170 protein-coding genes, 1 tRNA gene, 1 pseudogene, 1 riboswitch and 1 other annotated feature (2 of these 174 cut by a window edge) are annotated in these 188,117 nt (G+C 44.8%); of the genes and pseudogenes, 141 read left to right on the top strand and 31 right to left on the bottom strand.

Going from position 1 to position 188,117, the window contains the following annotated elements; translation table 11 throughout:
• Window positions 1-1,577 (top strand) — a sequence feature (most likely nonfunctional fraction of RNA operon); it begins 2,059 nt to the left of the window's first position.
• A gap of 384 nt (window positions 1,578-1,961) precedes the next feature.
• A riboswitch (TPP riboswitch) is annotated at window positions 1,962-2,064 on the top strand.
• The 8 genes from BN3261_RS07910 (at window position 2,062) to pgeF (ending at window position 8,073) form a co-directional block, all read left to right on the top strand.
• Window positions 2,062-2,760, top strand: a complete 699-nt coding sequence (locus tag BN3261_RS07910; RefSeq protein WP_059085941.1) for an energy-coupled thiamine transporter ThiT — start codon at window positions 2,062-2,064, stop codon at window positions 2,758-2,760. It overlaps the preceding riboswitch by 3 nt.
• Before the next feature lie 322 nt (window positions 2,761-3,082).
• Window positions 3,083-3,958: a methionyl aminopeptidase gene (locus BN3261_RS07905; protein ID WP_059085940.1), complete on the top strand. Its 876-nt coding sequence runs from the start codon at window positions 3,083-3,085 to the stop codon at window positions 3,956-3,958.
• Between the two features lie 138 nt (window positions 3,959-4,096).
• Window positions 4,097-4,444 carry a 50S ribosomal protein L19 gene (gene rplS / locus BN3261_RS07900; protein WP_015525316.1) on the top strand — a complete coding sequence of 116 codons (348 nt, stop codon included), beginning with the start codon at window positions 4,097-4,099 and terminating at the stop codon, window positions 4,442-4,444.
• A 96-nt stretch (window positions 4,445-4,540) separates the two neighbouring features.
• Window positions 4,541-5,149 (top strand): signal peptidase I, encoded by a 609-nt coding sequence (gene lepB, locus BN3261_RS07895; RefSeq protein WP_015525315.1) that lies wholly within the window; start codon window positions 4,541-4,543, stop codon window positions 5,147-5,149.
• Window positions 5,150-5,191: 42 nt separating this feature from the next.
• Window positions 5,192-6,049, top strand: coding sequence for a ribosome biogenesis GTPase YlqF (ylqF, locus tag BN3261_RS07890; RefSeq protein ID WP_022426626.1), 858 nt, complete (start codon window positions 5,192-5,194; stop codon window positions 6,047-6,049).
• Complete coding sequence (locus tag BN3261_RS07885) at window positions 6,049-6,804, top strand: ribonuclease HII (RefSeq protein WP_059085939.1); 756 nt, start codon at window positions 6,049-6,051, stop codon at window positions 6,802-6,804. The genes ylqF and BN3261_RS07885 overlap by 1 nt, the downstream gene beginning before the upstream one ends.
• Window positions 6,805-6,849: 45 nt before the next feature.
• Window positions 6,850-7,209 carry a YraN family protein gene (locus BN3261_RS07880; RefSeq protein ID WP_059085938.1) on the top strand — a complete coding sequence of 120 codons (360 nt, stop codon included), beginning with the start codon at window positions 6,850-6,852 and terminating at the stop codon, window positions 7,207-7,209.
• An 18-nt stretch (window positions 7,210-7,227) separates the two neighbouring features.
• Entirely contained in the window at window positions 7,228-8,073 is an 846-nt protein-coding gene (gene pgeF / locus BN3261_RS07875; protein ID WP_059085937.1) for a peptidoglycan editing factor PgeF, read from the top strand.
• Here pgeF and BN3261_RS07870 read toward each other — a convergent pair.
• On the bottom strand, window positions 8,060-9,232 hold the full coding sequence (locus BN3261_RS07870) for a ribose-phosphate pyrophosphokinase (protein WP_059085936.1): 1,173 nt from the start codon (window positions 9,230-9,232) through the stop codon (window positions 8,060-8,062). The genes pgeF and BN3261_RS07870 overlap by 14 nt on opposite strands.
• 144 nt (window positions 9,233-9,376) lie before the next feature.
• Here BN3261_RS07870 and BN3261_RS07865 point away from each other — a divergent pair, with 144 nt between their 5' ends.
• Genes BN3261_RS07865 through BN3261_RS07850 form a run of 4 tightly spaced genes read left to right on the top strand, consistent with a single transcriptional unit; the run spans window position 9,377 to window position 13,731 of the window.
• Window positions 9,377-10,762: a DUF512 domain-containing protein gene (locus BN3261_RS07865; RefSeq protein ID WP_059085935.1), complete on the top strand. Its 1,386-nt coding sequence runs from the start codon at window positions 9,377-9,379 to the stop codon at window positions 10,760-10,762.
• A complete protein-coding gene (gene der, locus BN3261_RS07860; RefSeq protein ID WP_015525309.1) occupies window positions 10,725-12,050 on the top strand; it encodes a ribosome biogenesis GTPase Der in 1,326 nt (441 codons plus the stop codon). The genes BN3261_RS07865 and der overlap by 38 nt, the downstream gene beginning before the upstream one ends.
• 4 nt (window positions 12,051-12,054) lie before the next feature.
• Window positions 12,055-12,702, top strand: a complete 648-nt coding sequence (plsY, locus tag BN3261_RS07855; RefSeq protein WP_059085934.1) for a glycerol-3-phosphate 1-O-acyltransferase PlsY — start codon at window positions 12,055-12,057, stop codon at window positions 12,700-12,702.
• A gap of 12 nt (window positions 12,703-12,714) precedes the next feature.
• On the top strand, window positions 12,715-13,731 hold the full coding sequence (locus BN3261_RS07850) for an NAD(P)H-dependent glycerol-3-phosphate dehydrogenase (RefSeq protein ID WP_059085933.1): 1,017 nt from the start codon (window positions 12,715-12,717) through the stop codon (window positions 13,729-13,731).
• Window positions 13,732-13,885: 154 nt separating this feature from the next.
• On the opposite strand, the gene BN3261_RS07845 is transcribed toward BN3261_RS07850, so the two are convergent.
• Window positions 13,886-14,713, bottom strand: coding sequence for an aldo/keto reductase (locus BN3261_RS07845; RefSeq protein ID WP_022426672.1), 828 nt, complete (start codon window positions 14,711-14,713; stop codon window positions 13,886-13,888).
• 346 nt (window positions 14,714-15,059) lie between these two features.
• Here BN3261_RS07845 and BN3261_RS07840 point away from each other — a divergent pair, with 346 nt between their 5' ends.
• From BN3261_RS07840 to BN3261_RS07765, 16 genes are all read left to right on the top strand, one after another.
• Entirely contained in the window at window positions 15,060-15,440 is a 381-nt protein-coding gene (locus BN3261_RS07840; protein ID WP_059085932.1) for a DUF8180 domain-containing protein, read from the top strand.
• A gap of 64 nt (window positions 15,441-15,504) precedes the next feature.
• The gene (locus BN3261_RS07835) at window positions 15,505-15,687 is read left to right on the top strand and encodes a CooT family nickel-binding protein (RefSeq protein WP_015525304.1); all 183 of its coding nucleotides are present in this window, start codon (window positions 15,505-15,507) and stop codon (window positions 15,685-15,687) included.
• Between the two features lie 23 nt (window positions 15,688-15,710).
• Entirely contained in the window at window positions 15,711-16,643 is a 933-nt protein-coding gene (locus BN3261_RS07830) for a methylenetetrahydrofolate reductase (protein ID WP_059085931.1), read from the top strand.
• 112 nt (window positions 16,644-16,755) lie between these two features.
• Entirely contained in the window at window positions 16,756-17,526 is a 771-nt protein-coding gene (locus BN3261_RS07825; protein ID WP_059085930.1) for an ATP-binding protein, read from the top strand.
• 117 nt (window positions 17,527-17,643) lie between these two features.
• Entirely contained in the window at window positions 17,644-19,536 is a 1,893-nt protein-coding gene (cooS, locus tag BN3261_RS07820) for an anaerobic carbon-monoxide dehydrogenase catalytic subunit (RefSeq protein ID WP_059085929.1), read from the top strand.
• 44 nt (window positions 19,537-19,580) lie between these two features.
• Window positions 19,581-20,354 (top strand): ATP-binding protein, encoded by a 774-nt coding sequence (locus tag BN3261_RS07815; protein ID WP_015525298.1) that lies wholly within the window; start codon window positions 19,581-19,583, stop codon window positions 20,352-20,354.
• Between the two features lie 17 nt (window positions 20,355-20,371).
• The gene (gene acsB, locus BN3261_RS07810) at window positions 20,372-22,501 is read left to right on the top strand and encodes an acetyl-CoA decarbonylase/synthase complex subunit alpha/beta (RefSeq protein ID WP_059085928.1); all 2,130 of its coding nucleotides are present in this window, start codon (window positions 20,372-20,374) and stop codon (window positions 22,499-22,501) included.
• Between the two features lie 173 nt (window positions 22,502-22,674).
• Window positions 22,675-23,616 carry an acetyl-CoA decarbonylase/synthase complex subunit delta gene (gene acsD / locus BN3261_RS07805; RefSeq protein ID WP_015525297.1) on the top strand — a complete coding sequence of 314 codons (942 nt, stop codon included), beginning with the start codon at window positions 22,675-22,677 and terminating at the stop codon, window positions 23,614-23,616.
• Between the two features lie 21 nt (window positions 23,617-23,637).
• On the top strand, window positions 23,638-24,984 hold the full coding sequence (gene acsC / locus BN3261_RS07800) for an acetyl-CoA decarbonylase/synthase complex subunit gamma (protein ID WP_015525296.1): 1,347 nt from the start codon (window positions 23,638-23,640) through the stop codon (window positions 24,982-24,984).
• A gap of 110 nt (window positions 24,985-25,094) precedes the next feature.
• A complete protein-coding gene (acsE, locus tag BN3261_RS07795) occupies window positions 25,095-25,880 on the top strand; it encodes a carbon monoxide dehydrogenase/acetyl-CoA synthase methytransferase subunit (protein WP_015525295.1) in 786 nt (261 codons plus the stop codon).
• 148 nt (window positions 25,881-26,028) lie between these two features.
• Window positions 26,029-27,969 carry a corrinoid activation/regeneration protein AcsV gene (gene acsV, locus BN3261_RS07790; protein WP_015525294.1) on the top strand — a complete coding sequence of 647 codons (1,941 nt, stop codon included), beginning with the start codon at window positions 26,029-26,031 and terminating at the stop codon, window positions 27,967-27,969.
• Window positions 27,970-27,996: 27 nt separating this feature from the next.
• Window positions 27,997-28,659 (top strand): DUF3786 domain-containing protein, encoded by a 663-nt coding sequence (locus BN3261_RS07785; RefSeq protein ID WP_059085927.1) that lies wholly within the window; start codon window positions 27,997-27,999, stop codon window positions 28,657-28,659.
• 98 nt (window positions 28,660-28,757) lie between these two features.
• Window positions 28,758-30,443 carry a formate--tetrahydrofolate ligase gene (locus BN3261_RS07780; RefSeq protein ID WP_015525292.1) on the top strand — a complete coding sequence of 562 codons (1,686 nt, stop codon included), beginning with the start codon at window positions 28,758-28,760 and terminating at the stop codon, window positions 30,441-30,443.
• A gap of 98 nt (window positions 30,444-30,541) precedes the next feature.
• Complete coding sequence (locus tag BN3261_RS07775; protein WP_021651423.1) at window positions 30,542-31,171, top strand: cyclodeaminase/cyclohydrolase family protein; 630 nt, start codon at window positions 30,542-30,544, stop codon at window positions 31,169-31,171.
• A 14-nt stretch (window positions 31,172-31,185) separates the two neighbouring features.
• Window positions 31,186-32,037, top strand: coding sequence for a bifunctional 5,10-methylenetetrahydrofolate dehydrogenase/5,10-methenyltetrahydrofolate cyclohydrolase (locus tag BN3261_RS07770; RefSeq protein WP_015525289.1), 852 nt, complete (start codon window positions 31,186-31,188; stop codon window positions 32,035-32,037).
• Window positions 32,038-32,067: 30 nt separating this feature from the next.
• On the top strand, window positions 32,068-32,829 hold the full coding sequence (locus BN3261_RS07765) for a glucosaminidase domain-containing protein (protein WP_235812358.1): 762 nt from the start codon (window positions 32,068-32,070) through the stop codon (window positions 32,827-32,829).
• 437 nt (window positions 32,830-33,266) lie between these two features.
• Here BN3261_RS07765 and BN3261_RS07760 read toward each other — a convergent pair whose 3' ends face one another.
• Entirely contained in the window at window positions 33,267-34,775 is a 1,509-nt protein-coding gene (locus BN3261_RS07760; RefSeq protein WP_059085926.1) for a 4Fe-4S dicluster domain-containing protein, read from the bottom strand.
• 400 nt (window positions 34,776-35,175) lie between these two features.
• Here BN3261_RS07760 and BN3261_RS07755 point away from each other — a divergent pair, with 400 nt between their 5' ends.
• The 4 genes from BN3261_RS07755 (at window position 35,176) to spoIVA (ending at window position 40,851) form a co-directional block, all read left to right on the top strand.
• On the top strand, window positions 35,176-35,655 hold the full coding sequence (locus BN3261_RS07755) for a complex I 24 kDa subunit family protein (RefSeq protein ID WP_022426537.1): 480 nt from the start codon (window positions 35,176-35,178) through the stop codon (window positions 35,653-35,655).
• Window positions 35,652-37,523, top strand: coding sequence for an NADH-quinone oxidoreductase subunit NuoF (locus BN3261_RS07750; RefSeq protein WP_059085925.1), 1,872 nt, complete (start codon window positions 35,652-35,654; stop codon window positions 37,521-37,523). Before BN3261_RS07755 ends, BN3261_RS07750 begins: the two co-directional genes overlap by 4 nt.
• A 15-nt stretch (window positions 37,524-37,538) precedes the next feature.
• A complete protein-coding gene (locus BN3261_RS07745) occupies window positions 37,539-39,236 on the top strand; it encodes a [FeFe] hydrogenase, group A (RefSeq protein ID WP_059085924.1) in 1,698 nt (565 codons plus the stop codon).
• 145 nt (window positions 39,237-39,381) lie between these two features.
• A complete protein-coding gene (spoIVA, locus tag BN3261_RS07740; protein ID WP_022426914.1) occupies window positions 39,382-40,851 on the top strand; it encodes a stage IV sporulation protein A in 1,470 nt (489 codons plus the stop codon).
• A 36-nt stretch (window positions 40,852-40,887) separates the two neighbouring features.
• Here spoIVA and BN3261_RS17680 read toward each other — a convergent pair whose 3' ends face one another.
• The gene (locus tag BN3261_RS17680) at window positions 40,888-41,049 is read right to left on the bottom strand and encodes a hypothetical protein (protein WP_015525281.1); all 162 of its coding nucleotides are present in this window, start codon (window positions 41,047-41,049) and stop codon (window positions 40,888-40,890) included.
• Between the two features lie 140 nt (window positions 41,050-41,189).
• Here BN3261_RS17680 and BN3261_RS07735 point away from each other — a divergent pair, with 140 nt between their 5' ends.
• From BN3261_RS07735 to BN3261_RS07700, 8 genes are all read left to right on the top strand, one after another.
• A complete protein-coding gene (locus BN3261_RS07735) occupies window positions 41,190-42,020 on the top strand; it encodes a transglutaminase-like domain-containing protein (RefSeq protein ID WP_059085923.1) in 831 nt (276 codons plus the stop codon).
• Between the two features lie 16 nt (window positions 42,021-42,036).
• Complete coding sequence (locus tag BN3261_RS07730) at window positions 42,037-42,699, top strand: hypothetical protein (RefSeq protein WP_059085922.1); 663 nt, start codon at window positions 42,037-42,039, stop codon at window positions 42,697-42,699.
• Window positions 42,700-42,831: 132 nt separating this feature from the next.
• On the top strand, window positions 42,832-44,124 hold the full coding sequence (locus BN3261_RS07725) for an MBOAT family O-acyltransferase (RefSeq protein ID WP_330383292.1): 1,293 nt from the start codon (window positions 42,832-42,834) through the stop codon (window positions 44,122-44,124).
• Between the two features lie 15 nt (window positions 44,125-44,139).
• Window positions 44,140-45,537: an alginate O-acetyltransferase AlgX-related protein gene (locus BN3261_RS07720; RefSeq protein WP_059085920.1), complete on the top strand. Its 1,398-nt coding sequence runs from the start codon at window positions 44,140-44,142 to the stop codon at window positions 45,535-45,537.
• Window positions 45,538-45,552: 15 nt separating this feature from the next.
• Window positions 45,553-46,542: an SH3 domain-containing protein gene (locus BN3261_RS07715; RefSeq protein ID WP_059085919.1), complete on the top strand. Its 990-nt coding sequence runs from the start codon at window positions 45,553-45,555 to the stop codon at window positions 46,540-46,542.
• A gap of 28 nt (window positions 46,543-46,570) precedes the next feature.
• The gene (locus BN3261_RS07710) at window positions 46,571-47,530 is read left to right on the top strand and encodes a transglutaminase-like domain-containing protein (RefSeq protein ID WP_021653022.1); all 960 of its coding nucleotides are present in this window, start codon (window positions 46,571-46,573) and stop codon (window positions 47,528-47,530) included.
• Between the two features lie 146 nt (window positions 47,531-47,676).
• Window positions 47,677-48,501 carry a S8 family peptidase gene (locus tag BN3261_RS07705; RefSeq protein ID WP_015525272.1) on the top strand — a complete coding sequence of 275 codons (825 nt, stop codon included), beginning with the start codon at window positions 47,677-47,679 and terminating at the stop codon, window positions 48,499-48,501.
• Window positions 48,502-48,664: 163 nt separating this feature from the next.
• Window positions 48,665-49,876 carry an NADP-dependent isocitrate dehydrogenase gene (locus BN3261_RS07700; protein ID WP_059085918.1) on the top strand — a complete coding sequence of 404 codons (1,212 nt, stop codon included), beginning with the start codon at window positions 48,665-48,667 and terminating at the stop codon, window positions 49,874-49,876.
• A gap of 122 nt (window positions 49,877-49,998) precedes the next feature.
• Here the strand turns inward: BN3261_RS07700 and BN3261_RS07695 are convergent, their stop codons facing one another.
• Window positions 49,999-50,796, bottom strand: a complete 798-nt coding sequence (locus BN3261_RS07695; RefSeq protein ID WP_059085917.1) for a sirohydrochlorin cobaltochelatase — start codon at window positions 50,794-50,796, stop codon at window positions 49,999-50,001.
• A 201-nt stretch (window positions 50,797-50,997) separates the two neighbouring features.
• On the opposite strand from BN3261_RS07695, the gene hemA reads away from it, so the two are divergent.
• The 7 genes from hemA (at window position 50,998) to BN3261_RS07660 (ending at window position 58,627) form a co-directional block, all read left to right on the top strand.
• Window positions 50,998-52,227: a glutamyl-tRNA reductase gene (gene hemA / locus BN3261_RS07690; protein ID WP_059085916.1), complete on the top strand. Its 1,230-nt coding sequence runs from the start codon at window positions 50,998-51,000 to the stop codon at window positions 52,225-52,227.
• A complete protein-coding gene (locus tag BN3261_RS07685) occupies window positions 52,217-52,708 on the top strand; it encodes a precorrin-2 dehydrogenase/sirohydrochlorin ferrochelatase family protein (RefSeq protein ID WP_059085915.1) in 492 nt (163 codons plus the stop codon). Before hemA ends, BN3261_RS07685 begins: the two co-directional genes overlap by 11 nt.
• The gene (gene hemC / locus BN3261_RS07680) at window positions 52,695-53,588 is read left to right on the top strand and encodes a hydroxymethylbilane synthase (protein ID WP_022426910.1); all 894 of its coding nucleotides are present in this window, start codon (window positions 52,695-52,697) and stop codon (window positions 53,586-53,588) included. The genes BN3261_RS07685 and hemC overlap by 14 nt, the downstream gene beginning before the upstream one ends.
• A complete protein-coding gene (gene cobA, locus BN3261_RS07675) occupies window positions 53,585-55,090 on the top strand; it encodes a uroporphyrinogen-III C-methyltransferase (RefSeq protein WP_059085914.1) in 1,506 nt (501 codons plus the stop codon). The genes hemC and cobA overlap by 4 nt, the downstream gene beginning before the upstream one ends.
• Before the next feature lie 2 nt (window positions 55,091-55,092).
• Window positions 55,093-56,076: a porphobilinogen synthase gene (gene hemB / locus BN3261_RS07670; protein WP_022426908.1), complete on the top strand. Its 984-nt coding sequence runs from the start codon at window positions 55,093-55,095 to the stop codon at window positions 56,074-56,076.
• Window positions 56,076-57,356 carry a glutamate-1-semialdehyde 2,1-aminomutase gene (gene hemL / locus BN3261_RS07665; RefSeq protein WP_015525262.1) on the top strand — a complete coding sequence of 427 codons (1,281 nt, stop codon included), beginning with the start codon at window positions 56,076-56,078 and terminating at the stop codon, window positions 57,354-57,356. The genes hemB and hemL overlap by 1 nt, the downstream gene beginning before the upstream one ends.
• 188 nt (window positions 57,357-57,544) lie before the next feature.
• The gene (locus BN3261_RS07660) at window positions 57,545-58,627 is read left to right on the top strand and encodes a lactonase family protein (protein ID WP_022426906.1); all 1,083 of its coding nucleotides are present in this window, start codon (window positions 57,545-57,547) and stop codon (window positions 58,625-58,627) included.
• 128 nt (window positions 58,628-58,755) lie between these two features.
• Here BN3261_RS07660 and aroC read toward each other — a convergent pair whose 3' ends face one another.
• Window positions 58,756-59,850 (bottom strand): chorismate synthase, encoded by a 1,095-nt coding sequence (aroC, locus tag BN3261_RS07655; protein WP_022426905.1) that lies wholly within the window; start codon window positions 59,848-59,850, stop codon window positions 58,756-58,758.
• Between the two features lie 226 nt (window positions 59,851-60,076).
• On the opposite strand from aroC, the gene BN3261_RS07650 reads away from it, so the two are divergent.
• Genes BN3261_RS07650 through BN3261_RS07635 form a run of 4 tightly spaced genes read left to right on the top strand, consistent with a single transcriptional unit; the run spans window position 60,077 to window position 64,745 of the window.
• Complete coding sequence (locus BN3261_RS07650) at window positions 60,077-61,018, top strand: magnesium transporter CorA family protein (RefSeq protein WP_022426904.1); 942 nt, start codon at window positions 60,077-60,079, stop codon at window positions 61,016-61,018.
• A 30-nt stretch (window positions 61,019-61,048) separates the two neighbouring features.
• On the top strand, window positions 61,049-61,939 hold the full coding sequence (locus BN3261_RS07645) for a cation-translocating P-type ATPase (protein WP_059085913.1): 891 nt from the start codon (window positions 61,049-61,051) through the stop codon (window positions 61,937-61,939).
• Between the two features lie 27 nt (window positions 61,940-61,966).
• A complete protein-coding gene (pyk, locus tag BN3261_RS07640; protein ID WP_059085912.1) occupies window positions 61,967-63,403 on the top strand; it encodes a pyruvate kinase in 1,437 nt (478 codons plus the stop codon).
• A 52-nt stretch (window positions 63,404-63,455) separates the two neighbouring features.
• On the top strand, window positions 63,456-64,745 hold the full coding sequence (locus BN3261_RS07635) for a diaminopimelate decarboxylase (protein ID WP_059085911.1): 1,290 nt from the start codon (window positions 63,456-63,458) through the stop codon (window positions 64,743-64,745).
• A gap of 126 nt (window positions 64,746-64,871) precedes the next feature.
• On the opposite strand, the gene BN3261_RS07630 is transcribed toward BN3261_RS07635, so the two are convergent.
• The gene (locus tag BN3261_RS07630; protein WP_044962142.1) at window positions 64,872-66,248 is read right to left on the bottom strand and encodes an MATE family efflux transporter; all 1,377 of its coding nucleotides are present in this window, start codon (window positions 66,246-66,248) and stop codon (window positions 64,872-64,874) included.
• Window positions 66,249-66,325: 77 nt separating this feature from the next.
• Window positions 66,326-66,407: transfer RNA gene (locus tag BN3261_RS07625), tRNA-Leu, on the bottom strand.
• 221 nt (window positions 66,408-66,628) lie between these two features.
• Between BN3261_RS07625 and ftsH the strand changes: the two genes are divergently transcribed.
• On the top strand, window positions 66,629-68,494 hold the full coding sequence (ftsH, locus tag BN3261_RS07620; protein WP_015525255.1) for an ATP-dependent zinc metalloprotease FtsH: 1,866 nt from the start codon (window positions 66,629-66,631) through the stop codon (window positions 68,492-68,494).
• A 267-nt stretch (window positions 68,495-68,761) separates the two neighbouring features.
• On the opposite strand, the gene BN3261_RS07610 is transcribed toward ftsH, so the two are convergent.
• Complete coding sequence (locus tag BN3261_RS07610; protein ID WP_059085909.1) at window positions 68,762-69,631, bottom strand: DegV family protein; 870 nt, start codon at window positions 69,629-69,631, stop codon at window positions 68,762-68,764.
• 194 nt (window positions 69,632-69,825) lie between these two features.
• Between BN3261_RS07610 and BN3261_RS07605 the strand changes: the two genes are divergently transcribed.
• The 10 genes from BN3261_RS07605 (at window position 69,826) to BN3261_RS07560 (ending at window position 80,581) form a co-directional block, all read left to right on the top strand.
• On the top strand, window positions 69,826-70,209 hold the full coding sequence (locus BN3261_RS07605) for an anti-sigma factor family protein (protein WP_015525252.1): 384 nt from the start codon (window positions 69,826-69,828) through the stop codon (window positions 70,207-70,209).
• A 2-nt stretch (window positions 70,210-70,211) separates the two neighbouring features.
• A complete protein-coding gene (polA, locus tag BN3261_RS07600; protein WP_059085908.1) occupies window positions 70,212-72,851 on the top strand; it encodes a DNA polymerase I in 2,640 nt (879 codons plus the stop codon).
• Window positions 72,852-73,451, top strand: coding sequence for a dephospho-CoA kinase (gene coaE / locus BN3261_RS07595; RefSeq protein ID WP_015525251.1), 600 nt, complete (start codon window positions 72,852-72,854; stop codon window positions 73,449-73,451).
• Window positions 73,438-74,235, top strand: a complete 798-nt coding sequence (locus tag BN3261_RS07590; RefSeq protein ID WP_015525250.1) for an MBL fold metallo-hydrolase — start codon at window positions 73,438-73,440, stop codon at window positions 74,233-74,235. Before coaE ends, BN3261_RS07590 begins: the two co-directional genes overlap by 14 nt.
• Before the next feature lie 13 nt (window positions 74,236-74,248).
• A complete protein-coding gene (locus tag BN3261_RS07585) occupies window positions 74,249-74,521 on the top strand; it encodes an ACT domain-containing protein (RefSeq protein WP_015525249.1) in 273 nt (90 codons plus the stop codon).
• Window positions 74,522-74,591: 70 nt separating this feature from the next.
• The gene (locus tag BN3261_RS07580) at window positions 74,592-75,956 is read left to right on the top strand and encodes a PFL family protein (protein WP_015525248.1); all 1,365 of its coding nucleotides are present in this window, start codon (window positions 74,592-74,594) and stop codon (window positions 75,954-75,956) included.
• A gap of 441 nt (window positions 75,957-76,397) precedes the next feature.
• Window positions 76,398-77,426, top strand: coding sequence for an ABC transporter substrate-binding protein (locus BN3261_RS07575; RefSeq protein WP_059085907.1), 1,029 nt, complete (start codon window positions 76,398-76,400; stop codon window positions 77,424-77,426).
• A gap of 72 nt (window positions 77,427-77,498) precedes the next feature.
• Window positions 77,499-78,410 carry an ABC transporter permease gene (locus tag BN3261_RS07570; RefSeq protein ID WP_059086899.1) on the top strand — a complete coding sequence of 304 codons (912 nt, stop codon included), beginning with the start codon at window positions 77,499-77,501 and terminating at the stop codon, window positions 78,408-78,410.
• Between the two features lie 3 nt (window positions 78,411-78,413).
• Window positions 78,414-79,202, top strand: coding sequence for an ABC transporter ATP-binding protein (locus BN3261_RS07565; RefSeq protein ID WP_015525247.1), 789 nt, complete (start codon window positions 78,414-78,416; stop codon window positions 79,200-79,202).
• 218 nt (window positions 79,203-79,420) lie between these two features.
• Entirely contained in the window at window positions 79,421-80,581 is a 1,161-nt protein-coding gene (locus BN3261_RS07560) for a pyridoxal phosphate-dependent aminotransferase (RefSeq protein ID WP_059085906.1), read from the top strand.
• A 75-nt stretch (window positions 80,582-80,656) separates the two neighbouring features.
• Here the strand turns inward: BN3261_RS07560 and BN3261_RS07555 are convergent, their stop codons facing one another.
• Window positions 80,657-81,931: a tRNA(Met) cytidine acetate ligase gene (locus tag BN3261_RS07555; protein ID WP_059085905.1), complete on the bottom strand. Its 1,275-nt coding sequence runs from the start codon at window positions 81,929-81,931 to the stop codon at window positions 80,657-80,659.
• A gap of 399 nt (window positions 81,932-82,330) precedes the next feature.
• Between BN3261_RS07555 and pta the strand changes: the two genes are divergently transcribed.
• The 7 genes from pta to BN3261_RS07520 all read left to right on the top strand — a co-directional run bounded on the left by pta (window position 82,331) and on the right by BN3261_RS07520 (window position 89,732).
• On the top strand, window positions 82,331-83,338 hold the full coding sequence (pta, locus tag BN3261_RS07550; RefSeq protein ID WP_015525244.1) for a phosphate acetyltransferase: 1,008 nt from the start codon (window positions 82,331-82,333) through the stop codon (window positions 83,336-83,338).
• A gap of 27 nt (window positions 83,339-83,365) precedes the next feature.
• Window positions 83,366-84,556: an acetate/propionate family kinase gene (locus BN3261_RS07545; RefSeq protein ID WP_021652542.1), complete on the top strand. Its 1,191-nt coding sequence runs from the start codon at window positions 83,366-83,368 to the stop codon at window positions 84,554-84,556.
• Window positions 84,557-84,807: 251 nt separating this feature from the next.
• A complete protein-coding gene (locus BN3261_RS07540) occupies window positions 84,808-85,335 on the top strand; it encodes a YceD family protein (protein WP_021652543.1) in 528 nt (175 codons plus the stop codon).
• Between the two features lie 3 nt (window positions 85,336-85,338).
• On the top strand, window positions 85,339-85,521 hold the full coding sequence (rpmF, locus tag BN3261_RS07535; RefSeq protein WP_015525241.1) for a 50S ribosomal protein L32: 183 nt from the start codon (window positions 85,339-85,341) through the stop codon (window positions 85,519-85,521).
• Window positions 85,522-85,617: 96 nt separating this feature from the next.
• A complete protein-coding gene (locus tag BN3261_RS07530; RefSeq protein WP_059085904.1) occupies window positions 85,618-86,985 on the top strand; it encodes an MATE family efflux transporter in 1,368 nt (455 codons plus the stop codon).
• A gap of 235 nt (window positions 86,986-87,220) precedes the next feature.
• Entirely contained in the window at window positions 87,221-87,823 is a 603-nt protein-coding gene (locus BN3261_RS07525) for a hypothetical protein (protein ID WP_199874107.1), read from the top strand.
• A gap of 40 nt (window positions 87,824-87,863) precedes the next feature.
• Window positions 87,864-89,732 carry a GHKL domain-containing protein gene (locus tag BN3261_RS07520; protein WP_059085902.1) on the top strand — a complete coding sequence of 623 codons (1,869 nt, stop codon included), beginning with the start codon at window positions 87,864-87,866 and terminating at the stop codon, window positions 89,730-89,732.
• Here the strand turns inward: BN3261_RS07520 and BN3261_RS07515 are convergent.
• Window positions 89,671-90,399 carry a LytR/AlgR family response regulator transcription factor gene (locus tag BN3261_RS07515; RefSeq protein ID WP_059085901.1) on the bottom strand — a complete coding sequence of 243 codons (729 nt, stop codon included), beginning with the start codon at window positions 90,397-90,399 and terminating at the stop codon, window positions 89,671-89,673. The genes BN3261_RS07520 and BN3261_RS07515 overlap by 62 nt on opposite strands.
• Before the next feature lie 456 nt (window positions 90,400-90,855).
• Here BN3261_RS07515 and BN3261_RS07510 point away from each other — a divergent pair, with 456 nt between their 5' ends.
• The 12 genes from BN3261_RS07510 to BN3261_RS07455 all read left to right on the top strand — a co-directional run bounded on the left by BN3261_RS07510 (window position 90,856) and on the right by BN3261_RS07455 (window position 109,005).
• Complete coding sequence (locus BN3261_RS07510; protein WP_022427037.1) at window positions 90,856-92,691, top strand: ABC-F family ATP-binding cassette domain-containing protein; 1,836 nt, start codon at window positions 90,856-90,858, stop codon at window positions 92,689-92,691.
• A gap of 230 nt (window positions 92,692-92,921) precedes the next feature.
• The gene (plsX, locus tag BN3261_RS07505; RefSeq protein WP_059085900.1) at window positions 92,922-93,968 is read left to right on the top strand and encodes a phosphate acyltransferase PlsX; all 1,047 of its coding nucleotides are present in this window, start codon (window positions 92,922-92,924) and stop codon (window positions 93,966-93,968) included.
• Window positions 93,969-94,016: 48 nt separating this feature from the next.
• The gene (locus tag BN3261_RS07500; protein ID WP_021652554.1) at window positions 94,017-94,265 is read left to right on the top strand and encodes an acyl carrier protein; all 249 of its coding nucleotides are present in this window, start codon (window positions 94,017-94,019) and stop codon (window positions 94,263-94,265) included.
• Window positions 94,255-94,935 carry a ribonuclease III gene (gene rnc, locus BN3261_RS07495; protein ID WP_021652555.1) on the top strand — a complete coding sequence of 227 codons (681 nt, stop codon included), beginning with the start codon at window positions 94,255-94,257 and terminating at the stop codon, window positions 94,933-94,935. The genes BN3261_RS07500 and rnc overlap by 11 nt, the downstream gene beginning before the upstream one ends.
• A 13-nt stretch (window positions 94,936-94,948) precedes the next feature.
• Complete coding sequence (smc, locus tag BN3261_RS07490) at window positions 94,949-98,509, top strand: chromosome segregation protein SMC (protein WP_059085899.1); 3,561 nt, start codon at window positions 94,949-94,951, stop codon at window positions 98,507-98,509.
• A gap of 18 nt (window positions 98,510-98,527) precedes the next feature.
• Window positions 98,528-99,466, top strand: coding sequence for a signal recognition particle-docking protein FtsY (gene ftsY, locus BN3261_RS07485; protein WP_015525230.1), 939 nt, complete (start codon window positions 98,528-98,530; stop codon window positions 99,464-99,466).
• A gap of 6 nt (window positions 99,467-99,472) precedes the next feature.
• Entirely contained in the window at window positions 99,473-100,684 is a 1,212-nt protein-coding gene (gene ilvA / locus BN3261_RS07480; RefSeq protein WP_015525229.1) for a threonine ammonia-lyase, read from the top strand.
• Between the two features lie 107 nt (window positions 100,685-100,791).
• Window positions 100,792-102,630, top strand: coding sequence for a glutamine--fructose-6-phosphate transaminase (isomerizing) (gene glmS, locus BN3261_RS07475; RefSeq protein ID WP_059085898.1), 1,839 nt, complete (start codon window positions 100,792-100,794; stop codon window positions 102,628-102,630).
• Window positions 102,631-103,013: 383 nt separating this feature from the next.
• Window positions 103,014-104,867 carry a DNA cytosine methyltransferase gene (locus BN3261_RS07470; protein ID WP_059085897.1) on the top strand — a complete coding sequence of 618 codons (1,854 nt, stop codon included), beginning with the start codon at window positions 103,014-103,016 and terminating at the stop codon, window positions 104,865-104,867.
• A gap of 251 nt (window positions 104,868-105,118) precedes the next feature.
• Entirely contained in the window at window positions 105,119-106,927 is a 1,809-nt protein-coding gene (locus BN3261_RS07465) for a Na/Pi cotransporter family protein (RefSeq protein WP_059086898.1), read from the top strand.
• 315 nt (window positions 106,928-107,242) lie between these two features.
• Window positions 107,243-108,049 (top strand): alpha/beta hydrolase, encoded by an 807-nt coding sequence (locus BN3261_RS07460; RefSeq protein WP_015525224.1) that lies wholly within the window; start codon window positions 107,243-107,245, stop codon window positions 108,047-108,049.
• 131 nt (window positions 108,050-108,180) lie between these two features.
• Window positions 108,181-109,005, top strand: a complete 825-nt coding sequence (locus BN3261_RS07455) for a TrmH family RNA methyltransferase (RefSeq protein ID WP_059085896.1) — start codon at window positions 108,181-108,183, stop codon at window positions 109,003-109,005.
• Between the two features lie 23 nt (window positions 109,006-109,028).
• On the opposite strand, the gene BN3261_RS07450 is transcribed toward BN3261_RS07455, so the two are convergent.
• Window positions 109,029-110,567: a PucR family transcriptional regulator gene (locus BN3261_RS07450; RefSeq protein ID WP_059085895.1), complete on the bottom strand. Its 1,539-nt coding sequence runs from the start codon at window positions 110,565-110,567 to the stop codon at window positions 109,029-109,031.
• Between the two features lie 400 nt (window positions 110,568-110,967).
• Here BN3261_RS07450 and ylxM point away from each other — a divergent pair, with 400 nt between their 5' ends.
• From ylxM to queA, 7 genes are read left to right on the top strand one after another with little or no spacing between them, the layout of a single operon-like run.
• Entirely contained in the window at window positions 110,968-111,291 is a 324-nt protein-coding gene (ylxM, locus tag BN3261_RS07445) for a YlxM family DNA-binding protein (RefSeq protein ID WP_015525222.1), read from the top strand.
• Window positions 111,292-111,294: 3 nt separating this feature from the next.
• Window positions 111,295-112,647: a signal recognition particle protein gene (ffh, locus tag BN3261_RS07440; protein ID WP_015525221.1), complete on the top strand. Its 1,353-nt coding sequence runs from the start codon at window positions 111,295-111,297 to the stop codon at window positions 112,645-112,647.
• A gap of 45 nt (window positions 112,648-112,692) precedes the next feature.
• Entirely contained in the window at window positions 112,693-112,938 is a 246-nt protein-coding gene (gene rpsP, locus BN3261_RS07435) for a 30S ribosomal protein S16 (RefSeq protein WP_015525220.1), read from the top strand.
• 55 nt (window positions 112,939-112,993) lie between these two features.
• On the top strand, window positions 112,994-113,224 hold the full coding sequence (locus BN3261_RS07430) for a KH domain-containing protein (RefSeq protein ID WP_015525219.1): 231 nt from the start codon (window positions 112,994-112,996) through the stop codon (window positions 113,222-113,224).
• 59 nt (window positions 113,225-113,283) lie between these two features.
• Window positions 113,284-113,790 carry a ribosome maturation factor RimM gene (gene rimM / locus BN3261_RS07425; RefSeq protein WP_059085894.1) on the top strand — a complete coding sequence of 169 codons (507 nt, stop codon included), beginning with the start codon at window positions 113,284-113,286 and terminating at the stop codon, window positions 113,788-113,790.
• Window positions 113,791-114,543 carry a tRNA (guanosine(37)-N1)-methyltransferase TrmD gene (trmD, locus tag BN3261_RS07420; protein ID WP_015525216.1) on the top strand — a complete coding sequence of 251 codons (753 nt, stop codon included), beginning with the start codon at window positions 113,791-113,793 and terminating at the stop codon, window positions 114,541-114,543. It abuts the gene before it with no gap.
• A 2-nt stretch (window positions 114,544-114,545) separates the two neighbouring features.
• Window positions 114,546-115,571 carry a tRNA preQ1(34) S-adenosylmethionine ribosyltransferase-isomerase QueA gene (gene queA, locus BN3261_RS07415; protein WP_059085893.1) on the top strand — a complete coding sequence of 342 codons (1,026 nt, stop codon included), beginning with the start codon at window positions 114,546-114,548 and terminating at the stop codon, window positions 115,569-115,571.
• 97 nt (window positions 115,572-115,668) lie between these two features.
• Here queA and BN3261_RS07410 read toward each other — a convergent pair whose 3' ends face one another.
• A complete protein-coding gene (locus tag BN3261_RS07410) occupies window positions 115,669-116,988 on the bottom strand; it encodes a CapA family protein (protein ID WP_059085892.1) in 1,320 nt (439 codons plus the stop codon).
• 153 nt (window positions 116,989-117,141) lie between these two features.
• Between BN3261_RS07410 and BN3261_RS07405 the strand changes: the two genes are divergently transcribed.
• Both BN3261_RS07405 and BN3261_RS07400 read left to right on the top strand, forming a co-directional pair.
• Window positions 117,142-117,987 carry a deoxyribonuclease IV gene (locus tag BN3261_RS07405; RefSeq protein WP_022426503.1) on the top strand — a complete coding sequence of 282 codons (846 nt, stop codon included), beginning with the start codon at window positions 117,142-117,144 and terminating at the stop codon, window positions 117,985-117,987.
• Window positions 117,988-117,990: 3 nt separating this feature from the next.
• The gene (locus BN3261_RS07400) at window positions 117,991-118,527 is read left to right on the top strand and encodes a ribonuclease domain-containing protein (protein WP_022426502.1); all 537 of its coding nucleotides are present in this window, start codon (window positions 117,991-117,993) and stop codon (window positions 118,525-118,527) included.
• An 82-nt stretch (window positions 118,528-118,609) separates the two neighbouring features.
• Here the strand turns inward: BN3261_RS07400 and BN3261_RS07395 are convergent, their stop codons facing one another.
• The 3 genes from BN3261_RS07395 to BN3261_RS07385 all read right to left on the bottom strand — a co-directional run bounded on the left by BN3261_RS07395 (window position 118,610) and on the right by BN3261_RS07385 (window position 122,274).
• Window positions 118,610-119,596, bottom strand: coding sequence for a 2-hydroxyacid dehydrogenase (locus BN3261_RS07395; protein WP_022426501.1), 987 nt, complete (start codon window positions 119,594-119,596; stop codon window positions 118,610-118,612).
• A gap of 240 nt (window positions 119,597-119,836) precedes the next feature.
• Window positions 119,837-121,111 carry a 3-phosphoshikimate 1-carboxyvinyltransferase gene (gene aroA, locus BN3261_RS07390; protein WP_022426500.1) on the bottom strand — a complete coding sequence of 425 codons (1,275 nt, stop codon included), beginning with the start codon at window positions 121,109-121,111 and terminating at the stop codon, window positions 119,837-119,839.
• Between the two features lie 71 nt (window positions 121,112-121,182).
• Window positions 121,183-122,274 (bottom strand): prephenate dehydrogenase, encoded by a 1,092-nt coding sequence (locus tag BN3261_RS07385; RefSeq protein WP_015525209.1) that lies wholly within the window; start codon window positions 122,272-122,274, stop codon window positions 121,183-121,185.
• A gap of 405 nt (window positions 122,275-122,679) precedes the next feature.
• Here BN3261_RS07385 and BN3261_RS07380 point away from each other — a divergent pair, with 405 nt between their 5' ends.
• From BN3261_RS07380 to BN3261_RS07355, 6 genes are all read left to right on the top strand, one after another.
• Window positions 122,680-123,402, top strand: a complete 723-nt coding sequence (locus BN3261_RS07380; RefSeq protein ID WP_015525208.1) for a phosphatase — start codon at window positions 122,680-122,682, stop codon at window positions 123,400-123,402.
• 149 nt (window positions 123,403-123,551) lie between these two features.
• On the top strand, window positions 123,552-125,642 hold the full coding sequence (locus BN3261_RS07375; protein WP_022426499.1) for an elongation factor G: 2,091 nt from the start codon (window positions 123,552-123,554) through the stop codon (window positions 125,640-125,642).
• 159 nt (window positions 125,643-125,801) lie between these two features.
• Window positions 125,802-125,972: a hypothetical protein gene (locus tag BN3261_RS07370; protein ID WP_015525206.1), complete on the top strand. Its 171-nt coding sequence runs from the start codon at window positions 125,802-125,804 to the stop codon at window positions 125,970-125,972.
• Window positions 125,969-126,976 carry a LacI family DNA-binding transcriptional regulator gene (locus tag BN3261_RS07365; protein WP_021652638.1) on the top strand — a complete coding sequence of 336 codons (1,008 nt, stop codon included), beginning with the start codon at window positions 125,969-125,971 and terminating at the stop codon, window positions 126,974-126,976. The genes BN3261_RS07370 and BN3261_RS07365 overlap by 4 nt, the downstream gene beginning before the upstream one ends.
• 219 nt (window positions 126,977-127,195) lie before the next feature.
• Window positions 127,196-128,872, top strand: coding sequence for a glycoside hydrolase family 13 protein (locus BN3261_RS07360; RefSeq protein ID WP_022426497.1), 1,677 nt, complete (start codon window positions 127,196-127,198; stop codon window positions 128,870-128,872).
• Window positions 128,873-128,886: 14 nt separating this feature from the next.
• Complete coding sequence (locus tag BN3261_RS07355; protein ID WP_022426496.1) at window positions 128,887-130,878, top strand: glycoside hydrolase family 31 protein; 1,992 nt, start codon at window positions 128,887-128,889, stop codon at window positions 130,876-130,878.
• A gap of 217 nt (window positions 130,879-131,095) precedes the next feature.
• Here BN3261_RS07355 and BN3261_RS07350 read toward each other — a convergent pair whose 3' ends face one another.
• Complete coding sequence (locus BN3261_RS07350; RefSeq protein WP_021652635.1) at window positions 131,096-132,325, bottom strand: dicarboxylate/amino acid:cation symporter; 1,230 nt, start codon at window positions 132,323-132,325, stop codon at window positions 131,096-131,098.
• 253 nt (window positions 132,326-132,578) lie between these two features.
• Here BN3261_RS07350 and leuS point away from each other — a divergent pair, with 253 nt between their 5' ends.
• The 6 genes from leuS to BN3261_RS07320 all read left to right on the top strand — a co-directional run bounded on the left by leuS (window position 132,579) and on the right by BN3261_RS07320 (window position 140,577).
• Window positions 132,579-134,996, top strand: a complete 2,418-nt coding sequence (gene leuS, locus BN3261_RS07345; protein ID WP_021652634.1) for a leucine--tRNA ligase — start codon at window positions 132,579-132,581, stop codon at window positions 134,994-134,996.
• Window positions 134,997-135,342: 346 nt separating this feature from the next.
• Window positions 135,343-136,704: a radical SAM/SPASM domain-containing protein gene (locus BN3261_RS07340; protein WP_021652633.1), complete on the top strand. Its 1,362-nt coding sequence runs from the start codon at window positions 135,343-135,345 to the stop codon at window positions 136,702-136,704.
• A gap of 91 nt (window positions 136,705-136,795) precedes the next feature.
• Window positions 136,796-137,452, top strand: a complete 657-nt coding sequence (locus BN3261_RS07335) for a TVP38/TMEM64 family protein (protein WP_059085891.1) — start codon at window positions 136,796-136,798, stop codon at window positions 137,450-137,452.
• Window positions 137,453-137,531: 79 nt separating this feature from the next.
• The gene (locus BN3261_RS07330; RefSeq protein ID WP_059085890.1) at window positions 137,532-138,818 is read left to right on the top strand and encodes a chloride channel protein; all 1,287 of its coding nucleotides are present in this window, start codon (window positions 137,532-137,534) and stop codon (window positions 138,816-138,818) included.
• Between the two features lie 147 nt (window positions 138,819-138,965).
• On the top strand, window positions 138,966-139,169 hold the full coding sequence (locus BN3261_RS07325) for a hypothetical protein (protein ID WP_059085889.1): 204 nt from the start codon (window positions 138,966-138,968) through the stop codon (window positions 139,167-139,169).
• A gap of 169 nt (window positions 139,170-139,338) precedes the next feature.
• Window positions 139,339-140,577 (top strand): AGE family epimerase/isomerase, encoded by a 1,239-nt coding sequence (locus BN3261_RS07320; protein WP_059085888.1) that lies wholly within the window; start codon window positions 139,339-139,341, stop codon window positions 140,575-140,577.
• A 177-nt stretch (window positions 140,578-140,754) separates the two neighbouring features.
• Here the strand turns inward: BN3261_RS07320 and BN3261_RS07315 are convergent, their stop codons facing one another.
• On the bottom strand, window positions 140,755-142,506 hold the full coding sequence (locus tag BN3261_RS07315; protein ID WP_059085887.1) for an Rqc2 family fibronectin-binding protein: 1,752 nt from the start codon (window positions 142,504-142,506) through the stop codon (window positions 140,755-140,757).
• 149 nt (window positions 142,507-142,655) lie between these two features.
• Here BN3261_RS07315 and BN3261_RS07310 point away from each other — a divergent pair, with 149 nt between their 5' ends.
• The 8 genes from BN3261_RS07310 (at window position 142,656) to BN3261_RS07275 (ending at window position 149,765) form a co-directional block, all read left to right on the top strand.
• A complete protein-coding gene (locus tag BN3261_RS07310; protein ID WP_015525190.1) occupies window positions 142,656-143,534 on the top strand; it encodes a YicC/YloC family endoribonuclease in 879 nt (292 codons plus the stop codon).
• 45 nt (window positions 143,535-143,579) lie between these two features.
• On the top strand, window positions 143,580-143,852 hold the full coding sequence (locus tag BN3261_RS07305; RefSeq protein WP_059085886.1) for a DUF370 domain-containing protein: 273 nt from the start codon (window positions 143,580-143,582) through the stop codon (window positions 143,850-143,852).
• On the top strand, window positions 143,845-144,465 hold the full coding sequence (gene gmk / locus BN3261_RS07300; RefSeq protein ID WP_059085885.1) for a guanylate kinase: 621 nt from the start codon (window positions 143,845-143,847) through the stop codon (window positions 144,463-144,465). The genes BN3261_RS07305 and gmk overlap by 8 nt, the downstream gene beginning before the upstream one ends.
• Before the next feature lie 53 nt (window positions 144,466-144,518).
• Complete coding sequence (gene rpoZ / locus BN3261_RS07295) at window positions 144,519-144,869, top strand: DNA-directed RNA polymerase subunit omega (RefSeq protein ID WP_015525187.1); 351 nt, start codon at window positions 144,519-144,521, stop codon at window positions 144,867-144,869.
• A gap of 4 nt (window positions 144,870-144,873) precedes the next feature.
• The gene (rimO, locus tag BN3261_RS07290; protein WP_021978070.1) at window positions 144,874-146,211 is read left to right on the top strand and encodes a 30S ribosomal protein S12 methylthiotransferase RimO; all 1,338 of its coding nucleotides are present in this window, start codon (window positions 144,874-144,876) and stop codon (window positions 146,209-146,211) included.
• Entirely contained in the window at window positions 146,195-146,734 is a 540-nt protein-coding gene (gene pgsA, locus BN3261_RS07285; protein WP_015525184.1) for a CDP-diacylglycerol--glycerol-3-phosphate 3-phosphatidyltransferase, read from the top strand. Before rimO ends, pgsA begins: the two co-directional genes overlap by 17 nt.
• A 31-nt stretch (window positions 146,735-146,765) precedes the next feature.
• Window positions 146,766-148,022: a competence/damage-inducible protein A gene (locus tag BN3261_RS07280; protein WP_059085884.1), complete on the top strand. Its 1,257-nt coding sequence runs from the start codon at window positions 146,766-146,768 to the stop codon at window positions 148,020-148,022.
• 294 nt (window positions 148,023-148,316) lie between these two features.
• Entirely contained in the window at window positions 148,317-149,765 is a 1,449-nt protein-coding gene (locus BN3261_RS07275) for an Ig-like domain-containing protein (RefSeq protein WP_059085883.1), read from the top strand.
• Between the two features lie 96 nt (window positions 149,766-149,861).
• On the opposite strand, the gene BN3261_RS07270 is transcribed toward BN3261_RS07275, so the two are convergent.
• On the bottom strand, window positions 149,862-150,692 hold the full coding sequence (locus BN3261_RS07270) for a Cof-type HAD-IIB family hydrolase (RefSeq protein ID WP_059085882.1): 831 nt from the start codon (window positions 150,690-150,692) through the stop codon (window positions 149,862-149,864).
• Between the two features lie 87 nt (window positions 150,693-150,779).
• Window positions 150,780-152,363 (bottom strand): glucose-6-phosphate isomerase, encoded by a 1,584-nt coding sequence (locus tag BN3261_RS07265; RefSeq protein ID WP_059085881.1) that lies wholly within the window; start codon window positions 152,361-152,363, stop codon window positions 150,780-150,782.
• A gap of 314 nt (window positions 152,364-152,677) precedes the next feature.
• Here BN3261_RS07265 and BN3261_RS07260 point away from each other — a divergent pair, with 314 nt between their 5' ends.
• The 19 genes from BN3261_RS07260 to rsfS all read left to right on the top strand — a co-directional run bounded on the left by BN3261_RS07260 (window position 152,678) and on the right by rsfS (window position 166,980).
• Window positions 152,678-153,994 (top strand): Na+/H+ antiporter NhaC family protein, encoded by a 1,317-nt coding sequence (locus BN3261_RS07260; RefSeq protein WP_330383251.1) that lies wholly within the window; start codon window positions 152,678-152,680, stop codon window positions 153,992-153,994.
• Window positions 153,991-154,692 (top strand): DNA alkylation repair protein, encoded by a 702-nt coding sequence (locus BN3261_RS07255; RefSeq protein ID WP_059085879.1) that lies wholly within the window; start codon window positions 153,991-153,993, stop codon window positions 154,690-154,692. Before BN3261_RS07260 ends, BN3261_RS07255 begins: the two co-directional genes overlap by 4 nt.
• A gap of 21 nt (window positions 154,693-154,713) precedes the next feature.
• Complete coding sequence (locus BN3261_RS07250; protein WP_059085878.1) at window positions 154,714-156,162, top strand: P-loop NTPase family protein; 1,449 nt, start codon at window positions 154,714-154,716, stop codon at window positions 156,160-156,162.
• A gap of 39 nt (window positions 156,163-156,201) precedes the next feature.
• The gene (locus BN3261_RS07245) at window positions 156,202-157,128 is read left to right on the top strand and encodes an AEC family transporter (protein ID WP_059085877.1); all 927 of its coding nucleotides are present in this window, start codon (window positions 156,202-156,204) and stop codon (window positions 157,126-157,128) included.
• 22 nt (window positions 157,129-157,150) lie between these two features.
• Complete coding sequence (locus BN3261_RS07240; RefSeq protein WP_022427260.1) at window positions 157,151-157,612, top strand: NUDIX hydrolase; 462 nt, start codon at window positions 157,151-157,153, stop codon at window positions 157,610-157,612.
• Between the two features lie 32 nt (window positions 157,613-157,644).
• Window positions 157,645-157,914 (top strand): carboxylesterase family protein, encoded by a 270-nt coding sequence (locus tag BN3261_RS07235; RefSeq protein ID WP_059085876.1) that lies wholly within the window; start codon window positions 157,645-157,647, stop codon window positions 157,912-157,914.
• A gap of 17 nt (window positions 157,915-157,931) precedes the next feature.
• The gene (locus BN3261_RS07230; protein WP_199874106.1) at window positions 157,932-158,117 is read left to right on the top strand and encodes an alpha/beta hydrolase fold domain-containing protein; all 186 of its coding nucleotides are present in this window, start codon (window positions 157,932-157,934) and stop codon (window positions 158,115-158,117) included.
• Window positions 158,090-158,413 carry a hypothetical protein gene (locus BN3261_RS07225; protein WP_199874105.1) on the top strand — a complete coding sequence of 108 codons (324 nt, stop codon included), beginning with the start codon at window positions 158,090-158,092 and terminating at the stop codon, window positions 158,411-158,413. Before BN3261_RS07230 ends, BN3261_RS07225 begins: the two co-directional genes overlap by 28 nt.
• A 434-nt stretch (window positions 158,414-158,847) precedes the next feature.
• A complete protein-coding gene (locus BN3261_RS07220; RefSeq protein WP_059085873.1) occupies window positions 158,848-160,719 on the top strand; it encodes a TIGR03960 family B12-binding radical SAM protein in 1,872 nt (623 codons plus the stop codon).
• Entirely contained in the window at window positions 160,694-161,410 is a 717-nt protein-coding gene (locus BN3261_RS07215; protein WP_334292506.1) for a TIGR03936 family radical SAM-associated protein, read from the top strand. Before BN3261_RS07220 ends, BN3261_RS07215 begins: the two co-directional genes overlap by 26 nt.
• Window positions 161,394-162,617, top strand: coding sequence for a ribonuclease E/G (locus BN3261_RS07210; RefSeq protein ID WP_059085871.1), 1,224 nt, complete (start codon window positions 161,394-161,396; stop codon window positions 162,615-162,617). Before BN3261_RS07215 ends, BN3261_RS07210 begins: the two co-directional genes overlap by 17 nt.
• Window positions 162,618-162,758: 141 nt before the next feature.
• The gene (gene rplU / locus BN3261_RS07205; protein ID WP_015525170.1) at window positions 162,759-163,064 is read left to right on the top strand and encodes a 50S ribosomal protein L21; all 306 of its coding nucleotides are present in this window, start codon (window positions 162,759-162,761) and stop codon (window positions 163,062-163,064) included.
• A gap of 12 nt (window positions 163,065-163,076) precedes the next feature.
• On the top strand, window positions 163,077-163,397 hold the full coding sequence (locus BN3261_RS07200; protein ID WP_015525169.1) for a ribosomal-processing cysteine protease Prp: 321 nt from the start codon (window positions 163,077-163,079) through the stop codon (window positions 163,395-163,397).
• A 5-nt stretch (window positions 163,398-163,402) separates the two neighbouring features.
• Window positions 163,403-163,690: a 50S ribosomal protein L27 gene (gene rpmA / locus BN3261_RS07195; protein WP_015525168.1), complete on the top strand. Its 288-nt coding sequence runs from the start codon at window positions 163,403-163,405 to the stop codon at window positions 163,688-163,690.
• Window positions 163,691-163,754: 64 nt separating this feature from the next.
• Complete coding sequence (obgE, locus tag BN3261_RS07190) at window positions 163,755-165,047, top strand: GTPase ObgE (protein ID WP_059085870.1); 1,293 nt, start codon at window positions 163,755-163,757, stop codon at window positions 165,045-165,047.
• Between the two features lie 11 nt (window positions 165,048-165,058).
• Window positions 165,059-165,349, top strand: a complete 291-nt coding sequence (yhbY, locus tag BN3261_RS07185) for a ribosome assembly RNA-binding protein YhbY (RefSeq protein WP_021978046.1) — start codon at window positions 165,059-165,061, stop codon at window positions 165,347-165,349.
• A gap of 16 nt (window positions 165,350-165,365) precedes the next feature.
• Window positions 165,366-166,007: a nicotinate-nucleotide adenylyltransferase gene (gene nadD, locus BN3261_RS07180; protein WP_021652068.1), complete on the top strand. Its 642-nt coding sequence runs from the start codon at window positions 165,366-165,368 to the stop codon at window positions 166,005-166,007.
• Window positions 165,994-166,608 carry a bis(5'-nucleosyl)-tetraphosphatase (symmetrical) YqeK gene (yqeK, locus tag BN3261_RS07175; protein WP_015525164.1) on the top strand — a complete coding sequence of 205 codons (615 nt, stop codon included), beginning with the start codon at window positions 165,994-165,996 and terminating at the stop codon, window positions 166,606-166,608. Before nadD ends, yqeK begins: the two co-directional genes overlap by 14 nt.
• Window positions 166,609-166,614: 6 nt before the next feature.
• Window positions 166,615-166,980 carry a ribosome silencing factor gene (gene rsfS / locus BN3261_RS07170; protein WP_015525163.1) on the top strand — a complete coding sequence of 122 codons (366 nt, stop codon included), beginning with the start codon at window positions 166,615-166,617 and terminating at the stop codon, window positions 166,978-166,980.
• A gap of 176 nt (window positions 166,981-167,156) precedes the next feature.
• Here the strand turns inward: rsfS and lexA are convergent, their stop codons facing one another.
• Window positions 167,157-167,777, bottom strand: a complete 621-nt coding sequence (gene lexA, locus BN3261_RS07165; RefSeq protein WP_015525162.1) for a transcriptional repressor LexA — start codon at window positions 167,775-167,777, stop codon at window positions 167,157-167,159.
• 214 nt (window positions 167,778-167,991) lie between these two features.
• Between lexA and BN3261_RS07160 the strand changes: the two genes are divergently transcribed.
• From BN3261_RS07160 to BN3261_RS07110, 11 genes are all read left to right on the top strand, one after another.
• On the top strand, window positions 167,992-169,434 hold the full coding sequence (locus BN3261_RS07160) for a biotin/lipoyl attachment domain-containing protein (RefSeq protein WP_059085869.1): 1,443 nt from the start codon (window positions 167,992-167,994) through the stop codon (window positions 169,432-169,434).
• A 19-nt stretch (window positions 169,435-169,453) separates the two neighbouring features.
• Window positions 169,454-170,146: a YggS family pyridoxal phosphate-dependent enzyme gene (locus tag BN3261_RS07155; RefSeq protein WP_059085868.1), complete on the top strand. Its 693-nt coding sequence runs from the start codon at window positions 169,454-169,456 to the stop codon at window positions 170,144-170,146.
• A 24-nt stretch (window positions 170,147-170,170) separates the two neighbouring features.
• The gene (locus BN3261_RS07150) at window positions 170,171-170,824 is read left to right on the top strand and encodes a cell division protein SepF (RefSeq protein ID WP_021652063.1); all 654 of its coding nucleotides are present in this window, start codon (window positions 170,171-170,173) and stop codon (window positions 170,822-170,824) included.
• 4 nt (window positions 170,825-170,828) lie between these two features.
• Complete coding sequence (locus BN3261_RS07145) at window positions 170,829-171,554, top strand: YlmH/Sll1252 family protein (protein WP_059085867.1); 726 nt, start codon at window positions 170,829-170,831, stop codon at window positions 171,552-171,554.
• Between the two features lie 46 nt (window positions 171,555-171,600).
• Window positions 171,601-172,692, top strand: coding sequence for a 3-dehydroquinate synthase (gene aroB / locus BN3261_RS07140; protein WP_059085866.1), 1,092 nt, complete (start codon window positions 171,601-171,603; stop codon window positions 172,690-172,692).
• 62 nt (window positions 172,693-172,754) lie between these two features.
• Window positions 172,755-173,225, top strand: a complete 471-nt coding sequence (gene lspA / locus BN3261_RS07135) for a signal peptidase II (protein WP_242872557.1) — start codon at window positions 172,755-172,757, stop codon at window positions 173,223-173,225.
• A 47-nt stretch (window positions 173,226-173,272) separates the two neighbouring features.
• A complete protein-coding gene (locus BN3261_RS07130; protein WP_059085865.1) occupies window positions 173,273-174,187 on the top strand; it encodes an RluA family pseudouridine synthase in 915 nt (304 codons plus the stop codon).
• Between the two features lie 102 nt (window positions 174,188-174,289).
• Window positions 174,290-174,931 carry a cytidylate kinase-like family protein gene (locus tag BN3261_RS07125; RefSeq protein ID WP_059086896.1) on the top strand — a complete coding sequence of 214 codons (642 nt, stop codon included), beginning with the start codon at window positions 174,290-174,292 and terminating at the stop codon, window positions 174,929-174,931.
• Window positions 174,932-175,101: 170 nt separating this feature from the next.
• Window positions 175,102-176,529, top strand: coding sequence for an AI-2E family transporter (locus BN3261_RS07120; RefSeq protein ID WP_059085864.1), 1,428 nt, complete (start codon window positions 175,102-175,104; stop codon window positions 176,527-176,529).
• Entirely contained in the window at window positions 176,526-176,975 is a 450-nt protein-coding gene (gene dtd, locus BN3261_RS07115) for a D-aminoacyl-tRNA deacylase (protein WP_015525153.1), read from the top strand. Before BN3261_RS07120 ends, dtd begins: the two co-directional genes overlap by 4 nt.
• Before the next feature lie 223 nt (window positions 176,976-177,198).
• The gene (locus BN3261_RS07110) at window positions 177,199-178,260 is read left to right on the top strand and encodes a tyrosine-type recombinase/integrase (protein ID WP_059085863.1); all 1,062 of its coding nucleotides are present in this window, start codon (window positions 177,199-177,201) and stop codon (window positions 178,258-178,260) included.
• Window positions 178,261-178,481: 221 nt separating this feature from the next.
• Here BN3261_RS07110 and BN3261_RS07105 read toward each other — a convergent pair whose 3' ends face one another.
• The 9 genes and pseudogenes from BN3261_RS07105 to BN3261_RS18255 form a co-directional block, all read right to left on the bottom strand.
• Complete coding sequence (locus tag BN3261_RS07105) at window positions 178,482-178,739, bottom strand: hypothetical protein (RefSeq protein ID WP_059085862.1); 258 nt, start codon at window positions 178,737-178,739, stop codon at window positions 178,482-178,484.
• A gap of 159 nt (window positions 178,740-178,898) precedes the next feature.
• The gene (gene rhaD, locus BN3261_RS07100; protein ID WP_059085861.1) at window positions 178,899-179,729 is read right to left on the bottom strand and encodes a rhamnulose-1-phosphate aldolase; all 831 of its coding nucleotides are present in this window, start codon (window positions 179,727-179,729) and stop codon (window positions 178,899-178,901) included.
• Window positions 179,730-180,119: 390 nt separating this feature from the next.
• Entirely contained in the window at window positions 180,120-180,692 is a 573-nt protein-coding gene (gene cyaB, locus BN3261_RS07095) for a class IV adenylate cyclase (protein WP_059085860.1), read from the bottom strand.
• A gap of 4 nt (window positions 180,693-180,696) precedes the next feature.
• Window positions 180,697-181,044: a hypothetical protein gene (locus BN3261_RS07090; protein WP_015525145.1), complete on the bottom strand. Its 348-nt coding sequence runs from the start codon at window positions 181,042-181,044 to the stop codon at window positions 180,697-180,699.
• A 174-nt stretch (window positions 181,045-181,218) separates the two neighbouring features.
• On the bottom strand, window positions 181,219-182,091 hold the full coding sequence (locus BN3261_RS07085; protein WP_059085859.1) for a DegV family protein: 873 nt from the start codon (window positions 182,089-182,091) through the stop codon (window positions 181,219-181,221).
• A 23-nt stretch (window positions 182,092-182,114) separates the two neighbouring features.
• A complete protein-coding gene (locus BN3261_RS07080; RefSeq protein ID WP_059085858.1) occupies window positions 182,115-182,756 on the bottom strand; it encodes a GNAT family N-acetyltransferase in 642 nt (213 codons plus the stop codon).
• Window positions 182,757-182,954: 198 nt separating this feature from the next.
• Window positions 182,955-183,965 carry a HAMP domain-containing sensor histidine kinase gene (locus tag BN3261_RS07075; protein WP_059085857.1) on the bottom strand — a complete coding sequence of 337 codons (1,011 nt, stop codon included), beginning with the start codon at window positions 183,963-183,965 and terminating at the stop codon, window positions 182,955-182,957.
• Window positions 183,962-184,633 carry a response regulator transcription factor gene (locus BN3261_RS07070; RefSeq protein ID WP_059085856.1) on the bottom strand — a complete coding sequence of 224 codons (672 nt, stop codon included), beginning with the start codon at window positions 184,631-184,633 and terminating at the stop codon, window positions 183,962-183,964. Before BN3261_RS07070 ends, BN3261_RS07075 begins: the two co-directional genes overlap by 4 nt.
• A 10-nt stretch (window positions 184,634-184,643) precedes the next feature.
• Window positions 184,644-184,829 (bottom strand): annotated as a pseudogene (locus BN3261_RS18255) (purine permease); the annotation flags it as partial.
• 310 nt (window positions 184,830-185,139) lie between these two features.
• Here BN3261_RS18255 and BN3261_RS07060 point away from each other — a divergent pair.
• Window positions 185,140-186,522: a citrate/2-methylcitrate synthase gene (locus BN3261_RS07060; RefSeq protein ID WP_235812356.1), complete on the top strand. Its 1,383-nt coding sequence runs from the start codon at window positions 185,140-185,142 to the stop codon at window positions 186,520-186,522.
• 220 nt (window positions 186,523-186,742) lie between these two features.
• On the opposite strand, the gene BN3261_RS07055 is transcribed toward BN3261_RS07060, so the two are convergent.
• Window positions 186,743-188,117 carry the 3' portion of an alpha-amylase family glycosyl hydrolase gene (locus BN3261_RS07055; protein ID WP_059085854.1) on the bottom strand. It continues 380 nt past the right edge of the window, so 1,375 of the gene's 1,755 nt are visible here — the last part of the coding sequence; its start codon lies beyond the right edge, outside the window; its stop codon occupies window positions 186,743-186,745.

Raw genomic sequence — 188,117 nt, 5'->3', positions numbered from 1 at the left:
TATCCAAGGTTTCCAGGGTAAAGCTGATCTGCCCTGGGTGAGTCGGGACCTAAGGTGAGGGCGAGAGCCGTAGCCGATGGACAACAGGTTGATATTCCTGTACTGCAGTATGACAGAACTGTGGGGACACGTAAGGAGAGCGGGAGCCGGGAATGGAAAGCCCGGTACAAGCGAGGTACCAGTATGGTAGGAAAATCCGCCATGCAATGGGAAGACGTGATGTGGAGTGAATTTTAGTAANGAAGATTAGTAGCGAAGCCCGTGAGCCATGCGTCAAGAAAAGCCGCTATCGTTCATATTGTACCCGTACCGTAAACCGACACAGGTGGATGAGGAGAGAATCCTAAGGCCGGCGGAAGAAGTATTGCCAAGGAACTCGGCAAAATGGCCCCGTAACTTAGGGAGAAGGGGTGCCTGCGAGAGCAGGCCGCAGAGAATAGGCTCAAGCAACTGTTTAGCAAAAACACAGGTCTATGCGAAACCGAAAGGTGAGGTATATGGGCTGACGCCTGCCCGGTGCTGGAAGGTTAAGAGGAGAGGTTAGCGGTAACGCGAAGCTTTGAATTTAAGCCCCAGTAAACGGCGGCCGTAACTATAACGGTCCTAAGGTAGCGAAATTCCTTGTCGGGTAAGTTCCGACCCGCACGAAAGGCGTAATGATTTGAGCGCTGTCTCGGCAATACATCCGGTGAAATTGAAGTGCCAGTGAAGATGCTGGCTACCCGCGCCAGGACGGAAAGACCCCATGGAGCTTTACTCCAGTTTGGCACTGGGGTCCGGTGTTGCATGTACAGGATAGGTGGGAGGCTGAGAAACGGTAACGTCAGTTGCCGCGGAGCCGCTGTTGGGATACCACCCTTGTGATATTGGGCTTCTAACCAGCCGCCGTAATCCGGCGGTGGGACAATGCCAGGCGGGGAGTTTGACTGGGGCGGTCGCCTCCGAAAGGGTATCGGAGGCGCCCAAAGGTTCCCTCAGAATGGACGGAAACCATTCGAAGAGTGCAAAGGCAGAAGGGAGCTTGACTGCGACACCGACGGGTGGAGCAGGTACGAAAGTAGGGCTTAGTGATCCGGTGGTATTAAGTGGGAATGCCATCGCTCAACGGATAAAAGCTACCCTGGGGATAACAGGCTTATCACTCCCAAGAGTTCACATCGACGGAGTGGTTTGGCACCTCGATGTCGGCTCATCGCATCCTGGGGCTGTAGTAGGTCCCAAGGGTTGGGCTGTTCGCCCATTAAAGCGGTACGCGAGCTGGGTTCAGAACGTCGTGAGACAGTTCGGTCCCTATCCGGCGTGGGCGTAGGATATCTGAGAGGAGCTGTCCTTAGTACGAGAGGACCGGGATGGACGGACCGCTGGTGGACCGGTTGGCTTGCCAAAGCCATGGCCGGGTAGCCAAGTCCGGAAGGGATAAACGCTGAAGGCATCTAAGCGTGAAGCCCCCCTCAAGATGAGATATCCCATTCTTTAAGAAGTAAACCCCCTTGAAGACGACGAGGTAGATAGGGCAGAGGTGGAAGTGTGGTAACACATGGAGCTGACTGTTACTAATCGGGTGAGGGCTTGACCAAAAAGCCGAGGAAGCGGGCAGGATGTAACAGAAATGGGGCGGAACAAGCTTGCTTGTGGAGGACCATTTATGGTACAGACTGGACATTTGCGAAGCAAATGACATCGAACGACGGAGTCGTGAGATGACCCCCGCTGGAGTAGCCTACAAAACAGGCGATGCAGCTTTAGCTGCGAGCCCGTGAAAAAAGGCTGATCGGTACGCAGGTTAAAATTGATTCAACAAACGATTAACGATCATCAACACAAACATGTATGTAGTTTTCAAGCTACAAAGGGAAAGAGGAAAACAGGAGAAAAATCAGTACATGGATTTTTCTCCTGTTTTTGTTATATATGATCATACATCTCCCACCATTTACATCCCCTTTTCCATATGTTACAATAGGTAAGACCAAGGGAGCCTGACCAGGCTGAGAGGAGGCGTAAGCTTCGACTTTTGAACTTGAATTGGGTAATCCCAACGTAAGGAGGAAAGAAAAGAGTATGTTTGATTTTCTTGTGACTGCCGAAGGCGGTCTCACAACGACAGGATATGTTGTATCTGTTATTGCAGTTCTGATTTTGATAATTCTGGTAGCAGTATTACTTCAGAAAAACACATCTGCATTAAAACTTACTACACAGCAGCTGGTTACCTGTGCAGTAGCATTGGCACTTGCATATGTAACTTCCTACATTAAGATATTTAAACTGCCATTTGGCGGATCTGTGACCTTGTTCAGCATGCTGTTTATTGTTTTGATCGGTTACTGGTATGGCATTAAGGTAGGAATTCTTACCGGTCTTGTATATGGAATTTTTCAGTTCCTCCAGGAGCCATATGTCCTTTCATTTTTTCAGGTATGCTGTGATTACATTCTGGCATTTGGAGCAATGGGACTTTCCGGATTATTTACAAAATCCAGAAAACATGGTCTTCTTAAAGCATACATAGTAGCAATTCTGGCAAGAGGTGCATTCCATGCACTTGGTGGATATCTTTACTGGATGGATTATATGCCGGATAATTTCCCGAAGTCTCTGACAGCTTTGTATCCGATCATTTACAATTACAGCTATATTCTTCTGGAAGGTGTACTGACGATCGTAGTAATTTCTATTCCGGCAGTATCCAGTGCACTTGGGCGAATGCGAGTTATGGCAACTGGTGGAAACCGACAGTCTGCAATTGCCGAAAAATAATTAATACAGACACATAAATAAAAAGAGATCGTTCAAGATACTACGATCTTTTTTTATTGAGAAATCATAAAAAAGTTATATAAAACAAACCAAAAACACAAAGAATACTTTTCACCTAAAGAAAGTTGTGCTATGATAATCAGGCGGAATAATTTTCTGTTCAAACGGATAAAAGCAAGTCCCCACCTATTGTCCATTGTTTCTCGCAATCCTGCAGGAGACTTCTTTGATCCGGTTAAAATATTACAGACAGATACTACATATCTGAACATATAAAATACAAAAGAAAAAGCAGCCATACAGTTGCGAAAAGGAGAAAAAAATGTCTAAAAAAATCGAACGAAATGATCCCTGCTGGTGTGGAAGCGGAAAAAAATATAAAAAATGCCATGAAGCATTTGATGAAAAAATGGAACTCATGAAAAAGAAGGGGTATGCAGTTCTTGACCATGATCTGATCAAGACACCTGCACAGATCGAGAAGATCAAAGAGAGCTGCAAGATCAATGTTGCAGTTCTTGATTATGTTGCAGAGCATATCGGACCAGGTGTGACGACACAGCAGATCGATGACTGGGTACATGAAGAAACAGTACGCCATGGCGGAATTCCGGCACCACTTAATTATGAAGGTTTTCCAAAAAGCGTATGTACATCTATTAATGAGGTAGTATGCCACGGCATCCCGGATGAAGAGACTGTTTTAAAAGAAGGTGATATTGTCAATGTAGATGTATCCACCATTTATCAGGGATATTTTTCTGATTCCTCCCGTATGTTCTGTATTGGAAAGGTAAGTCCGGAGAAGGAGAAGCTTGTCCGTGTGACAAAGGAATGCGTAGAGCTTGGTCTTGAGCAGGTAAAACCATGGACGCCGATTGGAAATATGGGAAGTGCTGTGCACAAACATGCAGTGGAAAACGGCTATACAGTTGTGAGAGAAATTGGCGGACATGGCGTAGGTCTTGAGTTTCATGAAGATCCATGGGTAAGCTACACATCTAAGGAAGATTCAGGTGTACTCATGGTACCCGGAATGATCTTTACTATTGAACCAATGGTCAATATGGGATCTGATGAAATCTATACAGATGAGATCGATGACTGGACAGTGAGGACAGAGGATGGTCTGCCATCGGCACAGTGGGAGATCATGGTCCTTGTCACAGAAACAGGACATGAGGTCCTTTGCTGGTAAAAGCCATCGAAAATCCGGAAAAAAAGTCCTTGCAATGAGAAGTTATCTAGTGTATAATCACATATGTTGTGAAAAAAGATGGTCCTCTGTTACCATATGTGTATTAAGAACATCCAGTATAATTAAGGAGAGAAAGAAATGAACGAAATTATTAAGAACATTGAGTCCGCTCAGCTGAAAGCTGAAGTACCGCAGTTCCGCGTAGGAGACACAGTAAGAGTACACGCACTGATCAAAGAGGGAACACGTGAGCGTGTTCAGATCTTCGAGGGTACAGTACTTAAGAGACAGGGTGGAAGCACAAGAGAGACTTTCACAGTAAGAAAGAGCTCCAACGGTGTTGGTGTTGAGAAAACATGGCCGCTTCATTCCCCACATGTAGTTAAGGTTGAGGTTATCCGTCATGGTAAAGTACGCCGTGCGAAACTGAACTACCTGAGAGATCGTGTAGGTAAAGCAGCTAAGGTTAAAGAGCTTGTAAAATAATTTCATAAGTAAAGAGGCAGGGACAATAACATTTGCTATTGTCCCTCTTTTTACATCAGTGCGTATGCGTGTAAAGACACATACAGGGGATAGAATATGGGATTAAATAAGAAGATTAATATCGAAAATCTGAAGGAAAACAGAGCTGTTTCCGAAGCAAGGGAGAAGCTTCGTGATGACAGGACAAGAGGAATCGTGAAATGGGTGTTTGAAATTATTGTGACCCTGGTTTTTGCTGTGCTGGTTGCAATCTCTGCATTTCAGACTGTGACATTGCAGGAAAGTGCCATGGAACCCACGTATTCTGTAAGTGAAAAGTTTTTTGTAAACAGGGCTTTATATAAGGTCAGTTCACCAAAACGTGGAGATGTGATCGTTTTTAAAACAAGCGCCAGTGACTCGGCAGCCCTGCATATCCGACGTGTGATCGGCCTTCCCGGGGAGACTGTTCAGGTTAAAGACGGGAAGATCTATATCAACGGCAAGGTTTATGAAGAAAACGGAGCTTATCAGGATATGACAGATGGAGGACTTGCAAATAGTGCTATAACTCTGGAAAGCGGGGAATATTTTGTCCTTGGTGATAATCGCAATAACAGTGAGGACAGCCGCTTCAGCGATATCGGAAATATCAGTAAGAAGTACATTGTCGGGAAAGTTTGGTTTACAGTTTCTCCGAAAAATAAAATAGGTTTTATAAAATAGATCAAAGTAAACAGATTAAAGTATAGATAAATGAGGTGAATTATGAACGTACAGTGGTATCCAGGCCATATGACGAAGGCGAAGCGTCAGATGCAGGAAGATATCAAGTTGATCGATCTGATCATTGAGCTTGTAGATGCAAGAGTTCCTCTTTCCAGCCGAAATCCGGATATTGATGAGCTGGGAAAAAACAAGGCGCGTATGATCCTTCTCAACAAAGCAGATCTTGCCGATGAGAGACAGAACCGTGCCTGGATGGAATATTTCAAAGAAAAAGGAATCTATGCGGTAAGTATTGATTCCCGCAATAAGGGATCTATGAAGGCCGTTTCTGCGGCAATCACAGAGGCATGTAAGGAAAAGACAGAGAGAGACCGGAGACGAGGAATCAAAAACCGTCCGGTACGTGCGATGGTTGCAGGAATCCCTAATGTTGGAAAATCAACATTTATCAATACCTTTGCAGGAAAAGCCTGTGCCAAGACCGGTAATAAACCAGGAGTTACAAAAGGAAAACAGTGGATACGTCTGAATAAAAGTGTGGAGCTTCTGGATACCCCTGGAATTCTCTGGCCGAAATTTGAAGATCAGGAAGTTGGAATGCGTCTTGCCTATATCGGTTCGATCAAGGACGATATTCTGAACATCGAAGAACTTGCCCTGGGTCTGATCGGATATCTGCAGGAGTTTTATCCGGCAGCGATCAGAGAGAGATACAATGTAGAAGAAGAGCTGAAATCGCTGGATATCCTTACTGCAGTTGCGAAAGCAAGAGGATGTCTGAAAAAGGGCGAAGAGCTTGATTATGAGAAAGCATCCCGCCTTTTGCTGGAAGAATTTCGTTCCGGAAAACTGGGAAAAGTGACTCTGGAGTTTCCAAAAGGACCGGAGGAAGCGTAATGGAAACAATGAAAGATATCAAGGCGCGTTTTGCGTCAGCGAAGGAGGGCGAATATAACGCCCTTTTTCGTCATTATGAAAATGATGAGAGAAGCGGTGTACAGAAACTGATCCAGCAGTATCACAAAAAGCTTCAGGCTCTGGAGGATGAGCGTGTACGTACAGAGAGCATGAAGAAATATGAACATGAATATGAGCATCTTGGATATCTTTGCGGGATCGATGAGGTGGGAAGAGGCCCTCTTGCCGGACCGGTAGTCGCCTGTGCGGTGATCCTTCCGAAAGACTGCGATATTTTATGGCTGAATGATTCTAAAAAGCTTACAGCTAAGAAGAGAGAAGAATTGTACGATGTGATCCTGGAGGGAGCAGTTTCTGTTGGAATTGGAATGGCAAGTCCGGAGAGGATTGATGAGATCAATATCCTGCAGGCAACCTATGAGGCAATGCGCCAGGCAGTGAGCAGGCTTTCTGCACAGCCACAGCTGCTTTTGAACGATGCGGTTACCATACCGGAAATCCAGATTCCGCAGGTACCCATCATCAAAGGTGATGCAAAAAGTGTATCCATTGCGGCAGCAAGTATTGTTGCCAAAGTGACCAGAGACCGGATGATGGAAGAATATGATAAGGTTCTTCCGGAATACGGATTTGCCTCCAATAAAGGATATGGTTCTGCAGCGCATATTGAAGCACTGAAGAAATATGGACCAAGTCCGATACATAGAAAAACGTTTATCACACATTTTGTATAAAAATACTTAAGATACCGACATCAAAAACAGAAAGGTTTTGTTTATCTGAAGGAAAATAGAAGACAGAAGGGCAGCTATTATGAAGGAATTGCTGCAGCGTTCCTGGAAGAAAAGGGGCTGCAGATCAAGGAAAGAAATTTTCGCTGCCGAAGTGGTGAGATCGATCTTGTTGCGCAGGATGGAAGATATCTGGTGTTTGTTGAAGTGAAATACAGAAAGAACGGAAAGAGTGGAAGTCCTTTTTCAGCGGTAGGGAGAGAAAAACAGAGGATCATTAGCAAAGTGGCAATGTTTTATCTGATTGCACATGGATACCGGGAGCTGCCTCCCTGCCGTTTTGACGTAGTAGGAATTGATGGAGAGAACATCCACTGGATAAAAAATGCTTTTGATTTTTGCAGTTGAAAGGACTGGTCACATAAGATGAAAATAAAATGGTATAAAGATAAACAGCTAATGAATATAAATCAGAAGAACAAGGTTACCTGGCTTACATATCCTGCTTTTGAGAAATTTCCCGGGATCGTACATGGCTTCAGTACCCGCCTGGGAGGAGTAAGCCAGGGGATTTATGAATCTATGAACTTAAGCTTCACAAGAGGGGATGAAGAGTCTGCGGTGCGGGAAAATTACCGCAGACTTTCTGCTGCTATGGGATTTTCCATGGAAGATATCGTAACCTCTGATCAGACACACACCACCAATGTACGTGTGGTCACGGAAGAAGACAGAGGAAATGGGATCACAAAACCAAGACCTTATACAGATGTGGATGGAATGATCACCAATGTGCCGGGACTGGTGCTGGCAACGTTTTATGCGGACTGTGTACCACTTTTCTTTATAGATCCGGTACATAGAGCTGTGGGATTATCTCATTCCGGCTGGAGAGGTACTGTAGGAAAGATCGGAAAAGTGACGGTGAAGAAGATGACTGAGGAATTTCAGACAGATCCTTCAGAGCTTTATGCAGCCATTGGTCCTTCTATCTGTCAGGATTGCTATGAAGTCAGTGAAGATGTGATCGATCAGTTTAGAGAGGCGTTTGAAGAAAAATACTGGGATGTGCTTTTTTACAGAAAACCAGATGGGAAATACCAGCTGAATCTGTGGGAGGCGAACCGAAGGATCTTTCTGGATGCAGGCATAAAAGAAGAGCGGATCTCAATGCCGGGCATCTGCACCTGCTGTAATCCGCTCTTTCTTTATTCACACAGGGCTTCTCACGGGAAACGTGGAAACCTGGGAGCATTTATTACTGTTCGTTGACTTTTTTCATGAGATTCATGATCTTTTCGTTGCTGGAACGAACCTTCTCGACAGATACATCATGATTGATGATATCGATGATACTTGCAAGATATTTGCTCATGTTTGCTTCGATATAGTATGGGCGGTCAAGAAGCTCAGGAATACGATAGTTAAGGTTGGTTGTGATGACTCTGTCCAGCCAGCCTTTTTCGTAATATTCATCAAATTTGGCTACGCCATCTGTAAACAGACCGTAGGTTGTGCAGACGAATACACGTCCGGCTTTACGCTCTTTGAGCTGACGAGCAACATCCAGCATGCTTTCTCCGGAAGAGATCATATCGTCGATGATGACAACATCTTTGCCCTCTACGGAATCTCCGAGGAATTCGTGAGCAACGATCGGATTCTTTCCGTTGACAACGGTGGAGTAATCACGGCGTTTGTAGAACATACCCATATCGACTCCAAGGATATTGGAGAAGTATACAGCACGGGACATGGCACCTTCATCCGGGCTGATGATCATGAGATGATCATTGTCAAGCTTGAAATCAGGGACATTTTTGACCAGTGCTTTCAGGAACTGGTATGTGGGGAAAAAGTTATCAAAGCCCTTCAGCGGAATAGAGTTCTGTACACGTGGGTCATGAGCATCAAAAGTAATGATGTTGGAAACACCCATGGCACTTAACTCGCGAAGTGCAAGTGCACAGTCAAGAGATTCTCTCTTGGTACGTCTGTGCTGACGTCCCTCGTAAAGGAATGGCATGATAACGTTGATACGGTGTGCTTTACCGGTGGCTGCGGAGATGATTCTCTTCAGATCCTGGTAATGGTCATCCGGAGACATGTGGTTCTCATGACCGCATACGCTGTAAGTAAGGCTGTAATTGGTCACATCTACCATGATATAAAGGTCTGTTCCGCGGACAGATTCCTTGATGTAACCCTTACCCTCACCGGTTCCGAAACGTGGGCATTCGCAGTCTACAAGGAAAGATTTTTCTGCATATCCCTGTGGGATGATGGTGGATTTCTTGGCGGCTACAAGTTCTTTACGGAATTTAACCAGCTTTTTGTCAACCTCCTCGGCCAGTTCGCGGCATCCGGCAAGTGCGGCGATTCGGATCGGGGCAACAGGCATAGACTTTTCCAGCAATTCTATGTTTGGCATAATATTCCTCCTAAGTGTATGTCATTAAAAATTCTCAGTCTATTTATAACATCAGACCCACGTGTCAGTCAAGGTGTTTTCTCAAAGTGTTGATTTTTAAGAGCAAAGTTGTTATTATATACGGGATAGAAAAGGGAGATAATGATGAAATTAAGAAAACATATGATTTCCAGGGTGCTGCCCGACAGTATTGCCGAGGAGCTGGGGCTGGAGCCGGGAGACAGACTTGTGTCTGTAAACGGACAGCCTGTGGAAGATGTCTTCGATTACCGGTATCTCATGAATGAAGAGCTCGTGGTGCTTCTGGTAGAGAAGCCTGATGGCGAAGAGTGGGAGTTGGAGGTAGAGAAGGAATATGAGGAAGACCTTGGAATAGAATTTGAGAACGGAGGACTGATGGATGACTATCGCTCCTGTTCAAATAAGTGTATGTTCTGTTTTATTGACCAGATGCCGCCAGGTATGCGTGAGACGCTGTATTTTAAGGATGATGATTCCAGGCTTTCCTTTCTTCAGGGAAATTATGTTACGCTTACCAATATGAGTGAGAAGGATATTGAGCGTGTGATCCGCTATCATTTGGAACCGATCAACATTTCGTTCCAGGCAATGAATCCGGAACTCCGGTGTAAAATGCTGCATAACCGTTTTGCAGGAAAGGCCCTGGATAAGGTGGATATGCTGTACAATGCAGGAATCACCATGAATGGACAGATCGTACTGTGTAAGGGTGTCAATGACGGAGACGAGCTGGAATACAGCCTTGAAAAGCTTTCCGCTTATGCGCCGGTCCTTCAGAGCGTTTCTGTTGTACCGGTAGGACTTACCAAATACAGAGAAGGTCTCTATCCTCTGGAGCCTTTTAATAAGGAAGATGCTGAAAAAGTCCTGGGGCAGATCGAACGCTGGCAGAAGATCATGATGGAGAAATACGGGATCCATTTTATCCATGCTTCAGACGAATGGTATATTCTGGCAGACAGGGAGCTTCCCTGTGAGGATGAATATGATGGATATCTGCAGCTTGAGAATGGCGTGGGAATGCTCAGACTTCTGGAAACGGAAGTAAAAGAAACGCTGGAGGGGCTTTCCGGTGACGACCGTAAGGTGACAGGCAGGATCGCCACAGGAAAACTGGCAGCGCCTTTTATCGCACGCTATATTAAAGAGATCCAGAAGAAATATCCCAATGTGCAGATTCCGGTCACAACCATCGAGAATCGTTTTTTCGGTGAAAAGATCACAGTGTCCGGCCTGATCACCGGGCAGGATCTGAAAGAGCAGCTTTCCGGTCTTGACCTTGGAGAGAAGATTCTGATCCCGTGCAGCATGCTGAAAGGTGATGAGGAGATTTTTCTGGATGACATGACACTGGAAGAGCTTTCGGAAGCGCTGAACACAGAAATTGTAATCGTAGACACAGGAGGACGTGATCTGGTGAAAGCTGTGATCAACCCTCCGGAACATAAACAAACAAGAAGGAGACAGATTTATGAGCAAACCAGTAGTAGCGATAGTGGGAAGGCCTAATGTAGGCAAATCCACTCTGTTTAACGCTCTGGCAGGTGACAATATTTCCATAGTAAAGGATACACCAGGAGTAACCCGTGACAGGATTTATGCAGATGTCACATGGCTTGACAGGACATTTACCCTGATCGATACAGGCGGAATCGAGCCGGACAGCAGCGATATCATCCTCTCAAGAATGAGAGAGCAGGCACAGATCGCCATTGATACGGCAGACGTGATCATTTTTATCACAGATGTCCGCCAGGGTCTTGTGGATTCCGATGCCAAGGTGGCAGATATGCTCCGCCGCAGCGGCAAGCCGGTACGTCTTGTAGTTAACAAGGTAGACAGCCACCAGAAATATATGATGGACGTATATGAGTTTTACAATCTTGGAATCGGAGAACCGATCCCGATTTCCGCAGCTAACAGACAAGGTCTTGGAGACATGCTGGATGAGGTGATCAAAGAGTTCCCGGATAAGAGTGAAGAGGAAGATCAGGATGATATTCCGAAGATCGCCATTGTAGGAAAGCCGAACGTGGGAAAATCTTCTCTGATCAACAAGCTTCTTGGAGAGGAACGTGTGATCGTATCCAATATTGCAGGAACCACACGTGATGCTATTGACACAAAGGTTACCTGGAACAAAAAAGATTATATTTTTATCGATACTGCAGGACTTCGACGCAAGGGTAAGGTAAAAGAAGAGATTGAGCGCTACAGTGTTATCCGTACTGTGACAGCTGTAGAGCGTGCAGATGTGGTTGTAGTTGTGATCGATGCCTCCGAGGGCGTTACCGAGCAGGATGCTAAGATCGCGGGAATCGCTCATGACAGAGGAAAGGGTATCATTGTAGCGGTAAATAAATGGGATGCCATTGAGAAAAATGACAAGACCATCTACAAGCATACGGAAAAGATCCGTCAGATCCTTTCCTTTATGCCATATGCACAGATCATCTTTATCTCTGCAAAAACAGGTCAGAGACTTCCAAAGCTTTTCGAAAATATCGATACAGTTATCGAAAATCAGACACTTCGTATCCAGACAGGTGTTCTTAATGAGATCCTTTCTGAGGCAGTCGCTCTTCAGCAGCCGCCGTCTGACAGAGGAAGAAGACTGAAGATCTTCTATATGACACAGGTTGCGGTAAAACCGCCGACATTTGTTATCTTTGTCAATGACAAGGAACTGATGCATTTTTCCTATGTAAGATATCTGGAGAACAAGATCAGGGATGCATTTGGATTTTCCGGAACTTCCCTGAAATTTATCATCCGCGAGCGCGGGGAAAAGGAATAAAAGTATGGAACGTATTATTTGTCTTGTTATCGGTTATGTATGCGGGCTTTTTCAGACAGGCTATATTGTTGGAAAAGTCCACAAGACAGATATCAGAGAGCATGGCAGCGGAAATGCGGGTACTACGAATGCCTTCCGGACCTTTGGAAAGAAAGCGGGAGCGATCACCCTGCTGGGAGACTGCCTGAAGTGTGTACTGGCTATTGTGATCGTGAGAATGGTTTATGGAAATTCCATGAATGGTATCCTTCCGCTTCTTACCCTTTATGCAGCATTGGGATGTATCCTCGGCCACAATTTTCCGATTTCTATGGAATTTCGCGGTGGAAAGGGAATTGCTGCTTCTGTGGGTATGATCATTGCTTTTGACTGGCGGATATTTATTGTATGTGCAGTTGTCTTTTTTGCACTGTTCTTTACAACTCATTATGTATCGCTTTGCTCTCTCAGTGCATATGCGGTGGCTTTTATCCTGGTCCTGGTTTTTGGACATATGGGAAAATATGGGATGGATCAGGCGCATACTGTTGAGCTTTATATCGTGATGGCAGTTCTTACAGCAATGGCGTTCTACAGACACAGGGCAAACATTGTAAGACTGTTTCATGGAACAGAGAATAAGGTGTTTTTAAGCAGTAAGAATAAAAAATAAGAGGTAAGATTTATGGCAAAAATCAGCGTACTGGGTTCGGGGAGCTGGGGATTAGCCCTGGCACTCCTGTTGCATAATAATGGCCATGAAGTCCTTCTTTGGTCAGCAAGACCGGAGAATGCCCGAAAACTCCGGGAAAAAAGAGAAAATCCTGACAGGCTTCCGGGGGTACGGCTTCCGGATGAAATCGATGTCCTGACAGATCTGGAGCGTGCGCTTAAGGATGTGGATGTAACAGTTCTGGCAGTAGCTTCCCCGTATATCCGGAGTACTGCACACAAGATGGCATCGTTTGTGTGCAGGGACCAGAAGATCGTCAATGTTGCAAAAGGTATTGAGGAAAAGACACTGAAAACACTCAGCGAGGTGATTGAAGAAGAAATCCCGCAGGGTAATGTAGCTGTACTTTCCGGTCCAAGCCATGCGGAAGAAGTAGGACGCGGACTTCCTACAACCTGCGTGATCAGCGCACATACACAGGAAACTGCGGAATACCTTCAGAGCATTTTTATGAGCCCTGTGTTCCGCGTGTATACAACACCGGATATCCTTGGGGTGGAACTTGGCGGAGCACTGAAAAATGTGATCGCACTGGCAGCAGGTACTGCCGACGGCCTTGGATATGGAGATAATACCAAGGCGGCACTGATCACCAGGGGAATCACGGAAATAGGAAGACTTGGTAAAAAAATGGGGGCGCAGATGGAAACCTTTTACGGCCTGTCCGGGATCGGCGACCTGATCGTGACTTGTGCAAGTAAGCATAGCCGTAATCGAAAGGCCGGATATCTGATCGGCCAGGGATATACGATGGAAGAAGCTATGAAAGAAGTGCAGATGGTTGTGGAAGGTGTTTATTCTGCAAGAGCTGCAAGAGAGCTTGCGGAGAAATATGAGGTGGAGATGCCTATCATAACGGAAGTGAACCGCGTACTGTTTGAAGGAAAATCAGCAGCGGAAGCAGTAATGGACCTGATGCTGCGTGATAAAAAAGTGGAAACGCCCATGCTCCCGTGGGAAAATGCGTGAGCGGATCAGTTAAATATTTCCGGGTTTCAGATATGTGAAATGCTAAGCTGGGAATAACAGGATCGCCGTATCAACTGAAAAGAAAAAATAAAAAGATATCTGCCAGAAGATCACTTATACTCTGACAGATATCTTTTTTGCATTATTATGGAAATTAAAACTGAATATCACGGAGATCTTCTGGAACATGAGAAGTATGCAGATCTTCGTTCAGTGTATCGATGATCGCCATATCTTCATCCTCGATATTGAAGTCAAAGATGTTTCCATTGCTGCGGATTCGTTCCGGGTTGATGGATTTCGGAATGACAGAAATTCCCTTCTGTATTGCCCAGCGAAGCCCGATCTGTGCAGGAGTCCTGGCATATTTGGTCCCCAGAACACACATTACATCATTATCAAAATATGCACCTCTTGCCAGAGGAGCATAAGCCTGTACCTGAATACCGAAAGCCTTGCAGTATTCGATCAGTTCAGCAGGGTAACACAAAGGATGGCACTCAATCTGGTTTACAGCAGGAATAACCCCGGATATCTTACGAAGCTCTTCCAGATGCCGGATATCAAAATTACTGACGCCGATACTTAAAGCACGTCCAGATTCCAGAATGGATTCCAGCTCTTTCCAGGTGCTCAAATAGCAGCCGGGAACCGGCCAGTGTATCAGATAGAGATCTACATAACTGACTTTCAGACGGTCGAGACTACGGGAAAAAGCTCCCTGGACATCGCCGAGACGCTGCGCATTGTTCCAGATTTTGCTGGTGATGAAAAGATCCTTTCTGGGAACTCCGCATTTGGCAATGGCACGTCCAACGCTTTCTTCATTTTTATAAACAGAAGCGGTATCGATCATGCGGTAGCCGGCGGAAATAGCAGAAGTGACTGCTGCTTCGGCCTGTACGTCATCGGGCAACTTGTATACGCCAAGCCCCAGAAGAGGCATTTCTCTGTCGTTGTTCAGAAAAACAGTTTCTTTCAAAATAATTCCTCCTTGTATGTTCTGCTTTCCATGCTTTTGCTATTATAGCACAAAAATATGAAAGAATCACATCAATTATATTACAAAAGTGATAAAGCTTAGAGTTGGACAGACGCGCAGACCGGGTAATAAGTTGCGGTTTGGAGAGACTAACTTCGTTAAAAATGAAACAATCGAGTTAATTTACTGTCAAAGTTTTTGGAAAAATAGGAAAAACAGCATATAATTTTGGCTATATTTTATAATTATTTTCTTGATAATAACAGTGAAAAGATGTATAATAAATTTAATTGATAAATTCTTGTCATGAGAGTGTCCGCCCGGCGGATACAGGAAAGGGGTATTTATGCATTTAATCAAAGATGAGAATGGCAATCTTGTTCAGCATGGACATGCAGACAGCCATGAACATACACATGAGCACACCCATGAGGACGGTGTGACTCACAGCCATGCGGAAGGAGATAACCATTGTCATACACATGGTGATGGACACTGCGGTTCCTGCGAGAGCGGTGACTGCAAGAATGAGACTGTAGCACTTCTTACCTACATGCTGCAGCATAACGAGCATCATGCCGCAGAACTTGATCAGATGGCTGACAATCTTAAGAAGCTTAACATGGATGCAGCTGCGAAGACGATCAAAGAGGCAGTTGCAGATTTTCAGAAAGGCAATATGAGACTTGGACTTGCCCTTACACTTGTTAAGGAAGAGTTGAAATAAAAACCGACAGAATAGTTTTGACAGCATAGTGGTTAAATGATGCCACTTATTTGGAGGAATGATTATGTGTCTTGCAACAGTATATAAGGAAGAAGATAATTCTGTGATCTTTAAGAATGTAAGCCGGATCGATGTGGATGGAAATAAATTGATCCTTCGAGATATCATGGGAGATGAGCGCGTGGTAGAAGGCAGTATCCTTATGGTGGATCTTGCAAACAGCATCGTGAAACTGCAGTGTAACTGATACAAATACGTGGAGGACGATCAATGAAATTATCTGAAGCAATGAGAGAAAAAATGCTGCTTTCCTTTGAACTTTTTCCGCCAAAGACAGAAAAAGGTATGGCAAACCTGCCGGGAACCATTGAACATCTCATGAAGTATAGACCGGAGTATATTTCCTGTACATACGGTGCCGGCGGCGGAAATGTCGGTGCCAACAGGGAAGTATGCCAGATGATCAGGAATGCAGGAACTGTTCCTGTAACACACTTCACAGTGATCAAGAACACAAAAGAAGGAATCAGACAGCAGTTGGAACAGTATCTGGCAGATGGCGTTGACCATATGCTGGCACTTCGCGGAGATATTCCACTTGGTGAGACAACAACCTGTGGAGACTTCAATTATGCGACAGACCTTGTTAAATTTGTCCGTGATGAATTTGGCGATAAGTTCGAGATCGCAGTAGCCGGTTCACCGGAAGGCCATATCGCATGCAGAAGCTTGGATGCTGATATTGCTGTTTTGAGACAGAAACAGGACAATGGTGCTGATTATATCATGACCCAGCTCTGCTGGGATATGGAACAGTTTAAATACTGGTTGGACGCTATCCGCGAGGCTGGAGTGACAATGCCTGTAGATGTTGGTGTAATGCCAATCCTGGATCAGGCAGCTACCATTAATATGGCTCTTTCACGTAATGGCTGTGTAATGGACAGTGAGCTTTGCAGGCTGATCTCCAGAAACTGGCTGTTCCCGAATCCGTTTAACGCTAAAGATGCTGATGGTAAACCATTTGACATGTTCTATGAGGACAAGGTTAAACGATTCAAAGAAGAAGGAATCGAATACACCATCAGACAGATCGATGAGTATCGCGCTCTTGGTGTTGACGGTATCCATCTTTATGCATTAAACAAATGGAAAGATGTATCCGAGATCATTGACAGATCCGGACTTCGTACACTTATCTAATCATCAACGAAATAAATAAGAATTCCGGCACGATGCGGAGGTGTCAGAACAGTATCAGGCACCTCCCTTATGCGCCGGCATAACAGATATAAAATCAGGAGGTGCCCGTTTTATGGCACATGTTATTGCAGTCGCAGGAAAAGGCGGCGTTGGAAAAACTACATTATGCGGAATGCTGATCCAGTATCTCTGCGAAAAGAAAAAAGGACCTGTACTGGCGGTAGATGCAGATGCCAATTCAAATCTGAACGAGGTTCTTGGTGTAGAAGTAGATACAACTCTTGGCGATGTCCGCGAGGAGATCGCACATGCTGAGATGACAGAGAAAAGCCCAATCCCCAAAGGAATGTCCAAGGCAGATTATGCGGAGGTACGTTTTGAGGATGCTCTTGCAGAGGAAGATGATTATGATCTTCTTGTAATGGGAAGAACCCAGGGAAAAGGCTGCTATTGCTTTGTAAATGGTCTGCTTCAGGCACAGCTTGCCAAATACCAGAAAAATTATCCGTATATTGTTGTGGATAACGAAGCTGGAATGGAACATATCAGCAGAGGAATCCTTCCGAGCATGGAGACAGCAATTCTTGTAAGTGACTGCTCCAGAAGAGGCGTTCAGGCAGTTGGCAGGATCGCAGAGCTTATTAAGGAATGCGATATGAAGCCTTCCAGAGTAGGTCTTATTATCAATCGCGCGCCAAAAGCAGAACTGAATTCAGGAATCCTTGAGGAAATCCGGAATCAGGGACTCAATCTGATCGGTGTGGTACCACAGGATGAGGCAGTTTATGAATTTGACTGCGATGGTAAACCAACCGTTACTCTTCCTGAGGATAATCCGATGAGAAAAGCAGCTTTTGAAATTTTTGATAAATTAGGTTTATAACGAAATATAAACCTTTTTTTAAAAAAGAAAATAACCCATGGGTGGGGATGGGTTCCTGCCCTGGGCTTATTATAAAAAGAAAAATAAAAATAGATGTGCTATTAAAGGAGGTCTATAATGAGTGAATTCAAATTAACTACAGTGGAGGAATTTGAAGCCGCTACAGCCCGTCTTCTCGAGACAGGTGCAAAGGTAGGAGCAGATGCATGGCAGATCCGTGCAAAGAACCAGACTCCGCACTGTAAATTCGGTGAGCAGGGTATCTGCTGCCGTATCTGTGCAATGGGACCGTGTCGTATTACACCGAAGGCTCCAAGAGGAATCTGCGGATGTGATGCTCATGGTATCGTAGGAAGAAACTTCCTTAAATTTACAGCCGGTGGTGCAGCTACTCACTCCGATCATGGTCGTGAGATCTGCCATACACTGTACTGTGCAAAAGAGGGCGGAAATTATCAGGTAAAAGATCCTGAGAAACTGCTTCGCATCGCTAAAGAGTGGGGCGTGGAAACAGAAGGCAAGGATATCTATGATCTGGCTCATGAGATGGCTGAGATCGGTCTTATGGAATATGGTAAACCGTTCGGATATCAGAGATTCCTTGACAGAATGCCTGCAGGACAGAAAGAAAAACTGATCGAGAACGAAATCGCACCACGTGCTATCGACCGTGAGGTTGCAAGCTCCCTGCATATGTCTCATATGGGATGTTCATCTCTTCCGGAAGCACTTGTAAAACAGTCTATTCGCTGCGGTCTGGCTGATGGATGGGGCGGTTCCATGATGGGAACAGAGTTCTCTGATGTATTATTCGGAACTCCGAAGCCACTTGATACAGAGGCTAACCTTGGAGTAATGGTTGAAGAGAACGTAAACATTGTTGTACACGGACATGATCCGAGTCTTTCTGAGATGATCTGTGAGTATGCAGACAGCAAAGAAATGATCGATTATGCAAAATCTGTAGGAGCAAAAGGAATCACCGTTTCCGGTGTGTGCTGTACTTCTAACGAGGTAGCTATGCGTCGTGGTGTTCCGATGGCTGGTAACTTCCTGCAGCAGGAGAACGTAGTACTGACAGGTGCCTGCGAGGCAATCGTAGTTGATGTTCAGTGTATCTTCCCTGCATTAGGACCTCTGAGCAAATGCTTCCATACTAAATTTGTTACAACTTCTCCGATCGCTCAGATGCCGGATTCTGAATTTATCAGATTCAACGCTGAGACAGCAGGAGAAAATGCAAAAGCAATCGTTAAGATGGCTATCGATAACTTCAAGAACAGAAAACCTGAGCTTGTACATATCCCACAGCTGAAACAGAAAGCTACTGTTGGTTATTCAGTAGAAGCGATCGTTAAAGTTCTTGATGGTGTTACAAACTCTCAGGTTGATGTAACAGGAACAACCAAACCATTACTTGAGTGCATCACTTCCGGTGTTATCCGTGGTGCTGTCGCTATGGTTGGATGTAACAATCCTAAGATCCGTCCTGACTATGCACATATCGAACTGATGAAGAAGTGTATCGCAAATGATATTATTATCATCGCTTCCGGATGTTCCGCACAGGCAGCTGCTAAAGCTGGTCTGATGGACAAATCCGCAAGAGATCTCTGCGGTGCAGGTCTGAAACGTGTCTGTGAGCTGGCTGATATCCCACCAGTACTTCATATGGGATCCTGCGTAGATATCTCCCGTATGATGATCCTGGCTGCTGAACTTGCAAAAGATGCAGGACTTCAGATCAATCAGCTTCCGGTAGTAGGATGTGCTCCTGAGTGGATGTCTGAAAAAGCTGTATCCATCGGTAACTACGTAGTTGGTACTGGTATTGATACATTCCTTGGCGTTGATCCATATGTTTCCGGTTCTTCAGAAATGTGCGAACTTCTTACAGAGGGAACAAGAAAATGGACAGGTGCTGCTTACACAGTAGAGACAGACATCGAGAAATTAGTTGATCTTATGATCGAGAGAATTGAAGAGAAGAGAACAGCATTAGGAATCTAATCCGTTGCGATCTTTAAAATGTTATAAAAGGTGGAAGACGTAAAATGAAAATAGCAGTAACCGGTAAAGGCGGAGTAGGAAAGACAACTTTCGCAGCAACACTTGCAAGACTATACGCAGATGAGGGAAAAAAAGTCCTTGCGGCGGATGTGGATCCGGATGCGAACCTGGGTCTTGCCCTTGGATTTGACGAGGAAACCTTGGATTCTATTGTTCCAATCTCAAAAATGCGTAAGCTCATAGAAGAACGCACCGGAGCCAACAGCCAGAATCAGTTTTATAAACTGAACCCAAAGGTAGACGATATTCCGGATACTTATGGAAAAACCTGTAATGGCGTAAAGCTGCTTGTCCTTGGAACTGTGGAAACAGGTGGAGGCGGATGCGTCTGTCCTGAACATGTGATGCTTAAAAGAGTGATCAATAACCTTGTGATCCACAGAGATGATGTGGTGATCATGGATATGGAGGCCGGCCTGGAACATCTGGGCCGGGGCACCACGGAGAGCATGGATGAATTTATTGTAGTGATCGAACCAGGGGCAAGAAGTGTACAGACATATAAGAATGTTAAACGTCTTGCAAAGGATCTGGGAGTTTCTCAGGTTAAGGTCGTGGCCAATAAGGTAAGAAATCCGGAGGATGAGGAATTTATCCGGAGTAAGATTCCGGCAGAGGATCTGCTTGGAATGATCCACTACAATACAGAAGTTATAGATGCTGATCGTCAGGGAAAATCTCCCTACGATTTCAGTGAAACTGTAACAGCTGAAATCAGAAAAATCAAAGACAAAATTGATCAGAATTCAATTCTGTAAAAATAGGAGGTATTACAGTGACTTTATTTGATAGAGTATTCGGCGGAAACGATGCTGTATATGGTTTAACAGAGGGTGCTATTGACGGCGCGATCGCTCAGTATGGCGAAGACAAAGCTGTCAGCTTCCCGAATACCGCTTACAGCCTTCCTTGCTACTATGCTGTAACAGGAACAAAAGTTACAACATTAAAAGAATTAAAAGAAGCTCTTGGCGTTGTAAAAACACTTATGACAAGAGAGAAAAGACTGAACGATGCATTCATGTCCGGTGTTGCTACAGCACTCTGCGCAGAGTTCATCGAGGTTCTGAAATATATCGACGGAGCAACTCCTTACGAAGAGCCATGCTATGGACATCTTGGTGATGCTGTTATCCGTGAGCTCGGTGTACCGCTTGTAACAGGCGATATCCCAGGCGTTGCTGTTATCCTTGGTGCTGCTCCTACTACAGAAGAGGGTGTTGCTCTTGTAAAGAGCTATCAGGCACAGGGTATCCTGGTAACACTTGTTGGCGGAATCATTGATCAGGTTGCAGAAGCCGGAATGAAGACAGGTGCCAACGTTCGTGTTATTCCTCTTGGAAAAGATGTTACATCTGTTGTTCATGTAGTTTCCGTTGCGATCCGTGCAGCTCTGATCTTCGGTAACGTAACACCTGGAGATGCAGGAACACTTATGAAATACACAATGGATCGTGTACCGGCATTTGTTAACGCATTCAAACCTCTGGATGATGTGATCGTAGCATGCGGTGCAGGCGCTATCGCACTTGGATTCCCGGTTGTTACAAATGAGACAGAGAATATCTTCCGTGTACCGAAGAGCCTTATCGTTCAGGAGGACGTAAGCAAATTCAACGCTACTTCCCTTGAGGCACGTGACATTAAGATCAAAATTACAAATATCGATATTCCGGTTGCTTTCGCATCTGCATTCGAGGGTGAGATCATCCGTCGTAAAGATATGCAGGTTGAGTTCGATGGTTCCCGTGTAGACTGTGCAGAGCTTGTACAGACCTGCGATGCTTCTGAGATCGAGGATCACAAGATCACAGTAATCGGACCTGAAGTAGATGAGATGGAATTCGGCAGCAAGAACAGCATTGCATATGTTGTTAAAGTTGCAGGTAAGAATATGCAGTCTGACTTTGAGCCGGTTATCGAGCGTAAATTCCACAACTACATCAACTGTATCGAGGGTGTATACCATACAGGACAGCGTGATATGCAGCGTATCCGTATCAGCATTGAGGCATTTAATGCAGGCTTCAGAATCAAACATATCGGTGAGGTTCTTTATGCATCTGTTAAGAATGAGTTCGATGCGGTTGTTGATAAATGTGAGGTTGTTATCTATACAGATCCTGCTGAGTGTACAAGAATCCGTCATGAGGTTGCAATTCCGATCTTTGACAAACGTGATGAGCGTCTTGATACTCTGACAGATGAGTCTGTTGACGTATATTACAGCTGTATCCTTTGCCAGGCATTCGCACCAAGCCACGTATGTGTAGTAACACCTGAGAGACTTGGTCTTTGCGGTGCGGTTTCATGGCTGGATGCAAAAGCTACACATCAGCTTGACCCAGCTGGTCCTTGCCAGATCATCACAAAAGAGCGTCCGATCGATGAGAATCTTGGTTCTTATGAGGACGTTGATGAGGCAGTTCAGAAATTCTCCCAGGGTGCTCTGGAGCACGTTACACTGTACTCCATCATGCAGGATCCGATGACTTCCTGCGGATGCTTCGAGTGTATCTGTGGTATCGAGCCATTCTCCAACGGTGTTGTTATTGCTAACCGTGAGTATGCAGGCATGACACCACTTGGAATGACATTCCCTGAGATGGCATCCATGACAGGTGGTGGAGTTCAGACACCTGGATTCATGGGACATGGTAAACATTTCATTTCCTCCAAGAAGTTCATGAAGGCTGAGGGCGGTATCGAGCGTATCGTATGGATGCCGAAAGAACTGAAAGAATTCGTAGCTGACAGACTTAATAAGACTGCAAAAGAGCTTTACGGAATCGATAACTTTACAGACATGATCGGTGATGAGACGATCGCAGAAGATCCGGAGACACTGGTTGCATTCCTTACAGAAAAAGGACATCCGGCTCTCGGACTTGATCCGATGATGTAATTTATCAGGGAGAAAGGATGTGCGGACATCCTTTCTCCTGTAAACTGTTAAAAAGTTTGTTGATTTTTTAACAGAAATATAGTGCTGCATCTTGCCAATAACTGGTGCTATGTAGTATAATATAAGAAGCTCTGTAGTTTTTTAATTATTATTTTTAAGGAGGCTAACGAAAAATGCCGTTTAATCAGAAACCACAAAAGTTCAATGCAAAGATTAATGCTGTCACAATCGGAAGCGGAGATAAGACTGTGACAATTGGTGGGGATTGTACATTCCCATTTTATTCCTTTGACGCAGAGTCAGAGAACTGCCCGAAGATCGGTGTAGAGATCTCTGATATGGGTCTTGAGGGCGTATCTGAAGGTATCAAAGCTTACTATGAAGGCGCTACTACAATGGCTGACATTGCTAAGAAAGCTGCAGCTATGGAGGGTGCTGACTTTGTTGCACTTATTCTTGAGGGCGGCGACCCGAACGGTGTTAACAAATCTATCGATGAGCTGATCGCAGTTGTTAAAGAAGTTGCAGATGCAGTTGACTGTCCACTGGTTGTAGAGGGCTGCAAGAATGTTGAGAAGGATGCAGAGCTCCTTCCGAAGGTTGCAGAGGCTCTTCAGGGCAGAAATGCACTGATCCTTTCCGAGAAAGAGGAGAACTACAAAGCAATCGGTGCAGCAGCAGGTCTTGCTTACAATCAGATCGTAGGCGCTGAGTCTGCCGTTGATATCAACCTTGCTAAACAGCTTAACGTTGTTACTACACAGCTTGGTGTAGATGCTAAGAAGATCGTTATGAATATCGGTAGTGCAGCAGTTGGTTATGGATATGAGTACGTAGTATCTACTATGGACCGTATCAAAGGTGCCGCTTTAGGGCAGAATGATAACATGCTGCAGATGCCTATTATTACACCTGTATCCGCTGAGACATGGAATGTTAAAGAGGCAATGGCTTCTGAAGCAGACATGCCGGCATGGGGACCACAGGACGAGCGTGGAATCGACATGGAAGTTGAGACAGCAGCAGCTGATCTTGCAGCTGGTTCTGATGCAGTTATCTTAAGACATCCGGAATCTGTTAAGACAATTTCCAAGCTGATCAAAGCACTTGCGTAATAAATAGGAGGATAAAGAGCTATGGCACTGAATGGTATTCAGATCTTTAAATTAACACCAAAGAAAAACTGTAAGGAATGTGGATGCCCTACATGTATGGCTTTCTCTATGAAAGTTGCACAGGGCGCTATGAAAATTGAGCAGTGTCCTCATATGTCCGAGGATGCATTAGCATCTCTTTCTGAGGCAACTGCACCGCCAATGAAAACTATCAAGATCGGAACAGGCGATGGAGAGTTTACACTTGGTGGAGAGACTGTTCTTTTCAGACATGAGAAGACATTTGTAAGCAAAACAAGATATGCCGTATCACTTTGCACATGCATGAGTGATGAAGAAGTAGAAGCAAAACTTGCAGAGATCCCACACGTTGACTATGATCGTATCGGTGAGAGAATGCATGTAGAGCTTGTGTATGTAAACTGCGATGAGAATGCAGATGCTGCAAAATTTACAGCACTTGTAGAGAAGGCTAAAGGTCTTGGAAGAACACTGATCCTTGGCTGTACAGATCCTGAGATCGCAAAAGCTGCCCTTGAAGTATGTAAGGACGGCAAACCGGTTCTTAACGGAGCAAACGCTTCCAACTACGAGGCAATGAGCAAGGTTGCTACAGATGCAGGCGTAGTTCTCGGTGTATCCGGTAAGGACATCAATGAATTATATGATACTACAGCAGCTATTGAGAAACTTGGCAACAAGAATCTCGTACTTGATACAACAGGAGCTGACATCAAAGAGACCTTTGCAAATACTGTACAGGTTCGTCGTGCAGCTCTTAAGAATCAGGACAGAACATTTGGTTATCCTTCTATCGTTAACCTTGTTAAACTTGCGAAGGGTGACAAACATTTACAGGCAGCACTTGCTTCCATGTTTACTATGAAATATGGTTCTATCATCGTTATGGAGCAGATGACATATGCAGAGGCACTTCCGCTGTTCGGTCTTCGTCAGAACGTATTTACAGACCCGCAGAAGCCAATGAAGGTAGAACCGGGCATTTATCCTCTGAACGGAGCAGACGAGAATTCTCTCGTTGTAACAACAGTAGACTTTGCTCTTACATATTTCGTAGTATCTGGCGAGCTGGAGCGTTCCGGTGTTCCGCTTAACCTGGTGATCAATGATGCAGGCGGACTTTCCGTACTTACATCCTGGGCAGCAGGTAAATTCTCCGGAAACAGCATCTCCGAGTATATCAAAGAGAATGTTGAGCCGAAGGTTAAATGCAGAAGACTGGTTATTCCTGGTAAAGTAGCAGTTCTTAAGGGCGATCTTGAGGCTAAGCTTCCTGGATGGGAGATCATCGTAGGACCAAGAGAAGCAGTACAGCTTGTGAAATTCTTAAAAGACCTTGATGCATAAACTTAAGGTTTAAGAAATCAGCTGTCCGGCAATATCGCCGGCAGTTATAAACGGCTGTGCAGGTTTGCTGCACAGCCATATCCTACTAATATGTAAAGGAGAACACGAGTATGGCAAAATTTGTAACAATTGGGGAGAGACTTTCAACAACAGCACCGGCAGTAAATAAAGCATTTACTGAGAGAGATCCTGAGCCGATCATCAAAAGAGCAAAACAGCAGCTTGATGCGGGCGCTACATATCTTGATGTAAACATCGGACCGGCTGAGAACGATGGAGAGGACCTTATGAAATGGGCAGTACAGCTCCTTCAGTCTGAGTTTGACAATGTTCCGCTTGCTCTGGATACTACAAATCAGAAAGCTATTGAGGCTGGTATTTCCGTATACAACAGAAGCAAAGGTAAACCGATCGTAAACTCTGCAGATGCTGGAGACAGAATTTCCAATATCGACCTTGCAGCAGCTAACGATGCGATCTGTATCGCACTTTGCTCTTCCGGTATGGTTGCATCAGACAATGACGAGCGTATGATGCACTGCCAGAACATGCTTGAGAGAGGCCTTGGCCTTGGTATGGAAGCAGAGGATCTCTGGTTTGATCCGCTTTTCCTGGTTGTAAAAGGAATGCAGGACAAACAGATGGAAGTTCTTGAGGCAATCAAGATGTTCTCCGAGATGGGTCTGAACTCCACTGGCGGTCTTTCCAACAACAGTAACGGTATGCCAAAACATATCCGTCCGATCATGGACTCTGCTCTTGTAGCTATGGCTATGATGAATGGTCTTACATCTGCAATCGTTAACCCTAACGACCTTCGTCTTATGGAGACAATCAAATCCTGTGACGTATTCAAGGGTAACACACTTTACGCAGATTCTTACCTTGAGATCTAATTTGGCGTGTGAACAAAACAGGAGCGCTGTTTCAGAGGCTGGGGGCTTCGGCCTTCAGCCTCTTTTTTACTAATATAGTTTAGTCTAACTCCCAACGCCACAGGTGGAAGACGAATAACTTTTACGAGGCGAGAAAGGTGGTTGCCGAATGTTTAAGGTGACTTTTGCTTTTGAAAATGGCAGTACGGTAGAAGCATTTGCCAATGCGGGGGATAATTTACTGGAGGTTGCTCGTAGTGCCAATGTGGCTATCGATGCACCATGTTCCGGAAACGGAGCCTGTGGAAAATGTCGGGTACAGTTAAAAAGCGGAGAACTGGACTCAAAGAAAACTCTTCATATTTCGGATGAAGAATATGGCGCAGGCTGGCGTCTGGCCTGTATGAGCAAGATCAGTGCAGATGTGGAGGTTCTTGTTCCGGATATTGCATCCGCATATAAGAGCCGAATGAAAGTGGCTGATTTGAGCTCAAAAGAAGAAATCGCTATTTTTGAAAATGCCAAGCATGAAGTTGAGATGGCTGGCATAGAACTTACAAACAGTCTTGATGTTGTGGAACTTCAGATGGATATTCCATCACTGGATGATACCATGCCGGATAATGAAAGACTGACCCGTGCACTTCAGAAGTTTATGAACCTGAAGCGTGTCAGAATTCCGTATGCGGTGCTTAAGAAGCTTCCAGATGTACTTCGTGAGAGTAAATTCTCTGTGAAGTGCGTGGTTCGTACAGCACCAAATGACATGTATGTTTATGATATTTTTGACAGTAAGAAAGATGTTGTGATCGGTGGTCTTGCTGTAGATATCGGTACCACAACCGTTTCGGCAGTCCTGATCAATATGGAAACAGGAGAGATCCTGGCCAAGAGTTCTTCCGGAAACGGACAAATCCGTTTTGGTGCGGATGTTATCAACCGTATCATCGAATCTCAGAAACCTGGCGGAAAGAAGAAACTTCAGGATGCGGTGATCAAAGAGACCATTAACCCGATGATCCATGAGATGTGTAGAAGTATTCATTTCCCGGAGAAACAGATCTATCGGATGTGTGTTGCTTCTAATACAACCATGAATCATCTGTTTGCAGGGATCAATGCGGATCCGCTTCGTATGGAACCGTATATTCCTACGTTTTTCAAAACAAATTCCTTGTTTGCATCGGATGTGGGAATTGAGATCAATCCGGATGCACATATTATCATGGCTCCGAATATCGGAAGCTATGTAGGTGGAGATATCACTGCCGGTACACTGGTAAGTATGATCTGGAACAGACCGGAATTTTCTCTGTTTATCGACCTTGGTACTAACGGAGAGCTTGTATTCGGTAATTCCGATTTTATGATGAGCTGTGCATGTTCCGCAGGTCCTGCCTTTGAGGGTGGAGATATCAGCTGCGGTATGCGTGCTACAGACGGTGCTATTGAGGCATGTACCATTGATAAAGAAACTATGGAGCCGACATATAAGGTTGTAGGTGAACCTGGAACCAAACCGGTAGGACTTTGCGGTTCCGGTATCATTGATGTGATCAGTGAACTTTTTATGACAGGAATCATCAATCCGAAGGGAAAATTTGTCCGTGAGGGCAAAAGAATCCGTCACGATCATTATGGCATGGGAAGTTATGTGATCGCGTTTGAAGAGGAAGCCGGTTCTGCCAAGGATGTTGAGATCACAGAAGTAGATATTGATAATTTTATCCGTGCCAAAGGTGCTATTTTCTCTGCAATCCGTACTATGCTGAATTCTCTTGATTTCGATGTTTCCATGATCGATGACGTATATGTTGCCGGTGGAATCGGAAGCGGGATCAATATGGCTAATGCAGTACATATCGGAATGTTCCCGGATATCCCTCTTGAGAAGTTCCATTACATTGGTAACTCTTCTCTGACGGGTGCTTATCTGATGCTTCATTCCACATCAGCAGAGAAGAAAACCTATGAACTGGCTTCAAATATGACTTACCTGGAGCTTTCTACAGTTCCTACCTATATGGATGAGTTTGTAGGTGCATGCTTTATTCCGCATACGGACACAAATCTGTTTCCGTCTGTTATGGAAGAACAGCAGAAGAGATAAAGCAGACTAAAACAGCAGAGGTAAAACATGGCTTTTAGTATAAATGACTTGAATTATGAAAAAGACAGCAAAGAAAGAATGCCCTGGGAGCATTATACAGAGGAGTTCGCTAAGGCAGACCCGGCAGAAATTGCCGGACGTCTTTCACTTCCTTATGACGAAGAGAAGAAAGAATTGACTCTGAAATTCCTGGGAAGCGTTTATTATATTTCCTGGCCGGATTTTCAGGTAACTCATAAGGAAGATGATGCGGGATTTTATCCTCTTGAGGAAATGCATTATGCAAAGATCCTTGCTATCCGTTTTCTGCTGAACGGGAATGTATCTCAGGGAAGCGGAAGGTTTAAAACATACAGGGAAATGCCCTGGGGAGAGGTTTATCTCCGTCAGTTTGATGGCAGGTGCATCAAACGCCTGGCTTTCACATACGGAAACAGACTTAAGGATTTCAAGGAGATCATGGAACACATCCATGCGGTTCCCGTGGATCATGGAGATATTGCATACCAGGTGGAGATCTTTCCAGGATATGTAGTTCAGATGATCCTCTGGGAGGGGGATGATGAATTTCCGCCGTCCTCACAGATCTTGTTTTCTGATAATTTTCCGGTTTCCTTTGCGGCTGAGGATATGGCCGTTATGGGAGACGTTATCATTGGGTCTTTAAAGGCATTTCTGAAATGTCTTTAAAAATGAAAAATAGTTAAGAACAGGATGGGACCTGTTTTTATAGAGATGCAGTTTTAAGGGATTAAAAACTGTAAAAATACCTAAAGGGAGGTAACATTATGGGATTTAAAAGTGACATCGAAATTGCACAGGAGTGCGAAATGCTTCCAATTACACAGATTGCAGAGAAGGCAGGTATTGACGACAAATATCTGGAGCAGTACGGTAAGTACAAAGCAAAAATTGATTACAATCTGTTAAAAGAGAGTGACAAGAAAGATGGTAAGCTGATCCTCGTAACAGCTATCAACCCGACACCTGCAGGAGAGGGAAAAACAACAACAACCGTTGGTCTTGCAGATGCAATGCAGAAAATGGGCAAAAAAGTAATGGTAGCTCTTCGTGAGCCATCCCTCGGACCGGTATTCGGTGTAAAAGGTGGTGCAGCAGGCGGCGGTTATGCACAGGTAGTTCCGATGGAGGATATCAACCTTCACTTTACCGGTGACTTCCATGCGATCGGTGCGGCAAACAACCTTCTTGCAGCAATGATCGACAACCATATCTTCCAGGGTAATGACCTGAACATTGACCCGAGAAAGATCACATGGAGACGTTGCGTGGACATGAACGACCGTCAGCTTCGTAATGTAGTAGATGGTCTTGGCGGAAGAACAAACGGTATGCCTCGTGAAGACGGATACGACATTACAGTTGCATCTGAGATCATGGCAGTTCTTTGCCTCGCAAGTGACATCAAAGACCTGAAAGAGAGACTTTCCAGAATCATCATCGGATATACCTATGGTAAAGTTTCCGAGCAGAAACCGGTAACAGCTGGTGATCTTCATGCAGAGGGTGCTATGACAGCACTTCTGAAAGATGCCCTGAAACCAAACCTTGTACAGACACTGGAGCATGTTCCTGCAATCGTACACGGCGGACCATTCGCAAACATCGCTCATGGATGTAACTCCGTAACAGCTACAAAGATGGCTATGAAACTTGCAGATTATGCTATCACAGAGGCTGGATTCGGTGCTGACCTTGGTGCAGAGAAATTCCTTGACATCAAGTGTCGTATGGCAGGCCTTCATCCAAGCGCAGTTGTTATCGTAGCTACTGTTCGTGCACTGAAATACAACGGTGGTGTTCCGAAGGCAGATCTGAACAACGAGAACCTTGAGGCTCTTGAGAAAGGTCTTCCAAACCTTCTGAAACATGTAAGCAATATCAAGAATGTATACAAACTTCCATGTGTAGTTGCTATCAATGCATTCCCGACCGATACCAAGGCAGAGCTTGACCTGGTTGAGGCAAAATGTAAAGAGCTTGGCGTTAACGTTGCACTTTCCGAGGTATGGGCAAAAGGCGGCGAAGGCGGCATGAAGCTTGCTGAGGAAGTAATCCGTCTTGTTGAGGAGCCGAATGACTTCACATATGCTTATGAGCTTGAGGGATCCATCGAGGATAAACTGAATAACATCGTACAGAAAGTTTACGGTGGTAAGAAAGTTGTTCTTACAGCAAATGCTCAGAAACAGGCAAAACAGCTGGAAGCACTTGGATTTGGCAACTGCCCGATCTGTGTTGCTAAGACACAGTACAGTCTGACTGATGATCAGACAAAACTTGGTGCACCGACAGACTTTGAGGTAACAGTACGTAACCTGAAGATTTCCGCAGGTGCAGGATTCATCGTTGCTCTGACAGGTGAGATCATGACTATGCCAGGTCTCCCGAAAGTTCCGGCAGCAACCAAGATCGATGTAGATGAGACAGGTAAGATCACAGGTCTCTTCTAATCGGAACATAAGATCAAAAACAACCGGAGGGGGCTTTTTATAAAGCCCCCAATGGGCTCTAAAGAGTGCTAAAATAAGAATATAAGGAGGAGAGTCCTATGGGATTTTCTACCAGTACATGTACTGAATTTGTCGAGGTATTAAGCTCCAAGGCACCGGTTCCAGGCGGCGGCGGTGCATCTGCCCTTGTAGCTGCTGTTGGTACAGCTCTTGGAAACATGGTTGGAAGCCTTACTGTCGGTAAGAAAAAATATGCAGATGTAGAAGATGAAATGTGGGAGCTGAAAAAGAAATGTGATCAGCTTCAGAAAGATTTCCTTCATCTGATCGAGAGAGATGCGGAAGTTTTTGAGCCTCTTTCCAAGGCTTACGGAATGCCGAGAGAGACAGAAGAAGAGAAGGCTGAGAAGGCTCGAGTAATGGAAGCTGCCCTCAAGGAAGCATGCTCTGTTCCTATGGAGATCATGGAGAAATGCTGCGAGGCTATTGAACTTATCGTTGAGTTCGGAGCAAAAGGTTCTAAGCTTGCAATCAGTGATGCTGGTGTAGGTGCTGCATTCTGCAAAGCAGCTCTTAAGGGAGCAAGCCTGAATGTGTACATTAACACAAAATCTATGGCTGACCGTGCGTATGCAGAGGAATTAAACAAAAAAGCAGACGCTATGCTTGAGAAATATACAAAGATCGCAGACGAGACATTTGACAGTGTTCTCGGAAGACTGAAATAGGAGGAACCAGACAAATGGCAAAGCAGTTATTAGGTAAAGAAGTAACAGCGGCTCTCAATGAAAAGATCAAAGCGAACGTTGCAGAGCTTCAGGCAAAAGGTGTAGATCCTACACTTTGCATTATCCGTGTTGGTGAGAATCCAAGCGATATTTCCTATGAGAGAGGTGCTACAAAGCGCTGTGAGACTCTTGGTGTTGCATGTGAGAAAATCCTTCTTCCGGAGGATGTTTCCCAGGATGAGCTTCTTGCAACCATCGATAAAGTAAACAAAGATGATAAGATCCATGGAGTTCTTCTGTTCCGTCCGCTGCCAAAACATCTGGATCAGGCAGTGATCGAGAATGCACTTGCAGCAGAGAAGGATGTTGACTGTATGACAGATCTTTCCATGTCTGGTGTATTTACAGGCAAGAAGATCGGATTCCCGCCATGTACACCGCAGGCATGCATGGAGATCCTTGATCACTATGGAATCGACTGCACAGGCAAAAAAGCGGTTGTTATCGGAAGAAGTCTTGTAGTTGGTAAACCGGCTGCCATGATGCTTGTTAAGAAAAATGCGACAGTAACGATCTGCCATACAAGAACCGTTGATATGCCGTCTGTTGCAAAAGAAGCGGATATTGTCATCGTTGCAGCTGGTCGTGCTGGTGTTGTCGGCGCTGATTATGTCAGAGAGGGACAGACTATTATCGATGTTGGTATCAATGTCAATGCAGAGGGCAAGCTTTGTGGTGATGTTGATTATGCGGCAGTTGAGCCAATCGTTGATGCGATCACACCGGTTCCTGGCGGAGTAGGAAGTGTTACAACTTCTGTTCTTGTAGGTCATGTGGTTGAAGCTGCAATGAGAAAAGCGCAGTAATAACAGTAATAAAGGATTGATCATTTATATATGTACAGATTCCGAATTAGTTTTTGTTTACGGATGATGGTACTTGCAGGCGTTCTGGTGTTCGGAACGCCTGCAGGTGTTTTGGCAGAGGAAGCGGATCATTCTATGGAGGGTCAGATTTCGAAGCCTCAGTCATCTGGAGAGAGTGATACAGAGGGTTTTGTGGATGATTCCACAGATAATACTTATGGATATTATACGATCATGGGGTGTACCACAGTGGATGCGGAGGATATGGTAGTGCAGTATGAGGCGCAGAATGTGGAGTATCCTTCCGGCATCCTGACGGAGGGTGGTGCACCGGATATTGATACGTTTTGCACGATTGTGATAGAGGAAGCGGATGCGGAGGGCGTCCGTGGAGAGGTTGTTTTTGAGCAGGCCATGCTTGAGACCGGATGGCTTCAGTTTGGTGGGGATGCCAGTGCGGGGCAGTTTAATTTTTCGGGGCTGGGAACTACCGGTGGTGGTGTTGCCGGTAATTCTTTTCCTGATGTAAGGACGGGGATCCGGGCGCAGGTGCAGCATCTGAAGGCTTATGCTTCTTCGGAGGAGTTGAACCAGGCTTGTGTGGATAATCGGTTCCAGTATGTTTCCCGTGAGAGTGCGCCTTATGTGGAGTGGCTTGGGATCCAGGAGAATCCTTATGGTGGCGGATGGGCCGCCGGGAGAAGTTATGGATATAAGCTTAGGAGTCTTCTGGCGGAGTTGAAGGGGGAGGAGTATACTTGGCCGGAGAGTACGGAGACGGTGGAGAAGTAGTGGTGGTGGCGAACGGGACGGCCCGGAAGGGAGTGCGGTTCTGTCCGCGGCCGGGCTTCGTCGGCGGCTGGATCTAAGGCGCCGGGATTCTGCTAAAACCATTTTCCAAAAGCCAGAACTCGCGGCTTTTTGCCGCTCAGACAGCTGGCTTTTGAAAAATAACGCAGAAGTCCCGCCGCCTTAGATCCAGCACACCTCCTGCAGAGTCGTCCGCAGACAGTACCGCACTCCCTTCCGGGCCTGTGCGTTGGTTGGGGTAAGTTGTCTGGCTAAACGATAGGATGTGGATGAGGGATGGAGGCGGGCTTTGCCCTGTCCTGGTTGATAAAATAATGGAGATGCAACCTTGAAGATTAAAGATCTAGGTTGCATCTCCGTTTTTTATTCAATCAAATTGAAATATTGGGGGAATTATATAGTGGAATATTTTGAGGTAGTTAGTTCAACTCCAGGTTTTCCAGTTCCTGTGAGGGGAGTTTTGGTTCTGAGCTGTCTACGTATTTTTTGAGGGCCTTGGAGGTTTTTGCGAAGCCGGCGTTGGTTCCGGCGCCTCCGATGCAGCCTCCGGGGCAGGCCATTCCTTCGATCATGCAGTTTTTGATCTTGCCGGCTTTTGCCAGAGTGAGGACTTTTTTGCATTCGGCAAGGCTTTCTGCGTGTTCGATGTGGACTGGTACATCGGGATAGTATTCCTTCAGACAGTTTTCGATGGCTCCGGCTACGCCGCCTGCAATGGCGTAGCCTCGTCCTGCTGCGGTTGCGGCCTGGGTTTCTTCCGGGAGCTCTTCGCAGGTGGATGGGGTGATGCTTTTGGCGTCGAACAGGCCCCAGAGTTCCTCGAAGGTGATCACGAAGTCTACATCACTTCTTACGGAATGTCGCATGGCTTCCAGTTTTTTGGAGGCGCATGGTCCGATGAAGACTACTTTCGCATGGGGGTGCTCTTTTTTTACGATCCGGGCAGTTGCCACCATCGGGGTCAGCTCCTGGGAGATGTTGTCGATCATAGCCGGGAAGTATTTTTTTGCCATGACGGACCAGGATGGGCAGCAGGAGGTGAGGAGGAACGGGAGGTGGCCGGTTGCTACTTCTTTGGCGTAGTGGTGTGCTTCAGAGATGCAGCCGATGTCTGCGCCCAGTGCTACCTCATAAATGTTTGAGAAGCCCAGCTGTTTGAGAGCGGAGCGGAATTGGCCCGGGGTGATGTCTTCGCCGAACTGATTGATGTAGGCGGGGGCGATTTCTGCAATGATCTCAGTTCCTTCTCGAAGGGCGTGGGACAGCTGGAAGATCTGGGATTTGTCGGAGATAGCTCCGAATGGACAGCTGACCATGCACATGCCGCAGGATACGCATTTATCCTGGTTGATGGAGGCGCGTCCCTGTTCATCGCTCTCGATGGCTTTTACACCGCAGGCACGTTCGCAGGGGCGTTCTTTATGGGCGATGGCATCGTAAGGACAGACAGCTTTGCATCTTCCGCAATGGATACATTTGTCCTGGTCGATGAAGGATTTTCCGTTTACCATGGAAATGGCGCCTTTGGGGCAGGTGAGTAAACAGGGATGTGCGACACAGCCGCGGCACATGTTGCTGACTTCGTATTTGTTGGATTCGCATGCGGAACATGCGGAAGGGATCACCTGCATAAGAGGTGGTTCATAATATTTCTCGTCAATGTTGCTGGCCTTCACGCCATCGGTAAGGTGGACGGAACGATTTTCCGGGCGGAGGGAAAGTCCCATGGCCAGACGGACACGTTCGCTTGCAACAGCTCTTTCACGATAGATGCTTTCGCGGTATTTCGCGCGTTCCTCTACAATATTGTAGGGAATGGATTCGATATCATGGATCATTGATTCGTCCGTGGATTCAAATCCGATCTTAGCAATTTCGGTAAAAATCTTTCGCCGGATCTGTTTTACTGGTGTGTCAAGATTTCGCATAGATGTTCTCCTTTACAAAATAAATTAATTAAATGTTTTCCACGCACTTTTTATCTATCTTAAAGTAATTGAGAAATAAAATCAATAACCGGCTTTAATGTTTTGGGGCAGAAACAAAGAGCAGATTTGTATCTTTATTATCAAGGCTGTTAAAAATTGAACATATTTTATGGAAAATAGATACAAAATCAGTAAGCCACTGTAAACATTTCAATATATTCTGAAAAAAGCAAAAAAACCGCTTGTGAAAAATGACCATATAAGTTATAATTAAAGGCATGAAATAGTGCAAAATAATGATTTGCATAAATGCGCGGCACTGACAGAGTGTTAAAGCATTAACCTGTAGTGGAACAGGTTGATCGAGTGGAAAATCTATGAGAAACAAGGAGGGAACCGAATGTTAGACCAGACGTATTACAAGAAAACGGATGAGATCATCGAGCACTACGGCCGGAAAGCTGCATCACTGATTCCGATCATGCAGGATATTCAGGCTGAGTACCGTTATCTTCCGGGAGAGCTTCTTACTTATGTTGCGGAACAGATTGGTGTAAAAGAAGCGAAGGCGTACAGTGTAGCTACTTTCTATGAAAACTTTTCCTTTGAGCCGAAGGGCAAGTACATCATCAAGGTATGTGACGGTACTGCCTGTCATGTACGTAAGTCCATGCCTGTAAAGGAAGCAATGCTGAAGGAACTTGGACTGAGTCATAAGAAGCATACTACAGATGATATGATGTTTACCGTTGAGACAGTTTCCTGTCTTGGTGCCTGCGGACTTGCACCGACACTGACTGTAAATGATGAAGTTCACCCGAAGATGACTCCTGAGAAGGCTGTTGAGCTTTTAAATGAATTGAGAGGTGAGAGCGTATGAGTATAACCAGTATGGAAGATCTGAAAAACAAACAGGCTGAGGTTAAGAAGAATCTTGATGGCTATACCTGCCGTGTTCTCGTCTGTTCCGGTACCGGATGTATTGCTTCCGGTGCTCAGAAGATTTATGAAGAAATGTCAAGACTCTGTGAGGGAATCGAGGGTGTTGCGGTTGAGATGCAGAAGGATGTTCCTCATGTAGGAATCGTTAAGACCGGATGCCAGGGCTTATGTGAACTTGGTCCTCTTATGAGAATTGAGCCCTATGATTATCAGTATGTACATGTTCAGGTAGACGACTGTCGCGAGATCGTAGAGAAGACCGTGATCTGCGGACTGCCTGTTGAGCGTCTGTTTTATCGTCATAATGATGAGGCCTGTCCACATCCCAGTGACATTCCGTTCCTGAACCAGCAGACAAGGATCGTTCTTGAGAACTGTGGCAAGATCGATGCAGAGTCCATTGATGAATATATTTCCGTAGGCGGATTTTCCGCTATGGCGAAGGCTTTCTTTGAGATGACCCCACAGGGTGTTATCGACGAGATCTCGAAGTCTGGTCTCCGCGGCCGTGGCGGTGCAGGCTTCCCTGCAGGCAAGAAATGGTCACAGGTTGCACGCCAGCCGGAAAAAGTCCGTTATGTAGTATGTAACGGTGATGAGGGTGACCCGGGAGCATTTATGGATGGTTCCGTAATGGAAGGTGATCCTTACAAGATGATCGAGGGTATGGTGATCGCTGCCTATGCAGTAGGTGCAGAAGATGGTTATATTTATGTGCGTGCCGAGTATCCTCTTTCTGTACAGAGACTTCGAATGGCTATTGAGCAGGCAGAGTCCTATGGCCTTCTTGGTGATAATATCCTTGGTTCCGGTATTAATTTCCACTTACATATCAATCGCGGTGCCGGAGCGTTCGTATGTGGTGAAGGTTCTGCCCTGACTGCTTCTATCGAAGGCAACAGAGGTATGCCTCGAGTAAAACCTCCGAGAACGGTTGAGCAGGGCCTGTGGGGTAAACCTACGGTTCTGAATAACGTAGAGACTTATGCCAACGTACCGAAGATTATCCTTCAGGGAGCAGACTGGTTCCACACCATCGGTACAGAGGGAAGCCCTGGAACCAAGACTTTCTCACTTACCGGTTCCATTGAGAACACCGGTCTTATCGAGGTTCCAATGGGAACAAGCCTCCGTCATATCATTTATGACATCGGTGGTGGTCTTAAGAGTGGTGCTGCATTTAAGGGTGTACAGATCGGTGGTCCTTCCGGTGGATGTCTGATCGACGATCAGATCGATCATCCGCTTGATTTTGATTCTGTTAAGAAGCTGGATGCCATCATGGGTTCCGGTGGACTTGTTGTTATGGATGAGAATACCTGTATGGTAGAGGTTGCGCGTTTCTTCATGAGCTTTACACAGCGTGAGAGCTGTGGTAAATGTGTTCCCTGCCGTGAGGGTACCAAACGTATGCTTGAGATCCTGGAGAGAATCGTTGCAGGTAAGGGTGAGCTTTCCGATCTGGATGAGCTGGAAGAACTTGCAAACATGGTTCAGAGTATGGCTCTGTGCGGACTCGGTAAGAGTGCACCGCTTCCGGTCATCAGTACTCTGAAGCGTTTCCGTGACGAATATGTAGAGCATATCGTAGATAAGAAATGTCGTGCGAAGGTCTGCACGGCGCTCCGTCAATTCCATATCAATCCTGAGTTCTGTATCGGCTGCGGCAAGTGTGCGAAGAACTGTCCGGCTGGTGCGATTTCAGGAAAGATCAAGCATCCACATGTAATCAACAACGACGTATGTATCAAATGCGGATCCTGTAAGGATAACTGTAACTTTGATGCGATTTATGTGGAAGCATAGAAGGGAGGATATCTTATGGGTACAATGACAATTGACGGAAGAAAAGTAGAATTTACTGACGAAAAAAATGTCCTGACAGTTATCAGGAATGCCGGTATCAATATCCCCACACTGTGCTATCATTCAGAGGTTTCCACCTTTGGTGCCTGTCGTCTCTGTACAGTTGAGGATGACAGAGGCAAAACATTTGCCTCCTGTTCCGAGCAGCCGAGAGACGGAATGGTTATCTATACCAACTCCGGTCGTATTAAGAAATATCGTAAACTGATCGTGGAGCTGCTTCTTGCAGCACATTGCCGTGACTGTACAACCTGTGTAAAGAGCGGTGAATGTATCCTGCAGGAGCTGGCACATCGCCTTGGCGTGCGGGATATCCGTTTTGAAAATACAAGAGAACAGCACGAGATCGATGACAGTTCACCGTCCATCATCCGTGATCCGAACAAATGTATCCTCTGCGGCAACTGTGTACGTGCCTGCGAGGAACTTCAGGGAATCGGAGCTCTTGGATTCGCATTCCGTGGAACAGAGGCTATGGTCATGCCTGCATTCAATAAAAAGATTGCTGAGACACAGTGTGTAAACTGTGGTCAGTGCCGTGTTTACTGTCCGACAGGAGCCATCTCCATTCGTACACATATGGATGAGGTTTGGGATGCACTTGCGGACAAGGATACCCGTGTGGTTGCCCAGATTGCGCCGGCAGTCCGTGTAGCAGTTGGTGATCACTACGGCCTCACAAAGGGCAGGAGCGTTATGGGCAAGATCGTCAACGCACTCCACAGAATGGGCTTTGATGAAGTATACGATACCACATTCAGCGCCGATCTTACTATTATGGAAGAGACCAAGGAGTTCCTAAACAGAGTGGAGAAGGGTGAGAATCTTCCGCTTCTGACTTCCTGCTGTCCTGCATGGGTGAAGTTCATCACAGATCAGTATAAGGAATATGTTCCGAACATTTCTACCTGCCGTTCCCCACAGGGAATGATGTCTGCGGTTATCAAGGAATACTTCCGTGATCCGGAGCATGCAGCAGGCAAGAAGACCGTTATGGTTTCCATTATGCCATGTACAGCCAAGAAGGCAGAGGCAATCCGCCCCAACAGCTTTACCGATGGCGAGCAGGATACCGATATCGTTATCACAACCACAGAGCTTCTCCGCATGATCGATAACTTTGGTCTTGATTTTGCAACACTGGATCCGGAAGCATGCGATATGCCGTTTGGATTTGGTTCCGGCGGTGGCGTTATCTTCGGTGTTACCGGTGGTGTTACCGAGGCAGTTCTTCGAAGACTGAGCCCGGATCACAGCAAGGAAGCCATGCATGAGATTGCAGAGTGCGGTGTTCGTGGTGAAGAGGGAATCAAGGAATTTACCGTACCGTACAAGGGAATGGATATCAATATATGCGTAGCCAGTGGCCTTGCAAATGCAAGAACCGTTATGGAACGTGTAAAGAACGGCGAGGCAAACTATCATCTGATCGAGGTTATGGCATGCCGCCGTGGATGTATCATGGGTGGAGGTCAGCCGACCAGATCCGGTGACAGAACCAAGGCAGCCAGAGCAAGAGGTTTGTACAATGCAGACAATACCATGATCATCAAGAAATCCGATGAGAACCCACTGGTTCTGGAGCTTTATGAGGGACTCCTCAAAGGCAAAGAGCATCATCTGCTTCACAATGAGTTCTATATCAAAGACTGATATGAGGAATACAAAGAGCTGCTGTTCCCGGTGAACAGTAGCATATAAGAAGCCTTCCGGGCATATACTGTGGTATGCGGGAACTGTCTTTTTTAAGACGTTTCCCGGAACTTACAGGCCAGTATATGCAGGGAGGCTTTTTTATATGGAAAACTTTCAGGTTTACCGTGATATCCAGGCGCGGACGGGCGGGGATATCTACATAGGGGTTGTGGGACCGGTCCGTACAGGAAAATCCACATTCATCCGGAGATTTATGGAGCTGATAGCACTGCCATCGATCAGCGAGGGAAAAAGAGCAGAACTTCAGGATGAACTGCCATTAAGCGGTGCCGGAAAAATGATCACCACCGTAGAACCCAAATTTATTCCAAAAGAAGCAGTGGAAGTATCCATAGGGGAAAACCAGAAAATCCGGGTAAAACTCATTGACTGTGTAGGCTTTCTGGTAAAAGATGCATCCGGAAATGTGGAAGAAGGCAGGGAGCGGATGGTCAAAACACCATGGCAGGAAAAAGCGATCCCGTTTCATGATGCGGCCCGGATTGGGACGGAAAAAGTGATCAGCCAGCATTCCACCATCGGGATTGTAGTCACAACAGACGGAAGTTTCGGGGAGATTCCCAGAGAAAATTTTATCCCGGCAGAGGAACAGACCATAAAAGAGCTGAAAGTCCAGGGAAAACCCTTTCTGATCCTAGTAAACTCCCAGACTCCCTACAGTGAGGAAACCGGAAAAACTGTAAAACATCTGGAAGAGAAATTTGGAGTATCCGTTCTGGCAGTCAACTGTGAACAGCTTCGAAAAGAGGATGTGACCAGAATCCTGGAGAAGATCCTTTATGAATTCCCGGTCAGTGAGATAGAGCTTTTTGTTCCCAGATGGGTGGAGATGCTTTCTCCGGAACATGAGGTAAAGGCGGCTCTGTTAAATGAGATTCGGGAAAAGATGACCAGACTTACTCATGTGCGTGATGTAAGCAGAGAATCAGTATATCTGGAAAGTCCATATGTGGAAGATACATTGCTTGAGCAGGTCAGTCTTTCCGATGGAAAAGTCCGTATCCGGATCGCAGTAAAAGACATTTATTATTATCAGATGCTCAGTGAAATGAGCGGGATATCCATGGAAAGCGAATATGAACTGATCCAGACCATAAAAGAGCTTGCCGGTATGAAGGAACAATTTGTAAAAGTCCAGGCTGCCCTGGAAGCGGTAAAAGGAACAGGGTATGGGGTTGTGGTGCCTGAGCTTTCCGAGATCACTATTGAGGAACCAGAGGTGATCCGTCAGGGAAATAAATTCGGAGTAAAGATCCGGTCAAAAAGTCCGTCCATTCATATGATCCGGGCGGGAATCGAAACGGAGATCGCTCCGATCGTTGGTACAGAACAGCAGGCGGAGGACCTGATAAAGTATATCAGAGAAAGCCCGGAGCGAGGGGAAAGTATCTGGGAGACCAATATTTTCGGAAAATCCATCCAGCAGCTGGTGGAAGACGGAATCCGGAACAAGCTGGCCATGATCAGCGAAGAAAGTCAGGTGAAGCTTCAGGATACTATGAAGAAGATCGTAAATGACAGCAAAGGCGGACTGGTGTGTATCATCATATGAATGGAGAATAGAATTGCAAAGCAAAAAGGACGTTCTTCAGCAGACGTCCTTTTTTTGATGTTGTTTTTTCCATTCTGCGATAAACTGAAGCTGTTCCTGGTCAGATAGTTCCTGGGAAGCGGCGTCATTTCCTGCAGCGGCACAGCAGAAAAGAACAAAGATCTGGAGTCCGAAGAATACAAGAAAAAAGAGAAGCATAGAAAAACCTCCTTTATTTTTCAGATATGTTAAGTATTGGAGGAGATAATGTATTTTATACATTATATTGCAAGAAAATCAGAGCAATGCTATAATTATCACCGGGTATGAAGATTTTTAAAACAGGAGGAAAAGAAACCATGAAAAAGAGAAGATTCGCACAGCTTGTTCTTATGATCACAATGCTGTTTTGCCTGACATTTGGCACAGTGTGTGCGCAGGCGGCAACAACAGCAACCACAACAACCGCAAAAGCAGCTGTTAAAAATGGCTGGAAAAAAGAGGGCGGTCAGTATTATTACTACATCAAAGGTAAAAAAGTTACCAACAAATTAAAAAAGATCAATGGTGCGATATATTATTTAGGCTCGAATGGTGCAAGAAAGACCGGATGGTATACAGTAAAATCCGGAAATACCTACAAAACCATGCAGTTTGCTTCCAACGGAAAATACACTGGGAAATCCAAAAAAGCAAATGCAGAACTGATCAAGATGACAGATTCAGTGCTTCGCAGCCAGAAGATTTCTGCAAGTCTGACTACAACTGCGCAGAAAAAAACGGCTCTTCAGAAATTGTTTAACTGTTCCAAAAAATACGGATATATGAGAATGAAGGGCTTTGACGGAAAACCTTTGCAGTTTACAAAAGGTAAAAGCCAGATGTTTGCATATCTGACCATGGGAATGGAAAAAGGAAACTGCTACGGTGTTGCATCAGCCTTTGCAGTACAGGCTAAACGTGCAACAGGACTTCCGGTCCGTGTATGCTGGGGAAAAAGTAATGTATTTAATAAAAATAAATGGCAGCCACATGGATGGACAGAGATCAAGATTGGAAATACCTGGTATACATTTGATGCAAATGCAGCAGGAAACAAATCCAGAAAAGATGTTAAATATTATATGCAGAAATCTTCATCCATGAAAAAATACTATAAAACTGAAGGAAGAGAAGATATCGTTCTCTAAAGAACAGGAGCAGATCATGAAAAAGTGGACAAAGAAGATCCTGGCAGCAGTACTTTGTCTGATGATGCTCCAGATGCCGGCAGCTGAACCGCTTATTGAGGTTCAGACTGTACAGGCAGCATCTACAGCCAAGGCAGCCAAGGTAAAAAACGGTCTCAAAAAAGAGGGCGGACAATACTACTATTATGTGAAGGGAAAAAAAGTAAAGAATACATGGAAAACCGTGACTGTCGCTAATAAGACTACCGGCAAAAAAATGACATACAGATACTATTTTTCCAACACCGGAAAGGCATATAAAGGTGGAACATTCTTCGGGGAGAACTATCTCCTTGTAAAAAAGATCGGCGGGAAATACTATGGATTTAACCGGTATGCACAGATGGTAAAAGGAGTTTATTATTCCGCATATGGACAGTCCAGAGCCGGATTTTATGCTTTTAATACAAAAACCGGTGTATACGATGCCAGAACATCTTCAAGATTAAGGAAAGCATTTGTAAGAGAAAAGAGTTCTGCAGCACTGCGGAAAGCCCTTGGCAGACCTCTTCGTACCAGAAAGACAGATGGCTGTTATGGTGACGGACAGGAATATCTGTTGGAATACACAAGATTCTGGGTCAATACATACAAAGACAAAAAAGGGAAGGAAATCGTACTGGACGTGATCAGCAAATAAGATTCGCCAGACCGATAAATAAATATAATTATGGTTTTCAGTTCAATGGTATTTCTGTGTGTATTTCTTCCGGCTGCTTTTTGTCTGCATCTCCTTTTACCTGGGATGCGGGCCAAAAATTTTTTGCTTGTAGTGGCAAGTCTGGTCTTTTATGCATACGGAGAACCGATTTATGTAATATTACTGGTTGCTTCATCGGCGGGCAACTATATTTTAGCGCGCCTGACAGGGGAATGTCCGAAGATCCGTAAGCTCACAATGACATTGGCTGTGGTGATAAATCTCGGTCTTCTTGTGATCTTTAAATATTCCGGATTTCTGGTGGAGACATTTAATTCTGTTACCGGTGCCGGAATTCCGGTTCCGCAGGTCCGGATGCCGATCGGAATATCGTTTTTTACTTTTCAGGCACTTTCCTACGTGATCGATGTTTATCGGGGAGATGCTTCGGTTCAGAAGAATTTCGGAAAGGTGCTTCTGTATATCTCATTTTTCCCACAGCTGATCGCGGGACCTATCGTCAAGTATCATGATGTGGAGGCGGAGATCAATAATCGTAAGCAGACGCCAGAGGAAATCGGAAAAGGAATCCGGCGTTTCATTGCAGGTTTGAGCAAAAAGGTTCTTATCGCCAATACAATGGGACTTGTGGCGGATAATCTCTTTGGTGCGGCAGCAACCGGAATCACCGGTCCGGGTGCTTGGCTGGGCGCAGTTTCCTATATGCTGCAGATCTATTTTGATTTCAGCGGCTACAGTGATATGGCGCTGGGACTCGGAATGATGTTTGGATTTCATTTCCATGAGAATTTTGATTATCCTTATATTTCTGCCAGTATCCGTGAATTCTGGAGAAGATGGCATATGTCTCTTTCAGGATGGTTTAAGGAATATCTGTATATTCCGTTAGGGGGAAACCGCAGAGGGAAATTCCGTACAGTGGTCAATAAAATGATCGTTTTTGTGTGTACAGGTATCTGGCATGGTGCCTCCTTTAATTTTCTGTTCTGGGGAATTTATCATGGCTTTTTCCTGATGCTGGAAGAGTATATCCCATTTATCGGGAAAAAGGACGGAAAACTCAAGAGCTTTTTTCAGCATGTCTATGCACTTCTGGTAGTTTGTGTTGGCTTTGTGTTTTTCCGTGCGGACACTATGAAGCAGGGATGCTTCTGGATCAGAGAAATGTTTACGGATTTTGGATGGAAGGCTTCCGCAATGAGCCTTACACTGCAGCAGCTGACACCGGTATATCTTGTAACGCTGGCAGCGGCACTGGTCGCAGCAGTTCCGGTAAACAGCATGCTGAAAAAGTATAAATGGTATGAAGGCTTTACCTATGTATTAAGTCTGGCTGGTTTTGCGCTTTGTGTATTGAGCCTTGCCGGCGGAACCTATAATCCGTTCATCTATTTTCGATTTTAAGAGGAGGCAGAAAACATGAAAAAATTGCAGGTGCTTTATATTACTGCATTTTTTGCAGCTTGTCTTGTGCCATCTCTGGGGATGGCGGTGACAAAGCAGGAAGCATCGTCTGAAAACCGAAGACTGGCTGAGTTTCCTGAACTGAAAAAAGAAAACGAGATCAATACCCGTTGGCTGCCGGAAGCAGGCGAATATTTTCAGGAACATTTTGCGTTTCGAAATGAGCTGGTAACGGCAAATGCTCTTCTGAACGGGAAGATTTTCGGAGTATCTACTGCAGATGGTGTGATCCAGGGAACCGATAACTGGCTTTATTATAAGGATTCGCTGGAGGATTATCTTGGAGAGGAGCTTCTTTCCGAGAGAAGCCTTTTTAATATTGCACATACACTGGCCATGATGCAGGAGACATTGAATGAAAAAGGCGTGCAGTTTCTTTTTACTGTGGCACCTAATAAAAACTCACTCTATGGAGAGAACATGCCGTACTATGACAGCCTGAAGGTATCATCGGACAAAAACCTTGTTAATCTTCAGAAATATCTCAGACAGGAACAGGTTTCTTACGGAGATCTGTATGAGACTCTTTCAGAAGAGAAAGAAGTTCTTTATCACAAAAGAGATTCACACTGGAACAACAAGGGTGCTGCAGTTGCGGCGGAAACATTGCTGTCTTCTCTGAAAAAGGAGCATGTTTCCTATAAGAAGGAACCCTATACTATAAAAACAGATTTCACAGGAGATCTGGATGAGATGCTGTATCCTCTTGCAACGACACCGGAAGAGGAAGTTTATTATGACAGACAGACAACATTTGCCTATGTGGGAGAAGTGGGAAGTAATTTTGATCCGAAGATCACAACGGTAAATCCTGTGAAGGAAGGAAGTCTGGTCATGTTCCGTGATTCTTTTGGTAATGCACTGCTTCCGTTTATGGCAGATGCTTATTCCAGTGCGTATTTTTCCAGAGGAGTACCTTACCAGATGAGTGAAGTGGATGAGAAGAATGCAGATACTGTGATCGTGGAACGGGCAGAGCGTTTTCTCCCGGAAATGGCACAGTCACCGCCGATCATGGAAGGACCGGAGTGTCAGGTGAATGTTACGGAAGAAGATACGGTTCCTGCCGGTGCCGGAGCAGTTCAGTGCGAGATCCAGGGAAATCTGGAAAAGATCACAGGTTGTATTGAAGAAAAATATCTGGATACAGACAGCAGGATTTATATAAGATTGAACCATGATAAGATTTATGAAGCATTTCCGATGGATGTTTCCACAGAAGATGGAAAAACGGACAGCAGCGGTTTTTGCTTATATCTGGACCGTTCACTTCTTGCAGCAGACGGAAATCAGATCGAAATTCTTACAGGCAACAAAGATTCAGCCCGTATAATAGGCGGACTGACACTATAAAGGAGGATATAAGAAATGAGAAAAAAAACAGTACAGGTGCTTTTAGGGGCAGCATTGATCGCAGCGATGTGTCTGGGGGCACCGACAGCTGCTTTTGCAGACGAGACAACGACAAAGGAGGAAACCGCAGAGAAAACTGGCGATAAAGATTCCGCAGAAGAAAAAGAGACCGCAGAGGATTTTCAGATCGGAGAGCTTACAGTAAAAAATCAGAGCGGACTTGAGGTGAAATCCGCAGAGCTTCAGGATGCAAAAGAGGATGACAGCAAAAAGAAAGACTCCAAGGATGCGGCAGGTCAGGATCTAGTGATCACCATGAAAGATGGTACAGAGCATACCTTCCGGAATGTGACACCGGATGACTGGAAAGAACCTGTTTTTTATAATGAGTATGAGATCCTTTATATTTCCTACACGGATGAAAAAGGAAAATCTCAGGAAGCGCTGGAAGATGCGAAGGAGACTGAGCTGGAAGAAGCTGCCACTACCTATGCAAAATCCAATGTAAATATCCGTGAAAAAGCGGATACAAAATCAAAATCCCTGAAAGTAACATCTCTTGGAACCGAGTTCAAGGTAACCGGTGTATGCCCTGGATGGCTGAAGGTTGAAGGAGATGGTGTTAAGGGATATGCGGCACATACATACTTCACTTCCAATAAAGATGAGATCGACAAGCTGGTAGCAGAGCAGAAAGCAGCTGAAGAGAAAAAAGTGGCAGAGGCAAAAGCGGCATCAGAGGCACAGGCAGCAGCAGACGCGCAGGCAGCGGCAGACGCGCAGGCAGCAGCGGACGCACAGGCAGCGGCAGACGCACAAGCAGCGGCAGACGCACAGGCAGCGGCAGAGGCACAGGCAGCATCAGAGGCACAGGCAGCAGCAGAGGCAGCAGCATCAGAACCTACCGAAGTTAGCCGTCAGGCCTATGATGACTGTGACGGAAGTGGTCATGGCTACTATGAGATCACCTATTCTGACGGAAGTGTGAGATACGAAGAGTATTGATTAGAATGAACGATAAGGAAAGATACGTATGAAAAGATTAAAATTGTTTTTTATGGCGATGGTCATGCTTTTTGCGGTGCAGATCTGCACGGTTTCCGTAACCTGTGAGACGCAGGCAGCAACTACTACGGCAACTGTAAAGAAGAAAACCGGTCTCTACAGAGAAAAAGGAAAATATTACTACTACACCAAGGGCAGAAAGATCAGAAACCAATGGAAGACCGTAAAGGGAAAACGGTATTATTTCGGGCCTAAATATTATGCGTTAACTTACCATAACAAGATCGGTTCCAGGATCTATGTGTTTGATACTGCAGGACGCCTTTTGAACGGAAAGACGTCACGTATCGTAAATGTAGGAAAATATTCCTATTACGTAAATAAATATGGAAATCCTTCAAAGGGTTGGCTGTGCCTTCCGGATAGAAATCTTTACTATGCGGATTCCTGGGGACGTTTTTACAAAAACCGTACTCTGGAGGGAATCCGGTTTAACGGAAAGGGGCAGGCTGTAAAAAATGATATGCGCAGTCTGAAGCTGCATTGTATAGGCGTGGTCCAAAATATTACAAGAAGTGGAATGTCCAAAAGCCAGAAGCTACAGGCGTGCTGGAGTTATGTGATAAATAATACCTATTATTCATCGGCCTATTATCCGAATTTAAATCAGAATGACTGGTGGAGAATGACTGCGTGGAGAACGCTTGCTACAGGAAAGGGAAACTGTTATGGCTATGCCTGTGCATTTGCCGCACTGGCAAGAGAGATCGGATATGATCCATATGTGGTATGCGGTCGTGTTCCGGGAACCAGAGATGGAGCCGGGGATGGCTTTACAAGACATAGCTGGGTGATCATAAACGGACTTCATTATGACCCGGAAGGACAGGCTAAGGGCTGGCATACCGGTGTTTATGGAAGCTACAGCTACGGAATGGATAATCAGATCCAGAAAACAGTTAATTTCCGTACAGGAAGAGGAAACTAAATAAAATATACAGCAAAGATCCCGGGGATTCAGATGTAAGATCCCGGGGTCTTTTTATATAAAACGAGTAGCGGGAAAGATGTCCGCAGAATAAGCTAAAGAAAGGTCAGCTGTCCGACGGGAGAGCTTTGGAAAGGTATAAAAGGATGTATACAGGAAAAGGGATAGGCGTGGCGGTTCTGGACACCGGTATTTTTCCTCATATAGATTTTGGCAGCCGTATTTCCGTGTTTCGTGATTTTACAGGAGTCAGACGCAGCCCATATGATGATAACGGACATGGGACTCATGTCAGCGGGATCCTTGCAGGGGACGGAACTGCATCAGGTGGAAAATATAAAGGGGCTGCACCTGGCTGCAGTATCGCTGCTCTGAAGGTTCTGGATCGTTTCGGGAACGGAAGCAGGGAGGATGTGATGCGGGCATTTCGGTGGATCATGGAGTTTGGAAGCATTTATCATATCCGTATCGTTAATATTTCAGTGGGAACAACATCCCGGGATCATAAGGAACAGACAGATCTTCTTGAAGGAGTGGAAAAACTTTGGGATCTGGGATTTGTGGTGGTAGCTGCAGCAGGAAATCAGGGACCGGGGGCCGGCACGGTAACAGCACCGGGAAGCAGCCGGAAGATCATTACCGTAGGCTCCAGTGATATGCTGAATGGCAGAAAGGCAGTTTCCGGAAGAGGCCCTACTTTTGACTGTGTGTGCAAACCGGATCTGGTAGCGCCGGGAAGCCAGGTCATTGCCTGTGCACCGGGACTGCCGTACTCATATGGGCTCAAAAGCGGAACCTCCATGTCGACGCCTCTGGTGTCAGGAGGGATCGCCTGCCTTCTGGAAAAAGATCCCCGGCTTTCTAATGTAGAGGTAAAGATGTTGTTAAGAGAAAATGCAGAAGATATGGGACTTCCCAGAAATCAGCAGGGATGGGGAAAATTTAACTGTGAAAAACTGTTGGCAGGCTGAATTATTATACAATTCTTATAAACATAGTGTGGTAAAGCACAAAAGCGTTGACGGAACCGGAAAATATGAGTACAATGTACAGTAAAAGTGCTGAAGAAAGATTCTAAAGGAAAGAGCACCTGGAATCCGAACAGGAGAATAAACCTCAAAAGGAGAAAATAATATGGAAAAAATCAAAATGCAGACACCTTTAGTTGAGATGGACGGAGACGAGATGACACGTATCCTGTGGCAGATCATCAAGGATGAACTTCTCACACCGTATCTGGAACTGAATACAGAATATTATGATCTTGGTCTTGAGCACAGAAATGAGACAGATGATCAGGTTACCATTGATGCAGCAGAAGCAACCAAGAAATACGGAGTAGCCGTAAAATGTGCCACGATCACGCCAAACGCAGCCAGAATGGAAGAGTATGACCTGAAAAAAATGTACAAGAGTCCAAACGGAACGATCCGTGCTATTCTTGATGGAACTGTATTCCGTGCGCCGATCGTTGTAAAGGGAATCGAGCCATGTGTAAAGAATTGGGTGAAACCGATCACACTTGCACGTCATGCATATGGAGATATCTATAAGAATACAGAATTTTATATTGACAAGCCGGGAGATGCATATCTTGTATTTGAGGGCGAAGACGGAGAAGAGCGTAAGGAGCTGATCCAGCATTTTGATGGAGCAGGTGTTCTCCGTGGCATGCATAATCTTGATGATTCCGTAAAGAGCTTTGCGAGAAGCTGCTTTAATTATGCACTGGACACAAAGCAGGATGTATGGTTCGGAAGCAAGGATACCATTTCCAAAACATACGATGGAAGATTTAAAGAGATTTTCCAGCAGATCTTTGATGCAGAGTTTAAGGATAAATTTGAGGAAGCCGGCCTGACCTATTTTTACAGTCTGATTGATGATATCGTAGCCCGTGTTATGAAGGCAGATGGCGGTTTTATCTGGGCATGCAAGAACTATGACGGAGATGTTATGAGCGACATGGTATCTTCCGCATTTGGCTCTCTTGCCATGATGACCTCTGTACTGGTATCCCCGAAGGGATATTTTGAGTATGAGGCTGCCCACGGAACAGTTCAGAGACACTATTATCGTCATCTTGAGGGAAAAGAAACATCCACAAACTCCGTTGCAACGATCTTTGCATGGACAGGAGCTCTCCGCAAGAGAGGCGAGCTGGACGGAAATGAAGCACTTGCTGATTTTGCAGGAAAACTGGAAAAAGCAACACTGGATACCATTGAAAGCGGAAAGATGACCAAGGATCTTGCACTGATCACTTCCCTGAAAGAGGTACAGGTATTGAACAGCAAAGAGTTTATCCTTGCTGTAAAGACAAAACTGGATGAACTGATGGCATAAATAACAGGAATTTCAGAATTTCAAGTAATTTCATAAAAAATAAAAAACTGCACCGGAAGATCCAGGGATGGATCACGGTGCAGTTTTTTTATGAGGGATATATATGGATCATCTGATCTCTGTCAGATCGAAGCGTTCATGGCCTGCTGTACATGTTCCACAAGGATCTGCCGGACCTGGGGATATTCGCCAAGTCCCTTCAGTACAGGGGTGACTTCATATCCTTCGGAAGAAAGACGGTTCATCCAGGAGTACGGATCTGCACCGGCCAGATCGTTCTGTGCATGGTCGCCGGCTACGATCATGAAAGGCGCCAGCACGATCTTTTTCGGATGAAAGCTGTCGGCAGCCCGGAGAAGGGAGTCCAGGGCCGGATAGGCTTCTACAGTTCCAAGAAAAATATTTTTATGTCCGGTATCTTTAAAACGGTAATCCAAAGCAGCGTAAACCGTGTTTGCGTAGTGTTCTGTTCCATGTCCCATCAGTACAAGTGCAGTGTCCGGATCCATGTCCCGGAATTCATCTGCAACTACCCGGACGATCGCCTGGTTATCTTCTTCTGTTGTGAGAAGAGGATTTCCGAAAACAATACTGGAAAAACGGTCACGAAAAGAAAGCGCATCGGCTTTCATCTGATCATTTTCGATACCGTTGATCACATGAGTCGGCTGTACGATCACATCGGTGATACCATCCAGAAGCATCTGTTCCAGAGCTTCCTTTACCGTGTGGATCGTAAGACCGTCCCGCTTTTTTAGTTTGGCAATGATCATTTTGCTTGTCCATGCACGGTAGGTGGGACAGGCCGGGAATGCATCGGCAATATCGTGCTCGATGGCCTCGATGGTAAGCTTACGGGTGTTTTCATAGCTTGTGCCGAAACTTACTACTAGGATCGCTTTTTTTGAAGCTGAGTTCATACGGGGATTTCCTCCATCCTGATAATTATGGTGATTATGATAAATTCTTTATATTTCTCCGCTGGAATATAAAGATGATCCGCAATTTCTACCATAAGATATTATAAAAGGGAGGGCTGACATTGTCAATCGTAGTTGACTTTCCTTACGGAAATGTTTATCATTATAAAAGATTGTGGAAACAAAGGAGAAACGTAGGACATGAGTATATTCATGATTGGAATCGATCATAATATGGCACCTGTAGATGTCAGAGCGCAGTTTGCTTTTACCCGTAAAAATACCGGAGAGGCGCTGCGCAGGCTGAAAGAAGAAGCTGGGATCTGCGGGTGTATTATTCTGTCGACCTGTAACCGGCTGGAACTGTGGGTAAGTACTGCAGATGAGGAGAAGCCGGACCTGTATCAGTGGCTCTGCTCGTTGAAAGGTGTGCAGGGAGAACAATACCAGAAGTATTTTACCAGCAGAGAAAACGAAGAGGCGGTGGAACACCTGTTTTATCTTACCAGCGGACTGAAATCCCAGATCCTGGGGGAAGATCAGATCCTGACCCAGGTAAAAGATGCGTTGAGTATGTCAAGGGATGAGTTTACCACAGACAGTGTTCTGGAGGTGCTTTTCCGTATGGCGGTAACTGCAGGCAAGAAGATCAAAACGGAAGTGCCGTTTTCCCATGGAAATCCTTCTGTGATCCATCAGGCCATCCGTTTTCTGGAAGAGGGCGGTTATCATGTTCGCAATAAAGTCTGTATGGTGATCGGAAACGGTGAGATGGGGAAGATGGCTGCCCAGACACTGCGTGAAGCAGGAGCGGATGTGACGGTTACGATCCGTCAGTACAGAAGTGGTGTTGTGAGCATTCCTGTTGGATGCAGCAGGATCAATTATGGCGAGAGAATGGATTATCTGCCGGAGTGTGACCTGGTGGTCAGCGCAACAGCAAGCCCCAATTATACACTGACGGAAGAATTGTTTGAGGATGTACGTGTGGAACGACCTATGATCCTTATCGATCTGGCAGTTCCAAGAGATATTGATCCGGAGATCCGAAAAAAAGATAACATCACACTTTATGATATGGACAGCTTCCGAACCGGCGAGACACCGAAGGAACTTGCAGATAACCTAGAAGCAGCAGGATCCATTGTGAAGGCCCAGATGAACGAATTTTTCCAGTGGCTGGAAGGTCGTGATATCATCCCGCGCATCCAGGAGATCAAAGCGGATGCTGTGGAAGATCTGAACCTGAGGATCGAAAAAATCTTCCGGAAAACTCCTATGGAGGATTCAGACAGAGAAAACCTGAAAAAAGCAGTGGATACTGCAGCCGGAAAGGTTGTGAACAAGCTGATCTTCGGGCTTCGGGACAGTCTGAACCAGGATGCTTTTCTGGAATGTGTGGAAGGACTGGAGAAACTTTATGAAGAATAAACCTTATTTCCCCATGTTTATAGACCTGTCCGATAAAAATATCGTTGTGGCAGGTGGTGGTAATATTGCTACCAGAAGAATAAAAACTCTTCTGAAATTTACAAGAAATATCACGGTAGTGGCTACAAAAGTGACCCAGGAGCTTATGGATCTCGGGAAAGCAGGAACCGTGACTCTGCATATCCGTCCCGTGAAACGTTCTGATTTTGCCAATGCATATATGGTGATCGCAGCCACCAATGACTGGAAGCTGAATGATGAGATCCACCGTGTCTGTAAGGAGGAGGGCATTTATGTTAATGTAGCCTCCGACCGGGAAGCCTGTGATTTTTATTTCCCAGGCGTATATATGCGGGATGAAATGGTAGTTGGAGTTACAGCCAGCGGACTGGATCACAAAAAAGCAAAGCGTGTAAGGGAAGAGATCCAGAATGCGCTGGAAAAAGTATTGGGAGAGCAGGATGAAGATGAAGAGAGATAAGATCGTGATCGGCAGCAGAGAGAGTAAGCTTGCAGTGCTGCAGAGCGAAATGGTCCGTGACTACATAAAAGAAAAAAATCCGGATCTGGAAGTGGAAATCCTCACTATGAAAACTACCGGGGATATCATTCTGGACCGTACACTGGATAAGGTTGGCGGAAAAGGGCTTTTTGTAAAGGAGCTGGATAAAGCACTGATAGATGGAAGAAGTATTCTTTCTGTACACAGCCTGAAAGATATGCCTATGGAGGTTCCGGAGGAGCTGCCGCTTCTGGCTTTTTCCAAAAGAGAAGATCCGAGAGACGTACTGGTTCTTCCTGAGGGAGCTTCTGAACTTGATAAAAGCAAGCCCCTTGGATGCTCCAGCTTAAGGAGAACCTTACAGCTTAAAAAACTGTATCCGGATATGGATGTCAGAAGTATCCGCGGAAACCTTCAGACAAGACTCCGGAAGCTGGATGAAGGACAGTACAGTGCATTGATCCTGGCTGCTGCCGGCCTTAAGAGACTTGGACTGGAATCCAGGATCAACCGGTATTTTACAGCAGATGAGATCATTCCGGCTGCTGGTCAGGGAATCCTTGCTGTACAGGGAAGAAAAGGGGAAGCTTATGATTTCCTGGAGGGCTACTGTGATAAGGATGCCTGGACCGCGGGAAGTGCGGAGCGTGCTTTTGTAAAGCTCCTGGATGGAGGGTGCTCTTCTCCGGTGGCTGCCCATGCGGAAATTCTCGGGGATGAGATCTATCTCAGAGGGCTTTATTATAATGAAAAAGACGGTTCCTATGTAACAGGAACACTGCGTGGCAATAAGGCAGATGCGGAAAGCTTAGGCAGGGAACTGGCAGAAACTCTTCGGAAAAAAGGAGAAAACAGATGAAAACAGGAAAAGTATGGCTGGTAGGAGCGGGTCCTGGCGATATCGGCCTTTTTACATTAAAAGGCCTCAAAGTGCTGGAACAGGCAGATGTGGTCGTCTATGACAGTCTGGTAGGTCAGGGAGTTCTGTCAAGAATCCCGGAAAATGCTAGGCTGATCAATGTAGGCAAACGTGCCAGTCACCATATCATGCGTCAGGAAAATATCAATCAGGTACTTCTTGAGGAGGCACAGCGGGGTCTTCGTGTGGTGCGCCTGAAAGGCGGAGATCCATTCCTCTTTGGAAGAGGAGGAGAGGAGCTGGAGCTTCTTCGGGAGAATGGGATCCCTTATGAGGTTGTTCCGGGTGTTACTTCCTCCATTGCAGTACCGGCATATAACGGGGTTCCGGTAACACACAGGGATTTCTGTTCTTCAGTCCACATCATTACAGGACACAAGAAAGCCGGAGAAGAATATGATATAGACTTCCAGGCACTTGTTGATACAAGGGGAACGCTTGTATTTCTGATGGGCGTGTCCGCACTTCCGGATATCTGCGAGGGTCTGATAGGTGCAGGAATGGAAAAGGACATGCCTGCGGCGATCCTGCAGAAGGGAACTACAGCAGGTCAGAAACGGATCGTAGCAACAGTTTCTACCCTGGAAGAAGAGGTGAAACGCCAGGGGATCGAGACACCGGCGATCATTGTGGTGGGTAAGGTGTGTACACTGGCAGAGAAGTTTGGCTGGTATGAAGAACTGCCGCTTTCAGGATGGAAGGTCCTTGTCACAAGACCGAAGGAGCTTGTTTCCAGAACTGCGGACATGCTTCGTGAAAAAGGCGCGGAGGTTCTGGAGCTTCCGGCGATCCGTACTGTCCCCATGGAAGACCAGAGCCGTCTCTATAAAGCGCTGGATCACCTGGAGGAATATCAGTGGCTTGTATTTACCAGCCCTACAGGTGTAAGGGTATTTTTTGAAGAACTGATTCGTCATGGAAAAGATATTCGTGCCATGGGAAATACCCGTCTGGCCGTGATCGGGGAGGGAACAAAAAAGGCCCTGCAGGAAAGAGGATTGCTGGCAGATTTTGTGCCGTCGGTATATGACGGGGATACTCTTGGAAAGGAACTTTCAGAGCTTCTTTCCGGTGGAGAAAAGATACTTATCCCGCGGGCAGAAAAGGGCAATGAAAAGCTCACGGCATTTCTTGCACAGGCAGGTGCTGTGATTGAGGATGTTCCGACCTATCAGACTCTTTACGAAAAGAGCCAGCTCATCGATGAGAAGAAGGAATTTGAAACAGGACAGATCAGCTGTGCGGTGTTTACAAGTGCCTCCACTGTGAAGGGATTTGTAGAGGGAACAAAAGGACTGGATTATTCAAAGGTTAAGGCGGCCTGCATCGGCAGACAGACGAAGGCGGCTGCTGAGAGCTTTGGAATGAAAGCATATATGTCAGAAAAAGCCACCATTGACAGTCTTGTCAAGCTGGTGGAGGATATGAAAAGGAGCGAATGATCATGGAACTGACAAAAAGACCAAGAAGATTAAGAGGTAGCGAAAACCTTCGTAAGATGGTACGTGAGACAAGAATGGATAAATCTTCTCTTATGTATCCTATGTTCGTAATGGAAGGAGAAAATAAGGAAGAAGAAATTCCGTCCATGACCGGGCAGTACCGTTACAGTCTGGACCGTCTTCCGTATAAACTGGAGCAGCTTTCCAAAGCCGGTGTAGGAAGTGTGATGTTTTTTGGTATTCCTGACCATAAGGATGAAGTGGGCAGCGGTGCCTATGATCCGGAGGGAATCGTTCAGAGAGCTCTTCGCATTGCAAAAGAGAAATTTCCGGAGCTTTATTATGTAACAGATGTATGCATGTGTGAGTACACTTCCCATGGTCATTGCGGCGTTCTCTGCGGTCATGATGTGGACAATGACAAGACGCTGGAGCTTCTTGCAAAAACAGCACTTTCCCACGTGGAGGCAGGTGCAGATATGGTTGCTCCGTCTGATATGATGGATGGTCGTGTTGCAGCGATCCGTCAGTGTCTGGACAAGGCAGGGCATTATACAACACCGATCATGTCCTATGCAGTAAAATATGCTTCTGCATTTTATGGCCCGTTCCGTGAGGCAGCAGATTCTGCTCCGTCTTTTGGGGACAGAAAAAGCTACCAGATGGATCCTCACAACAGTAGAGAAGGGCTGAAAGAGGCACTTGCAGATGTGGAAGAGGGTGCAGATATCATCATGGTAAAACCGGCTCTTGCATACCAGGACATGATCTGGCAGGTAAAGGAGATCACAAACGTTCCGGTTGCCGCATACAGTGTCAGTGGTGAGTATGCAATGGTAAAAGCAGCAGCTGCAAACGGCTGGATCGACGAAGAAAGGATCGTGGGTGAGATGGCTACAGGAGCATTCCGTTCCGGTGCGCAGATCTATCTTACCTATTATGCGGAGCTTCTGGCAAGACTTATGGATGAAGGGAGGATCGGCTGATGACAAGATCAGAACAGTTATTTGAGCGTGCGGTAAAAAGAATCCCGGGAGGCGTAAACAGCCCGGTAAGATCTTACGGAGCCATCGGTGAGGCACCTCGTTTTATTGAAAAAGCAGATAAATGCTACATCTATGATGTAGATGGAAACCGTTATGTGGATTACATTGATTCCTGGGGCCCGATGATCCTGGGACATAATTTCCCGGAGATCCGCGAGAGTGTGATCAAGGCCTGCGAAAATGGCCTGAGCTTTGGCTGTGCTACAGGAATCGAAGTAGAGATCGCAGAATTTATCTGTGAACATATTCCACATGTAGATATGATCCGTATGGTAAACTCAGGAACAGAAGCTGTTATGAGTGCCATCCGTGCAGCAAGAGGTTTTACCGGAAAAGACAAGATCATCAAATTTGCAGGTTGCTATCACGGACACAGTGACTGCCTTCTGGTAAGTGCCGGCTCCGGTGTCATGGCAAGTGGTATTCCGGACAGCGCCGGTGTTCCGAAGGGCTGTACACAGGATACCATGACGGCTACCTACAATGATGCCGCCAGTGTGGAAGCACTTCTCAAACAGGAAGAGGGAAATGTGGCAGCCGTGATTGTGGAGGCAGTAGGAGCAAACATGGGTGTGGTTCCTCCGAAACCAGGTTTCTTAAAGCGGCTTCGTGAGCTTTGCGATGAGCATAATTGTCTGCTGATCTTTGATGAAGTGATCACAGGCTTCCGACTTGCCTTTGGCGGAGCAGCAGAGTATTTTGGTATCCGTCCGGATCTTGTCACCTACGGGAAAATAATCGGCGCAGGAATGCCGGTAGGCGCTTATGGCGGACGTAAGGAGATCATGGATCTGATCTCACCGTGTGGTCCTGTATACCAGGCAGGTACCTTAAGCGGAAACCCGGTTGCCATGGCTGCAGGTTTCACACAGCTGAAATATCTCTATGAGCATCAGGAGATATACAAAGATCTGGCTGCCAAAGGTGAGAAGCTTTACGGCGGCTTGAAGAAGATCGTGGAGGAAAAAGGTCTTCCATATCAGGTAAACTATGATTCTTCTCTGGCAAGTATTTTCTTTACAGACCAGGAGGTAAAAGACTATGTTTCTGCAAAAACATCCAACCTGGAGCTTTTTGCAAAATATTTCAAGGGAATGCTGAAACGAGGCATTCATCTTGCACCTTCCCAGTTTGAGGCGATGTTCCTTTCCACAGCGCATACAGATGAAGTAATTGATGAAACTCTGGAAGCAATGAGAGGCGCTTTGGGAGATCTGTAAAGAGGCGTAATGGATGCGCAGGAGCCGATCCATTTGCGTGGATCATGTGTGAACGCCATAGTGAACGGCAGCTTTGCATAAAAAATTGCACAAAAGATAACAGGATGGTAACTTGTTCTTGCAGAAGCTTTGTGATAAAATAAACACAAAAATACGTAACCAATGTAAAAAGCAGGAGGCCAGAACTTATGGGAAAAAAGAAGTACGTGGCTTACGTGGGAACATATACCCATGGAACCAGTAAGGGAATTCAGGTATACGATGTAGATGTAGAAAAAGGAACACTCACAGAACGAAGCGAAGTGGAAGTTAGCAATGCTTCTCATCTGGCAGTATCAAAAAACGGTAAATATCTGTATTCCATTGAGGATGAGGGTGTAGCTGTATTTGAAAGAGACAAGAACGGTGATCTTACCCGCCTCAACAGTGTGGATATCAACGGAATGCGAGGCTGCTATCTTGCAACAGATGTGGACGGAAGATATCTTTATGTGGCGGGGTACCATGATGGTAAGGTAACGGTTGTACATACACATAAAGACGGCCGTCTGGGAAGTGTTATGGACGGCGTTTTCCACAAGGGACTTGGAAGCGTGGCAGAGCGTAACTTCCGTCCGCATGTTAATTGTGTACGTCCGACACCGGATAATAAGTATCTCTGTGCGGTAGATAATGGTATCGATCAGGTTAAGATCTATCGTATCAATAAGAAGAAAGACAAACTGGAGCTGGTTGACATTCTTCGCTGCCCGAGAGAGAGCGGCCCTCGTATCATCCGTTTCAGTGATGACGGAAGATTTGCATATCTTCTTTTTGAGCTCAGCAATGAGGTGAAGGTATACAGCTATGACGGAAGCGGTAAGAATCCGGAGTTTCAGCTGCTTCAGAGTATTACCACTCTTGGAAAAGAGGATTCCAATGATGCGCTTCATAACGCAGCTTCCGGTATGTCTCTTTCTGCGGACGGTAAATATCTTTTCTGTACAACAGCAGGGGAAAATACTGTGACTATGTATGCAGTAGACCAGGAAACAGGCCTTCTGACCAAGAAATTTACACTTCCGATCAGTGGTGATTACCCGAAGGATCTTATGATCTTCCCGGATAACAAGCATATTGCTGTTGCCAATCATGCCAGCAACAGTATTACCGTTTTCACTGTGGATTATGAAAAGAATATCATCATGATGAACGAAAAACCAAGAAAGATCGAGACACCGAACTGTATCCATATCTGGCCGGTACCGGATACATGGGAGCAGTTGGATTAAGAACAGGATTGATCAAAGTAAGTCTTGCACAGGCAGACAAAAACAGACTCAGGGACGAGTAGGAACTTTCCCTGAGTCTGTTTTTTTGCGCATTTATAATTTTTTATCTGACAGGTCAAAATGTGAAATTACCGCTGATAAAATTCGTGGATACGATCCATCCGTGCACTCATATTGTTAAAAAGTGCATCTGTAATGGTAAGTGCTGCCATAGCTTCCACAACGACTACTGCACGCGGTACGATCACCGGATCATGCCGGCCCTTGATCTCAAGCTCCAGGTTTTCTCCGGTGTTGGTCACAGTAGACTGAGACTGACTGATGGAAGGAGTAGGTTTGATATGTGCACGGAGTATGATATCACTGCCGTCACTCATACCACCCATAATACCACCTGCGTGGTTGGAAGTTTTGGAAATAATGCCGTCTTTCTGTACAAAACCGTCGTTGTCTTCGGAACCTGTAAGACGTGTCACGTTGATGCCGTCACCGATCTCAACAGCTTTTACAGCACCGATGGACATGATCGCATGAGCGAGGGTAGCATCCAGCTTGTCAAAAACCGTATCGCCCAGACCGGCAGGAACGTTTTTGATGCGGCATTCAATCACACCGCCGGCACTGTCCTGACTGTTCAGACATTGTTCGAGATAGGCAGATGCCTTTGCAGCTGCGTCGGCATCTGGCATGCAGAGTGCATTATTTCGGATCTCTTCTTCTGAGAAGGACCGGATCTCTACAGGACCGATGGATCTTGCGTAGGTAGTAAATGTAATGCCAAGTTCGTTTAACAGCTTGATGGCAATGGCACCAGCTGCCACACGTCCGGCGGTTTCTCTTCCGGAGGAGCGTCCACCTCCACGGTAATCACGGAATCCGTATTTCTGGTCAAAGGTAAAGTCTGCGTGACCGGGACGATAGGAGTATGCGATATTTCCGTAATCTCTGGAACGCTGATCTGTATTGCGGATCAGAAGAGAAATTGGAGTACCGGTAGTCTTTCCTTCAAAAACTCCGGAAAGGATCTCCACCAGATCTCCTTCCTTACGGGCAGTTGTATAACGGCTCTGACCGGGCTTCCTCCGGTCAAGAAAAACCTGGATATCTTCTTCGCAGAGAGAAAGACCTGCGGGACAGCCGTCGAGAACGGCACCGATAGCCTTGCCGTGAGATTCTCCCCAGGTGGTAACCACGAATTTTTTTCCGAATGATGACTGACTCATTTGTATAACTTCCTTTCGTTGGAATTCTGGAATCATTATATAGGAAGCCGGAAAAAATGTAAAGAACGTGGAAGGCAGAATGAATTTTTATGTAAAGATCATGTGAAATTATTTAAAAGCTCTTTTAAAAAGAAAAGGTATGAATTGACAAAGCTATTTTGACTATTTATAATAAAAAAGAATTTTGCCCTGGCAAAAGAAAAGCAAGAGAAGGGAAGTGGGAATCGTGGTAAGGATTTACAAGACAATAGACGGAGCCATCCACCAGATACAGGAACCGGAGGAAGGCTGCTGGATTGCGCTGACGAATCCGACGGCAACAGAGATTTTTGAATTTTCCGAGAAGTTTGATATAGAGGTTGACGATTTACGATCCCCTTTGGATGAGGAAGAACGGTCACGTATCGAAGTTGAGGATAATTATACACTGATCCTGGTTGATGTTCCTATGATCGAGGAACGTAATGACAAGGACTGGTATGGGACAATACCGCTTGGCATCATTGTGACGGGGTCTATGATCTTTACCATCTGTCTGGAGGACACACCGGTTCTTACCAGATTTATGGAGGGAAGAGTCCGGAGCTTTTTTACCTATATGAAGACCCGTTTTATCTTTCAGATCCTTTACAGAAATGCGAGCATGTACCTGCGTTATCTGCGTATCATTGACAAAAAAAGTGAGCAGGTGGAAGAAAAACTGCATCTTTCCACAAGAAATGAAGAGCTGATCGAGCTTCTGGAGCTGCAGAAATCCCTGACTTATTTTATCACATCACTCCGGTCCAATGAGGTTGTGCTGGAGAAGCTTCTGAAGATAGACAGCATCAAGAAATATCCGGAGGACACCGATCTTCTGGAGGATGTCATCACTGAGAATAAGCAGGCGATCGAAATGGCCAATGTGTACAGCGGTATCCTGAACGGAACTATGGATGCTTTTGCATCGATCATCTCCAATAATATGAATATCGTTATGAAGGTACTGGCGATCATTACTATTGTCATGAGTATTCCGACTATTGTGTTCAGTGCTTACGGAATGAATGTGGCTGGTTCCGGTATGCCCTTATCAAGGAGTCCATTGGGATTTCTGATCATTATCCTGATTTCTGTGGCGATCAGTGTTGTGGCAGCGATCATTCTTTCCAAGAAGCGATTTTTCTGATTTTCAAAAGTTTTCTGAAAGGAGATTTTAATGAAATTTATCGACAAACTGGAACGTAAATTCGGAAGATTCGGGGTTCCGAATCTGACTGTTTACATCATCGGATGTTATGTGCTGGGGTATTTTCTGGCTATGTTTGCTCCGGGAGTTTTGAACATGCTGAGTCTTGATATGTCCATGGTCATGAAGGGACAGATCTGGAGACTGGTGACATGGGTGATCTATCCGCCGTCCAGTGTGGGAGGAACTGGCAATCTTGTGATGTTCCTTCTCGCAATCTTTTTTTTCTATTATCCGATCGGTACTTCACTGGAACGTACCTGGGGAACTTTCCGGTACACATTGTATATTTTTTCAGGTGTTTTGTTTACTGTGATCGCAGCAGTGCTTTTACATGTATTTACAGGTGGTTATGTGGTTATGAACGGGATCGCCTATTCTCTTGGCGGAAATATTTTTACCACATATTATATCAGTCTTTCTATTTTCCTTGCCTATGCAGTCACATATCCGGATCTTCAGCTGCTTCTTATGTTTGTGATCCCGATCAGGATGAAATGGATGGCCTTTGTATACGGACTGTTCATTGCGTGGGATATCGTATCTTATCTTCGAGTCGGGCTTTGGGTAGGTGTAGTACCGATCGTAGCATCACTTTTAAACTTTGTGATCTTTTATTTCAGTACCCGTGATATGAACCGATACAATCCGAAGGAGATCCACAGGAGGCAGCAGTTTAAGAAGGCTGTGGCTCCTTCCAGAACAGGGTCCGGTCCGAATGGGATCGCCAAGCATAAATGTGCGATCTGCGGACGTACCGAAAAGGATGACCCAAACCTGGAGTTTCGTTTCTGCTCAAAGTGCAACGGAAATTATGAATATTGTCAGGATCATTTATTTACACATAAACACGTACAGTAAAACGTACAAACGAAGGAGAACATTATTATGAAAAAAACTAAGATTATCTGTACACTTGGACCTGCCAGCAATAACAGGGAAACTCTGAAGGCTCTTATGGAGAATGGAATGGATATTGCCAGATTCAACTTTTCTCACGGAGACCACGAGGAGCAGAAGGGCCGTGTGGATATGATCAAGGAGCTTCGTGAGGAGCTTGATATGCCTATTGCCATGCTTCTTGACACAAAGGGCCCGGAGATCCGTACCAGACTTTTAAAGGACGGACAGAAGGTTAAGCTGGAAGCGGGAAAACAGTTTGTACTTGGAATTGGCGATTTTGAAGGCGACAGCACAAAGGTTGCTATCACATATGAGACACTTTACAAGGATGTAAAACCGGGAAACAGGATCCTCATTGATGATGGTCTGATCGAGTTGGAGGTTAAGGCGATCAAGGGAACCGATATTGTCTGTGATATCTTAAACGGTGGTGAGCTGGGAGAGAAGAAGGGGGTAAATGTTCCCTATGTAAAAGTAAATCTTCCGGGAATCACAGAGCAGGATAAGAAGGATATTATCTTTGGTATCGAGCAGAAATTTGATTTCATCGCGGCATCTTTTGTTCGTTCCGCAGAGGTGATCCGTGAGATCCGTAAGCTTCTGAATGATAATGGTGGAAAGGATATCGGTATTATCGCGAAGATCGAGAATGCAGAGGGTGTTGAGAATATTGATTCCATCATTGAAGCATCTGACGGTATCATGGTTGCCAGAGGAGATCTCGGTGTGGAAATTCCTGCAAGTCAGGTACCTCACATCCAGAAGGCGATCATCCGTAAGTGTAACGAACATTATACACCGGTTATCACAGCAACACAGATGCTTGATTCCATGATCCGTAATCCGCGTCCTACACGTGCAGAGGTAGCTGATGTTGCCAATGCGATCTACGACGGAACCGATGCGATCATGCTTTCCGGAGAGACAGCAGCTGGTAAATATCCGGTTGATGCTCTTAAGATGATGGCAGATATCGCAGAGATGACAGAGCCGCATCTGGATTATAAAGTGTTTATTGAACATCGTTCCATGGATGGAAGAGAGAAGATCTCCAGTGCAGTGGCACTTGCAACGGTGCGTACTGCAAAGAACCTGAAGGCGAACGCTATCGTAACACCGACAATGAGTGGAAATACAGCCAGACTGATCTCCAATTTCCGCCCGAAGGTTCCAATCTATGCGATCACACCAAACTCAACCATCCAGCATAAACTTCAGCTGATCTGGGGTGTAACACCTCTGAAAGGATATCAGAGAGATACCACGGACCATATCATGTCTCAGGCTATGAATGTTGTCCGCAGCCGTCATCTGATACATAAAGGAGACCTTGTTGTATTTACAGCAGGAGACCCTGCGACCAACATGACAAACGGTCGTGGTGCAGTGACAAATATGATGCACGTGATCGAGGCAGAATAAGACTGAGTTTTCTTCGGGAACAGCAGTCGGAAAAACAGGAGATGCAGTTATTATGAAAAAAGAACCATTTGTGACACTTGAGAAACTTAACGAAATTACTGAAAAGTTTCCGACACCCTTCCATCTCTATGATGAGAAGGGGATCCGTGAGAATGCAAAAGCCCTGAAAGAGGCCTTTGCATGGAACAAAGGATTCAAGGAATTTTTTGCGGTAAAGGCAACACCGAATCCATATCTGATCAATATTCTGCAGGAGTATGGCTGTGGCTGCGACTGCTCCTCAGAAACAGAGCTTATGATGGCCAAGGCAGTAGGCTGCAAAAAGGGCGATATCATGTTTTCTTCCAATGACACACCGGAGAAAGAGTTCAGATATGCAGATGAGATCGGTGGAATCATCAACCTTGATGACATCACACATATTGAGAGCGTAGAGAAAGCTCTCGGAAAAATCCCGGAAGTGATCAGCTGCCGTTACAATCCAGGTGGAGTATTTAAGATCAGTAACGGTATCATGGATAATCCCGGAGATGCAAAATACGGAATGACTACCGAGCAGATTTTTGACGCATTCCGTATCCTGAAATCCAAAGGTGCCAAAGAGTTCGGAATCCATGCATTCCTTGCAAGCAACACAGTGACCAATGATTATTATCCAATGCTTGCAAAGGTTATGTTTGAGCTTGCCGTGAAGCTTCAGAAGGAGACAGGTGCACACATTAAATTCATCAACCTTTCCGGTGGTATCGGAATTCCTTATAAACCGGATCAGGAGCCAAATGATATCCGTGTGATCGGTGAGGGTGTCCGCAAGGTTTATGAAGAAGTACTTGTTCCGGAAGGAATGGGTGATGTTGCGATCTATACAGAGCTTGGCCGTTTCATGATGGGACCGTATGGCTGCCTTGTCACAAAAGCAATCCATGAGAAGCATACACATAAAGAGTATATCGGCGTAGATGCCTGTGCAGTAAATCTGATGCGTCCGGCTATGTATGGTGCTTATCATCACATTACGGTTATGGGTAAGGAGAACGAGCCGTGCGATCATAAATATGATGTGACAGGTTCCCTCTGTGAGAATAATGATAAATTTGCCATTGACCGTATGCTTCCGAAAATCGACAAGGGAGATCTTCTTGTGATCCATGATACAGGTGCTCATGGTTTTGCAATGGGTTATAACTACAATGGTAAACTGAAATCTGCAGAGATCCTTCTTCATGAGGACGGCAGCTTTGAGATGATCCGTCGTGCCGAGACACCGAGAGATTATTTTGCAACCTTTGACTGCTTCCCTGTTTTTGAGAAACTTCTTCAGGATGAAGACGAACTGAAATAAAATAGCGGAAATATATAAAAACAGCCCTCTATGCATCTTGGTAATGATGCATAGAGGGCTGTTTTATGTTTAAGTATCTGGTAGGTATAAGATCGCGAGCAGGGCGGAAGGTGGTCAAATGCAGGGCTACTGCTTCCGGCTGCCGGAGATTTCTGCCAGGGCTTTTCTAAACTCAAAGAAAAACAGGATGGCAGTAAATGTAACGGCCAGGATATCTGCAACCGGCTCGGCCATATAAACTGCATTTGTCCGGTCAGCACGGAAAATATTGGGCAGGATATAGATCAGCGGGATGACCAGAATAAATTTCCGGACAATAGCCACAATGATGGAATCTTTGGCTCTGCCAAGGGAGATAAAGGTCATCTGGCAGGCAATCTGGATACCAAAGATAAACACAACTGCCATATAGATCCGGAGCGCTGTTTTTGTGAAAGCAAGTAATGTACTGTCCGAAGTAAACATTCCGGCAAAGATCTGCGGGAAGATCATAATGATCAGCCACAGGATCACGGAATAAGAAACACTTGTTTTTATAAGAAGCTTAAATGTAGAACGTACACGTTTTTCGTTACGTGCACCATAGTTGTAGCTGATGATAGGCTGTGCACCCTGACCAAGTCCCTGAAGAGGAAGCATGGCAAACTGCATGACGCTGGTAAGGATAGTCATGGCTCCTACTGCAACATCCCCGCCGTATTTTAAGAGTGAGGAGTTGTAGCAGACAGAGATAACGCTTTCACTGAGCTGCATGACAAAGAGAGAAGAGCCAAGAGCCATACAGGGCAGAATGATATCGGCTTTCAGTTTCATGGTGCTTTTCCGAAGCTTCAGGAAGGTCTTTTTTCCAAAGAGGAAGGAGAGGACCCAGATGCAGGAAAATGCCTGGGAGATCACTGTTGCCAGAGCAGCGCCCCGGACCCCCATGTGGAATCCGAAAATAAAAACCGGATCCAGAATAATGTTGGAGATCGCACCGATCAGTACGGAGAGCATTCCGGTTTTTGCGAATCCCTGGGCTGTGATGAAATTATTCATGCCAAGAGTCAGCTGTACAAAGATAGTTCCTACTGCATAGATATTCATGTAACCAACCGCATAGTCGATGGTGTTTGCACTGGCGCCGAATGCAAGGAGAAGGCTGCGGTTTCCGAAAAACAGGATAACAGTCAGGATCAGGGAGATGATGATCTGCATGGTGAAGCAGTTTCCGAGAGTCTGTTCGGCTTTTGTAGTGTCATTTTTACCCATAAAGATGCTGGCTCTGGGAGCACCTCCGTTTCCGACAAGAGCAGCAAAGGCAGATACGACCATAATAAGCGGCATACAGACACCTACACCGGTAAGGGCAAGAGCACCCTCTCCGGGAATATGACCAATATAGATACGATCGACGATATTGTAGAGCATATTGATGAGCTGTGCGGCAACGGTAGGAAGTGCAAGCTGCAGAAGAAGCTTTCCGACAGACTCGGTTCCTAAAAAGCTTTTGTCTTTTTCCATTTTTTTATTCCTTTCGTGTTTTTTGATAGTATATAATAAAGACCTGACAGATTTCTCCGTCAGGTCTTTTATGCGAATGCCGCTGGCCGGACTCGAACCGGCACGGATCGCTCCGCTTGATTTTGAGTCAAGTGCGTCTGCCAATTCCGCCACAGCGGCATAACCATTTATTATAATAGCACAGTATCAGGTGGCTTGCAAGGATTTTTTCAGAATAAAGGTATTATTTGGAAATATTTTTAATTCTAAAAAGTTTATGAAATCGGATGAGGCATCCTTGAAATTGACTGAAAAAAGTGGTAGAGTGTACTACAAGGCTGTACCACCTGATATAGCACTGTGGATATAGCAATATACTATAAGATAACGGAGGAGACTGCATGAATCTGAATTCAAAAAAACCAGAGAAGCGGCCGCTGTATGTATATTACATTATTGCGGTCGTAATTATTGTTCTGCTGAATGTTTTTGCTCTTCCTGCTCTTTCTGAGAGAAGTGTAAAAGAGACCGATTACACCACCTTCCTGAAAGCTGTAGACAGAGGAAAAGTATATGAAGCAACTATTAATTCTGATTATATCTATTATACGATGAAGGTAGATGGAAATGATGTCTATTGTAAGACGGTATCTGTAGAGGATCAGGATCTTGTATCCCATCTTTACGATGCGGGCGTAAGTATAGAGGGTACTGCACCGCAGAGACAGTCCCTGCTTTTATCTCTGATCCTGGGATATGTACTCCCGATCGCAATTTTTATTCTCCTGGGACGCTGGCTCAGCAAGAAGATGATGAGTTCCATGGGAAACGGAGGACCGGGAGGAATGATGTCCTTTGGCAAAAGCAATGCCAAGGTTTATGTGAAATCCTCTACGGGAATCAAATTTTCAGATGTTGCCGGTGAGGATGAAGCCAAGGAGCTTTTGACGGAAATTGTAGATTTCCTTCATAATCCGGAGAAATACAGAGAAATCGGTGCTTCCATGCCGAAGGGTGCCCTTCTTGTAGGCCCTCCCGGAACCGGTAAAACTCTTCTTGCCAAGGCAGTTGCCGGTGAGGCGGAGGTTCCGTTTTTCTCAATTTCCGGTTCGGAATTTGTGGAGATGTTTGTGGGTATGGGTGCTGCCAAGGTCCGTGATCTTTTTAAACAGGCCAATGAGAAGGCACCATGTATCGTATTTATTGATGAGATCGATACGATCGGCAAGAAACGTGACGGCTCCGGAATGGGCGGCGGAAACGATGAGCGTGAGCAGACACTGAACCAGCTTTTGACAGAGATGGACGGTTTTGACGGTTCCAAGGGTGTTGTGATCCTGGCAGCTACCAACCGACCGGATTCCCTTGACCCTGCACTTCTTCGCCCGGGACGTTTTGACAGAAGGATCCCGGTTGAGCTTCCGGATCTTCAGGGGCGTGAGGAAATCCTGAAGGTTCATGCCAAGAAGATCAAAATTGCGGATACAGTCCGGTTTGATGAAATTGCCAAGGCGGCAGTCGGTGCCTCCGGTGCGGAGCTTGCCAATATTGTCAACGAGGCAGCTCTCCGTGCAGTCCGCGACGGACGGAAATTTGCCACACAGGCGGATTTTGAAGAAAGCATCGAAGTTGTTATTGCCGGATATCAGAAAAAGAACCGTGTACTTTCCAATAAGGAAAAGCTGATCGTTTCCTATCATGAGGTTGGTCATGCACTGGTTGCTGCCAAGCAGACAGATTCTGCACCGGTCCATAAGATCACGATCATTCCACGTACCTCCGGTGCACTGGGATATACCATGCAGGTAGATGAGCAGGAACATTTCCTGATGACTAAGGAAGAACTGGAGAATAAGATCGCTACATTTACAGGTGGCCGTGCAGCGGAAGAGCTGATCTTCCATTCCATTACTACCGGTGCCTCCAATGATATTGAGCAGGCGACCAAGATTGCCAGAGCGATGATCAGCAGGTATGGTATGAGTGATGATTTTGACATGGTTGCCATGGAAAATGTAAGTAATCAGTATCTTGGCGGAGATGCAAGTCTAACCTGTTCCTTTGAGACGCAGACACTTTTGGACAAGAAGGTTGTGGAGCTTGTAAGACGGGAGCATGAAAAGGCTACGAAGATCCTTACAGATAATATCGGAAAGCTCCATGAGATTGCCAAGTATCTGTATGAGCATGAGACGATCACCGGTGAGGAGTTTATGAAGATCTTGAATGAAGCGCCGGTGGAGATTGAGAATACACAGGAAAATTAAATATGTTGGCGGGAGGGACGCCGAAGGGAATACTTCTGTATGGTCTTCGGCTTCCGTTGGGCGTTAGTTCTAAGGCCCTGAAAATCTGCTAAAACCATTAAAAAAAGTTCGGAACTCGCGGCTTGTTGCCGCTCAGACAGCCGAACTTTTTTTAATAACGCAGATTTCCAGAATCTAAGGACTAGCAGCCCTCCTCCAGAGACAGAGCCATACAGAAGTATTCCCTCCGGCTGTGCTCTGGCCATGTGGATTGCTTCTGACTAGTCTTTACCATATTTCCGGGTGTACCTTGGAACAGGTGAGTGCCAGACTTCCGGGGCCGATGTGGCAGGAAACGCTCAGGGAGAGAGGGAAGATGTTGACTTCACCGATATTCGGGAAGGTGGTGAGGACTTCTTTTCGGAATTCTTCGGCTGCTTCCAGGTTGTGGGAGTGGATGACATCCAGGTTGATCTTTTCTCCAAAGCGGTCTGCAATGTCATCTTTGATGGCTTTAGTCATAGTGTTTTTTGCCTGGGTCATGGTGCGGGCCTTGGAGAAGGCGTCCAGCTTTTCGCCCTGGATCTGCAGAACCGGTTTCAGACGGAGCATGGTTCCGATGGCTGCAGCTGCAGGCGTGATGCGGCCGCCCTGTTTCAGGTACTTCAGAGTAGCTACAGTGATATAGATGCTGGAGTCGAAGCGGGTTTCTTCCAGCCAAGTTCCAATCTCATCGGCAGAGAGACCGTTTTTAGCCTGCTGGATAGCCTCGATGGCAGAGTAACGTAAGGTTCCGGAGATCCTCTGGTTGTTTACGACACGTACACGGCCATCATAGTCTTCTGCAAGCATGCGGGCAGTCTGCATGGAACTGGAGAGACCGCTGGACATGGGGATATGTACGATCTCGTCGTAGTCTTTGAGCAGCTTGTCCCAGAGGGTAGTGACGGATTCCGGTGTGGGCTGGGATGTGGAAACTCTGCAGCCTGGATTTTGTTCAAGATGCTGAAAGAACTCTGATTGGTTCATGTCAATGTCTTCCAGATATTCCTTATCATCTATAAAAAACGGCATTGGAAGCATGTAGATGCCAAGGTCTTTTACCTGAGCGGGAGACATGCCGCAGTTACTGTCTGTAACGATTGCTATAGATTTCATAATGGTGATCCTCCTTGCCTGGATTTTCATATTTGGTCAGTTTTTCTGTTTTCTGACCGGGACATCTCAAGTATACCACAGGAAACCGCCCTTGTCATTCAACGTTTAATTCGCTATAATGATATAACATTCTGGGAAATATTTCCCCAGTCTGGGGCAAATTGTGAAGCGGGATCTCAGAAGAGGCTTATCATATGGGAGGATCCGCTGCTTTGAAAGAGAGGGAAAATATGAACTGTCGTATTGCAGAGGGAATGGTTAATAAATATATCGATCATACGTTGCCGTTGAATGATCTGGAGGATTTTCTGGAGCATATTGAGAAGTGTTCCTCCTGCTACGATGAGCTTGCCACATATTTCATTGTACATAAGGCCATGCAGCAGCTGGATGAGAAACAGGAAGATACTGTTCTGGATTTTAAGGAGCTTCTGGAAGAGGATATCCGAAAATCCAGAAGGTATATCCGAAAAAAGAAATTTCACAGAGCGATCGCTGCAGTGGCAGTCTGCGTTCTGATCGCGGCACTGGTGGTCTTTCTTGTTTTTGTGATCCTGGAACTGAAGGAGGGAATTTGATTTTGAGTGAAAAAATATTACTGATCGATGGTCACAGCATCCTGAACCGTGCGTTTTATGGTCTGCCGGATCTTACCAATGCAGAAGGACGTCATACAGGAGCGGTATATGGATTTCTGAATATTATGTTCAGGATCATGGAGGAAGAGAAGCCGGAGTATCTTACCGTTGCATTTGATCTGAGTGCACCTACGTTCCGGCATAAGAGATATGAAGCCTATAAAGGCACCCGAAAACCCATGCCGGAGGAGCTTCGGGAACAGGTTCCGCTGATCAAGGAGATGCTTTCTGGCATGGGAATCAACATCATGTCCCTGGAAGGCTATGAAGCAGATGATCTTCTTGGTACGGTCGCCAGAAGAAGTGAAGCAAAGGGTATGGATGTTACCATTCTTTCCGGAGACCGTGATCTTCTTCAGCTTGCCACAGATAAGGTGCTGATCCGGCTTCCGAAGACTGTCCGGGGAAAGACAACCATTGAAAACTACCATACAGCGGAAGTTCTTGAGAAATATCAGGTAACGCCGCCGCAGATCATAGAGCTGAAAGCGCTGATGGGCGACAGCTCTGATAATATTCCGGGAATCCCGGGCGTTGGAGAGAAAACCGCGACCAAGATGGTCGTGCAGTTCGGTTCCATTGAGAATGCTTATGAGCATCTGGAAGAGGTAAAGCCTAATAAGGCGAAAGAATCTCTCCGCGAGCATTATGATCTGGCACAGCTTTCCAAAGAGCTTGCAACCATCAACACAGATAGTCCGCTGGAATTTTCCTACGAAAAAGCGAAAGTGGAAAATCCCTATACTCCGGAGGCATATGAATTGTGTAAACGCCTGGAATTTAAGAACATGCTGAACCGTTTTGATCCGGCTACGACAGCAGATTCCTCCATGGAACTGGAATTTTTTACCTGTAATGATCTTTCCGGTGTAGAGGCACTGTTTGAAAAAGCAGCGCAGAAAGATCAGGTGGGTATTTCTGTTCTTGCAGATCCGGATCAGGTGTATACCGTGGGATTGGTCCTGGATGAAAAAGAAATCTATCAGATTCCGGTAGGAGGACTTCTCACAGGGGATTACCTTTGCGGAAAACTGAAAACTCTGGCGGACAGTACGGTGCTCTGTGCTATGGATATTAAATCAGTTCTCAAACATGTTTCCCTTGATGATCCGAAGAAGGTTTTTGATGCGGGGGTTGCTGCATATCTTCTGAACCCGCTGAAATCTTCCTATTCCTATGATGACATCGCCAGAGAATATCTGGATGGTATGATGCTCCCCTCAAAGGAAGACCTTCTTGGAAAGACTTCTCTGAAAAAGGCCTGGGAAGAGGAACAGGAATGCCTTGGAAATTATGCCTGCTATCAGGCGTTTGTGCCCTGCATGGCCCGAAAGGTTCTTCTTGAAAAACTGGATGAAACAGGCATGCGTAAGGTTTATGATGAGATCGAGCTTCCTCTTGTCTTTACCCTGGATTCCATGGAAAAATGGGGGATTTCCGTTAAGGGTGAAGAGCTTAAGAGCTATGGTGAAAAACTTAAAGTCCGTATCCAGGAGCTGGAAAAAACCATCTGGCAGGAAGCAGGGGAGGAGTTTAATATCAATTCCCCGAAACAGCTGGGTGTGATCCTTTTTGAAAAGCTGGGACTTCCAGGTGGAAAGAAGACCAAGACTGGCTATTCCACAGCGGCGGATATCCTGGATAAGCTGGCGCCGGATCATGCCATCGTAAAAGATATCCTGGAGTACCGCCAGCTGACCAAGCTGAAATCCACTTATGCAGATGGTCTCGGAAATGTGATCGGAGAAGATGGAAGGATCCACTCTACTTTCAATCAGACGATCACAGCAACCGGTCGTATCAGCAGTACAGATCCGAATCTTCAGAACATACCGGTCCGCATGGAGCTGGGCAGGCTGATCCGTAAGGTTTTTGTGCCGGAGGAGGGATTTGTATTTCTGGATGCCGATTATTCCCAGATCGAGCTTCGTGTGCTGGCACATATGTCCGGTGATGAAAAACTGATCCAGGCTTATCGTGAGGCGGAGGATATCCACCGGCTCACCGCATCCCAGGTGTTTCATGTGCCGCTGGATGAAGTGACATCTCTTCAGCGAAGAAATGCCAAGGCGGTAAATTTCGGAATCGTTTATGGGATCAGTTCCTTTGGACTGAGCCAGGATCTAAGTATTACCAGAAAAGAGGCAGCTGCCTATATTGAGAAATATTTCGAGACCTATCCGAAGATCAAGGGCTTTCTGGACGGTCTGGTAAAGGATGGCAAGGAACACGGTTATGTAACAACTATGTTCGGCAGACGAAGGCCCGTGCCGGAGCTGAGATCCAGTAATTTCATGCAGCGCTCCTTCGGAGAACGTGTAGCCATGAACTCTCCAATCCAGGGTACTGCAGCAGATATCATCAAAATAGCCATGAATCATGTTTATGAACGAATGAAAAAAGAGGGACTGCGTTCAAGACTGGTGCTGCAGGTTCACGATGAGCTTCTGATCGAGACAAAGAAAGAAGAGATCGAGGAAGTTTCCCGTATTCTGGAAGAAGAGATGAAGGGAGCGGCAGACCTTGCAGTGGAACTTGACGTAGATATGCACCAGGGTGACAGCTGGTATGAGGCGAAATAAATGAGAGTGATCGGAGTAACCGGCGGAGTAGGGGCCGGAAAAAGTACAGTACTTGGAATCCTGGAAGAAGATTTCCAGGCATATGTGATCCAGGCAGACCAGCTTGGTCACATTCTGATGGAACCGGGGGAAGAATGTTACGATGCGGTGATCGCATTGTTTGGAAAAGAAATCATAAAAAAAGATAAAACTATTGACCGGAGACGGATTTCTGATGTAGTATTCACAGATAAGGATATGCTTTTGAAATTAAACGGGATCATCCATCCGGCTGTAAAGCAGAGAATCCTGGATCTTCTTGGAGAACAGAAGGAAGCCGGAAGAGAAATCTGTGTTGTGGAAGCTGCTCTTTTTCTGGAAGAGAATTATCAGGAATTCTGTGATGAAGTCTGGTATGTGTATACAGAGGAGGAAATCCGGATCCGTCGTCTGATGGAAAGCCGCGGCTATTCCAGAGAGAAATCTCTTGGCATTATCCGAAACCAGGTATCTGACCAGGTTTTCAGAGAACATACGGATTATGTGATCGAGAATAATGGAGATCTGAAGGGTACCCGGAGACAGATCAGAGAAGGGATAGAGAGAAATGAGACTTTGTAGTATTGCCAGCGGAAGCAGCGGCAACTGTATTTATGTGGGATCTGAGGAGGCACATGTTCTGGTAGATGTGGGAATCAGCGGGAAGAGTATCGAAAAAGGCCTGAATTCCCTGGATCTTACAGGGAAAGATGTGGACGGCATCCTGATCACACATGAACATTCCGACCATATCAAGGGACTGGGAGTGATCTCCAGAAAATACGGAATTCCCATCTATACCACAGGTGGAACAGCAGATGCCATGCTTCGTATGAAATCCCTTGGAAAAATGCCGGAGGGACTGATCCACGAGATCCGGGAGGATGAGCCTTTTGGGATCAAGGACCTGACGGTTAATCCTTTTACCATTCCCCATGATGCTGCACAGCCGGTGGGTTACCGCCTGGAATGTGGAGAGCATTCTGTGGGCATTGCCACAGACCTTGGAAAATATAATGATTACATTGTAAAAAATCTGGAGAATCTGGATGCGGTGCTTTTGGAAGCAAATCATGACATCCGCATGCTTCAGGTTGGAAAATACCCTTATTATCTCAAACAGAGGATTCTGGGAGACCGTGGGCATCTCTCCAATGAGAATGCAGGACGTCTGCTCTGTCGGATCCTCCATGATAATTTGAAGGCGGTTTTTCTTGGCCATTTAAGCAGAGAAAACAACTATGAAGAACTTGCCTACGAGACTGTGTGCTCGGAGGTGACACTTGGTGACAACCCGTACCGTTCCAGGGATTTTAAGATCCAGGTAGCGAAGAGGGATCACATATCAGAAATAATCACAGTGTAGAAAGGAAAAAACGATGAAGAAGACAATTATCACAGTAGTAGGAAATGACACAGTAGGAATTATTGCAAAGGTTTGTACATATCTTGCAGAGAATCAGGTTAATATTCTGGATATTTCTCAGACCATCGTTCAGGGTTACTTCAACATGATGATGATCGCAGACACAGCAAAATGTGAAAAGGATGGCGGTGAACTTGCAAAAGAGCTTGAGAATCTGGGCAAGGAGATCGGTGTTGTGATCCACTGCCAGCATGAAGATATTTTTAACATGATGCATCGAGTATGATCAAGCAGCGAATGCGGATTGCCAATGCATATGATATCTACTTTACATCAATCATCAGGGAGAAAATAAAATGATCAATATTTTTGAGGTAAACGAGACAAATAAAATGATCGAGCAGGAGAATCTGGATGTGCGTACCATCACCATGGGGATCAGCCTTCTGGACTGTATCGATCCTGACCTGGATGCACTGAATCAGAAAATATACGAAAAGATCACCACAAAGGCCAGAAATCTGGTAGCTACCGGTGATGAGATCGCAACCGAGTACGGTATCCCGGTTGTAAATAAACGAATTTCCGTAACACCCATTGCTCTGGTTGGCGGGGCTGCATGTAAGAAACCGGAGGATTTTGTGACCATCGCAAGAACGCTGGATAAATGTGCCAAGGAAGTTGGCGTTAACTTTATCGGCGGATATTCTGCACTGGTAAGCAAAGGAATGACTCCGGCAGAGGAACTTCTTATCCGCTCCATTCCTCAGGCAATGGCAGAAACAGAGCGCGTCTGCAGTTCTGTAAACGTTGGTTCCACCAAGACCGGTATCAACATGGATGCCGTAAAGCTGATGGGCGAGATCATCCTCGCAACAGCAGAGGCTACTAAGGACCAGGATTCTCTTGGATGTGCCAAGCTGGTAGTATTCTGTAACGCACCGGATGATAACCCGTTTATGGCAGGCGCGTTCCACGGTGTCACAGAGGCGGACTGCATCATCAACGTAGGTGTCAGTGGCCCTGGCGTTGTAAAGAAAGCTCTGGAGCAGGTTCGTGGCGAGGACTTCGGAACTCTTTGCGAGATGATCAAACGTACCGCATTCAAGGTTACACGAGTTGGACAGCTGGTTGCACGTGAGGCATCCAAGCGTCTTGACGTGCCGTTTGGTATTGTGGATCTTTCTCTTGCACCGACACCGGCTATCGGTGATTCCGTAGCTGAGATCCTGGAAGAGATCGGCCTTGAGAGAGCCGGTGCACCTGGAACAACTGCAGCGCTTGCACTTCTCAACGACCAGGTGAAGAAAGGCGGCGTTATGGCAGCAGCTGCTGTGGGCGGATTAAGTGGTGCTTTTATTCCTGTCAGCGAGGATCAGGGAATGATCGATGCGGTAAACGAGGGAGCGCTTACTCTGGAGAAGCTGGAAGCCATGACCTGTGTATGCTCTGTTGGTCTGGACATGATCGCAGTTCCGGGAGATACCAAGGCGACTACACTGGCAGGTATCATTGCAGATGAGTCTGCCATCGGTATGGTAAATCAGAAGACAACTGCAGTACGTCTCATCCCGGTTATCGGTAAGGGTGTGGGCGAAACGGTTGAGTTCGGAGGTCTTCTTGGCTATGCTCCGATCATGCCTGTAAATTCCTTCTCCTGTGATGCATTTGTACAGAGAGGTGGAAGGATCCCGGCACCGATCCACAGCTTTAAGAATTAATTTTATTTTTGGGCTTGACAGACTCACGTTGATGTGCTAAAGTAAACACAACTTAAAAAACAAACCAGTGAGAAAGAGAAGTAAACATTTCAGGAAGCTTCACAGAGAGCGGTGATGGTGGAAATCCGCAGGGGACCAGATGTTGAATGGACTTTCGAGGGCGGCCCGAACTATTTGTCTGTACAGTAGGCGCCGACGGGAACCGAACCCGTTACCAATGAGGAGTGTATGTTAGTACACCGGAAAGTGGACGATTCGTCAATTTGAGTGGTACCGCGATAATAAAGAACTTTTATTACCGTCTCAAGCATGATATAAGCTTGGGACGGTTTTTGTGTTACAGGAAAAGCGATTCTGTCGCATGAAAGTTGTTCCGGAAAAGCAGACCGCAAGGTGTACAAAAGGTAATCATAAGCGGAAATAAGAAGGGAGAACAAAACCATGAAAAAAAGAATGTTAGTGATCGCAGCAGCAGTAGCAGCAACAACTATGATGATGACAAGCCCGGTTATGGCGGAGGATTTTAAAGTGGGCATCTGCAATTATGTAGATGATGCTTCCCTGAACCAGATCGTAGACAATGTCCAGTCCCGTCTGGAGGAGCTTGGCAAAGAAAAGGGTGTCACATTTGATGTGTCTTATGATAACTGTAATGCAGATGCCAGTGTTATGGAACAGATCATTTCAGATTTTCAGGCGGATAAGGTTGACCTGATGGTTGGTGTGGCTACACCGGTGGCAATGCGTATGCAGTCCGCTACAGAGGGAAGCGATACACCGGTTGTTTTCTCCGCAGTATCTGATCCGGTTGGCTCCGGTCTTGTAGATTCTCTGGATGCTCCTGGTGCAAATATCACAGGAACCAGCGATTACCTGGATACTTCTTCTATCATGAAGCTGATCCAGGCACAGAATCCGGATGTAAAGAAGATCGGTCTTCTCTATGATGTCGGACAGGATTCCTCCACAACAGCGATCCAGGAAGCAAAAGATTATCTGGATAAAGAGGGAATCGAATATGTAGAGCGTACCGGAACCACTACCGATGAAGTCCAGCTCGCAGCAGATGCACTGATCGCTGACGGTGTGGATGCCGTATTTACACCTACGGACAACACCATCATGACAGCAGAGCTTTCTATTTATGAAAAATTCATCGACGCAGGAATCCCGCACTACACAGGTGCCGACTCCTTTGCATTAAATGGTGCCTTTGTAGGATATGGTGTTGATTATGCAAATCTGGGACAGAAAACAGCCGATATGATCGCTGACATCCTGATAGATAATGCGGATCCGTCTAAGACAGCTGTTGAAACCTTTGACAATGGTACTGCAACAGTTAATACAGAAACCTGCAAGGCACTTGGACTTGATTTCGATACCGTAAAGAAGGCATTTGAGCCTCTCTGCACACAGGTAAATGAGATCACAACTGCAGAAAGCTTTGATGAAGTAGAATCAAAATAAATTAACCGCTCACTTTTGTGAGCAGTTATGAAATAAATCCAATTGGAGGAAATCACTGTGACGATTGCAACTATGCTCTCCCTCGGGGAGACTGCCCTGAAGCTTGGACTGATCTGTTCTCTGACAGTTCTTGCTTTGTTCCTTAGTTATTCCATGCTGAATGTCTGCGACCTTTCTACAGATGGCTGCTTTACCTTCGGGGCCGCTGTAGGAGCCGTAGTTGCTGTAAGCGGACATCCGTTTCTGTCCATTGCGGCAGCCATGGCAGCAGGTGTTACATCAGGATTTGTAACGGCTATCCTGCAGACGAAGCTGGGAGTAGACAGCCTGCTTGCAGGTATCATTGTAAATACGGCGTTATATTCCGTAAATATCGCAGTTATGGGAGGCTCATCCCTGATCAATATGAATCGGACGACCACAGTATTTACCATGATGAAGGATGCGCTTGCAGGTACACCGTTAAAAGGCAGGGAAGATATCCTCATTGCAGCCATCGCAGTGATCCTCGTGATCGTATTTCTGGTGTTCTTTCTGAAAACAAGACTTGGCCTTGCGATCCGGGCAACCGGAAATAATTCTGATATGGTAAAATCTTCCTCCATCAATCCGGTCTTTACAACGGTGATCGGCCTTTGCGTGGCAAATGCATTTACCGCACTTTCCGGATGTCTTCTGTCTCAGTCACAGAAATCCGTAGATATCAACATCGGTCAGGGTATGGTCACCATCGCACTGGCCTCTCTGCTGATCGGAGGCACACTCCTTGGTCGTGGTGGAATTTTTGTAAGAGCAGCAGGAATGGTGCTTGGTTCCTTTATTTTCCGTCTTGTATATACCATTGCACTTCGTTTCAACATGCCGGCATTTATGCTGAAACTGGTATCTTCTGTGATCGTTGTTCTTGCAATTTCCGGTCCATATCTTAAGAAACAGTGGCCGCAGATCCGAAGAAGAATGACTCATGCAAAAGGGGGAAGATGATCTATGTTAAAAATCAGCCATATTTCAAAAACATTTAATCCGGGAACCGTAAACGAAAAAAAGGCGATCACAGATCTTTCCCTGGAACTGAAAAAAGGCGACTTTGCTACGATCATCGGTTCTAATGGTGCAGGAAAATCAACACTTTTTAATGCGATCTGCGGTGATTTTCTTACAGATGCCGGTTCAATCGAGCTGGATGGCAGGGATATCACATTTATGCCGCAGCATGCACGCGCAAAAGAGATCGGACGTCTTTATCAGGATCCGATGCGTGGTACTGCACCGGGAATGACGATCGAAGAGAATCTTGCACTTGCAGCCGGCAAGGGTGGGTGGCTTTCCCGCACGACCCGGCAGGAAAAAGAGCGTTTTCGTGAGGAATTAAAGAAGCTGGACATTGGGCTGGAAGAGCGGATGAGCCATCCGGTAGGTCTTCTTTCTGGTGGACAGAGACAGGCGCTGACGCTTTTGATGGCAACCATGAATCCGCCGAAATTACTTCTTCTGGACGAGCATACTGCAGCCCTTGATCCGGGAACTGCTGAGAAAGTCCTTAATCTCACCAGACGGATCGTGGAAGAAAATCAGCTGACCTGTCTGATGATCACACACAATATGCAGTCAGCAATTGATCTTGGTAACCGTATCCTGATGATGGACTCCGGCAATATCGTGCTGGATATCGGAGGGGAAGAGAAGAAGGATATGACCGTGGATGGCCTTCTTGAGAAATTTAAAACGGGAGTGGGCAAGGCTTTGGATAATGACCGTATTCTTTTGTCTGAATAAACGGAATAAATAATGAAGAACCGTTACCGATCATGTGTAAAGTGGAAAATGAATAGCCGCTTTACACAGGTGATGGTTCTTTTTTTATGAAAATTCTTGAGTATGTCACGTTACCGTGGTAAAATAAATGAAATCACTTTGTGATTTCATTTATGAGCAAGTAGCGAAGCGGATTGCGAATATCCGTTTGATTTTATTATGGAAGAGGGACGAATGATATGCAGTTTTCAAAAAGATTGGACCGATTTGGAGATGAAATTTTTGCTGCTCTGAACAACCGACGTATGGAGCTGGAAGCACAGGGCATGAAGATCTATAACATGAGTGTGGGAACTCCGGATTTCAAGACTCCGGAATATATCAAGAAAGCTGTAGCGGAAGCAGCTATGGATGATAACAACTGGAAATACAGTCTCCGCGATCTGCCGGAGCTTCTGGACGCAGTCTGTACTTATTATAAGAAACGTTTTGATGTGGAACTGACACCGGACATGGTAATGACTGTTTATGGAAGCCAGGAAGGAATGGGGCATCTTGGCATGGCGCTTTGTGATGAGGGAGATACAGTACTTCTTCCGGATCCGTGCTATCCCGTATTTGCAGCAGGAAGTCTGATGGCAGGAGCAGTTCCTTACTATTATCCGCTGGTTGCAGAGCATGATTTTCTTCCCTATGTAAAGGGAATTCCGGAAGAAATAGCGAATAAGGCTAAATATATGGTAGTATCCCTGCCGTCCAACCCGGTAGGAAGCATTGCCACTCCGGGACTTTACGAAGAAATCGTGGAATTTGCGAAAAAATATGATATTCTGATCATTCATGATAATGCGTACAGCGATATTATTTTTGACGGGGCATTTGGAGGAAGTTTTTTGACCACTCCGGGAGCGAAAGATATTGGCGTGGAATTTTTCAGTCTTTCCAAATCCTTCAATGTTACAGGCGCAAGACTTAGCTTTCTGGTAGGCCGGCCGGATGTGATCGCAGCGCTTCGCAAATTGAGAAGCCAGATCGACTTCGGCATGTTCCTGCCGCTTCAGAAAGCAGCTATTGCAGCACTTCAGGGACCGCTGGACAGCGTAAAAGAACAGTGTCAGAAGTACCAGGAGAGAAGAGATGCTCTCTGCCAGGGACTTCGTGATATCGGATGGGAACTTCCAAATGGAAAAGGCACCATGTTTGTCTGGGCGAAGATCCCGGGTGGCCGCACCGACAGCATGGCATTCTGCATGGAACTGATGGAAAAGGCCGGCGTCATCGTGACTCCGGGAGCAAGCTTTGGTCCCCACGGAGAGGGCTACGTACGTTTCGCCCTGGTACTTCCGCCGGAGAAGATCCGGGAAGCAGTGGAAGCGATCCGAAAAAGCGGATTAAACTGAATAACTGAAAGTTGTTCAAAATCCGATCTCAAGCCATGAAAAGATTACTTATCAGCGTTTAAGCCGCTGTGGATCTTAAATGATCCGCAGCGGCTTTTTCATCTCGTGGATGAAAGGCTGACCTGTTTTGTGGCAGAGAAGCATTTCGTAAAGATTGGAAGCCGCACAGGTTTCATTAAAAAGTCGAAGCGCAGTTTCATCGAGGATCGCAGATGCATCGGCGGCTTTGGTGATCAGCGGGATCGAGGAGTTTTTCTTGATCTGGCTGAGAAGCGGAGCGCTGCTTTTTTGAAAGCCAAGTACCCGGGCATAGGGAATGTGTCCGGGTGCTTTTGTTTTTTGGTCAAGAAAGATCCGGACAAGGCTGCGGCAGATAGCAGAACGGGTAATATCCCGTGTTTTCAAAAGATCCGCAAACTGGGAAAAACCTTCATATCGATTTCGGGATTTCAGGATACGCCGGATCAGTGCATCCGAAAGCTCCGGATACATTTTTAAAGTTTCTTCGGATTCCAGAAGCAGTTTGTAATGCAGAGGAAGATCCAGTGCTGAGTCAGAAAGCCATGCTCCTTTTTTGAGAGAATCCAGGAATCCGGGAAGGGAAGCAGAAGGGATCAACCGGGAAAGATCAGCAGACTGCACAGTTCCTTCGGATTTTTTCATAAGGCTCCGGATGCCGGAAGCAGAGGGAAATTCTTCGTCGGAAAGAAGAGAAAAATCCGTATCATGATAACCACTTCCCTTTCTTAAAAGTGCGTAAGGAAGGATACGGCTGTTAAGACGGAGAAGCGCTTTGCAGTATTCGATTCCCAGGATGTTATTGGGAGAAGAAAGAATGAGTTCAATATGTTCTGATGAAACGCCGAATGTGTTATGCACGGAAGTGGCTTTTTCTCGCATGTAACGGATCAAAGCACTGCTTCTTGCAGCAGGAAAACTCATTCCGGTACGAAGATTCTGCTGAAGGAGTTTGCGGTATTCAAACGGTTCCTTTACAAGAATCTGTGCAATATTCATAAGAGTCTCTGTATCTCCGCATTCACTTCCGAAACATAGCTCATCTACAACACCAAGCCCGTCAAGAAGGCTTACGCCACCTGCGGCAAATCCTTCCGCACTGGCCGTTGCTGTCTGTACCGGCATTTCCAGGATCAGATCGGCGCCTCCGAGAAGAGCCATCTCAGCCCGGAGATGTTTTTCCATAAGGGCAGGAGCCCCTCTTTGGACAAAATCCCCGCTCATGGCGATCACAATATAATCAGCACCAAGGATCTCCCGGGCATAGCGGATCTGGTATTCGTGACCTTTGTGAAATGGGTTATATTCTGCAATGATTCCAACAACTTTCATATAAAAAAGTACCTGCCATTTCTGAAAATTATAATGGTGCTATTTTAACATAAGCAATGTAAAAAGTTAAGCGGCATTCGAAATCTGTTTTGCTGCCATAAAACCGAATGCTGCTGTCCGCTCTGGGCCCGGCAACACCCTTTGGGAGATACAGAAATCACGCAAATTTATGATCATGCGCCGAAATCCTCGGGCCATCTGTGATCTTTATCCACAAAAAACACATCGCAGAACATTGTCGGTAAACAGTAACAATTGCACTTCAAAAAATACGCAGTATAGCCATTTTCTGACAATGAAACGCTTGAAAAGAAAAGGGTAAGGGGGTATAATAAACATAGTGTAGTGCCCGAACAGACACTAGCGTTTTTGTTACATCAAGAAAGGAGCCATTTAATCATGGGATTTGTTGAACTGCTTAAAAAAAGAGCAAAAGAAAGCGTAAAAACAATTGTACTGCCAGAGACAGAGGATATGAGAACTCTTGAGGCAACTGACAAGATTCTGAAAGAGGGAGTTGCAAAGATCATCCTCATCGGTAATGAGGAAGAGATCAACAAGAAAGCTGCAGAGGGCGGCTTTGATATTTCCGGTGCACAGATCGTAGATCCGGAGAAATCTGACAGAACTCAGGCATATATTGATAAATTTGTAGAGCTGAGAGCAAAGAAGGGAATGACACCTGAGAAAGCGAAAGAGATCCTTCATACTCAGTACCCATACTATGGCGTAATGATGGTTAAGATGGGGGATGCAGACGGTATGGTATCCGGTGCATGCCATTCTACAGCAGATACACTTCGTCCATGCCTTCAGATCCTGAAGACAAAACCGGGAACCAAGCTTGTATCCGCATTCTTCCTGATCGTTGTTCCGGATTGCGAGTATGGTGCAAACGGTGCATTCGTATTTGCTGATTCCGGTCTGAACCAGAACCCGACTCCGGATGAGCTTTCTGCGATCGCAGCATCTTCTGCTGAGTCCTTTAAGCTTCTTGTTCAGGAGGAGCCGATCGTAGCTATGCTTTCCCACTCCACTAAGGGAAGTGCAAAGCATCCTGACGTAGATAAAGTCGTAGAGGCTACAAGAATTGCCAAAGAGGAGCATCCGGAGCTTAAACTTGACGGAGAGTTCCAGCTTGATGCAGCTATCGTTCCAAGCGTAGGCGCATCCAAAGCACCGGGAAGCGAAGTAGCAGGTAAAGCTAACGTACTGGTATTCCCTGACCTTGATGCAGGTAACATCGGATACAAGCTTGCTCAGCGTCTTGGTAAAGCAGAAGCATACGGACCTGTTACACAGGGTATCGCAAAACCTGTAAACGACCTGTCTCGCGGATGCTCTGCAGATGATATCGTAGGTGTTGTAGCGATCACAGCAGTACAGTGCCAGGCAGAGGATAAATAATTATTAAAAGATCAGGAGAGTTAAATCATGAACGTATTAGTTATCAACTGTGGAAGTTCTTCATTAAAATATCAGTTAATCGATTCTGAGACAGAGAATGTACTTGCAAAGGGTCTCTGCGAGAGAATCGGTATTGACGGAAGACTGGTATATCAGAAAGCCGGATGTGACAAAGAGATCACAGAGGCAGCTATGCCAACACATAAAGAAGCAATCCAGATGGTACTGGATGCTCTTACAAACGATAAAACAGGTGCAATCGGAAGCCTTAAAGAGGTTAATGCGATTGGACATCGTGTCGTACACGGAGGCGAGAAATTTGCTTCTTCTGCAGTGATCACAGACGAGATGATCAAAGCAGTAGAAGAGTGCAATGACCTTGCACCGCTTCACAACCCGGCTAACCTCATTGGTATCCGTGTATGTGCAGAGCTTATGCCAGGCGTACCACAGGTAGGCGTATTTGATACCGCTTTCCATCAGACAATGCCTGCTAAAGCATATCTCTATGGACTTCCGCTTGACTTCTACAAGAAATATAAAGTAAGAAGATACGGTTTCCACGGAACATCCCACAGCTTCGTATCCAAGAGAGCTGTTGATTTCCTTGGCCTTGACAAAGACAACTCCAAAGTTATCGTCTGCCACCTTGGAAACGGATCTTCCATCAGCGCAGTTGTAAATGGCAAATGTGTAGATACAACAATGGGTCTTACACCACTTGAAGGTGTTGTTATGGGAACTCGTTCCGGTAACATCGATCCGGCTATCATGGAGTTCATTGCTAAGAAAGAGAACCTGGACATTGAGGGCGTTATGAATGTACTCAACAAGAAATCTGGTCTTCTCGGACTTTCCGGCGGACTTTCCAGCGACTTCCGTGACCTCAACGAGGCAGCTGAAGGCGGAAACGAGGATGCAGCTAATGCCATCGACGTTCTCTGCTATAGCATCGCTAAATTCGTAGGCGGATATGTTGCAGCAATGAATGGTGTTGACGCGATCGTCTTCACAGCAGGTATCGGTGAGAATGCGATCCCGGTACGTGAGAAGGTTGTCAGCTATCTCGGATACCTTGGCGTAACACTTGACAAAGATGCTAACGGACATCGTGGCGAGGAAATCGTGATCTCCACACCGGACTCTAAGGTTAAGGTTGCAGTTATCCCGACAAACGAGGAGCTTGCAATCTGCCGTGAGACTGTAGCACTGGTATAATCAGCTGTTTCAGTACCGGTACAGAACCGTTCGGGCATGATCGGTAATCAGGCAGAATTATATATTACTGTGGATCAGCAGTATACATTCGGGGGGCGGACAATTAAAGGTCCACCCCCGTAATTTACCCCGAATTTCTGATTAAGCCAACAGTAACAAAAAATTAAAAAAATGTAATATTTTCCCGAAAATAACGTTGACAAATCACAAGACCATATGTATAATGGATTGAGTGTGGATAGGAGAGACTTATGCAGATTCATTTATTAGACATTTCTTCCTGTGATGGCAAGACGATCCAGGAATCAGTTATTCCTGAACTGGAGAAGATTGATTTTCAGATGGGAAGTTTTCCGGTACTTGCGAAGGAACCGGTAGAGCTTACGATCACCAATACCGGTGATAAGGTTCTTGAGCTTACAGGAACCGGTAAGATTACAGTGGGCATTCCCTGTGACCGCTGTCTTGAGACAGTAGCCGTCGAGATACCGCTGGAATTTAAGAAGAAGCTTGATATGAAGCTTTCTGATGAAGAGCGTGTCAATGATCTGGATGAAAGCAGCTATCTCACAGGTATGAACCTGGATGTGGACCGGTTGGTCTATCTTGAGGTATTGATATGCTGGCCTTTAAAGGTCTTATGTAAAGAAGACTGTAAAGGTATCTGCAGCCGCTGCGGGAAGAACCTAAACGAAGGTCCCTGCGGATGCAAGGAGGAGCCTAAGGATCCCCGCATGGCAGCTATCAGTGATATATTCAGTAAATTTAAGGAGGTGTAACCTATGTCCATTTGTCCTAAGAACAAATCTTCCAAAGCTAGACGTGACAAGAGAAGAGCGAACTGGAAAATGAGCGCTATGAACCTTGTTAAATGTAGCAAATGTGGAGCACTTATGATGCCACACAGAGTTTGCAAAGCTTGCGGAAGCTACAATAAGAAGGAAATCATCAAAGTTGAGGACTAATTTTAATTAGACAGTCAATATATGATGCGAAAAGAGTCTGGTATGCTGAGATAAGTATACCGGCTTTTTTTATACTCTGGGGGGAAATAAAAAAATATGAAACAGAACAAGAATCAGAAAAATACCGCCGTGAACCAGATCACAGAGGGTGTGATCTGGAAGCAGCTTCTGATATTCTTTTTTCCGATCTTGTTTGGAACTCTGTTCCAGCAGATCTACAATACTGCCGATACAGTTGTAGTAGGCCGCTTTGTGGGAAAAGAAGCATTGGCAGCAGTAGGAGGTTCATCCAGTATGATCGTGAATCTCATCGTAGGTTTTTTTGTAGGTTTATGTTCCGGTGCGTCTGTAGTGATTTCTCAGTTTTACGGAGCGAAAGACCACAAAAACCTTAAAAAAGCACTTCACACATCCATGATCTTCTGCCTGGCTGCCAGTATTATTGTGGGAACAGCAGGTTTTATCCTGGCTGAGCCGATCCTTCACCTGATGAAAACACCGGCAGAAGTAATACCGGATTCTGTGTTGTACCTGCATATCTATTTTGCGGGAACATTTTTTAATCTGGTCTACAACATGGTATCCAGTATCTTAAGAGCAGTGGGGGATTCCAAAAGACCGCTCTATGTGCTGATCATTACCTGTTTGTTGAATATTTTGCTGGATGTTGTATTTGTAGTGATCTTCCATATGGGAGTCCTCGGTGTTGCACTTGCAACAGTCAGCTGCCAGGCAGTCAGTGCCATCCTTGTAACCTGGTTCCTGATGCGCGCAGAGGATATTTATCGTCTGGAATTTCATGAGATTCGTTTTGATCTCCGGTCTTTGGGGGCAGTTCTCAGGATTGGACTTCCGGCAGGACTGGAATCGGTGATGTATAATATTGCCAATCTCACCATTCAGATTTTTGTCAATGAACTGGGGACTGACACAGTGGCAGCCTGGGGAACTATGGGAAAGATTGATGCGGTGTTCTGGATGGTATGCAATGCTTTTGCCATCTCAATTACCACCTTTGTGGGACAGAATTATGGTGCCGGAAAATACCACCGCATGCGAAAAAGTGTCCGCGTCTGTATGGTGATGGCATACATTTCGGCGTTTATTGTAAGCGGAGCACTTATTCTGTTCGCAAATCCGATCTACCATTTGTTTACAACAGATCAGGTGGTTGTAGACATTGGGGTGCATATGATCCGTTTCCTGATTCCGTCCTATGCTATTTATGTTGTGATCGGAATTATTTCCGGAGCGCTGCGTGGTGCCGGAAGAGTACTGGTTCCGATGATCCTGACCTGTGGAGGAGTCTGTCTTTTACGTATCATCTGGTTGTTTGCTTTTGTAAGATCTCATCCGGGGATCGACAGTATCATGCTCAGTTATCCGGTGTCCTGGATAATTACTGCGGTACTGTTTGTCATCTATTATTTTCGGCGATTTCCAGGTATGCAGAAAAAGAAATAACGATATATGAAAAGGTGCTGATTCTGTGCAATAGCAGTGATCAGCACCTTTGTTTTGTTCGAAAGATGTCGATTTATTACGTATAGATTTGATTGCCTGAAAGCTGAAAAAGAGGTATTCTGGATGCAGATAGATGAAACATATGTAATGGGGATGACCAGATATGCATAATCTGCAAAAAACAATACGATATGGTTTTTGTTTGATATTTGAAGTTATTGCGCTGTGTGTCGGTATGATTTATAACGCGAGAACTGTACGGGCTGAACCTGAAGTGCAACAGCCGGCCAGAAAGGTAACAGAAGTTGTTACTGAAAAATGGACTGTGATCAGTGGAAAACGTCTGGATCTTATCCTGAAATATATGGGAGATATAAATTTTGAAAAAGAAGGAATCAGTCTTCGTATCCCTGCTTCTGTGGCACAAAGTTGGAAGGTAGCAGAGAATGGTACAATACAGGCACTGGTACAAAAGGTTTCCAATCATTCATATGAAATAAAGATCTATAAAGGCACTCAGAAGATCACGGATATTCCGGGGAGCCGGATCATGATACCGGTAAAAGAGATATTTCCCAACGGAGATCCGGAAACTATGGAAATTACGGATTCCCGAGGAAGAAAACTAAAGACATTCCTAGATAAAAAGCAGGATCTTCTGATCGTTGACACGGACGAGACAGGAATCTTCTGCGTAAGAGGTCGGAAAATAGATGATATAGAAGAGAATCCTTTTGCAGTGGCAGTCCTGACGACAGCAACAATGATAACAGTGCTGATCGTAGGAATCCGAAGCAGATCCGGAAAGCGAGGTGACAGTCATAAAGGAGAAAAGTAGGCAATGGACCCTGATCTTTGGACTTACTGTGGTGTTATCTATGACTGCTTTTTTTATGATGTATCTCATAAATAATGAATATACAGCGAAAGGCGAGCAGCCCATTCAGGGAATCCTTTGTCTGGATGATAAAGATGCGGCGGCAAAGCTACATTATCTTGCCAGGGAATGGCAATATTTTCCGGGAAAGCTGCTTACACCTGAGATGCTGAAAAAGGATCCAGGATATTACAGTTGTTATATTTCGATCGGAGAACGTAATGAAATGGAACTGGGGAATAAAGAGGCTTCTACGTATGGATGTGGGACATACCGGATGTTTCTGATCCTGCCCGAAGAGGAAAAAATCTGGGCTATATCTATGGCGGAGGTTTTTTCCGCATACCGAATCTATATCAATGGAGAACTGGCCGGGGAAGTGGGGGATCCTGACGAAAAAACCTATATGGACCGGGTCATGAACCGTGTTTTTGCGTTTCAGGGATCCGGGGTTGTGGAGATTGTCATAGCAGTAGCAGACAAAAGCCATATCAGATCCGGAATTCAGGCTATTCCGGTTTTGGGATCTCCGGTCCGTGTAAGCATACAGAGAGGACTGCGGGTACTCGGAAGCGGCTGTGCCATTGCGTTCTGTATCTGTATCATGTTTGGGACTCTTATGGTACATGTCAGAACCAGGACAAAAGAATTTGCTATTTTTAATCTGGTTTGTCTCTGTGTGGCAGGATATTCGTTATGCTCCCTGGTACATAATTTTTTTCTTCTTCCCACGAGGCCCTGGTATGCCCTGGAAACTATGATCTATTATCTGATCCTTTCCTGCATGATCCGGCTTGAGGATTGTATTATAGGAAAAAAAAGGGGCATATATCTGTTTCTTTTGATCGATCTCTGGATCGTAGTAGCTTTCTTTCTGGAGATTTTTGCGGATATACTTCCTTCAGCCAGGCTTCTTTATGATGTTGTCTGGATCAGTGAGGCAGTCAAATGGGTGGCAGCGATCTATATGCTGCTCAATACTTTTGGAGAAACAGATTGCAGATATGGAAAGATCGTTTTGGTGGGAACAACGATTTACGCCTGTTCCCTTGTGGCAGATCGGATAGGGTATCTTTATGAGCCGATTTTGGGAGGAGGTTTCCCGGAGACAGGTGGGCTGATACTGACAGCTGCGTTTGGCTGTGTTCTGTGGAGAGACCTGTCAGAAGCATATAAGATCCGTCTGACTTATGAGGTATACAGTCATCAGACTGAACTTCGTCTCCTTGCCCAGAAAAATCATTACGACCGATTAAAAGAACAGATGGAAGAAACCAGCCGTGTCCGTCATGATATGCGTCAGCACCTTCGTGTTCTGTCTGCATTACTGGAACGTGAGCAGTATGGAGAAATGCAGAAATACCTTTGCCGGTATACCCGTGAATTTCAGGAACGTTTGCCCTATCATTCTTACTGTAAAAATCAGGTTGCCGATGCGATCTTACATTATTATGAAGAACTATGCAGAAAAAACGGGATCGTTTTTCAGTGTCAGGTAGAAGCACCGGAAAAAACAGGGATCCAGGATACAGATTTTTGTCGTCTCTTTGGAAATCTTCTGGAAAATGCCATAGAAGCGGCACAGCTTTGTCCGAAAGGCAGTTCCAGATTTGTCCGTGTACAGATACGTACCAGAAATAATAAACTTCTTATAAAAGAAGAGAACAGCTGTACAGATCCCTTACGCAGAAATAAAACAGGATTTTTTTCAGGTAAGCATTCCGGACAGGGGATCGGAACTGCGTCGATCATGGAAATTGCGGCACGTTATGGAGGGTTTGCGGATTTTCAGTCTGAAAATGGCATTTTTAAAGCTGAGATATTTCTTCATCTGACGCAAAGAGATACTGAAGATAGGCTTTACGGATAGCAGAAGAGCCACGTTTCCGGATCTGGACGACCTCCCCGTTGTCCAGAAGAAAGCCTTCTTCAGAAGCTTCCTGTATACGGTCCATATTGACGACACAGCCACGGTAACAGGAGAGAAAATTGGGACAGTCCCGGATCTGCTCCTCAAATTTGTGAAAGGTAAGATAAGAACGGACCGAACCGGCGTCGGTATGAAGGCACACTGCATTTCGGAATGTATCTGCATATAAAATACTGCGCAGAGGGACCCGGATGGGAACCCGGTCAGAAACGACTTCAATGTAACGGGATGCCAGTAAATGCTTGGATTGAAAGGAATCCAGAATGGAACAGAGTTTTTCTGGCTGAAATGGTTTCAGAAGATAATAGGAGGCTCCTACATCATAGCTTTCCACAGCGAAATCACTGCTGGTAGTGACAAAAACAAGGATGCAGTTATCGGACTGTCTTCGGATCCTGCGCGCAGCTTCCATACCTGTCATTCCGTCCATATAAATATCCAGGAACAGGATCTGAAATTTTCCGGGCTGATAATCTTCAAAAAATTCTTCTGCGCTGAAAAAATGACAGATTTCTGCCCGGATCTGTTTTTTCTCAAAATAGGAAACAGCGATATTCTTCAGGGCTTCTGCATCCGTTGAGATGTCATCAATAATTGCAATATTCAAAATAATATAACCTCCGGTTTATAAAAGAGTAGTAAAAATAGTATATCATAACTTTTGTGTATATCCAATATCGGATTTTTGCCTGAAATGACGTATTGTGTAGAAAATTATCAGGAATGAACGTGCTTTTAGCAGATATTTAACACAAAAAATGTCATATTTCATGGAAACTGTCATTTTGTCACAGGTCTGTTGTCATTTCCTGATATTTTTTTTACAATAGCGTCAAAAGATACGAAAGGCGGTGGATATACGAAAAATAAGGGCAGCAGCTGGCGACACCAGAAACTGTTGACCAAGATCCAGATAAAAAACAATCCTCCAAGAGGGCTGTACTTCCAGATTTGAGGTACAGCCCTTTCCCCTGTCATAACAGTGATTCTTGACGGAATCGTGGAAATTCGCTATCATGGAAATGATTTTTATATACTTTGGAAGAAAACGGAGAAAATGCGCATGAACATTCTTAATATAGAACATATCCACAAAATTTTTGGAGATAAGGTGATATTTGATGATATCTCCTGCGGCATCGATCAGGGAGAAAAAATAGGTATCATCGGTGTAAACGGAACCGGTAAGACTACTTTGCTCCGCGTGATTGCTGGAGAGGAAGAACCGGACGAAGGGCAGGTGATCACCCAGAACGGGATCCGGATCAGCTGGCTTCCCCAGACTCCGGAATTTCCGCAGCATATGACCATTCTGGACTATGTGGCAGAAGGCAAATGGCAGAAGGATTGGAGTACCGAAAGTGAGGCCAGACGCATGCTGAATACACTTGGTATTACCGATCAGAATATTAATATGGATAATCTTTCCGGTGGTGAAAAGAAAAGAGTGGCACTGGCAAGGATGCTTTTAAATCCGGCTGACATTCTGATCCTGGATGAGCCTACCAACCATCTGGACGGAGAAATGGTCATATGGCTGGAAGATTTTCTCCGGAATTTTCGTGGGACGGTGATCATGGTCACTCATGACCGTTATTTCCTGGATCGTGTGGCAAACCGGATCCTGGAGATCAGCCACGGAAAATTATATTCCTATGCAGGAGATTATTCCAGATTTCTGGAGCTGAAAGCGCAGAGAGAGGAAATGGAGCTTGCCAGTGACCGGAAGCGCCGCAGTGTACTTCGGATGGAACTGGAATGGGCAGCAAGAGGCTGTCGTGCCAGAAGTACAAAACAGAGAGCAAGGCTTGACCGTTTGGAAGCACTGAAGGCGGGAAAAACCCCGCTGAAAGAGCAGAATGTGGAAATGGATTCCATTGAGACCCGTATGGGAAAGAAAACCATAGAGTTTCATCATGTAAGTAAAACCATCGAAGGTCGTCTTTTGATCAATGATTTTGATCATATTGTTCTTCGTGATCAGCGTCTCGGGATCATCGGACCAAATGGCTGCGGTAAGTCCACACTTCTTAAAATGGCAGATGGACTGATCTTGCCGGATTCCGGAGAGATTCAGATCGGAGAAACGATCCGTATCGGGTATCTTGCCCAAAACGTTCCGGATATGGATGGAAGACAGCGGGTGATCGATTATATCCGTGAGGTGGCGGAATATGTTCCGACAAAAGAAGGAAGGATCACAGCTTCCCAGATGCTTGAGAGATTTCTTTTTGATCCGGCCATGCAGTACACTCCGGTGGAGAAGCTTTCCGGAGGTGAGAAGCGAAGACTGTATCTTTTGAAGGTTCTGATGGAGGCGCCAAATGTTCTTCTTCTTGATGAGCCCGGAAATGATCTTGATATTCCCACCATGACCATTCTTGAGGACTATCTGGATTCTTTTTCCGGCATCGTGATCACGGTGTCCCATGACCGCTATTTCCTGGATAATGTGGTGAACCGTATTATGGCATTTGAGGGAGATGGCCGGCTTGTCCAGTATGAGGGCGGTTATACGGATTATCTGGAAGCAAAGGAAAGAAAGGGACAGTCTCTGGAAACGCGTTCAGATATGAATGGCGGTACAGTACAGGGAGAAACAGCTGAGCCTGAGAAAAAGAAATCCGCTGCAGATACCTGGAAACAGAACCGGAAACAGAAACTGAAATTCACCTATAAAGAACAGAAAGAATTTGACACTATTGACGATGACATCGCAGCATTGGAAGAACGTCTGGAGCAGATTGACAAAGAGATGGCTGCCAATGCCACAAATGCGGGAAAACTCCGGGAGCTTTCCGACGAGCAGCAGGAAATCCAGCAGAAGCTGGACGAAAAAATGGATCGCTGGGTATATTTAAATGATCTTGCAGAACAGATTGAAAATCAGAAAGAGTAAAAGATATTGACTTCTCAGGCAAAACTCTAGTATCATAAATAACGGTACGTTAACCGGATAAACTGCAAAGCAGTTATTCGGTTATGAGTAGGTAGCGAATGCGGATTTCGAATATCCGCTTAACTTTTGGTACTCTGCAATGAAAATCCTTATACGGATGTGTATGAGGATTTTCACTACAGTGTACCATATGCATTCCGAAAAGATTTCGGACAGAGAAAGGACAAAATATGTCAGAAATGGTAAAAGTCGTTGTAGATGCAATGGGTGGTGACAATGCTCCCGAGGAACCGGTAAAAGCCGCAGTGGAAGCTGTGAAAGAAAAAGAGAACATCCAGGTTATCCTTACAGGAGTACAGGATGTGATCGAAGCAGAGCTTCGGAAATACCCGGATTATCCTAAGGACAGGATTCGTGTGGTGCATGCGTCTCAGGTGATCGAGACTGCGGAACCTCCGGTCATGGCTATCCAGAAAAAGAAAGATTCCTCTATTGTAGTGGGATTAAATCTTGTAAAAAAACAGGAGGCCGATGCCTTTGTTTCCTCCGGAAGCACCGGTGCGGTACTGGTAGGAGGCCAGGTGATCGTAGGCAGGATCCAAGGGATCCGGAGACCACCTCTTGCTCCGCTGATCCCTACGGCAAAGGGCGTTTCCCTTCTGATCGACTGTGGTGCCAATGTAGATGCGAGACCAGATCATCTGGTACAGTTTGCGCAGATGGGTTCCATCTATATGGAAAATGTAGTGGGTATTAAGAAACCGAGAGTTGCTATCGTTAATAACGGTGCTGAGGAAGAAAAGGGCAATGCGCTGGTAAAGGCTACCTTCCCTCTGTTAAAAGCATGTAAGGATATCAATTTCATCGGAAGTATTGAGGCGAGAGATATCCCGTCAGGTTATGCAGATGTAGTAGTCTGTGAAGCTTTTGTAGGAAATGTGATCCTCAAGCTTTATGAAGGTGTTGGAGCTACTCTGATATCTATGATCAAAAAAGGTATGATGACAAACATTCGCAGTAAAATGGGAGCTCTGATGGTAAAACCTGCTCTTAAGGAAACCTTAAAATCATTTGATGCCAGTGAATATGGCGGAGCACCGCTTCTTGGTCTGAAAGGTCTTGTGGTCAAAAGCCACGGAAGTGCCAAAAGCGTAGAAATCCGTCATGCGATCTTTCAGTGCGAGCAGTTTAAGGAAGAGAAGATCAATGAAAAGATCGAGGAGTTTATAGCAGCCGAGCAGAAAGCACAGGCAGAAGAAAAAAGCGAAAAAAAATAAAACCGGGATTGCCGGAAATATTACAGACAGAACAGGAGGCGAACAGTCGTGGAACTGGAAATGCTGAAGACCATCATCGAAAAAACTCTGGGAAGAAATATGGATGCCATTACAGAAAAAACTACCTTTGTGGATGATCTGGGAGTGGATTCTCTGGATTTTTTTCAGATTCTTATTGATCTGGAGGAAACTTTTGATGTTCGTATCGCCCCGGAGGAAGCCGAGGAGATCGTTACTGTCGGCGATGCAGTGGAGACTCTTCGCCGAGTAACGAAGGGAAGAAGAAATGGAAAATAATTTAAAAAAGCTGGAGCAGACTATCGGATACCAGTTTACCGCAAAATCTTTACTGGAGCAGGCAATGACACACAGCTCCTATGCCAACGAAAAACACCTTGGAAAGCTTGGATGCAATGAGCGTCTGGAGTTTCTTGGAGATGCGGTGCTGGAGCTGATCAGCAGTGATTTCCTGTACAAAAAATTCCGGAATAATCAGGAAGGTGAGTTGACCAAGAAACGTGCCAGCATGGTATGTGAAAAGAGTCTTGCCTACTGTGCAAGAGAATTCGGGCTTCCGGAGTTTATCCTCCTTGGAAGAGGTGAGGAAATGATGGGCGGTCGTAAAAGAGATTCCATCGTTTCTGATGCCCTGGAATCTCTGATCGGGGCTATGTATCTGGACGGTGGATTTGAACCGGCACAGGCTTTTGTTATGAAATTTATCCTGAACGATCTGGAGGATAAGAGGATTTTTTATGACAGCAAGACAGTGCTTCAGGAAATGGTACAGGAAGGCGGAAATCATCCGGTGGAATATCGTCTTCTGAAAGAAGAGGGACCGGACCACAGCAAGAGCTTTACTGTGGAGGCGCTGATCAATGGAAAAAGTATGGGAACCGGAACCGGCCATACAAAAAAGGCAGCAGAACAGGCTGCAGCCCTAGAGGCAATACGCAGTATAAAATAACAGCAGGTGGCCAATGTATCTGAAAAATATAGAGGTGCAGGGATTTAAATCCTTTGCACAGAAAATAAATTTTGAATTTCATAACGGGATCACCGGCATCGTAGGACCTAACGGCAGCGGAAAAAGTAATGTTGGTGATGCAGTCCGCTGGGTTCTGGGAGAACAGAGCGCCAAGCAGCTTCGAGGCGGGAATATGCAGGATGTTATCTTTTCAGGAACGGAGCTTCGCAAGCCTCTGAGCTTTGCGTCCGTGGCTATTACACTTGATAACAGCGATCACAAGCTCCCGGTGGATTTTGAAGAAGTAACCGTTACCAGAAGACTGTATCGTTCCGGTGAGAGCGAATACCGCATCAACGGCAGCTCCTGTCGTTTAAAGGACATCAATGAGATGTTCTATGATACCGGTATCGGAAAAGAAGGATATTCCATCATCGGACAGGGTCAGATCGATAAGATCTTAAGTGGAAAACCCGAAGAACGCCGAGAGCTTTTTGACGAGGCAGCCGGGATCGTCAAATTTAAAAGACGAAAAAATACCACACTGAAGAAGCTTGAGGAAGAACAACAGAATCTGGTCCGTGTCACGGACATCTTAAGTGAGCTGACCAAGCAGCTGGAACCGCTGGAACGTCAGTCTGAGACTGCAAAAATATATCTGGCAAAAAGAGAAAATCTGAAAGAGCTGGATATAAATATGTTCCTCCTGGAATATGAACACACCGGAAATCTGATCCGCGAGCTGGAAGAAAAAACCAGGATCGCAGAAAATCAGTTAAAAGAAGCCCAGGATGCTCATAGTCGTACCAAGGATGAATATGAACGTCTGGAAAAAATACTGGAAGAGCTGAATGAGCGGATGGAGGCGTTGAGGGAAGAAAGCCGGGATCGTGCTATCCGTAAACAACAGCTGTCCGGTGAGATCAATGTTCTTCATGAACAGATCCTGGCAGGAGAGCAGAATGACAGTCATTATCGCAGCCGTCTTTTAGCAGTTCAGGAAGATACGGAGAAAAAATCTACAGACCAGGAGGCTCTGGAAGAGCAAAAAGCAGATCTTCAGGCAAATTTACGGGAGATCGACAGAAAACTTGCTGACGAGCAGAAAAAAATGGACAATATCCAGAGCAGCATCGAAGAATGCACCCAGGCAGTGGAAGATGGTAAGAATGAGATCATTGAGATCCTTAATTCCCGTGCAAACACCAAAGGTAAGGCACAGCGTTTTGATGCCATGAAGGAGCAGCTGGATATCCGGAAAGCAGGAATCAGTCAGAGGATCCTTTCCCTGAAAACCCAGGAAGAGGAGCAGCAGTCAGCGATCGATCAGGCACAGAAGGAATACGACACTATCACGAAGGCCATTCAGGAAACCAGAGAAGAAGGCAGCCGTCTTACAAAAGAGATACATGCCATACAGGAAACCCTTAAACAGCAGAATACACAGCTGGAAAAGAAACAGACGTCCTATCATAGAGAGGCATCCAGACTGGAATCCCTCCGCAATATCACAGAACGTTATGATGGATATGGAAACAGTATCCGCCGTGTCATGGAACAGAAGAATCATGTTCCTGGGATCCGTGGCGTAGTGGCGGATATCATTCACGTTGAAAAAAATTATGAGATCGCTATTGAGACAGCTCTTGGCGGAAGTATTCAGAATATCGTTACGGATAACGAGCAGACTGCTAAGCAGATGATCGAATTCCTGAAGAAAAACCGGTATGGTCGTGCGACTTTTCTCCCGTTAAACAGCATTTCTTCAAGAGGCGAGTTTAATCAGAGAGGTGCTTTGAACGAACCGGGAGCTATTGGTCTTGCCAGTGGCCTGGTAACTGCAGAGAAGGAATATGACGGTCTGATCGGATATCTTCTTGGCAGAGTGCTGGTGGTGGATCATATCGATCATGCTATTGCCATTGCCAGAAAATACCGACACAGTATCCGTATGGTAACGTTGGAGGGAGAATCCTTAAGTCCAGGCGGTTCCATGACCGGTGGAGCTTTTAAGAACAACAGCAATCTTCTTGGGCGTCGTCGTGAGATCGAGGAACTGGAAAAGAAGGTAAAAGAGCTGGCAGCCGGGTATAATGAGATCCGACAGTCCATGGAAGATAACCGCAGCAGAAGAAATGAGATGCGTGATACTGTGGCGGCGCTGCAGCAGAAATTTCAGGAACAATCCATTCAGCAGAATACAGCTAGGTTGAACATTGAACAGCTGGAGAAAAAAGCGGAGGAGATCCGCGGCGGTTATACCAGGATCGAGAGGGAGCAGGAGGAGATCCGTCTTCAGGCAAGAGACATGCAGGCAGATAACATAAAGATCACGCAGGAACTTGAAGCATCCAAAAGGGATGAGGAAGAGCTGGAAACGTTTATCGAGACCCGGCAGAAGGAGCTGGAGGACTGGAAAAAGGACGAAGCGGAGACTTCAGAGAAGCTGGAAAGGATCCGTCTTGACGCATCTGCATCCCAGCAGAAGGAAAGCTTCATAAAGGAAAATCTGCGGCGCCTGAAAGAGGAAATCGAAGTTCTTTCGAAAGAGAGGGAAGAAATTCTGGATTCTCTGGAAAAAGGCAGCCAGGAAACTGCAGAAAAGAGAAAGACGATCGACAAGGTCCGTAAGGAGATCGAAGGCTTTGCCGCAAAAGAAGAGGTGGCTGCAAAACAGCTGGAAAAATGGCAGCAGGAAAAGGAAGAGCGCACAAAAAGCCATAAGGAGTTTTTTGAAAAGCGTGATGAGCTGTCTGGCCAGATCAGTCTTCTGGACAAAGAATGCTTCCGACTGAAGACTCAGGCAGAAAAGATCGAAGAGAACCGGGAAGCAAGGATTTCCTATATGTGGGAAGAATACGAGATCACTCCGAATAATGCCTTGCAGTACAGGAAAGAAGAAATGAATGACAGGCATGTGATGAAGCAGCAGATCCATAAATTAAAGGACGAGATCCGAGCTCTTGGCTCTGTCAACGTCAATGCCATTGAGGATTACAAAGAACTTCTGGAACGGCATACGTTCTTAAGCGGTCAGTACAACGATCTTTTGGAAGCGGAAAAAACGCTGGAACAGATCATCCAGGAGTTGGATGAGGGTATGCGGAAGCAGTTTAGCGAAAAATTCGGAGAGATCCAGAAAGAATTTGACAAAGCCTTCAAAGAACTGTTCGGCGGAGGCCGGGGAACTCTGGAACTTGCGGAAGACGAGGATATCCTTGAGGCAGGGATCCGGATCATTTCCCAGCCGCCCGGAAAAAAACTTCAGAACATGATGCAGCTTTCCGGTGGAGAAAAAGCACTGACAGCCATTGCACTTCTTTTTGCTATCCAGAATCTGAAGCCTTCACCATTCTGTCTTCTGGATGAGATCGAGGCTGCACTGGATGATTCCAATGTAGGACGTTTTGCGGGATATCTTCAGAAGTTGACGAAGAACACACAATTTATTATAATAACACATAGACGTGGTACCATGAATGCAGCAGACAGGCTTTATGGAATTACCATGCAGGAAAAAGGGGTATCCACGCTGGTATCCGTAGATTTAGTAGAGAACCAGCTTACCCAGTAGCAGAGGGGATGAATCAGTATGGCAGAAGAAAAAAAAGGATTTTTTAAACGTCTGGTAAGCGGACTTACCAAAACGCGAGACAATATCGTTGCCGGCTTTGATTCCATTTTCAGCGGTTTTTCCAGTATTGATGATGATTTTTATGAAGAACTGGAAGAGATCCTGATCATGGGAGATATCGGCATTAACGCAACCACCTCCATTCTGGAGCATTTAAAGGAGCAGGTTGCTGAGCAGCATATCAAGGAGCCGTCCCAGTGCAAACAGCTTCTGATCGACAGCATCAAAAAACAGATGCAGGTAGAAAGCACAGAATATGAGTTTGAGAACCGGAAATCCGTGATCCTTGTGATCGGTGTCAACGGAGTAGGTAAGACTACCTCTGTAGGCAAACTGGCCGGTAAATTAAAGGATCAGGGAAAAAAGGTCATCCTCGGAGCAGCAGATACCTTCCGTGCGGCAGCCGGGGAGCAGCTGACACAGTGGGCCAACCGTGCAGGCGTTGAGATCATCGGCGGCCAGGACGGAGCAGATCCGGCATCTGTTGTCTATGATGCAGTGGCAGCAGCCAAAGCCAGAAATGCAGATATTCTGATCTGCGATACCGCAGGAAGACTTCATAATAAGAAAAACCTTATGGAAGAGCTTCGCAAGATTTACCGTATTCTGGAACGTGAGTATCCGGAAGCATATTTGGAAACACTGGTAGTTCTTGACGGAACCACGGGCCAGAATGCGCTTTCCCAGGCAAGACAGTTTGCCGAGGTCGCAAACGTTACCGGAATCATTCTTACCAAACTTGATGGTACAGCCAAGGGCGGAATCGCAGTAGCGATCCAGTCTGAGCTTGACATACCAGTAAAATACATCGGAGTAGGCGAAAGTATCGATGACCTGCAGAAATTTGATGCAGACGCATTTGTAAACGCCCTCTTTGACGTAGAAGAAAGGAGCTAAATACAAATGCTTACATTAGAGAGCTTTGAGGAAGCGGCAGCAAAAGTAAAAGAAGTGACACAGGAAACAAAGCTGATATACAGCAGTTATTTCTCAGATATGACGGGAAATAAGGTTTATCTGAAGCCAGAGAATATGCAGCGTACCGGTGCATATAAGGTGCGTGGCGCATATTACAAGATCAGCACACTTTCTGACGAAGAGAGGAACAAAGGTCTGATCACTGCATCTGCAGGAAATCATGCCCAGGGTGTTGCTTATGCTGCACATAAATATGGAGTAAAAGCAGTCATTGTCATGCCAACTACCACACCACTGATCAAGGTAGAGCGCACCAAGAGTTACGGTGCGGAGGTTATCCTTCACGGCGACGTATATGACGAAGCCTGCGCACACGCACTTGCCCTTGCAGAAGAAAAAGGATATACCTTTATCCATCCATTTGACGATCCGGCAGTAGCAACCGGTCAGGGAACTATCGCCATGGAGATCGTACAGGAACTTCCGCTTGTAGATTACATTCTGGTACCGATCGGAGGGGGCGGACTTGCTACAGGTGTCTCTACACTTGCGAAGCTTCTGAACCCACACATCAAAGTCATCGGTGTTGAGCCGGCAGGCGCAGCATGTATGAAGGCATCTCTGGAGAAAGGGGAGGTCGTAACGCTTCCTCACGTAAATACTATCGCAGATGGTACTGCAGTACAGACTCCGGGAAAAAATATCTTCCCATATATCCAGGAAAATCTGGACGATATCATTACCATCGATGATGATGAGCTGATCGTGGCTTTTCTGGATATGGTAGAAAACCACAAGATGATCGTAGAGAACTCCGGACTTCTTACTGTAGCAGCTCTCCGTCATCTGGATGTAAAGAATAAGAAGATCGTTTCCATCTTAAGCGGTGGAAATATGGATGTGATCACTATGTCATCGGTTGTACAGCACGGACTGATCCAGCGTGACCGTATCTTTACCGTATCCGTACTTATTCCGGATAAGCCAGGTGAACTGGTACGTGTTGCAAGTGTGATCGCTGAAAATCAGGGTAATGTTATCAAACTGGATCATAACCAGTTTGTAAGTACCAACCGAAATGCAGCCGTAGAACTTCGGATCACTATGGAAGCATTCGGAACAGATCATAAGAATCAGATCGTTGCAGCTCTGGAAAAAGCGGGTTGCAAACCGAGAGTGGTACGTGCTATACTGTAGGACGTGTTATATTGCAATAACTGAAACTTCTGACCGGACTGTTGCATATGATGTAACAGCCCGGTCTTTTGCGAAAATACCTGCATAGACAGAAAGGACAGATAAATATGTGTGGAATTGTAGGATTTACAGGTAGACACCAGGCAGCTCCGATCCTTTTAGATGGACTCTCCAAGCTGGAATACAGAGGATATGATTCCGCTGGAATCGCCGTACGTGACGGCGAGGACGAGACGGAAGTGATCAAAGCCAAGGGAAGACTGAAAGTTCTGTCAGAAAAGACAAACGGCGGAGAGACTGTACCGGGAACCTGTGGTATCGGTCATACCAGATGGGCAACTCATGGTGAACCTTCTGAGAACAATGCACATCCGCATATGACAGACGACGGTAATATCGTAGCAGTCCACAACGGCATCATTGAGAACTATCAGGAACTGAAAAATAAGCTCACCCGTAAAGGCTATACTTTCTATTCTGAGACCGATACCGAGGTAGCAGTCAAGCTGATCGATTATTATTACAAGAAATATGAGGGAACACCGGTGGATGCCATCACACATTCCATGGTACGTATCCGTGGTTCCTATGCCCTTGCGATCATGTTCAAGGATTATCCGGGTGAAATATATGTAGCCAGAAAAGACAGCCCCATGATCCTTGGAGTGGCAGAAGATGAATCCTTTATCGCTTCTGACGTACCGGCGATCCTGAAATACACCCGCAATGTATATTATATCGGCAATCTGGAGATGGCGCGTGTGAAAAAAGGCGAAGTCACCTTCTACAATCTTGATGGAGATGAGATCGAGAAAGAGCTGAAAACCATTGAATGGGATGCAGAAGCAGCGGAAAAAGCCGGATATGAGCATTTCATGATGAAAGAGATCCATGAACAGCCAAAGGCAGTACTGGATACGTTGAATTCCGTGCTCAAGGATGGAAAGATCGACCTCAGTGAAGTTGGCCTGGAAGAAGAAAGCATCCGGAACATCCAGCAGATCTATATCATAGCCTGCGGCTCCGCTTATCACGTAGGAATGGCAGCACAGTATGTGATCGAGGATCTTGCACAGATCCCGGTAAGGGTAGAGCTCGCTTCCGAATTCCGTTACCGAAAAATGGCCCTTAACACCAACAGCCTTGCAGTGATCATCAGCCAGTCCGGTGAAACAGCAGACAGTCTTGCAGCACTTCGTAAATGCAAGGAAAATGGTATTCGTACACTGGGAATCGTTAATGTAGTGGGATCTTCCATTGCACGTGAGGCTGATAATGTATTTTATACTCTGGCCGGACCGGAGATTTCTGTAGCTACTACCAAGGCGTACAGCACACAGCTGATCGCAGCTTATACACTTGCGATCCAGTTTGCAATGGTAAGAGGAACGATCACAGAAGAAGCCTACAGCAATTATATCAGTGAACTGCAGATACTTCCGGATAAGATCTGTAAGATCCTGGAAGATAAGGAACGTATCCAGTGGTTTGCCTCAAAACAGGCAAATGTAAAAGATGCTTTCTTTGTAGGAAGAGGAATTGATTACGCTATCAGCCTGGAGGGCAGTCTGAAGATGAAAGAGATCAGTTACATTCACTCTGAAGCCTATGCTGCCGGAGAGCTGAAACACGGAACGATCTCCCTGATCGAAGACGGGACTCTTGTGATCGGTGTGCTGACCCAGCCGGATCTCTACGAAAAAACAGTCAGCAATATGGTTGAGTGTAAGAGCCGCGGCGCCTACCTTATGGGCCTGACCACATTTGGTAATTACAATATCGAGGATACCGCAGACTTCACCGTCTACATCCCGAAAACAGACCCGCACTTTGCAACATCCCTGGCAGTGATCCCGCTTCAGCTTCTGGGCTACTACGTAAGCGTAGCCAAAGGACTGGATGTGGATAAACCACGAAATCTGGCGAAGAGCGTGACAGTGGAGTAAAAAATATATATGGACTATAGAGAAAGCCTCAGAGTATGTATATGCGAAAATACTCTGAGGCTTTTTTATAAAATCTTTACGCAAAAATAGTTTCATGGTATCATATAGACATATGATGCTGTGAAATTATTTTGCTTTTCAGGGGATATTAAGAAGGGGTGACGGGTACATGCTTATGCCGGTAGTGCCAGAGAGGAGATTGAACTGAAACCAGAGTGCCCGGACAGCCATAGAGCAGATAAAGGAGAAAAATTATCCGGAGTCTTTACAGAAATGTACAGGGAATATCCTGGCTTGTGGGGATCAATTATAACAAACCAATCAACAGTGGTAAGCTTTTGGAGCTGCTGTCACAGTACAAATAATAAGATAGGAAAAAATATATGAAGAATACAGTGGTGATCTTTAATGCCGGTATCGGTGCGCTGACTCTTGGTTTTCAAAATGCCGGTTATGAGATTTTGAAAGCATATGAGCCGGACAGAAAAGTGATAGAGATCTATCAGGAAAATATAAGTCAAAATGTAACTGCATGCAGCCTTTCTTCCATAGATCCTGCCACAGTTCCGGACAGTGATGTCTGGGCTTTTGATCTGACGCAGTCGAAAGCAGAAGAGGTGTTTTATAGTTTGACCCTGGTGCAAAGAAGACGACCGCCGGCCATTCTTTTTGTTATGAAAAAGCAATTATGGAAAGGGTTCATAAAGGAGCACATTTTTCAGCTGCAAGAATATGGATACCATATCACGCATAAAAATATCCAGAGTTCGGAGGTTACTGCATTTCCGCTGCGGGAAGAATTTGCATATATTGTTTCAAAAAGAGTGAATGCTTCGGATATGATCATGCCGGTGCAGGTCCATAAGAGTAGTATCCTGTTGGATGGCTGGGTGGAAATGAATCCACAGGATTCCTGGTATTACAGAATTGATTTTGCGAAAGAGAAGATTGATGCTTCGCATGCCGGTGACAGCGTTTTGTGTTGGGAAAAAGGCGGTTATCGGGAATCCGGGCAGGTTCGTCTGAATCTGATAAAAATGCCGCTGATCCGTATCCATGGCGTCTATCATAAGATCACACACAAAGAAATAGCCAGATTAAAGGGATTTCCGGAAGATTTTCCACGTTCTGTGCCAAACAAAAGCCGGATGTACAGAAGCCTGATATATGCGCCGAACATAAAAGTGACAGAACAGGTCGTTCGCAATCTCTGCGTAGAACCCTATATAAATTCAGAGGGTGATGTGCAGATGAAAAACTGGGAAAATATGGCCCGCTTTAAGCAGCTTTTTGAAAAATACCTTACATATAAAGGGGTTTCTTTCCAAAGCGATGAATGGGTCTTTATGACCAGAATGTACAGTGATTCCAAAGAAATCGCTACACTTAAACGGTTGCAGAGTTATAGCCGTCTGGTTGGAAAAGCAGTGTCAGATCAGAAAAAGGATCTGCCATTACAAAATATCTGTGTAGTGGCGAATCTGGTCTCTGATGAGACTAAGAGAAAGTACGAAGAGGCGAAGCTTGGATATGTCTGGGACATCCGAAATGTGCTGTGGCTCTTTGAGGACTATCCGGAACTGAAGAACGAACTGATCTCGATTCTGAATTATTCGGTGGAAAACATAGAACCGGAGAGACCGGAGCCTTTTATCTTTGAGGAAAGCAGCCAGATGGAGAATACGGATCCGGAATCGGTTGCTGACAGCTATATAGCGCAGTTAAAAGTGTTGGAGACCGGTAGTGCAGCTTTCAAGAAATATGAGGAACTTTGTGTTTCTATTCTGAAATATATCCTTGGAGAATATCTGACTTTGTGGGAGCAGCAGAAGACAACAGAGGAAGATCTGTATCGTTTTGACATGTGCTGTAAGATCAAAAACGGGGTGACACAGGATTTTTTTGACACGATCTGTAAGTATTTTTCTACGAAGTATATCGTGTTCGAGTTTAAAAACTATGAAAAGCCTATTACTCAGAGGGAAATTTACACTACAGAAAAATATCTGTACGAAAAAGCTCTCCGTAAAGTTGCGATCATTATTTCCAGAAAAGGAGCGGATAAACATGCGAAAATGGCTGCACGGGGAAGTCTACGGGAAAGCGGGAAACTGATCATCTGTCTGTCTGATGAAGATATGAAAGCGATGCTCCAGATAAAAAAAGAAGGGGAAAGAACAACGGGAGAGTACCTGGAAAATATTTTGGATGATATGCTGATGCGCCTGGAAAAATAAAAAATTTTGTGAAAAATAACTCAAAAATACTCATTTCGAAGGCAGAGTTTTGGAAGATGATCCGCTGCCTTCGATTTTTTTATTTTCGAAATAAATCTGTTGTTGTAATATGGAAATTGATGTGGCATAATAAATGGGAAAATGTTAAAAATAAGAAAAATCCAGATTAAGGAAATGTAAAGTTGCATTTTCAGGATAACATGGCTCCTGACAGATTATGACAGGAAGCGAGTATGACAAAGGAGAAAATTATGGCAATTTTTTCAATGATCTTATCTTTGTTGTGTGGAGTATCATTATTTTTGTTTGGTATGTCCCTAATGGGCGATGGTCTGAAGCTGGCAGCTGGTAATAAGCTGGAAGCATTTCTTTATAAGATGACCAATACTCCGCTGAAGGGTGTCGCACTTGGTACTGGTGTTACCAGTGTGATCCAGTCGTCTTCTGCGACGACAGTTATGGTGATCGGTTTTGTAAACTCCGGTATGATGAAACTGAAACAGGCGATCGGTATCATCATGGGAGCCAATATCGGAACCAGTATTACTGGCTGGATCTTATGTCTTTCTTATATTGAAGGATCAAATGGAATCGCTAGTGTTCTTTCCACAGCAACTATTTCTGCTGTTGTGGCTGTAGTTGGTATTATTTTCCGTATGTTCTGTAAGCGTACCTTACATAAGAACGTGGGAAATATCATGCTTGGTTTTGCAATCCTGATGACAGGTATGCAGATGATGAGTGGTGCGGTATCTCCATTGCGTGAGAGTCCGATGTTCATCAAGATGCTGACTATGTTTTCCAATCCGATCGCGGGTATTCTCGTAGGTATCGCTTTTACTGCGGTACTCCAGAGTGCGTCTGCAACAGTCGGTGTGCTCCAGGCTCTTTCCGTAACCGGTATCCTGACATTTGCAAGTGCATTTCCGATCGTTCTTGGTATCGGTGTTGGTGCTGCATGTCCAGTTCTGATCTCAGCCATCGGAGCAAATAAGAACGGTAAAAGAACTGCTCTTGTATATCTGATCAATGACCTGTTTGGGCTGATCCTCTGGTCTGTGATCTTTTATACCGTGAATGCGTTTGTACATTTTACATTTATGGATATGACCATGACACCGGTAGCGATCGCGCTTTTGAATACGGTGTTCCGTCTGGCAACGGTTATCGTGCTGTTCCCGTTTATTTCAAAGATCGAGAAGCTGGTATGCTGGCTTGTGAAGGATGACAAAGAAGATCTGGAAGATGAGGCAGACTTTGATCTTCTGGAAGAGCGTCTTCTGAATTACCCGGCCCTTGCTATCGCACAGTGTCACCGTGTAATGAACGGAATGTCCAAGAAGCTCCGTAAGAATGTCAACAGAGCCATGAATCTTCTGAATGATTATCAGCAGGATAAGTATGATAAGGTTCAGCGAAAAGAGGATCTGATCGACAAGTATGAAAGTCGTCTAGGAGAGTATCTGATCCAGCTGACAAAGAGAGAGATGAATTCTGCACAGACAAGACAGACTTCACTGTATCTGCATACGATCAATGACTTTGAGCGTATCGGTGATCATGCTTCTTACATTGCTCATATGTCCAATGAAATGCATGATAACCATACGAATTTTTCACAGGAAGCCTGGGATGAGCTGAATGTTGTTATGGAGGCAGTTCGTGAGGATATCAATATAACCTGCAATGCTTTCATGAAAGACGATAAAGAAATGGCACAGAGAGTAGCACCTCTCGGAGCTGTGATCACAGGACTTTGTGATGTACTGAAGATGCGTCATGCAGAGCGACTGAGCCAGGGCAAATGCGGACTGGAAGAGGGAACGGTATTTAGTGATATCCTTAACAGTTTCTGTCGTATCGCAACTCACTGTGCAAGTGCTATGGTGGCACTTATGAAGAGCGGAGAGACAGGATCTGATCTTCATATTCACGATTCCAAGATCTATCCCACAAACAGTGCGGACTACTACCAGTATTTCAAGGAATACGGACAGAAATATGATATTGGAAATCAGGAAGGCCATATGCTCAGCATGGAGCCGGAAGAAGTAGAATAAGAAATTCAGGCAGCGGAAATGTAGATATTCCGCTGCCGTTTTTGTTAGGGATTTGCCCTAACAATGAAAAAAGAAGGGGCTGTCGCACTAATTTTTTAGTGCGACAGCCCCTTTGTACTGAGGTGATTATAGTTCAGAGAACAAAATATGTCACTCCTCTATTTTTCATTACTTTTTGTAAAAATCATATAATTGCTGATAATTAGTAATAGGGGTTATCAAAATACAGATTTCATGATATGATAAATCTATCAGATAGCGTGAGACATATAATGGGGATATGTATCTCGCAGAAAGAAAAGGGAGGGTTTTATTATGGGTGAAAGTATGATCACATCGTTTGACGGAACGAAACTGTATCTGAAAAAAGAAACAGCAGCAGACAATAAAGCTGTGATCGTGATTGTCCACGGACTTTGTGAGCACCAAGGCAGGTACGATTATTTTGCGGAAAAACTTCATGAGGCGGGAATCGGAACCTATCGTTTTGATCACAGAGGACATGGACGGTCTGAGGGTGAAGAGACTTTTTATTCAGATTTCAACGAGCTTCTGGACGACACCAACGTAGTTGTGGATATGGCAATTGAAGAAAATCCGGATATCCCGGTATTTCTTCTTGGACACAGCATGGGAGGCTTTACAGTTTCTCTGTACGGAGCCAAATATCCGGACAAAAAGCTCCGGGGGATCATTACCAGTGGTGCGCTGACCGCAGATAACGGCAATCTGATACGTGGTGTGCCGGGAGAAATGGATGTACATACGCGCCTTGCCAATCAGCTGGGTTCAGGTGTATGCTCTGTACAGGAAGTGGTAGACTGGTACGGAAAAGATCCATACAATAAACAGTCCTTTACAGCGGGGTTATGCTATGCGATCTGCGACGGACTTGACTGGTTCAAAGAGAAAAAAGCAGAGTTCCATTATCCGGTCCTTATGACACACGGCGAGAAAGACGGTCTGGTAAGTGTACAGGATACCTATGATTTCTTTAAAGAAGCAGGATCAAAAGACAAGCAGATGAAGATCTACGGCGGACTTTTTCATGAGATCCTGAATGAGTATTGTAAAGATGAAGTGATCGGGGATATGATCCGGTGGATGGAAGTGAGAATCTGAATATAAACAAATTGTTTTACAAGTAGCAGCAAAGCCAGGTGGAAACATATAACACCTGGCTTTCTTTTGCAAAGAGATTCTGTTACAATAGCAGGATGAAAACAAGAAGACAGAACAGGAGAAAAATAACCATGTCAAATATCATAGAAATCACAGATTTCAACGCTTCGGAGCTGGATGTATATGCCAGGATCTCGGAGATACAGCTTTTGAACCGGGCAGAACCGGAGAAGGGGATCTTTATTGCGGAGAGCCCGAAGGTTATTGAGAGAGCTTTAGATTCCGGGTGCCAGCCGATTTCTTTTCTGGTGGAACATAAACATGTTGAGGGTGAGGCAAAAGAACTGATCCGTCGTTGTGAAGACATCCCGGTTTATACGGCAGAATTTGATGTGTTGACGCAGCTGACTGGATTCAAGCTGACAAGAGGAATGCTCTGTGCAATGCGCCGGCCGGCGCTTCCTGATATAGTCGATGTATGCAAAAATGCCCGCAGGATCGCAGTTCTGGAAAATGTGGTAAATCCTACTAATATAGGCGCGATCTTTCGTTCTGCGGCGGCTCTTGGGATGGATGCGGTGCTGCTGACACCGGGGTGCAGCAATCCATTGTACCGCCGTGCGATCCGTGTCAGCATGGGAACCGTATTCCAGATACCATGGACATTTTTTGATGAAAAAACAGAGTGGAAAACGGAAGGAATCCGGTCTCTGAAAGCGATGGGATTTAAGACGGCAGCCATGGCTCTTAGGGAGGATTCCTTTGATATTGATGATCCTCATTTGATGGCAGAAGAAAAACTGGCAGTAGTTCTTGGAACAGAGGGGGATGGCCTTGCTTCGGAGACCATTGCGGACTGTGATTATACGGTATGTATTCCAATGGCACACGGTGTGGATTCACTGAATGTGGCGGCAGCCAGTGCAGTTGCATTTTGGCAGCTGGGAAAACGCTAAATATTTAAGAGAGTTTCCGTTTTTTATGATCTTGCATTCCGGTTTTCTTCTTCCATATCCATCAGATGAAAAGAAAGCAACAGATACAGGATCTCGTTTCTGTCTGTAAGATCTGAATCCAGAAAAGCTTTGATCTTATCCAGACGATAAAGAAGAGTACTTCTGTGGATAAATAAAGCGCTGGCAGTATGAGAAATGTTCTGGTTGTGCTCCAGAAAACAACGCAGTGTTTCATAGAGATGAGATTGCTTTGCCTCATCCTTATATTTCATTGACAGAAGCTTTTCGTGACAGATCATGTAAGCAGGAAGCTTTTTGGTTGCCTGTTCCAGAATATAGGGCAGAGCGATGGAGTCAAAATAGTGGATACTTTCTGCGGGATTTTTGCGTTTTCCAACCTGCAGGGTAACAGAAGCCTGCGTGTATTGCCGGTGGAAATTAAAATGTCCAAGCATCTTCCGGCTGTATCCGGCGCTTAACATGCTGCTTTTGATAAAGCCCTCGATCTTATCGGAAATCTCATGGATAGTCAGAGTGCAGAGATCCAGATTGATAAAAAGCACAGCATTGCCTTTATGTTCCGTGGCACAGGTGGCAGGAATTGTATTTTCCAGATAGTTACAGATGGCATTAAGTGTCAGATTTTTCTGGTCGATCAGTCCGGTCTGGATCAGGATGCATTGATACATATGGGAAGAAAGCCATCCCACATTTGTCAGTTGCTGACTGATTTTTACATAATCAGCTCCGGGATCTGTCAGAATGGACATAAAAATCTGATGAAGAGGAAAAGCTTTATCCCGACTGTGCATGATACCTGTGGAAAGTGCATGGGATACCATCTGGGAAAGGTACTCCAGAACAAAACCAAACGTATCATCCAGGGGAACCTCACCTTCGGAAAACATCAGCCTGTATACTGCTTTATCACTATTGGAGATATTTACGCAAAGAGAAGGAGCAGTAAGGCCATTTCCCGGATAATAAAAATATCCGGTTTTATAAAAAGCCTCTTCGTAATGAGGATCCTGCTTCAGGCTGTCCACAATAGCCCAGGAATTTTCAGTGGAACCCAAAACAGAATTGGAAAGATCACTTAGATTCCAGTCTCTGGAGGCAATGATAGTAAAATCCATACCGATCAGCATTATTGGATTAGGGATAACGGAAGCTGTAAGATCTAGAAGCTCCTGGATAGATGCGTTCCGGAGACGGGAATCCATCAGGGACTGATTCCACTGATCATAGAGGATAAAAATATCCTGAATCCTGTTAAAGACAATATTGACCGGAATATCTTCAGGGATGATACACATGTTTGGCTGAGTTAATTCGTAGTTCTGATAGATTTTTCCAATCATCAGGAACAGAATATTTTTGGGATGATGAAAAGTGAGCTGAAAATCCGGATCTGTGATAAGGTAAACACGCCCATCCTGAAGAGAGGTGTTCTTTTCAAAGCAGGAAGGGCAGGAAAGGGAAGGAATTGTATCCAGCCTGGATGTATGCAGGGGAAAAGATTTCTGTAAATGATAGCAGATGAGTTTTGCACTGAGTTTCAAGGAAAATCCTCCTTCCTATATTTTGTAGGAAAAAATAGGAATAATAGCCATGTTATGTGGAAGTGTGATTCTTTTGATTTACAGTATAATAGAATCATAAGGAGAAAACAAGTGCAGAAACAAGCCTTTTATATTGGGGTGTGGCAAAACAAGTGCGGAAAAAAGGGCAGGGCTGTATGTCTGTTAATGATCTTCCGAAGCTGATCAAAGAATATGGAAAAGATATCACATTTATTAATAAGAAGTAAATAGAATAACAAAGGTCGGAAAAGCCTGCAAAACCCAGCAGAAAAGTGCTTTTCCGGCCTTTTTTTGTGAAATTCAGGAAAAAATAAATTTGTAAAGCAAAAACCCTTGACAGGTATGATGGAATCGTGTATGATAGCCAAGGTGATTACAGATGGAGAAATTTGTAGAGCAGACATTTTTATTTGATTTTTATGGAGAGCTTCTGACAGAGAGGCAGCGGCAGGTGTACACCAGTGTGGTATTTGAGGATTATTCCTTAAGTGAGGTTGCTGAGGAACTTGGCATCAGCAGACAGGGTGTGCATGATATGATCAGACGGTGCAATCGGACGTTGGAAGAATATGAAGAGAAGCTTCATCTGGTCGAGAAATTCCTGAACATCCGCAGTCAGGTCATAAAGATCCATGAACTGGCTGACAAGTACCACGCCGAAGATATTGCGGCGATTTCCAATGTGATATTAGAGGAGTTATGATCAATGGCATTTGAGAGTTTAACAGATAAACTGCAGAATGTATTTAAGAAGCTGAAGGGCAAGGGCCGTCTCACAGAGGCTGATGTCAAGGTAGCACTGAAGGAAGTTAAGATGGCGCTTCTGGAAGCGGATGTTAACTTTAAGGTCGTTAAGCAGTTTACGAAATCCGTTCAGGAAAAGGCTATCGGACAGGATGTTATGAATGGTCTGAATCCGGGACAGATGGTGATCAAGATCGTAAATGATGAGCTGGTCAACCTGATGGGAAGTGAGACAACAGAGCTTCCGATCAAACCGGGAATGGATCTTACCGTTCTTATGATGGTCGGTCTTCAGGGTGCAGGTAAGACAACGACGGTTGCCAAGCTGGCAGGCAAACTGAAATCCAAGGGAAAGAGACCACTGCTTGTGGCCTGTGATGTTTACCGTCCGGCAGCGATCACACAGCTGCAGGTAAACGGTGAGAAACAGGGCGTCGAGGTCTTTTCCATGGGAGATAAGCAGAATCCCGTGGATATTGCAAAAGCAGCTATCGAGCATGCGAAATCCAATCAGCAGAATGTTGTGCTCATCGATACAGCAGGACGTCTTCACATTGATGAGGATATGATGCAGGAGCTTGAGGATATCAAAGCGAATGTGAATGTAGATGCTACAGTGCTTGTAGTTGATGCCATGACAGGACAGGATGCGGTAAATGTGGCGCAGAACTTTTCTGATAAAGTCGGCATTGATGGTGTGATCCTGACTAAGATGGATGGTGATACACGAGGCGGCGCTGCGCTTTCCATTAAAGCCGTGACCGGCAAACCGATCTTCTATGTTGGTATGGGAGAGAAGCTTTCAGATCTGGAACAGTTTTATCCGGAACGTATGGCTTCCAGGATCCTTGGAATGGGCGATGTAATGAGTCTGATCGAGAAGGTGGAAGCATCTGTGGATCAGGAACAGGCTCAGGAGATGCAAAAGAAGCTGAAGAAAATGGACTTCGACTTCAATGATTATCTTACCAGCATGGAGCAGATGAACAAGATGGGTGGTATTTCCAGTATCCTGAACATGCTTCCTGGAATGGGCGGTAAGATGAAGGATATCGAGGGTATGATCGATGAGAAGGCTATGGACCGTACCAAGTCCATCATTCTTTCCATGACACCTCAGGAGAGAAGTAACCCCAACATTTTGAACATCTCACGCAAGAACCGTATCGCCAGAGGCGCCGGAGTGGATATTACAGAAGTAAATCGTCTTGTGAAGCAGTTTGAGCAGAGCAAGAAGATGATGAAACAGATGCCGGGATTAACAGGCGGCAAGATGAATATGGGAAAAAGAGGCGGCTTTAAGCTTCCCTTTTAATAAATAACAATAAATTTTCAGAAAGATAATTGGAGGAAAACAAAAATGGCAGTTAAGATCAGATTAAGAAGAATGGGACAGAAGAAAGCACCTTTCTATAGAATCGTAGTAGCAGATTCTCGCTGCAAACGTGACGGAAGATGCATCGCAGAGATCGGAACATATGATCCGAACCTTGACCCAAGCGTATACAAAATCGATGAAGAGGCAGCAAAAAAATGGCTTGCAGCTGGTGCTCAGCCTACAGAGGTAGTTGCTAAGCTTCTTAAACTTGCCGGAATCGAGAAATAATACCTGACAGATTTGGATCTGTGGCCTTAATGAGGCAGGAGCAAGGAGGTATGTAATGAAACAACTTGTAGAAGTAATTGCAAAATCTCTTGTTGAAAATCCGGATGAAGTAGTCGTTACTGAGACTGAAAAAGACGACGCGATTGTTGTTGAACTGAAGGTCGGACCGGCCGATATGGGTAAGGTTATCGGAAGACAGGGCAGAATTGCCAAGGCAATCCGTACTGTTGTGAAAGCGGCTTCTTCAAAAAGCAGCAAAAAAGTGATTGTAGATATTCTGCAATGAAAAAGAGACAGGAGCTGTGGATTCCATGGCTCCTGTTTTTACTCTGAAAGGGAGCAAAAATGGAAGATTTATTAAAGGTAGGAGTTATCACAACGACCCATGGCGTCCGTGGTGAAGTAAAAGTTTTTCCGACAACGGATGACGCAGAGCGTTTTCTTGATATTGAATATGTGCTTCTGGATACAGGAAAAGAGCTTCGCAGACTGAATATTCAGAATGTAAAGTTTTTTAAAAATCTTGCGATCCTGAAGTTTGAAGGCATTGACAACATCAATGATATTGAAATGTATAAGGGCCGTGAGCTTTGGATCCCACGTGAAGAGGCACAGGAGCTTGGCGAGGACGAATATTATGTGGCGGATCTCATCGGAATGGAGGTACTTCTGGAGAATGGGGAGAAATTCGGAGTGCTCCGTGATGTGATGGAGACCGGCGCCAATGATGTTTATATTGTAGATCGTGTGGATGGCGAGGAAATCCTGCTTCCTGCGATCCATGACTGTGTTCTTGATGTGGATGTTGAAAAAAATACCATGACTGTACATTTGATGAAAGGGCTTGTTTAAATGAATTATCATGTACTTACATTATTTCCGGAAATGATTGAGAACGGAATGAACACAAGTATTACAGGCCGTGCCATTACAAAGGGACTGTTATCACTGGAAGCGATCAATATACGGGATTTTGCATTCAATAAGCACCAGAAGGTAGATGATTATCCTTATGGCGGCGGAGCCGGAATGCTGATGCAGGCGGAGCCGGTATATCTGTCTTATGAATCCATTGCAGAACGTATTGGAAGGAAACCCCGCGTGATCTTTCTGACTCCTCAGGGAAAAACCTTCAATCAGGATATGGCAAAAGAGTTTGCCCTGGAAGAAGACCTGGTTTTCCTCTGTGGTCATTATGAGGGAATTGATGAGCGTGTTCTGGAAGAAATCGTAACAGACTATGTTTCCATTGGTGATTATGTACTTACCGGAGGAGAACTTCCGGCTATGGTCATGATGGATTCTATTTCCAGAATGGTACCAGGTGTTCTGAATAATCAGGAATCCGGTGAGACGGAATCCTTTTCCGGGAATCTTCTGGAGTATCCCCAGTACAGCCGCCCGGAGGAATGGCATGGCAAAAAGGTTCCGGAGGTGCTGCTTTCCGGACACCATGCCAATGTGGATAAATGGAGAAGAGAGCAGTCTATCATCCGTACAGCCAAATGGAGGCCGGATCTTTTACCAAAAGCTGATCTGACCAACAAAGAGTGGAACGAGGTCCGCAGGCTTCGCAAACAGTGGAAAGAGGAAGTGGAAAAATAATTATGAAAACATCAGATTTTTATTATGATCTGCCGCAGGAACTGATCGCTCAGGATCCGCTGGAGGACAGAAGTTCTTCCAGACTGATGCATCTGTCCCTGAAAGATGGAAGTATCGAACATCGTCATTTTACCGATATACTGGATTACCTGCATAAGGGAGACTGTCTTGTGATCAATGATACCAAGGTTATCCCGGCACGTCTTTATGGTCACAAGGAAGAAACTGGAGCGCTGATCGAGATCCTGCTTCTAAAACGCCGCGAAAATGATATCTGGGAGTGTCTTGTAAAGCCGGGAAAAAAAGCACGTCCCGGTGCAAAGATCACTTTTGGTGACGGTATCCTGAAGGGTGAGATCATTGATATTGTAGATGAGGGAAACCGTCTGATTCAGTTCCATTATGAGGGGATTTTCGAAGAGATCCTGGATCAGCTGGGAGAAATGCCGCTGCCGCCGTATATTACCCACAAGCTGAAGGATAAGAACCGTTATCAGACTGTATATGCAAAGAATGAGGGATCTGCTGCCGCACCTACCGCAGGACTTCACTTCACGCCGGAGCTTCTTGAGAAAGTAAAGGAGAAGGGTGTGAATATTGCACATGTAACTTTACATGTAGGTCTCGGAACCTTCCGCCCGGTAAAGGTAGATGATGTAGAAAAGCACCACATGCACTCGGAGTTTTATATTGTGGAAGAAGATCAGGCAAAACTGATCAATGATACAAAGAAAAACGGCGGAAGAGTGATTTCTGTGGGAACTACCAGCTGCCGTACCCTGGAGTCCGCAGCTGGAGAGGATGGAATCGTGAAGGCCGGAAGCGGATGGACAGAGATCTTTATCTATCCTGGATATAAATTCAAAGCTATCGATGGACTGATCACCAATTTCCATCTGCCGGAGTCTACGCTTCTGATGTTAGTTTCAGCCCTTGCCGGAAAAGAACATATTATGGCTGCTTATGAGGAAGCAGTACGGGAGAGATATCGTTTCTTCAGCTTTGGCGATGCCATGATGATCGAATAAGATACAAAATTACTCTTTATATTATAATATCCCAACGGATCGCAGCATAGAAACATGCAGTGCAGGATCTGTTGGGATATTATTTTTGTTATGCTATTTATTCTTCACTGTCAGAGCTTTCCGATGTAGCGGATGAAGAATCCGCAGCAGGAATCGCAGCACTGCGTTCCTCTATCTTGGATTTGATCCTGGAAGCTTCATCTCCGGATGCAGGAGTTGGCTGGTAGTTGTTGTAGCCATCTGCGGAAGAAATAGAGCAGGGAATGACATTGGTCACGTTATCAGCCTGTACGCCTTCTGAGGTGACAGTGAAGGTCTGCTGGAAGATCATGGTGTCCATATCACTTGGAGAACTGTTTCCTCCAAAACAGAAATTGCCAAGACTGTAGACGATGTTTTTTCCTTTATAGGTTTCGATTCCCTGGAGTACATGCGGATGATGGCCACATACCAGATCTGCACCTTCATCGATAGCAAGACGGCCAAGGGTCATCTGATTGGTATCAGGAACTGTTTCAGTCTCATTGCCCCAGTGGAAGATCACAACTATAAGCTCTGCTCCATCTGCTTTGACCTTTGCGATATTATCTTTCAGCTGCTGTTCGCGTTCAAGATGATCCTTCAGTTCATAAATTCCGACAAGACCAACTTTGATTCCCTTGATGTCCATAACTGCAGTATCATCATAACCGAAGTGTGTAATGCCTGCATTATCCAGAGCAGTCAGAGTATCCGTGTAGCTCTGCTCTCCGTAATCATGGCTGTGATTGTTTGCAGTGTTTACGGCTTCAACGGAACCGCTGGTGAGTATCTGAGCATATTCGGCAGGTGCTTTAAATGCAAAGGTTTTATCTTCTCTGGCATCGGAATCGGTGAGGGTTCCTTCAAAATTGGCAATTGTCAGGTCATCTGCCTCAAAGATGCTTTTTACATTCTTAAAGAAATAATCTTTGCCGTTGTTATCGTAGCATGCGTTCAGACTTGTGTCATAATCAAAGGTCTCATCGGTACCCAACGTGCAGTCCCCGACTACGCTGAGCGTCAGTGAAACGGGATCTTTCACAGCAGCAGCTTCTTCTTTTGCCTTTTTTGCGGCCTCCTCTTCCTGTGCCTTCTGCAAAGCGGCGGCTTCTGCAGCTTTCCGGGAAGAAATGCATGCACGTGCGGAAAAAATGATCACAAGAACAAGTATGATCAGGATCCCGCCAGCTGCAAGAAACATTTTCTGACGGCGTACCTGGTAATATCTGGATTTTTTGCTGATGTCATTCCTGCGAGTCCCAGTGGAATGTGAACGGGAATTACGGGATGCAGAACCAGAATGCTTCCGCCGTGCTTCCTGTGCTCTGGCGGCTTCTCTGCGTGCCTGCTCCGGATCATGGCCATGAGGCGGCCGCCTTTGATTGTCGTTTGCCATTCTTTTTCTCCTTCATATGTAAAGATATCTTTATTATAGAAAGAATGGTAAGTATTGTAAAGAAAGAATCGCGGACTTTTCAGAAAAAGAAGTTTTTGATATAATAATTAGGCCAAAAGGCAGAAATATAAACTACAGGGAGATGTTGCTGATATGGTATTATATATCGGAAATCATACAAGTTCGTCCAAAGGCTATGCTGCCATGGGGCGTCAGATGCTGAAAAACGGCGGAAATACGTTCGCTTTTTTTACCCGCAACCCCAGAGGCGGCAAGGCAAAAGAGATCGATCCCGCAGATGTGGAAAGATTTCTGGAGCTTTCCGGGGAAAATCATTTTGGAAAGCTGGTGGCCCATGCACCGTATACTATGAATGCCTGTGCCGCAAAAGAAAATCTGCGAGATTTTGCAAGAGAGATTATGGCAGATGATCTGAAACGTATGGAATATACACCGGGAAATTATTATAATTTTCACCCGGGCAGTCATGTAGGACAGGGAACTGAGACGGGAATTGCCAAAATCGCGGAAATCCTCAATGATGTCCTTACAGAAGAACAGAGTACGACCGTCCTTCTGGAAACTATGTCTGGCAAGGGTTCAGAAGTAGGAGCAACGTTTCAGGAGCTTCGTGATATCATTGACAGGGTGGAAAAAAATAATAAACTGGGTGTCTGCCTGGATACCTGTCATGTATGGGATGGCGGTTATGATATTGTCCATGATCTGGATGGTGTTCTTGATGAGTTTGACCGGGTGATCGGCCTTTCCAGATTGAAGGCTGTTCATCTTAACGACAGTATAAACGGACTGGGCAGTCATAAGGATCGTCATGCAAAGATCGGCGAAGGTCAGATCGGCCTGGATGCACTTGTGAATGTGGTGTGCCATCCGGCTCTTGAGGGAATTCCCTTTATTCTGGAGACACCAAATGATGATGAAGGATGGAAAAGAGAAATTGCACTTTTACGAGAACGATATTTCATGAAAGGAGATTGATCCATGAAAAAGTTCAGATATTTTATCCTGGTGCTTGCCGGGGTGGCAGCGATGATGCTGGGAGGATGCAAAGATAAGGAAAAATACGACGAATCTGCTTTTCAGGATGACCTGGAACCTCTGAGTGAGGATGAAGTGGAGGCCATGGACCAGAATGGTGACGATGAGATGGCAGTAGCTGATGAAAGTGACCTGGAGCAGCTGCAGGATTCTGAAAATGCTGCAGGATCAGGAGACACAGATGGGTCCGCTTCATCGGATGCAGCAGACTCACAGAGCGAAAAGAAACTGGATGAAAATGGCACCTATACAGATAAAGATGAAGTGGCCCAGTACATTTATGAGTATGGCCATGTACCTTCCAATCTGACTGCTGCAGACTATGATAATGCAGACAGTATGCTTCCGGTAGAGGATGGCGTCACCTATCAGCAGTGCAGCCTTGATGATGCAGGGAAACAGAAGCTGATCTTCACTCAGGATGCAAAGCGCATTTATTACACAGACGATGACGGACAGTCTTTTGACGAGATCTATTAAAATCAAAAGAACAAAATAAGACCCCCGGATACAGATAAACGATCAGTATCCGGGGGATTTTGCATGTCAGGTCTGAGACTGATCAGTGGACCAGATTTTTCATTTCAGCTCCATCCATAAAAGTTTTTGCGTTTTCCAGGGTTGTCTCCGCAATATTGGTCAGTGCTTCTACCGTAAAGAATCCCTGATGTGAGGTCATGGTCACATTTGGGAAGGACAGAAGACGCTGGATCGTGGAAGTAGGAAGAATGCTGCTTGACATGTCTTCATATACATATGCGGATTCTTCTTCGTAAACATCCAGACCAACGGCGAAGAATTTGTGATCACGGATACCTGCGATCAAATCATCGGTTTTGATCAGTCCACCTCTGGAGGTATTTACAAGGATCACACCATCTTTCATTTTTGCAATCGTTTCGGAGTTGATCAGATGCTCTGTTTCCGGAGTCATCGGACAGTGCAGACTGATCAGATCACTGGTGGAAAGAAGTTCATCCAGTGAAACATACTCCAGAAAGTCAAGATTTTTATTAGGGAAAAGATCATAAGCAATTACCTTCATGCCAAAGCCGCGACAGATTTTTGCCATTGCCTGACCGATTTTTCCGGTGCCGATGATGCCGGCAGTTTTCTGATAAAAGTTAACGCCCATGAGACCGTTCAGTGCAAAGTTATTTTCACGGCATTTGATATATGCCTTGTGGGTGTGCCGGTTGGCGGTAAGTGCCAGTGCCATGGCGTGTTCGGCAACTGCTTCCGGAGAATAACCGGGAACACGTGCCACCTGGATCCCGCATTTTGCTGTAGTTTCCAGATCAACATTATTGTATCCGGCACAGCGCATCAGGATCAGTTTTACACCCTGGCGGTGAAGCTCTTCAATGACCGGTGCGCCAAGGTCTGCATTTACAAATGCACAGATGGCATCGTAGCCGTGGGCAAGAGCTGCGGTTTCTTCATGGATATTTGCTTCAATGAATTTAACTTCAATACCAGGATAGGACGGAAGCAGCTTCTCAAAAAATTCTCTATCGTAGCTCTTGGTGTCATAAAACAAAATTTTCATAATTGTTGCTCCTCTCTGGAAATAATTATTTTCCGAAAAAATAATACCATAATAGTAGGAATTTGGAAAGTGGGGAAAGCGATAAAATTTATCAAAAAAATGGTTTTGTTTTGGAATTATGATATCCATAATAAATAAAAATTATACGAAATACAAAAAAAGAGAGCATTTTATGCACTGTCATCTGATGGAACAGATGTTGTGATACATGAAAATGCTCTCTGTCTGGATATGAGATAATTATTCAGCCAGACTATAAAGATCAGAATAGAATTCCGGATAGGAGATGTTGACACATTCTCCATTTTTGATGGAAAGTGTTCTTTCACAAAGCAGTCCTGCTACTGCAAAAGACATGGCTACACGGTGATCCAGATGAGAATCGATCTCTGCGCCATGAAGGGCTTTTCCACCATGAATGATCATGCCATCTTCGGTTTCCTGGATCTCTGCGCCCATTTTCCGAAGATTTTCCGTCATAACCTGGATGCGGTCGGACTCTTTGACACGAAGCTCCTGTGCATCCCGGATAACAGTGGTTCCTTCTGCAAAAGCTGCCATAACGGCGATCATCGGAAGTTCATCGATCAGAGTAGGAATGATCGCGCCTTCTATTGTGGTCCCGTGAAGCGCAGAGGAGCGGATCAGAAGATCGGCAGTAGGTTCGCCCTCTGTGGTTTCATTGAGAAGAGTGATATCTGCTCCCATGGCCCTGCATACACGGAGGATGCCGTCACGGGTCGGGTTGATCCCCACATTTTTCAGAAGGATCTCACTGTTGGGAACAAGAAGACCTGCTGCGATAAAATAAGCTGCAGAAGAGATATCTCCCGGAACCAGGATCTCACGTCCGTAAAGAGATGGGTCCGGTTTGATAGATGCTGTTGTTCCCTCTGCGGTTACATTGGCACCAAAGTAATTCAGCATGATCTCCGTGTGATTTCTGGAAAGGACCGGTTCTGTTACACGGGTAATGCCGTCAGAGTACATTCCGGCAAGAAGTACGCAGGATTTTACCTGGGCAGATGCTACCGGAGAATTGTAGTGGATGGCATGGAGCTTTTTTCCGGAGATCTTAAGCGGTGCACATCCGTTTCCGTTGAGACTTATGATATCGGCACCCATTTGGGAAAGCGGAGTCATGATCCGTTTCATAGGGCGTTTCTGGATGGAAGCATCGCCGGTAAGCTCTGATACAAAGTCCTGTCCTGCAAGGATCCCGGAGATGAGGCGGGTGGTGGTACCGCTGTTACCGACGTCAAGAGTCTCTGACGGAGCACTGAGACCATGGAGACCTTTTCCGTGGACCAGGATCTCTCCTTCTGTATTTTCAATGTTAATACCCATTTTCCGGAAACAGGAAATAGTGGAGAGACAGTCTGCACCCTCCAGAAAATTTGTGATTTTGGTAGTGCCTTCTGCAAGAGAGCCGAACATGACAGCTCTGTGAGAAATGGATTTATCTCCGGGAATGGCAAGAGAGCCGGATAATTTTTTTGCTTTTTTGATTTCCATATTAGTACCTGCCTGTATTGTTATTTTTGAAATACATGGCAGCAGATCGGATATCTGCTGCCGTTTATATATCAGCGTTCGCAGATCTTGTAATTACGTTTTGTAAGAAGCACTTTAGCCTGCTCCAGAGCTGCGTCTGTATAAAATTCGATCTTCAGAACGCCATCTTCAAATTCTCGGTTGTGGATAATACCGATATTTTTGATGCTGACCTTTTCTGTTGCAAGGATGGTTGCGATGGTTGCAATGGCACCGGCCTCATCTGCCACATCGATATAAAGGACATAGGAGCGGGGGATCAGGCTGTTGTCTACAATGTCAATGGAGTCACGGTAATCCTTGGAGCTTGCAAACATGTCAAAGATGTTGTCAGCTTCTTTGTTGTCAATGGAACAGCGGATCTGGATCAGCATACGGATAAATTCATCCAGAACCGTGGAAATGTTTTTCTGATTTTCCAGACAGATCTGTTCCCACATAACCGGTGAAGAAGAGGCAATACGTGTGATATCACGGAAACCGCCGGCTGCGATCATTTTCATATACTGGGCGTCGTTATCCAGAAGATTTACAAGATTTACAAGAGCGGAGGCTACGATATGAGGAAGGTGGCTGACTCCTGCCGTGATGAAATCATGTTCTTCTGCAGTGATAACAAGGGGGATCGCACCAAGAGAGGAGATCAGTTCTGTGAAATCAGAAATCTTTTCCAAAGCAACTTCTCCTCCCGGAGTGATGATATAATAAGCATTTTCCAGAAGATGATCACTGGAATTGGAAAAACCGCTGCGTTCGGAGCCTGCCATAGGATGACCGCCGATGAAGCGTCCTTCAAGTCCGAGCTCGGTTACTTTTTCGTGGATAACACTTTTTACACTGCCTACATCTGTGAGGATACAGTTCTTTCCAAGAGAATCTTTGATCTTTTCCATGTATTCCACATTAAATTCTACAGGTGCACAGAGAAAAAGATAATCACAGTTATATAACTGCTCATCGTCAATATCACAGATCCCGTTGATCACGTTTAAACTGACTGCCTCTGCCAGAGCACTTCTGTCTTTGTCAAAGGCAAGCAGGCGATAATCCGGGTGAAATTTTCGGATGGTTCTGGCAATGGAGCCGCCGATCAGTCCAAGGCCGATAAAACCTATGGTTTTCATAGTACTTCAGAGTCCTTTCAGGTTACTTTTTACTTTTATTCTTTAATAGTGTAAATCACGACTATATTGTAAAAGAAAGTGTGAAAAATGTCAACAAATGTTAGCGGAAACAGGAAGGCCATTTTTGTAGCTGTTTACCGGTAATGTTTTGCGAACAGGGAAGAGTAATAGAAAGTTACTGTTCATTGGTAATATTCCGCGAGGTGTTTTTTGTGAGCGAAGGTCACGGAAAACCCGAGACATACCGCGCGAATTTATGTGATCAGCATAAATTCTGTGCATCGCGAAGCGTGTTGCTGAGAACGGAGTGAACAGTAACAATAGAAAAAGGCTTGAGAAATCGGAGATTTCGGACGTATAATATAATAAGAAAAAAACAATATAAGATACAGAGGAGAATTTATCATGAAATATCAGTCAGTTATGGATCTTCACACACATACCGTAGCCAGCGGACATGCATACTGCACACTTCGCGAGATGGCCAGGGCTGCTTCCGATAAAGGTCTTGAACTCCTGGGAATCACAGAGCATGCACCGAAAATGCCCGGAACCTGTCATAAGTTTTATTTCCAGAATATAAAGGTAGTACCCCGTGAAATGTACGGGATCCAGCTGCTTCTGGGTTCGGAGGTAAATATCCTGGATGCGGCGGGAACGGTAGATCTTGAGCAGAAAACCCTGGAGAAGCTGGACGTGGTCATTGCAAGTCTTCATGTTCCATGCATCAGACCAGGCAGCAGACAGGAGAATACGGAGGCCTATCTTAATGCTATGAAGAATCCGTGTGTCAATATCATCGGACATCCGGATGACGGAAGATACGAGGTTGACTATGAGGCGCTTGTACAGGGCGCCAGAGAATACGGTAAAGTCCTGGAGCTGAACAATCACTCCATGGACCCTGACTGTAACCGTGAGAATGCAGTAGAGAATGATACCATCATGCTGGAATACTGCAAAAAATATCGGGTACCTGTGGTTATGGACAGTGATGCCCATTTTGATCTTCTGATCGGGGAATTTGATCTTGCCAGAGACCTTCTGACTAAACTGGATTTTCCGGAAGAGCTGGTACTGAACCGTTCTGTGGATGCCGTGAAAAAGTATGTAAACCGGAAATTCTGAAAGATAGACGACTGTTCTGTATTAATTGACGGTAATACGAAAAACTTTCTGAAAAAAAGTTGTCAAAATTGAATAAAATACTTGAAATTTGCATGGAAATTTAGTAAAATGTGAACATATTAAGTAAGACAAACAGGGAGGTATTACATATGGACGTTTTCAGAACAGACCGAATCAGAAATGTAGTCCTATTAGGTCATGGTGGCGCAGGCAAAACAACGCTGGCTGAGGCAATGGCTTATCTGGCAGGTATGACAAGCAGACTCGGACGTGTTGAGGATGGCAATACTGTCAGCGATTATGACAAGGAAGAAATAAAGAGACATTTTTCCATCACAACTTCTCTGATCCCGGTACCATGGGATAAGATGAAGGTAAATGTACTGGATACTCCCGGATACTTCGATTTTGTGGGAGAAGTTGAGGAGGCAGTCAGTGCCGCAGATGCAGCGATCATCGTTGTTTCCGGTAAGGCCGGTGTTCAGGTTGGAACACAGAAGGCATGGAATCTCTGCGAGAAATATAAACTTCCGCGAATGATCTTTGTTACAGATATGGACGTGGATGATGTCAGCTATCGTGAGGTCGTGGAAGAGCTGACAGAGCTGTACGGCAAGAGGATCGCTCCCCTTCATTTCCCGATCCGTGAGGATGGTAAGTTTGTAGGTTATGTCAATGTTGTGAAGCAGGCAGGAAGAAGATATATTGATAAGGCCGGCAAGGAAGAATGCCCGGTTCCGGATTATCTGACAGAATATCTTGAGAAATATCATGAAACTCTGATGGAGTCTGTTGCAGAGACAAGCGAAGAATTTATGGACCGTTATTTCGAGGGAGATACCTTCTCCGTAGCGGAGGTTTCCGCCGCTATTGCAACCAATGTACAGGATGGAAGTATTGTTCCGGTATGCATGGGATCACCGGTGAACCTTCGCGGTGTATCTAACCTTCTGGATGATATCTGCGGTTACTTCCCAAGCCCAAGCGGACGTTCCTGCAATGGTATCGCACAGAAGACTAACGAGATCTTTGAGGCCAATTATGACTTTGCCAAGGCAAAATCCGCCTATGTATTTAAGACTATCGCGGATCCGTTCCTTGGTAAATATTCTCTGATCAAGGTATGCTCCGGTGTGCTGAAATCCGATGATACACTTCTTAATGTAGAGAAAGGAACAGAGGAGCGTGTAAACAAGCTTTATGTCATGGAAGGTTCCAAACCGATCGAAGTTCCGGAGCTTTTTGCAGGGGATATCGGTGCCATTGCCAAGCTTGGCAGTGTACAGACCGGTGACAGCCTTGCAACCAAGGCGAATCCAATCCTTTATCCAAAGGCTATACTTTCCACACCATATACATATAAGAGATTTAAGGCAGTGAAAAAGGGCGACGAGGATAAGATCGCACAGTCCCTTGCCAAGATGATGACAGAGGACAGAACACTGAAGGTTGTCAATGACAGTGCAAACCGTCAGAGCCTGATCTACGGTATGGGTGATCAGCATCTTGATATCGTTGTCAGCAAGCTGAAGGAGCGCTATAAAGTGGATGTGGAGCTTTCCAAACCGAAGGTTCCGTTCCGTGAAACACTCCGTAAGAATTCAGATGTAGAAGGCAAACATAAGAAACAGTCCGGCGGACACGGACAGTATGGCCACGTTAAGATGCGCTTTGAGCCATCTGGCGATCTGGAGACACCTTATGTATTTGAGCAGGTAGTTGTAGGTGGTGCAGTTCCGAAGAACTACTTCCCGGCTGTTGAGAAGGGACTTCAGGAATGTGTTCTCAAGGGACCTCTGGCTGCATATCCGGTTGTTGGTGTGAAGGCAACCCTTTACGATGGATCTTATCATCCGGTAGATTCTTCTGAGATGGCATTTAAGATGGCAACTATCCTTGCCTTCAAGAAGGGCTTTATGGAAGCGTCTCCTGTACTTCTTGAGCCGATCATCTCCATGAAGGTTACAGTTCCGGATAAATATACCGGTGATGTTATGGGAGATCTGAACAAGAGACGTGGTCGTGTTCTCGGAATGAATCCGGACCACGAAGGAAATACCATCATTGAGGCAGATGTTCCGCTTCTTGAAATCTATGGTTATTCCACTGTCCTTCGTTCCATGACCGGTGGAAGCGGAGATTTCTCCTATGAATTTGCACGCTATGAGCAGGCTCCTAATGATATCCAGGAGAAAGAGATCGCGGCACGCGCAAGCAAGGTTGACAGTGCTGACGAATAAACAGAGATATTTTTTGAGGGCAGAATAAAGAGTTGACAGGCTGCAGCATTTGCTGTAGCCTGTTTTTAGATGCGTTCGTGAATAAGCAGTCAGAAAAACGAATTGCGCTCATACAGGTTATTGAAGTATGAGCAAAAAAGAAAAGAGAGAGGACAAAAAATGTTAGTATGTGATTATATCGTGGAACAGATTGACGGAGATTATGCACATTTGAAGCGTGTGGATCAGCCGGAGGAGGAACTGAAAGTAGTTGCCAGAGCATTACTTCCGGCAGAAATCTATGAGGGCTGTGAGCTTCATTATGAGCTGATGCAGTATTCAATGAAATGATAAGGCTGCAGGATATCGCGGATATGGCAGGTGTCAGTCGTACAACCGTATCCAATGTGATCAATGGAAATACAAAACGGGTTTCACAGAGCACCATTGACCGGATCACGGCGATTCTGAAGGAGCAGAATTATGTTCCCCACATGGGATCTGTGATGCTATCCGGACACGGCTCAAGGATCATTGGAGTGGTTCTTGGTTTTTCCTTCATTCATGGTATGCAGTCTCTGCAGGATTCTTTTGTGGGAGAGATCACCGGAACGCTGCAGGTCGAAGCAGAAAACAGAGGCTATTATATTATGCTCATTGGCGGTGAACGGATCGATAATGTGGTAGATATGGCATCCCGTTGGAATGTAGAGGGTCTTATCATTATAGGGTATAATGAAGAACAGTATCATCAGCTTTCCAGAAAGCTGAATAAAAAAATGGTATTGATCGATGCCTATCCGAAGGGTGGATATAGCTTTCAGAATGTAGGAGTGGATGATTATTCCGGCGGATATCAGATTGGGGAATATCTGCATTCCTGTGGATACCACCGGGCACTTTTTGTTGCGGAAACAGAGCAGGACAGTGATTATGCCAGATGGCTTGGATTCAAACAGGCTATGGAAAAAAATGGCGGCTTCTGCAGCCGCTCCCGCTATGTGGTGGTTCCCCAGGAACCCCGGCGCAGACTGAAAAAATATGAAGAGCTGCTGCCTCATTTTCTGGAGACAAAGGCTCTGGCATTTTCTTCGGATTACACAGCTGTGGAGGCCATCAATTTTTTTACAGACAGGGGAATTCGGATTCCGGATCAGATTTCCATTACCGGCTTTGATGATAATTTTTATGCGCAGATCGTCAGGCCAAAGCTGACCACCATTCATCAGGATGTTCATCAGAAAGCAGTTCTGGCCTTGCGGAAGCTGCTTCTTATGGCAGAGGGAAAGGAACCTGCCGAAAAAAATGTAAAAAGCCCTGTCTGGCTTGTAAAGAGAGATTCTGTAAAAGAGTAGCAGGATCTCTTTTTTTATGTTGTGATGACTTTTCCTGGCACATCATCGAAATACGGTTGGAAATTATTTTTAGAGGCCAGTAGTGCTTTATTGTTAAAACTGCATAAAAAAAACAGAAAAGTTTGGCAGTAATTTAAGTTTCACGAGAAACTTATTGATTTTAAAGGTGGGATAGGATATGCTGATTTCAGAATCAACAGAAAAAGGAGGCAATTTACCATGAAAAAAAACTGGTGGAAAGAAAGCGTGGTATATCAGATCTACCCGAGAAGTTTTAAGGACAGCAACGGAGACGGAATTGGTGATATTCCCGGGATCATAGAAAAACTGGACTATCTGAAAGAACTGGGAGTAAATGTTCTCTGGATCTCACCCATGCTGGAATCTCCGCAGGATGACAATGGCTATGATATTTCCGATTACCGCAGGATCTATAAAGAATATGGAACCATGGAGGATTATGAAAAGCTTCTTGAAGAAGCGCATAAACGGGGCATTAAGATCCTCATGGATCTGGTCGTAAACCATACTTCCGATGAACACAACTGGTTTATTGAAAGCAGGAAATCCAAAGATAATCCTTACAGGGATTACTATATCTGGAGAGAGCCGGTGAATGGAAAAGAACCGAATAACTGGGGAAGTGCGTTCGGAGGACCTGCATGGGAGTATGATCCTCAGACAGAGATGTATTATCTTCACCTGTTTTCAAGAAAACAGCCGGATCTGAACTGGGAAAATGAAAAGGTTCGTCAGGAAGTTTACGATATGATGAATTTCTGGTGTGAAAAAGGAATCGACGGTTTCCGAATGGACGTGATCAGCATGATCTCCAAGGATCAGTCATATCCGGATGGAGAAATGAATGGAGGATTATACGGTGATTTTGGTCCTTACTGCGTCCATGGCCCGAGGATCCATGAGTTTCTTCAGGAAATGAACAGAGAGGTTTTATCCCGATACGATGTGATGACAGTTGGAGAAACCTCCGGTGTGACTATCGAAGAGGCACAGAAATATGCAGGTGAGGACAGAAATGAGCTGAACATGGTGTTTCAGTTTGAGCATGTAGAGGGCCAGGGATCAGACCATGGTAAATGGACTACCGAGAAATACGATTTCCAGGAATTTAAAAAGGTTATGATCAAATGGCAGGAAGAGCTTGCGGGAAAAGCATGGAACAGTCTGTTTCTTGGAAATCATGACCAGCCAAGAAGTGTTTCCAGATTTGGAAATGATAATCCGGCATACAGGGAAACTTCAGCCAAGATGCTGGCAACCTGTCTTCATATGATGCAGGGAACTCCTTATGTTTATCAGGGAGAAGAGCTTGGAATGACCAATGCTTATTTTACAGAGCTTAAGGATTATCGTGATATCGAGAGTATTCAGTATTTCCATGAATATACAGAAGCAGGTATTTATACACCGGAATATATGATGAAGTGCCTGATGCTGAGAGGACGTGACAATGCCAGAACACCAATGCAGTGGGAGGATTCTCATCAGGCCGGCTTTACGGAGGGAACGCCATGGATCAGGGTAAACTCTAATTATAAGGAGATCAATGCGAAGCAGCAGCTTTCAGATCCGAATTCTATTTTCCATTATTATCAGAAGCTGATCCGTTTAAGAAAAGAAAAACCAGTGATCGTTTACGGTGTTTTTGAGGCACTTTACAGAGATCATGATCAGATTTTTGCATATACCAGAACTCTTGAGGGAGAGAAGCTTCTCACAGTCTGCAATTTCAGTGAGCATGTGGCAGAAATGGAAATTCCGGAAGAATTTCAGAAAAATGCAGAATGTCTGATCACAAATCTTGGAAGAAAGGATTTTGGAAAGAAAGTGGTCCTGAAACCTTATGAGGCATTTGTTCTTTACAGAAATCTGTAACAGGAGAGGGAAAAATGATAAAAAAATATGTATATGGAGAGCCCTTTGAGACTGAGGCACTGACAGAAAACATTGAGACAGCAGAAGGAAAGCCAGGATATGGAGAAATCTGTGCAGAAGATGGATTTTCTTTTACTTATATCATGGATGAAGAGGATATCGTCTACGGATTGGGAGAATCCAACCGCGGTATCAACAAGAGAGGATTCATTTACACCAGTAACTGTACCGATGATCCGGAGCATACAGAGGATAAACATTCCCTGTACGGTGCACATAATCTTATCATTGTGTCCGGAAAAGAAACCTTTGGAATGTTTTTTGACTATCCGGCAGCGATCACCTTTGACATTGGCTATACCAGAATGGATACCATGAAGGTAACCTGCGAAAATGCAGACCTGAAGCTTTATGTGATTGAAGGGGAGAGTCCCTATGATATTGTAAAGCAGTTCCGTCATGTGATCGGAAGAAGCTATATCCCGCCGAAATTTGCCTTTGGATTTGGCCAGAGCAGATGGGGCTATACTACAAAAGAGGATTTCCGGAAGGTTGCAGCTGGATATCGTGAAAATCATATTCCTATTGATATGATCTATATGGATATTGATTATATGCAGTCTTATAAGGACTTTACATTAAGTGAAGAGAATTTTCAGGATTTTCCGGAATTTGTAAAGGAACTGAAGGATCAGGATATCCGTCTGATCCCGATCATCGATGCCGGCGTCAAGGTAGAGCCGGGATACGATGTTTATGAGGAGGGTGTCAAAAACCGCTACTTCTGCCAGAGAGAGGACGGCAGTGATTTTGTAGCTGCTGTATGGCCGGGGGATACTCATTTTCCGGATGTATTGAACAAAGATGCCAGAAAATGGTTCGGTGACAAATACCGTTTCCTGATCGAGAAGGGAATCGACGGTTTCTGGAACGATATGAATGAGCCAGCGATCTTCTATTCCACAGAGGGAATGAAAGAGGTCAAAGAGCTTGCAGGAGAATTTGCAAAAGATACGGAAGGAAAGATCCATATCTGGAAGATGCAGAGTGCACTTCGCAATGTTGCAAACAATCCGGAAGATTATCGGAGATTTTACCATAATGTGGATGGCAGAAAGATCCGCCATGACAAAGTCCATAACCTGTTTGGCTACAATATGACCAGAGCAGCAGGGGAGGCTTTTGAACGGATCGATCCGGAAAAACGTTTTCTGATGTTCTCCAGATCATCCTATATTGGTATGCATCGTTATGGTGGGATCTGGACCGGCGATAATAAATCCTGGTGGGCTCATATCCTTTTGAACCTGAAGATGATGCCATCTCTGAATATGTGTGGTTTCCTGTATGCAGGAGCAGATCTGGGTGGATTTGGCGCTGATACAACAAGAGAACTGCTGCTTCGTTTCCTGGCACTTGGAGTATTCACACCGCTGATGCGTGATCATACAGCGATCGGTACCAGAGAGCAGGAATGCTACCAGTTTGAAAATGTGGAAGATTTCCGTCATGTGATCGGTGTAAGATATCGTCTTATTCCATATCTTTACAGTGAATATATGAAGGCGGCTCTGAACGATGATATGTATTTCCGGCCGTTGGGCTTTGTTTATCCGGAGGATAAGATTGCTGTACATGTGGAAGACCAGCTGCTTCTTGGAAATGAGATCATGATCGCTCCGGTTTATGAACAGAACGCAAGAGGCCGTTATGTATATCTTCCGGAGGAGATGAAGTTTGTGAAATTCCTTCCGGATGGAACCATTGCAGAGGAGATCCTTGAAAAGGGTGTTCATTATGTAGAGGTGGCACTGAATGAGATTCCGTTGTTTATCCGGAAGGGAAAATGTATTCCGGTTGCAGAAGCAGCGGAATGTGTGGCAGCTCTGGATACAAAAAATATGCAGCTTCTCGGATATGAAGGTGCGGAGTATACCTTATATGAGGACGATGGGGTCCATAAGGATTACGACAGAGAAGAAAATTACCGTGTTCTGAAAAAATAAAGTCAGCAAAATGAAATATAAATTTCTGTGTTACATCATTTACGTTAAACAGTATAAAGAATACAGGATGTGAACAGTTGATAAACAGAAAAGCCGTAAGTATATGTGAAAGTTTCTTAAACATATATCTTACGGCTTTTGCTATTGCTGCTTTACATAAAATATTTTATGTAAAGTAATTCGCATTCTGTTTAAATAACACTTCAGAAAGATTTGTTTATGCTTCTTCCTCAATCTGGATAACATTTTTCAGTACAGAGCAGCATGCCATGTCACCGATAACATTGACACAGGTGGCGCCCATATCACAGAGGGTATTGATACTGATATAAACACCAAGAACTCCGGCAGGAAGTCCGGCCATAGTTGCCAGTGCTGCGAAAGATGCGATAGCACCACCGGGAACACCTGGAGTACCAACGGAAAGCAGTACGTTTGCAAGAAGGATAATGATCATAAGAGGAATACTTACATGGATCCCGCAGGCGTTTGCAAAGAACATGATCATAAAGGACATCAGGATAGATACAGCATCCATATTAACGGTAGCACCAAGAGGAATGGCGATGCTGGTGATCTGGTTGGATACGCCCATTTCTTCCTCCATACACTGCTTGCTTAATGGAATGGTTGCGGAGCTTGAGCAGGTTCCGAAGGCATTCAGTGCTGCTGGCAGGATCGCTTTCAGGAATTTCAGCGGACTCTGTTTGCCGATCAGCTTTACAGAGAGACCGTACACTACAATAGCGAAGCCAAAGAATGCCACATACAGAATGACAAGCTGTGTTGCAAGGGAAATGATCGTTTCAGTTCCGTTGGCTTCCACAACCGGTACGATGGTACAGAAAACACCGATGGGTGTAAAGTACATGATGGTTGTGATGATCTTCAGGCATACTTCATTGATGGAATCAATCAGATTCAGGAATGGAGTTCCTTTTTCACCGACTGCGATCAGTGTGAAACCGATGATCAGGGCAAACACCAGAACCTGGAGCATGTTTCCGTCAGCAAATGCGGCGATTGGGTTGGAAGGGATCAGGTTTTTCAGGGTGTCAAGGATACTGCTCATTTCTGTAGCCTGGATATCGGCTGTTGCCATCTCAAATTTGACTCCCTTTCCGAGATGGATCAGTCTCGGGATGATCAGTCCGCACAGGCTGGCAAGTGCCGTTGTGCAGAGAAAATAGATCATGGATGCTGCAGTGATCTTGCCGGTAGTACGTGCGTTTCCGATGGAACAGATTCCAATGACAATGGAACAGAAGACCATGGGAAAGATCATCATGTTCAGGGCGTTCATGTAGATACTTCCGATCAGACTGGTCACAGTGAGGACAGGTTCAAACCGTCCGGCCAGGAAAAGTCCTGTGAGGATACCCAGGATCAGTCCTGTAAAGATCGCACCGGTAATATGCTTCCGGTACCAGGAATAAAAAGATTTCATTTATGTGTTCCCTCCTAAGATAAATATGTATGGTATGTATAATATAGGAAAATACATGCAGGAAATTATATCATGTGAAAAAAGAAGCGTCAACTAAACCAGGCCAGGATTGCAGGTTCATGTATATTTTGATGGAAAAGGGCTGTTTTTGGATTTTTGTTTGACAAATACATCATAAGTAGTTAAAATTAATAGCAGTGTGTGAAAGCATTAAAGTATTAATACTGAGTAATTTGTCAGGAGGAATAAAAAAATGGCTGCACCTTATAACCATAGAGCCATCGAAGCGAAATGGCGCACAAACTGGGAGAAAAAGCCGGTAAATGTCAATGATGGCAAGAAACCGAAATACTACTGTCTGGATATGTTCCCGTATCCGTCCGGAAACGGTCTTCATGTAGGACACTGGAGAGGCTATGTGATCTCTGATGTATGGAGCCGCTATAAAATGCTCCAGGGTTATTACCTGATCCATCCGATGGGATGGGACGCTTTTGGTCTCCCGGCTGAGAACTATGCCATCAAGATGGGTGTTCATCCGGCAGTATCTACAGCAGCAAACATCAAAAATATCAAACGTCAGATCAACGATATCGCAGCGATCTATGACTGGGATATGGAGGTTAACACAACAGATCCGGAGTTCTATAAATGGACACAGTGGATCTTTGTAAAAATGTTCAAAGAGGGGCTTGCATATGAGAAGGAGTTCCCGATCAACTGGTGCCCTTCCTGTAAGACAGGTCTTGCAAATGAAGAGGTTGTAAACGGATGCTGCGAGCGTTGTGGCACTCCGGTTACCAAAAAGAACCTCCGTCAGTGGATGCTCCGCATAACAAAATATGCAGACAGACTTTTAAGTGATCTGGATAAACTGGACTGGCCGGAGAAGGTTAAAAAGATGCAGACAGACTGGATCGGCAAATCCTACGGCGCAGAGGTCGATTTCCCGGTTGAGGGAAGAGAAGAGAAGATCACGGTCTATACAACAAGACCGGATACTCTTCATGGAGCAACATTCATGGTACTTGCACCGGAGCATGCTCTTGCAAAATCTCTTGCAACAGACGAGACAAGAGAGGCTGTAGAGAAATATATCTTTGATGCTTCCATGAAATCCAATGTAGACCGTCTTCAGGATAAAGAGAAGACCGGTGTGTTCACAGGTACTTATGCGATCAATCCGCTGAACGGCGAGAAGCTTCCAATCTGGCTTTCTGACTATGTACTTGCTGATTATGGTACAGGTGCTATCATGTGTGTACCTGCTCATGATGACCGTGACTTTGAGTTCGCAAAGAAATTCGATATTCCGATTATCCAGGTTATCGCAAAAGATGGTAAAGAAATTCAGAATATGACAGAAGCTTACACAGAGGCTTCCGGAACCATGATCAACTCCGGTGAGTGGAACGGAATGGAATCTTCCGTACTGAAGAAGGAAGCACCGCATATCATCGAGAAGCTGGGTATCGGACGTAAGACTGTCAACTACAAACTGAGAGACTGGGTATTTTCCCGTCAGCGTTACTGGGGTGAGCCGATCCCGATCGTACACTGCCCGAAATGCGGTGCGGTACCGGTACCGGAGGATCAGCTTCCGTTAAGACTTCCGGAGGTAGAAAGCTACCAGCCGACAGGAACCGGAGAGTCACCGCTTGCAGCTATTGACGAGTGGGTAAATACCACATGCCCATGCTGTGGTGCTCCCGCAAAACGTGAGACAAACACCATGCCTCAGTGGGCAGGATCTTCCTGGTATTTCCTCCGTTATGTAGATAATAAGAATAATAAAGAACTGGTTTCCAAAGAGAAAGCTGATAAATATCTGCCGGTAGATATGTATATCGGTGGTGTAGAGCATGCTGTTCTTCATCTTCTGTACTCCAGATTCTACACCAAGTTCCTGTATGATATCGGAGCTATTGATTTCGATGAGCCGTTTGTCAAGCTGTTCAATCAGGGTATGATCACAGGTAAAAACGGAATCAAGATGAGTAAATCCAAAGGAAATGTTATTTCACCGGATGATCTTGTAAATGATTACGGATGTGATTCCTTACGTATGTATGAGCTGTTCGTAGGACCGCCGGAACTGGATGCAGAATGGGATGACAGAGGAATCGATGGTGTATCCAGATTCCTGAAACGTTTCTGGAATCTGGCTCTTGACAGCATTGAGAAAGATATCCCGGCTACCAAAGAGATGGAGAAGACCCGTCATAAGATGGTATATGATATCACCAGCAGACTTGAGGCCTTCAGCCTGAATACCGTAGTGTCCGGATTTATGGAATACACAAACAAGCTGATCGCTATCGCAAAGCAGAATGACGGCGCTGTTGACAAAGAAACCATCGAGACAGTTACCATTCTTCTTGCGCCATTTGTTCCTCATATTGCAGAGGAGATCTGGGAGAAGCTTGGTCATGAGGATTCCATTTTCCATGCACAGTGGCCGGCTCACGATGAGGAGCTTATGAAGGATGATGAGATCGAGGTTCCGGTTCAGATCAACGGCAAGACCAAGGCTGTTATCAGTATTCCGGCAGAAATCTCCAAAGAAGATGCGATTGCCGAAGGAAAGAAGGCAGTTGCAGATAAGATTTCCGGAAATATCATCAAAGAAATTTACGTACCGAAGAAGATCATCAATATCGTAGTAAAGTAATAAGATAAATCAAAAACACCCGAAGCAGGGCGGAAGATATTTCTGCCTTTGCCAGGGTGTTTTTTATATGGATAAACATCGTAAAATCGGTAAGTATGCACAAAAATAACGAATGTTATTTAGAATAAATGCCAATAATATTTAGGCATTTTAACAGATTTGCCTAGTTTTTGGTCATGCCAATTATATTGCCTATTGTTATTCAAATGGAAAAAACGTACAGTAACACCATGAGTCAGGCAAAGATAGTAAGAAAGCTTTGGTACTCGAAATGCAGTGTGACGGAATGAAGATGTCCGTTTAGCTAGATTGCATATTTACATTGAGAGAAATAAGGAGAGATAGTATGAGCGCAATGAACACACTTAAGAAATTCGGACTTGAACAGGCATTCAATTATGTTTATAAAGATCCGGATAAGAATTTTATCAAGATCATGGACTGGGCAGATAAATTTTCCGGTGGTGGATTTCCTACACAGAGAGCAATGATCCGCGCAGCCATTTCTAATCCGGAACATCCGTATTATCCGTTTATTCATAGATTGGTAACTGATATTGATCCGCATGTTATGAAAACTCTGGTTGCAAACTTCTTTATCAATGCAAATCTTGCAGGCTGGAAGAAACAGGATGAATGCCGTGAGAAATATGGCTGTAATATCCCGTGGGCAATCCTTCTTGACCCAACAAGTGCATGTAACCTGCACTGTACAGGATGCTGGGCAGCAGAGTATGGAAACAAGCTGAACCTCACCTACGATGAGATCGATGACATCATCCGCCAGGGTAAGGAGCTTGGCGTTTATATGTATATTTACACAGGCGGAGAGCCACTTGTAAGAAAAAAGGATCTGATCCGTCTTTGCGAGAAACATAATGACTGTATCTTCCTTTCCTTCACAAATGCAACACTGATCGATGAGGATTTTGCAAATGATATGCTTCGGGTAGGAAACTTTGTTCCTGCAATTTCACTGGAAGGATTTGAGACTGCAACAGATGGCAGAAGAGGAAATGGTGTATACCAGAAGGTTATCAAGGCCATCAATCTTCTCAGAGAGAAGAAGCTTGTATTTGGTATCTCTGCATGTTATACGAGTGCAAATTTCGAGTCTATCACATCAGAGGCATTTTACGACAGCCTGATCGATCTTGGAGCGTACTTTATCTGGTATTTCCATTATATGCCGGTTGGAAATGATGCAGCACCGGAGCTGCTTCCTACTCCTGCACAGAGAAGAGAAACCTATGAGCGTATCCGTAAATACCGTGCAACAAAGCCGTTGTTTGCCATGGATTTCCAGAATGATGCAGAGTTTGTGGGAGGATGTATTGCAGGCGGCCGTCGCTATCTGCATATCAATGCAAACGGCGATATCGATCCATGTGTGTTTATCCATTATTCTGATTCCAATATCCGCGAGAAAACACTTCTGGAAGCACTGCAGTCTCCGATGATGATGGCATATCATGACGGACAGCCGTTTAATGACAATATGTACCGTCCATGCCCGATGCTTGAAAATCCGCAGAAGCTGAGAGAAATGGTAGAAAAATCCGGAGCACATTCCACAGATCTTCAGTCACCGGAGAGTGCAGAGCATCTCTGTGCGAAATGTGACCGGTATGCTGAAAACTGGAAGCCGGTAGCAGAGGAAATGTGGAAGGAAGACCAGGAGAGAAAGGCAGCGAAGAAAGGCTGCTGATCCTGAAACTTAAAAAAGCAGAACTTATGAAAGAGCACGGTACCGGAAACAGGTGCCGGTGCTCTTTTTTTGAAAACGGAGGGATCAGACCATGAAAAAAATGATTGATAACATCAGAAAATATCTGCCGGCGGTGCTCCTTCTTGTGCTTCTCCTTTTCTGTATCCGTTATAGAGAGGATCTGTCTGTGGAAAGGATCTTAAGCTATACACCGGAGGAACCTGTTAAGGCTGCATTACTTATGCTTGGGCTTTATGCAGTGAAAAGTGTCTCTTTTATATTTCCAATTGCGATCCTGCAGCTTGCTGTAGGGCATCTGTTTTCTACAGGAACAGCACTTCTGGTGAACTTTCTGGGAAGAGCAGTCACATTGGCGCTTCCTTACTGGATGGGACGTTTTTCCGGCTCTTCCATGGTGGAGAATCTTACTTCCAAATATCCGAAGCTGAAAACAGTGGTGGACTATCAGAACGGAAATCCGCTGTATATCTCTTTTTTTATGAGAACGCTGAATTTTTTGCCCGGGGATGCAGTGAGCCTGTTTCTGGGCGCGGTGAAGATCCCGTTTGAAGTATATATGCTGGGCGGGATGCTGGGAACATTTCCGGGAGTTATCCTAGCCACGATATTTGGAGCAAATATCAAGAATCCCGGATCACCGGCATTCTGGCTTTCCGCAGTGCTTCTTGTGATGATCAGTGTATTCTCGGTCCTGATACATAGATATATTTCCGGGAAGAAAAAATAAAAGGGCTTTCTCCTTCCTGCTTTTACTGTGAAGAAAAATGTAGTATAATGCAGACAGTAAAGAAAAGAAGGGAAGGAACATGGGGATCGATCATAACAAAAGATTAAAGGAACATTTATATTATTACAGCGCAAGAATCAGCCGGGATATCTCAAATCTGATCAAGTGGCTGGTTCTTGCTGTCATTACAGGATGTATCGTAGGAGCTGCCAGCACACTGTTTTCTTTTACGTTGAAGGCAGTGACCAATTACCGGAAGGCTCATGAATGGATTTTCTTTTTGCTGCCATTATCCGGACTTGTCATTGTATTTTTGTATGAGAAGCTTGGAAAAGAGGATGGAGGGACCAATCAGGTTCTTTCTACCGTGCGTTCCAGAGATGATGTGCCAATCCTTTCTGCGCCTCTGATCTTTATCACAACGGCGCTGACTCATCTTACCGGTGGTTCTGCGGGACGTGAGGGAGCAGCGATCCAGCTTGGAGGAAGTATTGCCAACCAGCTTGGAAGATGGATCCATCTGGACGAGGAGGACCGTCATGTAATTGTCATGTGCGGCATGAGCGCGGCGTTTTCCGCATTGTTTGGAACACCGATGGCAGCGGCAGTTTTTGCGCTGGAAGTGGTCAGTGTGGGCGTGATGTATTATGCAGCACTGATGCCGTGTATGATCGCGTCATTGATCGCTTCCGGATTTGCAGCCGGAATGGGAATCACGCCGGAAAGTTTTCATGTGACGGATATTCCGGCACTGACTGTGGAAACTGGCCTGAAAATGGGAGTGATCGCTCTGGGCTGTGCAATTGTCAGCATTATGTTCTGTATTGCGCTGAATGGTGCAGCAGGACTTTATGGCAGATGGTTTAAGAATAAATATGTCAGGGTTGCAGTGGGCGCCTGCCTGGTCATTGTTGTCACCTTTATTCTGAGAACAGATGAATATATGGGCGCTGGTGCGGAGCTTATTGAAAAAGCGGTGGAAAACGGACAGGCGGATACTTTCGCCTTTTTTTGGAAAATAGTTCTTACAGCACTGACTATGCGCGCAGGGTTCCGCGGGGGAGAGATCGTACCTTCTTTCTGCATTGGAGCTACCTTTGGCTGTGTGATGGGTAATCTTCTGGGAATTTCTCCGTCGATCTGTGCAGCCTGCGGAATGGCAGCAGTTTTCTGCGGTGTGACCAATTGTCCGATCACTTCGATCCTGATCGCTTTTGAAATGTTTGGATTTAAGGGAGTATCCTTCTATCTGATCGCAGTATCTATCAGCTATGCAGCATCGGGATATTATGGCCTTTACAAGGATCAGACCATTGTGTACTCCAAATATAAAGCAAAATATGTGAACCGACATACCAGATTCTGATATAGAACGAAATGTGAAGGGGTGTGTATACTGGCATAATATCTTATGGAATACCGCATGGACATGGCTGGAAAATATCTGGACATCTGCGGAAATCTGATGTAATATATTAAACGTTAGTATTTACAGAAAGGCAGATTTTAAGGTATGGAAGAGAAGATTCTTGATTTTATCATGGAGTATGCACAGGAGAATGAGGGAGTCCCGTTTCAGGTGATCGAGGAGAATTTTAATATCGTTATGGATGATAAGCTGAAAGATATCATCAGTGATGCGATCTGGGACAGGGATAATGTTTCCGATGTGATCATGGAAAGTGATCGTTATGTGATCACCTGTTTTGAAGATTAATACAGGGCTATCTGTGACCGTTACGGTAATGGAATTAAGAAATCTGATATGAGGAGAATGCATATAGGGCATTCTCCTTTTTTCGTCAATCTGTCAAAAGAATCCAAAGGAATTGAAGTCCCCAAAAAAGAATGGTATCCTAAAGAAAAAAGTAGATGGGGTGGTTGAAATGAACAGCAAATATGAGATCAGCACAAAAGAAAACCGGGAATTCCTGAAAGCATCCTGTGAGGAGCTTTTGAATTTCGGACATCGGTTTCCTTCACCGAATGGAGGTTCCTATTATCTGGGGGACGACGGAACACCATGGAAGGACAGAAACCGGGAAACCTGGATCACCTGTCGTATGGCTCATGTATACAGTCTGGGTCTGATGCTTGGCCATGAGGGAAGCGGAGAGCTTGCGGATGCGGCATTGAAAGGTCTGAAGGGAGAGCTTCACGATGAAAAAAACGGTGGCTGGTATGCAGGTGTAACACCGGAAGGAGGTATTGTGCCCAATAAACAGTGTTATGCCCATGCATTTGTGATCCTGGCTGCATCTTCCGCACTGACAGCCGGAAGGTCCGGGGCGAAAGAGCTCCTTGAAGAGGCATTGGCTGTTTATGACCGACATTTCTGGAATGAAGAGGAAGGGCTGGCCTGCGACACCTGGAATACGGAATTTACCGTGCTGGATGATTATCGGGGATTAAATGCCAATATGCATACGGTAGAGGCTTTTCTGGCAGCAGGAGATGTCACCGGGGATAAAAAATATCACATTCGTGCAGGCAGGATCATTGATCATGTGATCCAGTGGGCAGAAGATAACTCCTGGAGGATCCCGGAACATTTTACGAAGGAATGGGTGGCAGATCTTGACTGCAACCGTGACCGTCCGGATGATCCGTTCAAGCCATACGGCGCAACACCGGGACATGGAATCGAATGGGCAAGGCTGATCACACAGTGGACGCTTGCAAACTGTGGAGAAGAGAAAGAAAAACTGGAAAAACATCTTCAGGCAGCAGAAAATCTTTACACAACAGCAATAAAAGACGGCTGGAACGCAGATGGTGCACCGGGAATTGTATACACGACAGATTGGAATGGCAAACCGGTGGTACATGACCGTATGCACTGGACTCTTGCGGAAGCGATCAATACCTCTGCAGTTCTTTATCATGTGACCGGTAAGGAGAAATATGCGAAAGATTATGCTGCGTTTATGAAGTACCTGGATGAAGTGGTCATGGATCACGAAAACGGCTCCTGGTTTCATCAGCTGGATGAGCAGAATCATCTGAAAGGAACCGTATGGCCCGGAAAATCCGATCTGTACCATGCACTGCAGTCTACACTGATCCCATATCATAAAGCAGATACGTCTATTGCACCGGCAGTGAAGAAAAAACTGGAGATCTGAACAAAATCGTTTTGCGATTTTTGTTCGTGAGCATGTAACGAAGCGGAGTGCGAATGTTCAATAAAAAAAACTTCCTGTGTTTACAGAAAAATTTCTCAGGACAGATACTTGCAGAGATACAGGTATCCGGTCTCGAAGAAATACGAGAACACAGGAAGGTTTTTTGTTGAATAGTTATTACTCCGTAACCTCTTTCAGATCCGAAATATCCGGAGAAGCCATGAGAGAATAATTGGTGTAATAAACAACGAAACCGGGTTTCGCACCGGCAGGTTTTTTCACATGCTTTTTCTGGATATAATCGATCTCTACCTTGGGAGCAGAGTGTCCTTTGGAGTACCAGGCTGCCAGGCGGCCTGCTTCTTCGAAAGTACGGTCCGGAAGTTCACCGTCTTTGGTGCGGACGATCACATGGGAACCAGCCATTTTCTTTGCATGGAACCACCAGTCATTTCCGGTTGCGAACTTGAAAGTCAGCTCATCATTCTGGAAATTGTTTTTTCCTACATAGATATCAAAACCGTCACTGGATATGTAGTGGAGCGGTTTGGATTTCGGCTGGGCTTTCTGGCCTTTTTTGTTTGTGTAGTGACGTTTGATATAGCCGTACTCAGTGAGCTCTTCCTTGATCTGGGAAAGGTCACTTTCAGATCTGGCGATATCCAGAGCATTGGAGATAGATTCCAGATGAGAGATCTCACTTTCCGTATCTGTGATCTGTTCTGTGACGGCTTCCTCTGTACGCTTTAGCTTTCCGTATTTATCAAAATATTTCTTGGAATTCTGTGCCGGAGTCAGTGTCGGGTCAAGAGGGATAGTGATCTCCTCGTTGGTGTAATAATTCAGCGCTTTAAACGATTTGCAGCCTTCTTCAAGCCCGTATCCGTAGGTATTGATCAGTTCGCCGTAAACTTTGAATTTATCTTTCTTGGCAGTATCGTTCAGCTGTTTTTTCTGGATGTTATATTTTTTTCGGTTACGTTCCAGAGCAGTCTGTACTACGCGACGAAGATCGGAAGATTTCTGGTGGATCCTTGTCAGCAGACTCTTGGTAGCATAATAAGTCTCCAGCATGGCAGAAACACTGTCAAAAGTTTCGCTGCGGTATTCACTGCCAAACTGCTGATAAGGAAAGACACCGTATTCCACAGGTTCTTCTCCGCGGTAGACAATATTCGGAGTGAATTCTCGGTTTTGGATCTGTTCCATCAGGCGGAGAAAGGTATGATAAAGATGGGTGCAGGCCGTCTCATCCAGAGACTGTGTCGCATCACTTCCGTCAATAGATGCACGGTAGCAGATCTCCTCAGCCATTACCGGGCTCATACCGGTGAGGGAAGTATAAAGCGCTTTGGAAATGTTTACCGGTTTTTTGCAGATATGTCCGGTAAATTCTTCCTCGGAAACTGTCAGCGGATTTTCTTTATCCCGGGTATTGGGAATGAAATATTCTCTTCCGGGAAGAACCTCACGGACAGAGCTCATATGAGAAGAGACATGTTTGATGCTGTCCAGGATCATTCCCTTTTCGTCACAGAAGATGATGTTGCTGTGCTTGCCCATCAGTTCCATGATCAGACGCTTTCTGCAGGGATCCCCCAGCTCATTAAGATGCTCCAGCTCAAATTCCACCACGCGCTCCATTCCAGGCTGCTTCACATCAAGGATACGGGCGCTTCCGATGTGCTTTCTGAGAAGCATGCAGAAGTTCGGTGCGGTTAAAGGACTGATACGGTTCTTATCTGTAAAATAGATCAGAGGAAGGGATGCGCTTGCACTTAAGAGAAGACGTTTCTGTCCATTTGCGCCCTTTCCTGTGATCAAAAGTTCATCGTTTTCCGGCTGGGCGATCTTGTTGATACGGCCGCCTTTTAAATTATCATCGATCTCTGCCACGAGAGCAGAAACTGTAATTCCGTCAAATGCCATGATTTTACCTCCATTTCAACATCAATCATTATAACAGTAAAAAAAGAGTTTGACTAGGGTTTTGGAATGAACTATAATAAATCCGTATGCAATCAGTTACTGTATTTATCAGCAGCTGATAAACTTAAGAGGCAGTATTGGAGGATAACATGATAAAAAGTATGACCGGCTTTGGCAGGGCAGAAGCAGTTTCCAGAGAGCGTAAGGTTTCTGTTGAACTGAAATCCGTCAATCACAGATATCTGGATCTGAACATCAAAATGCCGAAAAGACTCAGCTATTTTGAGGGAGAGATCCGAAATGTGATGAAGACTTATATCCGCCGCGGCAAAGTCGATGTGTTCATCACCTATGAAGACTATACAATGGGCGGAATGGCTCTGAAATACAATGCAGAGCTGGCAAAGGAATATCTGGGCTATCTGAACCAGATGAGTGAGGAACTGGGGATCGAGAATGATATCCGTGTTTCCACACTTTCCAGATATCCGGATGTGTTTACGATGGAAGAGCAGGCTCCGGATGAGGAAGAGCTCTGGAATTTTCTGGAGGGTCCGCTTCATGAGGCCTGCCGGAAATTTGTGGAGACCCGCCAACGTGAGGGTGCTAATCTGAAACAGGATCTTCTTGGGAAGCTGGACGGACTGGAAGCAAAGGTCGATGTAGTGGAAAAACGTTCTCCGGAAGTAGTGAAGGCTTATCGGGAGAAACTGGAAGCCAAGATGCACGAGCTACTTGAAGATAACCAGATCGATGATTCCAGGATCGCCGCAGAGGTGATACTTTTTTCAGATAAGATCTGCAATGATGAGGAGACGGTACGTCTTCGAAGCCACATCCACGGAATGAGAAAGATCCTGGATGAGAACGAGGGCGTGGGACGTAAGATGGATTTCATGGCACAGGAGATGAACCGTGAGGCGAACACTATCCTGTCTAAATCCAATGATCTTATTGTATCCAACGCGGCCATCGATCTGAAGACAGAGATCGAGAAGATCCGTGAGCAGATCCAGAATATCGAGTAACCGGGCAGGAAACAGGCTGTACACAGACAGAAAGGGAGAGCGTAAATGGCGAAACTTATTAATGTAGGCTTTGGAAATGTTGTCAATTCACGCAAGATCGTGGCTGTGGTAAGTCCGGATGCCGCTCCTGTAAAGCGCATGATACAGAGTGTCAAGGGGACCCGAACTCTGATCGATGCCACACAGGGAAGAAAAACAAAAGCAGTGATCGTTACTTCCGATGATTATCTTGTCCTTTCCGCTCTGCAGCCGGAAACCATTGCCAGGAGATTTTCGGAAGCGTATGGAGAGGAAACGAGGGAGGAAGAAAATGAGTAAGGGAATTTTAGTTGTTGTTTCGGGCTTTTCCGGTTCCGGAAAAGGTACTGTCATGAAACGGCTGATGGAAAAATATGACAATTATGCATTATCTGTTTCTGTTACTACCAGAAATCCAAGACCAGGCGAGAAGGACGGAGAGGCTTATTTCTTCCGCACAAAAGAAGAATTTGAACAGCTGATCCGGGAAGACGGACTGATCGAGTATGCGCAGTATGTGGAGAATTATTATGGCACACCCCGCAAATATGTAGAGGAGCAGCTTTCCGCAGGGAAAGATGTGATCCTTGAGATTGAGATCCAGGGTGCCATGAAGATCCGTGAGAAGTTTCCGGATACACTGCTGGTATTTGTATGTCCGCCGTCTATGGAGGAGCTTAAGAACCGTCTGGTAGGTCGAGGAACAGAGACTCTGGATGTGATCAACGGGCGTCTCAGAAGAGCGGTTGAAGAATCCAGAGGAATGGATAAATATGATTATCTCCTGATCAATGATGATCTGGAGGAATGTGTTGATACACTTCATGAGACCCTCCGGTGTGAGCGCATGCGTACATCCAGGAATCATGATTTTGTATCCAGGATCCAGAAAGAAGCGGAAGCTTTTTTATAAATACCAATTAACAAGTTAAATACGGCCCTGCCGTTACAGAAGGGAGAAAAGATATGATACATCCATCTTATTCAGAATTAATTGAGGCTATCAACACAAACAACGAGGACGACGATGAGGCTCTCGTGCTGAACAGCCGTTATTCTCTTGTACTTGCAGCAAGCAAACGTGCCCGCCAGCTGATCGCAGGAGCAGAGCCGCTTGTACCTGGTGCAGCAGGAAAGAAACCGCTTTCCGTTGCCATTGATGAGCTTTACAAGGGCAAAGTAAAGATCCTTCCCGGACAGGAGGAAGAGGAAGAGCTGGAGGCTCTTGAAGCTGAGAAGGAGGCTCTTGAGGCAGCAGAGGGCGAGACCGCAGAAGGCACTGAGACTGCAGAAGCAGCTCAGACAGAAGCGGAGTAATTTTATGAAAATATTATTCATCTCTCTTGGCTGTGACAAGAACCTGGCGGATTCTGAGGAAATGCTGGGACTTCTTACAGCCGGAGGTCATGAGATCACAGACGATGAAACACAGGCAGATGCAATCGTGATCAATACCTGCTGTTTTATCAAGGATGCCAAGGAAGAGAGTGTGGAAACCATTCTTGAAATGGCAGAATACAAAAAAACAGGAAGCTGCCATGCACTGATTGTTACCGGCTGTATGGCACAGCGATACCAGAAAGAGATCATTGAGGAGGTTCCGGAGGTCGATGCTGTTCTTGGAACTACATCCTACGGCGACATCGTAAAGGCTCTGGAGGAAGCAGTAGCCGGAAATCATTTCGAAGAATTCCGTGATATTGATTATCTGCCGGATACAGGAAGCAAACGTGTCCTTACAACAGGTGGACATTTCGGCTACCTGAAGATCGCGGAAGGCTGCGACAAGCACTGTACCTACTGCATCATCCCGAAGCTCAGAGGTAAATTTCGAAGCGTCCCAATGGAGCGCCTCATTGCCCAGGCAGAGGATATGGCTGAACAGGGAGTGAAAGAGCTGATCCTGGTAGCACAGGAGACCACCGTTTATGGAAAGGATCTTTACGGCAAAAAATCTCTTCACATTCTTTTAAAGAAGCTCTGTGAGATCAGAGGTATCCGTTGGATCCGCATCCTTTACTGTTATCCGGAGGAGATTTACGATGAACTGATCGAAACCATTCGTGATGAGAAGAAGATCTGTCATTATCTGGATATTCCGATCCAGCACGCATCGGACCGAATTCTTAAAAGAATGGGCCGCCGTACTTCCAAACAGGAACTGATCGATATTGTCGGAAAGCTCCGTAAGGAGATTCCGGATATCGTACTGCGTACAACTCTGATCACCGGATTTCCGGGTGAGACGGAGGAAGACCATGAAGAACTGAAGGAGTTCGTAGATGAGATGGAATTTGACCGTCTCGGTGTCTTCACTTACTCTCCGGAGGAGAATACCCCGGCAGCAGAGATGGCAGACCAGGTTCCGGAAGAAGTGAAGGAAGAACGCAGAGACGAGCTGATGGAGCTTCAGCAGGAGATTTCTTATGACAGAGGCCAGGACCGTATCGGACAGGAACTTCTTGTTATGATCGAAGGAAAAGTTGCAGATGAAAGTGCCTATATCGGACGTACCTACGGGGATGCACCGAAGGTTGACGGATACATTTTCGTTCAGACAGGCGAACTGCTTATGACAGGTGATTTTGCAAAGGTACGTGTGACAGGTGCGCTTGAGTATGATTTGATAGGAGTGCTGAGCGATGAATACACCGAATAAACTTACAGTTGCAAGAATGATACTTGTACCATTTCTTGTAGTTTTCTTACTGACAGGCTGGGGAGGAGAAGCAAACCGTTGGATCTGTCTTGCGATTTTTGTCGCAGCAAGTGTGACAGACTGGTTTGACGGTCATCTTGCCAGAAAATATAACCTGATAACCAATTTTGGAAAATTTATGGATCCGCTGGCAGACAAGCTTCTGGTATGCTCTGCCATGATCTGCATGATCGAGGTTGACAAGCTTCCGGCATGGGTTGTGATCATTATCATCGGACGGGAATTTATCATCAGCGGTTTCCGTCTGATCGCAGCGGAGAACGGAATTGTCATTGCCGCAAACTACTGGGGAAAATTCAAAACCGTTTCCCAGATGATCATGATCATACTTCTGATGCTGGATTTCGGAGGTGTTTTTGCAGTGCTGACACAGATATTTATCTGGCTGTCCGTTGCACTGACCATTATTTCCCTGCTGACTTATATCATGCAGAACAGAAAGGTCCTTTCCATGCAGGAGTAGGGATCAGAGTATACGAAAGGAGTTTCTTTTCATGATCACAGAACTGATATCCGTAGGAACCGAGATCCTTCTAGGAAATATCGTAAATACCAACAGCGCCTATCTTTCTGAAAAATGCGCCCTGCTTGGGTTAAGTGTTTACTATCAGGATGTAGTAGGTGATAATGAAGGCCGTATGCGTGACGTGATCCGTACTGCACTGGATCGTTCCGATGTTGTGATCCTCACCGGAGGTCTTGGACCAACAGAGGATGATATCACCAAGGAAGTAACTGCGGATCTGATGGGAATGCCTCTTAAGGAAGATTCCCACTCAAGGAAACTGATCGATAAATATTTGAAGGAATATGAGAAAAACAATCCTCAGAGACGTATCACGAAGAACAACTATAAACAGGCCATGGTTCCTGAGGGAGCCATTGTTCTTGACAATCATAACGGAACTGCTCCGGGATTGATCCTTGAGAAAAAAGGAAAAACCGCGATCCTTCTTCCGGGTCCTCCCAATGAGCTGAAGCCCATGTTCGAGGAGTATGTTGTCCCGTATCTGCAGAAAAACCAACCGGAGATCATTGTGTCCCAGATGGTAAAGATCAGCGGGATCGGTGAGAGTCAGGTAGCAGAGGAAATCCAGGATCTGATCGAAAGCCAGACCAATCCTACCATTGCACCTTATGCAAAAACCGGTGAAGTGCATCTTCGTGTGACAGCAAGCGCAGAGAATGAAAAGGCCTGCAGAAAGCTGATCAAACCGGTTGTCAAGGAGCTAAAGAAGCGTTTTGGAGAGAATGTTTTCGCCACAGATGAGAGCAAGACACTGGAGGAAGCGGTGATCGATCTTCTGAAAGAGAAAGATCTGAAGCTTTCCCTGGCGGAATCGCTTACCGGCGGTATGATCGCCCAGCGCATTGTCAATGTATCTGGTGCGTCTGAGGTGTTTGGCTATGGCTTTGTGACTTACAGTAACAAGGCCAAGCATAAATGTCTGGGAGTGAAGAAGCGTACTCTGAAGGAGCAGGGGGCAGTTTCCGCCAAATGTGCCAGAGAAATGGCAAAGGGCGCCTGCAAAGCATCCGGAGCAGACATCAGTATTTCCGTGACGGGTCTGGCAGGACCGGGAGGCGGAACAAAGGAAACTCCGGTTGGTACTGTATTTATGGGCTGCTGCTATAAGGACAAGGCTATTGCCAAAGAGTTCCACTTTACAGGAAACCGCATGCGGATCCGCGAGCAGACTACAGCGCATGCACTGGCGATGTTACGTGACTGTATCATTATGAGCAGATAGCGAATGCCTTGATCTGCCTGCTATTACGGATCAACCATGATATTTTTTATATAACAGGACTGATTTTTAAACAGATGAAACTTTTGATTTCAAGTATCTGTATCAAAAATCAGTCCTGTTTTATTTTTGTTTCCTGACAATAAGCCCCGGTATGGGCGATGAAAGAATATAAACGATTATATTTACAAGGATACTATCATAAGTGCTAGTGTTTTTATAAGGGATTTCCTCTAAAATATGATTAAAGCAATATATGACGTAAATATACGTTTTACCGGAAAGGGGGAAATCAGAATGAAAAAGAAAAAAAATCTGTTGTGTTTTGTGCTGCTGATCAGCCTTATTTTTACGATGGCATTTGGAAGTGTGACGGTCAGCGCCGCACCAAAACTGAACAGAACAAAAGTAACTCTTTTAAAAGGTGAGAAGACAACACTTAAGGTTACCGGAACCAGGCGGAAGGTTGCCTGGAGATCTTCCAAAAAGAGCGTTGCGACCGTAAACAGCAAAGGTCAGGTGGTTGCCAAAAATAAAGGTTCCGCAACGATCTATGCAAAGGTAAGCAAAAAAACATATAAATGTGTTGTAAAGGTAGAAACACCGAAGCTCAGCAGGACATCGCTGACATTAACAGAAAAGAAATCCAGTGCCATTAAATTGACAGGAACAACTGTGAAGGTGAAATATTCTTCTTCCAATCCGAAGATCGCACGTGTGGATTCCAAAGGAAAGATCACCGCAGTGAGAAAAGGAACAGCAGTGATCACAGCGAAGGCAAATACGAAGAAATTCAATTGTAAGGTTACAGTAAAAGCAGCGCAGAAACCGAAGCCGAAGCCGACACCTACACCGGTGCCGAAACCATCTTTAAGTGCCACCACCTTAAATATGAATAAAGGTGATGTGAGACAGCTTCAGGTAAAGAATTATAAAGAGATTCTTGTATGGACCAGTGATGATACATCTGTTGCAACTGTAGACAGTAAAGGCAAAGTAACGGCAGTGAATGTGGGAACAACAAAGATCCAGGTCCGGGATAAGAGTACCTGGCGAGGTAGCTGTACTGTCCACGTGACACAGACAGTAAAGAAACAGGTGGAGCCGGTTCTTACAAAAGGAACTAAATCTGCAAAAAAAGAGATCACCAATGATAAAGGACAGAAGGAAGTCATTAATGTAACGATAAATACCTATACTTACACCTTTACCACGATCCCGACCAATGCAGAGGAGCTGAAACAGTATGATATCACAACGGCAGACGGACGCTATAAGACCATGGCTCTTCTGATCCTTGCATATCGTACCTGGACACCGACCAATCCGACGGACTGCGAGGAGATGATTTCTTATCTCAACAATAAAGAGATGACTCAGTATTACAAAAACTTTTTGAGAGATCGTATGAAAGCGGATAACGGATATAAATATCTTGGTAATTCTTACCTGAACGGAGCAACTCCAGCCAACAATTATACTCCGTCTAAACCGATTTCCATTACGTTAAGACAGGACACACTTCCGGGTAAGGGAAATTCCATCAGTGAAGATATCCCGTATTTTGAACCGACCCAGACCACTCCTGCGATCTACAGATCATTTACTGATTTTGCAGGTAGCGACAGTTCCAGATGGATCTGTACATATAAGCACTCCAAAACCGGAAAATGGTATATCTGGGATCAGTCCTGGCATGATCTTCTTACCAGGATCAAACAGCCGGCAGGAAACTATGAATATTGATCGAATGTGAATGTACCGCTATTCAATCCCATTCTAAAAAAGGAACCGACAGCGTAAAAACTGTCGGTTCCTTTTTGGCATACATAATAGAATATCTCATCGGTGCAGCGCAAACTTTTCAATGACGCGTGCTACACCGTCTTCGTCATTGGAAGCAGTAATATAATCGGCTGCTTCTTTTACCTGGGGCTGTGCATTGGCCATGGCTACGCCAAAACCGACTTCCCGGAGAAGATGGACATCGTTGTCACCGTCTCCGCATGCCATAATGGATTCCCTTGGGATTCCCAGCATTTCGCCAAGAGCAACAAGAGAGGTTCCTTTGTTGACACCGGCGGCGTTGATCTCAATATTGTAGCTTAAGGAGCCTACAAGCTCCAGCTCCTTAAGTTCACTTAATTCCTTCCAGGCGGCGGCACGTTCCTCCATGTCTGCAAAAAGCGCCTGGACTTTATCCATGCTTCTGTTTTCTTTTGTAATGACATCCTGGATGTTCGGAACCGCGATACGGGTAGTACGGACATAATTCCACATATTAGGGTCGTGATGGTATTTTCCTACATTATCAAGCTTGGCAGCGTCTGCATATCCCTGGCCGTCAAAATAGATCTCACTTAAAGTATCATATTTTTCAAAGATACGGAGAGCTTTTTTTGCACTTTCCATGGGAAGAAGCTGCTCGATAAGAAGTTTATTATGGTCTGTATCAAGGACTCTGGCTCCGTTGGAGGTGAGAGCATAGTGAATTCCCGGAAAATTTCTCAGTTCCGCGGGAATGCCGGTATATGGCCGGCCGGTAGCCATCAGAACAAGGATACCTGCATCAATAGCTTCCTTGAGAACGCGCCTGGTATTTTCTGTGAGTTCTTTTTTTGTATTCAGAAGAGTTCCGTCCAGATCAAGACCGATCATTTTTATCTGCTGCATATTTAAGATTTCCTTTCCCGGTTAAGGTCACATATACAGAAAAACCGTCCCGAAAAAACATTTTCCGGGACGGTACCTATCTGTTTATCAGATATCAAGAAGATCACTGTAAACTTTCAGTGCTCCGTCTGTATCATGAGCGAGAACACGTTTTGCAAGAACCTTACCAAGCTGTACACCCTCCTGGTCAAAGCTGTTCAGGTTCCATACAAAGCCCTGGAACATGATCTTGTTCTCAAAGTGTGCAAGAAGCGCACCCAGAGACTTCGGTGTAAGTTCCTCACCAACAATGATACTGGAAGGACGTCCGCCCTTGAAGTTTTTGTTCAGGTTCTCATCTTCTTTTCCACATGCAAAAGCAACGATCTGTGCTGCAACGTTTGCACAGAGCTTCTGCTGGCTTGTGCTGTTCTCGATATCAACATCAACACCAAGCTGGCTCTTCTTAAAGCCGATGAACTGAAGCGGAACAATATTGGTTCCCTGATGCAGAAGCTGGTAGAAGGAGTGCTGTCCGTTGGTTCCTGGCTCACCAAAGATCACCGGTCCGGTCACATAATCCACTGGCTCACCAAAGCGGTTTACAGATTTACCGTTAGACTCCATATCACACTGCTGAAGATGAGCAGGGAAGCGGCTTAATGCCTGTGAGTATGGTAAAACTGCAGTAGAAGGATATCCCTGTACATTTCTCTCATAAACGCCGATCAGGGCATCCAGCATATCCGGGTTCTCAAGAATGTTCTTATTTGTTGCAAGCTTATCCTCCTCGGCAGCTCCGTCAAGGATGTCTGCGAATACTTCCGGTCCGAATGCAAGGGAAAGGATCGCTCCGCCTACGCCGGAAACGGAAGAGTAACGTCCGCCGATATAGTCATCCATGAAAATAGCGGTAAGGTACTCATCACTCTTTGCAAGAGGAGAGGTCTCACTGGTTACAGCAAGCATATGTCTGGACGGGTTCAGGCCCGCTTTTGTAAGGGCGTCTTTTACGAATGCCTCATTTGTCAGAGTTTCAAGTGTTGTACCGGATTTGGATACAACGATGAAAAGAGAGTGAGCAAGATCTACAGATGCAAGAACAGCAGCTGCATCATCCGGGTCAACGTTGCTGATGAATTTTGCTTCCATCTTGAAGGTGTTGTTTGCCTTTGCCCAGTTCTCAAGTGCGATATATAATGCACGCGGTCCCAGGTCACTTCCGCCGATACCGATCTGTACAACCGTAGTGAATTTCTCACCGGCTTCATTTGTGATCTCGCCTGCATGTACTTTGTTTGCAAAATCTGCAGCTTTCTTCTGCTGAGCTACATAGAATTCTCGCTTGTCCACACCGTCAACAACAACAGGCTCGCCAAGCTGTGTACGTGCAAGATGATGAAGGACCATACGTTTCTCGCCTGTGTTGATCACTGCGCCGTTATATAATTCCTGGAATTTTTCGATCAGTTCTGCCTCATCAGCCAGTTTGGAAAGTGCGTCAAGAACGGTCTTGTCCACTTCCTTAGCTGCGTAATTGTAAGCCAGACCTGCTGCCATCGGTACGCTGTACTTCTTTACACGTTCTGCACCCTGCTCGCCGGACATTGCCTCTGCAATGTTCACGTGATCTTTCAGACTGTTAAGTTTGCTGTAAGAAGCAAGAGTGTCCAGATTTTTCCATGTTGCCATAATCATATTCCTCCTTTAATGACTGTGATCAGAGATATCAACATAAATCCTTCGGATATCTTTTTCACAATTGTCTACAGCCAATTATACTGAAAAAAGCTTTGGATTTCAACGGAAGGAACGATTTAATTGGTGAAAATCTTGTTAAATAAGGTAAAAAATATCAGAGATAACAGGATCGTGACGGAAATATGAAGAAGTTTCCGTCAGCAGCAGGACAGGAATGGGGAAATATGATATGATAGAAAACAGATCACCCGGAGAAAAAAGCCGGGAAAATAATAAGTGATGAAGGGAATTGTTTTATGGAGGAAATGAAGAAAAAAGGAAATGTGATCGCACTGCTGCCTATCGGTGTTTTTCTGGTCCTGTATCTGGGACTGGGGATTTTGTTTGAGTATGTGATGAAGATCCCTATGGGATTTTATAATGTACCGATCGTTGTGGCTTTTCTGTCTGCGATCCTGGTGGCATGTGTTCAGAACAGAACGATCAGCTTTGACAGAAAGCTGGAGCTTATGGCAAAAGGAGTAGGAGATAAAAATATCATCACCATGCTTCTGATTTTTCTGACTGCCGGCTCTTTTGTGGGTGTTGTAGGGCGCAGCAGTGCAGAAAGTGTGGCCTACTGTATGCTTTCTCTGATACCTGCACGTTTTTCTGTTGCGGTATTGTTTGTAGTTGCCTGCTTCGTATCTGTGGCTATGGGAACTTCCGTTGGGACGATCACGCTTCTTACCCCTATTGCGGTAGCGGTTTCCAAAGCTTCCGGTTTTGATATGGCATTTTGTGTGGCATCGGTGATGGGAGGAGCCATGTTTGGTGACAACCTTTCTTTTATTTCTGATACCACGATCGCAGCCTGCAACGGTCAGGGCTGTCAGATGAAAGATAAATTCCGGGAAAATTTCTGGATCGCATTTCCGGCAGCTGTTGTTACACTGCTCCTGATCCTTATCCTGTCTTTTCAGACAGAGATCCAGGGAAGAGTGGTACAGGATTATCATCTTATACAGATCTTTCCATATGTTCTGGTGCTGATCGGCGGGATCATTGGCATCAATGTATTTGTGGTACTTCTGATCGGAATTATCTCCGGCGCATTTATCATGCTTCTTGGAGGACATATCACACCGGTGGAGCTTCTGACCAATATAGGATCTGGTGTTTCCGGAATGTTCGAGACCTGTATGGTGGCTATCCTTGTAGCAGCCATGTGTGCGCTGATCCGGGAGCATGGAGGCTTTGAAGCACTGCTTTCTGGAATACAGAGAGTTTTTAAAGGGAAAAAAGGCGGACTTCTTGGTATGGGACTTCTGGTTGGAACTATGGATATCGCAACAGCCAATAATACGGTGGCCATTGTTATGGCCAACCCCATTGCAAAAGAAATGGCGCTGGAATATAAGATCACTTCCAGAAAGACAGCTTCTATCCTGGATACATTTTCCTGTATTTTCCAGGGGGTGATCCCATATGGAGCCCAGATGCTGGTTGCCATTTCTGCGGCAAAGGAACTGGGATTTGAGCTTTCTGCTTTTCAGATCATGCCGAAACTGTTTTACCCCATGCTTCTGCTTGTGAGTTCTCTGATCGCGATCTTTGGTATAAAAGGCGGGGATGATAAATGAATCAGGAAGAGATGATCCGGGATGTCCGGAAAAGACTGTTTGAAATGCAGGATACAGGATATCGGGATTTTCATGCAAGGCTGGTTCCGACTGTGGAGAAAGAAAAGATCATCGGTATCCGGACACCGATACTCCGGAAATTTGCAAAAGAATTTGGAAAAACAGAAAGATCCGAAATGTTCCTGAAGGTTCTTCCTCATCAGTATTATGAGGAAAATAATCTCCATGGCCTGCTGATCGAGCAGATCAGAGATTATGATAAATGTCTGAAAGAACTGGAGCGTTTTCTTCCGCACATTGATAACTGGGCGACCTGTGATCTGCTGGCGCTCCATATGATGAAAAAACACCGTGATATATTTATCCGGGAGATTTATCGCTGGATGGAGTCGGATAAGCCGTATATCATCCGGTTCGGGATCAGTATGCTGATGCGCCATTATCTGGACGAAGGATTTAAACCGGAATATCCGGAGAAAGTGGCAACGATCCGCTCGGAAGAATATTATGTAAATATGATGCGAGCCTGGTATTTTGCTACAGCGCTGGCAAAACAGTATGAGAAGATCCTTCCATTCCTGGAAGAGCAGAGAATGGATATTTGGACTCATAACAAGACGATCCAGAAATCCATTGAAAGCTACCGGATCACACAGGAGCAGAAGGATCATCTCAGGACACTGCGGATAAAGAAATAAACAGCAGGTAAGGGTTGGAATATGAAGGCAATATCGATCTATGCACTTACAAGAAATCAGAATATGGAATGTGTCCAGAAGCTGGAACGCCAGCTTTCCGGCAGAGATTTTTTTCTCAGGATCAAAGAATGGGAACTGGAAAGTATGAAAGCACTGGTGAAGCAACTGGAACTGCATATGGAGGAAGTGTATAAGCTGCGCTTTTTCTATTCGTTTCAGATCCCGAAGCTTGGAAAGGAGTTCGATCTTCTTCAGATCAAAGATGACCAGATCGTGAATATTGAACTGAAAAGCGGCATTGTGTCGGACGAGGCTATCCGGAGACAGCTGATCCAGAACCGGTATTATCTGTCTGTTTTTGGAAAACCGATCCTGTCGTATACCTATATCAGCAGTGAAGATCATCTGGTGAGACTGACCAATCATGATCACATTGTGGAGGGGGACTGGAAACAGCTATGTATTGCATTGGAGAAAGAAAGCTCGGACTATGAGGGAGATATCGAGGATCTGTTTCAGGCAGAGCTTTATCTGATCTCTCCGCTGACAGAACCGGAGCGTTTTCTCAAAAAAGAGTATTTCCTTACTTCCCAGCAGAGAGATATTGAACGGCAGATTCTGAAGAGAATACGTGGAGAAAGAGGAGGATATTTCTGGTTCAGCGGACTTCCAGGAACCGGAAAAACATTGTTGCTTTATGATATTGCGATGAAGTTGTCCGTGCGCCAGAGAGTCTGTATCATTCACTGTGGAGAGGCGGGAAAAGAATGGAAGATTCTTCATGAACGTCTGCGGCGGATAGATTTTCTAGCAGATACTCAGCTGGACGGAACGACGGATCTTGGCTGTTACAGCAGCATTCTGGTAGATGAAGCACATCTTCTGTCCCTGGAAAAATTATCGGTTCTGCTTACATGGAGTGAGCACAGGCCGGTGATCTTTTCCAGTGATTCCGAGGATGTGATCTCACCGGAAGAGATGGATCGTAGCATTGTGGAAAGCCTGGGAAATCTACCGGAGATTCAGAAATTCCATCTGACAAACCGGATCCGTACCAATGCGGAACTTTCCTCTTTTATCCAGAACATGATGCACCTGCCGGAAAAAAGAAGCCCCAGATGGTATCCGCATATTGCAGTGGTGTATGCCAATAATGACCGCGAGGTGGAAAATTTTCTGAATGATTTTGCGGGACAGGGATATCAGCAGCGGATGCCAGAGGGTTCTGGACAGCTTGGTATCCAGGCAGTGAGAGATGCGGAGAAGATCGTTGTATTGCTGGATGAACAGTATTATTACGACGAAAAAGGATATTTAAGATCCAGGTGCTCTGCGGAAAAATATTCCAGTGTACGAAAACTTTTTCATCTTTTGAATCAGGCGAAAGAGAGCCTGGCTCTGGTGGTGAGAGAGAATATGGCGGTATATGAAGTGGTGATGAAGATTTTGCAGATGCACAGAAACAGATAAAAACAAAAGATTAAAGACAATGGAGAGGAAGACAGAGAGATGGAAGTTTTGGAGATTGTTTTGCCTGTACTGGCGATGATCATTCTTGGAATTCTGTGCAGAAAATGGAAACTTTTAGATCAGAGTGGTGTCAATAACATGAAAACACTGGTAACAAATATTATGCTTCCTGTGGCAATTTTTCATGCACTGGCAACAGCAGAGTACAGTGGAAAGATCGGAATTCTGGTTCTGATCATGTTTGTGATGCTCTTGATTTCATTTGGGGCAGGATTCTGGATGAAAAGATTTATGGACGAGCCATATAAGAAATATCTTCCGTTTCTGATCTGTATCTATGAAGGTGGAATGATGGCTTACCCGTTGTATACAAGTCTTTGTGGCAGCGAAAATCTTTCACAGATTGCAGTGCTGGATATTGCGGGACTTCTTTTTGGATTCAGTGTGTATATGGGAATGCTGGGACAGACGGAAAACGGGGAAACGATCAATGCAAAAAGCCTGTTTTACAGTGCATTGCGAACCCCTGCTTTTATAGGAACGGTTCTTGGAATTATTGTGGGACTGACACGAATGATCACCCGGCTTTTGGACAGTCCTTTTGGCAATTGTTATCTCAGTGTGGAGAATATTCTGACAACGGCTATTACGCCGATTATTCTTATTGTAGTTGGGTACAGTATGGAACTTGCGCCGGAACTTATCAGCCCCTGCCTCAAAACCATATTGCTGAGAGTCCTTTTGCAGGCAGTGATGATTGCGGGAGTTCTCATGGCAGTAAAATATTTGGTAGGAGGTTCCAGGCTTCTGAACCTGGCGGTTATTACATATATGTCCTCGCCTGCTACATTCAGTATGCAGACTTTTCTGAGAAAGAAAGAGAGCAGTGCCTATGCATCCACAACAAATTCTCTGTATTGTGTGGTCTCAATCCTGGTTTATATCACACTGGCAGTGGCAGGATGATGGAACTGAAAGAAGGGATCAAATGACGACAACGACATTATGTTATATAGAAAACGATGATAAATTCCTGATGCTTCACAGAGTAAAAAAACAGGATGATATGAATGAGGGCAAATGGATCGGCGTTGGCGGGCATGTGGAAAGTCAGGAAACTCCGGAAGAATGCCTTGTTCGTGAGGTGAAAGAGGAAACAGGGCTGACACTTACCTCCTATAAGTTCCGTGGCCTGGTGACATTTATAAACAGTGAATGCGAATCAGAACTTATGTGTGTGTTCACGGCCGATGAATATACAGGAGAACTGATTGAATGTGATGAGGGAGAACTTTGCTGGGTTGACAAAGCCATGGTGCCGAATCTTCCGGCATGGGAGGGGGATCAGGTATTTCTTGATCTGCTCCTTTCAGGAGAAAAACGCTTTTTTTCTGTAAAATTGCAGTATGAAGGTGACAGACTTGTAGAGAAGAAAATTCATTTGTATTAATAGTAGATTGTTTCATAGCTGGAGGGGAAATCATGTTTAATAAAATGATTGCACAGCAAACCGCAAAAAAAGAAAAACTTCTTGATAATTTTCTGAAAAAACATGAAGCGGAATATCCGTTTCCGGAAGATGTGGAACTCATTTGTAACATTGACTATATGGGAGATGGAAAGCCCTGTCATTTCATGGATATTTACCGTCCCCGAAATTATGAAGGAAAACTTCCAGTCATGTTTAACCTGCACGGGGGCGGTTTTCTCCTTGGGAAAAAGAAGAGGGCCATTTGTTCTGTGCAGAAATGAGTCAGAGAGGTTTTTTGGTGTTCTCATTTGAATATCCGCTTGCACCGGAAGCGTTGTTTCCGCAGATTCTTAAGGATCTGATGACAGGAATGGGAAATGCAAAGAGATATTTTGAAACCTATGATGGTGACGGAGAACATATTTATATGACAGGAACCAGTGCGGGGGCGAGCCTGTGTGCGTATATCTGGCCGCTATGTTAAAAAGTCCTGAATTGGCAAAGGCTTTTCAGGTTGTTCCAAATGATCTGAAAATTCGGGCGCTGGGTCTGGCAAGTGGAATGTATTATACAACCAAACCGGACAGTATAGGGATTTTTCTTCCCTCCTATATTTACGGGAAACACTGGAAAAAGAGTTCGTTTTATCCATATATAAATCCGGAAAACAAAGAAATTATCCGAAACCTGCCACCGTCATTTCTGGTCACAGCTTATCCTGAAATGGAGGAAAGTAAATGTGCAAATACGCAGATGGTGGAATTTCTTCTTAAATACTGATGAAATGCCAGGAAACCTTACTGGAGTCCGGGTCCGGATTATTCTCCCTGCACAAGGATGCAATCGCTATATACAGTTAAGAACACAATTTTCTTGAAATCCTAACCATAGATGATTATAATAGGGAGAAGGTATGTCAATTTTGTGCTATTAGTGATATTTGGCATTGCATTGTATTTTAATATACAAAATGCCATTTTTCTTTACGATAAGTTCGCGAAAATCCGCAGGATATTAACTGTTTGAGGGTAATGATAACCGTTGTTGGCAAGTTGAAAAAATGTCCATTTTTGACCAAACGGGGTTTTGGGCACCATTTTATAGCAACTTTTTACACAAGAATTGGCTTACAAATATAAACATTTTTGATGTTTCACTGAATTTTATATCTTTAAATTCTTTGTGAAATATTACTAATTTTAGAAAGGAATAGAATGAGAAAATTAGCATTAAGTGATGAAATTTTGCTCAAAGTTGACAAAGCTGCCCGCTATATCGGCGGTGAAGTCAACTCCGTAATGAAAGATAAAAATGCGGTAGATATCCGTTTTGCAATGTGCTTCCCGGATGTCTACGAGATCGGCATGTCAAACCTGGGCATGATGATTCTCTATAACATGTTCAACCAGCGTGAGGACGTATGGTGTGAGCGCCTCTTTTCTCCATGGCCGGATCTGGATAAGGTGATGAGGGAGAAGAAGATTCCGTTGTTTGCATTGGAATCCCAGGAACCGATCCGGGATTTTGATTTTCTTGGAATTACGATTGGGTACGAAATGTGCTACACCAATATTCTGCAGGTACTGGATCTCAGTGGTATCCCGTTGAAGAGCGCAGACCGTGGTGAGGATTTTCCTATTGTGATTGGTGGCGGTGCCTGTGCGTATAATCCGGAGCCGCTGGCACCTTTTTTTGATATGTTTTATATCGGAGAAGGGGAAACGGTTTATGATGCACTTTTTGATGCATACAAGGCCAATAAAAAGGCTGGCGGCAGCAGGAGAGATTTCCTTCTGGCAGCAGCTAAGATTCCTGGAATTTATGTTCCGTCTCTCTATGAAGTTACCTATAAAGAAGATGGTACGATCGCATCCTTTGCACCGACGGCGGATGGTGTTCCTGAGAAGGTCCAGAAACAGCTGATCATTGATATGGAAAAGGAATATCGTGCTGTGGAGGCACCGGTCGTTCCTCACATTAAGGCAACACAGGATCGTGTAACTCTTGAGATCCAGAGAGGATGCATTCGAGGCTGTCGTTTCTGCCAGGCAGGTATGATCTATCGTCCGACCCGTGAACGTGATGTGGAGACTTTGAAGGAATCGGCGCGTATCATGCTGAAAAATACAGGACACGAAGAGATTTCCCTTAGTTCCTTAAGCTCCAGTGACTATTCCCAGCTGAAAGAACTGGTGAACTTCCTGATCGAAGAGTTTCATGGAAAGGCTGTTAATATTTCCTTACCATCTCTCAGGATCGATGCGTTTGCACTGGATGTTATGAGTAAAGTGCAGGATGTAAAGAAAAGCAGCCTGACTTTTGCTCCTGAGGCCGGTTCTCAGCGACTTCGTGACGTTATCAACAAAGGTCTGACAGAGGAAGTGATCCTCCATGGTGCGGGCGAAGCATTCAAGGGTGGCTGGAATCAGGTGAAGCTTTACTTTATGCTCGGTCTTCCCACAGAAACAGAAGACGATATGAAGGGAATTGCTCATCTGGCACAGAAGATCGCAGAGACCTATTATGAGGTAGTTCCGAAAGAACAGCGTAAAGGTAAGGTACAGATCAACGTCAGCACATCTTTCTTTGTGCCGAAGCCGTTTACCCCATTTCAGTGGGCCCCAATGTATACAGAGCAGGATTTTGTGGAAAAAGCCAAGGTGGTTAAAAATGAGGTCCGCGCCCAGCTGAATCAGAGAAGTATCCGTTATAACTGGCATGAACCGGATGTAACAGCTCTGGAAGGATTTCTCGCACGCGGGGACAGACGATGCGCGGATGTGATCCTGAGGGCTTATGAAAAAGGTGCCCTTTACGATGCCTGGACAGAGAATTTTGATTATGATATCTGGAAGGAAGCTATGGCTGAATGCGGAGTGGATATGACATTCTACACACTTCGTGAAAGAAGCCTGGATGAGATCCTTCCATGGGATTTCATTGATACCGGTGTCAGCCGCAGATTCCTGGAGCGTGAATGGCAGCGTGCAAAAGAGGGTGTTGTGACGGAAAACTGCCGTCAGAAATGTTCCGCATGTGGAGCTATGAAATTTAAAGGAGGTGTCTGCCTTGAAGGTAAGAATTAAATTCAGCAAAGAGGGTCCTATGAAGTTTGTGGGACATCTGGATACCATGCGTTATTTCCAGAAAGCACTTCGTCGTGCAGAACTTCCGGTAGCGTTTTCCGGTGGATACAGCCCGCATATGATCATGTCTTTTGCGGTTCCACTTGGAGTGGGGATGGAGAGTCTCGGAGATTATTTTGACCTGGAAATGGCAGAAGATATGCCTACTGCAGAGATCGCAGCCCGTCTGGAGGAACAGATGGCAGAGGGGATGCATATCGTTAGCGTCCGCAAGGTAGAGGATGGAAAAGCGGGTAAAGCGATGGCACTGGTGGCAGCAGCAGATTATCTTGTGGAATTCCGTCCGGGCAAAGAGCCTTCTATTGACTGGAAAAACCGTGTGAAAGAATTTCTGGCACAGCCGGAGATCAAAGTGACCAAGCAGACCAAGCGCAGCGAAAAGGAGATCGATCTTCGTCCGAATATCTATAAAATGGAAGTAAGAGAGAATGGGTTCTTTTATATGCTGGCATCTGCAAGCTCTAATTATACGAAGCCGGAGATGGTAACAAACACATTTTTCCACTGGATTGGAGAAGAACTTCCGGAATTTGCCTTCACAGTGAAACGTCTGGAAATGTATGCCGATAAAGGAGAAAATGCAAGCCCACGTTTTGTGACTCTGGAATCATTAGGTGAGGAAATTGAGTAAACTGATCATAACAAGAATGGAGATCCATGGTGTGCCCTGTACAGTAGCGGCTCTTTCGGAGGAGGAACGGATCGTTGAGATCCGACTGGAATCCGATCAGGAAAAATCCATTCTTGGAAATATATACACCGGGCAGGTTGAAAATATCGCATCCAATATCCAGGCGGCTTTTGTGCAGATCGAACCGGGAAAGAGATGCTACTATTCTCTTGCGGAGGCACAGAGAGCTGTTTTTTCCGCAGGAAGAAAAGGAAACGGACCATTGCGGCCTGGAGATGAGCTCCTGGTACAGGTGAGCAGGGATGCCATGAAGGGAAAACTTCCGGCACTGACATCCAATCTGAATTTTACGGGAAGATATCTTGTTCTCACTACAGGAGATAAAAAGTTTGGTCTGTCTTCCAAGCTGGCACTGGAAGATCGCCATCGCCTCAGCGGATGGCTGAAAGAGGAAGCAGAGCGTCCGGATAAGGAATTCGGTATCATTGTCCGGACCAATGCCGCAGACGCTTCCAAAGAAGAGATCCTGAAGGAACTGGAGTGGCTGAAGGGCCGCTACCATAAAGCCGTAGTTCAGGGACGGAACCGTACCTGTTTCAGTCTTGTACTGGAGACAGAACCATTTTATGTGGCTGCTGTAAGGGATGCTTATGGTCGTGACCTGGATGAGATCATTACCGATGTGCCGGAAATCAGAGAAATGATCCTGGGATATCTGGAAGAGATCAGCCCGGAGCTTAAAGAAAAGCTTCGTTTTTATCAGGACAAACTTCTTCCGCTTTATAAGCTGTATCGCGTGGAAACTGCACTGGATGCGATCCAGAAAGAAAAAGTATGGCTGAACAGCGGCGGATTTCTGGTGATCCAGCAGACGGAGGCCTTTGTATCCATTGATGTAAACAGTGGAAAATATACCGGAAAGAAGAAAATGGAAGAAACCTTCCGCAAGATCAATCTGGAAGCGGCTGCGGAGATCGGTCGGCAGTTACGGCTGCGTAATCTTTCAGGTATTATCCTGATCGATTTTATCAACATGGAAAATCCGGATCACAGAGATGAACTCTTTCATGTTTTACAGAAGCTCCTCAGAAAAGATCCGATAAAGAGCAGGGCCATTGATATCACACCATTGCATATCCTGGAAATGACCAGAAAGAAAGTAAGACGTCCGGTGATCGAGGACATTCGGGAGCTTACAAAAAAATAATAAAAATATCAAAAAAACTATTGACATAACAGTATGTTACTGTTATGATAATCGAGTATGCCGCACAAAGAGGTTAAAGAGCTTCAGTTTCAGAACAGGAGCCACCGAATTTGGCGAGTAAATAATTAGGAGGTGCCACAGATGTACGCAATTATTGCAACAGGTGGTAAACAGTACAAGGTTGCCGAGGGTGACGTAATTAAAGTTGAAAAGCTCGGTGTAGAAGCTGGTGAAACCGTAACATTTGACAACGTGATCGCAGTCAGCAATGACGGATTAAAGGTTGGCGAGGATGTAAAAGATGCCAGTGTTACCGCTTCTGTAGTTGAAAACGGTAAGAATCGCAAGGTCATCGTTTACAAATACAAACGCAAAACTGGATATCACAAGAAAAACGGACATAGACAGCAGTACACCAAAGTTAAGATCGAAAAGATTAACGGTTAATCTGGTGTCATCATGATTACAATTAAAGTCAGAAAGAAAAACGGATCTTACGAAGAATTTATTTCGAAGGGACATGCCGGTTATGCAGAAGCCGGACAGGATATTGTCTGTGCTGCGGTATCTGCACTGATCATTACCACGGTGAATTCTCTTGAGAAATTCACAGATGATAAATTTGATGTGCAGGAAAAGGATGGATTTGTTTCCATTCATTTCAGAAATGATCTTTCTGAACGGGGGATGCTCCTTATGGATTCCTTACTTCTCGGTCTGACGGAAATTGCTGGTAGTTATAACAATCGATATTTGACAGTAAAAGTCAAGGAGGTGTAACAACAATGATGAAGATGAACCTTCAGTTATTCGCACATAAAAAGGGAGTTGGTTCTACAAAGAACGGTCGTGATTCCGAGTCTAAGAGATTAGGTGCGAAAAGAGCAGACGGACAGTTTGTAAAAGCCGGAAACATTCTTTACAGACAGCGCGGAACCAAGATTCACCCAGGTGAAAACGTAGGCTGCGGTAAAGACTATACTTTATTTGCACTTACAGACGGAGTCGTAAGATTCACAAGAAAAGGTCGCGATAAGAAACAGGTTTCTATCGTTCCTGTAGACGCAGAGTAATGAAATAGGTAAAAGGCTTCAAATCGATCCGGTTTGGAGCCTTTTTTTGGAATAGAGGTGTAATATGTTTGCAGATAGAGCAAGGATCATTATCCGTTCCGGTAAAGGCGGCGACGGACATGTAAGCTTCCGACGTGAGCTGTATGTACCCAATGGCGGGCCGGATGGCGGCGATGGTGGCCGTGGCGGTGATGTGATTTTTGAGATCGACGAGGGCCAGAATACTCTCGGAGACTACAGACACAGAAGAAAATATAAAGCTGAGGATGGCCAGGAAGGCGGTAAAAAACGCTGCCATGGTGCAGATGGTAAGGATGTGGTCCTGAAGGTTCCGGAAGGTACGGTGATCATGGATGCGGAATCCGGCAAGGTCATCGCGGATATGTCCGGTGAGAATCGCAGACAGATCGTATTAAAAGGCGGTCGTGGTGGAAAAGGCAATCAGCACTATGCAACAGCTACCATGCAGGTACCGAAATATGCCCAGCCTGGACAGCCGGCTCAGGAACTTGAGGTTCTCCTTGAGCTTAAAGTGATCGCAGATGTTGGTCTGGTAGGATTTCCAAATGTTGGTAAATCTACTTTCCTTTCCCGTGTGACAAATGCACAGCCGAAGATCGCCAACTATCATTTTACAACATTGAGCCCTAATCTTGGAGTTGTAGATACTGATAACGGCGGTTTTGTTATCGCGGATATCCCGGGACTGATCGAGGGTGCATCAGAAGGTGTGGGACTTGGACATGAATTCCTCCGTCATATTGAGCGTACACGAGTTATTATCCACATTGTAGATGCCGCTTCCGTAGAAGGTCGTGATCCAGTGGAGGATATCTACAAGATCAATAAAGAACTGGAGGCCTACAATCCGGAAATTGCAGCAAGACCGCAGGTGATCGCAGCCAACAAGATTGACTGTATTTTTGATGATGGCGAAGAAAGCCCTATTGATCAACTGAAAGCAGAATTTGAGCCACAGGGTATTTCGGTTTATCCAATCTCAGCCGTTACCGGGCAGGGTGTCAGAGAACTCCTTTTCCATGTGAAAGAGCTTCTGGATAAGAGCCCGATGAAACCGGTAGTGTTTGAACAGGAATTCTTCCCGGAAGATGTTCTTGTAAATGAAAATCTTCCGTTTACTGTGGAGCGCAGCGAGGAAGATCCGGAAGTATTCCTTGTGGAAGGTCCTAAGATTGAAAAAATGCTTGGCTATACAAATCTGGATTCTGAGAAGGGATTTGCCTTCTTCCAGAAATTCCTGAAAGAGGGCGGTATCCTGGAGGAACTGGAAAAAGCCGGTATCCAGGAAGGCGATACGGTTCGTATGTATGGCTTTGATTTTGATTATTATAAATAAGAGGTATGACAATGACAAGTAAGCAGAGAGCATATTTAAAAGGCCTTGCCATGACAATGGATCCGATCCTTCAGCTTGGCAAGGGTGGTCTTACTCCTGAAAATACCGCTGCTGTTGAGGAAGCTCTTGCAGCAAGAGAGCTGATCAAGATCAGCGTTCTTCAGAACTGTCTGGAGGATCCACGTGAAATGGCACAGGTTCTTGCAGAGAGAACAAGATCTCAGGTAGTACAGGTGATCGGTAAAAAGATCGTTCTCTACAGAGAAGGTAAAAAGGACAAGAAAAAAATCATTCTTCCGTAATCTCGGGAGGTTATAAATGAGCAAAGCAACAAAAAAAATAGGAATCATGGGTGGTACTTTTGATCCCATTCATATGGGTCATTTGATCCTGGGAGAAAAAGCCTATGAACAGCTTGAGCTTGATAAAGTTTTGTTCATGCCCTGCGGAAATCCACCTCATAAACGGAACCGTAAGGGCAGAGCGACTGATGAACAGCGTGCGGAAATGGTCCGTCTTGCCATAGAGGATAATCCTCACTTTGAGCTGTCTCTGATCGAGATGCATGAGGAAGGCTATACGTATACTTACCGGACTCTGGAACAGCTGAATAAAGCGAATCCGGACACAGAGTATTATTTTATCATCGGTGCAGATTCGCTTTTTAATTTTGATACCTGGATGGAACCGGAACGCATTTGTCAGGAAGCAGTACTGGTAGTGGCAACCAGAGATCATACTCCATTGAAGGAACTTGATCAGCAGATGCAACTTCTGTCACAGAAGTATAACGGGAATTTTATTCGACTGGATACCATGAATATTGATGTTTCCAGTGAGCTGCTCCGTTCCTGGCATGAAAGCGGGCAGAGTCTCCGCTATTATGTTCCCAAGCCTGTGATTTCCTATATTGAGAAAAACGATATCTATAAAGGAAATGATTCAGATGGGAAAATATGATTTTATCAAGATAAAAAAGAAACTTTCCAAATATCTGGATGAGGCCAGATTTGAGCATACAATGGGGGTTATGTACACTTGTGCTGCACTTGCCATGGTTTATGATTATGATCTGGAGGATGCACAGGCTGCAGGACTTCTTCATGACAGTGCAAAGTGTATTCCTAATAAAAAGAAACTGAAGCTGTGCAGCCAGCATGATATTCCGGTATCAGATTTTGAAAAGGATCATCCGTTTCTTCTTCATGCCAAACTGGGGGCTTATGTGGCCAGCAGTAAATATGATATTAAAGACGAAGAGATCCTGACAGCGATCACTTATCATACAACAGGAAGACCGGGAATGAGCCTTCTTGAGAAGATCGTATATATTTCAGATTATATTGAACCAATGCGTGACAAAGCTCCGAATCTTGCGAAGGTGCGAAAGATTGCTTTTGAAGATCTGGATGAGTGTATGTATGAGATTTTAAAGGATACACTGGAATATCTGGAGGAAAATCCCAAGGAAATCGACAGTACGACCAGGGATGCTTATGTTTATTATAAAGAACTCCATGACAGAAAAATGCAGGATGCAGCCAACAGACAGGAGGATTAAAATTCTATGAGTATCGAAAAAGAGATGGTCCGGATCGCCTGCAAGGCACTGGATGATAAAAAAGCAAAGGATATCAAGATCATTGATATCCATGAGGTTTCCGTGATCGCAGATTATTTTGTGATCGCAAGTGCTTCCAACCAGAATCAGGTACAGGCAATGGTTGACAATGCAGATGAAATGCTTGGCCGTGCCGGATATGAAGCAAAACAGATCGAGGGAACCAGAAACTCCAGCTGGGTCCTCATGGATTACGGTGACATGATCATCCATATCTTTGATGAGGAAAACAGACTTTTCTACGATCTTGAGAGGATCTGGAGAGACGGCAAGATTCTTGATGCGGAAGAATTTCTTGGTGAGAATGAGTAAAATTTGTTATATTGGTTTACTGTAAAATATTATGTGAACTAAATAAGAAGAAATCAAAAAGCAGAAGTTTTCTGCTGAAAAAAAAGAGAGATATCTTTGTGGGGCTGTACAGCTACCTTAAAGATATCTCTCTTTTTAGATCACATTACATTGGGTGGGATCTGTTGTTTATATTTTCATGAAAAGAAACGAAATACACCAAATACTTTGCCGAGGATCTGCAGATTACCGGTGATGATGATCGGTTCCATATTGTCGTTCTCCGGCTGAAGTCGATAATAACCATTTTCTTTGTAGAAAGTCTTAACTGTTGCAGAATCATCGATCAGAGCAACTACCATGTCGCCATTTTCTGCTGTCGCCTGCTGCTTTACAAGAACCTGATCTCCATCAAAAATACCTGCATTGATCATACTGTCGCCTTTGACAGTCAGCATGAAACTTTGTTCATTGGGCATATATTCAGCCGGGATCGGAAAGTAAGCATCGATATTTTCCACTGCCAGGATCGGCTGTCCGGCAGCAACAGTGCCTACAAGAGGAACATTGACAACCTCGCGGCGGACCAGATTGAAATTATCATCAATGATCTCGATCGCACGGGGCTTGGTGGCATCTCTGCGGATATATCCGTTTTTTTCCAGAGCTTCCAGATGGGAGTGAACGGAAGATGTGGATTTCAGGTTTACTGCTTCACAGATTTCACGGACGGAGGGCGGAAAACCTCTGTTAAGGATCTCATTTTTCATATAATCCAGTATTTCCTGCTGCTTTTTACTGATTCTGCCATATGTCATGTGTACTTACCTCCCTGGGTTGATTTTATCTGCTGTCGACCATAATATGACAGCATCACGAAATTATATTTTGAATAGTATAACATACTTTTGAAAAAATGGCAAACGGATATTCGGAAAGTATGTTCGCACGTTTTAAAGCTTGTATTCATTTAAATAAAATGTTACAATAAAACGAACTTTAAGAGATGAACGATGTAAAGGAGGCATTCATTTGCCGGATAATAAAGTACATTCCGGAAAAACTCCGGGATTCTTAGCAAAGCTTCGTAAAATTTTTGGTCTGAACATTGGAACTGTAATGTTCGGAGCAATTTTTATCTATATGATCTTTAGTGTGATTCTTTATCTTACAGCTTCTCATATGGAATCTTATCAGGTTCCCTCCGGTCCGTTATCCATGAATGAGACATACACAGGGCTGGCGATCATGACAGAGAACGTAGTGCAGGCAGATGCGGGCGGTTACGTTACATATTACGCAAGGGAAGGTACCAAGATCAATGCCAACGGTGCTGTCTACAGCCTGAACAGTTCAAGATCTGCAGACAATGTAACCTCTCTGAGCAGAGAGGAACTGGCGGATATACGCAGTAATATGCAAAGCTTTTCCAAAGGATTTGATCCCAGCAAATTCAACAGTGCCTATAGTTTTAAATATCAGCTCAATGGAAACATCCTTCAGTATGCTTCAGACAGTTCGGGAGCTTCTTCTGCAAGCACGACGTCTGAAGATGGAGAGGAAGCCACAGTTACAACTATAGTTTCCAGTGATCCAAATATCCGCCGTGCGCAGACAGACGGGATCATCCTGTATTCTACAGATGGCTACGAAACCAAAACCGTTGATAATGTCACAGCTGCTGATTTTGATCAGAATTCCTATCAGGAAACGGATCTGAAAACAGATGGACAGATAAAGGCCGGAGATGATATTTATACGATCATTACAGATGAACGCTGGAGTCTTTTGATTCCTTTAAGTGAGAAGCAGGCTGCTAATCTGAAGGAGCGTACATCGATCCGCGTCAAGTTCCTGAAAGATGATCTGACGCAGACAGGAGACTTTTCAATCATGGAGATCGATGGGGCTAAATACGGTAAGATTGATTTTAATAAGGGACTGATCCGATATGCGTCAGACCGGTTTCTGGAAATAGAACTTGTCACGAACAATGTGACAGGTTTAAAGATCCCGTTATCTTCTATCGTAACGAAGGAGTTTTATGCAATACCTTCCAAATATCTTACGACGGATGATGAAACACAGCAATCCGGATTTATGCTTTCCGGCAGAAATAAAAAAGGCGACAGTACGACAACCTTTGTCAATGCCGGTATCTATGGCCGTGATGAGATCACAGACAAAGAAACACAGGAAACAAGCTATATTTATTACGTAGACAAGAATAAATTTAAAGAAGGCGATGCTCTTGTTGAGCCGGATAGTGGAGAGAAGTTTATCATCGGAGATACAGAAGTTCTGGAGGGAGTTTTCTGTGTCAATCAGGGATATGCGGTATTCCGCCGGATCGAGATCCTGGATGAAAATGAGGAATATGCGGTTGTATCAAAGGAAACCTATAATGGGCTTGTCCGATATGACCGTATTGTGAAAAATGCAGATAAAGTAAGTGAACAGGATATACTTTACTAATTAAAGGAGGATTTATATCATGGTAGCGGAAAATTTGGCACAGGTGCAGAAAAATATTAATGAATCCTGCAATAAAATTAACAGAGATCCGAATGAAGTCACACTGATCGCAGTAAGCAAAACCAAACCGGTGGAGATGCTGAAGGAGGCTTATGATGCCGGAGCACGTGTCTTTGGAGAGAACAAAGTGCAGGAGATCGTGGATAAATATGATCAGATGCCTTCAGATGTCAAATGGCATATGATCGGACATCTTCAGCGTAATAAAGTAAAATATATTGTGGATAAAGTTGCAATGATCCATTCTGTAGATTCGCTTCGCCTGGCCGAGACGATTGAAAAAGAAGCAGCGAAAAAAGCGGTTATTGTTCCGATCCTTATAGAAGTAAATGTAGCGCAGGAAGAAAGTAAATTTGGTCTGAAACCGGAAGAAGTTTTACCGCTTATAGAACAGATCTCAGATTTTTCACACATTCAGATAAAGGGGCTCATGACAATTGCTCCCTATGTTGATAATGCAGAGGAAAATCGCGAAATTTTCCGTGAACTTAAGAAATTAAGTGTTGACATTGCTGCTAAAAACATTAATAATGTTACTATGAGTGTTCTGAGTATGGGAATGACCGGAGATTACATGGTTGCCGTGCAGGAGGGCGCTACGATGGTGCGTGTAGGCACTGGTATTTTTGGTGCAAGAAATTACGCATTATAAGACTAATAAGATTGGAGATTTAAAATGGGCGTTTTAGACAAGTTTTTAGATGCCATCAAACTGAACGACGATTATGACGATGACGAATTGTTAGATGATAGCCTTCTTGAGGATGAGGACGATTATGATGACGATTTCCTCGATGAAGATGATGATATGGAAGAGAAACCAAAGAAGAAATTTTTTGAGAAATTTTCCAAGAAAAAAAATGACGAGGAAGAGGATTTTCTGGAGGATGAGCCGGAAGATGAAACGGTTAAGGCACCTGTTGCCAAGTCATCTGCAAAGACAGCTGCAGCCAAGGCCCCGGCAAGGCAGGAACGTATTTCCAGACCGGCACCTTCTTCCAAAATCACCCCAATGCGTACAAGCAAGCGTTCTTCCCAGGCTGCAAATATGGAAGTTTGTGTGATCAAGCCTACAACCATGGAGGAAGCAAGAGAAATTGCGGATACACTGGTCGATAATTCTACCGTGATCCTGAATCTTGAAGGAATCGATGTGGAGCTTGCACAGAGGATCATTGATTTTACTTCCGGTGCATGTTATTCACTTGGAGGAAGCCTTCAGCAGGTATCCAGCTATATTTTTGTACTTGGACCATATAATGTAGATATTACAGGTGATCTTCAGAATATTCTTGGCGGTTCTGTGCCGTCTGTTAGAGTGGGTTATTAACCTCATGGATAAAGAAGAACTTTTTGTTAAGAGAATCCGTGAACTGGCAAATCTGGCCTATCAGAGAGATATTACCACATTTACGGATTTTCTTAATTTAAATGAACGGAATATTTTAAACAGTCAGAATTTTCATAAGCTGGGTGTTACAGCGGAAGGTTTTGGCGGATATGAGAATGCAGAGCGTCAGATGGTAGCCTTTCACCCTGATGCTCTTGCTTTTACATGGGATTATCCCATTGATTGCATCCGGCTTGAGCCAAAAGCAGTGAAATTTTCAGAAGATCTGACACATCGGGATTATTTGGGAGCGATCCTGAATCTTGGGGTTGACAGGAGTGTTGTTGGGGATATTCTTATAGAAGATCATACTGCGAGCTTTTTCTGTCTGCGTCAGATGACAGATTTTTTTCTGGAGAATCTGTGTCGTGTAAGACATACCACAGTTGTGGCGTCGAAGATAGAAGATCCGGGTGATCTTCCGAGGCCGGAACTGAAACCAGTTAGTGGAACCTGTGCGTCCGTACGCCTGGATTCTCTGATCGCACTGGCTTTTGGGACTTCCAGAAGCAGTATTGTGCATTGTATTGAAGAGGGGCTTGTTTTTGTAAATGGAAAACTGATCACATCCAATGGTTATGAGCCCAAAGAGGGAGACATCATATCCGTTCGGAAAAAGGGACGTTTTATTTATGATGGAGTATCCCGTCAGACAAAAAAGGACGTCTAGGGGTACGGATTCTGCTTTATATCTGAACAGCTAGGAGGAAAACGCAATGACAGCATCAAAATTACTTGTAAAACGAGAAGGTGATTTTCATTATCCCATCTGTTTTGAAGAAGATTTTTCTAATCTGGCGCAGGTTATGAAGGAAGAAGGACTTGTTGACAGAAAAATCTGCATTGTAACAGATTCTAATGTGGGACCACTGTATGAAGAATCTGTAAAACAGGTTTTAAGTGAGGTAAGTTCCGATATTTCTGTGTTCACCTTTGAGGCAGGAGAAAAAAACAAAAACCTTAATACCGTTTCGGCATTGTATCAGGCCCTGATCCAAAATGGTCTTGACCGAAAAAGTCTGCTTGTTGCATTAGGCGGTGGTGTGGTAGGGGACCTTACCGGATTTGGCGCGGCAACTTATCTCAGGGGGATTGACTTCATTCAGGTACCGACAACACTGCTTGCACAGGTAGACAGCAGCGTTGGCGGAAAAACCGGCGTAGATTTTCAGCAGTACAAAAACATGGTAGGAGCTTTTCACCAGCCACGTCTTGTATATATGAATCTAAGCACTCTTTCTTCGCTTCCGGCAGAACAGTTTGCCTGCGGAATGGGTGAGATTTTAAAAACAGGATTGATCTGTGATGGAGATTTTTTCCGCTATGTATGCTGTGAGCAGAAAGGGATCAAAAAGCTGGATATGGAACAGATTGCCAGAATGGTACGCAGATGCTGTGAGATCAAAGCAGGCGTTGTGGAGCGTGATCCTAAGGAACAGGGAGAGCGTGCGCTTCTTAACCTGGGACATACTGTGGGGCATGCAGTAGAAAAACTTAAGAATTTCACCCTGCTCCACGGACAGTGTGTGGGAGTCGGACTGGTAGCTGCGGCATATCTTTCCATGAAACGAGGACTTCTGACCAAAGAAGAATATCAGGAAATCTGCCAGGGATGTTCGGATTACGATCTTCCGGTGCATGTAGATGGTCTTATCCCGGAAGAAGTTCTTTCCGCAACAAAGAAAGACAAAAAAATGGAACAGGGACATATCAGGTTTATCCTGATGGATGGTATCGGAAAAAGCTTTATCGACAAAACAGTTACCGATGAAGAACTGCTTTCCTGTATTCAGGAGATAACTCTATGATCAGTCGTGTTAACCATCATCAGAAAATGTCTTTTAGTAAGTGTATGTTGGGGGACATTTTTTTGCTGATTTTACTCGTGGCTGCGGATCAGGGAGCAAAATGGCTGTCATATCTGTATCTGAAAGGACAACCATCGGTTTCGCTGATTCCTGGCGTACTTGAACTTCATTATCTCTATCCGGAAAACAGGGGAATTGCGTTTGGAATGTTTCAGGGAAGTGTACTCTTTTTTGCCATTGTGAGTGTACTGTTTCTGGGAGTGATCCTCTATGCATGGATCCGTATTCCGAAAGAGCGGTTTTATCTGCCGTTGCTCACCATTGCTACAGTACTTGCAGCTGGTGCACTGGGAAATTTTATTGATCGTTTTTTCAGAGGGTATGTGATCGATTTTATCTATTTCTCCCTGATCGATTTTCCGGTATTTAATCTTGCGGATGTTTATGTGGTTGTAAGTGGAATTTTTCTGATCCTGTTTGTATGCACGAAATACAGAGATGATGATTTTGCGTTTCTGAATATCAAACAATGATCCGGGCAGAGATATAATGCATTTGTCTGTTCTTGTAGGAGATATAAATGGAAATATATGATTATACAGTAGAAAAAGAAGAATCAGGTATACGAATCGACCGCTATCTTGCTGAGAAAGACAGCGGTCTTTCCAGGTCTTTCCTTCAGAAACTTCTGAAAGAAGGACAGATTACCGTGGGAGAGAAGGCTGCCAAATCTAATTATAAGGTCCGTGAAAATGACAGGATCCATCTGGAGATCCCGGATTCCAGTGAGCCGGATATCGTTCCGGAGGATATTCCGTTGGATATTCTTTACGAGGATGAAGATGTACTGATCGTTAATAAGCCCAAAGGGATGGTTGTACATCCTGCAGCCGGGCATTATCAGGGAACACTGGTCAATGCAGTTATGGCACATTGTGGTGACAGCCTTTCCGGTATTAACGGAGTGATGCGGCCTGGAATTGTCCACAGAATTGATAAGGATACCACCGGGGCACTGTTGGTATGCAAAAATGATATTGCTCACCGGGATCTGGCAGAACAGCTGAAATGTCACAGTATCCGCAGACGCTACCGGGCAGTTGTGCAGGGAAATCTGAAAGAGGATGAGGGAACCATAGAGGGACCTATTGGACGGCATCCGACAGATCGTAAAAAAATGGCCATCAATCATAAAAATGGTAAAGATGCAATAACACATTACAAAGTGCTGGAACGTTTTGGCGAGGCCACGTATGTGGAATGTCGTCTTGAAACAGGTCGTACCCACCAGATCCGTGTGCACATGGCCAGTATCGGACATCCGCTTCTTGGGGACACGGTGTATGGTTCATCCAGAAATCTCTATCATCTGGAGGGACAGGCACTTCATGCAATGATCCTTGGATTTGTTCATCCACGTACCAGGGAATATATGGAATTTACAGCCCCACTTCCGGAATATTTTGTTAAATTGCTGACAAAATTGCGAAAATAGCTGGAAAACTTGTGGAATGTAGTGTATAATAACTATATTAAAGAGGAAGCGGAGTTAATATTTGCAAATTCGCTGAATCTGAGCAGAAAGGATGTGGCTGTTATGAGTAACAATACAACAAGTTCTATTATTACTATCGGTCGTAAATATGGCAGCGCCGGAAGACAGATCGGCCAGGAAGTTGCTAAATATTTTGGAATCAAATGTTATGATAAAGAGCTGCTGGAGCACGCAGCCAATGACAGTGGGATCTGCAAGGAGCTGTTTGAGCATCATGATGAGAAGCCAACAAACAGTTTTCTTTATTCTCTTGTAATGGATACTTATTCATTTGGGTATTCCTCAGCCGGATTTACAGACATGCCTATGAACCATAAGATTTTTCTTGCACAGTTTGAGGCAATCAAGAAGCTGGCTTCAGAAGGTCCCTGTGTAATGGTCGGCAGATGTGCGGATTATGCACTTGCAGATAATCCGAATTGTTTCAGTGTATTTGTTCATGCAAACCTTGACTGGCGTATCAACCGTATTGCTCAGAAATACAATAAAAATGCCAAAGAGGCCAAGGACATGATCAACAAAACAGACAAAAGCCGTTCCAGCTACTATAATTATTATACCAACAAGAAATGGGGATCTGCGGACAGCTATAATCTTTGTCTGGATAGCAGCAAGCTTGGCATTGATGGAACTGCGAAGGCAATCATCGAAGCCATTCACATTTATGACAGCCTGAAAAAATAAACATCAGATTTTTAGGCACCCTGCCATTTTATGGCGGGGTGTTTTCTGTATCAGCGCGATACCCTGAAGTCGGAATTTATCTTTGCAGGTTATTGGAAAATAATGTTTATGTTTTTTTTAGACACAAACCAGAGATGCTATGTTATAATCACCTGGTGGAGGAAATTACTATGAAAATTCGTTGGAACCATCGTTATGTGCAGTTAGGTGTGACTGCATTTCTGGTTATTGCTGCCAGTATTTTATTTTATTACGGGATTTTCCATATGAAATCTCTGATCACCGGAATTAAAACATTTTTCGGTATTATGGCGCCGATCATTTACGGAGCTGCCATAGCATATCTGCTAACTCCCATTGTTAATTTTTTGGAGAGGAAGATCATTTTTCCGATTTTTGAAAAAAGGAATAAAGCACTTCAGAAAAAGGGGAGAAAAGTAGTACGCTGGATCTGTGTGATCCTTTCTGTATTTCTTATGTTTCTGGTCATTTATGCCCTTGTCATGATGATCCTTCCTCAATTGATTCGAAGCATCATGAATATTATTTACAGTTTTCCTCATTACGTAAGTGTAGTGGAAAACTGGTTAAACTCCGTCGTGGAAAAGGGATGGAAACTGAATCCGGATATGATCAGCCAGATCAATCAGTATTCCAGCAGATTACAGGAGTATCTGACAAATACGATCCTTCCCCAGATGCAGTTTATGATGAAAAATATATCCGCAAGCTTTCTGGATCTTCTTGTTTTTTTGAAGAATTTCCTTATTGGAGCGATCGTATCTCTTTATATACTGGCGGATAAAGAGGGATTTGTTGCCAAGGCAAAAATGGCTGTTTATGCAGTTCTTCCAACCAAATGGGCAACCTTTCTTGTTCATTCCATGCGTTTTACGCATAAAACCTTTGGTGGATTTATCAGCGGAAAGATCCTGGATTCCGCAATTATCGGTGTATTGTGTTATGTTGGAACATCGATCATCGGAACCCCATATGCGATTCTGGTCAGTGTGATCGTCGGTGTTACAAATGTTATTCCGTTTTTCGGGCCATATCTGGGAGCAGTTCCGTGTTTTCTTCTTATTTTGCTGGTAGATCCCATTCAGAGTTTGTATTTCCTGCTCTTTATTCTGATTCTTCAGCAGTTTGACGGAAATATCCTTGGACCAAAGATCCTGGGTGAGTCGACCGGACTGTCCAGCTTTATGGTTATTGTTGCAATCATGGTCGGTGGTGGTTTATTTGGAGTTCCGGGAATGATCGTTGGAGTTCCGGTATTTGCTGTGCTGAATGCTGCCGTATGGAAGCTGATCGGACGTAGTCTTGATGAAAAAGATATGTCTGCAGATGCTGAGTTTTATAGAGATATTGATTGTGTAGACCCCGTTTCCGGAAAGGTCCTGCCAATGCCGGTGAAAAAATCCGTATCAAAAGCACAGGAAGTTACAGTAAAAGCGGAAAAAAACAGAATCTGGTCCGGGGCTTGGGATGAAATTAAACGAATGTTTACATTTTTAGTTAAATTTATTCAGGCGAAATATATAGGCTTTCGATTGAAGCAGAAAAACAGACGGAGACGGAGGAAGAACAGGTTATGAAATTTGTAATTCAGCGTGTAAATCATGCAGAAGTCAAAGTAGACGGAGAAATTGTCGGAAAAATCGGAAAAGGGTTTCTTGTTCTGATCGGCGTTGGCCGTGAGGACACCAAAGAGGATGCAGACTGGTATCTGAAAAAACTTTTGGGACTTCGTATTTTTGAGGATGAAAATGGAAAGACCAATTTGTCTCTGGCAGATGTAAACGGGGAATTGCTTTTGGTTTCACAGTTTACCTTATATGCAAACTGCCGTAAGGGAAATCGTCCAAGCTTTATAGAAGCCGGTGCACCGGATGAAGCAAATAAATTATATGAATATATTATTTCGGAAGCCAGTAAACAGGTTCCGGTTGTGGAACACGGAATTTTTGGTGCAGATATGAAAGTATCTTTGGAAAATGACGGACCGTTTACCGTTATTTTTGATGAAAACCTCAGAGGGTAACGACAAATAATAATAAAAAGTGCTTCCATAAGGAGGCACTTTATTTACTTGAAAATTTATCAAAAACAGGCAATTTTGCAGGAAGTAGCTGTTTATACTACCTATCTATTTGAAAAACTCGGGTTTGTCGTATAGATATAGATGGGTATAAAACCACTTCTTTTAACAGGTGTTTCAGGTATTTCCTGCAAATTATGTAAAATTTATATATTAAGGAGTTTTTATGGATAACAAAATTACTTACCACGAACAAAATGACATTGACAATACTTTAAAACTCCGTGAGGTTTTAAAAACGCTTCCGCCATTTTGCAGGGATTATTTCCGGGCTATTGATGCAACGACTACAACCAAGACCAGAATTTCCTATGCATATGACATTCGTATATTTTTCCAGTTTTTACTGGAGCAAAATCCAATGTTCAAAGACAAAACCATGTCGGATTTCACAGTTGATGTTCTGGATCAGGTCAAGGCTGTTGATCTTGAGGAATATGAAGAATTTCTCAAAGTTTATAAATCCGCGGACTCTTCCAAAACGGAAACAAATGGTGAACGTGGCGTCAAACGTAAAATTTCTGCTTTAAGAAGTTTTTATGCTTACTATTATAAACATGAAATGATCACCACCAACCCGTCTGTTCTGATCGATGTGCCCAAGATCCATGATAAGAATATTATCCGTCTGGATACAGATGAGGTTGTCATGCTGCTGGATTATATTGAGCATTGCGGAGATACGCTGACCGGGCAGAAACGGATGTACCATGAAAAAACGAAGGACAGAGATCTTGCTATTGTTACTCTCCTTCTTGGTACCGGGATCCGAGTATCGGAATGTGTCGGACTGGATGTTGAGGATGTAGACTTCAAAAACAATGGAATCAAAGTTACCCGAAAAGGCGGAAATGAAATGGTTGTATACTTTGGTCCTGAAGTAGAAAAAGCGTTGAAGAAATATCTGGAAGTCAGGGAGAATATTACGCCTCTGGCAGGCCATGAGCACGCTCTCTTCTATTCTACCCAACGCCGCCGGATCGGTGTTCAGGCTATCGAGAATCTGGTTAAAAAATATGCCAGGGAGATCACAACTACAAAAAAGATCACCCCGCATAAGCTTCGCAGCACCTATGGTACTGCCCTGTACCAGGAAACCGGTGATATTTACCTTGTAGCGGATGTTTTGGGTCATAAGGATGTCAATACTACTAAGAAGCATTATGCGGCTCTGGATGATGCCAGACGGCGTCAGGCGGCCAAGGCGGTACGTCTTCGCGAGGACTGATGAATAATGGGACTGCGGAGCAACTGATTCGTTTGACATGCATTGCATATAAATATAGAGACAGTTAGTTCACATAATATAAATTATGTAAATCAACTGCCTCTATATATTTAATCAGATCAAGAAAATCTCAAATTCCCTGTAGGGTTCAAAAAACCTTAAGCAGTGATTATGGACATCTGTATTATATCCATGACCCAAAATCAAAATCCGTACTTAACTTATTTATCAAAATCTGTCTCAAATACACCCTCCGGAGTACGCATGGTAAGAACACCCAGATTAAATTCACTGTCCATAATTGTGATATGATATTCAAAGATCACATCATCATCAAATTTGGAAAGCAGCACATAGCTTCCATTCTCTTTCCCATCAATCTGATCGCAGATGTCGTCGTAAACTTCCTCTCCGGAAATCTTTCGCGGGTATCCGCTTGCCTTGATCTTCTCTTCGATCGCTTTATATAATTCTTCCATACCTTATCCATATCCTTTCTGAAATTAATTGGCTGATAAACCAGATATGTTTTTATCATACCAGATTTATCAGCAAAAATCAGCAAATATTTGGTTGTTTCTGATAAAGTTTCAGATAGGAGTACAGTTATATAATATAAAACTGTGTAGCCGAAGAATTTATTTTTTCTCGTAGAGGAATTCTTCCGGCAAAGTTACTTTGAAATCTTTTGCAAGGGCGTGGAAGTCATTCGGTGTGATGGTCTGCAGTTTTTGTGGAGCCATGGATAAGATCTTAACCAGGATCTCTGCAGATTTTTCAACGGTATGAAGAAGTCCGAAGGTCAGGTCAAAATCCTCGCCTGAGCAGAACATACCATGATGCGCCCAGATAACCACATCATATTTTTTCATCAGTTCAGCAGTTTTGACAGCGATATCTCTTCCGCCTGGAACCATCCATCCGATAACTCCCACACCATCCGGAAATACTACCGGACACTCTGTTGCAGATTCCCAGAGTTCACGGGTGAATACTTTGTCATCCAGAGGAAGAACAAAGGTAAGTGCAATGGTATTGGTGGTATGTGCATGATAAATAACACGATGTCTTCCGTTGGTAAGCTTTTTCTTTACTTCATGGTTCATAAGATGTGTCGGGAGCTCGCTGGTCGGTCTTCCTCCCTCTACAAGACCCCAGCGGATACGGTAATTGGTTCCTGTCTCGTCAAGCTCAATGATCGCAAGACATACTTCCGGGTCAACGATGATATTACGGAAGTATTTTCCACTTCCTGTTACCAGGAAAAACTCTCCTGCCAGTCCCGGAACCTCAACACCGATAGGGGTCCATTCTCCAGGTGCGTTCAGTCGTGGACGGATCATCTCTACTTCTTCTGCTTTCAGACGATAGCTTAAGTTTCCACCGTTTCTCTCGTGCCATCCCTGCTGATATCCATCGTCTGCCATTTTGATAAAACCCTGTACGAATTTAGATTCAAGAATTTTCATAATATATTCCCTCCGTGTTTAAATGTGGTTTGTTGTTGTGCTTACGATTGCTTTAATATGCTTTCTTGTTGTTTGTGACTTCATTATATGCCCGATTGTGTGGATTTGTAAAGGGCTTTTTTGAAAAAATATAAATAAATCCACATATAAAATACGAAAAATCTTGTAAACATTCAATAAACCACATGAAAATAAACACAAAACAACAAAAAACACAATTGGTCAATAGTAATGACATGTACATTGAATGTGGTTTGTTGTTGATTTGTGATGTGGGATTTATAGTATGGTAGATAAACTTGGAACGCCGAAGAATTGTAAGAAAAGAAAAAACAGGAACATTTCCGTATTCTGTACCTTTGATACTCACCCGAAAATATTCCTGCTGGTTTAAAGAAGATTTTTATTTAATTTTTGCTGAAGCATACTGAGATAAGAAGTCTGTACAGTGTCCGACATGTGATATCCCAATATGGCAAGCAGATCTTCCATTTTGGATAAAATTTCTTTCCGCTCACTTTCCTGCTCTGCGATCACCTCAAGCTCCAGAAAGTCTCCAAGCCCCTCTACCTGATCCAGACAGGCGGTAAATCTGCCACATTTCATATACTTTCGCATTTTCATGACCGACGCTACCGGAGAAAAATCCAGATGGATGAGAATATTTTTAAGCACTTCTGCATCGGATACTTCTGTTTCCAGTTCCATTCGGGACATGGAGATTTTATCCAGTTTGGGCCCCTTAAAATTAATCTGAGTCTTAGAAATACCGGATCTGCAGTCTGTGCTTGTTCGGATACGCAGTGCTTCATCACGTTTTTTTACATCATGATAGACACTGTTAAAATAGGTATCTTCTTCCTGGATCTGTGCTGTCTCCTGAAATCCCTGCTCTGTCAGAAATTTCAGGGTTTCCTTAAGATTCTTTAATGGAAGCTTGATCTCAATTTCAAACTGGGCCATGTGATTACTTTAGAATTTCTGCTTTTTTGTTCAGAAGTGCTTCGCAGGCTGCACATGCTGGGCAGTCACAGTATTTTGCACCGGAAGCTTTGATCTCCTCAGCATGAGCCAGGATCTTTTTTGCGTCATCTGCGCCAAATACCTGTGCGCCCATGTCAGAACCTGCAAAAGAGATCAGTCCGTCGATGGGCATGATATCTGCTTCCAGTTCTTTTACGTAAGCAGTTGCCGCATCTGCTTCTTTCTCAGTTCCTGCCGCATCCAGATAATTCTGTGCCGCTTCTTTTACTTCTTTGCATGCAGATGGTGCCTGAAGAAGATCCTGTGTTAATTCTTTAATTGTTTTTGCCATGATAATTTCTCCCTTCTGATCATAGCACTCCCAGAAATTACTGCATCAAGTTCAGCTGTGCAGAACATGAATGGTTGGAAGTGCTATAATAACAGATAAAATCTGCCTGTTATGTATTGATAACAATATCATACCACAACCCTGGATTATTTGCAGAAAATATTGAGACGTTTTTTATAAAGGCATGCAGGAACATCCGATTCCCAGTCCGTCCGGGCCAATATGGCAGGAAAGTCCAAGGGAAAGATCATCACACATCACATCCATTCCCGGAAAGCTTTCCCGGATCTGTGAGATCCAGTCTGCGGTAATTTCCGCAGTGCTGCTGGAGGCAGCCATAAGATATACTTTTCCGGCATCATATTCTTTTTTGAAAGTTGTTTCCAATTCTCTGTGCATAGCATCGATCATGGCTTTTCTTGATTTTTTCATGCCTCTGCATTTCTGAAAAACATCCAATTTACCGGTTCCAAATTTCATAACCGGTTTGATATTGAGAAGATTTGCGGCCAGTGCTGTAGTGGTATTGATACGGCCTCCCTTTTTCAGATATTCCAGTGTGCTTAATCCGACATAGATCACGGTTTTTTCACGGGAAGCTTCCAGAATATCCTTGATCTGCGGTGCTGTATATCCATCTTCCACCAGGTCTATCGCATCCAGAATGGAACGGTGAAGGGGGGTGGAAACACGCCCGTTATCTACCACAAATACTTTGTTTTCGTATTTGGGTTCCTGAGACAAGGCGGCAGCAGTCATGCAGGAACCGCTTAAACTACTGCTCAACGGAATGTAGAGGATCTGATCATAAGATAAAAGCATTTCGTCCCACATTTCCATAACTTCCTGTGGGGAAGGCTGTGAAGTTGAAACATCTGCTCCTTCACGCAGCTTCTCATAAAATCCTGTTCTGGAAAAATCCAGGTCTTCATGAAACAGTTCTCCATTCAGATAAAAAGGCATGGGAAGGACATGAATATCCAGTTCCTCTGCTTCTTGTTTTAAAATGCCACTGTGGCTGTCAGCCATGATTCCAATTTTTTTCATTTTCCATTTATCTCCTGCGTAATTTATGAATGTGTTTCGCAACGCGGTTCTTTTTTATAAAGAGCTACACTTTCCCGGAAACGTTTTTTGTTCAGCTCCCGCATCTGGGAAACCTCGTTTTTCTTTACGAAACCATGACTTTCCATAAAGGTTCTTTGATCCAGCTGGTCCATATATATGGAATAATCCGTATCCTTCTCTGTTGAAATCTGTTTGAGAAGCCCGGTACCGATTCCGTTTCTGCGGTAATCTTTGCTTACATAAAGAAAGAGAATATTTCCGGGAGTCGGTTTCTCCGGGGAAACAGTCAATTGTTTTTTCATATCCTGAAGTTTGTTAAAATGCTCCAGATTCTTCCGGCCTTCCTTAGTAAACTTCAGGCGCAGGAAATGATAGCCTTTTTTCAAACGGAAAACCGGGGCAAAATGGCCATGAGATTCTTTACCGGTAATGAGCACCCCAACTACCTGATCACGGTAGGTTGCCACGGTAACGCTATCTCTGTATATCATATAGGTGTAAAAGAAAAGTCTGGTCAGACGTTTTTCGGTATGTGTTTCCTCAAACTCCCAGCGGTCTTTATAATTTCTTCGGATAAATTCCCGGATTATTGAAAAATCTTCCTTTTCTGCTTTCCGGTAGGCAGGTGCTTTTTTTAATAACATAGTCCATATCTCCTGTATTTTTTCATAAATAACTATCCTATACTTTAAAAGATGATCTGCAACTTAACATCAACTGTTTCTCAACAATTGTTGAAGTTTATGAAAAAGTCTATATAAATAAAAAACAACGGAAGAACCTTATGAAAAATAAGGTGTCCGCTGTTTTTTGGTTTTATGGATATGTGTAAAATATTTGTTTTACAGTATAACAGTAAAACGACAGCCGCTTCCGGGAATATTTTCCACGGAAACGGTTCCCTTACACAGGTTCAGGATCTGTTTTACAAGGGCAAGTCCAAGACCGTTTCCCTCCTGTTTATGGGAACTGTCGCCCTGGTAAAATTTGTCAAAGATATGTTTCATGGAGTATTCACTGATTTGGGGACCTTCGTTTTCTATAGAAAAACGGATCTTTTCTCCTTCCGGCATCATCCGGATATAGATCGTACCACCACAGGGACTGAATTTGATAGCATTGGAAAGCAGATTGTCCCATACATGACAGATGAGATTTTCGTTTCCAAGATACTCCACATCCATCATGTCCACATCAAATTCAATTTCTTTTTCTGACCATTTCGGTTCCATCATAACAATGGATTGTCGGATCTGCTCATCCAGACGGTACCAGTTCTGACGGGTCTGGATCGACTGGTGTTCGATCTTGGACAGCAACAGGATATTTCCTGCCAGGTGGGAAAGCCTTCTGGTGTTAAAAAGGATTTTGCTGATGTACTGCTCCTGCTCTTCTGATATAGGCATGTCATCATCCTGCAGCAGAGTTGCATAACCCTCAATAGCACTGATGGGAGTTTTGAATTCGTGGGAAACATTGGAAACAAAGTCTGTCTGCAGAATCTCCGTTGCTTCCAGTTCCTGGACCATCAGGTTGAAATTAGAATAAATATCCCGGATTTCCTTCATTTGCTTTTCCGTTTCCAGTCGGACGGAAAAATCGCCTTCAGCAACCTGTTGCATGGCTTTTTTCAGCTTTAGTACAGGACCGAAATACCGGATACTGAGAAAGTTGTTAAGGACACCCCCTGCGGTCACGCTGGCCAGGATGATCCATACGATGTTCGGAACAGCTGAAATATGCAGTACATCCATAACAAGCCAGGATATCAGAGATACACAGACAAGCTCCAACATGATCATAAAGATAAAACGTAAACGAATGCTTAAATTTATGAAGAGTTTCTTTTTCATGCCTTTACCACCTTATATCCAACTCCACGGATCGTCACGATCTTAAAATCCGGATTATCGCGAAAGCGTTCCCGAAGCCTTCCAATGTGGACATCTACTGTGTGGGCATCGCTTGCGGAATCATATCCCCAGATATCATCCATAAGCTGTTGCCGGGTAAAGATTTTTCCCGGAAAAGAAACCATCTTATATAAGAGCATGAATTCTTTCTGAGGAAGTACCATACTTTCCGAGGAGGTGGAGACCGTCAGGGAATCGCACTCCAAAATGGTATCTCCGATTCGCTGTTTCCGCTCATTGATCATCTGTGCTCTGCGGAGAAGTGCACCTACCCGCAAAACCAGTTCATTGATATTGACCGGTTTCACCATATAATCATCGGTACCGGACAGAAATCCCATACGCATATCATCAAAAGCATCTTTGGCAGTGACCATAAGTACAGGAATGGAATCTCCGGCATCTCTGAGTGAGCGGACCAGTTCATAGCCATCCATGTTGGGCATCATTATGTCCGAAATGATCAGATCGTAATAATCTTTTTCCAGGGCATCCAGCGCTTCCTGCCCGTCAGAGACCCCTTTTACTGTATAACCGTTTTTTAAGAGGACATGCCGGAAAAGCTGGCGGAGTTCCAGGTCATCTTCCGCAATGAGAATTTTAAACATTTTTACATCCCTATTCCTTGATCTTTTCAATGTCCATGTTTTCAGGCAGGATACAGCTTAAAACAATGGATATGATAAATACAACAGCAACTACATTTTGCGCAAAAACGGACTGTATGATTGACGGGAAAATATCCCAGATCCCGCTCTCACTTGCTGTGATGAATCCGATTCCGACAGCAAGAGAAAGAGATAGGCGGCAGCAGTCCGATGTGAAACAAACTACTATTATAAGAAAAATTACGGAATAATCATAACATAGATTCGTTGTGGAAACCAGACGGATTTTGATGAATAAATGTAATAATAGGTGAATTAGGTCATATTATGAATATTTATACACGAAAAAAAGAAATACCCTCTTGCATTTTCGAAACTTTTACTGTAGAATTATTAACCAGGTAAACACAAATGTATGCCATACCCGAACACTGATTACAAAGATGTAACCAATCTTAACTGTATCAGTGTTTTTTAATATACAATGGGGAAACGAGGAAAAAATTATGGAAAAAAAGCATGAAATGATGAGTCTGGAGGACTCCGAACAGCTGAAAGGCAGAATGAAATTCTTTGAAAAGGAACTGGTAGAGAATCATCACATCGATCCCAACCTTTATGTGGAATACGATGTAAAAAGAGGACTTCGTGATTCCGCAGGTAAAGGTGTTCTCACAGGTCTTACTGAAATTTCCGATGTTACCGGCTATAAGCTGGTCAATGGCAGACGTATTCCTGCAGACGGTGCATTGTATTACCGGGGAATCGATGTGCAGGATATCGTAAACGGACTGAAGGACAGACGTTTTGGTTTTGAGGAGACGATCTATCTTCTGATTTTCGGTAAGCTTCCCAGCAAGGAAGAGCTTTCCAGATTTCTTGAGCTTCTTTCTGACATGGAGGATCTGGGAGGACGTTTTGTTCGTGACGTTGTCATGAAGGGAACCAATGCCAATATTATGAATGCTATGGAGCGCTGTGTACTTGCTCTCTATACATATGATGATAACCCGGAAGATATTTCTGTGGAGAATGTACTCCGCCAGTCTCTGGAACTGATCGCTAAGCTTCCTGAAATCGCGGTTTACTCTTATCACGCATACCGTCATTTCCGTAAAGACGAGACACTTTTTATCCGCAATCCGCAGAAGGGGCTTTCACTTGCCGAGAATATCCTTCTGATGCTTCGTCCGGACGGCAATTATACAGAGCTTGAGGCCAAGGTCCTTGATATCGCACTTGTACTTCATGCAGAGCACGGCGGTGGTAATAACTCTACTTTTACCACACATGTAGTAACATCTTCCGGAACAGACAGCTACTCTTCTACCTCTGCATCCATCGGTTCACTGAAGGGACCGCGTCATGGTGGCGCCAACCTGAAGGTCCAGAACATGTTTACAGATCTGAAGGCCAATGTAAAGGACTGGGAAAGTGATGAGGAGATCATAGCATATCTGCAGAAAATACTGAATAAAGAAGCATTTGATCATGCAGGTCTGATCTATGGTATGGGACATGCAGTTTATACACTCTCCGATCCGCGAGAAGTGATCCTGAAACGTTTCGCACAGGCTCTTGCAGAGGAAAAAGGAATGATGGATGAATTTAAGCTCTATGATAAGGTTGAGGGTATTGCCGGAAAACTGGTCATGGAACACAGAAAGCTGTTCAAAAATGTTTGCGCAAATGTTGACTTCTACAGTGGCTTCGTTTACTCAATGCTTGGTATTCCGGAAGAACTTTTTACTCCGATCTTTGCCATCGCACGTATGCCTGGCTGGAGTGCACATCGTCTGGAAGAGCTGATCAGTGCCAATAAGATCATCCGTCCTGCTTATAAGTATGTGGGGCATCATGCAGATTTTGTACCTTTTGATGAGAGATAATAAACAGAATGATAAAAGCAGTGGGGATTTCTGATCTATTTAAGTTGGAAATCTCTGCTGTTTTTTTGTTCTCCTAAATTACAGAAAAACAGGATCATAACTATACATAATATATATTATGTAAAATAAATATCTGTTTTCACAAAAAAACAAGGCTCACCGCATAAGATATGATCGGATTGCCTTGTTTTTTGTGGAATCTTACTTTATTATTCTTTTCCTATCGGAAGCTCTTCAGCCAGTTTACAAGAGAATCATGCCAGATGTTGTCGTATACGGTCTTTTTCATCTGGTCGTCTACAGGGCCGTTTCCTGCCATTTTTGCAAGGATAGCAGCCTGAAGTTCGCCTACTGTCATTTCTTCTGGTGTTTTGTGCGGATTTGGCGCAGTGACCGTTTCCGTTTCCTGTGGATTGGAGGATTCTGCTTCAGGAGTTGACGGAACATCCGCTGCGTTTGCTGTATTGTCAGAAGCTTTATCTGTATTTTCAGCGTTTGAAGCTTCTTTTTCCGGGGCAGCTTCTGTTACAGTGTTGTTTTCAGCCGCCTGCTCCTCTTCTGCCTCAGATGCAGCGTTTTCGTTCTCTTTTGCTGCGGCAGTTTCCGGAACATTAGTCTGAACCGGCTTATATTCCGGCATATCTCCTGCAGGGAGCCAGATTTCACCGCTGTTTGCTGCAACACGGACACGGATCCGTCCGCCCTGTGCGGAAACCTTCTGACCTGTGAGGGCACCTACGTATTCCGGAGCACTTCCTGTTGGAAGGTTCATCTCTGAATCACTGTCATCATTATTCACAGTAACGATCACTCGTATGCCTTCCAGATCTCTTGCAAAGGCAAACTGACGGTTTGTAAGAGCCAGTTCTGCGTAGGAACCGTAGCTTAATGCAGGAGTTCCCTGGCGGACCTTTCCGAGGGCTGCGATCAGTGCAGTACATGGGTTCTTTGTTGCAGCATCCGCATAATCGTTAAGATCAAGTGCCGGACGTAAGCTGGCATCGGAAAATTTTTCTTTTTTTCCGTCAATACCAAATTCTGAGCCGTAATAAATGCTTGGAACGCCAGGTAAAGTATAAAGAAGTACATGTACAGGAGCAAAATGTGCTTTGTTCTGCAATTTGGTATGAATTCGCTCTACGTCATGGTTGTCCACGAAATTGTAGAGGTCCAGATCTCCCATATTCTGAAGATATTTTACTGTATGAGCAATTTCAAAATAGTTGTGGTCATTATGTCCGCTGTAAAGTGCCTTGTGAAGGGCATAGTTAGTTACACTGTGAAGAGTCTGTCCGTTTACCCAGCGGCTGTAATCTCCGTGAATGACCTCTCCCATAAGCCAGAAGTCTTTCTTAACCTCATCTGCGGTATGACGTAGAATACGCATGAAATCAAAATCCAGAACATCAGCGGCATCCAGGCGGATTCCATCAATATCAAATTCGGAAACCCAGAAATGGATCACATCACAGATATAGTTCTGTACTTCCGGATTGCGTTGATTCAGCTTTACAAGAAGATTGTATCCACCCCAGTTTTCATAGGAAAAACCGTCATTATATTCGGTATTTCCGCCGAAATTTACATTACAGTAC

The organism is Blautia massiliensis (ex Durand et al. 2017), from assembly GCF_001487165.1.
Taxonomy (GTDB): domain Bacteria; phylum Bacillota; class Clostridia; order Lachnospirales; family Lachnospiraceae; genus Blautia_A; species Blautia_A fusiformis.
The sequence above is the reverse complement of the archived record's forward strand: the minus strand, read 5'-3'. Positions and strand labels throughout refer to the sequence as shown.

Excerpts from the sequence above, each read along its gene's own strand:
- BN3261_RS07910 (WP_059085941.1), top strand. The coding sequence starts at position 2,062 with ATGTTTGATTTTCTTGTGACTGCCGAAGGCGGTCTCACAACGACAGGA.
- BN3261_RS07905 (WP_059085940.1), top strand. The coding sequence starts at position 3,083 with ATGTCTAAAAAAATCGAACGAAATGATCCCTGCTGGTGTGGAAGCGGA.
- rplS (WP_015525316.1), top strand. The coding sequence starts at position 4,097 with ATGAACGAAATTATTAAGAACATTGAGTCCGCTCAGCTGAAAGCTGAA.
- lepB (WP_015525315.1), top strand. The coding sequence starts at position 4,541 with ATGGGATTAAATAAGAAGATTAATATCGAAAATCTGAAGGAAAACAGA.
- ylqF (WP_022426626.1), top strand. The coding sequence starts at position 5,192 with ATGAACGTACAGTGGTATCCAGGCCATATGACGAAGGCGAAGCGTCAG.
- BN3261_RS07885 (WP_059085939.1), top strand. The coding sequence starts at position 6,049 with ATGGAAACAATGAAAGATATCAAGGCGCGTTTTGCGTCAGCGAAGGAG.
- pgeF (WP_059085937.1), top strand. The coding sequence starts at position 7,228 with ATGAAAATAAAATGGTATAAAGATAAACAGCTAATGAATATAAATCAG.
- BN3261_RS07870 (WP_059085936.1), bottom strand. The coding sequence starts at position 9,232 with ATGCCAAACATAGAATTGCTGGAAAAGTCTATGCCTGTTGCCCCGATC.
- BN3261_RS07865 (WP_059085935.1), top strand. The coding sequence starts at position 9,377 with ATGAAATTAAGAAAACATATGATTTCCAGGGTGCTGCCCGACAGTATT.
- der (WP_015525309.1), top strand. The coding sequence starts at position 10,725 with ATGAGCAAACCAGTAGTAGCGATAGTGGGAAGGCCTAATGTAGGCAAA.
- plsY (WP_059085934.1), top strand. The coding sequence starts at position 12,055 with ATGGAACGTATTATTTGTCTTGTTATCGGTTATGTATGCGGGCTTTTT.
- BN3261_RS07850 (WP_059085933.1), top strand. The coding sequence starts at position 12,715 with ATGGCAAAAATCAGCGTACTGGGTTCGGGGAGCTGGGGATTAGCCCTG.
- BN3261_RS07840 (WP_059085932.1), top strand. The coding sequence starts at position 15,060 with ATGCATTTAATCAAAGATGAGAATGGCAATCTTGTTCAGCATGGACAT.
- BN3261_RS07835 (WP_015525304.1), top strand. The coding sequence starts at position 15,505 with ATGTGTCTTGCAACAGTATATAAGGAAGAAGATAATTCTGTGATCTTT.
- BN3261_RS07830 (WP_059085931.1), top strand. The coding sequence starts at position 15,711 with ATGAAATTATCTGAAGCAATGAGAGAAAAAATGCTGCTTTCCTTTGAA.
- BN3261_RS07825 (WP_059085930.1), top strand. The coding sequence starts at position 16,756 with ATGGCACATGTTATTGCAGTCGCAGGAAAAGGCGGCGTTGGAAAAACT.
- cooS (WP_059085929.1), top strand. The coding sequence starts at position 17,644 with ATGAGTGAATTCAAATTAACTACAGTGGAGGAATTTGAAGCCGCTACA.
- BN3261_RS07815 (WP_015525298.1), top strand. The coding sequence starts at position 19,581 with ATGAAAATAGCAGTAACCGGTAAAGGCGGAGTAGGAAAGACAACTTTC.
- acsD (WP_015525297.1), top strand. The coding sequence starts at position 22,675 with ATGCCGTTTAATCAGAAACCACAAAAGTTCAATGCAAAGATTAATGCT.
- acsC (WP_015525296.1), top strand. The coding sequence starts at position 23,638 with ATGGCACTGAATGGTATTCAGATCTTTAAATTAACACCAAAGAAAAAC.
- acsE (WP_015525295.1), top strand. The coding sequence starts at position 25,095 with ATGGCAAAATTTGTAACAATTGGGGAGAGACTTTCAACAACAGCACCG.
- acsV (WP_015525294.1), top strand. The coding sequence starts at position 26,029 with ATGTTTAAGGTGACTTTTGCTTTTGAAAATGGCAGTACGGTAGAAGCA.
- BN3261_RS07785 (WP_059085927.1), top strand. The coding sequence starts at position 27,997 with ATGGCTTTTAGTATAAATGACTTGAATTATGAAAAAGACAGCAAAGAA.
- BN3261_RS07780 (WP_015525292.1), top strand. The coding sequence starts at position 28,758 with ATGGGATTTAAAAGTGACATCGAAATTGCACAGGAGTGCGAAATGCTT.
- BN3261_RS07775 (WP_021651423.1), top strand. The coding sequence starts at position 30,542 with ATGGGATTTTCTACCAGTACATGTACTGAATTTGTCGAGGTATTAAGC.
- BN3261_RS07770 (WP_015525289.1), top strand. The coding sequence starts at position 31,186 with ATGGCAAAGCAGTTATTAGGTAAAGAAGTAACAGCGGCTCTCAATGAA.
- BN3261_RS07765 (WP_235812358.1), top strand. The coding sequence starts at position 32,068 with ATGTACAGATTCCGAATTAGTTTTTGTTTACGGATGATGGTACTTGCA.
- BN3261_RS07760 (WP_059085926.1), bottom strand. The coding sequence starts at position 34,775 with ATGCGAAATCTTGACACACCAGTAAAACAGATCCGGCGAAAGATTTTT.
- BN3261_RS07755 (WP_022426537.1), top strand. The coding sequence starts at position 35,176 with ATGTTAGACCAGACGTATTACAAGAAAACGGATGAGATCATCGAGCAC.
- BN3261_RS07750 (WP_059085925.1), top strand. The coding sequence starts at position 35,652 with ATGAGTATAACCAGTATGGAAGATCTGAAAAACAAACAGGCTGAGGTT.
- BN3261_RS07745 (WP_059085924.1), top strand. The coding sequence starts at position 37,539 with ATGGGTACAATGACAATTGACGGAAGAAAAGTAGAATTTACTGACGAA.
- spoIVA (WP_022426914.1), top strand. The coding sequence starts at position 39,382 with ATGGAAAACTTTCAGGTTTACCGTGATATCCAGGCGCGGACGGGCGGG.
- BN3261_RS17680 (WP_015525281.1), bottom strand. The coding sequence starts at position 41,049 with ATGCTTCTCTTTTTTCTTGTATTCTTCGGACTCCAGATCTTTGTTCTT.
- BN3261_RS07735 (WP_059085923.1), top strand. The coding sequence starts at position 41,190 with ATGAAAAAGAGAAGATTCGCACAGCTTGTTCTTATGATCACAATGCTG.
- BN3261_RS07730 (WP_059085922.1), top strand. The coding sequence starts at position 42,037 with ATGAAAAAGTGGACAAAGAAGATCCTGGCAGCAGTACTTTGTCTGATG.
- BN3261_RS07720 (WP_059085920.1), top strand. The coding sequence starts at position 44,140 with ATGAAAAAATTGCAGGTGCTTTATATTACTGCATTTTTTGCAGCTTGT.
- BN3261_RS07715 (WP_059085919.1), top strand. The coding sequence starts at position 45,553 with ATGAGAAAAAAAACAGTACAGGTGCTTTTAGGGGCAGCATTGATCGCA.
- BN3261_RS07710 (WP_021653022.1), top strand. The coding sequence starts at position 46,571 with ATGAAAAGATTAAAATTGTTTTTTATGGCGATGGTCATGCTTTTTGCG.
- BN3261_RS07705 (WP_015525272.1), top strand. The coding sequence starts at position 47,677 with ATGTATACAGGAAAAGGGATAGGCGTGGCGGTTCTGGACACCGGTATT.
- BN3261_RS07700 (WP_059085918.1), top strand. The coding sequence starts at position 48,665 with ATGGAAAAAATCAAAATGCAGACACCTTTAGTTGAGATGGACGGAGAC.
- BN3261_RS07695 (WP_059085917.1), bottom strand. The coding sequence starts at position 50,796 with ATGAACTCAGCTTCAAAAAAAGCGATCCTAGTAGTAAGTTTCGGCACA.
- hemA (WP_059085916.1), top strand. The coding sequence starts at position 50,998 with ATGAGTATATTCATGATTGGAATCGATCATAATATGGCACCTGTAGAT.
- BN3261_RS07685 (WP_059085915.1), top strand. The coding sequence starts at position 52,217 with ATGAAGAATAAACCTTATTTCCCCATGTTTATAGACCTGTCCGATAAA.
- hemC (WP_022426910.1), top strand. The coding sequence starts at position 52,695 with ATGAAGAGAGATAAGATCGTGATCGGCAGCAGAGAGAGTAAGCTTGCA.
- cobA (WP_059085914.1), top strand. The coding sequence starts at position 53,585 with ATGAAAACAGGAAAAGTATGGCTGGTAGGAGCGGGTCCTGGCGATATC.
- hemB (WP_022426908.1), top strand. The coding sequence starts at position 55,093 with ATGGAACTGACAAAAAGACCAAGAAGATTAAGAGGTAGCGAAAACCTT.
- hemL (WP_015525262.1), top strand. The coding sequence starts at position 56,076 with ATGACAAGATCAGAACAGTTATTTGAGCGTGCGGTAAAAAGAATCCCG.
- BN3261_RS07660 (WP_022426906.1), top strand. The coding sequence starts at position 57,545 with ATGGGAAAAAAGAAGTACGTGGCTTACGTGGGAACATATACCCATGGA.
- aroC (WP_022426905.1), bottom strand. The coding sequence starts at position 59,850 with ATGAGTCAGTCATCATTCGGAAAAAAATTCGTGGTTACCACCTGGGGA.
- BN3261_RS07645 (WP_059085913.1), top strand. The coding sequence starts at position 61,049 with ATGAAATTTATCGACAAACTGGAACGTAAATTCGGAAGATTCGGGGTT.
- pyk (WP_059085912.1), top strand. The coding sequence starts at position 61,967 with ATGAAAAAAACTAAGATTATCTGTACACTTGGACCTGCCAGCAATAAC.
- BN3261_RS07635 (WP_059085911.1), top strand. The coding sequence starts at position 63,456 with ATGAAAAAAGAACCATTTGTGACACTTGAGAAACTTAACGAAATTACT.
- BN3261_RS07630 (WP_044962142.1), bottom strand. The coding sequence starts at position 66,248 with ATGGAAAAAGACAAAAGCTTTTTAGGAACCGAGTCTGTCGGAAAGCTT.
- ftsH (WP_015525255.1), top strand. The coding sequence starts at position 66,629 with ATGAATCTGAATTCAAAAAAACCAGAGAAGCGGCCGCTGTATGTATAT.
- BN3261_RS07610 (WP_059085909.1), bottom strand. The coding sequence starts at position 69,631 with ATGAAATCTATAGCAATCGTTACAGACAGTAACTGCGGCATGTCTCCC.
- BN3261_RS07605 (WP_015525252.1), top strand. The coding sequence starts at position 69,826 with ATGGGAGGATCCGCTGCTTTGAAAGAGAGGGAAAATATGAACTGTCGT.
- coaE (WP_015525251.1), top strand. The coding sequence starts at position 72,852 with ATGAGAGTGATCGGAGTAACCGGCGGAGTAGGGGCCGGAAAAAGTACA.
- BN3261_RS07590 (WP_015525250.1), top strand. The coding sequence starts at position 73,438 with ATGAGACTTTGTAGTATTGCCAGCGGAAGCAGCGGCAACTGTATTTAT.
- BN3261_RS07585 (WP_015525249.1), top strand. The coding sequence starts at position 74,249 with ATGAAGAAGACAATTATCACAGTAGTAGGAAATGACACAGTAGGAATT.
- BN3261_RS07580 (WP_015525248.1), top strand. The coding sequence starts at position 74,592 with ATGATCAATATTTTTGAGGTAAACGAGACAAATAAAATGATCGAGCAG.
- BN3261_RS07575 (WP_059085907.1), top strand. The coding sequence starts at position 76,398 with ATGAAAAAAAGAATGTTAGTGATCGCAGCAGCAGTAGCAGCAACAACT.
- BN3261_RS07570 (WP_059086899.1), top strand. The coding sequence starts at position 77,499 with ATGCTCTCCCTCGGGGAGACTGCCCTGAAGCTTGGACTGATCTGTTCT.
- BN3261_RS07565 (WP_015525247.1), top strand. The coding sequence starts at position 78,414 with ATGTTAAAAATCAGCCATATTTCAAAAACATTTAATCCGGGAACCGTA.
- BN3261_RS07560 (WP_059085906.1), top strand. The coding sequence starts at position 79,421 with ATGCAGTTTTCAAAAAGATTGGACCGATTTGGAGATGAAATTTTTGCT.
- BN3261_RS07555 (WP_059085905.1), bottom strand. The coding sequence starts at position 81,931 with ATGAAAGTTGTTGGAATCATTGCAGAATATAACCCATTTCACAAAGGT.
- pta (WP_015525244.1), top strand. The coding sequence starts at position 82,331 with ATGGGATTTGTTGAACTGCTTAAAAAAAGAGCAAAAGAAAGCGTAAAA.
- BN3261_RS07545 (WP_021652542.1), top strand. The coding sequence starts at position 83,366 with ATGAACGTATTAGTTATCAACTGTGGAAGTTCTTCATTAAAATATCAG.
- BN3261_RS07540 (WP_021652543.1), top strand. The coding sequence starts at position 84,808 with ATGCAGATTCATTTATTAGACATTTCTTCCTGTGATGGCAAGACGATC.
- rpmF (WP_015525241.1), top strand. The coding sequence starts at position 85,339 with ATGTCCATTTGTCCTAAGAACAAATCTTCCAAAGCTAGACGTGACAAG.
- BN3261_RS07530 (WP_059085904.1), top strand. The coding sequence starts at position 85,618 with ATGAAACAGAACAAGAATCAGAAAAATACCGCCGTGAACCAGATCACA.
- BN3261_RS07525 (WP_199874107.1), top strand. The coding sequence starts at position 87,221 with ATGATTTATAACGCGAGAACTGTACGGGCTGAACCTGAAGTGCAACAG.
- BN3261_RS07520 (WP_059085902.1), top strand. The coding sequence starts at position 87,864 with ATGACTGCTTTTTTTATGATGTATCTCATAAATAATGAATATACAGCG.
- BN3261_RS07510 (WP_022427037.1), top strand. The coding sequence starts at position 90,856 with ATGAACATTCTTAATATAGAACATATCCACAAAATTTTTGGAGATAAG.
- plsX (WP_059085900.1), top strand. The coding sequence starts at position 92,922 with ATGTCAGAAATGGTAAAAGTCGTTGTAGATGCAATGGGTGGTGACAAT.
- rnc (WP_021652555.1), top strand. The coding sequence starts at position 94,255 with ATGGAAAATAATTTAAAAAAGCTGGAGCAGACTATCGGATACCAGTTT.
- smc (WP_059085899.1), top strand. The coding sequence starts at position 94,949 with ATGTATCTGAAAAATATAGAGGTGCAGGGATTTAAATCCTTTGCACAG.
- ftsY (WP_015525230.1), top strand. The coding sequence starts at position 98,528 with ATGGCAGAAGAAAAAAAAGGATTTTTTAAACGTCTGGTAAGCGGACTT.
- ilvA (WP_015525229.1), top strand. The coding sequence starts at position 99,473 with ATGCTTACATTAGAGAGCTTTGAGGAAGCGGCAGCAAAAGTAAAAGAA.
- glmS (WP_059085898.1), top strand. The coding sequence starts at position 100,792 with ATGTGTGGAATTGTAGGATTTACAGGTAGACACCAGGCAGCTCCGATC.
- BN3261_RS07470 (WP_059085897.1), top strand. The coding sequence starts at position 103,014 with ATGAAGAATACAGTGGTGATCTTTAATGCCGGTATCGGTGCGCTGACT.
- BN3261_RS07465 (WP_059086898.1), top strand. The coding sequence starts at position 105,119 with ATGGCAATTTTTTCAATGATCTTATCTTTGTTGTGTGGAGTATCATTA.
- BN3261_RS07460 (WP_015525224.1), top strand. The coding sequence starts at position 107,243 with ATGGGTGAAAGTATGATCACATCGTTTGACGGAACGAAACTGTATCTG.
- BN3261_RS07455 (WP_059085896.1), top strand. The coding sequence starts at position 108,181 with ATGTCAAATATCATAGAAATCACAGATTTCAACGCTTCGGAGCTGGAT.
- ylxM (WP_015525222.1), top strand. The coding sequence starts at position 110,968 with ATGGAGAAATTTGTAGAGCAGACATTTTTATTTGATTTTTATGGAGAG.
- ffh (WP_015525221.1), top strand. The coding sequence starts at position 111,295 with ATGGCATTTGAGAGTTTAACAGATAAACTGCAGAATGTATTTAAGAAG.
- rpsP (WP_015525220.1), top strand. The coding sequence starts at position 112,693 with ATGGCAGTTAAGATCAGATTAAGAAGAATGGGACAGAAGAAAGCACCT.
- BN3261_RS07430 (WP_015525219.1), top strand. The coding sequence starts at position 112,994 with ATGAAACAACTTGTAGAAGTAATTGCAAAATCTCTTGTTGAAAATCCG.
- rimM (WP_059085894.1), top strand. The coding sequence starts at position 113,284 with ATGGAAGATTTATTAAAGGTAGGAGTTATCACAACGACCCATGGCGTC.
- trmD (WP_015525216.1), top strand. The coding sequence starts at position 113,791 with ATGAATTATCATGTACTTACATTATTTCCGGAAATGATTGAGAACGGA.
- queA (WP_059085893.1), top strand. The coding sequence starts at position 114,546 with ATGAAAACATCAGATTTTTATTATGATCTGCCGCAGGAACTGATCGCT.
- BN3261_RS07410 (WP_059085892.1), bottom strand. The coding sequence starts at position 116,988 with ATGGCAAACGACAATCAAAGGCGGCCGCCTCATGGCCATGATCCGGAG.
- BN3261_RS07405 (WP_022426503.1), top strand. The coding sequence starts at position 117,142 with ATGGTATTATATATCGGAAATCATACAAGTTCGTCCAAAGGCTATGCT.
- BN3261_RS07400 (WP_022426502.1), top strand. The coding sequence starts at position 117,991 with ATGAAAAAGTTCAGATATTTTATCCTGGTGCTTGCCGGGGTGGCAGCG.
- BN3261_RS07395 (WP_022426501.1), bottom strand. The coding sequence starts at position 119,596 with ATGAAAATTTTGTTTTATGACACCAAGAGCTACGATAGAGAATTTTTT.
- aroA (WP_022426500.1), bottom strand. The coding sequence starts at position 121,111 with ATGGAAATCAAAAAAGCAAAAAAATTATCCGGCTCTCTTGCCATTCCC.
- BN3261_RS07385 (WP_015525209.1), bottom strand. The coding sequence starts at position 122,274 with ATGAAAACCATAGGTTTTATCGGCCTTGGACTGATCGGCGGCTCCATT.
- BN3261_RS07380 (WP_015525208.1), top strand. The coding sequence starts at position 122,680 with ATGAAATATCAGTCAGTTATGGATCTTCACACACATACCGTAGCCAGC.
- BN3261_RS07375 (WP_022426499.1), top strand. The coding sequence starts at position 123,552 with ATGGACGTTTTCAGAACAGACCGAATCAGAAATGTAGTCCTATTAGGT.
- BN3261_RS07370 (WP_015525206.1), top strand. The coding sequence starts at position 125,802 with ATGTTAGTATGTGATTATATCGTGGAACAGATTGACGGAGATTATGCA.
- BN3261_RS07365 (WP_021652638.1), top strand. The coding sequence starts at position 125,969 with ATGATAAGGCTGCAGGATATCGCGGATATGGCAGGTGTCAGTCGTACA.
- BN3261_RS07360 (WP_022426497.1), top strand. The coding sequence starts at position 127,196 with ATGAAAAAAAACTGGTGGAAAGAAAGCGTGGTATATCAGATCTACCCG.
- BN3261_RS07355 (WP_022426496.1), top strand. The coding sequence starts at position 128,887 with ATGATAAAAAAATATGTATATGGAGAGCCCTTTGAGACTGAGGCACTG.
- BN3261_RS07350 (WP_021652635.1), bottom strand. The coding sequence starts at position 132,325 with ATGAAATCTTTTTATTCCTGGTACCGGAAGCATATTACCGGTGCGATC.
- leuS (WP_021652634.1), top strand. The coding sequence starts at position 132,579 with ATGGCTGCACCTTATAACCATAGAGCCATCGAAGCGAAATGGCGCACA.
- BN3261_RS07340 (WP_021652633.1), top strand. The coding sequence starts at position 135,343 with ATGAGCGCAATGAACACACTTAAGAAATTCGGACTTGAACAGGCATTC.
- BN3261_RS07335 (WP_059085891.1), top strand. The coding sequence starts at position 136,796 with ATGAAAAAAATGATTGATAACATCAGAAAATATCTGCCGGCGGTGCTC.
- BN3261_RS07330 (WP_059085890.1), top strand. The coding sequence starts at position 137,532 with ATGGGGATCGATCATAACAAAAGATTAAAGGAACATTTATATTATTAC.
- BN3261_RS07325 (WP_059085889.1), top strand. The coding sequence starts at position 138,966 with ATGGAAGAGAAGATTCTTGATTTTATCATGGAGTATGCACAGGAGAAT.
- BN3261_RS07320 (WP_059085888.1), top strand. The coding sequence starts at position 139,339 with ATGAACAGCAAATATGAGATCAGCACAAAAGAAAACCGGGAATTCCTG.
- BN3261_RS07315 (WP_059085887.1), bottom strand. The coding sequence starts at position 142,506 with ATGGCATTTGACGGAATTACAGTTTCTGCTCTCGTGGCAGAGATCGAT.
- BN3261_RS07310 (WP_015525190.1), top strand. The coding sequence starts at position 142,656 with ATGATAAAAAGTATGACCGGCTTTGGCAGGGCAGAAGCAGTTTCCAGA.
- BN3261_RS07305 (WP_059085886.1), top strand. The coding sequence starts at position 143,580 with ATGGCGAAACTTATTAATGTAGGCTTTGGAAATGTTGTCAATTCACGC.
- gmk (WP_059085885.1), top strand. The coding sequence starts at position 143,845 with ATGAGTAAGGGAATTTTAGTTGTTGTTTCGGGCTTTTCCGGTTCCGGA.
- rpoZ (WP_015525187.1), top strand. The coding sequence starts at position 144,519 with ATGATACATCCATCTTATTCAGAATTAATTGAGGCTATCAACACAAAC.
- rimO (WP_021978070.1), top strand. The coding sequence starts at position 144,874 with ATGAAAATATTATTCATCTCTCTTGGCTGTGACAAGAACCTGGCGGAT.
- pgsA (WP_015525184.1), top strand. The coding sequence starts at position 146,195 with ATGAATACACCGAATAAACTTACAGTTGCAAGAATGATACTTGTACCA.
- BN3261_RS07280 (WP_059085884.1), top strand. The coding sequence starts at position 146,766 with ATGATCACAGAACTGATATCCGTAGGAACCGAGATCCTTCTAGGAAAT.
- BN3261_RS07275 (WP_059085883.1), top strand. The coding sequence starts at position 148,317 with ATGAAAAAGAAAAAAAATCTGTTGTGTTTTGTGCTGCTGATCAGCCTT.
- BN3261_RS07270 (WP_059085882.1), bottom strand. The coding sequence starts at position 150,692 with ATGCAGCAGATAAAAATGATCGGTCTTGATCTGGACGGAACTCTTCTG.
- BN3261_RS07265 (WP_059085881.1), bottom strand. The coding sequence starts at position 152,363 with ATGGCAACATGGAAAAATCTGGACACTCTTGCTTCTTACAGCAAACTT.
- BN3261_RS07260 (WP_330383251.1), top strand. The coding sequence starts at position 152,678 with ATGAAGAAAAAAGGAAATGTGATCGCACTGCTGCCTATCGGTGTTTTT.
- BN3261_RS07255 (WP_059085879.1), top strand. The coding sequence starts at position 153,991 with ATGAATCAGGAAGAGATGATCCGGGATGTCCGGAAAAGACTGTTTGAA.
- BN3261_RS07250 (WP_059085878.1), top strand. The coding sequence starts at position 154,714 with ATGAAGGCAATATCGATCTATGCACTTACAAGAAATCAGAATATGGAA.
- BN3261_RS07245 (WP_059085877.1), top strand. The coding sequence starts at position 156,202 with ATGGAAGTTTTGGAGATTGTTTTGCCTGTACTGGCGATGATCATTCTT.
- BN3261_RS07240 (WP_022427260.1), top strand. The coding sequence starts at position 157,151 with ATGACGACAACGACATTATGTTATATAGAAAACGATGATAAATTCCTG.
- BN3261_RS07235 (WP_059085876.1), top strand. The coding sequence starts at position 157,645 with ATGTTTAATAAAATGATTGCACAGCAAACCGCAAAAAAAGAAAAACTT.
- BN3261_RS07220 (WP_059085873.1), top strand. The coding sequence starts at position 158,848 with ATGAGAAAATTAGCATTAAGTGATGAAATTTTGCTCAAAGTTGACAAA.
- rplU (WP_015525170.1), top strand. The coding sequence starts at position 162,759 with ATGTACGCAATTATTGCAACAGGTGGTAAACAGTACAAGGTTGCCGAG.
- BN3261_RS07200 (WP_015525169.1), top strand. The coding sequence starts at position 163,077 with ATGATTACAATTAAAGTCAGAAAGAAAAACGGATCTTACGAAGAATTT.
- rpmA (WP_015525168.1), top strand. The coding sequence starts at position 163,403 with ATGATGAAGATGAACCTTCAGTTATTCGCACATAAAAAGGGAGTTGGT.
- obgE (WP_059085870.1), top strand. The coding sequence starts at position 163,755 with ATGTTTGCAGATAGAGCAAGGATCATTATCCGTTCCGGTAAAGGCGGC.
- yhbY (WP_021978046.1), top strand. The coding sequence starts at position 165,059 with ATGACAAGTAAGCAGAGAGCATATTTAAAAGGCCTTGCCATGACAATG.
- nadD (WP_021652068.1), top strand. The coding sequence starts at position 165,366 with ATGAGCAAAGCAACAAAAAAAATAGGAATCATGGGTGGTACTTTTGAT.
- yqeK (WP_015525164.1), top strand. The coding sequence starts at position 165,994 with ATGGGAAAATATGATTTTATCAAGATAAAAAAGAAACTTTCCAAATAT.
- rsfS (WP_015525163.1), top strand. The coding sequence starts at position 166,615 with ATGAGTATCGAAAAAGAGATGGTCCGGATCGCCTGCAAGGCACTGGAT.
- lexA (WP_015525162.1), bottom strand. The coding sequence starts at position 167,777 with ATGACATATGGCAGAATCAGTAAAAAGCAGCAGGAAATACTGGATTAT.
- BN3261_RS07155 (WP_059085868.1), top strand. The coding sequence starts at position 169,454 with ATGGTAGCGGAAAATTTGGCACAGGTGCAGAAAAATATTAATGAATCC.
- BN3261_RS07150 (WP_021652063.1), top strand. The coding sequence starts at position 170,171 with ATGGGCGTTTTAGACAAGTTTTTAGATGCCATCAAACTGAACGACGAT.
- BN3261_RS07145 (WP_059085867.1), top strand. The coding sequence starts at position 170,829 with ATGGATAAAGAAGAACTTTTTGTTAAGAGAATCCGTGAACTGGCAAAT.
- aroB (WP_059085866.1), top strand. The coding sequence starts at position 171,601 with ATGACAGCATCAAAATTACTTGTAAAACGAGAAGGTGATTTTCATTAT.
- BN3261_RS07130 (WP_059085865.1), top strand. The coding sequence starts at position 173,273 with ATGGAAATATATGATTATACAGTAGAAAAAGAAGAATCAGGTATACGA.
- BN3261_RS07125 (WP_059086896.1), top strand. The coding sequence starts at position 174,290 with ATGAGTAACAATACAACAAGTTCTATTATTACTATCGGTCGTAAATAT.
- BN3261_RS07120 (WP_059085864.1), top strand. The coding sequence starts at position 175,102 with ATGAAAATTCGTTGGAACCATCGTTATGTGCAGTTAGGTGTGACTGCA.
- dtd (WP_015525153.1), top strand. The coding sequence starts at position 176,526 with ATGAAATTTGTAATTCAGCGTGTAAATCATGCAGAAGTCAAAGTAGAC.
- BN3261_RS07110 (WP_059085863.1), top strand. The coding sequence starts at position 177,199 with ATGGATAACAAAATTACTTACCACGAACAAAATGACATTGACAATACT.
- BN3261_RS07105 (WP_059085862.1), bottom strand. The coding sequence starts at position 178,739 with ATGGAAGAATTATATAAAGCGATCGAAGAGAAGATCAAGGCAAGCGGA.
- rhaD (WP_059085861.1), bottom strand. The coding sequence starts at position 179,729 with ATGAAAATTCTTGAATCTAAATTCGTACAGGGTTTTATCAAAATGGCA.
- cyaB (WP_059085860.1), bottom strand. The coding sequence starts at position 180,692 with ATGGCCCAGTTTGAAATTGAGATCAAGCTTCCATTAAAGAATCTTAAG.
- BN3261_RS07090 (WP_015525145.1), bottom strand. The coding sequence starts at position 181,044 with ATGGCAAAAACAATTAAAGAATTAACACAGGATCTTCTTCAGGCACCA.
- BN3261_RS07085 (WP_059085859.1), bottom strand. The coding sequence starts at position 182,091 with ATGAAAAAAATTGGAATCATGGCTGACAGCCACAGTGGCATTTTAAAA.
- BN3261_RS07080 (WP_059085858.1), bottom strand. The coding sequence starts at position 182,756 with ATGTTATTAAAAAAAGCACCTGCCTACCGGAAAGCAGAAAAGGAAGAT.
- BN3261_RS07075 (WP_059085857.1), bottom strand. The coding sequence starts at position 183,965 with ATGAAAAAGAAACTCTTCATAAATTTAAGCATTCGTTTACGTTTTATC.
- BN3261_RS07070 (WP_059085856.1), bottom strand. The coding sequence starts at position 184,633 with ATGTTTAAAATTCTCATTGCGGAAGATGACCTGGAACTCCGCCAGCTT.
- BN3261_RS07060 (WP_235812356.1), top strand. The coding sequence starts at position 185,140 with ATGGAAAAAAAGCATGAAATGATGAGTCTGGAGGACTCCGAACAGCTG.